Source organism: Actinomadura sp. ATCC 39365, assembly GCF_054392275.1.
The window spans coordinates 3695691-3922088 of the sequence record NZ_CP184335.1 but is presented as its reverse complement, the minus strand read 5'-3'; the positions used below and the strand labels follow the sequence as shown (position 1 = coordinate 3922088).

At 72.1% G+C, this 226398-nt stretch carries 205 protein-coding genes, 1 other RNA gene and 4 pseudogenes (2 of these 210 running past the window's edge); 104 read left to right on the top strand and 106 right to left on the bottom strand.

Annotation, left to right across the window (positions count from 1 at the left end):
• From ACNF49_RS19465 to ACNF49_RS19450, 4 genes and pseudogenes are all read left to right on the top strand, one after another.
• Positions 1–1051, top strand: the 3' portion of a protein-coding gene (locus tag ACNF49_RS19465) for a nitrite/sulfite reductase (protein WP_357964881.1). Its footprint begins 623 nt before the window's first position; 1051 of the gene's 1674 nt are visible here — the last part of the coding sequence; its start codon lies beyond the left edge, outside the window; its stop codon occupies positions 1049–1051.
• Positions 1048–1191 carry an Insertion element protein gene (locus tag ACNF49_RS19460; protein WP_103955276.1) on the top strand — a complete coding sequence of 48 codons (144 nt, stop codon included), beginning with the start codon at positions 1048–1050 and terminating at the stop codon, positions 1189–1191. The genes ACNF49_RS19465 and ACNF49_RS19460 overlap by 4 nt, the downstream gene beginning before the upstream one ends.
• Positions 1188–1916: a phosphoadenylyl-sulfate reductase gene (locus tag ACNF49_RS19455; RefSeq protein WP_482944587.1), complete on the top strand. Its 729-nt coding sequence runs from the start codon at positions 1188–1190 to the stop codon at positions 1914–1916. The genes ACNF49_RS19460 and ACNF49_RS19455 overlap by 4 nt, the downstream gene beginning before the upstream one ends.
• Positions 1898–2679, top strand: a pseudogene (locus tag ACNF49_RS19450) (sirohydrochlorin chelatase). The gene ACNF49_RS19455 and the pseudogene ACNF49_RS19450 overlap by 19 nt, the downstream one beginning before the upstream one ends.
• Before the next feature lie 4 nt (positions 2680–2683).
• On the opposite strand, the gene ACNF49_RS19445 reads toward ACNF49_RS19450, so the two are convergent.
• The 3 genes from ACNF49_RS19445 to ACNF49_RS19435 form a co-directional block, all read right to left on the bottom strand.
• Complete coding sequence (locus tag ACNF49_RS19445) at positions 2684–3373, bottom strand: hypothetical protein (protein ID WP_357964888.1); 690 nt, start codon at positions 3371–3373, stop codon at positions 2684–2686.
• 3 nt (positions 3374–3376) lie between these two features.
• Positions 3377–3877, bottom strand: coding sequence for a SigE family RNA polymerase sigma factor (locus tag ACNF49_RS19440; protein WP_357964890.1), 501 nt, complete (start codon positions 3875–3877; stop codon positions 3377–3379).
• Between the two features lie 70 nt (positions 3878–3947).
• Positions 3948–4700 (bottom strand): DUF1707 SHOCT-like domain-containing protein, encoded by a 753-nt coding sequence (locus ACNF49_RS19435; protein ID WP_357964893.1) that lies wholly within the window; start codon positions 4698–4700, stop codon positions 3948–3950.
• Positions 4701–4883: 183 nt separating this feature from the next.
• Here ACNF49_RS19435 and ACNF49_RS19430 point away from each other — a divergent pair, with 183 nt between their 5' ends.
• Complete coding sequence (locus tag ACNF49_RS19430) at positions 4884–6230, top strand: ankyrin repeat domain-containing protein (protein ID WP_357964896.1); 1347 nt, start codon at positions 4884–4886, stop codon at positions 6228–6230.
• An 87-nt stretch (positions 6231–6317) separates the two neighbouring features.
• Here the strand turns inward: ACNF49_RS19430 and ACNF49_RS19425 are convergent, their stop codons facing one another.
• The 3 genes from ACNF49_RS19425 to ACNF49_RS19415 all read right to left on the bottom strand — a co-directional run bounded on the left by ACNF49_RS19425 (position 6318) and on the right by ACNF49_RS19415 (position 8710).
• Positions 6318–7088: a SigB/SigF/SigG family RNA polymerase sigma factor gene (locus tag ACNF49_RS19425; protein WP_357964898.1), complete on the bottom strand. Its 771-nt coding sequence runs from the start codon at positions 7086–7088 to the stop codon at positions 6318–6320.
• 174 nt (positions 7089–7262) lie between these two features.
• Positions 7263–8153, bottom strand: coding sequence for a maleylpyruvate isomerase family mycothiol-dependent enzyme (locus ACNF49_RS19420; RefSeq protein WP_482944586.1), 891 nt, complete (start codon positions 8151–8153; stop codon positions 7263–7265).
• Entirely contained in the window at positions 8153–8710 is a 558-nt protein-coding gene (locus ACNF49_RS19415; RefSeq protein WP_357964903.1) for a sigma-70 family RNA polymerase sigma factor, read from the bottom strand. Before ACNF49_RS19415 ends, ACNF49_RS19420 begins: the two co-directional genes overlap by 1 nt.
• A 145-nt stretch (positions 8711–8855) precedes the next feature.
• On the opposite strand from ACNF49_RS19415, the gene ACNF49_RS19410 reads away from it, so the two are divergent.
• Together ACNF49_RS19410 and glgX are read left to right on the top strand one after the other, a co-directional pair.
• Positions 8856–9281 (top strand): OsmC family protein, encoded by a 426-nt coding sequence (locus ACNF49_RS19410; protein WP_357964905.1) that lies wholly within the window; start codon positions 8856–8858, stop codon positions 9279–9281.
• 33 nt (positions 9282–9314) lie between these two features.
• On the top strand, positions 9315–11444 hold the full coding sequence (glgX, locus tag ACNF49_RS19405; RefSeq protein WP_482944585.1) for a glycogen debranching protein GlgX: 2130 nt from the start codon (positions 9315–9317) through the stop codon (positions 11442–11444).
• 10 nt (positions 11445–11454) lie between these two features.
• Here glgX and ACNF49_RS19400 read toward each other — a convergent pair whose 3' ends face one another.
• Complete coding sequence (locus ACNF49_RS19400; protein ID WP_357992250.1) at positions 11455–11856, bottom strand: hypothetical protein; 402 nt, start codon at positions 11854–11856, stop codon at positions 11455–11457.
• A 132-nt stretch (positions 11857–11988) separates the two neighbouring features.
• On the opposite strand from ACNF49_RS19400, the gene ACNF49_RS19395 reads away from it, so the two are divergent.
• The 3 genes and pseudogenes from ACNF49_RS19395 (at position 11989) to ACNF49_RS19385 (ending at position 14209) form a co-directional block, all read left to right on the top strand.
• Complete coding sequence (locus ACNF49_RS19395) at positions 11989–12711, top strand: pyrimidine reductase family protein (protein WP_357964911.1); 723 nt, start codon at positions 11989–11991, stop codon at positions 12709–12711.
• Positions 12708–13843: pseudogene (locus ACNF49_RS19390) on the top strand (ATP-dependent DNA ligase). Before ACNF49_RS19395 ends, ACNF49_RS19390 begins: the two are co-directional and overlap by 4 nt.
• A gap of 27 nt (positions 13844–13870) precedes the next feature.
• Positions 13871–14209, top strand: a complete 339-nt coding sequence (locus tag ACNF49_RS19385; RefSeq protein ID WP_357964915.1) for a hypothetical protein — start codon at positions 13871–13873, stop codon at positions 14207–14209.
• Between the two features lie 26 nt (positions 14210–14235).
• Here ACNF49_RS19385 and pgeF read toward each other — a convergent pair whose 3' ends face one another.
• Both pgeF and ACNF49_RS19375 read right to left on the bottom strand, forming a co-directional pair.
• Positions 14236–14943, bottom strand: a complete 708-nt coding sequence (gene pgeF / locus ACNF49_RS19380; RefSeq protein ID WP_357964918.1) for a peptidoglycan editing factor PgeF — start codon at positions 14941–14943, stop codon at positions 14236–14238.
• Between the two features lie 9 nt (positions 14944–14952).
• Entirely contained in the window at positions 14953–15627 is a 675-nt protein-coding gene (locus ACNF49_RS19375) for a GNAT family N-acetyltransferase (RefSeq protein WP_482944584.1), read from the bottom strand.
• 57 nt (positions 15628–15684) lie between these two features.
• On the opposite strand from ACNF49_RS19375, the gene ACNF49_RS19370 reads away from it, so the two are divergent.
• Together ACNF49_RS19370 and ACNF49_RS19365 are read left to right on the top strand one after the other, a co-directional pair.
• Positions 15685–17130 (top strand): aldehyde dehydrogenase family protein, encoded by a 1446-nt coding sequence (locus tag ACNF49_RS19370; RefSeq protein ID WP_482944583.1) that lies wholly within the window; start codon positions 15685–15687, stop codon positions 17128–17130.
• Between the two features lie 17 nt (positions 17131–17147).
• Positions 17148–18035: a tetratricopeptide repeat protein gene (locus ACNF49_RS19365; RefSeq protein ID WP_357964927.1), complete on the top strand. Its 888-nt coding sequence runs from the start codon at positions 17148–17150 to the stop codon at positions 18033–18035.
• A 68-nt stretch (positions 18036–18103) separates the two neighbouring features.
• Here the strand turns inward: ACNF49_RS19365 and ACNF49_RS19360 are convergent, their stop codons facing one another.
• Together ACNF49_RS19360 and ACNF49_RS19355 are read right to left on the bottom strand one after the other, a co-directional pair.
• Positions 18104–18505, bottom strand: a complete 402-nt coding sequence (locus ACNF49_RS19360) for an RNHCP domain-containing protein (protein ID WP_357964930.1) — start codon at positions 18503–18505, stop codon at positions 18104–18106.
• A gap of 1 nt (position 18506) precedes the next feature.
• Positions 18507–18875 carry an RNHCP domain-containing protein gene (locus ACNF49_RS19355; protein WP_352325680.1) on the bottom strand — a complete coding sequence of 123 codons (369 nt, stop codon included), beginning with the start codon at positions 18873–18875 and terminating at the stop codon, positions 18507–18509.
• 321 nt (positions 18876–19196) lie between these two features.
• Here ACNF49_RS19355 and ACNF49_RS19350 point away from each other — a divergent pair, with 321 nt between their 5' ends.
• Positions 19197–21236 carry an acyl-CoA dehydrogenase family protein gene (locus ACNF49_RS19350; RefSeq protein ID WP_482944582.1) on the top strand — a complete coding sequence of 680 codons (2040 nt, stop codon included), beginning with the start codon at positions 19197–19199 and terminating at the stop codon, positions 21234–21236.
• Here the strand turns inward: ACNF49_RS19350 and ACNF49_RS19345 are convergent.
• Entirely contained in the window at positions 21196–21732 is a 537-nt protein-coding gene (locus ACNF49_RS19345; RefSeq protein ID WP_482944581.1) for a YceI family protein, read from the bottom strand. The genes ACNF49_RS19350 and ACNF49_RS19345 overlap by 41 nt on opposite strands.
• Before the next feature lie 148 nt (positions 21733–21880).
• Between ACNF49_RS19345 and ACNF49_RS19340 the strand changes: the two genes are divergently transcribed.
• The 4 genes from ACNF49_RS19340 to ACNF49_RS19325 all read left to right on the top strand — a co-directional run bounded on the left by ACNF49_RS19340 (position 21881) and on the right by ACNF49_RS19325 (position 24795).
• Entirely contained in the window at positions 21881–23056 is a 1176-nt protein-coding gene (locus ACNF49_RS19340) for a sensor histidine kinase (protein ID WP_482944580.1), read from the top strand.
• Entirely contained in the window at positions 23053–23700 is a 648-nt protein-coding gene (locus ACNF49_RS19335; RefSeq protein ID WP_482944579.1) for a response regulator transcription factor, read from the top strand. The genes ACNF49_RS19340 and ACNF49_RS19335 overlap by 4 nt, the downstream gene beginning before the upstream one ends.
• 82 nt (positions 23701–23782) lie before the next feature.
• The gene (locus ACNF49_RS19330) at positions 23783–23977 is read left to right on the top strand and encodes a hypothetical protein (protein WP_357992211.1); all 195 of its coding nucleotides are present in this window, start codon (positions 23783–23785) and stop codon (positions 23975–23977) included.
• A 5-nt stretch (positions 23978–23982) separates the two neighbouring features.
• The gene (locus ACNF49_RS19325; protein WP_482944578.1) at positions 23983–24795 is read left to right on the top strand and encodes an MBL fold metallo-hydrolase; all 813 of its coding nucleotides are present in this window, start codon (positions 23983–23985) and stop codon (positions 24793–24795) included.
• Between the two features lie 255 nt (positions 24796–25050).
• Here the strand turns inward: ACNF49_RS19325 and ACNF49_RS19320 are convergent, their stop codons facing one another.
• Positions 25051–25623, bottom strand: a complete 573-nt coding sequence (locus ACNF49_RS19320) for a hypothetical protein (protein WP_482944577.1) — start codon at positions 25621–25623, stop codon at positions 25051–25053.
• Positions 25624–25921: 298 nt separating this feature from the next.
• Between ACNF49_RS19320 and ACNF49_RS19315 the strand changes: the two genes are divergently transcribed.
• Entirely contained in the window at positions 25922–26221 is a 300-nt protein-coding gene (locus ACNF49_RS19315) for an alpha-amylase inhibitor (protein ID WP_357964952.1), read from the top strand.
• 107 nt (positions 26222–26328) lie between these two features.
• On the opposite strand, the gene ligD is transcribed toward ACNF49_RS19315, so the two are convergent.
• The gene (gene ligD, locus ACNF49_RS19310) at positions 26329–27339 is read right to left on the bottom strand and encodes a non-homologous end-joining DNA ligase (RefSeq protein WP_482944576.1); all 1011 of its coding nucleotides are present in this window, start codon (positions 27337–27339) and stop codon (positions 26329–26331) included.
• A 334-nt stretch (positions 27340–27673) separates the two neighbouring features.
• On the opposite strand from ligD, the gene msrB reads away from it, so the two are divergent.
• Positions 27674–28075, top strand: coding sequence for a peptide-methionine (R)-S-oxide reductase MsrB (gene msrB / locus ACNF49_RS19305; protein ID WP_357964958.1), 402 nt, complete (start codon positions 27674–27676; stop codon positions 28073–28075).
• Positions 28076–28264: 189 nt separating this feature from the next.
• Here msrB and ACNF49_RS19300 read toward each other — a convergent pair whose 3' ends face one another.
• The 3 genes from ACNF49_RS19300 to hemG all read right to left on the bottom strand — a co-directional run bounded on the left by ACNF49_RS19300 (position 28265) and on the right by hemG (position 31526).
• On the bottom strand, positions 28265–29263 hold the full coding sequence (locus tag ACNF49_RS19300; RefSeq protein WP_482944575.1) for a hypothetical protein: 999 nt from the start codon (positions 29261–29263) through the stop codon (positions 28265–28267).
• A gap of 152 nt (positions 29264–29415) precedes the next feature.
• Positions 29416–30117 (bottom strand): hydrogen peroxide-dependent heme synthase, encoded by a 702-nt coding sequence (gene hemQ, locus ACNF49_RS19295; protein WP_357964963.1) that lies wholly within the window; start codon positions 30115–30117, stop codon positions 29416–29418.
• A 5-nt stretch (positions 30118–30122) separates the two neighbouring features.
• Entirely contained in the window at positions 30123–31526 is a 1404-nt protein-coding gene (gene hemG, locus ACNF49_RS19290; RefSeq protein ID WP_482944574.1) for a protoporphyrinogen oxidase, read from the bottom strand.
• Between the two features lie 107 nt (positions 31527–31633).
• Between hemG and ACNF49_RS19285 the strand changes: the two genes are divergently transcribed.
• Entirely contained in the window at positions 31634–32581 is a 948-nt protein-coding gene (locus ACNF49_RS19285; RefSeq protein ID WP_482944573.1) for a DUF4349 domain-containing protein, read from the top strand.
• A 3-nt stretch (positions 32582–32584) separates the two neighbouring features.
• Here the strand turns inward: ACNF49_RS19285 and hemE are convergent, their stop codons facing one another.
• A complete protein-coding gene (gene hemE / locus ACNF49_RS19280; protein ID WP_482945545.1) occupies positions 32585–33535 on the bottom strand; it encodes a uroporphyrinogen decarboxylase in 951 nt (316 codons plus the stop codon).
• Between the two features lie 670 nt (positions 33536–34205).
• On the opposite strand from hemE, the gene ACNF49_RS19275 reads away from it, so the two are divergent.
• From ACNF49_RS19275 to ACNF49_RS19255, 5 genes are all read left to right on the top strand, one after another.
• Positions 34206–34802 (top strand): DUF3000 domain-containing protein, encoded by a 597-nt coding sequence (locus tag ACNF49_RS19275; protein WP_352365603.1) that lies wholly within the window; start codon positions 34206–34208, stop codon positions 34800–34802.
• A 45-nt stretch (positions 34803–34847) separates the two neighbouring features.
• A complete protein-coding gene (locus ACNF49_RS19270) occupies positions 34848–36074 on the top strand; it encodes an HRDC domain-containing protein (protein ID WP_482944572.1) in 1227 nt (408 codons plus the stop codon).
• 131 nt (positions 36075–36205) lie between these two features.
• Entirely contained in the window at positions 36206–37351 is a 1146-nt protein-coding gene (locus tag ACNF49_RS19265; RefSeq protein WP_482944571.1) for a Gfo/Idh/MocA family protein, read from the top strand.
• A complete protein-coding gene (locus ACNF49_RS19260; protein WP_482944570.1) occupies positions 37348–38520 on the top strand; it encodes a dihydrodipicolinate synthase family protein in 1173 nt (390 codons plus the stop codon). The genes ACNF49_RS19265 and ACNF49_RS19260 overlap by 4 nt, the downstream gene beginning before the upstream one ends.
• The gene (locus ACNF49_RS19255) at positions 38517–39377 is read left to right on the top strand and encodes a sugar phosphate isomerase/epimerase family protein (RefSeq protein ID WP_482944569.1); all 861 of its coding nucleotides are present in this window, start codon (positions 38517–38519) and stop codon (positions 39375–39377) included. Before ACNF49_RS19260 ends, ACNF49_RS19255 begins: the two co-directional genes overlap by 4 nt.
• Here the strand turns inward: ACNF49_RS19255 and ACNF49_RS19250 are convergent.
• From ACNF49_RS19250 to ACNF49_RS19215, 8 genes are all read right to left on the bottom strand, one after another.
• Positions 39374–40417, bottom strand: a complete 1044-nt coding sequence (locus ACNF49_RS19250) for a glycoside hydrolase family 88 protein (protein WP_482944568.1) — start codon at positions 40415–40417, stop codon at positions 39374–39376. The two genes, ACNF49_RS19255 and ACNF49_RS19250, sit on opposite strands and share 4 nt — an antisense overlap.
• Positions 40418–40474: 57 nt before the next feature.
• Entirely contained in the window at positions 40475–41077 is a 603-nt protein-coding gene (locus ACNF49_RS19245) for a class I SAM-dependent methyltransferase (RefSeq protein WP_357964984.1), read from the bottom strand.
• 17 nt (positions 41078–41094) lie between these two features.
• Positions 41095–43665, bottom strand: coding sequence for a PEP/pyruvate-binding domain-containing protein (locus ACNF49_RS19240; protein WP_482944567.1), 2571 nt, complete (start codon positions 43663–43665; stop codon positions 41095–41097).
• Between the two features lie 34 nt (positions 43666–43699).
• Entirely contained in the window at positions 43700–44617 is a 918-nt protein-coding gene (locus ACNF49_RS19235) for an alkaline phosphatase family protein (RefSeq protein ID WP_482944566.1), read from the bottom strand.
• 8 nt (positions 44618–44625) lie between these two features.
• Positions 44626–45399: a sugar phosphate isomerase/epimerase family protein gene (locus ACNF49_RS19230; protein WP_482944565.1), complete on the bottom strand. Its 774-nt coding sequence runs from the start codon at positions 45397–45399 to the stop codon at positions 44626–44628.
• Positions 45400–45430: 31 nt separating this feature from the next.
• Entirely contained in the window at positions 45431–46432 is a 1002-nt protein-coding gene (locus ACNF49_RS19225) for a LacI family DNA-binding transcriptional regulator (RefSeq protein ID WP_357964995.1), read from the bottom strand.
• A 124-nt stretch (positions 46433–46556) separates the two neighbouring features.
• A complete protein-coding gene (locus ACNF49_RS19220; RefSeq protein WP_498702692.1) occupies positions 46557–47666 on the bottom strand; it encodes a hypothetical protein in 1110 nt (369 codons plus the stop codon).
• Between the two features lie 91 nt (positions 47667–47757).
• A complete protein-coding gene (locus ACNF49_RS19215; RefSeq protein ID WP_482944563.1) occupies positions 47758–49185 on the bottom strand; it encodes an FAD-dependent monooxygenase in 1428 nt (475 codons plus the stop codon).
• 93 nt (positions 49186–49278) lie between these two features.
• On the opposite strand from ACNF49_RS19215, the gene ACNF49_RS19210 reads away from it, so the two are divergent.
• On the top strand, positions 49279–49572 hold the full coding sequence (locus ACNF49_RS19210) for an ArsR/SmtB family transcription factor (RefSeq protein ID WP_357965003.1): 294 nt from the start codon (positions 49279–49281) through the stop codon (positions 49570–49572).
• Between the two features lie 16 nt (positions 49573–49588).
• Here the strand turns inward: ACNF49_RS19210 and ACNF49_RS19205 are convergent, their stop codons facing one another.
• Complete coding sequence (locus tag ACNF49_RS19205) at positions 49589–50962, bottom strand: LCP family protein (RefSeq protein ID WP_482945544.1); 1374 nt, start codon at positions 50960–50962, stop codon at positions 49589–49591.
• Between the two features lie 367 nt (positions 50963–51329).
• On the opposite strand from ACNF49_RS19205, the gene ACNF49_RS19200 reads away from it, so the two are divergent.
• From ACNF49_RS19200 to ACNF49_RS19190, 3 genes are all read left to right on the top strand, one after another.
• Positions 51330–52058 carry a hypothetical protein gene (locus ACNF49_RS19200; RefSeq protein ID WP_482944562.1) on the top strand — a complete coding sequence of 243 codons (729 nt, stop codon included), beginning with the start codon at positions 51330–51332 and terminating at the stop codon, positions 52056–52058.
• Positions 52059–52119: 61 nt separating this feature from the next.
• Positions 52120–53283 carry a thiolase family protein gene (locus ACNF49_RS19195; protein ID WP_482945543.1) on the top strand — a complete coding sequence of 388 codons (1164 nt, stop codon included), beginning with the start codon at positions 52120–52122 and terminating at the stop codon, positions 53281–53283.
• Positions 53280–55367, top strand: coding sequence for a 3-hydroxyacyl-CoA dehydrogenase NAD-binding domain-containing protein (locus tag ACNF49_RS19190; protein ID WP_357965013.1), 2088 nt, complete (start codon positions 53280–53282; stop codon positions 55365–55367). Before ACNF49_RS19195 ends, ACNF49_RS19190 begins: the two co-directional genes overlap by 4 nt.
• A 34-nt stretch (positions 55368–55401) precedes the next feature.
• Here the strand turns inward: ACNF49_RS19190 and ACNF49_RS19185 are convergent, their stop codons facing one another.
• Positions 55402–57351, bottom strand: a complete 1950-nt coding sequence (locus ACNF49_RS19185) for an amino acid permease (RefSeq protein WP_482944561.1) — start codon at positions 57349–57351, stop codon at positions 55402–55404.
• Positions 57352–57441: 90 nt separating this feature from the next.
• Here ACNF49_RS19185 and ACNF49_RS19180 point away from each other — a divergent pair, with 90 nt between their 5' ends.
• Positions 57442–58080 (top strand): DedA family protein, encoded by a 639-nt coding sequence (locus ACNF49_RS19180; RefSeq protein WP_357965022.1) that lies wholly within the window; start codon positions 57442–57444, stop codon positions 58078–58080.
• On the opposite strand, the gene dxs is transcribed toward ACNF49_RS19180, so the two are convergent.
• Positions 58025–59917 (bottom strand): 1-deoxy-D-xylulose-5-phosphate synthase, encoded by a 1893-nt coding sequence (gene dxs, locus ACNF49_RS19175; protein WP_482944560.1) that lies wholly within the window; start codon positions 59915–59917, stop codon positions 58025–58027. The genes ACNF49_RS19180 and dxs overlap by 56 nt on opposite strands.
• Before the next feature lie 140 nt (positions 59918–60057).
• On the opposite strand from dxs, the gene ACNF49_RS19170 reads away from it, so the two are divergent.
• The 3 genes from ACNF49_RS19170 to ACNF49_RS19160 are packed head-to-tail and all read left to right on the top strand — an operon-like array spanning position 60058 to position 62594.
• Complete coding sequence (locus ACNF49_RS19170; RefSeq protein WP_482944559.1) at positions 60058–60945, top strand: neutral zinc metallopeptidase; 888 nt, start codon at positions 60058–60060, stop codon at positions 60943–60945.
• 53 nt (positions 60946–60998) lie between these two features.
• A complete protein-coding gene (locus tag ACNF49_RS19165) occupies positions 60999–61808 on the top strand; it encodes a neutral zinc metallopeptidase (RefSeq protein WP_482944558.1) in 810 nt (269 codons plus the stop codon).
• A 36-nt stretch (positions 61809–61844) separates the two neighbouring features.
• A complete protein-coding gene (locus ACNF49_RS19160) occupies positions 61845–62594 on the top strand; it encodes a neutral zinc metallopeptidase (protein ID WP_482944557.1) in 750 nt (249 codons plus the stop codon).
• On the opposite strand, the gene ACNF49_RS19155 is transcribed toward ACNF49_RS19160, so the two are convergent.
• From ACNF49_RS19155 to ACNF49_RS19140, 4 genes are read right to left on the bottom strand one after another with little or no spacing between them, the layout of a single operon-like run.
• Positions 62591–63796, bottom strand: coding sequence for an ROK family transcriptional regulator (locus ACNF49_RS19155; RefSeq protein WP_352325906.1), 1206 nt, complete (start codon positions 63794–63796; stop codon positions 62591–62593). The genes ACNF49_RS19160 and ACNF49_RS19155 overlap by 4 nt on opposite strands.
• Positions 63797–63831: 35 nt before the next feature.
• Positions 63832–65094: a sugar ABC transporter permease gene (locus ACNF49_RS19150; RefSeq protein ID WP_482944556.1), complete on the bottom strand. Its 1263-nt coding sequence runs from the start codon at positions 65092–65094 to the stop codon at positions 63832–63834.
• Positions 65091–65855: an ATP-binding cassette domain-containing protein gene (locus ACNF49_RS19145; protein WP_357965035.1), complete on the bottom strand. Its 765-nt coding sequence runs from the start codon at positions 65853–65855 to the stop codon at positions 65091–65093. The genes ACNF49_RS19150 and ACNF49_RS19145 overlap by 4 nt, the downstream gene beginning before the upstream one ends.
• Before the next feature lie 60 nt (positions 65856–65915).
• Complete coding sequence (locus ACNF49_RS19140; RefSeq protein WP_482944555.1) at positions 65916–67034, bottom strand: sugar ABC transporter substrate-binding protein; 1119 nt, start codon at positions 67032–67034, stop codon at positions 65916–65918.
• Positions 67035–67276: 242 nt separating this feature from the next.
• Here ACNF49_RS19140 and ACNF49_RS19135 point away from each other — a divergent pair, with 242 nt between their 5' ends.
• Complete coding sequence (locus tag ACNF49_RS19135) at positions 67277–67591, top strand: hypothetical protein (RefSeq protein ID WP_482944554.1); 315 nt, start codon at positions 67277–67279, stop codon at positions 67589–67591.
• 42 nt (positions 67592–67633) lie between these two features.
• Here the strand turns inward: ACNF49_RS19135 and ACNF49_RS19130 are convergent, their stop codons facing one another.
• Positions 67634–68677 (bottom strand): phosphotransferase family protein, encoded by a 1044-nt coding sequence (locus ACNF49_RS19130; RefSeq protein ID WP_482944553.1) that lies wholly within the window; start codon positions 68675–68677, stop codon positions 67634–67636.
• A gap of 50 nt (positions 68678–68727) precedes the next feature.
• On the opposite strand from ACNF49_RS19130, the gene ACNF49_RS19125 reads away from it, so the two are divergent.
• Positions 68728–69267: a DinB family protein gene (locus ACNF49_RS19125; protein ID WP_357965046.1), complete on the top strand. Its 540-nt coding sequence runs from the start codon at positions 68728–68730 to the stop codon at positions 69265–69267.
• A gap of 9 nt (positions 69268–69276) precedes the next feature.
• Here ACNF49_RS19125 and ACNF49_RS19120 read toward each other — a convergent pair whose 3' ends face one another.
• Positions 69277–69966, bottom strand: a complete 690-nt coding sequence (locus ACNF49_RS19120) for a sulfite exporter TauE/SafE family protein (RefSeq protein ID WP_357965048.1) — start codon at positions 69964–69966, stop codon at positions 69277–69279.
• Positions 69967–70329: 363 nt separating this feature from the next.
• Between ACNF49_RS19120 and ACNF49_RS19115 the strand changes: the two genes are divergently transcribed.
• Positions 70330–71046 carry a neutral zinc metallopeptidase gene (locus tag ACNF49_RS19115; protein ID WP_482944551.1) on the top strand — a complete coding sequence of 239 codons (717 nt, stop codon included), beginning with the start codon at positions 70330–70332 and terminating at the stop codon, positions 71044–71046.
• Here ACNF49_RS19115 and ACNF49_RS19110 read toward each other — a convergent pair.
• Complete coding sequence (locus ACNF49_RS19110) at positions 70983–71663, bottom strand: TetR/AcrR family transcriptional regulator C-terminal domain-containing protein (RefSeq protein WP_357965054.1); 681 nt, start codon at positions 71661–71663, stop codon at positions 70983–70985. The genes ACNF49_RS19115 and ACNF49_RS19110 overlap by 64 nt on opposite strands.
• 70 nt (positions 71664–71733) lie before the next feature.
• Here ACNF49_RS19110 and ACNF49_RS19105 point away from each other — a divergent pair, with 70 nt between their 5' ends.
• Positions 71734–72648: an ATP-binding cassette domain-containing protein gene (locus ACNF49_RS19105; RefSeq protein WP_482944550.1), complete on the top strand. Its 915-nt coding sequence runs from the start codon at positions 71734–71736 to the stop codon at positions 72646–72648.
• Positions 72649–72686: 38 nt separating this feature from the next.
• Positions 72687–73481 carry an ABC transporter permease gene (locus ACNF49_RS19100; protein ID WP_482944549.1) on the top strand — a complete coding sequence of 265 codons (795 nt, stop codon included), beginning with the start codon at positions 72687–72689 and terminating at the stop codon, positions 73479–73481.
• Positions 73482–73634: 153 nt separating this feature from the next.
• Here ACNF49_RS19100 and acnA read toward each other — a convergent pair whose 3' ends face one another.
• Positions 73635–76364 (bottom strand): aconitate hydratase AcnA, encoded by a 2730-nt coding sequence (gene acnA, locus ACNF49_RS19095; RefSeq protein WP_482944548.1) that lies wholly within the window; start codon positions 76362–76364, stop codon positions 73635–73637.
• Between the two features lie 145 nt (positions 76365–76509).
• The gene (locus ACNF49_RS19090; protein ID WP_482944547.1) at positions 76510–77238 is read right to left on the bottom strand and encodes a metal-dependent hydrolase; all 729 of its coding nucleotides are present in this window, start codon (positions 77236–77238) and stop codon (positions 76510–76512) included.
• 311 nt (positions 77239–77549) lie between these two features.
• Between ACNF49_RS19090 and ACNF49_RS19085 the strand changes: the two genes are divergently transcribed.
• The 4 genes from ACNF49_RS19085 (at position 77550) to ACNF49_RS19070 (ending at position 80631) form a co-directional block, all read left to right on the top strand.
• Positions 77550–78284, top strand: a complete 735-nt coding sequence (locus tag ACNF49_RS19085) for a PadR family transcriptional regulator (protein WP_357965068.1) — start codon at positions 77550–77552, stop codon at positions 78282–78284.
• A 55-nt stretch (positions 78285–78339) separates the two neighbouring features.
• Positions 78340–78822 carry a DUF1707 SHOCT-like domain-containing protein gene (locus tag ACNF49_RS19080; protein ID WP_482944546.1) on the top strand — a complete coding sequence of 161 codons (483 nt, stop codon included), beginning with the start codon at positions 78340–78342 and terminating at the stop codon, positions 78820–78822.
• Positions 78823–78915: 93 nt separating this feature from the next.
• Positions 78916–79596 (top strand): DUF6879 family protein, encoded by a 681-nt coding sequence (locus ACNF49_RS19075; protein ID WP_482944545.1) that lies wholly within the window; start codon positions 78916–78918, stop codon positions 79594–79596.
• 165 nt (positions 79597–79761) lie between these two features.
• A complete protein-coding gene (locus tag ACNF49_RS19070; protein ID WP_482944544.1) occupies positions 79762–80631 on the top strand; it encodes a CAP domain-containing protein in 870 nt (289 codons plus the stop codon).
• A 36-nt stretch (positions 80632–80667) separates the two neighbouring features.
• Here ACNF49_RS19070 and ACNF49_RS19065 read toward each other — a convergent pair whose 3' ends face one another.
• The 9 genes from ACNF49_RS19065 to ACNF49_RS19025 all read right to left on the bottom strand — a co-directional run bounded on the left by ACNF49_RS19065 (position 80668) and on the right by ACNF49_RS19025 (position 99932).
• Positions 80668–82914, bottom strand: coding sequence for a hypothetical protein (locus ACNF49_RS19065; RefSeq protein ID WP_482944543.1), 2247 nt, complete (start codon positions 82912–82914; stop codon positions 80668–80670).
• A 15-nt stretch (positions 82915–82929) separates the two neighbouring features.
• On the bottom strand, positions 82930–84198 hold the full coding sequence (locus ACNF49_RS19060; RefSeq protein WP_482944542.1) for a calcium-binding protein: 1269 nt from the start codon (positions 84196–84198) through the stop codon (positions 82930–82932).
• 104 nt (positions 84199–84302) lie between these two features.
• Positions 84303–92657: a calcium-binding protein gene (locus ACNF49_RS19055; RefSeq protein ID WP_482944541.1), complete on the bottom strand. Its 8355-nt coding sequence runs from the start codon at positions 92655–92657 to the stop codon at positions 84303–84305.
• Positions 92658–92782: 125 nt separating this feature from the next.
• On the bottom strand, positions 92783–93313 hold the full coding sequence (mug, locus tag ACNF49_RS19050; RefSeq protein WP_357965085.1) for a G/U mismatch-specific DNA glycosylase: 531 nt from the start codon (positions 93311–93313) through the stop codon (positions 92783–92785).
• Positions 93314–93344: 31 nt separating this feature from the next.
• A complete protein-coding gene (locus tag ACNF49_RS19045; protein WP_357965087.1) occupies positions 93345–94745 on the bottom strand; it encodes a sugar porter family MFS transporter in 1401 nt (466 codons plus the stop codon).
• 85 nt (positions 94746–94830) lie between these two features.
• Positions 94831–94956 (bottom strand): hypothetical protein, encoded by a 126-nt coding sequence (locus ACNF49_RS19040; RefSeq protein WP_352326762.1) that lies wholly within the window; start codon positions 94954–94956, stop codon positions 94831–94833.
• Between the two features lie 43 nt (positions 94957–94999).
• Complete coding sequence (locus ACNF49_RS19035) at positions 95000–97459, bottom strand: polynucleotide kinase-phosphatase (protein ID WP_482944540.1); 2460 nt, start codon at positions 97457–97459, stop codon at positions 95000–95002.
• Complete coding sequence (locus ACNF49_RS19030; RefSeq protein WP_482944539.1) at positions 97443–98975, bottom strand: 3' terminal RNA ribose 2'-O-methyltransferase Hen1; 1533 nt, start codon at positions 98973–98975, stop codon at positions 97443–97445. Before ACNF49_RS19030 ends, ACNF49_RS19035 begins: the two co-directional genes overlap by 17 nt.
• Before the next feature lie 42 nt (positions 98976–99017).
• Entirely contained in the window at positions 99018–99932 is a 915-nt protein-coding gene (locus tag ACNF49_RS19025) for an LLM class F420-dependent oxidoreductase (protein WP_482944538.1), read from the bottom strand.
• A gap of 119 nt (positions 99933–100051) precedes the next feature.
• Here ACNF49_RS19025 and ACNF49_RS19020 point away from each other — a divergent pair, with 119 nt between their 5' ends.
• Genes ACNF49_RS19020 through ACNF49_RS19005 form a run of 4 tightly spaced genes read left to right on the top strand, consistent with a single transcriptional unit; the run spans position 100052 to position 103900 of the window.
• Entirely contained in the window at positions 100052–101050 is a 999-nt protein-coding gene (locus ACNF49_RS19020) for a glycoside hydrolase family 18 protein (RefSeq protein ID WP_482944537.1), read from the top strand.
• A 38-nt stretch (positions 101051–101088) separates the two neighbouring features.
• Positions 101089–102207: a sensor histidine kinase gene (locus ACNF49_RS19015; RefSeq protein WP_482944536.1), complete on the top strand. Its 1119-nt coding sequence runs from the start codon at positions 101089–101091 to the stop codon at positions 102205–102207.
• On the top strand, positions 102204–103304 hold the full coding sequence (locus tag ACNF49_RS19010) for a sensor histidine kinase (protein ID WP_482944535.1): 1101 nt from the start codon (positions 102204–102206) through the stop codon (positions 103302–103304). The genes ACNF49_RS19015 and ACNF49_RS19010 overlap by 4 nt, the downstream gene beginning before the upstream one ends.
• The gene (locus ACNF49_RS19005) at positions 103301–103900 is read left to right on the top strand and encodes a response regulator transcription factor (RefSeq protein WP_125646369.1); all 600 of its coding nucleotides are present in this window, start codon (positions 103301–103303) and stop codon (positions 103898–103900) included. The genes ACNF49_RS19010 and ACNF49_RS19005 overlap by 4 nt, the downstream gene beginning before the upstream one ends.
• Before the next feature lie 17 nt (positions 103901–103917).
• On the opposite strand, the gene ACNF49_RS19000 is transcribed toward ACNF49_RS19005, so the two are convergent.
• The 3 genes from ACNF49_RS19000 to ACNF49_RS18990 all read right to left on the bottom strand — a co-directional run bounded on the left by ACNF49_RS19000 (position 103918) and on the right by ACNF49_RS18990 (position 106876).
• Positions 103918–105060: a DUF418 domain-containing protein gene (locus ACNF49_RS19000; protein WP_482944534.1), complete on the bottom strand. Its 1143-nt coding sequence runs from the start codon at positions 105058–105060 to the stop codon at positions 103918–103920.
• A 69-nt stretch (positions 105061–105129) separates the two neighbouring features.
• Entirely contained in the window at positions 105130–105537 is a 408-nt protein-coding gene (locus tag ACNF49_RS18995; RefSeq protein WP_357965109.1) for an STAS domain-containing protein, read from the bottom strand.
• 82 nt (positions 105538–105619) lie between these two features.
• Complete coding sequence (locus ACNF49_RS18990) at positions 105620–106876, bottom strand: class I SAM-dependent RNA methyltransferase (RefSeq protein WP_482944532.1); 1257 nt, start codon at positions 106874–106876, stop codon at positions 105620–105622.
• Between the two features lie 100 nt (positions 106877–106976).
• Between ACNF49_RS18990 and ACNF49_RS18985 the strand changes: the two genes are divergently transcribed.
• A complete protein-coding gene (locus ACNF49_RS18985; protein WP_498702679.1) occupies positions 106977–108614 on the top strand; it encodes an alpha/beta hydrolase in 1638 nt (545 codons plus the stop codon).
• Here ACNF49_RS18985 and ACNF49_RS18980 read toward each other — a convergent pair.
• The gene (locus ACNF49_RS18980; protein WP_357965118.1) at positions 108601–110646 is read right to left on the bottom strand and encodes an APC family permease; all 2046 of its coding nucleotides are present in this window, start codon (positions 110644–110646) and stop codon (positions 108601–108603) included. The genes ACNF49_RS18985 and ACNF49_RS18980 overlap by 14 nt on opposite strands.
• A gap of 101 nt (positions 110647–110747) precedes the next feature.
• Between ACNF49_RS18980 and ACNF49_RS18975 the strand changes: the two genes are divergently transcribed.
• The 3 genes from ACNF49_RS18975 to ACNF49_RS18965 are packed head-to-tail and all read left to right on the top strand — an operon-like array spanning position 110748 to position 112488.
• Positions 110748–111413 (top strand): potassium channel family protein, encoded by a 666-nt coding sequence (locus ACNF49_RS18975; protein ID WP_357965120.1) that lies wholly within the window; start codon positions 110748–110750, stop codon positions 111411–111413.
• Positions 111413–112072: a potassium channel family protein gene (locus ACNF49_RS18970; protein WP_357965123.1), complete on the top strand. Its 660-nt coding sequence runs from the start codon at positions 111413–111415 to the stop codon at positions 112070–112072. The genes ACNF49_RS18975 and ACNF49_RS18970 overlap by 1 nt, the downstream gene beginning before the upstream one ends.
• Positions 112073–112080: 8 nt before the next feature.
• A complete protein-coding gene (locus tag ACNF49_RS18965; protein ID WP_357965126.1) occupies positions 112081–112488 on the top strand; it encodes a TIGR03668 family PPOX class F420-dependent oxidoreductase in 408 nt (135 codons plus the stop codon).
• Here the strand turns inward: ACNF49_RS18965 and ACNF49_RS18960 are convergent.
• The 10 genes from ACNF49_RS18960 to valS form a co-directional block, all read right to left on the bottom strand.
• Entirely contained in the window at positions 112454–112936 is a 483-nt protein-coding gene (locus ACNF49_RS18960) for an NUDIX domain-containing protein (protein WP_357965129.1), read from the bottom strand. The two genes, ACNF49_RS18965 and ACNF49_RS18960, sit on opposite strands and share 35 nt — an antisense overlap.
• 79 nt (positions 112937–113015) lie before the next feature.
• Entirely contained in the window at positions 113016–113201 is a 186-nt protein-coding gene (locus tag ACNF49_RS18955) for a hypothetical protein (protein WP_482944529.1), read from the bottom strand.
• 14 nt (positions 113202–113215) lie between these two features.
• Positions 113216–113776, bottom strand: a complete 561-nt coding sequence (locus ACNF49_RS18950; protein WP_482944528.1) for a Uma2 family endonuclease — start codon at positions 113774–113776, stop codon at positions 113216–113218.
• A 3-nt stretch (positions 113777–113779) separates the two neighbouring features.
• The gene (locus tag ACNF49_RS18945) at positions 113780–114451 is read right to left on the bottom strand and encodes a DUF3159 domain-containing protein (RefSeq protein ID WP_482944527.1); all 672 of its coding nucleotides are present in this window, start codon (positions 114449–114451) and stop codon (positions 113780–113782) included.
• A gap of 4 nt (positions 114452–114455) precedes the next feature.
• Complete coding sequence (locus tag ACNF49_RS18940; RefSeq protein ID WP_352324045.1) at positions 114456–114842, bottom strand: OB-fold nucleic acid binding domain-containing protein; 387 nt, start codon at positions 114840–114842, stop codon at positions 114456–114458.
• A 103-nt stretch (positions 114843–114945) separates the two neighbouring features.
• A complete protein-coding gene (locus ACNF49_RS18935) occupies positions 114946–115584 on the bottom strand; it encodes a DUF3710 domain-containing protein (protein ID WP_482944526.1) in 639 nt (212 codons plus the stop codon).
• A gap of 59 nt (positions 115585–115643) precedes the next feature.
• The gene (dut, locus tag ACNF49_RS18930; protein WP_352324043.1) at positions 115644–116084 is read right to left on the bottom strand and encodes a dUTP diphosphatase; all 441 of its coding nucleotides are present in this window, start codon (positions 116082–116084) and stop codon (positions 115644–115646) included.
• Positions 116081–116635, bottom strand: a complete 555-nt coding sequence (locus ACNF49_RS18925; RefSeq protein ID WP_482944525.1) for a PaaI family thioesterase — start codon at positions 116633–116635, stop codon at positions 116081–116083. The genes dut and ACNF49_RS18925 overlap by 4 nt, the downstream gene beginning before the upstream one ends.
• A 93-nt stretch (positions 116636–116728) precedes the next feature.
• Positions 116729–117922 (bottom strand): AI-2E family transporter, encoded by a 1194-nt coding sequence (locus ACNF49_RS18920; RefSeq protein ID WP_482944524.1) that lies wholly within the window; start codon positions 117920–117922, stop codon positions 116729–116731.
• 110 nt (positions 117923–118032) lie between these two features.
• On the bottom strand, positions 118033–120510 hold the full coding sequence (gene valS / locus ACNF49_RS18915) for a valine--tRNA ligase (RefSeq protein WP_482944523.1): 2478 nt from the start codon (positions 120508–120510) through the stop codon (positions 118033–118035).
• Between the two features lie 106 nt (positions 120511–120616).
• Here valS and ACNF49_RS18910 point away from each other — a divergent pair, with 106 nt between their 5' ends.
• The gene (locus ACNF49_RS18910) at positions 120617–120901 is read left to right on the top strand and encodes a DUF4235 domain-containing protein (RefSeq protein ID WP_352324039.1); all 285 of its coding nucleotides are present in this window, start codon (positions 120617–120619) and stop codon (positions 120899–120901) included.
• Here the strand turns inward: ACNF49_RS18910 and ACNF49_RS18905 are convergent.
• From ACNF49_RS18905 to ACNF49_RS18895, 3 genes are all read right to left on the bottom strand, one after another.
• Complete coding sequence (locus ACNF49_RS18905) at positions 120834–122162, bottom strand: alpha,alpha-trehalose-phosphate synthase (UDP-forming) (protein ID WP_482944522.1); 1329 nt, start codon at positions 122160–122162, stop codon at positions 120834–120836. The two genes, ACNF49_RS18910 and ACNF49_RS18905, sit on opposite strands and share 68 nt — an antisense overlap.
• Before the next feature lie 148 nt (positions 122163–122310).
• Positions 122311–123825 carry an FAD-dependent monooxygenase gene (locus tag ACNF49_RS18900; RefSeq protein ID WP_482944521.1) on the bottom strand — a complete coding sequence of 505 codons (1515 nt, stop codon included), beginning with the start codon at positions 123823–123825 and terminating at the stop codon, positions 122311–122313.
• On the bottom strand, positions 123822–124769 hold the full coding sequence (locus tag ACNF49_RS18895; RefSeq protein ID WP_357965156.1) for an MBL fold metallo-hydrolase: 948 nt from the start codon (positions 124767–124769) through the stop codon (positions 123822–123824). Before ACNF49_RS18895 ends, ACNF49_RS18900 begins: the two co-directional genes overlap by 4 nt.
• Positions 124770–124943: 174 nt before the next feature.
• Here ACNF49_RS18895 and paaI point away from each other — a divergent pair, with 174 nt between their 5' ends.
• Together paaI and paaK are read left to right on the top strand one after the other, a co-directional pair.
• The gene (gene paaI, locus ACNF49_RS18890) at positions 124944–125312 is read left to right on the top strand and encodes a hydroxyphenylacetyl-CoA thioesterase PaaI (protein WP_357965867.1); all 369 of its coding nucleotides are present in this window, start codon (positions 124944–124946) and stop codon (positions 125310–125312) included.
• The gene (gene paaK, locus ACNF49_RS18885; RefSeq protein ID WP_357965158.1) at positions 125309–126607 is read left to right on the top strand and encodes a phenylacetate--CoA ligase PaaK; all 1299 of its coding nucleotides are present in this window, start codon (positions 125309–125311) and stop codon (positions 126605–126607) included. Before paaI ends, paaK begins: the two co-directional genes overlap by 4 nt.
• 33 nt (positions 126608–126640) lie before the next feature.
• Here the strand turns inward: paaK and ACNF49_RS18880 are convergent, their stop codons facing one another.
• The 4 genes from ACNF49_RS18880 to ACNF49_RS18865 form a co-directional block, all read right to left on the bottom strand.
• On the bottom strand, positions 126641–127450 hold the full coding sequence (locus ACNF49_RS18880; protein ID WP_482944520.1) for a hypothetical protein: 810 nt from the start codon (positions 127448–127450) through the stop codon (positions 126641–126643).
• A 93-nt stretch (positions 127451–127543) separates the two neighbouring features.
• The gene (locus ACNF49_RS18875) at positions 127544–127843 is read right to left on the bottom strand and encodes a DUF4193 domain-containing protein (RefSeq protein WP_352324238.1); all 300 of its coding nucleotides are present in this window, start codon (positions 127841–127843) and stop codon (positions 127544–127546) included.
• Between the two features lie 340 nt (positions 127844–128183).
• Positions 128184–129452: a sensor histidine kinase gene (locus ACNF49_RS18870; RefSeq protein ID WP_482945542.1), complete on the bottom strand. Its 1269-nt coding sequence runs from the start codon at positions 129450–129452 to the stop codon at positions 128184–128186.
• 38 nt (positions 129453–129490) lie between these two features.
• Positions 129491–130144 carry a response regulator transcription factor gene (locus tag ACNF49_RS18865; RefSeq protein ID WP_349451511.1) on the bottom strand — a complete coding sequence of 218 codons (654 nt, stop codon included), beginning with the start codon at positions 130142–130144 and terminating at the stop codon, positions 129491–129493.
• Positions 130145–130368: 224 nt separating this feature from the next.
• On the opposite strand from ACNF49_RS18865, the gene ACNF49_RS18860 reads away from it, so the two are divergent.
• Positions 130369–130533: a hypothetical protein gene (locus ACNF49_RS18860; protein ID WP_352359142.1), complete on the top strand. Its 165-nt coding sequence runs from the start codon at positions 130369–130371 to the stop codon at positions 130531–130533.
• 63 nt (positions 130534–130596) lie between these two features.
• On the opposite strand, the gene ACNF49_RS18855 is transcribed toward ACNF49_RS18860, so the two are convergent.
• Positions 130597–131385, bottom strand: coding sequence for an inositol monophosphatase family protein (locus tag ACNF49_RS18855; protein ID WP_357965168.1), 789 nt, complete (start codon positions 131383–131385; stop codon positions 130597–130599).
• Entirely contained in the window at positions 131385–133331 is a 1947-nt protein-coding gene (locus ACNF49_RS18850; RefSeq protein ID WP_482945541.1) for a S9 family peptidase, read from the bottom strand. Before ACNF49_RS18850 ends, ACNF49_RS18855 begins: the two co-directional genes overlap by 1 nt.
• 137 nt (positions 133332–133468) lie before the next feature.
• Here ACNF49_RS18850 and ACNF49_RS18845 point away from each other — a divergent pair.
• Positions 133469–134427, top strand: a pseudogene (locus tag ACNF49_RS18845) (ferrochelatase).
• Here the strand turns inward: ACNF49_RS18845 and ACNF49_RS18840 are convergent.
• On the bottom strand, positions 134418–135602 hold the full coding sequence (locus tag ACNF49_RS18840; protein ID WP_482944519.1) for a lytic transglycosylase domain-containing protein: 1185 nt from the start codon (positions 135600–135602) through the stop codon (positions 134418–134420). The pseudogene ACNF49_RS18845 and the gene ACNF49_RS18840 overlap by 10 nt on opposite strands.
• Positions 135603–135745: 143 nt before the next feature.
• On the opposite strand from ACNF49_RS18840, the gene ACNF49_RS18835 reads away from it, so the two are divergent.
• The 3 genes from ACNF49_RS18835 to ACNF49_RS18825 are packed head-to-tail and all read left to right on the top strand — an operon-like array spanning position 135746 to position 138997.
• A complete protein-coding gene (locus tag ACNF49_RS18835) occupies positions 135746–136897 on the top strand; it encodes an MFS transporter (protein WP_357965180.1) in 1152 nt (383 codons plus the stop codon).
• A 55-nt stretch (positions 136898–136952) separates the two neighbouring features.
• Entirely contained in the window at positions 136953–137675 is a 723-nt protein-coding gene (locus ACNF49_RS18830) for a polysaccharide deacetylase family protein (protein ID WP_357965182.1), read from the top strand.
• Positions 137676–137719: 44 nt separating this feature from the next.
• The gene (locus ACNF49_RS18825) at positions 137720–138997 is read left to right on the top strand and encodes a D-arabinono-1,4-lactone oxidase (protein WP_482944518.1); all 1278 of its coding nucleotides are present in this window, start codon (positions 137720–137722) and stop codon (positions 138995–138997) included.
• Positions 138998–139018: 21 nt separating this feature from the next.
• Here the strand turns inward: ACNF49_RS18825 and ACNF49_RS18820 are convergent, their stop codons facing one another.
• The gene (locus ACNF49_RS18820) at positions 139019–139912 is read right to left on the bottom strand and encodes an IS982 family transposase (protein WP_482941599.1); all 894 of its coding nucleotides are present in this window, start codon (positions 139910–139912) and stop codon (positions 139019–139021) included.
• Between the two features lie 60 nt (positions 139913–139972).
• Complete coding sequence (locus ACNF49_RS18815; protein WP_482944517.1) at positions 139973–140836, bottom strand: hypothetical protein; 864 nt, start codon at positions 140834–140836, stop codon at positions 139973–139975.
• Positions 140837–140949: 113 nt separating this feature from the next.
• Here ACNF49_RS18815 and ACNF49_RS18810 point away from each other — a divergent pair, with 113 nt between their 5' ends.
• Both ACNF49_RS18810 and sepH read left to right on the top strand, forming a co-directional pair.
• Positions 140950–141909, top strand: coding sequence for a protease inhibitor I9 family protein (locus tag ACNF49_RS18810; RefSeq protein WP_357965190.1), 960 nt, complete (start codon positions 140950–140952; stop codon positions 141907–141909).
• A gap of 161 nt (positions 141910–142070) precedes the next feature.
• Positions 142071–144965 carry a septation protein SepH gene (gene sepH, locus ACNF49_RS18805; protein ID WP_482944516.1) on the top strand — a complete coding sequence of 965 codons (2895 nt, stop codon included), beginning with the start codon at positions 142071–142073 and terminating at the stop codon, positions 144963–144965.
• 112 nt (positions 144966–145077) lie between these two features.
• Here the strand turns inward: sepH and ACNF49_RS18800 are convergent, their stop codons facing one another.
• Both ACNF49_RS18800 and ACNF49_RS18795 read right to left on the bottom strand, forming a co-directional pair.
• On the bottom strand, positions 145078–146529 hold the full coding sequence (locus tag ACNF49_RS18800) for a PH domain-containing protein (protein ID WP_357965192.1): 1452 nt from the start codon (positions 146527–146529) through the stop codon (positions 145078–145080).
• A gap of 100 nt (positions 146530–146629) precedes the next feature.
• Positions 146630–147151 carry a PH domain-containing protein gene (locus ACNF49_RS18795; protein ID WP_357965194.1) on the bottom strand — a complete coding sequence of 174 codons (522 nt, stop codon included), beginning with the start codon at positions 147149–147151 and terminating at the stop codon, positions 146630–146632.
• A 1131-nt stretch (positions 147152–148282) separates the two neighbouring features.
• Between ACNF49_RS18795 and ACNF49_RS18790 the strand changes: the two genes are divergently transcribed.
• The 5 genes and pseudogenes from ACNF49_RS18790 to ACNF49_RS18770 all read left to right on the top strand — a co-directional run.
• The gene (locus ACNF49_RS18790) at positions 148283–148795 is read left to right on the top strand and encodes a YbhB/YbcL family Raf kinase inhibitor-like protein (protein ID WP_482944515.1); all 513 of its coding nucleotides are present in this window, start codon (positions 148283–148285) and stop codon (positions 148793–148795) included.
• A gap of 199 nt (positions 148796–148994) precedes the next feature.
• Positions 148995–150428, top strand: a complete 1434-nt coding sequence (locus ACNF49_RS18785) for a hypothetical protein (protein WP_482944514.1) — start codon at positions 148995–148997, stop codon at positions 150426–150428.
• A gap of 80 nt (positions 150429–150508) precedes the next feature.
• The gene (locus tag ACNF49_RS18780) at positions 150509–152704 is read left to right on the top strand and encodes a SulP family inorganic anion transporter (protein ID WP_482944513.1); all 2196 of its coding nucleotides are present in this window, start codon (positions 150509–150511) and stop codon (positions 152702–152704) included.
• Positions 152705–152737: 33 nt separating this feature from the next.
• Positions 152738–153754, top strand: a complete 1017-nt coding sequence (locus ACNF49_RS18775; protein WP_482944512.1) for an NAD-dependent epimerase/dehydratase family protein — start codon at positions 152738–152740, stop codon at positions 153752–153754.
• Positions 153755–153920: 166 nt separating this feature from the next.
• Positions 153921–154292, top strand: a pseudogene (locus ACNF49_RS18770) (DUF7144 family membrane protein); the annotation flags it as partial.
• 35 nt (positions 154293–154327) lie between these two features.
• Here the strand turns inward: ACNF49_RS18770 and rnpB are convergent.
• The 4 genes from rnpB to ACNF49_RS18750 all read right to left on the bottom strand — a co-directional run bounded on the left by rnpB (position 154328) and on the right by ACNF49_RS18750 (position 157834).
• Positions 154328–154718, bottom strand: an RNA gene (gene rnpB, locus ACNF49_RS18765) — RNase P RNA component class A.
• Between the two features lie 328 nt (positions 154719–155046).
• Positions 155047–156294 (bottom strand): bifunctional RNase H/acid phosphatase, encoded by a 1248-nt coding sequence (locus ACNF49_RS18760; protein WP_357965209.1) that lies wholly within the window; start codon positions 156292–156294, stop codon positions 155047–155049.
• Positions 156291–157031 (bottom strand): zinc ribbon domain-containing protein, encoded by a 741-nt coding sequence (locus ACNF49_RS18755; RefSeq protein WP_357965212.1) that lies wholly within the window; start codon positions 157029–157031, stop codon positions 156291–156293. Before ACNF49_RS18755 ends, ACNF49_RS18760 begins: the two co-directional genes overlap by 4 nt.
• 2 nt (positions 157032–157033) lie before the next feature.
• On the bottom strand, positions 157034–157834 hold the full coding sequence (locus ACNF49_RS18750; RefSeq protein WP_482944511.1) for a Nif3-like dinuclear metal center hexameric protein: 801 nt from the start codon (positions 157832–157834) through the stop codon (positions 157034–157036).
• 117 nt (positions 157835–157951) lie between these two features.
• Between ACNF49_RS18750 and ACNF49_RS18745 the strand changes: the two genes are divergently transcribed.
• From ACNF49_RS18745 to ACNF49_RS18715, 7 genes are all read left to right on the top strand, one after another.
• Positions 157952–159418, top strand: a complete 1467-nt coding sequence (locus ACNF49_RS18745) for a flavin-containing monooxygenase (RefSeq protein WP_482944510.1) — start codon at positions 157952–157954, stop codon at positions 159416–159418.
• 71 nt (positions 159419–159489) lie between these two features.
• Positions 159490–160518, top strand: a complete 1029-nt coding sequence (locus ACNF49_RS18740; protein WP_357965220.1) for a dipeptidase — start codon at positions 159490–159492, stop codon at positions 160516–160518.
• On the top strand, positions 160515–161576 hold the full coding sequence (locus ACNF49_RS18735) for a M20 family metallopeptidase (RefSeq protein WP_482944509.1): 1062 nt from the start codon (positions 160515–160517) through the stop codon (positions 161574–161576). The genes ACNF49_RS18740 and ACNF49_RS18735 overlap by 4 nt, the downstream gene beginning before the upstream one ends.
• A 195-nt stretch (positions 161577–161771) precedes the next feature.
• The gene (locus ACNF49_RS18730; RefSeq protein WP_357965225.1) at positions 161772–162185 is read left to right on the top strand and encodes an SSI family serine proteinase inhibitor; all 414 of its coding nucleotides are present in this window, start codon (positions 161772–161774) and stop codon (positions 162183–162185) included.
• 76 nt (positions 162186–162261) lie between these two features.
• The gene (locus ACNF49_RS18725) at positions 162262–163050 is read left to right on the top strand and encodes a GNAT family N-acetyltransferase (protein ID WP_482944508.1); all 789 of its coding nucleotides are present in this window, start codon (positions 162262–162264) and stop codon (positions 163048–163050) included.
• A gap of 61 nt (positions 163051–163111) precedes the next feature.
• Positions 163112–164548 carry an Nramp family divalent metal transporter gene (locus tag ACNF49_RS18720; RefSeq protein ID WP_482944507.1) on the top strand — a complete coding sequence of 479 codons (1437 nt, stop codon included), beginning with the start codon at positions 163112–163114 and terminating at the stop codon, positions 164546–164548.
• Positions 164549–164615: 67 nt separating this feature from the next.
• Positions 164616–165737, top strand: coding sequence for a C45 family autoproteolytic acyltransferase/hydrolase (locus ACNF49_RS18715; protein WP_482944506.1), 1122 nt, complete (start codon positions 164616–164618; stop codon positions 165735–165737).
• Here ACNF49_RS18715 and ACNF49_RS18710 read toward each other — a convergent pair.
• The 3 genes from ACNF49_RS18710 to ACNF49_RS18700 are packed head-to-tail and all read right to left on the bottom strand — an operon-like array spanning position 165698 to position 169401.
• Positions 165698–167206: an AMP-binding protein gene (locus ACNF49_RS18710; protein ID WP_482944505.1), complete on the bottom strand. Its 1509-nt coding sequence runs from the start codon at positions 167204–167206 to the stop codon at positions 165698–165700. The genes ACNF49_RS18715 and ACNF49_RS18710 overlap by 40 nt on opposite strands.
• Positions 167207–168238: an acyl-CoA dehydrogenase family protein gene (locus ACNF49_RS18705; protein WP_482944504.1), complete on the bottom strand. Its 1032-nt coding sequence runs from the start codon at positions 168236–168238 to the stop codon at positions 167207–167209.
• Positions 168235–169401 carry an acyl-CoA dehydrogenase family protein gene (locus ACNF49_RS18700; protein ID WP_357965237.1) on the bottom strand — a complete coding sequence of 389 codons (1167 nt, stop codon included), beginning with the start codon at positions 169399–169401 and terminating at the stop codon, positions 168235–168237. Before ACNF49_RS18700 ends, ACNF49_RS18705 begins: the two co-directional genes overlap by 4 nt.
• A gap of 164 nt (positions 169402–169565) precedes the next feature.
• On the opposite strand from ACNF49_RS18700, the gene ACNF49_RS18695 reads away from it, so the two are divergent.
• The 4 genes from ACNF49_RS18695 to ACNF49_RS18680 all read left to right on the top strand — a co-directional run bounded on the left by ACNF49_RS18695 (position 169566) and on the right by ACNF49_RS18680 (position 173367).
• Positions 169566–170915, top strand: a complete 1350-nt coding sequence (locus ACNF49_RS18695) for a sensor histidine kinase (RefSeq protein ID WP_482944503.1) — start codon at positions 169566–169568, stop codon at positions 170913–170915.
• Positions 170916–170926: 11 nt separating this feature from the next.
• Positions 170927–171526, top strand: coding sequence for a TetR/AcrR family transcriptional regulator (locus ACNF49_RS18690; RefSeq protein ID WP_498702654.1), 600 nt, complete (start codon positions 170927–170929; stop codon positions 171524–171526).
• Between the two features lie 69 nt (positions 171527–171595).
• A complete protein-coding gene (locus tag ACNF49_RS18685) occupies positions 171596–172573 on the top strand; it encodes an AurF N-oxygenase family protein (protein WP_357965244.1) in 978 nt (325 codons plus the stop codon).
• A complete protein-coding gene (locus tag ACNF49_RS18680; RefSeq protein ID WP_482944501.1) occupies positions 172570–173367 on the top strand; it encodes an SDR family NAD(P)-dependent oxidoreductase in 798 nt (265 codons plus the stop codon). Before ACNF49_RS18685 ends, ACNF49_RS18680 begins: the two co-directional genes overlap by 4 nt.
• Positions 173368–173382: 15 nt before the next feature.
• Here the strand turns inward: ACNF49_RS18680 and ACNF49_RS18675 are convergent, their stop codons facing one another.
• A complete protein-coding gene (locus ACNF49_RS18675; protein ID WP_482944500.1) occupies positions 173383–174144 on the bottom strand; it encodes a class I SAM-dependent methyltransferase in 762 nt (253 codons plus the stop codon).
• Between the two features lie 51 nt (positions 174145–174195).
• Between ACNF49_RS18675 and ACNF49_RS18670 the strand changes: the two genes are divergently transcribed.
• Positions 174196–174771 carry a copper resistance CopC family protein gene (locus tag ACNF49_RS18670; protein ID WP_482944499.1) on the top strand — a complete coding sequence of 192 codons (576 nt, stop codon included), beginning with the start codon at positions 174196–174198 and terminating at the stop codon, positions 174769–174771.
• Positions 174768–175817, top strand: coding sequence for a CopD family protein (locus ACNF49_RS18665; RefSeq protein ID WP_482944498.1), 1050 nt, complete (start codon positions 174768–174770; stop codon positions 175815–175817). The genes ACNF49_RS18670 and ACNF49_RS18665 overlap by 4 nt, the downstream gene beginning before the upstream one ends.
• Here ACNF49_RS18665 and ACNF49_RS18660 read toward each other — a convergent pair.
• Both ACNF49_RS18660 and ACNF49_RS18655 read right to left on the bottom strand, forming a co-directional pair.
• On the bottom strand, positions 175775–176959 hold the full coding sequence (locus tag ACNF49_RS18660; protein WP_482944497.1) for a hypothetical protein: 1185 nt from the start codon (positions 176957–176959) through the stop codon (positions 175775–175777). The two genes, ACNF49_RS18665 and ACNF49_RS18660, sit on opposite strands and share 43 nt — an antisense overlap.
• A 67-nt stretch (positions 176960–177026) precedes the next feature.
• A complete protein-coding gene (locus ACNF49_RS18655; RefSeq protein WP_482944496.1) occupies positions 177027–178337 on the bottom strand; it encodes a cytochrome P450 in 1311 nt (436 codons plus the stop codon).
• A gap of 25 nt (positions 178338–178362) precedes the next feature.
• Between ACNF49_RS18655 and ACNF49_RS18650 the strand changes: the two genes are divergently transcribed.
• The 3 genes from ACNF49_RS18650 to ACNF49_RS18640 are packed head-to-tail and all read left to right on the top strand — an operon-like array spanning position 178363 to position 182303.
• Positions 178363–178770 (top strand): PaaI family thioesterase, encoded by a 408-nt coding sequence (locus tag ACNF49_RS18650; RefSeq protein WP_482944495.1) that lies wholly within the window; start codon positions 178363–178365, stop codon positions 178768–178770.
• Positions 178771–178830: 60 nt separating this feature from the next.
• Positions 178831–181458: an alpha/beta fold hydrolase gene (locus tag ACNF49_RS18645; RefSeq protein ID WP_482944494.1), complete on the top strand. Its 2628-nt coding sequence runs from the start codon at positions 178831–178833 to the stop codon at positions 181456–181458.
• Complete coding sequence (locus tag ACNF49_RS18640; protein WP_352359061.1) at positions 181455–182303, top strand: ABC transporter permease; 849 nt, start codon at positions 181455–181457, stop codon at positions 182301–182303. The genes ACNF49_RS18645 and ACNF49_RS18640 overlap by 4 nt, the downstream gene beginning before the upstream one ends.
• Here the strand turns inward: ACNF49_RS18640 and ACNF49_RS18635 are convergent.
• Positions 182296–182772 (bottom strand): VOC family protein, encoded by a 477-nt coding sequence (locus ACNF49_RS18635; RefSeq protein ID WP_482944493.1) that lies wholly within the window; start codon positions 182770–182772, stop codon positions 182296–182298. The two genes, ACNF49_RS18640 and ACNF49_RS18635, sit on opposite strands and share 8 nt — an antisense overlap.
• A 446-nt stretch (positions 182773–183218) precedes the next feature.
• On the opposite strand from ACNF49_RS18635, the gene ACNF49_RS18630 reads away from it, so the two are divergent.
• The 3 genes from ACNF49_RS18630 (at position 183219) to ACNF49_RS18620 (ending at position 185380) form a co-directional block, all read left to right on the top strand.
• The gene (locus ACNF49_RS18630) at positions 183219–183386 is read left to right on the top strand and encodes a hypothetical protein (RefSeq protein ID WP_357965270.1); all 168 of its coding nucleotides are present in this window, start codon (positions 183219–183221) and stop codon (positions 183384–183386) included.
• Positions 183387–183708: 322 nt separating this feature from the next.
• Positions 183709–184692, top strand: a complete 984-nt coding sequence (locus ACNF49_RS18625) for a hypothetical protein (protein WP_482944492.1) — start codon at positions 183709–183711, stop codon at positions 184690–184692.
• A 259-nt stretch (positions 184693–184951) separates the two neighbouring features.
• Positions 184952–185380 (top strand): RICIN domain-containing protein, encoded by a 429-nt coding sequence (locus ACNF49_RS18620; RefSeq protein ID WP_482944491.1) that lies wholly within the window; start codon positions 184952–184954, stop codon positions 185378–185380.
• 322 nt (positions 185381–185702) lie between these two features.
• Here ACNF49_RS18620 and ACNF49_RS18615 read toward each other — a convergent pair whose 3' ends face one another.
• The 5 genes from ACNF49_RS18615 to ACNF49_RS18595 form a co-directional block, all read right to left on the bottom strand.
• Positions 185703–186071, bottom strand: coding sequence for a hypothetical protein (locus ACNF49_RS18615; RefSeq protein WP_482944490.1), 369 nt, complete (start codon positions 186069–186071; stop codon positions 185703–185705).
• Between the two features lie 219 nt (positions 186072–186290).
• Positions 186291–186452 (bottom strand): hypothetical protein, encoded by a 162-nt coding sequence (locus ACNF49_RS18610; RefSeq protein WP_357965277.1) that lies wholly within the window; start codon positions 186450–186452, stop codon positions 186291–186293.
• A gap of 324 nt (positions 186453–186776) precedes the next feature.
• Complete coding sequence (locus ACNF49_RS18605) at positions 186777–186959, bottom strand: hypothetical protein (protein ID WP_482944489.1); 183 nt, start codon at positions 186957–186959, stop codon at positions 186777–186779.
• 59 nt (positions 186960–187018) lie between these two features.
• On the bottom strand, positions 187019–187426 hold the full coding sequence (locus ACNF49_RS18600) for a hypothetical protein (protein WP_482944488.1): 408 nt from the start codon (positions 187424–187426) through the stop codon (positions 187019–187021).
• 36 nt (positions 187427–187462) lie between these two features.
• A complete protein-coding gene (locus ACNF49_RS18595; RefSeq protein WP_482944487.1) occupies positions 187463–187708 on the bottom strand; it encodes a hypothetical protein in 246 nt (81 codons plus the stop codon).
• A gap of 672 nt (positions 187709–188380) precedes the next feature.
• On the opposite strand from ACNF49_RS18595, the gene ACNF49_RS18590 reads away from it, so the two are divergent.
• Positions 188381–188782: a hypothetical protein gene (locus ACNF49_RS18590; RefSeq protein ID WP_482944486.1), complete on the top strand. Its 402-nt coding sequence runs from the start codon at positions 188381–188383 to the stop codon at positions 188780–188782.
• Positions 188783–189086: 304 nt separating this feature from the next.
• On the opposite strand, the gene ACNF49_RS18585 is transcribed toward ACNF49_RS18590, so the two are convergent.
• The 5 genes from ACNF49_RS18585 to ACNF49_RS18565 all read right to left on the bottom strand — a co-directional run bounded on the left by ACNF49_RS18585 (position 189087) and on the right by ACNF49_RS18565 (position 192376).
• A complete protein-coding gene (locus tag ACNF49_RS18585; RefSeq protein WP_482944485.1) occupies positions 189087–190220 on the bottom strand; it encodes a methyltransferase domain-containing protein in 1134 nt (377 codons plus the stop codon).
• Positions 190213–190353, bottom strand: a complete 141-nt coding sequence (locus ACNF49_RS18580; protein ID WP_357965287.1) for a hypothetical protein — start codon at positions 190351–190353, stop codon at positions 190213–190215. Before ACNF49_RS18580 ends, ACNF49_RS18585 begins: the two co-directional genes overlap by 8 nt.
• Before the next feature lie 130 nt (positions 190354–190483).
• Positions 190484–191311, bottom strand: coding sequence for a recombinase family protein (locus ACNF49_RS18575; RefSeq protein WP_482944484.1), 828 nt, complete (start codon positions 191309–191311; stop codon positions 190484–190486).
• A gap of 40 nt (positions 191312–191351) precedes the next feature.
• Complete coding sequence (locus tag ACNF49_RS18570; protein ID WP_482944483.1) at positions 191352–191510, bottom strand: hypothetical protein; 159 nt, start codon at positions 191508–191510, stop codon at positions 191352–191354.
• Positions 191511–191593: 83 nt separating this feature from the next.
• Positions 191594–192376, bottom strand: coding sequence for a helix-turn-helix domain-containing protein (locus ACNF49_RS18565; RefSeq protein ID WP_482944482.1), 783 nt, complete (start codon positions 192374–192376; stop codon positions 191594–191596).
• Positions 192377–192464: 88 nt separating this feature from the next.
• On the opposite strand from ACNF49_RS18565, the gene ACNF49_RS18560 reads away from it, so the two are divergent.
• A complete protein-coding gene (locus ACNF49_RS18560) occupies positions 192465–192845 on the top strand; it encodes a nuclear transport factor 2 family protein (protein WP_482944481.1) in 381 nt (126 codons plus the stop codon).
• Between the two features lie 329 nt (positions 192846–193174).
• Here ACNF49_RS18560 and ACNF49_RS18555 read toward each other — a convergent pair whose 3' ends face one another.
• Positions 193175–193312: a hypothetical protein gene (locus tag ACNF49_RS18555; protein WP_482944480.1), complete on the bottom strand. Its 138-nt coding sequence runs from the start codon at positions 193310–193312 to the stop codon at positions 193175–193177.
• A gap of 462 nt (positions 193313–193774) precedes the next feature.
• Between ACNF49_RS18555 and ACNF49_RS18550 the strand changes: the two genes are divergently transcribed.
• Positions 193775–195823: an ATP-binding protein gene (locus ACNF49_RS18550; protein WP_357965299.1), complete on the top strand. Its 2049-nt coding sequence runs from the start codon at positions 193775–193777 to the stop codon at positions 195821–195823.
• 10 nt (positions 195824–195833) lie between these two features.
• On the opposite strand, the gene ACNF49_RS18545 is transcribed toward ACNF49_RS18550, so the two are convergent.
• Positions 195834–196754: a terpene synthase family protein gene (locus tag ACNF49_RS18545; RefSeq protein WP_482944479.1), complete on the bottom strand. Its 921-nt coding sequence runs from the start codon at positions 196752–196754 to the stop codon at positions 195834–195836.
• Positions 196755–197372: 618 nt separating this feature from the next.
• On the opposite strand from ACNF49_RS18545, the gene ACNF49_RS18540 reads away from it, so the two are divergent.
• Both ACNF49_RS18540 and ACNF49_RS18535 read left to right on the top strand, forming a co-directional pair.
• Positions 197373–198272, top strand: a complete 900-nt coding sequence (locus ACNF49_RS18540) for a proteasome assembly chaperone family protein (RefSeq protein WP_357965304.1) — start codon at positions 197373–197375, stop codon at positions 198270–198272.
• Positions 198273–198307: 35 nt separating this feature from the next.
• Positions 198308–199345, top strand: a complete 1038-nt coding sequence (locus tag ACNF49_RS18535; RefSeq protein WP_482944478.1) for a Gfo/Idh/MocA family oxidoreductase — start codon at positions 198308–198310, stop codon at positions 199343–199345.
• Between the two features lie 44 nt (positions 199346–199389).
• Here ACNF49_RS18535 and ACNF49_RS18530 read toward each other — a convergent pair whose 3' ends face one another.
• Positions 199390–200172: a tyrosine-protein phosphatase gene (locus tag ACNF49_RS18530; RefSeq protein ID WP_482944477.1), complete on the bottom strand. Its 783-nt coding sequence runs from the start codon at positions 200170–200172 to the stop codon at positions 199390–199392.
• 73 nt (positions 200173–200245) lie between these two features.
• Between ACNF49_RS18530 and ACNF49_RS18525 the strand changes: the two genes are divergently transcribed.
• Positions 200246–201220 carry a hypothetical protein gene (locus ACNF49_RS18525; protein WP_482944476.1) on the top strand — a complete coding sequence of 325 codons (975 nt, stop codon included), beginning with the start codon at positions 200246–200248 and terminating at the stop codon, positions 201218–201220.
• Positions 201221–201230: 10 nt separating this feature from the next.
• On the opposite strand, the gene ACNF49_RS18520 is transcribed toward ACNF49_RS18525, so the two are convergent.
• Together ACNF49_RS18520 and ACNF49_RS18515 are read right to left on the bottom strand one after the other, a co-directional pair.
• Entirely contained in the window at positions 201231–203714 is a 2484-nt protein-coding gene (locus tag ACNF49_RS18520) for a tetratricopeptide repeat protein (protein WP_482944475.1), read from the bottom strand.
• 111 nt (positions 203715–203825) lie between these two features.
• On the bottom strand, positions 203826–205937 hold the full coding sequence (locus ACNF49_RS18515; protein WP_357965315.1) for a M6 family metalloprotease domain-containing protein: 2112 nt from the start codon (positions 205935–205937) through the stop codon (positions 203826–203828).
• Positions 205938–206047: 110 nt separating this feature from the next.
• Between ACNF49_RS18515 and ACNF49_RS18510 the strand changes: the two genes are divergently transcribed.
• Together ACNF49_RS18510 and ACNF49_RS18505 are read left to right on the top strand one after the other, a co-directional pair.
• Positions 206048–207202: a PucR family transcriptional regulator gene (locus ACNF49_RS18510; protein ID WP_482944474.1), complete on the top strand. Its 1155-nt coding sequence runs from the start codon at positions 206048–206050 to the stop codon at positions 207200–207202.
• A 183-nt stretch (positions 207203–207385) separates the two neighbouring features.
• On the top strand, positions 207386–208393 hold the full coding sequence (locus ACNF49_RS18505) for an amidohydrolase family protein (RefSeq protein WP_482944473.1): 1008 nt from the start codon (positions 207386–207388) through the stop codon (positions 208391–208393).
• A 41-nt stretch (positions 208394–208434) separates the two neighbouring features.
• On the opposite strand, the gene ACNF49_RS18500 is transcribed toward ACNF49_RS18505, so the two are convergent.
• Positions 208435–208854: a MarR family winged helix-turn-helix transcriptional regulator gene (locus ACNF49_RS18500; protein WP_357965323.1), complete on the bottom strand. Its 420-nt coding sequence runs from the start codon at positions 208852–208854 to the stop codon at positions 208435–208437.
• 69 nt (positions 208855–208923) lie between these two features.
• Between ACNF49_RS18500 and ACNF49_RS18495 the strand changes: the two genes are divergently transcribed.
• The 4 genes from ACNF49_RS18495 (at position 208924) to ACNF49_RS18480 (ending at position 214002) form a co-directional block, all read left to right on the top strand.
• A complete protein-coding gene (locus ACNF49_RS18495) occupies positions 208924–210657 on the top strand; it encodes an ABC transporter ATP-binding protein (protein ID WP_357965325.1) in 1734 nt (577 codons plus the stop codon).
• A gap of 119 nt (positions 210658–210776) precedes the next feature.
• A complete protein-coding gene (locus tag ACNF49_RS18490) occupies positions 210777–212045 on the top strand; it encodes an MFS transporter (protein ID WP_482944472.1) in 1269 nt (422 codons plus the stop codon).
• 9 nt (positions 212046–212054) lie between these two features.
• Positions 212055–213593 (top strand): gamma-glutamyltransferase family protein, encoded by a 1539-nt coding sequence (locus ACNF49_RS18485; protein WP_482944471.1) that lies wholly within the window; start codon positions 212055–212057, stop codon positions 213591–213593.
• An 82-nt stretch (positions 213594–213675) separates the two neighbouring features.
• Positions 213676–214002, top strand: a complete 327-nt coding sequence (locus tag ACNF49_RS18480) for a DUF5709 domain-containing protein (protein ID WP_357965330.1) — start codon at positions 213676–213678, stop codon at positions 214000–214002.
• Positions 214003–214023: 21 nt separating this feature from the next.
• On the opposite strand, the gene ACNF49_RS18475 is transcribed toward ACNF49_RS18480, so the two are convergent.
• The 3 genes from ACNF49_RS18475 to ppgK form a co-directional block, all read right to left on the bottom strand.
• Entirely contained in the window at positions 214024–214686 is a 663-nt protein-coding gene (locus ACNF49_RS18475; protein WP_498702642.1) for an HAD family hydrolase, read from the bottom strand.
• Between the two features lie 34 nt (positions 214687–214720).
• Positions 214721–218593 carry an ATP-dependent RNA helicase HrpA gene (gene hrpA / locus ACNF49_RS18470; protein ID WP_482944469.1) on the bottom strand — a complete coding sequence of 1291 codons (3873 nt, stop codon included), beginning with the start codon at positions 218591–218593 and terminating at the stop codon, positions 214721–214723.
• 135 nt (positions 218594–218728) lie between these two features.
• Positions 218729–219460, bottom strand: coding sequence for a polyphosphate--glucose phosphotransferase (gene ppgK, locus ACNF49_RS18465; RefSeq protein ID WP_482944468.1), 732 nt, complete (start codon positions 219458–219460; stop codon positions 218729–218731).
• A gap of 119 nt (positions 219461–219579) precedes the next feature.
• Between ppgK and ACNF49_RS18460 the strand changes: the two genes are divergently transcribed.
• The 3 genes from ACNF49_RS18460 to ACNF49_RS18450 all read left to right on the top strand — a co-directional run bounded on the left by ACNF49_RS18460 (position 219580) and on the right by ACNF49_RS18450 (position 222768).
• Positions 219580–220707: a TIGR03118 family protein gene (locus ACNF49_RS18460; protein WP_357965342.1), complete on the top strand. Its 1128-nt coding sequence runs from the start codon at positions 219580–219582 to the stop codon at positions 220705–220707.
• Between the two features lie 239 nt (positions 220708–220946).
• Positions 220947–221306 (top strand): hypothetical protein, encoded by a 360-nt coding sequence (locus ACNF49_RS18455; protein ID WP_357965343.1) that lies wholly within the window; start codon positions 220947–220949, stop codon positions 221304–221306.
• Between the two features lie 241 nt (positions 221307–221547).
• Positions 221548–222768 carry an IS110 family RNA-guided transposase gene (locus ACNF49_RS18450; protein WP_482945514.1) on the top strand — a complete coding sequence of 407 codons (1221 nt, stop codon included), beginning with the start codon at positions 221548–221550 and terminating at the stop codon, positions 222766–222768.
• 79 nt (positions 222769–222847) lie between these two features.
• On the opposite strand, the gene ACNF49_RS18445 is transcribed toward ACNF49_RS18450, so the two are convergent.
• A complete protein-coding gene (locus ACNF49_RS18445) occupies positions 222848–223432 on the bottom strand; it encodes an HAD family hydrolase (RefSeq protein WP_498702637.1) in 585 nt (194 codons plus the stop codon).
• A gap of 126 nt (positions 223433–223558) precedes the next feature.
• Here ACNF49_RS18445 and ACNF49_RS18440 point away from each other — a divergent pair, with 126 nt between their 5' ends.
• The 5 genes in view from ACNF49_RS18440 to ACNF49_RS18420 are tightly spaced (at most 53 nt apart) and all read left to right on the top strand, a layout consistent with a single transcriptional unit that may run on beyond the window.
• Positions 223559–224191, top strand: a complete 633-nt coding sequence (locus tag ACNF49_RS18440) for a hypothetical protein (RefSeq protein ID WP_482944466.1) — start codon at positions 223559–223561, stop codon at positions 224189–224191.
• Positions 224095–224376, top strand: coding sequence for a DUF4253 domain-containing protein (locus ACNF49_RS18435; protein ID WP_482944465.1), 282 nt, complete (start codon positions 224095–224097; stop codon positions 224374–224376). Before ACNF49_RS18440 ends, ACNF49_RS18435 begins: the two co-directional genes overlap by 97 nt.
• A gap of 53 nt (positions 224377–224429) precedes the next feature.
• Positions 224430–225947: a hypothetical protein gene (locus ACNF49_RS18430; RefSeq protein WP_357965350.1), complete on the top strand. Its 1518-nt coding sequence runs from the start codon at positions 224430–224432 to the stop codon at positions 225945–225947.
• Positions 225944–226363 carry a hypothetical protein gene (locus ACNF49_RS18425; RefSeq protein ID WP_482944464.1) on the top strand — a complete coding sequence of 140 codons (420 nt, stop codon included), beginning with the start codon at positions 225944–225946 and terminating at the stop codon, positions 226361–226363. The genes ACNF49_RS18430 and ACNF49_RS18425 overlap by 4 nt, the downstream gene beginning before the upstream one ends.
• Positions 226364–226388: 25 nt before the next feature.
• On the top strand, positions 226389–226398 hold the 5' end (the start) of the coding sequence (locus ACNF49_RS18420; protein ID WP_482944463.1) for an MFS transporter. The gene runs 1616 nt beyond the window's last position; only the first 10 of its 1626 coding nucleotides appear in the window; the start codon lies at positions 226389–226391; its stop codon lies beyond the right edge, outside the window.

The window sequence follows — 226398 nt, the reverse complement described above, 5'->3', positions numbered from 1 at the left end:
GCGCAAGTTCAAGAGCGCGCTGAGCGGCTGCCCGGCCCACTGCACCGTGCACGAGATCAACGACGTCGCCTTCGTCGGCGTCGTCAACGAGCACGGCGAGGCGGGCTACGACCTGTGGGTCGGCGGCGGCCTGTCCACCAACCCGATGCTGGCCAAGCGCCTCGGCGTCTTCGTCAGCCCCGACCGCGTCGACGACGTGTACGCGGGCGTGATCGGCATCTTCCGCGACTACGGCTACCGGCGGCTGCGGCACAGGGCCCGGCTGAAGTTCCTGGTCAACGACTGGGGCGTGGAGAAGTTCCGCGAGGTGCTGGAGACCGAGTACGTCAAGGAGAGCCTGCCCGACGGCCCGGCGCCCACCCTGCCGCGCGGCAGCCGCCGCGACCACGTGGGCGTCTACCCGCAGAAGGACGGCAACTTCTACGTGGGCTTCGCGCCCAAGGTGGGCCGCCTCGACGGCGACAAGCTCAACGCGATCGCCGACATCGCCGAGCGGCACGGCTCCGGCCGGGTGCGCACCACCGTCGAGCAGAAGATGGTCGTCCTCGACGTCGCGCCGGACCGGGTGGAGTCCATCGTGGCCGAGCTGGAGGCCAACGACCTGCAGGTCAACCCCTCCACGTTCCGCCGCCAGACGATGGCCTGCACCGGCATCGAGTACTGCAAGCTCGCCATCGTCGAGACCAAGGCCACCGCCGCGCACCTGATCGACGAGCTGGAGCGGCGGCTGCCCGACTTCGAGCAGCCGCTCACCATCAACGTCAACGGCTGCCCCAACTCCTGCGCCCGCATCCAGGTCGCCGACATCGGCCTGAAGGGCCAGCTCGTCGTGGACGAGAACGGCGACCAGGTCGAGGGCTACCAGATCCACCTGGGCGGCTCGCTCGGCGTCGACTCCGGCTTCGGCCGCAAGGTGCGCGGCCTGAAGACCACCGCCAAGGCCCTGCCCGACTACGTCGAGCGCGTGGTGAGCAACTACGACGCCCAGAAGAAGGAAGGCGAGTCCTTCGCCGACTGGGTGCAGCGCGCGGACGAGGCGGACCTGAAATGACCACGCGAGCGGTCCCCTTCCACTGCCCGTACTGCGGCGACGAGGACCTGGAGCCCTACGAGGGGGACGGCGGCTGGTACTGCCGCGCCTGCGCCCGCGCCTTCAAGCTGAAGTTTCTCGGAATCGGAGTGAAGATATGACGCTCGTCGACATCGAGGTGGGTCTGCGAGATCAGCGTGGCACGCTCGATCTGCAGGACATCGTCGAGTCCGCCGCCACGTTCCTTGAGGGCGCCCCGGCCCGGGAGATCATCCGGTGGGCCGCGGCGACGTTCGGCGACCGGTTGTGCCTGACGTCCTCCATGAGCGACGCCTTGCTCATCGACCTGGTGAGCCGCGTCAAACCGGGCGTGGACGTGCTGTTCATCGACACCGGCTACCATTTCGCCGAGACGATCGGCACCCGTGACGCGGTGCGGCAGGTCTATGACGTCAACGTGATCGACATCAAGCCGTCCAGGACGGTCCAGGAGCAGGATCGCGACCTCGGGCCGCGCCTGTTCGGCCGCAACCCCGACCTGTGCTGCTACCTGCGCAAGGTCGAGCCGCTCAACCGGGCGCTGGAGCCGTACCTGGCGTGGATCTCCGGCATCCGCCGGGACGAGTCCTCCAGCCGTACGAGCACCAGGGTCGTCGAGTGGGACGCCAAGCGCCAGATGGTGAAGGTCAACCCGATCGCCGCCTGGACGCAGGAGGACGTCGACAACTACATCGCCGACAACGGCGTGCTGATCAACCCGTTGCACTACGACAACTACCCCTCGATCGGCTGCGCGCCGTGCACGCGCCAGGTCGCCGAGGGCGAGGACCCGCGCAGCGGCCGCTGGGCGGGGCTGGGGAAGGTCGAATGCGGCATTCACCTGTGATCCCCGGCAGGGGCCGCGTCCCGTTGGCAGGCGGGCCGGCCCCCGGGCGCGTGCCACTGGTGGCGGTGGCGCACGGGTCGCGCGACCCGCGTGCCGCCGCCACCGTGGCCGCGCTGCTGGACCGCGTGCGCCTGGCGCGTCCCGACGTGCCGGTGCGGGTGGCCTACCTCGACCACTGCGCGCCCACGCTGGGGCAGGCGCTCGACGGGCTGGGCGAAGCCGTGGTGCTGCCGCTGCTGCTCACCGAGGCCTACCACAGCCGCGTCGACCTGCCGGCCGCGCTCAACGAGGCCCGCGCGCGCGAACCGCGCCTGCGGGTCCGCTACGGCACGACGCTCGGCCCCCACCCGCTGCTGCTGCCGGCGCTGGAGCGGCGGCTGGCGGAGGCGGGCGTGCCGGCCGGTGATCCGGAGACGGCGGTCGTGCTGGTCTCGGCCGGGTCGAGCGACGCCAGGGCCAACGAGGTGATCGCCGGGATGGCCCGCGCCTGGCGGCGCGCCGGCTGGTGGACGGTGACCGCGGCCTACGCCTCGGCCGCCGGCCCGACGCCCGGGGAGGCCGTCGCGCGGCTCAGGGCGGCGGGCGCCCCCGCGTGGCCGTCGCCCCCTACCTGCTGGCTCCCGGCTTCTTCGCCGACCGCATCCGCCGGGTCACCGCCCCGGCCGTCTGCGCCGACGTGCTCGGCCCGGCGCCCGAGCTGGTGGACGTGCTGCTCGAACGGTACGACGCGGCCCTGCGCGAGCGCCTGCCCGTGGCCGGTTGAGCGCTCAGCACTGGGCTTTGATCTCACCGGTCTTCGGGTCGACCTTGACCACGTCGGTACGGCACGACCGGGTGCGGGCGTCGGCCAGGATCAGCCGCCAGTCGGCGGGATAGGTGGCGGTCCAGGCCAGCAGCTCGTCGGCGCGCTCGCCCGTCATCGTGCCGGTGCCCGCGTCCGAGAGCTTCACCATGGCGGCGCTCAGCTCGTTCAGGCCGGCGCGGGCCATGCCCTCGCCGAACCAGCCGGGCGGCTGCCTCACCGTGGGACCGCACGGGCCGGCGGCGACCAGGTCCCCGTTGAGCCAGATGAGGCCGTACCCGCCGGGCGGGCAGGTGAGGGCGAAGGACACCTTCCCGGCCTTCGACTCGAAGGTGAACGTCTCCCGCCTGCCCCCCTTGGTGTAGCCGTGGAAGAGCGGTGGCGTGGGCTGGGCGCGCGTCGGCGCGGGCTGGGCCAGGGCGCCGGCCCACACGTCCCCGGCGGCGGGGGCGGGCGCGGGAACCGGCCGGGCGTCCACGGTGAGCACCGTGACGGCCGTGACCGTCAGGGCCGCCGCCGCCACCGAGGCCGCCGCCCGGCCCCGGCGCCGCCGGATGCGGCGGACGCGGGCGTCCACGTCGGCCAGCCGCACCCCGCCCGGGGGCGCGCCGGCGGTGTCGTCGTCGAGCAGGTCGCGCAGTCGCTGTTCTGTCATGGTTCAGCTCCCCGTCTCCGCCGCGGCCCTGGCCGCGGGGTCGAGCCGCAGCTTGGCCAGCGCGCGGCTGGCCTGGCTGCGTACGGTGGACACCGAACAGCCCACGATCTCGGCTATGGCCTCGTCGGGCAGGTCCTCGAAGTACCGCAGCACGACCACGGCCCGCTGCTTGGCCGGGAGCGCGGCCAGGGCGGCCCTGAGCGCGTCCCGGGTGCCGAGCCCGGCCGTGTCGTCCCGGTCCTGGGGGCGGTCCGGGAGCTCGCCCGTGGCCACCTCGCCCCGCCAGCGCCGCCGCCACCAGGAGGCGTGCGTGTTGGTGAGGATGCGGTAGACGTACGGGTCGGGGTTCGCGCCCACCCGCCGCCAGGCCAGCCAGGCCCTGGCCAGCGCGGTCTGCGTCAGGTCTTCCGCCGTGGCCCAGTCGCGGCACAGCAGGTACGCCGTCCTGAGCAGGCGGGCCGAGCGCTGCTCGACGTAGCGCTCGAAGTCGGCACGATCCCGCATCGAGGGGTCCTCACTGTCCGGTGATGTTCACCGATCACTACGCCGAAGCCCCCGCCCGCGTTGCACGGCCTCAGTAACCCCGGGAGTCGCGGCGGCGGTCGCGGCGGTCGCGCTCCAGGGCACGGTGCTCGTCGCGGATCTGCCGGCCGACCTCGCGGGCGTCGTCGCGCATCTGGCGGCCGATCTCGCGCCAGTCGTCGCCGTGCAGCGCCCGCCAGTGCTCCCGCCAGGCGGCCAGGCCGCGCTTGAGCGGCTGGGCGCGGGAGTCGCCGAGCACCTTGACGTCGCCCATCACGGCGTAGGCGCGCACCCGGATGACCGGCACGTTCATGCCGGGGGCGGCCTCCAGCACGTCGACCTTCTTGTCGCCCATCACGGCGACGCCGTCGAGGTCGACGTTCACGCCGTCGGGCACGATGATCTTGACGTCGCCCATCACGGACACCGCCGTGACGTCGACCACGTCCGTGCGCACCTCGGCCTCGCGCAGGTCGAGCAGCACGTCGCCCATGACGGCGACGGCGCCGAGCTCCTGGTCGATGCGCCAGGTGCCGCGCCGCTTGGTGTCGCCCATGATGCCGACGAACCAGCGCCGCTTGCCGCCCTCGCGGGCCGGGGCGGGCGTGGGGGCGGGCCCCGCGCCCACGGGCAGGTCCTGGGTGAGCAGGGCGAGCTCGGCGTGCGTGGTCGCGGTGTAGGCGGCCTCGGTACGGTCGGTCAGCTCGGCGAGCGTGAGCCGGCCCTCGACGGAGGCGACACGGAGCTGTTCCACGACGGCCTCGCGCTCGGCGTCCGACGCGCGCACCTCACCCGGATCTGTCATAGACGCAACATATCGCGTCTTGGCCCGGTTGGGGCTCCTCCCCTGGGAGGAACATCCGTACACCCTTGGATGGGTCCCGCCGCCCGCCCTGCCGCCCGCCCCTGCCGCCCACACTGCCGCCCAGCCCGCCGCCCGTCAGCGTGCTCCGGCAACCGCGGGCTGCGAAGACGCTAGGGTCCTGTCATGCATGAGGAACAGCTCTATCGCGCGGCGTTGAACGGCGAGACCGAGACCGTGGGCAAGCTGCTCACCGGCGGCGCCGACCCCAACAAGGCCAGCGAGGGCGAGGAGGCCGGGCTGCCGCTCTGCGCGGCCGCCGCCTGGGACCGCGTCGAGGTCGCCGAGGCGCTGCTGGCGGCCGGGGCCGACGTCAACGGCCGCGAGGCCGGCGGCTGGACGGCGTTGCTGTGGGCCGCCGCCAACGGCCACGCCGCGACCGCGGGCGTGCTGATCGAGGCCGGGGCCGAGGTCGACGCGGCCAACGACGACGGCGACACGCCGCTCACGCTGGCGGCCAGGCGCGGGGCGCTGGGCGTGGTCCAGACGTTGCTGGAGGCGGGCGCCGACCACGAGAAGTTCGACGGCGACGGCGACAGCCCGCTCGACATCGCGGCCGACTGGGTGGGCGTGCACCTGGAGTCCGCGCTGCTCGACCAGATCGCCCAGGAGGGCTGGGAGTACGTCGTCGGCCGCCAGTACGCCAAGGACGGCACCGAGCTGGTCACCGTGGCCGGCCGCTCCCCCGACGGCTCGCAGACCGAGCAGGTGCAGGCCCAGCGGGGCCACGCCGCCGTGGCGACCGTCCTGGAGGACGCGGCGGGCGTCTACACGCCGGTCGACCAGCTCGTCGCCAGGGCCGTCGCCCACCGCGACGTCGACGAGGACGCCGAGACCTGGTGGATCGTGGCCGACTCGCTCGGCCGGCGGGCCGACGACGAGACGTACGAGGCCCTGGCCCGGCTGTGCGTGAGCGAGGACGCACGCGAGCGGGAGTTCGGGGTCGACGCGATCGCCCAGTTCGGGTTCGCCGACGGCGAGAAGCCCTACCTCGACCGCACGCTCGCGCTGCTGCAGAAGATGGTGACCACCGAGGGCAACCCGCAGGTGCTGCGCTCGGTGCTGGCCGCGCTCGGGCACCAGGGCGACCCGCGCGCGCTGCCCGCCGTGCTCGACATCGTCGGCCGGCCGGGCCACAAGCGCACGATGACGGACGCCATCGCGCTGGCCGACGTCCTGCCCGACGACCACGAGGAGGGCCTGTCGCTGCTCATCGAGATGTCCCGGGACGAGGAGGCCGAGATCCGCGACTGGGCCACGGCCGGGCTGGCCGGGCTGTCGGCGGACACGCCCCGCATCCGGGAGGCGCTGGCCGACCGGCTGGGCGACGCCGACCTGCGCACGGTGGCCGAGGCGGCGCGGGGGCTCGCGGCGCGCGGCGACGAGCGGGCCGAGCAGGGCGTCCGGCGGGTGCTGGAGGAGAGCGACGACGACTACGCCAGAGACCTCGTCACGGGGATCGGCGCGGAGTGACCCTGTCGCCCCCGGCGGCCGCCCGCTGGGCGGGGCCGCCGGGGGCGCGGGTCCTGGCCCTGGAACAGGGGCCGCCCGCCCACCCGGTCAGTCCGACAGGGCGGTGCGGAGCTGGTTCAGCACGGCGCGCAGGATGCGGGAGACGTGCATCTGCGAGATGCCGAACTCGGCGGCGATCTCCGACTGGGTCATGTTGCCGTAGAAGCGCATCAGCAGGATGTTGCGCTCCCGCGAGGGCAGGGCGTCGATGAGCGGCTTGACGGAGTACTTGCCGAGCAGCGTGTCCAGCGACTCGTCCTGCGAGGGCAGGAAGTCGCCGAGGTCGGCGCCGTCGTTGTCGCCGCCGACGGGGGCGTCCAGCGACAGGGCGCTGTAGGCGGTCGAGGCGTCCAGGGTGAGCAGGACGTCCTCCTCGGTGATGTTCATGTGCGCGGCGAGCTCGGAGACGGTGGGCGAGTGGCCGAGCGTCTGGGTGAGGTCGGCCGTGGCCTTGTTGAGCTCCAGCCGGCGCTCCTGGTAGACGCGCGGCACCTTGACGGCCCAGGTGCGGTCGCGGAAGTGCCGCTTGACCTCGCCGACCATCGTGATCATGGCGTAGCCGCGGAACTCGTGGCCCAGCTCGGGGTCGAAGCCGTTGATCGCCTTCATCAGGCCGACGTAGGCGGCCTGGCGCAGGTCCTCCATCGGCTCGCGCTGGTGGCGGTAGCGACGGGTGACCTCGGTGACGAGGGAGTCGTACATGGTGACGACGCGCTCACGGATGCGGGCCTTGTTCTCGTCCGAGACTTCCGGCCTGTTCATCTCAGCCAGAAGCTGTTCGGCGGTCATTTCGTCGAGTGCGATATCCAGGACGGCCATCTGAGTAGCTCCATATGCCCGAAGGCGGCCCTGTCCATGGAAAAAGCCCAGGCAGAGGCACGCCACGTTTGAACGTGAGTTGAAGCCCTCTGCTGGACTTCGAATCAAAGGATTCCCTATGGATCCCGATTTATCACCCTATATTAGGTCACGAATCGATCACAGCTTACCCGCTCACGGTCCCGACAGGGCGGGAGCCGTGGTCAGGACGTCGCGGGCCAGCGCGAGGTCGCCCGTCAGCTCGGCGGGAAAGGCGTCCGGCTCGCCCCTGCCGCCCAGCAGGAAGCAGAACGCGACCACGTCCGCCGTCAGGTGGGCGTCCGGCGTGCCCGGGGCGGTGTCGGTGACGCCGAGCGGGATGCGCCAGTCGCCGCCGCCCGCGCCGGTGAGGGTGAGCCGGAGGGTGTGGCCGGAGCCGTCCAGGCCGGACAGGAGCATCGTCCAGGGCAGCAGGCGGGCGCACAGGTCGGCCGTGGGGCGGATGTGCTCGGGCACCGGGTCGGGCAGGCGCACCCCGGCCGTCGTGGCGGCGTCGGCGGCATGCACCCACGTCTCCAGGCTCCTGGCCAGGACGTGGTCGCGCACGACCGTCTCCATGCCGTCCACCGTGGCCGGCGTGGCCGGGTCGAGGCCGCCCAGGTGGCGGCAGAGGGCGTCGGCCTGGGCCCGCCAGTCGCGTCTGGTCTGCTCGGGGCTGCGGGCCCGCTCGTACGCCTGCACGTCCGCCGTGCGGCCGGTCGCGTCCCGGGCGGCCATCGGCGGGCCGAGGACGGGCGCGCCGACGGAGGCGGCCAGCAGGCCGTCCTTGGCGGCCAGGTGGGCCACGAGCTCCTGGAGCGTCCAGCCCTCGACGATGACGCGCGCCCAGTCGTCGTCCACGGCCGAGGCCAGCAGCGCGTCCATGGCGGCGACGCGGCCGGCGTACGGCAGCGCCCAGTCGGCGGTCGGCGCCGCGGGGCGGCGGCGGGCCCTGGCCCCGGCCAGGAGCTGCGGGCGCAGGGAACGGACCGGCACCACCGGGTCCTCCATCAACGCGTCCAGAAACAGGCGCTCGACAGGATCCATCACACTTCTTCCTCCGCCAGCGCGTCGGCCAGGCGCCGCAGCGCCAGCCGGATGCGCGACTTGGCCGTGCCCTCGGGCACGCCCAGTTCCTCGCTCACCTGCCGGTACGTCCGGCCGCCGAAGTAGGCCAGCTCCACCGGCCGGCGCAGCCCCTCGGGCAACGACGTCACCGCCTGCCGCACGCGCTCGGCCTCCTCGGCGGCGAGCACGGCCTCCTCCAGCCGCGCGGGCTCGCGCTCGAACAGCCTCGGCCCGAGCGCGGAGACCCGGCGGCGCTCCTCGGCGCGTACGTGGTCGACCGCGCGGCGGTGGGCGATCGTGGCCAGCCAGGCGCGCAGCGTGCCGCGCCCTGGGTCGTAGGCCAGCGGGCGCTCCCAGAACACCAGGAACACCTCCTGCGTGATGTCCTCGGCGATCACGCGGTCCCTGGTGACCCGTAAGGAGAGCCCGAAGATCAGCGCGGACAGCCGATCGTAGACCTCCCCCAGCGCCGACTCGTCGCCGCCGACCACCCGCTGGTGCAGCAGGCGGTCGTCGTACGGTGCCTCCACTGGCACCACACTCCCGTGGTCCGGACCAAGGCGGGCGGGTGCGCCGCGACCCGAGCATGTCATCATTCGCCGGAAATGTTGAGGCGGCCGCCACCGGCTTCCCGGCCCCGCGATAGTGTCGAACGGACGACGACCGGAGGGATCACCCGTCATGGCCACCACCCGCACCGCCACCACGCACTGGAAGGGCGCCCTGCTCAACGGCTCGGGCACCGTCTCACTGGACAGCTCGGGCGTGGGCGCCTTCGAGGTCTCCTGGCCCTCCAGGGCCGAGACCGCGGACGGCCGCACCTCCCCCGAGGAGCTCATCGCCGCCGCCCACTCCTCCTGCTTCGCCATGGCCCTGTCCCACGGCCTGGCCGGCGCGGGCACGCCGCCGGAGTCGCTGCGCACGAGCGCGGACGTGACGTTCCAGCCGGGCGAGGGCATCACGGGCATCGTGCTCACCGTGCAGGGGCACGTTCCGGGCATCTCGGCCGAGCAGTTCCAGGAGGCCGCCGCCACCGCGAAGGCGAACTGCCCGGTCAGCAAGGCGTTGGCGGGCACCACGATCACCCTGAAAGCCGAACTCCTCTAACAGGAACGCTTTCGCGTGCGACAATTGGGTCACATGCGCGAGGTCTGGCCGGGCGAACCCTATCCACTCGGCGGCACCTGGGACGGCGTCGGCACCAGCTTTGCCGTGTTCTCCGAGGTCGCCGAGCGGGTCGAGCTGTGCCTTTTTCACGATGACGACAGCGAGGAGCGGGTGCCGCTCCCGGAGGTCGACGGCTTCGTCTGGCACGGCTACCTGCCGGGGATCCAGCCGGGCCAGCGGTACGGCTACCGCGTCCACGGGCCGTACGAGCCGTCGCAGGGGCGTCGCTGCGACCCCTCCAAGCTGCTGCTCGACCCCTACGCCAAGGCCATCGACGGCGAGCTGACCTGGAACGAGGCGCTGTTCCCCTACTACTTCACCGATCCGTCGGTGCGCAACAGGGAGGACAGCGCCCCGTACATGCCGAAGAACGTGGTGGTCAACCCGTTCTTCGAGTGGGGCAACGACCGGCCGCCGCGCATCCCGTACCACGAGACGGTGATCTACGAGGCGCACGTGCGGGGGCTGACCATGCGCCACCCGGGCGTGCCGCAGGACCTGCGCGGCACGTACGCCGGGGTCGGGCACCCGGCGATCATCGAGCACCTGCTGTCCATCGGGGTGACGGCGGTCGAGCTCATGCCGGTGCACCACTACGTGCCCGAGCACTTCCTGGTGGCCCGCGGGCTGACCAACTACTGGGGCTACAACACGATGGCCTATCTGGCCCCCCACGGCCGCTACTCCGGCTCGGGCACCCGCGGCCAGCAGGTGCTGGAGTTCAAGGCCATGGTGCGGGCGCTGCACGAGGCGGGCATCGAGGTCATCCTCGACGTGGTCTACAACCACACCGCCGAGGGCGACCACATGGGCCCCACGCTGGGCTTCCGGGGCATCGACAACGTCAACTACTACCGTCTGCACGACGGCGACCGGCGTTACTACCTCGACTACACCGGGTGCGGCAACTCGCTCAACGTGCGCTCGCCGCACGCGCTGCAGCTCATCATGGACTCGCTGCGCTACTGGGTGCTGGAGATGCACGTCGACGGCTTCCGCTTCGACCTGGCCTCGGCCCTGGCCAGGGAGCTGCACGACGTCGACCGGCTGAGCGCGTTCTTCGACCTCATCCAGCAGGACCCGGTGATCTCGCAGGTGAAGCTGATCGCCGAGCCCTGGGACGTGGGCCCGGGCGGCTACCAGGTCGGCAACTTCCCGCCGCTCTGGACGGAGTGGAACGGCAAGTACCGCGACATCGTGCGCGACTTCTGGCGGGGCACCAACTCCGCCCTCCCCGAGTTCGCCTCCCGCCTGACCGGCTCGGCCGACCTGTACGAGTCCTCCGGCCGCCGCCCGGTGGCCTCGATCAACTTCGTCACCTGCCACGACGGCTTCACCCTGACCGACCTGGTCTCCTACGACCACAAGCACAACGAGGCCAACGCCGAGGAGAACCGCGACGGCACCAACGACAACCGCTCCTGGAACTGCGGCGCCGAGGGCCCGGTGGAGGACCCGCACATCGTCGCCCTCCGCCGCCGCCAGCGCCGCAACTTCCTGACCACGCTGTTCCTGTCGCAGGGCGTGCCGATGCTCTCCCACGGCGACGAGATCGGCCGCACCCAGCGGGGCAACAACAACGCCTACTGCCAGGACAACGAGCTGGCCTGGATCGACTGGTCGATGCTGCACGCCGAGTCCGATCTGCTGGAGTTCGTCAAGACGTTGTCGAAGCTGCGCCGCGAGCACCCGGTCTTCCAGCGCCGCCGCTTCTTCCACGGCCGCCACCCCGACAACGGCAAGCGCGACCTGGTCTGGCTGACCCCGGGCGGCAAGGAGATGACGGCCGGCGACTGGCACACCGGCTACGCCAAGTCGCTGATGGTCTACCTCAACGGCGAGGCCATCACCGAGCCCGGCCCGCGTGGCGAGCGGATCGTGGACGACTCCTTCCTCCTGCTCATCAACGCCCACCACGAGAACCTGTCGTTCACGCTGCCGGGGCCGGAGTTCGGGGCCGAGTGGCTGCCGGTGCTCGACACCTGTCACGACGTGGTGGAGGAGGCGTTCGGCGACGAGCGGTGGCGGGCGGGCGACCTGGTGGCGGTGACCGGCCGGTCGTTCCAGGTCCTGCGGCTGCCCAGGGAGCCGCAGACGCCCTAGCCGCCGTCCGTCAGAACACGCGGGCGATGCCGGCCGTGACGAGGAGCAGGGCGAACGTGGTCACCCCGGCCACGCCGTGCAGGACCACCGCGAGCACCGGGAAGCCGGTGGCCCGGCGCTGGTGGCGGCCGCCGCCGAGCCAGCGGGTGAACATCGTGAAGCCCAGCAGCGCGGCCACGGTGAGCCCGCAGAAGGCGATCCAGGCCAGCGGTGCGCTGCCGGTCAGCAGGTAGGCCACCCAGCAGGCCAGCGACGCGGCCGCGAGCGCCGGATGCGACAGCAGCAGCGTCACCGGGAAGCGGGTGACCTTCGCCTCCTGCCCGCGCAGGCCGCCGGCCGAGAGCCAGCGGTAGAGCAGGTAGACCCCGATCAGTGCGGCGATCGTCCATGTGACGGCGGTGAGCAGGCCCATGTCCCCTCCCGGCGAGTCCCTGCCGCCACCGTATGCAGACTCCGGGCCTTTCGTCCTTCAGTTACTCAAAAGTGCTGTCAGCCGCAAAACCCCTGGGGACGGTTTGTCGGTGGGGTGTGCCAAGGTAGAGGAGTGCGGCGCATCTATCCCGACTTTCAAGACAATCCGGACATTCCGCAGGCGTACGCCTACCCCGAGGGGCGGCCCTGGCTGCGGCTCAACATGGTGTCCAGCGCCGACGGCGCGGCGTGGCTGCAGGGGCGCTCGGGCGGGCTGTCGAGCAGGGGCGACAAGCGTATCTTCGCCGTCCTGCGCGGGTTGTCCGACGTGATCGTCGCGGGGGCGGCGACCGTCCGCACCGAGGGCTACGGCCCGGTCAAGCCGCGTGCCTCCTGGTCGGCCATCCGGGCCGGGCGTCCCGACGTGCCGCCGATCGCGGTGATCACCCGCAGCCTCGACCTCGACCTCGACGGCGAGCTGTTCACCGACGCGACCAACCCGACGATCGTGATCACCTGCGAGTCCGCGCCCGCGGAGCGCCGCAAGCTGGCCGGCCGGCGGTCCGACCTGATCATCGCCGGCGACGACGGCGTCGACATGCGGCTGGCCGTGCGCGAGCTGCACGAGCGCGGCCTGACCCGCGTCCTGTGCGAGGGCGGCCCGCGCATCAACGCGCAGCTGTCGGCCGACGACCTCATCGACGAGTTGTGCCTGTCGGTGAGTCCCATGCTGGTCGCGGGCGGCGCGGCCCGCATACTGAACGGCGTGGCCGCGCAGGTCCCGCTTGACCTCCGCCAGGTCCTGGAAGAGGAGGGGGTCCTCTTCTGCAGATACACGAGGGAGCAGAGCCCATGACCGAGCAGCCCGTCGAAGAGCCGGAGCCGGTGCCCAACCTCCCGGTCCGGCCGCCCGTGCCGCCGATGCTGGCCAAGCCGGTCAAGGCCATGCCCAAGCAGGACGGCACCCTGTTCTACGAGCCCAAGTGGGACGGCTTCCGCTGCATCGTGTTCAGGGACGGCGACGAGGTCTACCTCGGCAGCCGCAACGAGCGTCCGTTCACCCGCTACTTCCCCGAGCTGGTCGAGGCGGTCAAGGCCGAGCTGTCCGGCAAGGTGGTGATCGACGGCGAGATCGTGCTGCCCCGGGGGCGCAGCTCGACTTCGACGCCCTCCAGCAGCGCATCCATCCGGCCGCCTCGCGGGTCAAGCTGCTGTCGGAGCAGACGCCGGCCCAGTTCATCGCCTTCGACCTGCTGGCGGTGGGCGACGAGTCGCTGATGGAGGAGCCGTTCTCCGAGCGGCGGCGGCGGCTGGAGGAGCTGTTCCCGCACAAGGGCGGGTCCGTCCGGCTGACGCCGGTCACCACCGCCGACGAGCAGGCCCGCGAGTGGTTCGACACCTTCGAGGGGGCGGGGCTCGACGGCATCATCGTCAAGCCGGGCGACCAGCCGTACGTGCCCGACAAGCGCACGATGTTCAAGGTCAAGCACGAGCGCACGGCCGACGTGGTGATCTGCGGCTACCGCGAGCACAAGACCGGGCCCATCGTCGGCTCGCTGCTGCTCGGCCTCTACGGCGACGACGGCCGGCTGCATCACGTGGGCGTGGCGGCCTCCTTCCCCATGGCGCGCAGGGCCGAGCTGGTGGAGGAGCTCAAGCCGTACCTGGCGGAGCTGAGCGAGCACCCGTGGGGCCACTGGGCCGAGCAGGCCACGGCCAACGCCGGGCAGCCGGCGGCGGGGCCCGCGACCGGCGGGCAGCGGGTGCCGGGCGCGGTGTCGCGGTGGAACGCCAAGAAAGACCTGTCGTTCATCCCGCTCCGGCCCGAGCTGGTGATCGAGGTGGCCTACGACCAGATGGAGGGCGACCGGTTCCGGCACACGGCGCACTTCCGGCGGTGGCGGCCCGACCGCACGCCCGAGTCGTGCACGTACGAGCAGCTGGAACGGCCGGTCAGCTACGATCTCGACGACATCCTCGCCCGTTAGGGGGCAAAGCGGTCTAGTCTCTCCGTTATGACCACCGGTGATGAGCTCAAGGCGGCCGTGTCCGCGCGGCGCGACCTCGGCCCCGACTTCGAGGACGCGCTGGTGGAGTCGTTCCTCGACAAGGTGGGCCAGGAGGTCGACCGGCGGGTCGACGAGCGCCTGGCCGGCACGGCCCCGCGCGCCAAGGCGCCCGCCAGGGGGTCGGACGGGCAGCGGCTGGCGCTGGCGATCGTCTCGCTCTCCCTGGGCACGCTGTCCACGGTCGCGCTCGCCTTCGCGGGAGGCGGGCGGGCGATGGCGCTGATCCCGATCTGGGTCGGGATCATCATCGTGAACGTCGTCTTCAACGGCTCCCGCGAGAAGTAGCTTCTCCGGGAGGGCGGGCTCGCGGGTCAGGTCAGCCAGATGAGGCCGGCGAAGCGGCCGCCGGGCTGTTCGCGGCGGTGGGAGTAGAGCTCGGCGGACTCGATGGTGCAGCGCGCGTCGTGCCGCACGTCGGTGACGCCCGCCGCCCTGAGCTGGGACTCGATCCCGGCCCGCAGGTCGAGCGCCGGGGTTCCCCACGACGTCGTCGACCACGTCGGCGGCACCTTCGAGGCCACCTGTCCGCGCAGCTCCGCGGGCACCTCGTAGCAGCGGCCGCAGGCGCCGGGGCCGATCAGCGCGACCATCCGGCCGGGCCGGGCGCCCTTGGCGGCCATGGCCTCGACCAGGGCTGTGGCCACGCCCGCCTCCGTGCCGGGACGCCCGGAGTGGGCGGCGCCGACCATGCGCGCCTCGGGGTCGGCCACCAGCACGGCCGGGCAGTCGGCGCCCAGCGAGGCCAGCGCCAGGCGCGGCTCGGTGGTGAACACGCCGTCGAGCGGCGGCGGGTCGTCGCCGAACGGCTCGCTCACGTACGCGACGTCGGCGCTGTGGACCTGGCGCATGTAGACGACGGCGCGCACGCCCAGCTCGGCCGCCAGGCCCGCGCGGTTGGCCCGTACGGCCGCCGGGTCGTCGCCGACCATGCCGCCCAGGTTGCGTGAGCCGTACGGCGGGGCGCTCACCCCTCCGTGGCGGTCGGTGACGACGGCGTGCACTCCGGGGGCCAGCAGCATGCCTCGATCCTAGCCGGGTTGCGGCGAGAAGCCGGGGCGAGGCGAGGAGCCGGGCTGGGGAGAGGAACCGGGCTGCGGGGAGGAGCCGGGCTGGGGCGATGAGCCGGGTTGCGGCGAGGAGCCGGGGCCGCCCGGGGACGAGCCGTGCAGGACGACGCCGGGCCGGCGGCCGAGCTCCAGGTACATGTTCACCTCGTCGAAGCGCCATTCGCCCACTTCGACCACGTTCGGCAGCCGCCCCCACTCGCGGAACCCGAGGCTCTGGTACAGCGCGATCGCGCCGTGGTTGTTGCCGCGCGCCCGCAGCGTGAGCGTCTCGATGCCGGCGGCGCGGGCGTCGTCCGCGAGGCCGGACACGACCACCCGGCCGAGCCCGAGCCCGCGCGCCTGCGGGTGGGCCATGACCTTGCCCACCTCGGCGGAGTGCCGGAAGACCGCCTCCTGGCCGCGCCGCCACAGGCCCATGGCCTGGACCGTGCCGTCGACCGTGGCCAGGGCGAGCCGTCCCTCGCCCGTCCTGGCCATCGCGAGCGTGGCCTCCACCCAGGGGTCGGTCTCGTCCCTGGTGGGCGGCGCGAGGTAGCCGACCGCACCGCCCAGCTCGACGACGGCGTGCAGCACGCGGTGGACGGCGGCGAGCAGGGGCTCGTCGGCGGTTTTCGGCCAGGTCAGATCGATTTTCACGGAAGACCATTATGCCCCGATCCATCCGGGACTGGCCTGCTCGCGACAAGCAAGCATATGCTTGGTCGCGTGCCTGACTACCGCAATCTCATCGGCGGCGAGCTGGTCCCCGCGGACCGGACGATGGACACCGTCAACCCCGCCACGGGCGAGGCGTGGGCCCGGATCCCGGCCAGTGGCGCACGCGAGGCCGAGGCCGCCGTGGCGGCGGCGCGGGCGGCCTTCCCCGCCTGGTCGGCCATGCCGGCGCTGGGCCGGGCGCACTTCCTGCGCAAGGTGTCGGAGCTGTTCGCCCGGCACGCCGAGAAACTGGCCCGGCTGGAGACCCGCGACAACGGCCGCATCCTGCGCGACACGCTCAAGAAGGACCTGCCGGGCATGGCGTACCTGTGGCAGCTCGCCGCCGGGCAGTGCCTGGAGGCGGTCACGGGCGACACCGTCCTGCTCGGGCCGGACACGCTCGGGCTGACGCGGCGCGAGCCGTACGGGGTGGCGGTCTGCATCATCCCCTGGAACTCCCCCGTCTCGACGTTCTCCGCCAAGGCCGCCTACGCCCTGGCCGCCGGGAACACGGTGATCGTCAAGCCCGCCGAGCAGGCCAGCGCGTCGGTGCTGCGGCTGGGCGAGCTGCTGGCCGAGGTGTTCCCGCCGGGCGTGCTGAACATCGTCAGCGGGCTCGGCGAGGAGGTCGGCGACGCGCTCGTCCGGCACCGGGACGTCGGCAAGGTCAGCCTCACCGGCTCCACGGCCACCGGCCAGGCCATCACCCGGGCCTCGGCGGACGCGCTGAAGCCGCTGACGTTCGAGCTGGGCGGCAAGTCGCCCAACATCGTCTTCCCCGACGCCGACCTGGACGCCGCCGCGCAGGGCGTCACCGTGAACTCCGTCTACACCGGCAACGCCGGGCAGGTGTGCGTGGCCGGCTCGCGCATCCTCGTCCACCGCTCGATCTGGGACGACCTGCTCGGGCGGATCAGGCACATCTGCGCCGGACTGGTCCTGGACGACCCCCTCGACCTGGCCACGACCATGGGCCCGATCGTGTCGGCCGGGCAGTTCGAGCGGGTGCGCTCGTACCTGGAGACGGCCGAGAAGGAGGGGGCCGAGCTGGTCTTCGGCGGCCGGTCGGGGGCCGAGGTGGTGCCCGGTCTGCCGGGCGGCTACTGGGTGGAGCCCACGCTCTACACGACCGAGGACAACGGCCTGCGCATCTGCCAGGAGGAGATCTTCGGGCCGGTGGCGGTGGCCATCCCGTTCGACAGCGACGAGCAGGCGCTGGAGATCGCCAACGACTCGCCGTACGGGCTGGCGGCCGGGGTGTGGACGCGAGACCTCGGGCGGGCGCACCGGTTCGTGCGGGATCTGCGGAGCGGCACCGTGTGGGTGAACACCTACCGCCAGATGCCTCCTGGCCTGCCGTTCGGCGGCGTGAAGGACAGCGGGTACGGCCACGATTCCGTCATGGAGTACACCCGGGAAAAGGCGGCCATCATCCAGTTTTAGTTCGGTAGATTCCCTCCATGAGCGAGGGGATCAACGACCAGTCCGAGCTGACCGAGCTGACCGAGGCAGCCGCCCAGTCGCGCGCGTCCGTGCTGCGCAGCCGAGCCGAATCGTACATCGCGCTGTCGCGGCACGAGGCCGCCATCGCCGATCTGACCGAGTCGATAACGCTGGTCCCGGACAACGCCCGTGCCTGGCGGCTGCGCGGCGAGAGCCATCGGGTCATCGAGCGGTACGAGGCCGCCCTGGCGGACTTCGACGAGTCGTTGAGACTGGAACCCGACAGCGCGTACGCGCTGGGCTCGCGCGGGCAGGCGTACGCGGCGCTCGGCCGGCTGGAGGAGGCGATGGAGGACTTCGACCACGCGCTCACCCTCGCCCCCGAGTCCCTGTGGATCCTGGAGGCCAAGGCCGACGCCCTGGTGGACATGGACCGGCTGGACGAGGCCCTGGACGAGCACGCCAAGATCATCGCGTTGAACGAGGAGCTGGCGTACTCGTGGGTGGCGCGCGGCGACCTGTACCAGCGCATGCACCTCTACAGCGAGGCCATCGCCGACTACAGCAGGGCCCTGGAGGCCGACCCCGGCCACGTGCGGGCGCTCAGCCGGCGCGGCGAGGCGCTGCGCATGATCGACCGCTACCAGGAGGCGCTGGCCGACCTGAACCGCGCGGTCGAGCTCGACCCCGACAACGACCGCGCGTTCGGCAGCCGGGGCGCGGTGCTGAGCGAGATGGGCGACAACGAGGCCGCGCTGCGCGACCTGGACAGAGCCATCGAGCTGGACCCCGAGTACATCTGGGCCTACCGGGTGCGCGGCGAGATCTTCCAGGAGATGGAGCGGCACGAGGAGGCGGTGAGCGACTTCACGCTGGCCCTGCGCCTGGAGTTCGGCGACGACTAGGCCGTCGCGAGGGGCGGGCCGCCCAGGAGGGCGGCCCGCCGTCGTCAAGGCACTCGGAGCGCCTTCTGTCAGAGCGCCAGCAGGGCGCTCACCGGCAGGCGGCTGTCGGACAGCGGCCGTACGGCGATGCGCAGCAGGGCCAGCGCGTTGTCGTCGCCGGCGATGCGGTTGGCGCTGAGCCCGCCGCACGCCTGGCAGTGGTGGATGATCAGCCACTCCCCGTCCGGCCTGACGGTGACGCTCAGCGCCGCCATCGGGCCCCGGCAGCCCGCCCGCCGGTCCCCCGGGATCCGGTGGTCGACGTGCAGGCTGGTCAGGCAGTGCGGGCAGTGGTTGCGGTGCGCCGTGCCCGGCGCGTCCATCGGTACGTCCAGCCGGCAGCCGACGCAGCGGAACGCGTCGCCGCGCTCGCCACGTTGCACGGCCTTCGGCTGTTGCGGCCTGGCCCGGCCAGGGTTCCTCCTGGGCATGTCACAGGTCGCCGAACGCTTCGAGCGGGAACGGCGGCTGCGCGAGCGGGCGTACGGCCATGCGCATGAGGATGAGCTGGTTGTCGTCCCCGCAGATCGGGTTGGACGTCAGCTCGCCGCAGCGTGAGCAGCGATGGATGATCATCCAGTCGCCGGTGCGGAGGACCGCGATCGAGATCGGGTTCATCCGCGACCGGCACTCCGAAGGGCCGCCCTCCACCCGGTCGAGCACGTGCAACGAGTGCAGGCAGCTCGGGCAGTGGTTACGGCGGACGCCGCCGGGCGCGTACGCGGCGACGGTCAGGCCGCAGCGGACGCAGGCGAAGGTGTCGGTGCTGATGATGGAACGAGGTTTGCCGTTGGCAGACAACCTGGGTTCTCCTTGCCGGATTTGTCATGAAAAAAGGCAGCAAGGGAGCGCCGAGCGGGCCTCACAGGCACGCGGGTGCCACAGGCGGTCCGGCCCACTGAGGCCAGGACTTCAGATACTCGTCCTCAGGCTCTGGAACTCAGGGGAAGCGGGCACGCCCGTGGCACGGAGAGGCGCGCTGGGCGCCGTGCCGGTCATCAACCCACCTCCTGAACTCGCACCGAACGGGACAGTCGCCAGGCTAATCACCCCCGCCGGTCGCGCGCCAACGGTTTTTCCTGGACCCTGGAGATCGACCGAATATCGTTCTAGTGTTCGTCCATGGGGATCGGGCTGACCGAGGAACACCGGGCGCTGGCGGCCTCCGTACAGGGGCTGGCGGGGCGCACCGTCGAGCACCGGGCGCTGGCCGGGCAGGGGCTGCTGGGCCTGCACCTGCCGGAGGAGTTCGGCGGGCAGGGATACGGGCTGGTCGAGCTGTGCGTGGCGCTGGAGGTGCTGGGCGAGCTGCGGGTGGCGGGGCCGTACCTGCCGGTCGTGCTGGCCTCGGCGGCGCTCGCCCGGTCCGGGGGTCCCGCGGCCGGCCTGCTGCGGGGGCTGGCCGACGGGTCGCTGACGGCGGCCGTCGCGCTCGGGCCGCTCGCCCTCGGGGCGGCCGGGGCCGACCTGTTCCTCGTGCCGCACGGTGACGGGTGGGCGCTGCTCGACCGGGCCGGCGTGCGCGCCGAGCCCGCCGAGGGCGTCGACCTGGACCGGGACCTGTGCGCGGTCACGACGGTCACGGGTCTCGACGTCCCGCCGGAGCGCCTGCTGGGGCCGGTGCCGGTGCGGGAGCTGGCCGCGGTGCTGCTCGGCGCCGACGCGTGCGGCACCGCCGCCTGGGCGGTCGGCACGGCCGCCGCCCACGCCAAGGTACGCGAGCAGTTCGGCCGCCCGATCGGCCAGTTCCAGGGCGTCAAGCACCGGGTGGCGGCTGCCCTGGTGGCCTTGGAGCAGGCCCGCGCCGCCGTCTGGGACGCCGCCCGCGCCCTCGACGCCCCGCACACGGGAGAGCCCGGCGGGCTCGGTGACGATGTGCGGCTGGCCGTCGGGGTGGCGGCCGTGCTGGGGCCGGACGCGGCGGTGCGCTGCGCGGCCGACGCCATCCAGGTGCTCGGCGGCATCGGCTACACCTTCGAGCACGACGCCCACCGCCACTACCGCCGCGCCCTGTCCGGCCGCATGCTCGCCGGCGACCCGGGGCCGTGGGCCGAGCAGGTCGCCGACCTGGCCCTGGCGGGGGCCCGCCGCACGATGGAACCCGACCTGCCCGAGGAGTCCGTCCGGCTCAGGGAGACGATCAGGGCGCAGGCCGAGTCGTTGCGGCGCGAGGAGCCGCTCGCCCGGCTGGGCCGGTTCGCACGGGACGGCTGGATCATGCCCTACCTGCCCAGACCGTGGGGCCGCGCGGCCACGCCGCTGGAACAGGTGATCATCCATCAGGAGTTCCGCGACCTCAAGCGCCCCAACCTGGGGATCGCCGCCTGGGCGGTCCCGTCCATCGTCACGTACGGCACCCCCGAGCAGCAGGAACGTTTCCTGCCCAGGACGTTCACCGGCGAGCTCGTGTGGTGCCAGCTGTTCAGCGAGCCGGGCGCCGGGTCCGACCTGGCCGCCCTGTCCACCAGGGCCACCCGGGTGGCGGGCGGCTGGTCGCTGACCGGCCAGAAGATCTGGACGTCCCTCGCCCAGTACGCCCACTGGGGCATCTGCCTGGCCCGCACCTCCCCCGGCAGGCCCAAGCACGAGGGGATCACGTACTTCCTGGTGGACATGTCCGCCCCCGGCGTCACGGTCAGGCCGCTCAAGGAGATCAACGGGGACGAGATCTTCAACGAGGTCTTCCTCGACGACGTCTTCGTCCCGGACGACCTGGTGGTGGGCGAGGTGGACGGCGGCTGGCGGGTGGCCCGCGACACGCTCTCCCACGAGCGGGTCGCGCTCGGCGACTCCTGGGGACCGGGCTCCCGGCACACCGACATGATCCGCCTGGTCGGCGCCCTGCCGCCGCTGCGGCAGTCGCAGCGCGAGCAGGCGGGCCGCCTGTGGGCCGAGGGCCAGGCGATCTCGGCGCTCGGGCTGCGCGTGACGCTGTCCAGGCTGGCCGGGGCCGACCCGGGCCCCGCCGCCAGCGTGCGCAAGCTGCTCGGCATGCGGCACGCGCAGGCGGTCTCGGAGTTCTGCTGGTCGCTGGCGCCGTCCGACCGCCACTGGAACCGCATGATCCTGGCCACCCGGGCCTTCACCATCGGCGGCGGCACCACGGAGGTGCAGCTCAACATCATCGCCGAGCGCGCGCTGGACCTTCCCCGCGATCCGTGACGCCCGCCCGCACGCACCTGACCTCGGCCGACATCGCCAGGTGACGGGCGGCGATCCCGGGCATGGCGGTCACCCCGAAGGCGGTCCGGTCCACGCGGGCGGCGACCACGACGGTGAAGCCGTTCGCGGTCACGTCGCAGCGCTCGACGGTGAGGGTGAGCGGGCGTTCGACGCCGGTGACGGTGAGCGTGCCGGTGAGCGTCCCGTCGCCGGCGGGGGCGCCGGTGAAGGTGATGACGGGGTGGCGGGCGGCGTCGAGGAAGCGGGGCGAGCGCACGGTCTCGTCGCGCCGGTGGTTGCCGGTGTGGAAGCCGGCGGCGTCGATCTCCACGCGCACGCGGGAGTCGGCGAGCGGTTCGGCGACGTCCACGGTGCCGCCCCTGACGTCGAAGGTGCCGCGGGCGCGGGCGAGGCCGTACAGGTGCCGGGTGGTGAAGCGGATCGTGGAGTTCTCGGTGTCGATCTCGTAGCGGCCCAGCGGAGGGAGGTTCGTCATGGGTCCATTGCACGGCGGCGGGGTGGCCGTGCGGCAGGGCGGGCCGTCGGTCACCGGGGCGACGATCGGCGGGAGCACATGCGACTTTCGTATGGTTTCCCACTTACCCGATATTTACGGCATGCGGGGATGTCGTAGCGTTTGCGGCATGGGTGCAGGGGCGTGTCGCCGTTCCCTCGTGCTGGACGTGGTCATCGCGGGCGGTTTCGCGCTGCTGGACACCGGCTCGACGCTGCTGGGTCTGTCGTGGTGGCCCGAGCGTCCCGGTCCGCTGGCCTGGGCGCTGCTGGCGGTCCAGGCGGCCGCCTGCCTGTCGCTGGTGGCCCGCCGCCGGGCGCCGCTGACGGTCCTGGTCGTGCTGGGGACGTACACGCTCGTGGTGACGTTGCTGATCTCGCCGGGCGGGATGCTGGTCCCGGCCGGGCAGGGGAACGTGTGGGCGCCGTTCGCGACCATCGCGGCGGCGTACGGGCCGCTCTACGACCGCAGGGACCGGCGGGTCGCCGTCGCCGTGCTGGCCGCGTACACGATGGTGATCGCACGGGTGTGGGAACCGGCGGCCGGCGTGCTCGTCGACGGGGTGCTGCGCACGGCCGTCGGCCCGCTGCTCGCGCTCTACCTCGACGGACGGCGGCGGGTGCTCAGGATGTTGATCGAACGCGCCGAGCGGGCCGAACGCGAGCGGCACCTGCTGGCCGAGCAGGCCCGCGCCGAGGAGCGCGCCCGGCTGGCCGGCGAGATGCACGACGTCGTCACCCACCGGGTGAGCCTCATGGTGCTGCAGGCCGGCGCGCTGCGGGTCACCGCGGCCGACGAACACACCCGGCAGACCGCCGAGGAGCTGCGGGCCGCGGGCTGCCAGGTGCTCGACGAGCTGCGGGACCTGATCGGCGTCCTGCGCACCGCGCCGGAGCCGGACGTGCCGCCGTCGGCGGCCGACTTCGCCGCGCTGGTCGCCGAGTCCGCCTCCGTGGGCACGCCGGCCGAGCTGGTCGAGGAGGGGGACCGGGCGCTGGCCTCGCCGGTGGTGGGGCGCACGGCGTACCGGATCGTGCGCGAGGCGCTGACCAACGTGCGCAAGCACGCGCCGGGCGCGCGGGTGCAGGTGCGGATCGAGTACGGCCAGGCGCGGGTACGGCTCACGGTGCGCAACACGCCGCCGACCGGCCTGCCCGGCGGCCCCCTGGCCGGCACCGGCTCCGGCCTCGGCATCGCCGACCTGCGGCGGCGGGTCGAGGTCGTGCACGGCACGCTGCGCGCCGGGCCGTCCCCCGACGGCGGGTTCACCGTCGAGGCCACTCTCCCCGCGTACGTGGCGACATGATCAGAGTCGTGGTCGTGGACGACGAGCCGATGGTCTGCCGTTTCCTGCGCACCATCCTCGGCTCGGCGCCCGACATCGAGGTCGTGGACGAGGCCCACGACGGCGCCGCCGGCGTCGAGGCGGTCGTGCGCAGCCGTCCGGACGTCGTGCTCATGGACCTGCGCATGCCCCGCGTGGACGGGCTCACCGCGATCGAACGCCTGGTCGAGCTGCCCCGGCCGCCGGTCGTCGTGGTGCTGACGACGTTCGACGCCGACGAGTACGTGCTGCGCGCCCTGCGCGCGGGGGCCGCCGGCTTCCTGGTCAAGTCCACGCCGCCGGAGGACCTGATCGGGCTCGTCCGGGTGGCCGCCGAGGGGCACACCGTGCTGTCGCCGGTCGCCGCCCGCAGGCTGGTGGCGGCCTCGGCCGCGGCGGACCCGGCCCGCGCCCGCGCCCGCGTGCTGCTGGAGTCGCTGACCGGACGCGAGCGCGAGGTGCTGGCCTGCCTCGGCGAGGGGTTGTCGAACGCGCGCATCGCCGCCCGCCTCCACCTGGCCGAACCCACCGTCAAGGGGTACGTGTCACGCCTGCTGGACAAGCTGGGCTGCCTCAACCGCACCCAGGCGGGCCTCATCGCCCACGACGCGGGCCTGACCCGGTAGGCGCCGCGGGCGGCGGGTTTGGCGGCGGGTTTGGCGGCGGAGCAGGGAGGTAGGTGATAAGCCGCAAAGGGGGACAAAAGCCATGAGCAATCCGCAACAGCCCGAACTTCGCCGGTCGGGTAAGTCCGGCGCGAACTCGAAATCCACCGACGCCGTGCCGGAGTCTAAGAGCGGCGGCAGGCGGGCCGGCCGGCCGCACGGCAGCGACAAGGGGCACAAGGGCGGCGGCAAGGGCGGCGGCGTGCCTCCGGGCCAGCACCCGCCGTATCCGGGGTGAGCCGGATGAAGGGCAGCCTGCAGTTCATCGGCAACGCGACCACGTTGATCCGCTACAACGGCTTCACGCTGCTGACGGATCCCAACTTCCTGCACCGCGGCCAGCGGGCGTACCTGGGCTACGGCCTGAGCTCGCGACGGCTGAAGGACCCGGCCATCGACGTGTCGGACCTGCCGCCCATCGACGCGGTGGTGCTGTCGCACCTGCACGGGGACCACTGGGACCGGGTGACGGAGAAGGGCCTGGACAAGGGCACCCAGATCATCACCACCCGGCAGGCGGCGCGCACGCTGCGCCGCCGCGGCTTCGGCCGCAGCACGGGCCTGGAGGTGTGGGAGCACCACGAGCTGAACGGGCCGCAGGGCAGCGTGACCGTCACCGCCCTGCCCGCCAGGCACGCGCCCGGCCCCGCCGAGACGCTGCTGCCGCCGGTGATCGGGACGATGCTGGAGTTCCGCGGCCCCGAGGGCCTGGTGGAGCTGCGCCTGCACATCAGCGGCGACACCTTGCTCGACCGCCGCCTGGAGGCGATCCCGCGTCGTTTCCCCGAGGTCGACCTCGCGCTCGTGCACCTGGGCGGCACCCGCCTGCTCGGCACCCTGCTCGTCACCATGGACGGCGAGCAGGGCGCGACCTGGGTCGATCTCATCAACCCGCACACCGTGGTGCCGGTGCACTACGACGACTACGGCGTCTTCAGCTCACCGCTGGACGACTTCCGGCACCACATCGAGCAGGTGGGCCTGGCCGACCGCGTGGTCTACCTGGAACGCGGCGAGACCCGCGAACTGGCGCCGCACCACCTCGTGCGCCGCTGAGCTCCCGCTCCGCACCCGTCCGGGCTCGTTCCCGGACGGGTGTTCCGGGCGCTCCGCCCGGGATGAGGTTCTTTCTACTCGGACGAGGAATCCTCTACCGGGAGTGGATAGTTACATATCCGACTTCTTCCCCGGCGGAAGGTACGGGAGTTACCTTCGTTTGCGGCCGCACCTCCTGTGCCGCCGCACGGCCGGGCCGTCGGGTCCCGTCCCAGGCGCCGGGTCCGGCCGTGCGGCCCACAGCCGTCGGCCCGCTCAGGAGAGGGCGGTCAGCTTCTCCGACGTCCGGTGGAACGCCTTGCCGTTCCACTTGTAGGTCTGGCGGACGAGCAGGTCGGGGCAGCATCGCGGAGCCTTGTCGCTGACCACCTTGCCGCTCAGGCGCACCTCGCCGCGCTGGACGGCGACGGTCTGGGTCTTGAAGTACCGGTTCTTGCCCAGCGTGCCGATCAGACGCGGGGCCGAACGCCGGGACGCGCCGTCGTAGACGAAGGCCAGCACCGGGTTGCCCGCCGTGGGGCTCGGGCAGGACGAGGTGACGACGGTGTCGGGGCGGCCGTCGCGCGTGAGGTCGCCGACGGCGGCGACGCGGGCGCGGACGACGTACCAGCTGTCCTTCGGCCCCGGCTTGGGGCAGTGCAGCGCCCGCTCGACGACGGGCGCCCAGTTGACGCCCCGGAACGGGTCGGTCGCCGCCGGGCCGGTCGCGGCGAAGGCGGCGCCCGTGGCGAGGATCGGCGCCAGGGAGGTCGACAGGGCGACGGTCGACGCCCAGACACGGAGTCGGCGGGCCATCGGGCTGCTCTTGTGCGTGGCGCTTGAGTTCATGACCGTTTCGATGCGGAAAACGCCTGACAAGTTCGGCCCGAGCCGCGTGACTTGTCACGTCATGCCATCCGGAGCGTTTCGTCACGCGGAAGGGGCGCAGGGCTTTGTGGGGACTCGACCACATTTTCGGAACCGCCGTCCCAGCGTTACGCGCGACACGCCCAGACCTGCGGCTCTCATCCTGTGCCGGCTCACGATCGCCATCGCCGTTACCGATCTGAGATGTTCACTTCTGTCTCCACCTCGCCCCCTGCCCAGGCAGCCGCCTGGCCGAGGCCGGAACGGAAGGACACCTCACATGCGCCCAGCCACCCGAGCCGCCCTCGCCACCCTCGCCGTCACGTGCTGCACCTTCAGCGCGCTGCCGGCCTGGGCGGCGCCGGCCGGTAACGCGCCGTCGTGCGTGACCGTCTGGCAGAACACCGGGACCCTCACCAAGACCGGCTACGCCCGCAACGACTGCGGCTACCGGCTCCGACTGAAGATCATCTGGGCGCGCGGGACGGATGGCGCGTGCCAGACCGTGGACTCCGGCGAGACCATCTACTCGCGCGTGCCGCGCGGCGTGCGCACCTTCGACGGAGCCGACACCTGCTGACCGGCTCCCGCGAAAAGGCCGGCCCCACAACGGTGGCCGGCCTTTCGGGCATCGGAGGTCGCCTCACTGAGGGCCGGGCCGAGACTCCCGCTTGATTCTGTGCGGGGTTACTTCTCCTCCGGCGCGTTCCTGGCCTTGCTGGGCTGGACGCGCTTGGGCTCGCCCGGCATCTTCGGGTAGTTGGGCGGGTAGGGCATGTCGCCGCGGTCGTCGGCGGCGTACATCTCCAGCAGGGGCTCGATCGAGTACGCCCGGTCGTCGATCGCCGCGTGCACGTCGCCCAGCTTGGCGAAGCGGGCCGGGACGGTGCGGATGTCGAAGTCGCGCGGGTCGGCGTCGGCCAGCTCGTCCCAGGTCAGCGGGGTCGAGACGGGGGCATACGGGCGGGCCCGGACGGAGTAGGCGCTGGCGACGGTGCGGTCTCTGGCGTTCTGGTTGAAGTCGATGAAGACACGGTCGCCGCGCTCCTCCTTCCACCACGCGGTGGTCACCAGCTCGGGGTCGCGGGCCTCGACCGCCCTGGCCAGGGCGATTCCGGCGTGGCGCACCTGGACGAAGTCCCAGCGGGGCTCGATGCGCACCGCGATGTGCACGCCGCGGTTGCCCGAGGTCTTGACGAACCCCGCCATGCCCAGCTCGTCGAGCACCTCGCGGGTGCGCTCGGCGGCCCGGCGCGCGGCGTCGAACTCCAGGCCGGGCTGCGGGTCGAGGTCGATGCGCAGCTCGTCGGGGTGCTCGACGTCGGCGGCCCGCACCTGCCAGGGATGGAAGTCGATCGTGCCCAGGTTGGCGCAGTAGGCGATCGCGGCGACCTCGGTGACCCGGAGCGAGTCGGCGGTGCGGCCGCTGGGGAAGGTGACCGTGACCGACTGCAGCCACTCGGGGTGCTTGGGCGGCATGCGCTTCTGGTAGATGGCCTCGGTCTGGACGCCGTCGGGATGGCGCTTGATGTTGGTCGGCCGGTCTCTGAGCGCGCGCAGGGCCCCCTCGCCGACGCTCACGTAGTATTCGACCAGCTCCCGCTTTGTCGCCCCGATCTCCGGGAAGTAGACCTTGTCGGGATTGGTGACCTTGACGGTCCGCTCCCCCACCTTGAGCTCTATGAACGGCGATGCCATGCCATCGAACCTACTCCCCCGCGCCGACAGAACGGCCGAAGGAAGAGGTGGGCCCGTCCCGGAGCCGCGTCGGTGGCGGGACCGGGGCTCGACGGGACGGACCTAAGATCATCCTTCGCCGTTCCGGGCGCTGGCGCGCCACCCGGCCGGCCATCTCGGGTCGCCAGCGGCGCCAGCACGGGCGTGGGCTGTGCCGCTACGGCGAGCCGCGGACGATCTCACCCCTTGGCAGGAGGCGATGACACCCCCTTACCGACAAAGACGCGAATTCCGCCGAGAAAGGATGCTTCACCCTGCGGAGATCTCTTTTTGCCGGATCTCGTAGTCTGGACGCATGGACAAGGTGGTCAAGAGCGAGGCCGAATGGCGGGCCAGGCTCTCTCCTGAGGAGTTCCACGTGCTCAGGGAGGCCGGGACCGAGCGCCCGTTCACGGGGGAGTACGTCGACACCAAGACCGAGGGCGTGTACTCGTGCCGCGCCTGCGGCGCCGAGTTGTTCCGGTCCGACACGAAGTTCGAGTCGCACTGCGGATGGCCGAGCTTCTTCGAGCCGTCGGAGTCGGAGGCGGTGAGGCTGATCGAGGACGACAGTCACGGCATGGTGCGCACGGAGGTGCGCTGCGCACGCTGTGACTCCCACCTCGGTCACGTCTTCCACGGCGAGGGCTATCCGACGCCGACCGACGATCGTTACTGCATCAACTCGGTCTCGCTGAGGCTCGAACCCAAGGGGTGATCGATTAGCGACAGAGCGTACCGATCGCCCACAAGGGGTAGGGGCCTGCTTGTGGGCCGTGTCCATCTTCGCCACCGCTGGGTGACGATTGAGACGATCGGGCGTGTCGTGACTCAGCGGTGTGAGGTGTGCTCGAAGACGAGGGTCCGGGTGCGCTAGCCCGCCCCGGAGGCTCATTCCCGGCGCGCGTCAGTTCGGCCGGGGGTACGTGACACGGCAGTTGTGATCGGAAGGGCCCAGGATGTTGGCGAGGACGGGGTTCCCGTTCTCGCCGAACTCCGCCTGCACGAAGACGATCGGACGCTTCACGCCGTTCGCCCTGAGGTACTCCAGGCCGCGTTTGCACAGCGTGATGGCCGTGGCGGAGTTGTCGGCACTGTCCGGTAAGTTCGTGTAAATGCGCAGATATCCGCCTACGGTGCGGATGTCCTTGAGGTGTTTCATCGCCTTGTCGCCCCGCCCCCAACGGGCGCGGAAGTACTCGGCGGCCTCCCGGTCGGTGTGCCGCGACGGCCCGTCGGCCTTGTAACCGGCCGAGTCGCCGCCCTTGGCATCGCCCTGGTCGCCGGCCTCGGGCAGGCTGACCTGGGCGTCGCCGGTCTCGGTCGTCCCCGTGACGGTGTCCGGCCTGCCCTGGACGGCGTCCGGCTTCGCGGCGGGGTCGGCGGTGCCGGTCCTGGCGGGCGCGCCTGAGCCGGCGGGGTCGGCGGCGGCCGACGCGCTCGGCCGGGCCTGGCCCTTGGGCAGCTCGCGCGCCTCCGCGGCGCCCTTGCCGTTGGCCGGCGCCCGGCCCGGGTTCGCCGGGACCCCGCCCTCGGCCGCCGGGTCCTGCCGGGCCGTGGCGCCCTCCGCGCCGGCCTGGGCTCCGGAGGCGGTGACCGTCCCGCCGAGTGCGCCGTTCAGGCCGAGCAGCAGCGCCACTCCCCCGGCCAGCGCCACCGCGCCCGCCGCCAGGCCCCGTGTTCCGGTACGCCCGCGCCGCCGCCCATGCCGTCCGCGTCCCGCACGCGCCTCCACCGGACCGCCCGTACGCGCCTCCGCCCGGCCGCCGGTCTCCCGTGCGCCGCCCGTACGGGTCTCGGGCCGGTCGCCGGTCCGCTGGTCGGCCGATGTCGTGTCCCGTAACGCCGCATGGCGGCCTGGCGCGCGCCGGCGCCCCGGGCTCTGCCCTTCCGCGGACTGTTCCACCCGGCCCCTCCTCGCCCCTGCATGGACCGTGCCACCGACGCCATGCCACCAAAAGGGAATTCACCCTCGATTGTGACAAAGGGGGTAGATCACTGCAGGGAGATCGTCAAGTTGGCCTGGATGTTCCGCTCCGCCCCAGGCCACCATGACCGCTAGGGCAGAGCCGCGACGAGCTCCTGCACCGGCTTGCGGGCGCCCGTGTAGAACGGGATCTCCACGCGCGTGTGGCGGCGGGCCTCCGCGCCGCGCAGCGTGCGCATCAGGTCGACGATGCGGTGGAGCTCGTCGGCCTCGAACGCCAGCATCCACTCGTAGTCGTTGAGCGAGAAGCAGGCCACGGTGTTGGCCCGCACGTCGGGGTAGTCGCGGGCCATCCGGCCGTGCTCGGCCAGCATCGCCCGCCGCTCGGAGTCCTCCAGCAGGTACCACTCGTAGGAGCGCACGAACGGGTAGACGCTGACGTACGCCCGCGGCTCCTCCTCGGCCAGGAAGGCCGGGATGTGGGACTTGTTGAACTCGGCCGGCCGGTGGAGCGCCATGGCCGACCAGACCGGCCTGCTGTGCCGGCCGAGGCCGGTGCGGCGGAACCGGGAGTAGACGTCCTGGAGGTCCTCGGGCGTGGGAGCGTGCCACCAGAACATGTAGTCGGCGTCGGCACGGAAGCCGGCGACGTCGTAGACCCCCCTGGTCACGATGTCTTTCCCGGCCGCCTGTGCGAGCAGTTCCTCGACCTCGTCGGCCATGTTCTCCCGGTTGCCCGGGACCTGCTCGGTCACCTGGAAGACCGACCACATGGTGTAACGGATCACCTGGTTGAGATCGCGGGCCTTCAGCCGCGGCGCGCCCTCTGTCATGTCCTTCATTCTCCTTCTCGCGACAGGTGGTCCAGAATCCGGGCCGCGGCCGTACGGGCGGTCGCGATGCAGGCGGGGACGCCGATGCCGTCGTAGGCCGCGCCGCACACGGCGAGCCCGGCGGCGCCCGAGACCGCGGCGCGCACCCTGGCCACCCGGTCGAGGTGGCCCACGTTGTACTGCGGCAGCCCGCCGCCCCAGCGGGTGACCCGGCTGTCGACCGGCAGGCCGCGCACGCCCACCACGTCGGCCAGCTCGGCCGTGGCCAGCGACACCAGCTCGGCGTCGTCGCGCTGGAGCAGGTGCTCCTCGCCGATCCTGCCGACCGAGCAGCGCACGAGCAGCAGGTCTTGAGCCAGGTGGGGCCACTTGACCGAGCTGAACGTCACCGCCTTGACCGGCCGGCCCTCCACCGGCGGCACCAGGTAGCCGCTGCCGGTCGGCGGCTGCGGGAGCGCGTCGACGGGGTAGGCGAGCGTGACGACGGCCATGCTCGCGTACTCGATCCTGGCCAGCTCGGCGGCGGCCTTGGGCACCTCGGCCTTGAGCAGGCGGGCGGCGGCGGGAGCGGGCGTGGCCAGGATCACCGCGTCGGCCTCGATCACCTCGGGGCGCGGCACCGGCCCGGCGACCAGCCGCCAGCCGTGCTCGGTGCGGTGGAGCTCGCGCACGGTCACGCCGGTCCGGACGTCGGCCCCGGACGCCTTGGCCACCGCCTCGGGCAGGCTGCCCACGCCCTGGCGCAGCGTCGTGAAGATCGGCCCGCCGTTCTTGGGCGCCTCCTCGACGATGTGCCGGGCGGCGCTCAGCAACGAGCGCTCGGCCCTGGCGACGGCCGCGACCTGCGGCATCGTCGCCTCCAGCGACAGCATGTCGGAACGGCCGGCGTAGACCCCGCCGAGCAGCGGCTCGACCAGGCGCTCGACGATCTCACCGCCCATCCTGGCCCGGATGTAGGAGGCCACGGACACGTCGGTGCGCACCAGCGTGGGCGGCAGGACCTGGTCGAGCGGCACCCGCAGCAGGCCGCCGGGCGAGATGATGCCGGACCTGGCCAGCTCCGCCAGGTCGGCCGGCACGCCCATGACGTGCCCCTTCGGCATCTGCCGCAGCGCGCCCCTGGAGTAGACGGCCGACCGCACGGTGCCGGGGAAGACCAGCTCGTCCTCCAGCCCGACAGCCTTGGCCAGCTCGACGCCCTCCGGCCGGCGGGCCAGCATGGCCTCGGCCCCGGCGTCGACGCTCACCCCCGCGACCTCGGAGGCGTGCAGCTTGCCGCCGAGGCGGGGGCTGCCCTCCAACACGGTCACCTTGACCTGCTCGCTCGTACCCTGACGGAGGAACCACGCGGCCGCCAGGCCGGAGATCCCACCGCCGATGACGACGACGTGCGCCCGTTTCCCTTCCACGTCTCCTGACGCTACCGCCTCGGCAGACCGCCCAGCTGATCGGGGCACGTGACCCTACCGTGATGTATGTCGCCAAACCGGGGTGATCCAGCTTCCGTCATAAGGGCATGAGGAGAATCCGGTTAGGCATCGCGCTCTCGGCCTGCGCCACTCTGCTGCTCGCGGGCTGCGGCGGCGGCACGGTCGAGACGATGTCGGGCGGCGCGCCCGCGGTGGCCACGCAGGGCATGGCCGCCCCCGAGGCGCGGGACCTGGCCGCGCCGAAGAAGCAGGCCGCGCCGCAGGACGGCGGCAGCGCGGTCTCCGGGGTCAAACTGGCCCAGCGGCAACAGGACCGGCAGGTGATCTACACCGGCAGCATGACCGTACGCGCCAAGCAGGTCATCCCGGCCGCGCAGCAGGCCAAGCAGCTCGTCACGGCGGCGGGCGGCTACCTGTCGAAGGAGGAGGCCGAGTCGGCCGGCGACACCGAGGACTCGGCCCTGCTGGAGTTCAAGATCCCGCCCACCCGGTACGCCGACGTGACCGCCAGGCTGGGCAAGGACCTGGGCAAGCAGCTCTCGATGACCCAGGGCACCCAGGACGTCACCCTCCAGGTCGCCGACGTCGAGAGCCGGTTGACGTCGGCGCAGAAGTCGCTGGAGTCGCTGCGCACGTTGCTGAAGAAGGCCGAGACCATCGGGCAGGTGCTCCAGGTGGAGCGGGAGATCAACTCCCGCGAGGCGGACCTTGAGGCGTTGCAGGCCCAGCAGAAGGAGCTGGCCACCCAGGTCGCGATGGCCACGCTGACGCTCCGGCTGGTCGGGCCGGTGACCGTGGTGGAGGACCCGGCCGAGGAGCCGGCGGGCTTCCTCGGCGGGCTGAAGGCCGGGTGGGAGGCGCTGGTGTCGTTCACCAAGACGGCGCTGACCGTGTTCGGCGCGCTGCTGCCGTGGCTGGTCGTCATGGCGCCGCTGGTGGCCGCGGTGGTGTTCCTGGTGCGGCGCAACCGCGCGCGCCGCCCCGCGCCGCCGGCCGGGCCCGAACCCGCCGAGCCCGGACCGTCGGCGGCGTGACGGTCAGGCGCCCGCTTCGTGCACCAGGTCGGTCAGGCGCTTGAGCTGGTCGGGGTCGGTCGAGGGGAGCACGCCGTGGCCGAGGTTGAACACGTGCCCCTCGGCCGCCGCGCCGCGCCGCAGCACCTCGCGGGCCCTGCGCTCCACGACCTCCCACGGCGCGAGCAGGATCGCCGGGTCGAGGTTGCCCTGCAGCGCCTTGCCCGGCCCCACGCGCCGGGCCGCCTCGTCGAGGGGCACCCGCCAGTCGACGCCCACGACGTCGGCCCCGGCCTCGCCGAGCACGCCGAGCAGCTCGCCGGTGCCCACGCCGAAGTGGATGCGGGGCACGCCCGCGACGCCCTCGAAGATGCGCCGGGTGTGGGGCAGGATGAACTCGCGGTAGTCGTCAGGGGCCACCACGCCCACCCACGAGTCGAAGAGCTGGATCGCCGAGGCGCCGGCCGCGATCTGGATGCGCAGGTGCTCCAGCACGATGTCGGACAGGCGTTCCATGAGGGAGTGCCACAGGGCGGGCTCGCCGTACATCATGGCCTTGGTGCGGTCGTGGTTCTTCGACGGGCCGCCCTCGATGAGGTAGGACCCGAGCGTGAAGGGCGCGCCGGCGAAGCCGATCAGCGGGGTGGCACCCAGCTCGCCCACCAGTGCCGAGATCGCCTCCGTCACGTAGGGCACGTCGCCCGGCTCCAGCGGGCGCAGCGCCGCGACGGCCCGCGCGTCGCGGATCGGGTCGGCGACGACCGGGCCGACGCCCGGCTTGATGTCGAGGTCGACGCCGATGGCCTTGAGCGGGACGACGATGTCGCTGAAGAAGATGGCCGCGTCGACGCCGTAGCGGCGCACGGGCTGCATGGTGATCTCGACGATCAGGTCGGGCGTCGCGCAGGCGGTGAGCATCGGCACACCCTCGCGGACCTTCAGGTATTCGGGCAGCGAGCGCCCGGCCTGCCTCATGTACCAGACCGGGGTGTGCGGGACGGGCTGCCTGCGGCAGGCGCGCAGGAAGGCTGAGTCGGCGAGATTCACCCTCCAAGGGTGCCATGGCACCCGATCGGCCGAGACATCGGCGCAAGGTGTCGGAAAAACATGCATTGGATACCCAAAATCATGATCAGATAGCCAGATGAAGGTTTACCGGTCTGCCCGGCAGCGGCGTCGCACACGGGTCGAACACACCCCATGCCCGCCCAGAGAGCCGGTCTCGACTGGACCAAATGTTCACCAACCCACCGCGCGGCACCGATTCAGCGACCACTTTCGGGACACGCCGAGCGCGTTGCGGGGAATTGTCAGCGGCTCGTGCCAACGTCGGAGCCACGACCCGAAGAAAGGCCCCGGTTCGATGACTGGTGCGATGACCGCGTTGTGGAGTTCCCCGGAGGTTCGCAGCGAGCGCTGTGCTGCCTGCGCCGGCGAGCGGCTGTTCGAGCAGCCGCCCTGCTTCGACGGGCACGGTCCTGGCGAGTGTCCGGAATGGGCCTGCGCCGAATGCGGCCACGCGATCCTGCTCGGCTCGGCCGAGACCACCCGACCGGTCCGCCAGCTGGTTACGGCAGCGGCTTGATCACCAAGGATGAGCACCCCCGTGGTCCCCTTCCGTCCGTCCTCGACCTACGCTTCGGCTATGACCCTCGGTGACCAGCCACCGCCGCCCGCCGCGTTCACCCGCGCGGCGCAGAGCCTGCGGCTGTCCGAGGTCAGGCCGGAGATCGAGCTGGAGGACCTCCCCGCGCCGCAGCGGCTGGCCCCCTACTCGGCCGCCATCGGCGCCTCGGTCTACCGCGACGACGACGAGCTCGCGGTCGGCCGGCTGATCCTGCTCTACGACCCCGACGGCCAGCGCGGCTGGGAGGGCCCGTTCCGGCTGGTGGCCTACGTCCGGGCCGACATGGAGCCGGAGATCACCTCCGACCCGCTGCTCGGCCCGGTCGTGTGGAGCTGGCTGACCGAGGCCCTGGAGGCGCACGAAGCCGACTACTCCGCCGCGGGCGGTACCGTGACTAGAGCTGTGTCCGAGGGCTTCGGCAACAAGGCGGAAGACCCGGTCACGACCGAGCTCGAGCTGCGTGCGTCCTGGTCGCCCGCCGAGGAGGATCTGTCCGGCCACGTCGCCGCCTGGTGCGACCTCATGTGCCTGGCGGCGGGGATCCCGCCGCTCCCGCCCGACGTGGCCGCGCTGCCGCGCCGACGTGATGATCCGGAGAGTGACCGTACGAAGTGAGGGCACCAGTCAAGACAGCACCAGCGTCATGAGGTCGGTGAGCTCATGACAGAAGAACGCATCGTAGAGCCCCTGCTCGAACCCCGCGAGGGCATCCCCCCGGTGATCGCCGACGCGCACGGGCTGGCCCGGGTCGTCGACGCCTTCGCCGCGGGCACCGGCCCCGTGGCGGTCGACGCCGAGCGCGCCTCCGGCTACCGCTACGGCAACCGGGCCTACCTCGTCCAGCTCCGCAGGGCCGGCGCCGGCACCGCGTTGATCGACCCGGTCGGCTGCCCCGACCTGTCGGCGCTCGACGCCGCGCTCACCGGCACCGAGGTCGTGCTGCACGCCGCGTCCCAGGACCTGCCGTGCCTGATGGAGGTCGGCTTCAAGCCGCGCGAGATCTTCGACACCGAGCTGGCCGGCCGGCTGCTCGGTTACGAACGGGTCGGGCTCGGCACGATGGTCGAGACTGTACTCGGGCTGCGGCTGGAGAAGGGCCACTCGGCCGCCGACTGGTCCACCAGGCCGCTGCCGGAGGACTGGCTGCGCTACGCCGCCCTCGACGTCGAGGTGCTGGTCGAGCTGCGCGACATGCTCCACCAGGAGCTGACCGGGTCGGGGAAGCTGGAGTGGGCGCGCGAGGAGTTCGCGGCCGTGCTCAACACCCCGCCGCCGACGCCGCGGTCCGACCCGTGGCGGCGTACGTCGGGCATCCACAAGGTGCGCAACGTGCGCGCGCTGGCCATCGTGCGCGAGCTGTGGACCATGCGCGACACGATCGCCAGGGAGAACGACCTGGCCCCCGGCCGGGTGCTGCCCGACGCCGCGATCGTCACCGCCGCCCTTGAGGGCCCCCGCACGAAGAAGGCCCTGACCGAGATCTCGGCGTTCACCGGCCGCAGCGCCCGCCGGTACATGAACGACTGGCTGGCCGCCGTCAACCGGGCGCGGACGTTGCCCGACGGCGAGCTGCCCCAGCCGAGCACGCCCGGCGACGGGCCGCCCCCGCCCAACCGCTGGGCCGACCGCGACCCGGCGGCGGCCAAGCGCCTCGCGGCGGCGCGGGCCGTGGTGGCCGCGCTGGCCGAGGAGCACCGCATGCCCACGGAGAACCTGCTCCAGCCCGACGCGGTGCGCAGGCTCACCTGGGAACCGCCCGCTGAGATCACCGACGAGAGCGTGACCGAGCGGCTGCGCTCGCTCGGGGCGCGTGAGTGGCAGCTCTCGCTCACGGCCCTTCCCATCGCCAAGGCGCTGGCCCGGCTCGAAGGCCGGGTCGACAGCTAGTTCCCCCGCCGGCGGTCGGGCGGAGGGCCCGCCTCCGCCCGCCGGCGTCACCGTCCCACTTGACGCTCGGAGGGGGACGGCCGTACGTTTCGGGAAAGCGCTTTCCCCATCCGTTGCCTGAAGGGATCCCCATGAGCGTGCGCACCATCGGCGTCGTGATGAACGGCGTCACCGGACGAATGGGCTATCGCCAGCACCTCGTCCGCTCCGTCCTGGCCCTCAACGAGCAGGGCGGCGTCACGCTCTCGGACGGCGACCGGGTCAGGCTGCGCCCGGTCCTGGTCGGCCGGAACGCCGACAAGCTCGCCGACATCGCCGACCGGCACGGGATCCCCGACTTCACCACCGACCTCGACGCCGCCCTCGCCGACGACGACAACCTGATCTACTTCGACGCCCAGGTCACCAGCGCCCGCGTCAAGGCCGTGCTCAAGGCCATCGAGGCGGGCAAGCACGTCTACGCCGAGAAGCCGACGGCCGAGTCGGTGCAGGAGGCCGTCGCGCTGGCCGAGGCCGCCACGGCCAGGGGCGTGAAGAACGGCGTCGTGCAGGACAAGCTGTTCCTGCCGGGCCTGCTCAAGCTGAAGCGGCTGATCGACGGCGGGTTCTTCGGCCGGATCCTGTCGGTGCGCGGCGAGTTCGGCTACTGGGTGTTCGAGGGTGACTGGCAGGAGGCGCAGCGCCCGTCCTGGAACTACCGGGCGCAGGATGGCGGCGGGATCGTGCTCGACATGTTCCCGCACTGGCACTACGTGCTGGAGAACCTGTTCGGCCGGGTCCGGTCGGTCTACGCCAAGGCCGTGACGCACGTCCCGTCCCGGGTGGACGAGCAGGGCCACGCGTACGAGGCCACCGCGGACGACGCCGCGTACGGGATCTTCGAGCTCGAAGGGGACGTGATCGCGCAGATCAACTCCTCCTGGACGGTCCGCGTGAACCGCGACGAGCTGGTCGAGTTCCAGGTGGACGGCACGCACGGCAGCGCCGTCGCGGGCCTGCGCAACTGCCGCTTCCAGCACCGGGCCGCCACCCCCAAGCCGGTCTGGAACCCCGACCTGCCCGCCACGGCCCGCTTCCGCGAGGACTGGCAGGAGGTGCCGGACAACGCCGAGTTCGACAACGGGTTCAAGGTGCAGTGGGGGGCGTTCGTCCGGCACGTGCTGGAGGACGCGCCGTTCCCCAACGACTTCGCCTCGGGAGCGCGCGGCGTGCAGCTCGCCGAGCTGGGCCTGCGCTCGAACGCCGAGGGCCGCAGGATCGAGGTGCCGCAGCTGTGAGGATCGACCTGCCGGGCGGCGCGTACGAGCTGCGCGCGCCGGTGACCTGGCCGATCTCGGCCGCCCCGGCCGCGAGCCGGGTCGTCTACGCGGCCGCGCACGTCGTCGCCGACCCGCTCGGCGACAACACGCCGGGCTCCCCCGCCGCCGTCGACTGGGACGCCACGCTGCGCTTCCGCCGCCACCTGTGGTCGCACGGCCTGCGGGTGGCCGACGCCATGGACACCGCCCAGCGCAACATGGGCCTGGACTGGGCGGCGACCAAGGAGCTGATCCGGCTCAGCGCCGAGGAGGCGCGCCCGTTCGGCGACCCGGCGGCGCTGGTGGCCTGCGGCGCGGGCACCGACCACGCGCCCGGCGCCGCCGACCTGCACACGATCACCGCCGCGTACGCCGAGCAGGTGGAGGCCGTCCAGGCGGCCGGGGCGGGCGTGATCGTCATGGCCTCCCGCCAGCTCGCCGCGGTGGCGGCCGGGCCCGCCGACTACCACCAGGTGTACGGCAAGGTCCTCGGCCTGGCCGACCGCCCGGTGATCCTGCACTGGCTGGGCGAGATGTTCGACCCGCAGCTGGCCGGCTACTGGGGGGCGTCCGACGTGGACGCCGCGACGGAGTCGTTCCTGGAGCTGGTCCACGCCCACGCCGCCGTGGTGGACGGCGTCAAGGTGTCGCTGCTGGACGAGGAGCACGAGGTGCGGCTGCGCGCCGCGCTCCCCGAGGGCGTCCGGCTCTACACCGGCGACGACTTCAACTACCCCTCCCTCATCAGGACGGGCTCGCACGCGCTGCTCGGCATCTTCGACGCGATCGCCCCGGCCGCCGCCGCGGCCCTGCGCGAGCTGGACGCCGCCGAGGCAGCCGGCGGGGCAGCCGGCGGCGAGCAGGCGGCCCACCACCTGGCCCGCTACGACGAGATCCTGACCCCCACGGTCGCCCTGTCGCGGAAGATCTTCGAGGCGCCGACGTACCACTACAAGACCGGCATCGTCTTCCTGGCCTGGCTCAACGGCCACCAGGACGCGTTCGCCATGGTGAACGGCGCCCAGTCGGCGCGCTCGCTGCGCCACCTGGCGGAGGTGTTCAGGCTGGCCGACCGGGCCGGGCTGCTGGCCGACCCGGAGCTGGCCGTGCGCAGGATGACGGCGCTGCTGGCGGTGAACGGCCTGTGAGCCTGTCGCTGAACCAGTGGACGACCAGGCGCTGGTCGGTCGCCGAGGCCGTGGACGGCTGCGCGCGGCACGGCCTGGAGGCGATCGGGCTGTGGCGCGAGAAGGTGGCCGAGGAGGGGCTCGCGCGCAGCGCCAAGCTGGTGCGCGAGGCCGGGCTGCGAGTGTCCTCGCTGTGCCGGGGCGGCTTCCTCACGGCGGGCGGGCTGCCCGGCGAGGAGGGGCGGCGGGCGTTCGAGCAGGCGCTCGACGACAACCGGCGGGCCGTGGACGAGGCGGCCGAGCTGGCGGCCGCGTGCCTGGTGATGGTGGTCGGCGGGCTGCCGGGGGTGCGGCCGGGCGAGCCGCTGCCGCCCGGTTTCTCCAAGGACGTCGCCGGGGCGCGGGAGCGGGTCGCCGAGGCGCTGTCGGTGCTGGCGCCCTACGCCGGCGAGCGCGGCGTCAGGCTGGCGCTGGAGCCGCTGCATCCGATCTACTGCCCCGACCGGGCGGTGCTGTCCACGCTGGGCCAGGCGCTCGACCTCAGCCTGCCCTACCCGGAGGAGCAGGTCGGGGTGGTGGTGGACACCTTCCACGTGTGGTGGGACCCCAGGCTGGCCGAGGACGTCGCGCGGGCCGGGCGGCGCATCGCGTCGTACCAGGTGTGCGACTACCTGCACCCGCTGCCCGCCGACGTGCTGCTCGGGCGGGGGATGATGGGCGACGGGGTGATCGACTTCGCGCCGATCACCCGGGCCGTGCTGGCCGCCGGGTACGCGGGCGACATCGAGGTCGAGATCTTCAACGCCGACGTCTGGGCGGCCGACCCGGACGAGGTGCTGGCCACGATGAAGGCCCGCTACGCCGAGCTGGTGGTCTAGACGCGGCCGGGGTCGACCGTGCCGTCGAGGGTGAGGGCGGCTTCGAGCAGGAAGTAGTCGCCCCAGACCAGCTCGTGGGCGGTGGCCAGGCCCTTGCGCCGGTCGTAGCAGCCGTCCACCAGGCCGCCGTGCTCGTTGAGGTGGTCGCGGGCCAGCGCCTCCAGCGTGCGGGCGGCCTGGTCGCGGTAGCCGTCCTTGGCCAGCGGCGCGAGCTTGGCCAGGGCGGCGACGGCGATCGCGGTGGCCGAGGTGTCGCGGGGCGCGGCGGGGATGTCCGGGTCGTCGAAGTCCCAGTAGCAGACCAGGTCGGACGGGACGTGGGCCAGGTACCAGTCGGCGACCTCGGTGGCCGGGCCGGTGAACTCGGGCGACAGGTGGGCGGCCTGGGCCAGGCCCAGCATCGCCCACGCCTGCGCGCGGGCCCAGGTGCTGCCCGGCGAGGAGCCGTTGACGGCGCCGGCCGAGGTCTGGGCGACCGAGCCGTCCTCCCGCACGCACATGGCGTAGCCGGTACGGGCGTGGGACTCGGCCATCACCAGCAGCTCGCGGGCTCCGGTGCGTTCGCAGGCGAAGGCCAGCAGCGGGACCGTGCCGGGCAGGCCGTCCACGCAGGCGCCGGGGCGCGGCCAGCCGTACTTGGCGACGTCCTCCTCCTGGGGCGGCAGCAGGCCGGCCAGCGGGTCGAAGCCGATGCTCAGCGACCGGGCGGCGGCCACGGCGGCCGTGGCGCCCGGCTCCTCGTCGCCGGCGAGCACGGCCGGGAGCGCGGCGCCGTACCAGAACAACATGCCGCGCAGCAGCGTGGGGGCGTCGGTGCGGGCGGCCAGCCGCTCGGCGACCTGGCCGGCGGCGCGGGCGTAGCGGGGCTCGCCGGTGGCGACCGCGGCCAGGGACAGCAGGCCGCCCCAGAAGCCGCCGCACCAGTCCCCGTCCTCGGACCAGGTCCATTCGCCCGTCGCGGGGTCGGCGTAGAGGGGGAAGCGTCCTTGAGACTGCGCGAGGGTCGTGCCGACCCTGCGCACCAGCTCTGCGACCAGCATGGAACCGCCTCATCCGGAAACGTGATGCCTCCTCCGGTTACCCGGGGCGGCACGGGCTTAACGGGACGCGTCCCAGACGATCAGGTAGCGCCGCAGCAGCAACCGACGGAACCGGCAGCCGGGCAACAGCCGCCTGGCGGCCCGCCCCACCTCGGCCCACGCCATGACAGGGGCCATGACGGGGACGGGCGGCCCGCTCTTGGGGCCGTGGCGGAGCTGGTGGACGCGGGTGACGACCTGTGCCGTGCCGCTGATGGCCCAGTCGAGGAGCGACCGGTTCCTGGCATGCCCGACGACCACCAGCCGGCCGCCGGGCGCGAGCAGCCGCCGCAACGCCCCCACGGCCGTGCCGAACTCGGCGTGGTGCACGACGGCCACGGCGCTGACGAAGTCGTACCCGGACTCGGGCAGCGCGGCCGGGTCGAGGTAGTCGGCCTCGGCGAAGGTGAGGCCGGGCCGGTCGCGGTGGCGGGATCTGGCCAGGGCGACGGCCTGCGCGGACCGGTCGACGCCGGTCACGTCGGGGACGCGGGCGGCGAGCTTGCCCGCCAGGAGGCCGTCGCCGCAGCCGACGTCGAGGGCGCGGGCCGAGCCGGGCGGGATCAGGCTCAGCACCAGCCGCTGGTAGTGCACGTTGTGATTCCAGTACGGATCGGGCACTCGATCACCATAGTGGCCTAAAGGGTCACCGTGCCCGCCGCTCCGTCGACGGTGATCTCCTGCCCCGTGGCGATGCGGCCGATGGCGTCGCGGACGCCGACGACGGCGGGGATGCCGTACTCGCGGGCCACCACGGCGCCGTGCGACATGGCGCCGCCCATCTCCATCACCAGGCCGCCGGCCGTGAGGAACAGCGGGGTCCAGCCGGGGTCGGTCGAGGGGCAGACCAGGATCTCGCCCGGTTCGAGGTGGGCCCCGGTCGGGTCGAGCACCACCCTGGCCGGGCCGGTGACCGTGCCGGCCGAGGCCGCCGTGCCGGTCAGCGCGCCGTCGGGCACGGGTCCGGCCAGCGCCTCGGGCTCGGTGCCGTCGGAGAGCATGATCCGGGGCACGTGCCTGCGGCGCGACTCCCGCTCGTACGCCGCCCGCCGCCCGCGCACCAGGTCGCGCAGGTCGCCGCCGGACAGCGCGGACCTGGCCTCCTCCATGCGCAGCAAGTACACGTCGGCGGCGTCGTCCAGGACGCCGGCGGCGACGAGGTGCTCCCCGACCGCGCGCAGGCTGTGCCGGACGGCGGCGATGGCCCTGACCGCGTGGTACTTGGGCAGTTCGCGCAGCCCCGCGTACGCCCGGGTGCGGCCGAGCGCGAAGCGCACCACGGGCGCCCGCCACCGGCCCCTGCGCGCGGCCAGCGCGGCGACCCGCTCGACCTCCTCCCGCGCCGCTCGCGCGCCCCTGGCGAACAGCGCGTCGGGGGCGAGGCCGGAACCGGCGTCCATGCGCAGGTAGTTGGCCAGTACGCCGAGGATGTGCGTGGGGTCGTCGGACCAGCGGGGCACGCCGACGTCGATCTCGGCCACGCCGCGGTGGCCGTACCTGCCGAGGAAGGCGGCGATCTCCTTCTGGGCCCGCGACGGCAGCTCGCCGGCCCGGTAGCGGCGGGCCAGCTCGGCCGCGGGCACGTCGCCGAACGGCTCGGGCTCGACGCGGGTGGCCAGGCCCCACAGTTCGAGGTCCATCTCGGTGGTCGGGTTGTGCGGGACGCCGCGCAGGACGTCCTGCAGGTCGCCCACCCGCGTGCCGGAGAGCCGGGCGGCCAGGCCGAGCAGGGCGTATCCGGTGAGCACGATCGGCATGATCGAGACGATGGCCGGGAACGTCCCGCCGAGCAGGCGTTCGGCGTGGTCGAGGCGCTGGGCCGGGGTGGCGCCGGGCGGCGGTTCGAGCCGCCGGTCCAGCTCCTCGCCGACGCGGGCGGCGTGGGCGAGCGCCCTGGCCGGGCTCAGCAGCGCGTCGCGGACGCGCGCCGGCGCGTGCACGCGGCGTGCGAAGCGGCGCAGCCCGCGCAGGAACGGGCGGGGCGAGGTCTGCACCACCGACAGCCGCGGGTCGCCCGCCAGCTCCCGCACGACGGCCGCGGCCCGCGCCTCCCCCAGGGGCATCATGCGGGTCAGGACCGCCCGGCCCGTACGGCTGCGCAGCGGCGTGGTCAGGTCGATCCACAACCGCTGCCCCGCCTCGGACAGGAACGCCGGGCCGTCGAGCCGGTCGGCGGGCGCGTGCCCGAACAGGGTCGCCGCCCCCGAGGCGACCAGGTTGAACGCCGACACCCCCATCGGGGTCAACGGCCCCATCACGCCCTGGGCGACGTTGAGCGACAGGTGCACGCGCAGGCCGGGCCCGGCCGGCCGGGGCAGCGGGTAGAGCGTGGTGATCGGCCTGGCCTGGGTGAGCCAGAGCGTGCCGTCCTGGCCGATGGCCCACTCGGTGTCCTGGGGCGTGCCGTAGTGGTCCTCGACACGCGCGCCGAGCTCGGCCAGGGCGAGCACCTGCGCGTCGGTCAGGCACAGGCCGCCGGCGGCGGTCTCGACGCGTTCGACGCCGCCGCCGGGCAGCGGCCGGACGGCCAGCTTCGGCCCGCCCGCCCGCCGTTCCAGCACCTCGCCGCCCGAGACGACGAACCGGTCGGGATCGACGGCTCCGGAGACGACCGCCTCGCCCAGGCCGGGGGCGGCGTCGAGGACGGTCGCGTGCCGCCTGCCGGTCACCGGGTCGGCGGTGAACATCACCCCGGCCACCCGCGCGTCCACCATCACCTGGACGACCACCGCGAGCCGGACGCCGTCGTGGCCGATGCCGTTGGCCTCCCGGTAGGCCACGGCGCGGTCGCTCCACAACGAGGCCCAGCAGCGGCGTACGGCGTTGAGCACCGCCTCGGCGCCCACCACGTTGAGCAAGGTGTCCTGCTGGCCGGCGAAGCTGGCGAACGGCAGGTCCTCCGCCGTGGCCGAGGAGCGCACGGCCACCGGGACGTCCGCGCCGAGCCGCGCGTAGGACGTCACGATCGCCTCGCGCACCGGGGCGGGCATCTCGGCCCGGAGCAGGTGGCGCCTGGCCCGCCCGGCGAGCCCGTCGCCCGGGGTGAGGTCGAGCCCGGCGGCGACCTGCCGGTAGGCGTCGGTGGTGAGCACCCAGCCGGGCGGGACGGGCAGGCCGGCGCGGGTCAGCTCGCCGAGGTTGGCGGCCTTTCCGCCCACTTCGGCGAGCATCGTGGCGTCGATCTCGGAGAAGTCGCGTGTGGTCCTCATGGAAGGCACCCCTTCTCCGGAGTCTGCCACAAATTCACCAGCTGTTGAACAGCGGTGTCCCGTCCAGTTCCCAGGACGGGTCGAGCGGCACGCCGAGCAGGGCCAGGGCGGTCGGGCCGACGTCCACCAGGCGGGGCTCGGCCAGCGGGCGGCCGCCGAGGTCTGCGCCCAGCCGGTTCGCGATCACGAACACCGTGCGCTCCTCGGCCGAGGTGCCGCCGTGGCCGCCCTCGTCCACGTGGCCGTGGTCGGTGGTGACCAGCACGGTCCAGCTCTCCCCCGGACGGGCGCGGACGGCGTCGAGCAGGCGGCCCAGGTAGGCGTCCTGGGCGTGCAGGGCGGCGGCGTACTCGGGGCAGTGGGGGCCGAGGGCGTGGGCCACCTCGTCGGTGTCGCCGAGATAGACGAAGGCGAGGTCGGGGCCGGTCTCGGCGAGGTGGCGCTCGGCGGCGTCGGCGATCTGCCGGTCGGCGGCGGTCCAGGTGAGGGCGTAGCCGTCCAGGACCATGCGGTGGTCGATGGCGGGGCCGAACGCGCCGTGCTCGCCGAGGGCGGCCCAGGAGAGGAAGGCGGCGGTCACGAGGTCGGGGCGGGCATTCTTCGCACGACTCAAAAAGTCCGGAAATTTCGTGAACTTGGGGCTGGCGAAGCTGTTGTCCACGACGCCGTGTTTGTCGGGCCAGGCGCCCGTGGCGATGGACGACCAGCCGGGGCCCGAGTCCGTGCGCGACCTGATCACGCGGCCCGCCGCCGGCGGCTCCGGAGCCTTGGGCACGACCTCGCCGGGCGACTCCGTCCTGGGGGCCGCCGCCTCGCCGTACGGGAGCTTGCTGGTGCCGTACGCACCGGAGGCCATCAACGACGACAGGACCGGCGGGGCCAGGGCGACGAGCCGGTCGAAGCGCAGGCCGTCCATGCCGACCACGAGGACTTTGTTCTTGTTAAGGGGCATTCCCCTATCTAAGCGGTGAACCGCCGCACCCAGGCGACCGCGTCCGGCAGGATCTCCTCCACCGGCGCCACGTCCGGATACCAGGTGCGCTCCCACTCCAGCGAGACCCATCCGGCGTACCCGGCCGCGCGCAGCAGGTCGCCGGCCTCCTCCAGCGGGACCGCGCCCGTCCCCATCGGGACCGGGGTGGTGTCCTCGGCCGAGACGGCGTCCTTGACCTGGACGTAGGCGAGCCAGGGGCCGAGCGCGGCGAGCGTGGCGGCCGGGGACTCGCCGTTCCGCCAGGGGTGCAGCAGGTCCCACAGCGCGCCGGTGGACTCCGGGCAGCCCGCCTCGGCCAGCAGCCCGGCCACGGCCGCGCCGGTGGGCATCAGGTCGTGCGTCTCGACCAGGACGCGTACGCCGAGGTCGGCTGCCGTACCGGCGACGGACCTCAGCCTGCGGGCACCGACCGCCGGATCGTCGCCGCGCGGGAACACCCGCACGCCCGGCGCGCCCAGGTCGGCGGCCAGCCGCAGGTCGGCGAGGAGCGCGTCGGCGACCGGCTCGTCCGGTCCCGGCTCACAGATGCCGACATATCCAGCCAGGGCGGCGATCTCCAGCCCCGCCCGCTCCACCCGTTCCCGCACCCCGCGCCGCTCCTGCGCGGTGAGCCCGGCATGGACGCCGGTGTCCGGATGCAGCCGCAGCTCAAGCCCCTGGCAGCCGTGCGCGGCGGCGATCCCGGCCGCCCGCTCCAGCCCCTCCCCCGGCATCCCCAACGTGCTGACCGCCGGCTTCACGCCATCACCCCGGCTTCCGCGCCCGTCACGCTCATGTCATCCTCCTGACGCTCTCCCGCAGCACGACCTCGCCCGCGACGTGCTCGACCACGGGGGCGGCGGTGGCGTCGTCCCGGCCGAGCGCGAGCTCCAGGGCCCGCGCCCCCATGTCCGTCAGCGGCAGCCGCACGGTCGTCAGCGCGGGCACGTGATCACGCAACGTGACGATGTCGTCGAACCCGGCCACCGAGACGTCCTCGGGCACCCGGATCCCGCGCTCCCGGCAGGCGGCCAGCGCCCCCACGGCCATCACGTCGTTGACCGCGAACACGCAGGTCGCCTTGCCGATCTCGGTCGCGGCCCGGTAGCCGCCGTCGCGGTCGAACGGCCCGTGGACCACGACGGGCTCGGGCAGCCCCAGCTCCCGCAGCGCCTCGGCGAACCCCTCGCACCGGTCGGCGGCGGTCACCAGGTGGGGCGGCCCGGCCAGTACGGCGAAGCGGGTGTGGCCGAGCCCGGCCAGCGCGCGGGCCAGGGCCGCGGCGCCGGCCCGGTTGGCGGGCGCGACGGTGTCCACGCCGAGCAGGTCCTGGCCGACGCACGCGGCCCGGCCGCCGCCCTCCCGGTATCGGGCCAGCTCCTCGCGCAGCCGCCCGGTCACGACGGGGTCGGCGACCCGCGAGCCGACCAGCAGCACGGCGCGCACGCGCTGGGCGTTCATGGTGGCGACGTAGGCGATCTCCTGCTCGGGATCGCGGTGGGTGGTGCCCACCATGACCAGCATGCCCTCGGTGGCGGCGGCCCGCATCGCGCCGTCGGCCAGCGCGGCGAAGTAGGGGTCGGTCAGGTCGTGGACGACGATGCCGATGACGTTGCTCGCGCCCCGGGCCAGCGTCTGGGCGGCGATGTTGGCGCGGTAGCCGAGCTCGTCGGCGGCCCGTTCGACGCGGGCCCGCAGGGTCGCGCCCACCTGGCGGGTGCTGCCGTTGAGCACCCGCGAGGCGGTGGCGAGGGAGACGCCCGCCTGTTTGGCGACGTCCTCAAGCGTGACCACGAGACCTCCCGGAAAGCGGTTTCCAAGTCTGCCAGACGACGACCTGGCTCCGCATCCTCGCACGCCCGCCCCCGGCGGCGGGACAACTCGCGGCCCCGCGCTCACGAGGACGGCGACGGGGTCCTCACGCCCAGGGGAACAGGATGTCGAACAGGCCCTTCTTCTCGCTCGGCGAGGGGGCGGGCTGCTCCTGCTGCACGGGCGGCGCCTGCGTGGGAGGTGCGCTCTCCTGCCGCTCCGGCCGCTTGGTGGCGGGCGCCTCGGCCGAGTCCTCGGGGGTGCCGTCGGAGGTGTCGTTCATCTGGTCCCGCGGGCCGTGGGTGACCTTCTCGTCGGGCGTGGCCGTCGGGCGGCTCTCGCGGGCGGGGGTGGTGGGCCGTACCGACGGCTCGCGGGTGGGACGGGGGCGGCGGGCCACGGGGGTGGGGGTTACGGTCTCGGACACGGTCGGCTCGGCGGTGTCCGTATCCTCGGGCTCGGGCGCGGCCTCGGTCTCCTCCGGGAGCGCCGTCCGCGCCGGGGCGGTGACCTGGCTCGCCCCGGCGCAGGCCCCGGCCCCGCACGGGTCGTCGGAGGAGGTGCCGGTGAGCAGCCAGCCCGCCCCGGCGCCGACCAGCACCACCGCGGCCGCCGCCAGCACCAGCACCCTGGTACGCCGGCGCACCTCACGGTCGCGCCCGGCGCCGCCCCGGCGGTCGTCGGCGTCGTCGGTCCAGCCGGAGCCAAGGAAGCCGCGCCTGGCCTCACCCGCGTCGTCGTCGCGCTCGGGCTTGTAGCCCTGGTCCAGCGGCAGGTAGGGCAGGTCGTCGTCGCCCGCGCGGTCGCCGGACACGTCGGAGACGTCGGGCCCGTCCGCGCCGAGGACGGCGTGCGGCCCGCTCAGGCCCTCGTACGGCCCGGCCAGCGTCTCGTGCGGCCCGCTCAGGGCCTCGTGGGACCCGCCCGGCCCGTCCAGGACGTCGTGCGGGCCGCTCGGGGCGTCGAGCACGTCGTGCGGCGCGTCGACCGGAGTCGCCGAAGCCGCCGGAACCGCGGGGGGCGCCGGGACTTCGACGGGCTGCGCGCCCTGGCCGGCCGGGAGGATGTAGGTCTCGTTGCCGGAGACCTGGATCGCGGGCTGCTCGTCGGTGTCCTCGGTGCTCCACCGGGGGGACAGCACGTCTCCGGTCAGCTCCGGGTTTAACGATTTACCCTGCCCATCCTCGTACGGCCTGTCGTTCTCGTCGCGCGCCACGATGGAACCTCTCTAGCTTTGAATACGGACCGCGACCTTTCTTAACAGACTTGTCCGGAAATTTCACATGTTTCACTAAAGTTACTCTGCGTCACATTGGTCCCAGCCAGCGGGCGAGCGCGGCCTCCAGCGGGTACCCCCGCGCCCCCGACGTCCAGGCCGTATATCCGTCGGGCCGCACGAGCAGCGCCTCGGCGTCGTGCTCCGCGCTGCCGCGCACGATCTCCAGCCGGTCCGCCCACGGAGCGGCCGCCGCCACCAGGTCGTCGCGGCCGCCGAGGTCCAGCAGCAGCGTCCGGCCGCCGCGCAGCAGCTCCGCGGTGCGCACCACGCCGTCGGCCGTCTTGACCGGCAGGTCGGGCGCCATCCGCCCGGCCCCCGGCACGCCCACGTCGTAGACGGTGTCCACCCCGCTGATCATCCCGCTCAGGTACTCGTTGACCTGGTCGAACCGCATCAGCTCGGCGAACAGCTCGCGCAGCGGGTCGACAGCGGGGTCGGGATTGGCCAGCGCGCTCTGGGCCCGCACGTTCCACAACACCCGCGCGCCGACCGGATGGCGCTCCGCGTGGTAGCTGTCCAGCAGCCCGGCGGGGGCGTCTCCGCGCACCTCGGCGGCCAGCTTCCAGCCCAGGTTGAAGGCGTCCCCCAGGCCGGTGTTCAGCCCCTGGCCGCCCCACGGGAAGTGCACGTGCGCCGCGTCCCCGGCCAGCAGGACGCGGCCCGCGCGGTAGGTCTCGGCCTGCAGGGCGGCGTCGCCGTACCGGGACAGGTTGCGCGCGCCGGCCATCGGGACCGGCACGCCGAGGATGTGCTCGGCCGCCTCCTGGAGCTCCTCCACCGCGACGGGGGCCTCGCGGTCGGCGTGCGGGGCACGGAAGTCGTAGGTGGTGACGCGGCTGTGCCCGGCGGGGTCGAGCCAGACGATGACCCAGCCCCGCGGCGTACGCGTGTAGCCCGGCGGCACCGTGTACGGGTCGAGCAGCCGTACGTCGCCCATGAGCGCGGCGACGCGGGCCCCGGTGCCGGTGAACGGGATGCCGGCGGCCTTGCGCACCACGCTGCGCGCGCCGTCGGCGCCGACGACGTACCGGGCGGTCAGCTCGTGGCCGTTCACGGTCAGCGCGACGTGGTCGTCCCGCTGCTCCAGGCCGGTGACCTCCTGGCCGCGCCTGATCTCCGCGCCCAGGGCCGCCGCACGGCGGGCGAACACCTGCTCGGCCCACGCCTGCGGGCTGCCCACGATGCTCGGCCCGCCGTCCGTGACCGCTCCGAGGTCCAGCCCGAACAGGCCGGAGAAGTGGAAGCTCACGCTCCCGTACGTGGACCGCCCCACGGCCTCCAGCAGCCCGCGCCGGTCGAGGCTCCGGGCCGTGCCCGCGTGCAGCGTCCCGGCCTTGGACTGGCCGGTCGGCACGGCGAGCCGTTCGAGCACCAGCGGCCGCACCCCCTGCAGGCCCAGCTCGGCGGCGAGCAACATGCCCACGGGCCCGCCACCCACCACGGCGACATCGAACACAGCACCCTCCTCGAATCCGGATGAGTACGTAATCCTCGTACATACGAACAATGTCCGTCAAATCATCGTTCGTGTTATCCGTACAATGGCGGCATGCTGCACCCGTCGCGTGACCAGATCCAGTTGGTGGACGTGCTCGCCGCGCTCGGCCATCCCGTACGCGCCAAGATCGTGCGCGCGTTGGCCTCGGGGGACGAGCTGTTCTGCGGCGAGGTCGTGGCCGACGTGCCGAAGTCGACGCTGACCGCCCACTGGCGGGTGCTGCGCGAGGCCGGCGTCATCTGCCAGCGCCCGGAGGGCCGCAAGTTGTTCATCCGGCTGCGCCGCGACGACCTCGACGCCCGCTTCCCCGGCCTGGTCGACCTGCTGCTGTCCGAGGACCTCTGATCACCCGTCGCCCGGGTCACATGCAGGGGTTCGTGGTGGAGTCGACCACCTTGTCCTTGAGCGAGCCGGGGATCGCCGACGCCACCCGCACGCCCGGCCAGTCGGCCCCGATGACGAGCTGCACGATCGGCCCGTCGGGCAGCGGGGTGACCTTGGTCGCGTACGGCTTCGGGTTCACCGGCGCCACCTTGCCCGCCACCGGCGTGCGCTTGTCCTTCGACAGCCGGGCGGCCACGGCGTCCCCGTAGGCGGCGCCGTTGTCGGCGTCCTTCTTCGCGTACCGGATGGACGTGGTGGCCACCGGCGCGGCGTTGCCGACCTGGACGACGGCGAACCCCTGGTCGGCCAGCTCGTCGGCCACCTGACCGGCCTTGCCGATCTCGGTGGTGCCGTTGAGCACCTGGACGCGCACCCGCCCGTTCTCGACCTTCGGCTTGGCGGCGGACGAGGGCGGGGTCACCTCGGTGTCGGAGCGCACGGCCTCGAAGAAGTTGCGCGCGTCCGGCTGCTTGAGCTGCACCCGGTTCTTGTCGGCCGGGTACGCCTCCACCGGCACGGTGATGCCCTTGAGCTCCTTGGCGGTCAGCCCCTGGACGCTTCTGGCGATCTCCAGCATCCGGTCCGGCTCCTTGAGCTCGCTGTCCAGGGAGACGGCCTTGGCCCCGGCCCGCAGGAACGCGTTGAGCTTGGCGGGGTCGGTGAGCAGCCCGCCATCGGTGATCTTGTCCAGCACCTTGGTGAGGAAGACCTGCTGGCGCTGGATGCGGCCGAGGTCGCTGCCGTCGCCGAGGGCGTAGCGGGTGCGCACGTAGCCGAGGGCCTGCTCGCCCTTGACGACGTGCTTGCCCGCGCTGAGCACGAGCTTGGCCTTGGGATCGTTGACCGCCTTGGGCAGGCAGATCTCGATGCCGCCGAGGGCGTCGACGATGCCCTTGAAGCCGGTGAAGTCCACCTTCACGATGTGATTGATCTTGATGTTGGTGAGCGACTCCAGCGTGCGGACCGTGCAGTTGATGCCGCCGTCATTGAAGGCGGAGTTGATCTGGCGCAGCCCGCCGGCCAGCATCGCGCCGGTGCGGCTCTGGCACTGCGGCATCATGACCATGGTGTCCCGGGGGAAGCTGATCATGGTGGCCTTGTCCCGGTCCGGGGAGATGTGCAGCACCATGATCGTGTCGGTGCGCTCGCCGAGGCCCTGTGACTTCGCGCCGTACTTCTTGTTGTCGCCCTCGCGCGAGTCCGACCCGACGAGCAGCACGTTGAGCGCGCCGGTCTCGGGCGGCCGCGACCCGGCCTCCACCGGCGGCAGAACCGGGATGTCGGCGAAGATGCTGCGGTAGTACGCGTACCCGCCCAGCGTGACGGCGACCAGCACGAACGTCAGCACCATGCTCACCCACGCCATCGGCGTGATCCGCGGCGCGCGTCCCGGAGGCCGGTCCAGGCGACGGTCGGGGCGCTGATCGGGGTGGCGGTCCGGGCGGCGGTCGGGGCGATGCTGCGGCCGTTCCGCCGCTCTCCGGCCCTCGCTCACGCGCCCCCTCTACGCGCGCCCGCACAGGACGCACCCCCGCGCGCCCCTCGCAGAGCGCGGCCCCCTATGGTGTGACGCGCAGCATACTGACAATCCGCCGTCTATACGGCATGTCGCCGATTTCACCCGATCGCGGCCTTCGGAGGACGCGTCCGGCGAGGGCTCCATGCAAAGCGCGCGAATCGGCGGCGTCACTACGGTCCGTGACGCCATCATGACGTCCATGCTTCTGACCGAGATGGCGCCCCCTCCAGGCGCCGAGGCGCTGGCCGGGCTGCGCACCGCCGCCCGGACCGCCCGCCGGGCCGTCTTCGTCGCACTCGCCGGCTCGATCGCGCTGCTGGCCACGTCCCAGGTGCTGGCCGACCGCGCGCCGACCAGAGAGCAGACGTTACCGCTCGCCGTGCTCTCCCTGGCGGTGTTCGCGATCGCGCTGCCCGTCCTGGCGGTCACCCAGTTGGTGTGGGGCGCGCGGGCGCGCCTGGTGCGCCACCGCGAGCGGGAGCTGTTCGCCGTCCCGCCCTCGGCCCGGCGGCGTCCGCTGAGCCGGCTCGGCGTCGCGTCCGGCTGGGCCGTGCTGCTGCTGCTCGGCGGCACCTCTCCCGGGCAGTTCAGGGCGGCCGCCCGGTACGCCTTCGCCGACGCCCTGAGCTGGGCCGTCGAGGCCGCCATGGTGGTCGGCCTGGCCGCTGGGGTGTCGTTCCTCGTCTGGTGGGCACGGGACGCCCTGGGGATAGTGGCGCGCGCCGGGCGTCCGGGAGGATCACCTGGCGATCCGTGGGATCCCGGCCGGGGCGCGCGTCCACGAGGGGGCGCGGCGCTCTGGACGGGCGCGGCCGTGGCGGTCGCCGCCCTGCTCGGAGCCCGCGCCCATCTCTGGGAACCGCCCATGCCGATCGTTTACGCGCTGCTGACCGCCGCACTCGTCTGCGGGGTGGTTACCGACGAGTAGCATAGGCGCGGAACCCCATCCAAGAACGAGGAGCGAATCCGTGCCTTCCTCTCGTGACGTCGTGTTCGTCGACGGCGTACGCACGCCTTTCGGCAGGTCAGGGCCGAAGGGACTGTACGCGGAGACCCGCGCTGACGACATGGTCGTCCGCGTCATCCGCGAGCTCATCCGGCGCAACCCCGGGCTGCCTCCCGAGCGCGTGGACGAGGTGGCCATCGCCGCGACGACCCAGATCGGCGACCAGGGCCTGACCATCGGCCGCTCGGCGGCGGTGCTGGCCGGCCTGCCCAAGAGCGTGCCCGGCTACGCGATCGACCGCATGTGCGCGGGCGCGATGACGGCGGTCACCACGGTCGCGGGCGGCATCGCCTTCGGCGCGTACGACGTGGCCATCGCCGGCGGCGTCGAGCACATGGGCCGCCACCCCATGGGCGAGGGCGTGGACCCCAACCCGCGGTTCCTGTCGGAGAAGCTGGTCGACCCGAGCGCGCTGGTCATGGGCATGACCGCCGAGAACCTGCACGACCGCTACCCGTCGATCTCCAAGGAGCGCGCCGACGCCTACGCGGTGCTCTCGCAGGAGAAGGCGGCCAAGGCGTACGCCGACGGCAAGATCCAGCCCGACCTCGTGCCCACCGCGATCAGGACGGCCGAGAAGGGCTGGGGCCTGGCCGCCGAGGACGAGGCGCCGCGCCCCGGCACCACGATGGAGGCGCTGGGCGCGCTCAAGACGCCCTTCCGCCCGCACGGCAACGTCACCGCGGGCAACTCCTCCGGCATCAACGACGGCGCCACCGGCTGCATCGTGGCCGCCCGTGAGGTCGCCGGCGAGCTGGGCCTGACGCCGAAGATGCGCCTGGTCTCCTACGCCTTCGCGGGCGTGGACCCCGAGGTGATGGGCGTGGGCCCGATCCCGTCCACCGAGCGGGCGCTGCGCCTGGCCGGGCTGTCCATCGGCGACATCGGCCTGTTCGAGGTCAACGAGGCGTTCGCCGTCCAGGTGCTGGCCTTCCTGGAGCACTTCGGCATCGCCGACGACGACCAGCGCGTCAACCCCTACGGCGGCGCGATCGCCTTCGGCCACCCGCTGGCCTCCTCGGGCGTGCGGCTCATGACGCAGCTCGCCCGCCAGTTCGGCGAGCGGCCCGACGTGCGGTACGGCATCACCACCATGTGCGTCGGCATGGGCATGGGCGGCACTGTGATCTGGGAGAACCTGGCATGAGCGACATCGAGACCTGGCGCACGCTGCTGAGCGGGCGCAATACCGACGAGGTCGTCACCAAGGCCCTCGTGCGCGACGTGCCGCTGCCCGGTGGCGCCGGCACGATGGCCCTGATCACCCTGGACAACGGCTTCGACCACACCAAGCCCAACACCTTCGGCCCGCACGGCCTGTTCGCGCTGGACGAGGCCCTGTCGCAGATCGCCGCGCGCACCGACCTGGCCGCGGTGGGCGTCACGGGCAAGCCGTTCATCTTCGCCGTCGGCGCCGACCTCAAGGGCGCGGCGGCCGTGGCCTCCCGCGAGGAGGCCGAGGCCATCGGCGCGCTGGGCCACCACGTCTTCCGCAGGCTGGGCGAGCTGCCGATCCCGACGTTCGCGTTCGTGAACGGCGCGGCCATGGGCGGTGGCCTGGAGATCGCGCTGCACTGCGCGTACCGGACGATCTCCTCCGGCGTGCCCGCGGTGGCGCTGCCCGAGTGCTTCCTCGGCCTGGTGCCCGGCTGGGGCGGCACGCAGCTACTCCCCCGCCTGATCGGCCCGGCGAACGCGATCAAGCTGATCATCGAGAACCCGCTGTCGCAGAACCGCATGATCAAGGGCGCGGACGCCTACAAGCTGGGCGTCGCGGACGCGATGTTCGAGCCGGCCGACTTCCTGGAGGAGTCGCTGCGCTGGGCCGCCCGCGTGGTCAAGGGCGAGGTCGCCGTCGAGCGGCAGGAGCACGACGGCTGGGACAAGGCCGTCGCCGACGCGCGCTTCCTGGTGGACATGAAGCTGCGCGGCGCCTCCCCCGCCCCCTACCGGGCGCTCGACCTGATCGCGCTGGCCGCGACCGCCTCGCGCGACGAGGGCTTCGCCGCCGAGACGCAGGCGCTGGCCGACCTGCTGATGGGCGACGAGCTGCGGGCCGGGCTCTACTCCTTCGACCTGGTCCAGCGCCGGGCCAAGCGTCCGGCGGGCGCGCCGGACCGGTCGCTGGCCCGCAAGGTCACCAAGGTCGGCGTCGTGGGCGCCGGGCTGATGGCCTCGCAGATGGCGCTGCTGTTCGCCCGCCGCCTGGAGGTCCCGGTCGTGCTGACCGACCTCGACCAGTCCCGCCTGGACAAGGGCGTGGGGTACGTGCACGCCGAGGTCGACAAGCTGCTGGGCAAGGGCCGCGTCTCGGCCGACCAGGCCAACCGGCTCAAGTCCCTGGTCACCGGCTCCCTGACCAAGGACGCCTTCGCCGACGCCGACTTCGTCATCGAGGCCGTCTTCGAGGACATGGCGGTCAAGAAGCAGGTGTTCGCCGAGGTCGAGGCCGTGGTCTCGGACGAGTGCGTGCTCGCCACCAACACCTCCTCGCTCTCGCTCACCGAGATGGGCGCCGGGCTGGCGCACCCCGAGCGGCTGGTCGGGTTCCACTTCTTCAACCCGGTCGCCGTGATGCCGCTGCTGGAGATCATCAGGGGCGCCTCGACCGACGACGCCACGCTGGCCACGGCGTTCGCGGTGGGCAAGTCGCTGCGGAAGTCGTCCGTGCTGGTGAAGGACGCCCCGGCGTTCGTGGTCAACCGGCTGCTGACCTGCTTCATGGGCGAGGTCGTGGCCGCCGTGGACGAGGGCACGCCGCTGGAGGTCGCCGAGCACGCGCTCGACGGGCTCGGGCTGCCGATGACGCCGTTCGCGCTGCTGCAGCTCGTCGGCCCGGCCGTCGGCCTGCACGTCGCCGAGACGCTGCACGCGGCCTTCCCCGAGCGGTTCGGCGTCTCGGAGAACATGGCCAAGCTGGTCGCCTCGGGCAAGCCCGGCGTCTACCGTCCGGACTTCTCGCTCGACCCGGAGGCTGTGGCCCTGTTCGCCGGCGGCACGTCGCCGTCCACGGCCGAGCAGGTCCGTGAGCGCGTGCTCGGGGCGCTGTCCCGGGAGATCCGGATCATGCTGGACGAGGGCGTCGTCGCCGGGCCGCAGGACATCGACCTGTGCATGATCCTGGGCGCCGGCTGGCCGTTCCATCTGGGTGGCATCACGCCTTATCTGGACAGGTCGGGGATCGCCCAGCCCCGGTTCCTTCCGCCCGGTGTGGCCTCGCTGCCCGCGTGATTTTACGGAGGCCCGCCCGGCGGGTCTCCGTACGTCATGGCCGCCTTCGCCGTAGCGTACTGTGCCGTCCTACGAACGGAGAGTAACCATGATGCGAGCAGTCGGCACGATCGCTCTGTCCGGAGCCCTCGTGCTGGGTGCGTCGTCGCCCTCCCTGGCGGCGCCCCCCACCCCCAAGGTCGTCCTCAAGGTCACCATGGCGGTGAAGAACGGCCCCACCAAGGGCGCCTGGCTCAACTGCAGCCCCGACGGCGGCACCCACCCCTCCGCCCACGCCGCCTGCGCTCTCCTGCGCAAGGTGAAGGGCGACCCGGCCAAGATCAACGTCTCGCCGAAGGCGGCCGCGGCCTGCGGCAAGGAGCTGGAGCCGCGCGCCGTCATGATCCTCGGCAAATGGTACGACAAGACCGTCAAGTGGGGCAAGGTCTACACCAACGCCTGCACGATGAAGGCGGGCCTCGGAACGCTCCTGGCGATCTGAGCGGGCGAGGGGGCGGGCCACCGGTCCGCCCCCTCGCGCGTCACCGGCCGGGCACGGCCCCCGCCTGCTGTGACGGTAGCCGTAGGCGAAGTAGACGACCACGCCGATGATCATCCAGACGACGAACCTGAGCCAGGTCTCCAGCGGCAGGTTGAGCATCAGGTAGAGGCAGGCCAGCACCGACAGGATCGGCAGCAGCGGCACCATCGGCACCCGGAAGGCCCGCTCCAGGTCGGGCCGGGTGCGCCGGAGCACGATCACGCCGACGGAGACCACCATGAACGCGAACAGCGTGCCGATGTTCACCAGCTCGGCCAGCTCCCCGAACGACACGAACCCGGCCAGCGCCATGGTCACCAGGCCGATGAGGACGGTGAGCCGGGCGGGCGTGCCGAAGGTGGGGTGGACGACGGCCAGCCGGCGCGGCAGCAGGCCGTCCCGGCACATGGCGAACAACACCCGGGTCTGCCCGAGCAGCAGCACCAGCACCACGGTCGTCAGACCGGCGATGGCGCCCACGCTGATGATGGCGGCCAGCCAGGGGTGGCCGACGGCGGTGAACGCGTCCGACAGCGGCGCGCTCGTGCTCAGCTGCTTGTACGGCTGCATGCCGACCACGACCAGCGAGACGGCGACGTAGAGGATCGTGCAGACGGCCAGCGAGCCGATGATGCCGCGCGGCACGTCGCGCTGCGGGCGCACGGTCTCCTCGGCGGCGGTGGCCACGATGTCGAAGCCGATGAAGGCGAAGAACACGATCGCCGCGGCCGAGAAGATGCCGATCACGCCGAACGCGACGGGCGTGACCCCGAACAGCACCTGGATCAGCGGCGCCTTCAGCCCCTCGACCCGCGGCGAGGCCACCGGGTCGGGGATGAAGGGCGTGTAGTTGGCGGCCTTGACGAAGAACAGCCCGGCCACGATGACCAGCAGCACCACCGTGATCTTGGTGATCACCAGGATCAGGTTGACCCGCGAGGAGATCTTGATGCCGGCCACGAGGATCGCGGTGAGGATCAGCACGATGGCCACCGCGGGCACGTTGACCACGGGATCGTCGCCCGCGATGGACGCCGGCAGGTGGATGCCGACGGAGTCGAGCATCGAGGCGAAGTAGCCCGACCAGCCGACCGACACCACGGCCGCGGCCAGCGCCAGCTCCAGGATCAGGTCCCAGCCGATCACCCAGGCGGGGAACTCGCCGAGGGTGGCGAAGGAGAAGGTGTAGGCGGACCCGGCCACGGGGATCGTCGAGGCGAACTCGGCGTAGCACAGCGCCGCCAGGCCGCACACCACGGCCGCCACGACGAACGAGAGCGCGACCGCCGGCCCCGCCACCTCCTTGGCCACCTGGCCGGTGAGCACGAAGATCCCGGTACCGACGATCACGCCGATGCCGAAGACCATCAGGTCCATGGCGCTCAGCCGCTTGCGCAGCTGGTGCTCGGGAGTTTCGGTGTCGCGGATCGACTGTTCGACGCTCTTCGTGCGAAAGATGTCCACGATCAGCGATCCTTCCCAGCCCCTCAGTGATCATGCGCTCGCGCCGGGCACGCCGGTGAAGCGCCTCGTCGGGGGTAGCGGACCCGCATCATGGTGGACGACCTGCTGGACACGCTGGCCGGTCAGGACGTGGCGGTGGTGCTGTCGCTCGTCCTGGTCTTCCTGACCCTGGACGCCTCGGTCGGGATCGGCCTGATCACGCCGGGCGACGGCCTGCTGCTCGTCGCGGGCGCCACGTCGGGCAGCGTGCCCGAGACGCTGGCCCTGATCGGCACCGGCGTGCTGGCCTGCCTCCTGGGCGCGACGGGCGGCCACCGCCTGGGCCGCCGGTACGGCCCCCGCCTGCGGCGCAGCAGGCTCGGCCGGCGCGTCGGCGAGGAGCGCTGGGCCCGCGCGGAGCAGATCCTGCGGCGCAGCGGCTGGGCGCTGGCCCTGGCCTACTTCCTGCCGGTGGTGCACGCGCTGACGCCGGCCGTGGCGGGCGCGGTGGGCATGCCCTACCGCCGGTTCATGCCGTGGGCCCTGCTGGGCAGCACGGCGTGGGTGAGCACGTACATCGTGCTGGGGGCGGTGGCCGGGCAGATGGCGCGGCGGCAGGCGTACCTGCTGCTGCCGGCGGCGGCCGCGGCGGTGGTCGTCATGCTGGCGATCACCGCCGTGGTCCGCCGGGTGCTCAACGGCGGACCGGCTGCTCCACGCGGGAGGTCCGCTTCGCGACGGCCTCGGTGATCTGGCGCGCGAGGTCCTGCCCGGTCAGGCCGATGCGGCCGAGGATCACGGCCCGCTTGGCGTGGTCGAGGAACTCCTGCGGGATGCCGAAGGTGCGCACCGGGACGTCGACGTCGGCGTCGCGGAGCAGGCGGGCCACGGCGTCGCCCACGCCGCCCACGCGGCCGTTGTCCTCGACCACGGCGACCAGCTTGTGGGCGCCGGCGGCCAGCGTCAGCGCCTCGTCGAGCGGCTTGACCCAGCGCGGGTCGACCACGGTGGCCGAGATGCCCTGCGCGTCGAGCAGGACGGCCGCCTCCATGCACACGTGCGCCATCGGGCCGACGCCCACCAGCAGCACGTCCGGCTCGCCCTCGGCGGCCCGCAGCAGGTCCATCTCGCCCAGGCGGCCCACGGACTCCAGGGGCTCGGCCACCGGGCCCTTGGGGAAGCGCAGCACGGTCGGCCCGTCGGTGACCTCCACGGCCTCGCGCAGCAGCTCGGTGACGCGGTCGCCGTCGCGCGGCACCGCGATCCGCAGGCCGGGCACGACCTGGAGGATCGACAGGTCCCACATGCCGTTGTGGCTGGCGCCGTCGTCGCCGGTGACGCCGGCCCGGTCGAGGACGACGGTGACCGGCAGCCGGTGCAGGGCGACGTCCATCAGGAGCTGGTCGAAGGCCCGGTTGAGGAAGGTGGCGTAGACGGCCACGACCGGGTGCAGGCCGCCGAGCGCGAGGCCGGCCGCGCTGGTCAGCGCGTGCTGCTCGGCGATGCCGACGTCGTAGATGCGGTCGGGGAAGGCGTCGGCGAAGGCGTTGAGGCCGGTGGGGTGGAGCATGGCCGCGGTGATGGCGACCAGGTCCTCGCGCTCCTTGCCGAGCCTGACCAGCTCCTCGCTGAAGACGTTGGTCCAGATGCGGGGCTTGGGCTTCTCGGCGCCGGTGGCGCGGTCGAAGGCGCCGGGCGAGTGGAACTGGTCTTCGTCGTGGTTCTCGGCGGGGGTGTAGCCGCGGCCCTTCTGGGTGAGGGCGTGCACGATGACCGGGCCGCGGAAGGCGCGGGCCTTGCGCAGCGCCGCCTCCATGGCCTGCTCGTCGTGGCCGTCGATGGGGCCGACGTACTTCAGGCCGAGGTCTTCGAACATGACCTGCGGGGCCAGGACGTCCTTGACGCCCTTCTTGAAGCCGTGGAGGGCGTCGTAGAGGACCGGAACGTTCCCGAGCTTGTCCTTGACGTATTCGAGCATGTCCTCGTAGCGGCGGTTGACGCGCAGCGAGGACAGGTGGGAGGCCAGGCCGCCGATGGTCGGGGAGTAGGAGCGGCCGTTGTCGTTGACCACGATCACGACGGGCAGGTCTTTGATCGCGGCGATGTTGTTGAGCGCCTCCCAGGCCATGCCGCCGGTGAGCGCGCCGTCGCCGATCACCGCGACGACCGTGCGCTCGCGCTCGCCGCGCAGCTTGAACGCCTTGGCCAGGCCGTCGGCGTAGGACAGCGCGGTGGAGGCGTGGGAGTTCTCGACGAAGTCGTGCTCGGACTCGGTCTGGCTCGGGTAGCCGGACAGGCCGCCCTCCTGCTTGAGCGCCTCGAAGCCGGCCGCGCGGCCGGTGAGCAGCTTGTGCACGTACGCCTGGTGGCCGGTGTCCCAGATCACCGGGTCGCGCGGGGAGTCGAAGACGCGGTGGACGGCGATGGTGAGCTCGACCACGCCCAGGTTCGGCCCGAGGTGGCCGCCGAACCTGGCGCAGGCGTCGACGAGCAGGTCACGGATCTCCCCCGCGAGCCGCGGCAGCTCCTCAACAGCGAGCCGTTTGACGTCGTGCGGTCCCTCTATCGAGCCCAGCAACCCGCTCACGGATGCGACTCCCCTCTGCCTCGTTCGCCGTCTGCTTCTTTTCGACGACGCAGAAGAGTCTAGTTCGCCGACGTCTCACTGACTCCATCGAGTCAAATCCACCCACATATGTCCGATCTTGACCTAGTCTTTCCGGACATATGAACTCCCTCCCTAAAGGCAGGATCGCGGTTCTGGTCGCCGCGGCTCTCGCCCTCGCCATGGCCGCCGCCTCCCTCGTGCTCGTGCTCTCCGACGTCGCCCCGACCTCGGCCGAGCGTGCGCCGGTCAGCCAAGCCCAGAAACTCGCCTCACCGCCCGCCGCGGCCCGGGCCGGCGCCGCCGCGCCCGGCGGCCAGGCGCAGGCCACGGCCAACGCCCTCTACCGGACCGGCAGGCTCGCCGACGCGAACTGCGCGCCGGGCGCGCTGCCCGCGGGCAGCATGATCGCCTACCGCCGCTTCCTCACGCGGGTGACGAACTGCCTGAACAGGGCGTGGGCCACGCAGTTCCGCAAGGCCCGTCTGCCGTTCAGCAAGCCGCGGCTGCGGATCATCACCAAGAAGGTCAGGACGCCCTGCGGCGCCTGGAACACCGGCGCCGACGGCGTCTACTGCTCCACCGACCGCACGATGTACCTGCTGATCGGCCGCGACCAGCTCCGCAACCCGTTCCCGCTGGGCATCAGCCGCCTGATCGCCCACGAGTACGGCCACCACGTCCAGCAGGCCTCGGGCATCTGGAACTACTTCTGGACGGCCAGGTCCACCGCGGGCAAGGCCGGGCGCCTCCAGCTCTCGCGCCGGTCCGAACTGCAGGCCGAGTGCTTCTCCGCCGTCTTCATGAGCACGATGAAGGGCACCGGGCTGGTGAACCAGTCCGACTGGGACTACACGGTCCAGTGGTTCTACAAGAACGGCGCCAAGGGCTGGCCGCAGAACGACCACGGCAAGGGCCCGACGCAGGCGGCCTGGATGACCAGGGGCTTCAACCGGGGCGCGCCGGGCGCCTGCAACACGTGGGCGGCGGCTGCACGAAACGTCCAGTGACGTCGGGCATTTCCGCTTTACCTGGATCTCCCTCTTTTGTAGGGTGCCTTCCCATGCGTACCCCCCGATTGGCGATCATTGCCGGAGCACTGGCGAGCGTTTTCGTCGCCGGTACGGCCCACGCGGCCGTGGCCGCCCCGGCGAGCAAGCCGGTCCTGACGAAGAACCCGATCTACAAGACCGGCCGGCTCGCGCTCAGAACGTGCGAGGAGCCGCCGGTCCAGTCCGGGACCGAGGACGAGGCGCGGGTCTACTTCGAGGCGGTGCTCGAATGCCTCGACAAGGCCTGGGGCCCCAAGCTCAAGCAGGCGGGCTTCGCCTTCAGCAAGCCGAAGTTCCGGGTGATCACCAAGCTGGGCGCCCCCACGGGCTGCGGCGGCTTCCCGGGGGGCGCGCAGGCGCTGTACTGCCCGGTCAACAGGACGATGACCCTCCTGCTCAGCCCGAACGTCGTGGAGGAGCCTTCGGACCCGGTGCTGATGCTGGTGGTGGCCCACGAATACGGCCACCACGTCCAGAAGCTCACCGGCATGCTCCGGCACAACAAGCGCGGCGAGTACGTGCTGGACAACCCGCGGAACCTGGAGCCGGTGCGACGTACCGAGCTGCAGGCCGAGTGCTACGCCGGGGTGTTCATGGGCAGCGTCTGGGACTCGCTGGGCCGTAGCCAGAAGGAGTTCGACTCCCTGCTCAAGGGCACACACGACGTCGACCTCAGCGCGCTCGGCGTGAAGACGCGCTCGTCGGCCGACCTGTCCCACGGCTCGGACGCCAACGTCGCGTGGTGGCTCAAGCGCGGCTTCACCGGCAAGTCGGCGGGCTCCTGCAACACCTGGGCCGCTCCCAAGGGCAAGGTCGGCTAAGCCAAACTCGTACAAACTCCTCTAAGATCCGCGATCGTGCGCATTCCCCTCATGGCGCTCGCCATGTGCATGATCGCGGTTCTGCTGTCGCCGGCTCCGTCGGCCGCGGCGGGCCGCCCGGCGCGAGGGGGCCTGTCGGCCGCGCCGGTCGTCTCGCGGGAACGCCTGGCGTGCGCCGTCCCCGCCATCAGGACGGGCAGCGCCGCCTCGCTCAAGTCGTTCCACCGGGCCATGGCCAGGTGCGCCGACCGTTTCTGGGCCAGCCGGTTCGCGGCCGCGGGCCTGACCTACACCCCGCCCAAGGTGACCGTCACCACCGGCGGCGACTCGGTCTGCGGCCGGATCACCGCCAACGGCGCGCAGTACTGCCCGGCGCAGCGCACGATCGTCATCCGCATCATGAAGCACGACCTGGACGACCCGTTCAGGATGAACATCGCGCACTCCGTCGCGCACGAGTGGGGACACCACGTCCAGGAGCTCACCGGCGTGCTGGACGCGCAGAACGCCCTGTACCAGCCCGCCTCCACGGGGGCCCGCACCCTGCTCAGCCACCGGCTGGAGATGCAGGCCGAGTGCTTCGCCGGCGTCTTCTACAGCGCGGCGCTCACCTCGATCAAACCCGACGTCACCTGGCGCGACTGGCTGGACGCCGTCCGCCGGGCGGACTACAGCAAGATCCATGGACGCCCGCGCAACCTGGCCTACTGGCAGAACCGCGGCTACCGCGACGGCTCCGCCGCCGCCTGCGACACCTGGACGGCCCCCAAGGCCCGGGTGCGCTAGGAGCTGACCCTGGCCAGCACTTCCAGCGGGTCGGCCAGCACGTGGGCGAAGGCCAGCTCGGCCGCCCCGACGAGGGTCACGTGGTCGCCGAGCGCCGAGGTGCGCAGCCGTACGTGCTCGCGCTGGGGGGCCATGGCGTGCAGCGCCAGCCGGGTGCGGACCTGCGCCGCCGAGCCGAGGTAGACCTCCCGCAACATGCCCCCGAAGATCACCATCTCCGGGTTGAAGATGTTGACCAGGTTCGCCACGCCGAGCCCGAGCCAGTCGCCGACCCGGCTCAGCGCCTCCTGCGCGACGATGTCGCCCCGGTCGGCCGCGTCGACCACGGCCCGCACCGCGTCGCGGCCGTGCTGGCCGGGCCCGAAGCGGCCGGCCAGCTCCAGCAGCGCCCGCTCCCCCACCTCGGCCTCCAGGCAGCCGTGCGAGCCGCAGGAGCACTCGCGCCCGCCGGGGTTGACGACCATGTGGCCGACCTCGCCGCCGTAGCCGTCGAAGCCGCCGAGCAGGTGGCCGCCGGTGATGATGCCGCCGCCGATGCCCACGTCGCCGTGCAGGCAGATGAGGTCGCGCACGCCCACGCCGAGGCCGCGGCTGTGCTCGGCCAGGGCCGCCAGGTTGGCGTCGTTGCCCACGCTGACCGGCAGCCCGAGGCCCAGCCTGCGGCCGAGCTCCTCGCCGAACGGCACGTCGTGGGCCATCAGGTTGGGCCCGAACGTCACCACGCCGTCGCCCTTGCGCACCCCGCCGGACACGGCGGCGGCGGCGCCGACGCACACGGTGTCGTCGCGCGTCTTGCGCCGCATCTGCCTGGCGAACCCCGACAGCACCCCGGCCAGCTCGTCGAGGGCGAATCTGCCCCGGTCGCGGGTGGTCTCCCTGCGGTCGAGGATGACGCCGCCCAGCCCCACCCGCGCCGCCACGAGCCGGTCGGGGCCCACGTCGAACGCGAACACGTAGACGCGCGCCGACTCCGGGCGCACCACCAGCGAGGGCCGGCCGGCCCGGCCGGTCTCCCGCGGCAGCTCCTCCCGCACCAGCCCGGCGGCGGTCAGGTCGGACGTCAGCGCCATGATGGTGCTGCGGTTGAGCCCCATCTTCGAGGTCAGCTCGGCGCGCGAGATCGGCCCGCCCAGATGGACATGGCGAAGCAGCGCGCCGAGATTGTGGCGCCTGATGTCCTCCTGGGACGGTCCGGCACGCATCGTCTGGGGTTCCTTCAGGGGCTGCGGGTCGCTGATCACCTTAGACCAGCAGCAGCCGCCCGCTTGCGCGCCAGGGCGTCGACGCCCGCGGCGAGCAGCAGCACGCACCCGGTGACCAGGTACTTCACGCTCGCACCGTAGCCCATCAGGCCCATGCCGTTCTCGATCACGGCCACCACGGCGCCGCCGAGCACCGCGTCGAGCACCCGCCCCTTGCCGCCGAACAGGCTGGTGCCGCCGATGACGGCCGCGCCGACCGCGTACAGCAGCACCGAGCTGCCGCCCGTGTTCGGGTCGACCGAGCTGGCCCTGGAGGCGGCCACGATCCCGCCGACCGCCGCCATCGAGGAGCAGATCACGAACGCCGCGATCTTGATGCGGTCGACCGGGATGCCCGCCCGGCGCGCGGCCTCGGTGTTGCCGCCGACCGCGTACAGGTGCCGGCCGAACGCGGTGCGCCGCAGCACCAGCGTCCACACCACCAGCAGCACGACGATCACCGGCACCACGATCGGCACGCCGGTGAGCGAGACCAGCGCGGGGTTGCGGCTGCGCTCCAGGTTGAGCACGTAGACCGCGAGCCCGCCGAGCAGCGCCAGGGCGCCCACGCGGGCCGCGATCAGCGACAGCGGGTCGGCGACCAGGCCGCGCGCGGACCGGTTCCTGGCCCGCAGGAGCTGCACGGCCGCGAAGGCGACCACGCACACCGCGTACAGGATCCAGCCGAGCAGCGGCGGCAGGTTCTTGTTGGCGACGGCGACGATCACGCTGTCCCGGACGGAGATGTTCGTGCCCTCGTTGACCAGCACCAGGACCAGGCCCTGGAAGGCCAGGAAGGCGGCCAGCGTGACCACGAACGACGGTATGCCGACCTTGGCCACCAGCGTGCCGAGCACGACGCCGATCAGCACGCCGGTGGCGATGGCGGCGAGCACGCAGACGTACCAGGGCAGGCCGAAGGTGGCCAGCGTGACGGCGAGCACCGCCGCGCAGACGCCGCTGGCGAACCCGGCCGACAGGTCGATCTCGCCCAGCAGCAGGACGAAGACCAGGCCCATGGCGATGAGCGTGACGTTCGCGCCCTGGGTGAACAGGTTGGCGAAGTTGATCGAGGTGACGAAGGCGGGCCGGGCCAGGGCGAAGACCGTGCAGAGCACGATCAGGCCGAGCACGGCGGGCAGCGCGCCCATGTCGCCGCCCCGGACGCGCTCCCAGTACGCCCGCACGCTGTGCGCGATTGACGGGGACTGCGCGGCGACGACGATGGCCTCGCCCGGGAGTTCCTTGACCTTGCTCATGGGGTGACCCCGTTCTTGAGGCCGAGTTCGCCGCTGCGACCCGAGGTGATCAGTTCGACGACCTGGGCGTGCGTCAGGTCGGCGGTCTTGACCTGTGCGGCCATCCTGCCGAGGTAGAGCGCCGCGATCCGGTCGGAGACGGCGAACACGTCGTTCATGTTGTGCGAGATGAGGACGACCGCGAGGCCCGTGTCGGCCAGCCTGCGCACGAGTTCGAGCACCTGCGCCGTCTGGGCCACGCCGAGGGCCGCGGTGGGCTCGTCGAGGATGACGACCTTGCTGTTCCACAACACGGCCTTGGCGATCGCGACGGTCTGCCGCTGGCCGCCGGACAGGCTGGAGACCTGCTGCCTGATGGACTTCACCGTGCGCACGGACAGGCTGCTGAGCGTCTTCTCGGCCAGCTCCTCCATGCTGTCCTCGTCGAGCAGGAAGCCGTTCTTGCGTTCCCTGCCGAGGAACATGTTCTGGACGATGTCGAGGTTGTCGCAGAGCGCCAGGTCCTGGTAGACGATCTCGATGCCGAGCTCGCCCGCGTCCCGGGGGGTGTGGACGGTGACCTGGCGGCCGTCGAAGAGGATCTGGCCCGAATCGATGGGGTAGATGCCGCCGATGCACTTGACCAGCGTCGACTTGCCGGCGCCGTTGTCGCCGACGAGCGCCGTGACCTCGCCGGGGTAGGCGGAGAACTCGACCTCGTGCAGCACCTTCACCGGACCGAAACTCTTGTCGATCCCGCGCACTTCGAGGAGGGGGGTCATGGGGCTCCCTAAAGAGGGGCGCGGCCTCGCGCCGGTGGCACCCGGCCGCGCCCGTCCATGCTATTGAATTCCGGCCTCAGTGCACTTCTTGGCGAAGTCGGCGGTGCAGAGCTCCTCCTTGGTGACGTAACCGTCGGCCACGACGTCCTTGACGTTGTCGAAGGTGATGGCCTGCGGCTCAAGCAGCTCGGAGGGCACGTCATGGCTGGTCTCGGGGTCCTTGACGCTGGCGCTCGCCGCGGGCTTCTCGCCCTTGGCCAGCGCGACGGCGAGCTTGGCCCCGGCGTCGGCCTCCTTCTTGACCGCCTTGTAGACCGTCATGCACTGGTCGCCCGCCAGGATGTTCTGCAGGCCCTGGACGGTGGCGTCCTGGCCGGTGACCGGCACCTTGCCGTTGAGGTTCTGCTTCTTCAGCACGGTGATGGCGGCGTTGCCGAGGCCGTCGTTGGCGGCCAGCACGCCGGCGATCTTGGGCTGCTGGGTGAGCATCTGCTCGAAGATCGTCCCGGCCTGGGTGTTGTCCCAGTCGGGCACGGCCTGGTCGGGGCCCTTGACGTACTCGCCGGCGTCGAACTTGGGCTTGAGCACGCCGTCGTAGCCGTTCTTGAACAGGGTCGCGTTGTTGTCGGTCGGCGAGCCGTTCAGGTAGGCGACGATGGGCTTGTCGGCCTTCTTGTCGGCCAGGCACTTGCTCAGGCCCTCGCCCTGGAGCGTGCCGACCTTGGTGTTGTCGAAGCTGACGTAGTAGGCGGCGCCGCCGCCCAGGGTCAGGCGGTCGTAGTCGATGGTGGCCACGCCCTGCGACTTGGCCTTCTCGATGACGGCCTTGCCGCTGCCGCTGTCCAGGTTGACGATCATCAGGACGGTGGCCCCGTTGGTGATCATCTGGTCGGCGATGGTCTGGAACGCCGTCTTGTCGTTCTGGGCGTTCTGGATGTCGTACTGGACGCCGGCGGCCTTGAACGCCTCTTCCAGGTACTTGCGGTCCGCCGTCTCCCAGCGCGCCGACGACTTGCTGTCCGGCAGGATGACGCCGATCTTGCCGGCCTTCGCGGGCTGCGTCGCCGAGGCGGAGGAGGTGGAGGTGGTGCCGGTCTGACCGCTTTCGCCCCCGCAGGCGGTGAGACCGAGGGCGAGCGTCGCCGCCGCGGCGGTCAGGCTGAGGATCCCCTTGCGCATGATGCAGGGTCCTTTCTTCCGGAGGGGCCCGGATGAATGTTGTTTGCGGCAACGTATTCCGCCACGGCCTGCTTTGGAAGACCCTTCCGTCCGGCAGTTTGTTGTTTCCGGTAACAATCCAGAAACGCAGACCCGTGACCGGGGGCTCGGCTTGGTAACTGACAGTAACTTTTTAGTTACTGTGTGTGACAGGTGAGGCTCGTGAGGATGGAGGGGCCCTCGAAACGAAAGGAACCCCGCCCATGCGCCACCGTGCCCGCCTGGCCCTGCTGACCCTGGCCCTCGCCTCCGCGACCGTTCCGCTGCTCGCGCCCGCGCCCGCGCTGGCGGCGACCGGCCAGGTCGTCGTCTTCCAGACCGAGCCCGTCCCCCTGGAGATCTACGACGACCCCAGCGGCTGCACGCGGTTGCCGCTCGCCGCGCACGTGCTGAACAACCAGACCGACCAGCCCGTGCGCGTGCACGGCGACCCGTTCTGTCTCGGGCCGTCCGTCACGGTCCGGCCCGGCTACGGCAGCCACGTCCCCGCCGGGTCGGGGAGCTTCTCCGTCTCCTAGGCGAGCGCCGCACCGGCCCCCGCGTCCGCGGGGGCCGTCCGCTCAGCGGCGTGAGGTGTACGGGGCCAGCGCCCCGAAGTCGACGTCCGCGTCCGGCCACCGGCGCCGCAGGGCCGCGGCGACCTGGCGGCACCACCCGGCCAGCCGGGGCAGCGCCCCTTCGGCGGTACGGGCGGCCGCCTCCAGGATCGCGACGAGCTGGGCCCGGCTGTCGTCCCCCGCCGGGCGGCCGTCCAGCACCGCCAGCCGGGTGAGCCGGGCCAGCGCGTACGACACGCACGCCGCCGCCAGCCCCCTCCCGTAACGCCCGTCGTCCTCGGCCTGCGGGACCCCGGCCGCCAGCGCCCGCCGGTAGGCCTCGCCCTCGGCCGGGCCGCCCACCGACAGCCAGCCCGGACCCGGCACGTGCAGGGGGACCGCGTCGTGCAGCGCGTGCGTGAACCCGGCGAACTCGAAGTCGATCAGCCGCGCGTCGGCGGGCCCCTCCGCGCGCACCAGGACGTTGTTGGCCTCGGCGTCGCCGTTGCTGAGCACCAGGAACGGCCCGGGCTCGGCCAGTTCCGCCAGCGCCGCGCCGAACTCCCGCTCCACCCCGCCCGAGACCGGCACCCCCAGCACCGACGGCATCCCCGACTCGCGCTGCCGGGCGACCCGTCCGAGCCGGTCGGCGGCCGGATCGACGGGCCCGAGCGCGGCACGCCGCCGGTAGTACGCCGCCGCGTGGCCCGCGGTGATCGCGCCGAGCTCGCCCCGGGTGCGGGCGGCGGCCGTCAGCCGGTCCGCGTGCGTCCCGGCGCCGTGGCGGCGCAGCAGCCCGTCGAGCGCGGCGCGCGGCGCGAGGTCCTCCAGCACCAGCCGTCCCGCCGCCAGGTCGACGGCCAGCACGCGCGGCGCCAGGGCCGCCCCGAGGTCCTCCGACAGGAATCGCAGGGCGGCCGCCTCCGTGCGCACCCGCCACGGCTCGTCGCGCGCGCGGGAGGCGTGCGGCCCGGTCCACTTGATGATCACGGTCTCGTCGCGGTCGGTACGGGCGCGGGCGACCCGCCACGGCTCCAACCTGGTCCACTCCACCACGTTGATCACCATGCGAGCGTACAGAAAGGCCGGGAATCACCCTGTGGCTAGACTGCCCGACCATGACCGAATTCGACGAGCAGGGACGCCCCGAACCGCCCTTCATGGGTGACGAGACCGAGACCCTCCTGGGCTTCCTCGACTTCCTGCGGGCCACCCTGGAGTGGAAGTGCTCCGGCCTCGACGCGGCGGGCCTCGACGCCACCACCGCCGCGTCCTCGCTGACGCTCGGCGGCATGCTCAAGCACCTGGCCTACGTCGAGGACCACTGGTTCTCCCGCATGCTGCACGGGCGCGACCCGCACGCCCCGTGGGACACCGTCGACTGGACGGCCGACCCCGACTGGGACTGGCACTCCGCCGCCCACGACTCCCCCGACGAGCTGCGCGCCCTCTGGCGGGACGCGGTGGCCCGCTCGCGCGCCCTGACCGCCGAGGCGCTGGCCGCCGGCGGGCTCGACCAGCCCGCCCAGCGTTCCTGGCCGGACGGCCGCCGCCCCCACCTGCGCTGGATCCTCGTCCACATGATCGAGGAGTACGCCCGGCACAACGGCCACGCCGACCTCATCCGCGAGTCCGTCGACGGCCAGACCGGCGAGTAGCCGGGCGGGTCAGGCGAGCACGCTCTGCGCGATCAGGGCCAGCGCCGACGCGGTGGCCACGACCAGGACGGCCGCCCGCACCTTGCCGCCGTCCAGGTAGCGCCGCAGCGGCCGCGACGCCAGGAAGCCCAGGATCATCGGCACGATCAGGGTCGCGCCCGTGGCCAGCGCGCGGGCGGGAAGGTGGCCGACGAACGCCAGGATGGCGATCGACTGGGCGGCGCTCAGGAAGAAGAACATCGCCAGGGTGGCCCGGATCTGCGGCCCCTTGGCGCTCTGGTACACCAGCGCCAGGGGCGGGCCGCCGATGCCCGTGGCGGTGCCGGTGATCCCGGACACGAAGCCCGCGCCGGTGATCGTCGCACCGTTGCGGACGACGCTGACCGTCCGCGCGGTGAGCCCGACCGCCAGCAGCACCATCACGCCGACCAGCACGCCGAGCGCCTGGACGGAGACGTACACGACGATGACGGCGCCGACGGCGCTGCCGGGGAGCCGGCCCAGCAGCGCGAACCCCAGCCCCCGCCAGTCCACCCGTCGCCACTCGGCGGCAAGCGTGAACAGCGGCAGGGTCATGTTGACCACCTGGATCGCGCCGGGCATCAGGCTGGGGTCGAGCATCGTCAGCACGGGCGCGGCCACCAGCCCCAGCCCGAACCCCACACTCCCCTGCACGACTGCACCCAGAAAAACCGCCATACTCCCGACAAGCAGCACCAATCCCGCATCACTCACGCCGAAAGTCAACCACCCTCACCCAGAGTCACCCCCGATGGACAGCCCCCCACCGAACGGACGCACCTCACAACGACCGGACCGCGCCGAACGGGGGCCGACCCCGCAGGCAGGTCGGACTGAGCGGAGGCCGGCGAGTGGAGGCCAGGAAGCGCGAGCCGAGCCGAGCATGGGCCAGGCTGAGTACGGGGCACGGGGCACGGGGTGCCACGTGCGGGTGCGGGGTGCGGGTGCGGGGTCGGGGTCGGGGTCGGGGTGCGGGGTGCGGGGTGCGGGGGGCCGCGTGAGAGGCGAGGGCGTTGTTGGCGAAGCCCTATGCTGCTCAGCGTGCACTCCCCCGCTTCGCGCGCCCCCTTCACCCTTGTCGCCCTCGTCGCCCTGTCGGTGCTGGCGGTCGTCCTCCAGGCCGGGCCCGTGGAGGCCGCGGCGCCCAGGCTCGGCCGGTCGGCGTGCCCCGAGACGCCGATCAGCTCAGGCGGGATCCCCAGGAGCCGCGAGTACCTCACAGCGGTCGTGAAATGCCTGGACAAGTCGTGGGCCGCCCATTTCAGCCGCACCGGCCGGACGTTCCGCAAGCCCGTCGTCCGCTACTACGACGAGCCGGTGCGTGAGGTGTGCGGGATCGCCTGGCCCGAGCACGCGGCGGCCTTCTACTGCATCGGCCGCGACACCCTCGTCTTCCCCCTGACCGGCGCCTGGATCGAGGGCCGCACCGACCTCTACCCGTTCAAGGTCGCCGCCCACGAGTACGGACATCACGTGCAGAGCCTCCTCGGCGTGCGCAAGGGCACGCAGAGCCGGCGCTACGAGCTCCAGGCCGACTGCCTGGCCGGCGCGTTCCTGGGCAGCGTGTGGCCGTCGCTGCGGCGTACCCGGCAGGACTGGACGGCGCTGCTCGACGCCACCAGGGCCGCCGGCGACGAGGGCGAGGAGCACAGCCACGGCACGGGCGCCAACCGCGTCCATTGGCTGGAGCGCGGCTACCGGGCGGTCTCGCCGGCGGCCTGCGACACCTGGTCGGCCCCCGCCTCGCGGGTCTCCTGACGGTCGAGGCGGCCCTGCATGCCGTCGAGGATGAGCCGCAGCCCGTCCTCGAACGACCGCTCCCCCTGCGGGTCGCCCACCTCCGCCAGCCCGGCCGTCAGCCGGGGATGGGCCCGCTGGAAGGCGGCCAGGTCGGGCATGGCGCCGTCGGCGTCCGGCCGCGTCCGGTCGGCCTGCTCCTCCAGCACGAACCCGGCGACGTACACGCTCGTCGCGAACAACCCGCGGACGGCGTCGCCCACCGCGAACCCGGCCGACTCCAGGGCCGCCACCGACCGCTCCACCACCTCGAACAGCACCGGTGACGGCCGGGTGCCGGCCACCAGCCGCGCGCCGTCGCGGTAGGAGTTGAGCATCGCCCGGTCGCGGTGGGCGTGGTCGCGCATCCACTCGCGCCAGGCGGCGGGCTCGGTGAGCGCGGGGCGGGTCATGTGGGCGGCGGTCATCGCCTCGGCCATCGCGTCGAGGAGCTCCTGCTTGTTCTTGAAGTGCCAGTAGAGCGCGGGCGCCTGGACGCCCAGCTCGCCCGCGAGCCGCCGCAGCGTGAGCCCGTCGAGCCCGGTCTCCTGGAGCAGCCGCAGCGCCGCGGCCACGATGGTGCCCTTCTCAAGTGCCACGGTTGACAGCTTAACAACGTTCAATGCATCCTTAACGCTGTTAGATTTAACGCCGTTAAGGAGCCTCGCGATGATCCACGCGGAGGGTTTGCGGAAGCGGTACGCGGCCACGGAGGCGCTCAGGGGCATCGACCTCGACGTCCCGGCCGGCACGGTGTGCGGGCTGCTCGGCCCCAACGGAGCAGGCAAGACGACGACCGTGCGCATCCTGGCCACCCTGCTCCGCCCGGACGGCGGCCGGGCCGAGGTCGCCGGGCTCGACGTGGTGCGCGACGCGGCCCGGCTGCGCTTCCGCATCGGCCTGGCCGGCCAGCACGCCGCCGTGGACGAGCTGCTGACCGGCCGGCGCAACCTGGAGCTGTTCGGCCGCCTCTACCACCTGTCCAGGGCGCGGGCCAGGAGCAGGGCCGAGGAGCTGCTGGAGCGGTTCGGGCTGGCCGCGGCCGGGCGGCGGCTGGTCAGGACGTACTCGGGCGGCATGCGGCGGCGGCTCGACCTGGCCGCGAGCCTGATCGTCGCGCCGCCCGTGCTGTTCATGGACGAGCCGACCGCCGGCCTCGACCCGCGCAGCCGCCGCCGGCTCTGGGACGCGCTGCGCGACCTGGTCCGCGAGGGCACCACGCTGCTGCTGACCACCCAGTACCTCGACGAGGCCGACCACCTCGCGGACCAGGTCGTGGTGCTGCGCGAGGGCCGGGTGGCGGCGGCGGGCTCCCCCGGCGCGCTCAAGAAGCAGGTCGGCGGCGACCGCGTCCAGATCGTCTTCCGCGACCCCGGCGACGCGGCGACGGCCCTCGGAACGCTCGGGCCCACGTCTGAGCTCGTCTCCGAGCGCGGCGGGACGCGGGTGACCCTGCCGGCTCCCGACGGGGCTCAGTCGCTGGTCCGCGTCGCGCGTGCCCTCGACGCGGCCGGGATCGCCGTCGAGGACCTCGCGCTCCGCCGTCCGACCCTCGACGAGGTCTTCCTCCACCTGACCGCATGACACCTGACCGCATGACACGCATGACAGGAGCCACGAGCATGAACCTGCGCTGGACCGTCATCGACTCCCTGACCATCGCGGGCCGCACGTACTCGCGGTGGAAGGCCCAACCGGGGGAGATCGCCGGGTTCCTGGTGTTCCCCATCATCATGACCGTGCTGTTCGGGTACGTCTTCGGCAGCGCGATCACCCTCCCCGGCGGCGGCGACTACCGCAGCTTCCTGATGCCGGGCATCTTCATGCAGGTCATGGCCATGACGGCGACCGCGGCCGCCACAGCGGTGGCCGGGGACATGGAACGCGGGATCATCGACAGGTTCCGCGCGCAGCCCATCGCCCGCAGCGCCGTGCTCATCGGGCGCAGCGTGGCCGACCTGTCGATGCACCTGATGTCGCTGGCCGCCATGGTCGCGGCGGCCGTGCTGCTGGCCGGATGGCGTACGCACGGCTCCCCGGGCGAGACGGCGGCGGCGTTCGGCCTGCTGGCGCTGTTCGGCCTGGCGATGATCTGGGTGGGCACCTACATCGGCCTGTACGTGCGCAGCGGCGCCCAGGCCGACGCCGCCACGTTCGGCTGGCTGTTCCCGATGACGTTCCTGGCCAACACGTTCGTGCCCACCGAGGGCCTGCCCGCCTGGCTGCGGCCGGTGGCCGACTGGAACCCGATGAGCGCGACCGTGGCCGCCGCCCGCCGCCTGTTCGGCAACCCCACCTCGGCGGGGTCGGTCTGGCCGCTGCACCATCCGGTCGCGGCGAGCCTGCTGTGGTCGGTGGCGCTCATCGCCGTCTTCGCCCCGCTGGCGACCCACCGTTACCGCACGTCCAGCCGGTGAAACCGCGGCGGACAGCGGAGAGCCGCCCGGCGGAGGGTGTTCCGCCGGACGGCTCTCACGGGTCGGGTGAAACCCCCGATGCGGGCGCGTGAGGATCCGCGCCCCGTCCCCGGCCCGCGTCCGGCTCTTGACCGGGCGCGGGCGCGGGAAGTTCTACTTGGCCAGCAGCGAGCGCAGGACGTACTGCATGATGCCGCCGTGCCGGTAGTAGTCGGCCTCGCCGGGCGTGTCGATGCGGACGACCGCGTCGAACTCCACGTCGCCGGCCTTGACGTGCACGGTGGACGGGATGCCGCCGCCGTTGAGCGCCTCGACGCCGGTGATGTCGAACGTCTCCTCGCCGGTCAGCCCGAGCGAGGCCGCCGTGGCGCCCTCGGGGAACTGCAGCGGGAGCACGCCCATGCCGATCAGGTTGGAGCGGTGGATGCGCTCGTAGGACTCGGCGATCACGGCGCGCACGCCGAGCAGCGCGGTGCCCTTGGCCGCCCAGTCGCGCGAGGAGCCCGAACCGTACTCCTTGCCCGCCAGCACCACCAGCGGCGTGCCGGACTCGGCGTAGTTGACCGAGGCGTCGTAGATGAACGACACCGGGCCGTCGGGCTGGGTGAAGTCGCGGGTGTAGCCGCCCTCGGTGCCCGGCGCGATCTGGTTGCGCAGGCGGATGTTGGCGAACGTGCCGCGGATCATCACCTCGTGGTTGCCGCGCCGCGAGCCGTAGGAGTTGAAGTCGCGCACCTCGACGCCGTTGGCCTGCAGGTACTGGGCCGCGGGGGTGCCGACCTTGATCGAGCCGGCCGGCGAGATGTGGTCGGTGGTGACCGAGTCGCCGACCTTGACCAGCACGCGGGCGCCCGAGATGTCGGTCACCGGCTCCGGCTTCTCCGGCATGCCCTCGAAGTAGGGGGCCTTGCGCACGTACGTGGAGGACGGGTCCCACTCGAACGTGTCACCGGTCGGGATCGGCAGCGAACGCCAGTGGTCGTCGCCCTTGAACACGTCGGCGTAGTCGCGCTCGAACATGTCGCGGCCGATCGAGGAGTTGACCACCGCGGCGATCTCCTCCGGCGCGGGCCAGACGTCCCGCAGGAACACCGGCTGCCCGTCGGAGCCGAGGCCGAGCGGCTCGTTGTCGAGGTCGATGTCCATCGTGCCGGCCAGCGCGTACGCCACCACGAGCGGCGGCGAGGCCAGGTAGTTCATCTTGACGTCGGGGTTGATGCGGCCCTCGAAGTTCCGGTTGCCGGACAGGACCGCGGTGACCGCGAGGTCGTTGGCCTGGATGGCGTCGGAGATCTCGGTGGGCAGCGGGCCCGAGTTGCCGATGCAGGTGGTGCAGCCGTAGCCGACCAGGTTGAAGCCGATCTTGTCGAGGTACGGCTGCAGCCCGGAGCGCTCGAAGTAGCCGGTGACGACCTGCGAACCCGGGGCCAGCGAGGTCTTGACCCACGGCTTGCGGGTCAGGCCCTTCTCGACGGCGTTGCGGGCCAGCAGCGCGGCGCCGATCATGACGTACGGGTTGGAGGTGTTGGTGCACGAGGTGATCGCGGCGATCGACACGATGCCGTGGTCGATCTCGAACGACGTGCCGTCGGCCAGCGTGACCGGGACCGGCTTGTGCGGCCGGCCGCCGTCGGCGCGGGCGTTGGAGGCGGGCGCGTCGGAGGCCGGGAAGGACTCCTCACCCTCCTCGTCGACGCCGTCGGCCACGTAGTTCTGGACGTCGCGACGCCAGGCGTCCTTGGCCGCCGACAGCTCGATGCGGTCCTGCGGGCGCTTGGGGCCGGCGATCGACGGGACGACCGTGCCGAGGTCGAGCTCGATGTACTCGGAGAAGACCGGCTCGGGGCCCTGCGGGTCGAGCCAGAGGCCCTGGGCCTTGGCGTACGCCTCGACCAGCGCGACCTGCTCCTCGGAGCGGCCGGTCAGGCGCAGGTAGTCGACGGTCTGGCCGTCGATGGGGAAGATGGCGCAGGTGGAGCCGAACTCGGGGCTCATGTTGCCGATCGTGGCCCGGTCGGCCAGCGGCACGGAGGAGACGCCCTCGCCGTAGAACTCGACGAACTTGCCGACCACGCCGTGCTTGCGCAGGATCTCGGTGATCGTCAGGACCAGGTCGGTGGCGGTGGCGCCGGCGGGCAGCTTGCCGCTGAGCTTGAAGCCGACCACGCGCGGGATCAGCATGGAGATCGGCTGGCCGAGCATGGCGGCCTCGGCCTCGATGCCGCCGACGCCCCAGCCGAGCACGCCGATGCCGTTCTCCATCGTGGTGTGGGAGTCGGTGCCGACGCAGGTGTCGGGGTAGGCCTTGCCGTCGCGGATCATGACCACGCGGGCCAGGTGCTCGATGTTGACCTGGTGGACGATGCCGGTGCCGGGCGGCACGACCTTGAACTCGTCGAAGGCCGTCTGGCCCCAGCGCAGGAACTGGTAGCGCTCGCGGTTGCGCTCGTACTCGCGCTCGACGTTGCGCTGGAAGGCGTCGGGGTGGCCGAAGTAGTCGACGATGACCGAGTGGTCGATGACCATCTCGGCGGGCGCGAGCGGGTTGATCCTGGCGGCGTCGCCGCCCAGGTCGCGCACGGCCTCGCGCATGGTGGCCAGGTCGACCACGCAGGGGACGCCGGTGAAGTCCTGCATGATGACGCGGGCCGGGGTGAACTGGATCTCCACGCTGGGCGTCGCGGCCGGGTCCCAGCCGCCGAGCGCCCGGATGTGGTCGGCGGTGATGTTGGCGCCGTCCTCGGTGCGGAGGAGGTTCTCCAGCAGGATCTTCAGGCTGTACGGGAGGCGTGCGGCGCCCTCGACGGCGTCAAGCCGGAAAATCTCGTACGACGCGTCGCCGACGCGTAGCGTGTCACGGCTGCCGAAGCTGTTCGCGGACACGGTGATTCGCCTCCTCCATCAGACAATTGCTCACTTGAATCCTGCCGCACCCACGGAACGACACGTACGTTAGGTGAACCTAACCTGCGGGGCTCGCGGCGGATGTCTCGACGTCAAGATATTACTACGGTATCTCGACATCAAGTTAAAGCGGGGCGAGCCGCCAGAAGAGCAGGCCGATGATGGCGACGGAGAGGATCGGCGCGAGGATCTTCTGCTCGAACTTCTTGCCGGTCTTGATGCCGATCTTCCACGGCAGCACGAACTTGGCGCCGAGCGGCCAGAGCACCGGGCATCCCCGTTCGGTCATGCAGTCGCCGACGACGTGGATCAGGCAGCCGACCCCCACCGCCAGCCCGAGCCAGGCGTAGCCGACGTTCAGGGAGAGGAACACGGCGTAGAGCCCGGCCGTCATGCCGATGTTGATCATGATGGACCCGGCCTTGTTGCCCGGGATGCCGATGCCGATCGCCCGCAGGGCCAGCCCGATCATCAGCACGACCGTGATGTCACGGGCGATCGGATAGGTGTTGACCAGCCAGTGGACGCCGAACCCGAACGCCGCCGCGAAGGCCAGCGAGTGGGTCATGCCGCGGTGGCCGCCGCTGATCCAGGACACGAACTTGCTGAGCAGCCAGGTGACCGGCCCGAAGGTCTGGGCGATGGTCGCGCTGGGATGGTCGAGGTCGGGCAGCATGGCCGCCCCCGCGCAGACCAGGGCTCCGGCGATCAGCTCGGCCGGGCCGAGCGCGCCGGCCATGATGCCGGTCTCGATGAACCGGGAGCTCTCGTTCAGCAGCGGCAGTGCGGCGAGCGGCGGCGCCAGCGCCAGCCACGCGATCGCCCCGGTCATCGCGTGCGTGTGCCCCATCATGATCGGGACTGTATTGCAAAGAACCGCTTTACGCGGAGATCCCGGCCGCCAGGTTCTCCTGACGCTGGAACGGTCCCCACGAAAACACCCGCAAACGCAGACGAGGTCGTCTCCGCGGCGACAGCACCCCCCAGCCCTGCCGACGCGGAACGACCTCGTCTGCTCTGTTCAACGGCGGACATCCCAAGACTGTTCCCCAATTCCGCAACTTTTTCGTGATCTGGCTCACTCTCGGCCTCGCCTTGCCAACGAAACAGTAGCGATATATCGTTGACGCATCGAGAATAGATCGCGATATAAGGAGAAAGAGCATGACTTACGCACACGCAGCAGGCGACCAGTGGTTCGGCCCGCGGGAGAACCTGCGCGCGGCCCGCGAGAAGCTGAGGGCTCTGGCCGACGCCTTCGAGCAGATGGGCGGCCATCACCACCATCACCGGGGCGGCGGCGGGCCGGGCGAGCGCAGGCAACGCGGCCGGCGCGGCGGGCCGGGCGGACCGTTCCCGTTCGACTTCGGCCGCGGCGGCCCCTTCGGTCCGGGCGGGCCCTGGGGCGGGCACCACGGCTGGGGCGGCGGCCGGGGCCGTAAGGCCAAGCGGGGCGACGTCCGCGCCGCGATCCTGGCCCTGCTGGCCGAGGAGCCGCGCAACGGCTACCAGATGATCCAGGAGATCGCCGAGCGCAGCGAGGGCGGCTGGAAGCCCAGCCCCGGCGCCGTCTACCCGGCGTTGCAGCAGCTCACCGACGAGGGCCTGGTGATCGCCGAGGAGAACGAGGGCCGCAAGACCTTCCGCCTCACCGACGAGGGCCGCGCCTACATCGACGCGCACGCCGACGAGGTCCGCGCCCCCTGGGACGAGATGCGTCCGGACATCGACGACAACACCGCCGATCTCTGGCACATCGCCCGACAGTCGGCATTCGCCATGATGCAGGTTCTTCAGACCGGAAACGACGCACAAATCCGCGAAGCGCGTAAGACTCTGGTTGAGACCCGGCGCAAGCTCTATCAGATCCTGGCCGACGGCGAACCGGGCGAGGAATAACCAGGTGACCGGCTCCGCAACGACAGGCCGGTTCGGGGAGAGCGAGGAACCAGACATGGACCACAACGATCTCCGCATCGGCGACGCCGAGCGCGAGCAGACGATGGCGGCCCTGCGCGAGCACTTCGCCCAGGGCCGCCTGACCCACGAAGAGCTCGACGAACGACTCGACCGGACGCTGGCCTCCAAGACGGTCCGCGACCTGTCCCAGGTGACAGCCGACCTGCCCGGCTCGTCCCCCGCCTACGCCCAGCCGGAGCAGCTGCCCCAGTTCGACCGGGACGCCTGGCGCCAGGCGATGAAGGCGCACCGCCACCAGATGCAGGCCATGCGCCACGGACAGACCGGCCGCCGGCATGACCATTCCCAGCGTCACTGGCGCGGCCACCACGGCCCCGGCCCGCTGCTGCCCCTCCTGATCGTCTTCGGGGTGCTGGGGCTGGTCTTCGGGTTCGGCATCTTCAAGATCCTGCTGGCGGTCTTCCTGGTGGCCACGGTGTTCAAGCTGGCGCACCGCCGCTTTCACTACCGCGGGTGACCTTCGCGTCCCTTCGTGACGTTGGGCCTTGACCAGAATCAACTGACATTTCATGATCTGGCGGGCGGATCTCACCGAACGAAGGGGCGTCGTATGACCGAGCCGGGTTCCGTGGTGGCCGTCACGAATCCGTTCGCCGCGGTGGGCGGCGCCGACGCACTCGTCCTGGACGCGCCCGGCTACCTGGCTGCCTTCGAGCGCGACCACGCGGGCTGCGTCGTCCCCCTGTGGAAGCTGGAGCGCGCCCAGAGCTTCTACGAGCCGGACGTGGCGAGCTGGCGGGCCATGATGGACGGCGACTGGACCGGCTCCCTCTCCCTGGCCGAGCAGATGGCGCCGCTGGTGGCCGGCTACTTCCGCCACCGGATGCCGGTGCGCCGGGTGCGCGTGGTGGAGTTCCCCGTCAGCGCGTACCTGCAGTGGGAGATGCACCTGCTGGACATGCGGGCCAGGGCGGGCTCCCCCTGCCGGGTGGTGCCCGCGGCGCGCGTGGCCGCCCTCGAACCGGTGCCCGAGCTGGTGATCTTCTCCCCCGTCCTGATGTACGAGGTCCTCTACGACGAGTACGGCGGCGGCCGGGGCGGCCGGCGCATCACCGATCCCGGCGTGATCGGCCCGTGCCTGCGGGCGGTCCAGGAGCTGTTCGCCGAGGGCGAGGACGTGCGCGACTTCCACCGGCGGGAGATCGTGCCGCTGCCGCCGCCCTCGGTCACCGACGAGATGCGCGCCGCGCTGCCCCCGTACGCCCACCGGACGGAGGAGTTCCGGGTCTGAGCGCGGCCGGGGTTCCGGTCCGGGTGGAACGGGCCAGGACGCATCTCATGACACTTTGGTTTACCCGGACCTCAGGGGAAATTTCGCAAATTTCGTGACACGGGGGTTGCGGTCCTACCAGAATGCGGTGCGATCCAGCGTCCATCGCAACTGGAGGAAGCCCCCATGCGCAGACCCCTAGGGGTACTCGCCGGCCTGGTGAGCCTGGCTGCACTCGGTACGCCGATGACCCCGGCGAACGCCGGCACGGCGGCCGCGGCCGGCAGCGAGGCCGCCGGCCGCTGCCGGGTCACCGTGGCCACGCCTCGCGTCAACGACACCGCCCAGATCGTCTCCTCCGCCGCCCGTCAGGGCTGCCGCACGGACGCGCTGCTGCGTGTCCGGCTCAAGCGCGCCGTCCCGGGAACCGACCCCGTCGTCAAGAGCGGCGCCACCCGGTCCGGCAGCGTCGCGCTCACCCTCCCCTGCGCGCCCGGCGTCTACTACGCGGTCGCCACCGACCACCGGGGCCGTGGCGCGACGTCCAGGGCGGTCAGGCTGACCTGCGCCCCGGGCCCGGCCCCGACGCCCACGGCGACCCCCAAGCCCAGCTCGACGGCCACCCCGGCCCCCGGGCCATCCGCGACCGCCCCCGCCGGCACGGTGGGCACCGCCGAGGAGAACGAGGTCCTGCGCCTGGTCAACGCCGAGCGCGCCAAGGGCGGTTGCCGGCCGCTCAAGCACGACGCCCAGCTGCGCGCCGCGGCGTACGGCCACTCCGCCGACATGGCCGCCAAGGGCTACTTCGACCACACCTCGAAGGACGGCCGCAGCTTCATGGACCGCATCAGGGCGGCCGGCTTCACCGGCGGGACCGCTTTCGCCGAGAACATCGCCAAGGGCCAGGCCACCCCGGCCGCCGTGATGAACTCCTGGATGAACAGCTCGGGCCACCGGGCCAACATCATGAACTGCCGGTACACGGTGATCGGCGTGGGCGCGGCCAGGAACGGCCAGGGCCCGATCCACTGGACGCAGGACTTCGCGGCCAGGTAGTCCCCGGTGGGTGCCCCGCGCGGGGCACCCAGTGGGTCAGACGCGGGTCAGCAGGACGTTTCCGTCACCGGCCTTCCTGACCACGATGACCGCGTACAGCCCGGTCACCTTCGGGTCGCTGATGGTGAGGCGTTCCATCTTGTTCGGGCCGCCGCTCGCGGACTTGCGGGCGGCGGAACGCGGCAGGCCCCACGCGGCGGAGTCGGGAGCCATCACGAAGAGGTCGAGGTCCTGCCCGTTGCGCGGCACGACCGTGAGCGTGGCGGGCACGCCCTTCTCGATCCACGTCGTCCGCACCTCGACCAGCCGACCGGCCGCGATCGGGAACTCCTGCGGCGTCCCGGCCTCCAGGTTGCCGGCGGCCGCCTCGGTGACCTCCATCGCGAACTCCTCGTAGTCGGTGTCGGAGGTGACCGAGTTGACGAACCAGTTGCGGGTGGCCGAGCTGGGCTGAACCGCGACGAAGTCGGTGCTGGTGGAGGTCCAGTCGGCGCTCCTGACGGCGTCGCCGCCGGCGTTGGGCGTCGTGGCGAGGTCCACGTCCGCGCCGCCGGGGCCGGTGACGGCGGCGACCACGTGCCACTTGTCCGGGGTGGTCACGAAGGCCGTCTGGAGCGGGACGTTGGCGGGCCACCGCACCGGATGCCGGTCGGCCAGGTTCTCGACGTGGCTCGTGCTGATGGCGTTCTGGAACGTCGCGCCCTGCGTGAGGTCGTAGTGCTGGGCGGCGAACGTGCTCAGGAAGTGGTCGAGGTCCTGGGCGAACCCCTTCTTGAACTCGGCCACGACGCCCTCGGGCCCGATGCCGCCGATGTCCCAGTACTTCTCGTCGCGCGTCCCGGTGTCGGCCAGGTCGAGGAGCACGCCGGCGACGCGGCCCTCGGTCTTGCCCGCCTCCACGCCGGTCGGCCAGCCCTGGCTGAACCAGCGCGGGCTCTCCAGGTCGATCGCGGAACTGGTCCACCGGTAGTGCGTGTCGCCGTAGGTCTGGACGGCGATCCAGTCGGCCCAGCCCTCCTTCCACGCGCAGATCGGGTCGGCCGTCGGGGTCCACACGATGTGCTCCCCGCACGCGACGCCTGCCGACGGCATCCTGCCGTAGGTGTAGTCCATGATGAAGTGCCCCAGCTCGTGGGGGACGGTCATCGGCTGCAGGGGCTCCGACGCGTCCAGGTTCATCTGGAACCGGCCCAGGCATTCCTTGCCGTTGCCGCCCGAGCAGTAGTACGACGTGTTCAGGACCTTGTCCGGCCGCCAGATCAGCGTCACGGACTGGCAGTTCGCCTCGCCCGGCTTCCAGCAGTCGTCGGCCGGCTCGTTCAGCCAGCCGGTGTACGCCTTCCAGGTGTCGTAGGCGGCCGCGTGGAGCCGGAACGCCCCCTCCATCCGGTCGCCGGGCGGGCTCTGGTAGTCGATGACCGTGGCCGACGTCCCGGCGGGGACGTCGGGCGTGGTCGGGCCCGCGCCGGTGTAGATGTCGGCGCTCTGCTCCGAGGAGCCCACGCTCCAGTACGAGCTGACCGGGCTGACCTCGATGTTGACGTCCTGGCCGGTGCCGTCCTCCTCGGTGCCGGGGAAGCACACCTTGTAGGCGCCGTTCGCGTCGGTCTCGGCCCAGCCGAGCGTCAGCCGGCCGCCGGCGTCGGTGTCGAACGCGTCCACCTCCGCCATCGGCACGCCCACGACGGACCCGTCCGTCCTGGCGTACGTGACGCGTCCCTGCACGCACGTGTCGGCGGCCGACGACGTCACGGCCTTCCGCCGCTCCGGACGGTGCCCGCGGCTGTCGTTCGGCATCCCGAACGTCGACGACCGCGCGCCGAGGGTGAGGTAGGCGAGCCCGTCGGAGCTCGGGCCCGGCCGCCCGTCGCGGGCCTCCACGCGGATGGAGGCGGGGCCGGGCCTGACCGCCGTGACCACCGCTTCGTACCTGATGGGCTTGCCCGCGCGGGCGCGGCGGGTCTCGGTGGCCCGATCCACCGGGCTGAGGCCGATCATCGCGGCGGTACGGGCGAGCCCGGCGGGCGGGGTCGCCCACCGGAGCGTGTCGGGCAGGTCGATGGTCGTGGTCGCGTCGGGGATGTCCTGCTTCGGGGTCACCTCGACCGTGAGCTTCGCGCTCTGCCCCACGGCGGGGGCGCGGTCGAGCGAGACGTCGACGGTGAAGCAGTCCCCCGGGACGCAGGAGGGCTGTCCGGGTGCGGCGGCGTGGGCCGGGGCCGTGGTGAGCCCCACGGCCGCCAGCACCCCCGCCAGGATGGTCGCCATCAGTCGGCGTGACATCGGCATGTCTCCTGATCAGCCCGCGCAGGCCACGGGCGAGTCGAAGTGGCCAGGTGAGGTGGGATAGGGCGAACCGCTGTCGCCCGAGACCGGGACGGCCACCTCCCGCGAACCCGACGGGTCGCCCGCGCTCCGTCCGGCGCCCGCGCCCCAGGCCACCTTGGCCAGGAAGTCGAGCATCGCCGGGGAGTGCTGGCGGACGATGTTGTGTCCGCCGTTGGCCGGGCCGCAGTGGGTGTAGAGGTTGAAGTTGCCGTTCCAGTCGATCATCTTGTCGCCGGGGTTGGGCCCGTTGGCCGTGCGGTCGCCCTGCAGGACGTCGCGGTCCGCGCCGCCGTACTGCCAGTCCACGCCCTGGTGGTGCTGGTCGTCGGCGGTGGCGGCGTTGTCCTTGTCGGTCATCCGGAACCACGCGCACGGGTCCACCACCGTGGTCAGCTCGCCTTCCGGCATCTTGCCGGGGGCGCACGAGCCGGGGTAGGAGCCGCGCGGGTTGTAGTCGAGCAGGTCCGCGCCGGCCCCGCCGAAGACGTGGTCGACGAAGCGGTCGCCGGTGCCGCGGGCGGCCGGGTCGAACGTGCCGCCCGACAGGCAGTCCGCGGTGGCCGCGTCCAGGGCCGGGTCGCAGCCCTTGCCGCCCCACAGCAGGTCGTCGCCGTCGCCGCCGAACACCTCGTCGCCGCCGCTGTCGCCGTTGACCAGGTCGTCGCCGGCGCCGCCGTGCATGCTGTCGCGTCCGGGGCCGCCGCGCATGCGGTCGGCGCCGCCCTTGGCGAAACCGTCGTGCGGCAGGGCGCCGGCCGTCCAGGTGTCGCCGTCGGTGTCGTGCAGCAGGTCGGTGCGGCGGTCGTAGGTGCCGGGCTGGAAGCCCTTGTAGGTCTCCTTCGGCGGGGCGTTGAGGCTGACGGTGAAGCCGAGCCGCTGGGCGTCGGAGGCGTCGATGCGCTCGTTCAGCACGCCGCCGCGGTCGCCGAGCATGGCGTCCTCGCCCGCGCCGCCCGACAGGTCGTCGTCGCCCAGCTCGCCGAACAGGTCGTCGTCGCCCTGGCCGCCTTGCAGGGTGTCGTCGCCGTCCTGGCCCCACAGCGCGTCGTCGCCGTCGTCGCCGTACAGGTGGTCGGCGCCGTAGGAGCCGGCCGGCTCGCAGGTGGCCTGGGCCTGGGTGCAGAACCTGGTCGAGTCGCCCGGCAGGGCCGGGTCGTGGCTGCGTACGCGGGTGGCGTCCGCGGGCGCCTGGCCCGCCGGGTAGCGCTCGGTGTAGACCTTCTCGGCGTTGCCCGTCACGGTGCGGACGAGCGAGCCGTTGTCGCCGAGCAGCGCGTCGGCGCCGCCGTTGCCCTCGATCGCGTCGGCCTTGTCGGCGGCGGCCTGCTTGGCCGAGCCGCCGATCAGGTCGTCCTGACCGGGGGGTCGTCGCCCTCCAGGTCGGCCTGGCCACTGGCGTCGCCTCTCCAGCCGGGGTCGGTGAGCGGTTGCGTGGTGGTGCGGGTGGACTCGGCCGTCAGCGGCAGGTCGCCGCGGATCTGGTCCGCGCCGTCACCGCCCTCGGCGTAGTCGCCCTGGCCGCCGCCGGACATCTGGTCATCACCACCCTGCCCCCACAGCACGTCCACCCCGGCACCACCGGACACCCGATCCGCCCCGGCCCCACCGCCGGCCCCGTCCTTCGCCCCCTTGCCCGAGCCGTCGTCCGAACCCTTGCCCGAGCCGTCGTCCGAACCCTTGTCCGAGCCCTTGTCCGAGCCGTCGTTCGAACCCTTGCCTGGGCTGTCGTCCGAGCCGTCGTCCGTGCCCTTGCGTGAGCTGTCGCCTGAGGCGTCGGTCAGGAGGGTGACCGCGCGTGGGGTCATCGGCGTGCCCGCCGAGCCGATGCGGACCGTGGCCCTGGCCGGAGTGCCCGTCAGCGTCACCACGGCGTTGTCGCCGGCCACGACGTCGTCGCCGGGGCCGCCGTAGAGCGCGTCGGCGGCGTCGTCGGTCGCGGTGTGGGTGCCGCCGACCAGGTCGTCGTCGCCCTGGTCGCCTTCGACCCAGTCCACGCCCGCGCCGCCCTCGGCGTAGTCGTCGCCCTCCTGGCCGCGCAGCCGGTCGGGGCCGCCCTGGCCGAAGATCGCGTCGTTGCCCGCGCCGCCGTCGGCCACGTCCGGGCCGAAGCCGCCCGCGAGCAGCTTCACCTGGTGCGAGGCCGCCTGGCCCGGCCGCGCGGCGACCGAGGTCGCCGGGTCGGCCGCGTCCGCACCGGACGCCGACTCACCGGCCTGCGGCGCCGTGCCGGACGGCGTAGCCGAAGGGCTCCCCACCGCAGACGGGCTCGCAGTCGCAGACGGGCTGCCGGTCGGTGACGCGCTGCCGGTCGGTGACGGGCCTCCCGTCGCCGACGGGCTGGCCGACGGACCCCCCGATGGGGTGGCCGACGGAGTGACCGACGGGCTGCCCGATGAGGTGGTCAGGGTGGCGTTGTCGGCGGCGATCACGTCCGGGCCGTCGCCGCCCAGCAGCGTGTCACCGCCGTCCGGGTACGCGCCGGAAGCGCCGCCCACGAGCTCGTCCTCCCCCGCCTCGCCGTACACCTTGTCGCCGCCGACGCCGCCCTCCAGGTGGTCGTCGCCCGCGTCGCCGTGCACCTCGTCGGCGCCGATCCCGCCATGACCCCGGTCGGCGCCCTCGCCGCCGTGGATCACGTCCGGGCCGCCGGCCTCCTCCGGGGTGCCGTCGAGGTCGAACGGGCCGTCGGCGTCGCCGTTGTCGCCGATCAGCTTGTCCGCCCCGGCGTCGCCGTACAGGAAGTCGCCCTTGTCGTCCTTGCCCGCCGTACGGGTGCCGCCGATGACCAGGTCGTCACCGTCGCCGCCGAACGTGCGGTCCTGCCCGGACTCGCCCACGACGGTGTCGTTGTGCGCGCCGCCGTACAGGGTGTCGTCGCCGGAGCCGCCGGTCACCTCGTCGGCGCCGTCGTCGCCGAGCGCCGTGTCGTCACCGGAGCCGCCCGAGACCCGGTCGTCGCCCGAGCCACCGGCCAGACGGTCGTCGCCGCGTTCGCCGCAGACCACGTCCTGGCCGCCGCCGGCCTCGACCCGGTCGGCGCCGCCGCCGGCCGACACGGTCTCCTTGCCCGCGCCGCCGATGATCAGGTCGCGGCCGTCGGCGTCGCCGTCGTGCTCCTCGCACGGCTCGTCCCGCCGGCGGTCGCCGAAGACGGTCGCGCCTCCGTCGCCGCCGACGATGTGGTCGTTCCCGTCGCCGCCGGACAGCTCCTTGGCCGAGGGCTGGACGCCCGCCGGCAGCGGCAGACGGCGTACCTGCCTGGCCGGGCCGAAGTCGTCGCGGCCCTGGGCCTCGCCGACGTCGGACGGTTCGGCGATCACCCAGTCGTCGCCGGGGCCGCCGGAGATGTCGTCCTTGCCGTGGCCGCCCGCGAGCACGTCGTCCCCGCCACCGCCGATGATCTTCACGACCTCGCCGGGGGCCGAGTGACCGGCGACCAGGTCGACGGCCTGACCGCCGTACACCTTGTCGGCGCCCGCGCCGGTGTCGACGTAGTTCGGCCCGGCGTCGGCGGGTCCCGCCTCGTCGCGGCCGATCTCCTCGCGCGGCCCGGTGTAGATCTCGTCGGCCGCCGAGCCACCGGTCAGGGTGTCGGCGCCGGGGCCGCCGACCAGCAGGCTCGGCTGCGCGCGGAACCGCGGCGAGGGGTCGGTGGCGGCCAGCGGGCTGTCGGAGGCGACGGCGATGGTGTCGTTCCCGCCGTTGCCGTACAGCCGGTTGCGGCCGAGACCGGCCGCGATGCGGTCGCCGCCGTCGGCCGGGCCGTCGTCCGGCGTGCCGGGCAGGTCGTCGCCGGTCCAGTCGGCCACCTCGACGTCGCCGACCCTGCGGGTGGCGGGGGTCAGGCGGCCGTCACCGGCCACCCAGCCGCCCGCGCCGCCCATGGTGACGTAGTCGTCGCCGGGGCCGCCGGCCACGATCGCGGCGGGCCCGTCGTACTGGTCGCCGCTGGTGATCTGGTCGTCGCCCTTGCCGCCGTCGATCACGTTGCGACCGGCGCCGGCCAGGATCAGGTCGTCGCCGTCGCCGCCGAACGCCACCACCGTCCGGTCGAACGGGTGAGCTCCGGCGGTGTCGTCGCCGTACCCCTGGAAGACCAGCCGCAGCGCGCCCTTCGCGCCCCGGCCGTCGGCCAGCACCCGGTTCAGGCCGGACGCGCGGTGCTCCTCGCGCACGCCCAGCGCGCTGACCACGAAGCCCTCGTCGCCGGGGAGCTGGCTGACCGTCCACTGCTCGGCGTCGTCGCCCGGCTTGGCGGTGCTGCCGCCCCTGGCCTTGCGCATGCCGCCGACGTGCAGCACCAGGGCGTCGCCCGCCTCGGTCGCGAGTTTCGGCGGGTCCTCGTCGCACTTGGGCCTGACCGAGAAGTCGAGGAGCTTGGCCTCGACGATGGTCCAGTCGAACCGCTTCTTGAAGATCGAGATGCCCACCTCGACCCAGGCCTTCAGGTAGACCTTCAGCTCTCCGTCCAGGGAGAACAGGCACAGCGGGTTGCGCAGCAGGACGTCGGCGAACTCGAAGAACCTGAACTTGCCGTCGTTGGTGGGATCGAGCCAGTTCATGGCGACGGTGAGGAAGATGCCGCCGCTCACGCCCGCCTTGACCAGCACCACGTCGACCGCCGCGCCCGCCTCCAGCCGCCCGGTCAGGGAGATCGCCGGCAGCGGTCTGCCCTGGTCGTCGGTGGTCTTCAGGTAGAGGCTGTCGAGGACCTGGAGGTCGACCTTGCCCTGCTCGATCGCCTTGCGGATGCCGTACGTGTCGAAGCCCGCCCTGATCTGGGCCTCGACCCCGGCGGTGCCGGAGATGACGACCATGATCGGCGGCGGCGACCAGACGGGGCCGAAGGACTGGCTGTAGGAGAAGCCGAGGCGCAGCGGCCCGGAGTCGAACGCGACCAGCTCCACGTCCTTGCCCATCAGCAGGCTGAAGATCGACCGACCGGCGTTCTGCAGCACGGGGAAGCTGAAGCCCGCCTTCGCGGAGTGCTCCATCGGCCCCTGCGCGTCGGCGACGGCGGCCTTGCCCTTCCCGCACGACCTGGCGCCCTGGTCGAGCGCGGCGAACAGGTCGTCCGTGGCGGGCGCCACGTCCTTGATCAGCGAGTCCGCGACGTCGGGCGAGTTCTCGGTGTTCAGCGCGCGGTCACCGGCCACGGTGAAGCTGCCGATCGGGATGTGCAGCTCTCCCTGGCAGTCGGGCAGCGACGTGACCAGCCTGCCGACCTCGATCATCCGCTCGATGAACTTGGTCGTGCCGCCGCCGGCGACCGTGTTGTACTTCTTGGCGATCGTCATCAGGTTCACCTCGCCGCCGCCCGCGGCCTTGCTCAGGTCCGACAGCACGGGGATGGGCGCGTAGAGCTGGTCGATCACCGGTTTGACCGGGTCTGTGACCTTCTTGACCTGGGTCACCACCGGGCCGAGGACGCTCCGGAAGAAGTCGCCGGCCTCCAGGTTCACGTTGTTGAAGGCGATGTTCAGGTTCGCCGGGTCGGGCGAGCCGCCCTTGGTGAGGTCCCAGTCCAGGTCGAAGTCGCCGTACAGGCCGGGGAACATGGCCGAGCCGGCCGTCACCTCGAAGCGCCAGTCCACGGCGACCTTGGCGTTCAGTGACGTCTCCACCAGGCTGCCGGCGTCGGCGAGCTGGTCCAGGCCGATCCGGCCGACCGGCTTGAACCCGATGGTGAAGGCGCCCGCGAACAGGTCGGGGGCGTTCTGCTCGCGGTTCTTGAGCGTGACGTCGAGGATCGCCAGCCTGGCCTTGATCTCGTCGGGCAGCGAGACGTTCACGCCGACGGTCGCCCGCGGCCGGTTCGCCTCACCGGCGTCGACGTAGAAGCCGCTGGTCCGGTCCAGGCCCACCATGACCTCGGCGTGCCAGCCGAGCTCGGCCCGTACGCCCTTGCCCGCGCCCTGCTTCAGCGCGAGGCCCGGGACGCCGACGTCGAGCGGCCGCTCCACGCCCAGGCAGTCCTTGACGCAGCCCTGTTCGGGATCGACGTCGCCCTTGCCGACGCTGACCTTGAACGCGATGCCGGTCAGCTCGGTGCCCTTGGCCGCGTCGCAGGCCTCGGGCTTGGCCGGGTCGGGGACGGGCGCCTGCACGCAGGTGATCACCGGCTGCACGCCGGGGCCGACCTTGGGCGCGAGCTCGTCGTTGTACCACTTGCGCAGGTCGCCGCCGGTGGGCACCTTGCCGCCGTTCGGCAGCTTGGCCAGGGCGGCCTTGATCTCCTGGCGCTTGGCGCCGACGAAGTCGGCCCCCTGCTGGAGGTCGGCGCCGACCATGGGCAGCTTGCCCTTGCCGGAGGCCATGCGCATGCCGGTCTCCAGGGCGGTGAGGTAGCGGTCGATGCCGTCGCCCAGGTTGGTCCAGTCCAGCTCCAGGCCCGGAGGCAGGGTGGAGAAGTCGAAGGAGGGCAGCTCCAGCCGGTTCACGTCGCCGGGCAGCTTCCCGGTCAGGTCGAACATCTCGGCCAGCGGGGCGGACCTGGGCAGCCGCAGCACGAGCGCGTGCTTGCCGTCCGCGGTGAGCGGCGCGCCGTTGAGGTAGGCGGGCAGGACGGCGCACAACGCCAGGTCGGTGTCGTCGCGGTGGGGGTCGCGGTCGCAGGCGACCGGCTCGCTCGTCTCGTTCAGCGCCAGGTCGAGCCCGGAGAAGAACGCGGCGGGGGTCACCGCCTCCTGGGACTCGCCGCCGTAGCGCAGGCTCACGCCGTAACCGAGCCTGGCCTGCAGCGGGTCGTCGCCCTCCTTGCCGATCGCCAGCGGCAGCGGGCCGACGTCGGCCTTGACCGTGCCGTCGAGCTGCGCCTTCGCCTGGAGGTCGAGGCCGGAGTCGGTCTCGATGAGCAGGTCGCGGGCCGGGTCGAAGCCGCGCTTGAGCGCGACGCGCAGGCCGAGGCGCACCTCGCCCTCGACGGCGGCGTCCAGCGTGGCCGAGCCCTTGGCGGCGACCAGGCTGCTGTCGCCGAAGGCGAAGCGCAGCGGCTCCTGCACGGCCGCCTTCTTGTCGTAGGCCAGCGACAGCCGCAGAGCGCCGTCCTCGTAGCCGATGTGCACCTGGCCGCCCAGCGCCTTGTTCAGCTCGGCCACCAGCGCCTGGACGGTGTCCGGCGGCGCGGCGGTCAGGCGGTCGATCGCGTCCCGCAGCGGCGAGCGCAGCGCGTAGGCGGCGCCCGCCTCGGGCACGGCCTGGCCGAACTTCTCGGCGAAGGACAGCGTGTGCTCGCCGCACGCGGTCGCGACGGTCAGCACCCGGGTGCCGACGGCGACGCGGCGGCCGACGTGCGCCTGGGTGAACGTGCGCGAGGGGTCGGTGACGTAGGCGTTCTCGTTGCCGCAGGCGCCGTCGCCGTAGAGGACGCCGGGGCCCGAGCCCATCTCCTCCGAGGCCACCAGGTCGGACAGCGAGCGCCCGAGCAGCGGCAGCTTCGCCGTCATGGCCTCGTTGACCGGCCCGGTGCCCTTGACGCCGTCGAGGTACGTGGCCACCGCGCCCAGGGATTTGATCAGCGTGCCGAAGAGGGCCTGCGGGTTGTCGGGGTCGAAGGCGAAGTCCTTGACCCGGCCGATCTGGTCGAAGCCGCGGAAGGTGACGTTGGCGGGCTCGCCGAGGTCCGGCATCTCCACCTCGCCGGAGACCCTGCCGCCGAAGAAGTCGGCCAGGCCCGGCACGCCGAGCGTGAGCCGCGCCTTGGCCACCGCGTCCACCTGGGAGGTCAGGACGTCGCCCGGCTTGCTCGCCAGCCGCTCGAACAGCCGGGTCAGCGGCACGTCGCCGATGTCCTTGAGCCCGACCTTGACCAGGTCGCCGCCGTTCTTGCTGCCCAAGGTGAGGTCACCGGTGATCTGTACGCCCAGGTAACCCGCGACGGCGTTGACGTTGACCGAGGAGAGCACCGACACGCGGGCGCCGAACAGGTCGCGGCCGGTCCGCAACATGATCCGGTCCGCGGCCCTGGGCAGCTCGTTCACCACGGTGGCGCTGCCGTCGGCGTTGACGTGCTTGTACGGGCACGCCTTCTGCTGCCCGTCCGGCCGCTGCGCGCACCCCTGGCCCGTCACCGGGTCGCTCAGGTCGAGCACGACCGTGGCCGAGGCGTGGTAGCCGCGCATGACGCCCGCCACCGCGGCGGTCGCGTTGGCGCGGTCGAGCCCGGCGGCGGCCTTGAAGGTGTCGCCGAAGGCGATCTGCCCGATCATGGGGTCGTTGGCGGAGATCCGGTACGGCGCGCCCGCGGCGGGCACGCCCCCGCGCCATCCCTCCTCGACGAGGGTGACGGTGTCGGCGGTGTTGTCGGCCACGATGCCGCTCGACGCTCCCGCGGTGACCGTACGCCCGGCGAACTGCCCCGGCGTCCACTTCTGCCCGGCGTGCCGCAGCGTCCTGGCCGCGTACGTGACGCCCGCGCCCGTCCCGCTGACGGTCTGGCCCGCGGGGTTGAGCGGCTCGGGGGCCTGGTTGACGGTCCGGTCCACGACGAGGGTGAAGGCGATCTTCTTGGCGGCGTCGTCGTACCCGGCGTCGGCGACCTTGATGATCGCGCCTCCGGGCAGGCCGCGGGCCTTGCCCAGCGCGGCGAACAGGTCCTGGATCGAGGTGAAGGTGGGCCGGCCGGTGTTGCGGTCCACGCTGGCGGCGGCGAAGGCGTGGATCGCCTCCGACACCTGCACGGCGTCGGCCAGCGAGCCGCGCATGAACGGCAGGTCGAGGTCGCCCTGCCCGTCCCAGCGGGCGCGCTGGGCGGCGGTGACGGCGTTGGCCAGGTGGGTCAGCCCGTCGAGCAGGTCCTTGGGCGTGAGCGTCTGGAAGCGGCCGAGCCGGTCCAGGTCGGCCTGGGTCACGCTGACGGCGGGCCCGCCGGTGGCGAGGTCGGGCCAGCTCGCGTCGATGGTCGCGGCGGCCCCCTCGACCTGGGCGCCGGCGAACGGCTGCGCGGTGACCTGCAGCCTGGCGGCCGCCGAGCCCTTGCGGGTGAAGGTGAACAGGCTCTCCGAGCCCAGTTCCGAGGTGTCCAGCCTGCCGTTGCCGTCCGGGTCGGCGGCGGTGGCGGCGAACTCGGCGTCGACGGAGAGCGTCGAGGCGGCCGACAGGTCGACGCCGAGGATGCCGAAGGCGGCGGTGGGCCTGGCCCCGGTGGCGAGCCTGCCTTCGGCCCGCACGGTCATGGTGGCGTCCTTGGCCAGCCAGGCGGACTTCGTGGCCGGGTCGTAGGCGAAGGGCAGCTTGGCGGTGAGCTTCAGCGTGACGTCCACGCCGCCCGAGGTGGTCAGCGAGACCTTGGGCTGGGTGCTGCTGACGGAGATCGGGCGGCCGGCCGCCGTCCTGGTGACCTCCAGGGTCAGGTCGAGCCGCCTGGTCCCGCCCTGCGTGCTCGCCTTGGCCAGCAGCTTTCCGGCGCGGGGGCCGGACAGCTCGTACTCGTCCTGGAGGTCGTCCAGGGTGGTGAGGTCCTTGAGCTTGTCGTGGACGGCCACCTGGAACAGGTCGGCCAGGCCCAGGGCGTCCTCGCCGCCGGGCACCAGGCCGACGAACGGCAGCTGCTCGCCCATCGGGCCGAGCGTGGCCAGCCCGCCGCCCGCGGTCGTGAACCGTTCCACCGCGGACAGCAGCGCCGCGGTCTCGGCGTCCGGTGTCGCGGACGCGACGGCCGGTGGCGGCACGGCCGCGACCAGACCCACTAACAACGCCAATGCGCAGACAACGCGCGACAATCGCCGGCTTGCCACCAGACCCCCCAGTGCGAAGACACAACGAACCGGGTACGTATCTAGCGATCAAGGCTTGTGCGTGACTTGGATCCGGCTACAAGCGCAGGTCAGAAGACATCCGTTCCTGGCGGTGGCGTCCCTCGGGACAGCGAGGCGCGCAGGCGGCCCATCTCCCCGGCGATCGTGGCGACGGTCCAGTGGGCGTTGAGCCCGCTCGGGTTCGGCAGCACCCACACGCGGGCCTCGCCGACCCGCTCGGGCTGGGGGCCGATGACCGCCTTGGGCCGCGCGAAGGCCGTCCGGTACGCCGAGATGCCGAGCACCGCCAGCACCTCCGGCCCCAGCTCCGACACCTTCTCCGCCAGCTGCCGGCCGCCCGCCACCAGCTCGTCCCTGGTCAGCTCCGCCGCCTTGGCGCTGGCCCGGGGGACGATGTTCGTGATGCCCAGCCCGTACGAGGGGAGCAGGTGCTGCTCCGCCGGGGCCAGCAGGCGCGGCGTGAAGCCGGACAGGTGGAGCGCGGGCCAGAACCGGTTGCCCGGCCGGGCGAAGTGGTGGCCGGTGGCCTCCGACATCAGGCCGGGGTTGATGCCGCAGAAGAGCACGTTCAGGCCGGGACCGAGCACGTCGACAAGCACGTGCCGGAGGTTAGCCCACTCCGCGGCGTGGTCAGCCCATGTCTTCCAGCTTGCGGCCCTTGGTCTCCTTGACCCATTTGGTGACGAAGAGGAAGGACAGCGCGGCGAACAGGGCGTACATGGCGTAGGTGAGCGGCAGGTTCCACTCCGACAGCGCCGGGAACGAGACCGTGATCAGCCAGTTGGCGATCCACTGCGCGGCGGCGGCGACGCCGAGCGCGGCGGCGCGGATGCGGTTGGGGAACATCTCGCCGAGCAGCACCCAGACCACCACGCCCCACGACAGGGCGAAGAACAGCACGAACACGTTGGCCGCGACGAGCGCGATCGGCCCCTGCGGGCTCGGCAGCGAGACCACGCCGCCGACCTCCCGCGACGCGCTGAACGCCCAGGCCGCGGTGCCCAGCGCGATCGCCATGCCGGCCGAGCCGACGAGCAGCAGCGGCTTGCGGCCGATCCGGTCGACCAGCGCGATGGCGATGAACGTGCCGATGATGTTGATGATCGAGCTGGAGAAGCTGATCAGCAGCGAGTTGCTCTGGTTGATGCCCACCGACTGCCACAACACCGACGAGTAGTAGAAGATCACGTTGATGCCGACCAGCTGCTGGAAGGCCGACAGGACGATGCCGACCCAGACGATCGGCAGCAGGCCGAGCGCGCTCCCGCGCAGGTCCTTCAGCCCCGGCACGCGCTCGGTCCGCAGCACGTGCTGGATCTCGGCGATCCGGGCGTCGAGGTCCACGTCGTCGCCCTCGACCTCGGCCAGCACCTCGCGGGCCTTGCGCGACCGTCCCGACATGATCAGGTAGCGCGGCGACTCGGGGATGGTCGAGGCGAACAGCAGGTAGAGCAGGGCCGGGACGGCGCAGGCCCCCAGCATCCACTGCCACGCCTGCAGCCCCCACAGGTGGTTGTTGACGTCGCCGCCGGCGAGCTCGGCGATCAGGTAGTTGACGAGCTGCGAGACGGCGATGCCGAGCACGATGGCGAGCTGCTGGAACGAGCCCAGCCGCCCCCGGTAGGCGGGCGGCGCGACCTCGGCGATGTAGGCCGGCCCGAGCACCGAGGCCATGCCGATCGCGAAGCCCGCGATGACCCGCCACAACCCCAGGTCCCAGATGGCGAACGGCAACATCTGCCCGATCGAGCTGACCGTGAACAGGCCCGCGGCCACCTGCATCGACCGGGTACGCCCCCACCGGTCGGCCAGCCCGCCGCCGATCCAGGCCCCGAGCGCGGACCCGAGCAGCGCGATGGCCACGACGAAGCCGATCTGGACCGCTCCCACGTCGAAGTGCCGCTGGATGCCGGTGACCGCGCCGTTGATGACCGAGCTGTCGTATCCGAACAGGAACCCGCCGATGGCCGCCGCCGCGGTGATGAAGACGACGTGGCCCAGATGCTCGTGATGGGTGTACCGAGTTGCCATACAGGTCCCTTCCCCGTGATCGGGGACCTACCCGGAGATCACCTGTGTAGCGCGGCGCTTACCCAACCTTGCCACAAACCGGACGTCAGGCCCGGGTCAGCCAGAAGACCGCGATCACGACGACCGCCACCACCACCGCCACGGCGTACCTCAGCAGCGCGCGCCCGAGAGCGCGCCGGACGTAGCCGGGACGGTGGCGGTCGGCGGTCATCACATTCTCCTTCGAAAGGACGGGCTCCCTCACGGGGACGGGGTCACAGGCGCGGGTCCACCGGCTCGGACTCCAGGGCGAGCACCGCGAAGACCGGCTCGTGCACCCGCCAGCCCGCCTCCCCGTCCGCCAGTCGCGACAGCGCCTCCAGGCCGAGGGTGTACTCGCGCAGCGCGAGCGAGCGCTTCTTGCCCAGGAAACGGCGGCGCAGCACGTCGAGGGACTCGGTGTAGTCGGGCCCGTAGATGATCCGCAGGTACTCCCGGCCGCGCACCTTCACGCCGGGCTGCACCCGGCCGGGCACGTACGTGGCCGGCTTGACCACCATGCCCTCTCCCCCGGCGGCGGTCAGCGCCTCCCACCACGCGGTGGCCGCGGCCCTGGACTCCGGCGAGTCAAGCGTGACCGACACGTTCCTGGTCGGCGCGATCAGCGGCGAGTCGAGCAGCGCCAGCGTGGACAGGTGCCAGGCGTGCGGCTCCAGCGCCGTGGCCCGCCCCTCGCAGGCCAGGATCTGGAACGGCGCCAGCCTGATCCCGTCGAGCCCGTCCACCGGCCAGCAGTAGCGCGCATAGGCGTCGCGGAACAGGGCAGCGTTCTCGGAGCGGCGTCGGGTGCGGGTCAGCAACCCGCCCACATCCAGCCCGCGTCCGGCCGCCGCTTCCAGAGCCGTGACGGCCTCGGGCAGCGCGGCCCGCGCGGCGGCGCCGACGGAGGCGTACTGCGACCTGATCAGCTCGCCCGCCTTGGCCGACCAGGGCAGCAGCTCGCAGTCGAGCACGACCCAGTCGGAGCGCAGCTCCTCCCACAGCGGCTCGCAGGCCGCGCGCACCGCCTCGACCAGCGGCGTCATGTCCCGGAAGAACGGCCGCCCGGTACGCGTGAAGACCGCGCCCGTGCTGCCGTCGGCCACGCCGAACCGGGCCGCGGCGACCTCGGGCGTCCTGGCCAGCACGGCGACGGCCCGCGAGCCCATGTGCTTCTCCTCGCACACGACCTCGCTCACCCCCGCCGCGGCGAACTCCTCGAACGCCTCGTGCGGGTGCTCCAGGTAGCCGTCGAGCCTGGACGTCTCCGGCGGCGCCATCGTCGGCGGCAGGTAGACCAGCCAGCTCGGGTCGACCGCGAACCGGCTCATGACCTCCAGCGCGGCGGCCGCGTTCTGCTCGAGCACCTTGACCCGGCCGCCGAAGCGGGTCTCGACGTGCCGGGTGCCGATCACGTCGCCGACGTCGAGCATGCCGGGCTCGCGGGCGGGGTCGCCGAGCGGCTTGGCCGGCTCGTACCAGACCTGCTCGGCCGGCACCTGGACGATCTCGCGCTCGGGGTAGCGCAGCGCGGTCAGGTGGCCGCCGAAGACGCAGCCGGTGTCCAGGCAGATCGTGTTGTTGACCCACTCGGGGGTGACCGTGGGCGTGTGGCCGTAGACGACCATGGCCCGGCCGCGGTACTCGTCGGCCCACGGGTAGCGGACCGGCAGGCCGTACTCGTCGGTCTCGCCGGTGGTGTCGCCGTACAGGGCGAAGGCGCGTACGCGCTTGGAGGCGCGGCCGTGGTAGGACTCCTTCAGCCCGGCGTGCGCGACGACGAGCCGGCCGCTGTCCAGGCGGTAGTGGCTGAGCAGGCCGTCCATGAACGTCCGGGCCCGCTCGGCGAACTCGGGCGGCCCGGCGGCGAGCTGGTCCAGCGACTCGCGCAGGCCGTGGGCGACGGTGACCTTGCGGCCGTTCAGCGCGCGCACGAGCTTCTGCTCGTGGTTGCCGGCCACGCAGATCGCGGTGCCCGCCTCGACCATGTCCATGACCAGGCGCAGCACGCCCGGCGTGTCGGGCCCGCGGTCGACCAGGTCGCCGACGAACACGGCGGTGCGGCCCTCGGGGTGGGTCAGGCCCTGCCAGCCGAGCTCGGCCAGCAGCGTCTCCAGCTCCGAGCGGCAGCCGTGCACGTCGCCGATGATGTCGAACGGGCCGGTCAGCTCGGTCCGGTCCGACCACGCCTTCTCGTAGGTGATCTCGGCGTTGTCGATCTCCTCCTGGCCACGCAGCACGTGCACCCGCCGGAAGCCGTCTGCGGAGATCTTGGACAGCGAGCGGCGCAGCTCCTTGCGCTGGCGGATCACCACGCCGGGGCCGAAGTCGCGGTCGGGACGCGCGGCGTTGCGCTCGATCGCCACCTCCTCGGGCGTGTCCAGCACGATGGCGTCGGCCAGCACGTCGTGCTTCCTGGCCAGCTCGATGAGGCTCTTGCGGGCGGGGTACTGGACGTTGGTGGCGTCCACGACGGTGAACAGCCCCCTGGCCAGGCGGACGCCGACGATGTGGTGCAGCAGGTCGAACGCCGCCGGCGTGGCGGCCTGGTCGTTCTCGTCGTCGGACACCAGGCCGCGGCAGAAGTCGGAGGAGATGACCTGCGTGGGCTTGAAGTGGCGGCGCGCGAAGGTGGACTTGCCGCTGCCGGAGACGCCGACGAGCACCACGAGGGACAGCTCAGGAACGCTGATCACGGGTGAAGACTCCCATCTGGGTGGGCGGGCCGACCTCGGGGTCGTCCTCGCCGACGGGTTCGACGGCGACGTGGTAGCCGTACTGGGCGGCCACCCGGGCGGCCCAGGCGGCGAACTCGGCCCGCGTCCACTCGAAGCGGTGGTCGGGGTGGCGCAGGCCGGTCAGGAACTCGTAGCGCACGTTGTGCTCGATGTTGGGGGTGGTGACGAGCACGTGGCTGGGGCGGGCGCGGCCGAAGACGACGCGTTCGAGCGCGGCCAGGCGCGGCGGGTCGACGTGCTCGACGACCTCCATGAGCACGGCGGCGTCGTAGCCCGCCAGGCGCTTGTCGGTGTAGGTGAGCGCGCCCTGGAACAGGGTGAGCCGGGCCCGCTTGCTGTCGGGCATGCGGTCCAGGCGCAGCTTGCGGGCGGCGATGGTGAGCGCCAGGGAGGAGACGTCCATGCCGGCGACGCGCGCGAACCTGGGCCTGGCCAGCAGCGCGGCGACCAGCTCGCCCTGCCCGCAGCCCAGGTCGATCACGCTGACCGCGCCGAGGTCTTCGAGCCTGCGCAGCACGGCCTCGCGCCGCAGCGTGTTGAGCGGCCGCGCCTTCCGCGCCGCGCCCGCCTCCTGGGCCCCGCCTTCCGGTACGTCACCCTGGGCGGCGGCTTCCGCGGCGCCTTCGGCGACGGCTTCGGCGGCGGCCTCGGCTTCGGCGACGGCGGCCTCGTCGGCCGCGGTCTCCCCGGCGGGAGCCTCCTCGGCGAGCGCCGGCTCCAGCTCCTCCTCGGTCTCGTCGCCCAGCTCGGCCAGCCTGGTCAGCGCGGTGCGGGCCAGCGCCCAGCGCCGCCCGAAGTAACGCCGGGCGATCAGGCCGCGCTCCGGATGCCCGCCGAGCCAGCCCGCCCCCGCCCTGACCAGCTTGTCGATCTCGTCGGAGGCCATCCAGTAGTGCTTGCCGTCGTCGAGCACGGGGAGCAGCACGTAGAGGTGGTTGAGCGCGTCGGCCAGCAGCACGGTGCCGCGCAGGGTGAGCCGCACGTACCGGGACTCGCCCCACTCGGGGAAACCCTCGTCGAGCGGCAGCGTCCGCGCCTCCACCGCCCACCCCAGCGGCTCGAACAGCCGCCGGGCCAGTTCAGGGCCGCCCCGGCAGGGCAGCGCGGGCAGCCGGATCTCCAGCGGCAGCGGGGTGCCCGGCAGCTCGGGGCGGGCCTTGCAGCGGCCCGCCCGCGCGGTGCGGAAGACGTCGGCGAGCGCGACGGCCAGCAACGACGAGGCCGCGTACGGGCGGTCGTTGACGTACTGCGACAGGCTGAAGTCGGGCGAGTTCCGGCCGCGCGAGCGGACCAGCGCGATCGGGTCGACCTCCAGCAGGAGGGCCGCCGTGCAGCGCTCCTCGCCCGCCTCCGGGTAGAACACCGTGGCCGTGCCGAACGACTGGCCGAACTCCTGCACGCGCTCGGGATGCTTGTGCAGGAGGAAGCCCAGGTCGGTGGCCGGCGCGGCGGTGGTCGTGATCGTCAGCAGCACGTCCCAAGTGTGCCGTAGCCGGACGAAGCGCCGCCAACGGAATTACACGTGCGGCAACACCTCGGCGGCGATGAGCTCCAGGTGCTCCAGGTCGGCCAGGTCGAGGACCTGGAGGTAGACCCGCTCGGCCCCGAGCTTGGCGAAGGCGCCCAGCTTGGCCAGCACCTCGTCGGGGGTGCCGCACAGGCCGCCCTCGCGCAGCAGGGCGGGGTCCTGGCCGATGGCGGCGGCGCGCCGGTCGATCTCGGCCTGGTCGGCGCCCACGACGACGGTCTGCGCCGCCGACAGGATCAGGCCGCGGCCCGCCTCGTCGGCCGCCTCCCGCACCCGCGTGAACGCCTGCCCGGTGTCGGCCAGGGTGCGGAACGGCACGTTGTACTCGTCGGCGTAGGTGGCCGCCAGCCGGGGCGTGCGCTTGGCGCCGAAGCCGCCGATGATCACCGGCGGCCGGGGCCGCTGGACCGGCTTGGGCAGCGCCGGCGAGTCGACCAGCCGGTAGTAGCGGCCCTCGAAGGAGTAGGAGTCCTTCGCCGTCCACAGGCCGGTGACGATCTCCAGCTGCTCCTCGAAGCGGCCGAACCGCTCGCCGAGCGGCGGGAACGGGATGCCGTACGCGGAATGCTCCCCGTCGAACCAGCCGGTGCCGAAACCCAGCTCGACCCGGCCGCCGCTCATCTGGTCGACCTGGGCCACGCTGATCGCCAGCGGGCCGGGCAGCCGGAACGTGGCCGGCGTCACCAGCGTGCCGAGCCTGATCGTGGAGGTCTCCCTGGCCAGGGCGCCGAGCGTCACCCAGGCGTCGGTGGAGCCGGCGCCGGGGTCGCCGGGGCCGATGCGCTGGTAGTGGTCGGACCGGAAGAAGGCGTCGAACCCCAGGCGTTCCGCGGCCTGGGCGACGGCGAGCAGGTCGTCATAGGTGGCGCCCTGCTGGGGCTCGGTGAAGATCCGCAGCTTCATGAGGCTCATTATCCGCCCACATCGGACGGCGACCGGAAAAGCCCCGCGCCGTCCGGCGAACGCTTGCTACCTTCACCAGCAACCGCTGAAAGTAGCCGATCGATCACGATGGGTGGCATATGTCGCGGAAAGCAAGAGAGTCCGGCACGCTCCCCCGCCCGCTGGCGGTGCTCGCCGCGCTCGTGCTCGCCGGAGCCACGGGCCTGGCGATCCGGATGTTGCCCGCGGGCGCCGAGCCCGCGCCGCCGTCCCGCGCCGCCCCCGCCCGCTTCGCGCCGCCGAAGCGGCCGGTGGCGGTCCAGCGGCCGCCGGGTTCGTTCGTGGGGTTCGTCGACACCGCCCGCGACCCGGGGTTCGACCTGGCGGCCGAGTCGCGCGGCACCGGCGTCGCCCGGTACGCGCTCGGCCATCTCGTCGCGGACGGCGACGGCTGCCTTGTCCGGTGGGCCGGGCCGCCGCGGCCGGAAGGCGACCCGGTGGCCGCCGGGCTCGGGCGGCTGCGGGCGGCGGGCGGCGACGCCTTCCCGGTGTTCGGCGGGCCCGGCGGGGACGACCCGGCCGTCACGTGCACCAGGTCAGGTGGCCTGGCCACCGCCTACCGCAAGGCGGTCGGCGCGTTCGGGGCCGCCGCGGCGGGGTTCGAGATCCGCGACGCCGGCACGGCCGCCGCGCTGCGCAGGGCACGGGCGCTGCGCGCCCTGCAAGGGGAACGGCCGCTGCGGGTCTTCTTCACCCTGCGCCTGACACCGGACGGGCTCGACGCGGCCGACCTGGCGGTGCTGCGCGCGACCCGGCGGGAGGGCGTCCGGGTGGACGCCGTCGAGCTGCTGGCCGAGATGGAGCCGCGTACCGGGCCTCAGGGACGGCTGCGCAGGCTGGGATCGGCCGTGCGGGCGGCGGCCGGGCAGCTCGCGCGGGCCAACGGCCTGCCCGGCGAGGATCAGGTGTGGGAGCGGCTCGCCCTGACCCCGGTGCTCGCCAGGGCCGGCGATCTGGACGGGGCGGAGGCCCGCAAGTTGTCGGAGTACGCCGTCCGGCACGGGCTGGCCTGGTTGTCGCTGCGCGGCGCACCCCCCAAACCGGAAATATCCCGCATTCTCTGGAAGACCCACTCCTGACATAGGATTTTCCACGAATCCAGGGGGTGGGGGAGACGATGGCGAGCCGTGCCGAGAGCGCGCGCAAGATCCTCATCTACTGGATGGACGCCATGATCACCCTCCTGGGCCTGGTGTTCGTGGCCCTCGTCCTCATCTACACCACGCGCGGCCTGATGGGCGTCCCGCAGGCGCTGCTCGCGATCGCCTTCCTGGCGGGCCAGGTCACGCTGTTCCCCTCCATGCTGCGGGCCGCCTTCGACGACCGCCCGCGGCCCACGGCGAAGCTGCTGCTGTCCGGGGTGTGCGCGGCCGGCTCGGTGCTGCTGCTGCCGCACGACGAGATGGCGAGCACGGCCACCTGGCTGGAGACCGGCGTCCTGTGGGTGTCGGTGGTCGCGTTCTACCTGCCGCTGTGGGCCACGGCCTGCCTGGGCGCCGCCGTGACCGTCCTGGTCAGCGCGTACGTCGTGCTGATCACCGACCGGTCCTGGGCCGGCACGCTGATCCCCGAGGCGGCCAGTTGCGCGCTCATGGTCGCGGCCATGCTGCTGTGGCGCTGGCTCTGGTGGACGATCAGGGACGCCAACGACGGCCAGGAGGCCAAGGCGCGCCTGGCCATCGCCGAGGAGCGCCTGCGCTTCGCCCGCGACCTGCACGACCTGCTCGGCCGCAGCCTGTCGGTGATCACGCTGAAGAGCGAGCTGGCGGCCAAGTTGTCGACCAAGGACCAGGCCAGGGCCCTCGCCGAGATGGACGAGGTGCGCAGGCTGGCCCACGGCTCGCTGGCCGAGGTGCAACTGGCCGTCGACGGCTACCACACGCTCGACCTGGACACCGAGCTGGCCGGCGTACGGACGGCGCTGGAGGCGGCCGGCGCCCGCTGCCTGATCGAGACCAGGGCCGGCGACCTGTCCCCCGCCGGGCGCGCGCTGCTGGCGTGGGTCGTGCGCGAGGGCGGCACGAACGTGCTCAAGCACAGCTCGGCCACCACCTGCGCGATCACGATCGAGGGCGGCGTGCTGGAGATGCGCAACGACGGCGTGAAAGACCTCTACGCGGCCCCGGGCAGCGGCCTGCGCGGCCTGTCGGAGCGCCTGACCACGGCGGGCGGCTCGCTCTCGGCCGCCCCGACGCCCACCGGCGAGTTCCTGCTGCGCGCGGCGGTGCCCGCGTGAGGCGGCCGACCCGGCTGGACAAGGTCCGCTGGCTGATCGTCTACTCCACCGACATCATCCTGCTGGTGTCCGCGACCGGCTTCTACAACCTGTACCTCCTCGGGCAGAGCGTCGATCTGCCCTGGCAGGTGTTCGTGACCGCCGGCGTGCTGCTGCTGGTCTTCATGGCGCTGGCCACGCGGCCGTTCCGGATCGCCGTGCGCGGCGGCCCCCGTCCGACGGCGCTGCTGGCCGTCTCCGGGGTGCTCGCCCTGGTCCTCGCGGCCGGCACGATCCTGTACACCGTGCCGGTGTGGCTGGCGATGCTGGCCCCCTTCGTCCGCCGCCGGACGATCGTCACGTTGTCGGTCGGCTGGATCGCCGTCCTCGTCCTCGTGCTCGCGCTGACCATGGGCCTGCCCGTGGAGATGTTGTCGGCGGTCGCGGTCCTGACCGTGTTCAGCGGGCTCGGCGTGGGCGGCGTGCTGGCGAACCTGTGGTTGTGGCGGGTGGCCAAGGAGGCGCACGAAGGGCAGGAGGCCAGGTCGAGGCTGGCCGTCTCGGAGGAACGGCTGCGCTTCGCCCGTGACCTCAACGACCTGCTCGGGCAGAGCCTCGCCGACGTCTCGGCCAGGACCGCCCGCGCCGCCGACTCGCTGCCCGGTGACCCGGCCGCCGCCGAGCGGGCCATGTTCGAGGTACGCGACCTGGCCAGGCGGTCGCTGCGCGAGGTGCGGGCCGTGGTACAGAACTACCGGGCGCTCGACCTGGACGAGGTGCTGTCTAGCGTCCGGGCGGTGCTGGAGGCGGCCGAGGTCCGCTGCACGGTACGGGCCGACACCACGGCGCTGGCCCCGGAGGCGCGCACCCTGCTCGCCACCGTCGTCCGCGAGGGCGCCACCAACGTGCTCAAGCACAGCAAGGCCGAACGCTGCACGATCACGATCGAGAACGGGGTCCTGGAGATGTCCAACGACGGGGTGAGCGGCCCGGTGGGCGAGCACGCGGCCAACGGGCTGGCGGGCCTGGCCGAGCGGGTCGGCGCGGCGGGCGGCGTGCTGCGGGCGGAGCCGACGTCCGACGGCGGCTACCTGCTGCGCGCGGCGGTGCCGGCATGACCACCCGCGTGCTGCTCGCCGACGACGAGCACCTGATCCGCGGCGCGATCGCCGCCCTGCTCGACCTGGAGGACGGCATCGAGGTCGTGGCCCAGGTGGGCCGGGGCGACGAGGTCGTGGACGCGGTCGCCGAACACCGCCCCGACGTGGCCGTGCTGGACATCGAGATGCCCGGCATGGACGGCCTGAGCGCCGCCGAGCGGATCAGCGCGCAGTGCAAGATCGTCATCCTGACCAGCCTGGGCCGCCCCGGCTACCTGCGCAGGGCGATGGCCGCCGGCGTGAGCGGCTTCCTGGGCAAGGACGCCTCCGCCGAGGAGCTGGCGATGGCGATCCGCAAGGTCATGGCCGGCGGCCGTTACCTGGACGCCGAGCTGGCCGCCGCCGCGATGGCCGCCGGCGACAGCCCGCTGACCGAACGGGAGCGCGACGCGCTGCGCCTGGCGGGCGACGGGGCGACGATCTCCAGGATCGCCGGCGAGCTCCACCTCACCGAGGGCACGGTGCGCAACTACCTGTCCAGCGCCATGACCAAGCTCAACGCCCAGAACCGGCTGGAGGCGATCCGCACCGCCCAGCGCATGGGCTGGCTCTGACCTCGGCGCCAGTGACCTCAGCGCCAGTTGGTGACCCGGCGCAGCACGTACTCCACCGGGCCGTGGCGGTGGGTGCGCAGCCAGCGTGCGCTCGCCCACACGAGCACCGTGTAGATCACCAGGGCGACGCCCATCACCGCGATCGGCGACAGCCTGCCCGCGAGCGCGAGGCCGTACCCGGTGAAGACCAGGGCGATGAGCAGCGACTGGCCGACGTAGTTGGAGGCGGCCACCCGTCCCGGCGCGGCCAGGACGCGGCCCACCGCCGGGAAGCGGCCGATCAGCCGGAGCAGGGTGGCCACGTAGGCGGCGGCCAGCAGGATCGAGGTGAGCGTGTTGACCGCGCCGCCGAGCAGCTCGACCGCGCCGGTCCGGCCGGACGTCCAGGCGTACAGCAGGCCGCCGGGCAGGCCGACGCCGAAGCCGGCCCACTGGACGCGGGACAGCAGGCGGGGCCGGCGCCCGACGTCCTCCAGCAGCCTGGACTTGCCGGCCGCGAGCCCGAACAGGAACATGGCCAGCGCGGTCGGCCCCTGGAAGAGCCAGATCATGGCCACGAGCGGCGGATAGAGCTCGGTCTGCATCGTCAGGAAGTCCAGCGGACCGCCGGTGGCCAGGCCCAGCACGCGGGCGGCCGCCGCCGGGTCGGCCGCGACGGGCTGCCCGGCGGCCGGGTCGAGGGTGGACAGCCAGGCGAGGGCCAGCCAGAGCAGGGTCAGCGCGCCGATGATCGAGGAGCCGGCGATGACGGCCGTCCGGGGTCTGAGCCCGCGCAGGGCCAGCAGGACCACGCCGAGCGCGGCGTACAGGGTGAGGATGTCGCCGATCCACAGCAGCAGGCCGTGGGCCAGCCCGATGACGAACAGGGCCAGGCAGCGGCGCAACGTCCTGGCCCGTACGCTCGCCCCCGCCCGCTCGGCCGCCCGCATCTGCAGCGTGAAGGAGTACCCGAACAGGAACGAGAAGATGATGTAGAACTTCGTCAGCACGAAGGCCGTGATCGCCAGAGCCACGGGCCCGTCGGGGATGGGCATGGCGCCCGACAGCGCGTATCCCGGGTTGGCCAGGAAGCCGATGTTCGCGACCAGGATGCCCGCCAGCGCGAACCCGCGGACGGCGTCGACCTCCTGAACGCGCCCGGCGAGGGTGGTTTGCGTCATGCCCCGACGCTAGGGACGCCTGCCCGCGCGGCGCGTCCGTCCTTGGTCTGGGCGGGCGTGACCAAAGGCTCAGCCGGGCGGATCGGCCGCGGCGGCGGCCACGGCGGCGTCGGCCGTGGGGTAGACCGGCAGGTGCGCGTCGACCCCGGTGATCTCCAGCAGCCGGGCGGGGGCGCCCTGCGGGGCCGCGAGGTAGACCCGCGCGTCGTGCGTGCGCGCCTCCTGGTGGCAGGCGAGCAGGGCGTGCAGCCCCGAGCTGTCCATGAACGTCATCGCGCTCAGGTCGAACACCACGTGATCGGCCGGACGCGCCCTGGCCTGCCGGACGTGCTCCCGTAATCGCGCGTGGTTGGTGGCGTCGACCTCACCGCACACCTCGATCACGGTCACGCCGGGCAGATGCCGATGGCTCATCGTCAGCGGCGTCATCGGCGGCCTGTCCGATCCTGGACGGCCCGCGCCTCCGGAGGCGACCATGGATGCACGATAGACAGCTTCACCCGCCCGGGGTTCCGGCAAACCGTCACGATGAGGTCACGCCTTGGCCGGGCGGCATCCGTCAGCGCCGCCCGGCGACCAGCAGCGCCACGCACTCGACGTGGTGGGTCATCGGGAAGGCGTCGAAGGCGCGCAGGTCGGTCAGCTCGTAGCCCAGCTCGCCCAGCCACTTGAGGTCTCTGGCCAGCGTCGCCGGGTCGCAGGAGACGTAGACGATGCGCAGCGCCTCCAGCCCCGCGACGCGCTCCACCACCTCGCGCCCGAGGCCCGACCGCGGCGGGTCGACCACCACGAGGTCGGCGCGCTCGATCTGGAACCGGTCGAGCGCCTCCTCGACCCGGCCGCGCTCGACCCTGGCCTGCGGCAGGTCGCGCAGGTTGGCGCGGGCGTCGCGGACGGCCGCCGCGTCGGACTCCAGCCCGAACACCGCGCCCTCCGGCCCGACCGCCTCGGCCAGCCCGGCCGCGAACAGGCCGACCCCGCAGTAGAGGTCGAGCGCCCACTCCCCCGGCTCGGGCGCGGCGTAGGCCAGCACCGCGTCGAGCAGCGTCTCGGCCGCCCCCGGGTGCACCTGCCAGAAGCCGCTGCCCGCGACCCGGAACTCGCGGTCGCCCACGTGCTCGTGGAGCACGCCGGAGCCGCGGCGCGGCACCGTGCGACCCTTGCCCTGGTCGAGCAGGATCGAGGCGGGCGCGTCGAGCTCGGGCACGCTCACGCTGCGCCGCGGCCGCGGCGAGACCACCACGGCACGGTCGCCGCCGGCGGAGGCGATGACCTCGATGCCGGCCGCGCCGGGCCACTCGTGGTCTTCGGCGGCGACCGCCTCGACCTCGGGGTGGGCGATCAGGCAGGCGTCGACGACCTCGATCTCGTGCGAGCGGTGCCGGCGGAAGCCCAGCTCGCCGGCGGGCGTGGCGGCGAACTGCACGCGGGTGCGCCAGCCGAGCCCGTCCTTCGCGCCGGGCACCTCCTCCACGACGACCTCGCGCTCGATGCCCGCCAGCCGGTGCAACTGCTCGGCCACGACCTGGGCCTTGAGCCGGCGCTGCGCCTCGAGCGTGGCGTGCTGCCAGTCGCAGCCGCCGCAGCGGCCGGGGCCGGCGTACTGGCAGGGCGGGACGACGCGGTCGGGCGAGGGCTCCAGGATCTCCACGGCGTCGGCGCGCAGGAACCGGCTGGTCTCCTCGGTCACGTCGGCGATCACCCGTTCGCCGGGCAGCGCGTGCCGGACGAAGACCACCCGCCCTTCATGGCGTGCCACACACCAGCCGCCATGCGCGACCGGACCGACCGTCAGCTCCAGAGATGCCTGTTCCACACCCCCACCCTATGGTGAGCCGCCACGGGCGACGTCCTCGTGCCCCGCCCGGCGCCCCGGACGCCCACTTTCCGGACTTGAGTCACTACTGTGGGTGATGATGGACAGAAGTCGGGTGGTGCGCCGGCGGCTCGGATTCGGGGGCACGCTGCTGGCCGTGCTGTTCGCCTGCGCCTCGCTGACGCCCTCGCTGCTGCCGCGCACGTGGCTGTTCCAGGGTGTGATGGGCGCGGTCACCGGCATCCTCGGCTACGGCGTGGGAGCCACGGTGGGCGCGCTGGGGCGGGCGGCGATCCCGTACCGGCTGCCGGAGCGGGGGCGGCGGGCCGCCTGGCAGATCATGGTCGGCGGCTGCTCGGGGCTGACCGTCGTGGCCCTCTGGTACAGCATCGACTGGCAGCGCGACGTGCGGGCGCTCATGGGCATGGACACCCGGATCACCTGGTTCCCGCCGGTCATCCTGGCGGTGGCGGTCACGCTCTTCGTGCTGTGCCTGCTGCTGACCCGTCTCGTCCGCCTGGCCGGGCGCAAGCTGATCGACTGGCTCGACCGGTACGTCCCCGCCTACGTGGGGCACATCGCCGGCGTGCTGATCGTCGCCTCGGTGGTCGCGGTGTTCGCCGACGACGTGCTGTTCTCGGGGTTCCTCAACACGATGAGCGACGTCTCCTCGGTCACCAACGAGGGCACCCATCCGGGCGTGCGCAGGCCGGGCTCGGCCAAGGTGTCCGGCGGGCCGGGGTCGCTGGTGCCCTGGGACACCCTGGGCCGCGAGGGCCGCCGCTTCACCGGCACCGCCTCCACGGTCGCCGAGCTGACCGCCTTCTCCGGCCGGCCGGCGACCGAGCCCATCCGCGTGTACGTCGGCCTCGGCGCCACCTCCTCACCCCGCCAGCAGGCCGCGGTGGCCGTACGGGAGCTGGAACGGACGGGCGGCTTCGGCCGCCCGGTGCTCGCGGTGCTCGGCACCACCGGCACCGGCTGGGTCGACCAGCACATCGCCGACTCGCTGGAGTTCATGTACAACGGCGACACCGCCATGGTCGCGGTGCAGTACTCCTACCTGCCGAGCTGGGTGTCGTTCCTGGCCGACCGGCACAAGGCGGCGGCCGCAGGGCGGGCCCTGTTCGAGGCGGTGCGCGCCAGGTGGGACCGGCTCCCGCCCGGCCACCGGCCCCGGCTGCTGGTCGCCGGCGAGAGCCTCGGCTCCTACGAGCTGGAGAACGCCTTCCGCGACCTGACCGACCTGGTCGCCCGGACCGACGGCGCGCTGTTCGTCGGCCCGCCCAACGCCAACCACATCTGGGACCGCCTCACCACCCACCGCGACCCCGGCACCCCCGTCTGGCGGCCGGTCTACCAGGGCGGCAGGACGGCGCGCTTCGCCCAGTACCCGACCGACCTGTGGCGTCCCCGGAGCCCGTGGCTCTCCCCACGCGTGGTCTACCTGCAGAACGCCACCGACCCGGTCGTGTGGTGGTCGCCCACGCTGATCTACCACCGGCCCGCCTGGCTGGAGGGCACGCGGGGGCCCGGGGTGAACCCGCAGATGAACTGGTTCCCGCTGGTGACGTTCTGGCAGGTGCTGGTGGACATGACGGCGGCGATGTCCGTGCCGCCCGGCCACGGCCACCGCTACGGCGCCAACATCGTGGACGGGTGGGCCGCCGTCGCCGCGCCGCGGGGCTGGACGGCGTCCGACACGTGGCGGCTGCGGGCGCTGGTCAGCGCGCCTTGATCTGCCCCTCGTCCTTGACGGTCTGGTGCCAGGGGCGGCGCACCGCGCCCGGCGCGTACGGCTCGGGCCGGCCCTTGAGCCGGTCGGAGGAGTGGAGCTGCCAGGGCACGCTGGTCACCATGACGCCCGGCTTGAACAGCAGCCTGGCCTTCAGCCGCAGCGCGCTCTGGTTGTGCAGCAGGTGCTCCCACCAGTGGCCGACGACGTACTCGGGGATGAAGACGGTGACCACGTCGCGCGGCGAGCGGCGGCGCAGGGTCTTGACGTAGTCGAGGATGGGCTGGGTGATCTCGCGGTAGGGCGAGTCGAGCATCTTGAGCGGCACCGGGATGCCGCGCCGCTCCCACTCCTCCTGCAGCTGGCGCGCCTCCTCGCCCTCGACGCCGACCGTGATCGCCTCCAGCGAGGAGGGCCGGGTGGCGCGGGCGTAGGCGAGCGCCCGCATGGTCGGCTTGTGGATCTTGGAGACCAGCACGATCGCGTGGTTGCGGGCCGGCAGCATGGCGGGCTCGTAGTCGTCGGTGATCTCCAGCTCGGCCGCGACCTTGTCGTAGTGGCGGCGGATGCCCTTCATCATGAGGAACAGCACCGGCATCGCGATCACCACGATCCACGCCCCGACCAGGAACTTGGTCAGCAGCACGACGATCAGCACCAGGCCGGTCATGATGGCGCCGAAGAAGTTGATCACGCGGGAGCGGTGCATCTGGTGGCGGATCTGGCGGTCGGTCTCCGTCCTCAGATGACGGGTCCAGTGGATGACCATGCCGGTCTGGCTGAGCGTGAAGGAGACGAACACGCCGACGATGTAGAGGTTGAGCAGGCGGCTGACGTCGGCCTGGAAGCCCCACAGCAGCAGGCAGGCGCCGAGGGCCAGGATGATGATGCCGTTGGAGAAGGCCAGCCGGTCGCCGCGGGTGTGAAGCTGGCGCGGCAGGTAGCGGTCCTGGGCGAGGATCGAGCCGAGCACGGGGAAGCCGTTGAAGGCGGTGTTCGCGGCAAGGAACAGGATGAGCGCGGTCACTGCGGAGATCACCACGAACGGCAGCGAGCCGCCGCCGAACACCGCGTCGGCCACCTGCGAGATGATCGGCTGCTGGTAGTAGCCCTCGCCGACCGGGGTGCCGTCGGGCCTGAGCAGGTCGTGGGCGACGACGCTCGGCTCGGCCACCCGCACGCCCGAGGCGAGGCCGAGCGCGATGATGCCGCCGAACATGGTGATCGCGACCAGGCCCATCATGAGCAGCGTCGTGGCGGCGTTCTTGCTCTTGGGCTTGCGGAAGGCGGGCACGCCGTTGCTGATGGCCTCGACGCCGGTCAGCGCGGCGCAGCCGGAGGAGAAGGCGCGCAGGATCAGGAAGGCCGCGGCGAAGGAGGCCAGGTTCGTCTGCTCGGGCCGGATGGTGAACCCGGCGCTGGGCGCGTGCAACTCGTCGCCGAACACCAGCAGCCGGATGCCGCCCCAGGCGACCAGGCCGATCACCGCGAACATGAACGCGTACGTGGGGACGGCGAAGGCGGCGCCGGACTCGCGGATGCCGCGCAGGTTGACCACGGTGAGCAGGATCACGATGATGATGGCGATCGCGGGCCGGTGCTCGGCCACGAACGGGATGGTCGCGCCGACGTAGTCGACGCCGTTGGCCACCGACACGGCGACGGTCAGCACGTAGTCGACCATGAGGGCGCTGGCGACGGTGAGCCCCGCGTTCTTGCCGAGGTTGGTGGTGGCCACCTCGTAGTCGCCGCCGCCGCTCGGATAGGCGTGCACGTTCTGCCGGTACGACGCCACGACCGTGAGCATCACCACCACGACGGCGACGGCGATCCACGGGCTGTAGGAATAGAACGAGACGCCCGCCAGCGACAGGATGACCAGAATCTCCTGCGGTGCGTAGGCCACCGAGGACAGCGCGTCACTGGCGAAGACCGGCAGGGCGATGCGTTTGGGCAGGAGTTGCTCATGGAGCTGCCCGCTTCGCAGGGCACGTCCCACGAGCACGCGTTTGACAAGATCCGTTACCTTCGCCACGTAACGAGATGCTAGCCGCATGCCGATGCCCTAAACGCGGCGCTCCCCCATCGGGCCATACTGGTGTCGAGCAACCGGCCGACCGCGAAGTGCGGGGGAGTATGCATATTGTGATCATGGGATGCGGCAGGGTCGGTTCGACCCTCGCCCACATCCTCGAGGACAGCGGCCATTCCGTCGCCATCATCGACCGTGACCCGCAGGCGTTCCGCCGCCTGCGCGCGGGGTTCCGGGGGCGGCGGGTGACCGGCGTCGGCTTCGATCGCGACGTGCTCACCGAGGCCGGCATCGAGTCGGCGGCCGCCTACGTCGCCGTCTCCAGCGGCGACAACTCCAACATCATCTCCGCGCGGGTGGCCCGCGAGACGTTCGGCGTCGACAACGTGGTGGCCCGCATCTACGACCCCCGGCGGGCCGAGGTATACCAGCGGCTGGGCATCCCCACGGTGGCCACCGTCCGCTGGACGGCCGACCAGATCCTGCGCCGCATCCTCCCCGAGGGCGCCGAGCCGCTGTGGCGCGACCCCACGGGCACGGTCGTGCTGGCCGAGGTGTCCGCCAACCCGGCCTGGATCGCCACCCGCGTCGTCGACCTGGAGAGCCGGGCCCACGCCCGGGTGGCCTTCATCAACCGCATGGGCGAGGCCCTGACCATCACGGACGAGACCGTGGTGCAGGAGGGCGACCTGCTCCATGTCATCGCGGCCGAGAACGACATGGACCGGATCAACAAGGTGCTCGCCGCGGCGCCGGAACAGGACGACTGATGCGCATCGCCATCGCCGGCGCGGGCGCCGTGGGCCGTTCCATCGCCGCCGAGCTGCTGGAGAACGGCCACGAGGTCCTGCTCATCGACGTCGACCCGCGCGCGATCAAGATCGACAGCGTGCCGCGCGCCGAGTGGCTGCTCGCCGACGCGTGCGAGATCGCCTCGCTCGACGAGGCCGGGCTCGGCAACTGCCACGTCGTGGTGGCCTCCTCCGGCGACGACAAGGTCAACCTCGTGGTGTCGCTGCTGGCCAAGACCGAGTACGGCGTGCCGCGCGTGGTGGCCCGCATCAACCACCCCAACAACGAGTGGCTGTTCAACGAGTCATGGGGCGTCGACGTCGCCGTCTCGACGCCGCGGCTGCTGAGCGCGCTGGTGGAGGAGGCGGTCAGCGTCGGCGACCTGGTGCGGCTGATGACCTTCCGCCAGGGCCAGGCCAACCTGGTCGAGCTGACGCTGGCCGACGACGCCCCGGTGGTGGGCCAGCGCGCCGGGTCGGTGCCGTGGCCGGTCGACTCCGCGCTGGTGGCGATCCTGCGCGAGGGCCGGGTGCTGGTGCCGACCGCCGACGACCCCCTGGAGGCCGGCGACGAACTGCTGTTCGTGGCCAGCCAGGAGGTCGAGGAGGAGCTCGCCCGCCTCCTCTCGCAGCGCTGAGCCCGGTCATGGACGCCGGCCGCGCCCGGTCGTTGTTCGAGGGCGCCCGCGTCGCCCGCCTGGCGACGGCCGACGCGGCCGGGGTGCCGCGCGTGGTGCCCGTCACCTTCGCCGTCCTCGGCGACGACGTGGTCACCGCCGTCGACCACAAGCCGAAGAGCACCCACGACCTGGCGCGGCTGCGCGACATCCGGGCGAACCCGCGGGTCAGCCTGCTCGCCGACCACTACGAGGACGACTGGGCCAGACTGTGGTGGGCGCGCGCCGACGGCACGGCGACCGTGCGCGAGGGCGGCCACGACGCCGCCCTGCGGGCGCTGGCCGACAAGTACGACCAGTACCGCCGGCGGCCGCCCGAAGGGCCGGTGATCGTGGTCGCGGTCAGTCGGTGGTCGGGGTGGGCGTACTCGGGATGAGCAGGTCGCGGTGGGCGGCCTGCAGGCCCTCGGGGAGGTCGTCGGCGGTCACCCAGCGGGCTTCGAGGATCTCCAGCGGGTCGATCCTGAGCGTGCCGCCGACGAGCAGGGCCTCGTAGGCCACCTCCGCCCGCAGCCCGAACCCGCTGCGCACCCGCAGCAGCCGGCCGGTGCGCACGCGCAGGCCGGTCTCCTCGTACACCTCGCGCTCGACCGTGCCCTCGAACGTCTCGCCCCGCCTGGCGAACCCGGTGGGGAAGCCCCACTGCCGCCCTTCCTGCCACAGACGGTGACGCAGCACGAGCACCCGGCCGTCGGGGTCGCGGACGAGGCCGGTGACGCCGACCATGAAGGTGGCATGGGTCAGCCACAACACCCGCCAGCGAAGCCGCCCGCCCAGCGCCTTCCACACCCGCGCCACCACCCAGCCCACCACATTCCCCCTCACCCCACCCAGGCTCCCACGCCCCCCGACCTCCCGCGCCCCTCCAGTTCCGCCCGCAGCGCCGTCCCAGCGGGTTTCGGGGTCACCTGGCCCAGCGGCGGAAGCCGCCCTCGGAGTCGACGACCTGGCCCGTGATCCGGGCGGCCTGGTCCGTGACGAGCCGGCGCACCAGCCGGGCGGTCTCCTCCGGACGCCCCCACCGGCCCGCCGGCAATGGGTTCCCGACCTGGCGGGCCGGCTCCGGCCCCGGGTTGACGCACTTGATCATGGCGGGTCAAGGGGTCAGAGGCGATGGATCCGGCTCAGGTCGACGTCCAGGTCGAAGGGGACGGTCAGCTTGAGCCTGTCGTGGTGGATGCCGGTGAGCGCGTAGGCACGGGTGGCGGGGTCGCGCTCGTAGACGTATACGACGGGCTCGCCGCCGTCGTCCTCGACCCGCCAGAAGTGCGGGATCCCGGCCGCCGCATAGAGAGCCGCCTTACGGTCCCGGGACTCCGCCGGGACGACCTCGGCGACCAGCAGCAGATCCTGGGCGAGGTAGAAGGTCTCGCCCCCGTCGTCACGCACCGCGCCCGCCCTGACCACGCTGACGTCCGGCTGCGGGCGCTGGCGGGCGCCCAGAATGACGCTCATCCCCCGCCGCACCCGGAACTCCGAGGGGACGGCCCGGCGAAGGCCGGCGACGAGCAGATCGACCGCGGTCGAGCGGAAGGACGACTGGGGGCCCGCGAAGACCAGCCTCCCGTCGATCAGCTCCGTACGCGCGGGCAGCTCAGGCAGACGGTCGAGGTCGTCCGCGACGAGACCCCCAGGCGGCGGGACGCCCCGCCCGTGCTCCGGCACGGGTCAGGCCGGGGCGACCGGGGGCTTGATGGGGGTGCGGCCGCGGCCGAGCAGCCAGAGCATCGCGGCCAGGGCCGCCACCTGCAGGGGCCAGCCCATCACGATCTTGGCGAAGCCGAGCGCGGCCACCGCCTCGTCACCGCCGCCGAACAGGTAGACCGGGCCCTGCACGGCCACCCGCACCACGCACGGCACCATGAGCAGCCAGGTCAGCCGCGTGCAGAGGCGGACGACGCCCGCGTCTTTGTGCCAGCCCACCGGGTCGTTGGTGACCGAGCCGATGAGGAACCCGACGACCGGCCAGCGGGTGACGATGGACACCAACATGCCCAGCGAGTACGCGCCGTTCCACAGGATGCCGGGCAGGAAGTAGTCTTTCGCGTTGCCGGTGCGGCTGGCGAAGAACGCGCCGATCGCGATGCCGATCAGGCTGTTGATCACGAACTGCGGCGTGGACCGCTGGACCACCCTGACCAGCAGGAGCAGCACCGCGAGCGAGATGCTGACGATGAGCGACGTCTTCAGGTCTTCGGTGACGATCCACGAGACCGTGAAGGCGATGGTCGGCACCGCGGCCTCGATGATGCCGCGGACGCCGCCGAAGGCCTTGGCGAGCTGGGCTCGCACCGCCGCCTCGACGGTCTCGTGCGCGGCCTCTTCCGCCTCAGCACTCACCTGATCAACTCCCTGGGCGCAGTTCGTATCGCGGATTGAACATCACCTTGCGCCCGTCCTGCATGCTGACCAGGCCCTCGGCCTTGACCGTGCGGCCCGGCTCGATGCCGACGATCTTGCGGCGGCCGAGCCACACCAGGTCGATCACGTCGGACCCGTCGTACAGCTCGGCCTCCAGGGCGGGGGCGCCGCCCCTCGGACGCAATGTCACCGTACGTAGCGTACCCGCTACACAGAACCTGCGGCGCCCGCCACACGACACGATGGGCGTCGCGCCGACCTCGTCGGCGTCTTCCCGCAGTTCCTGGGCCTCGATCTCCGACTGGGTCGTGGCCAGCCGGCTGAAGAAGCCGCGCAATCCCCCGCGTTTCGGAGGCTCTGCCGTACTCATGATGGTTCAGCCTATGTGATGGTAAGCCGTCAGCGAATAGCCGATGGGGGGTCTTGGGAATGTCGCCGGGCTGGGCCGGGCGCGGGGCCCGGAGAGACAACGCTCAGCGGGTCTCGCTGATTTCCGGGCCGCGCTTGAAGGGGCTGAACGCCGGGCGTTCGTCCTGCTCGACGGCCTGCCGCTCGTGCGGACGGCTCAGCGTGATGGGCTCCTCGCGGGCCATCGGCTCGTTGCCGCGCACGACCACGACGTCCTTGACGAAGTCGATGAACGCCCCGGAGACGCGCTCGTCGAGGGCGCCGGGGCCGGTGATGGCGGCCAGGAGGAACCAGCGCGGGCCGTCGATGCCGATGTAGCGGGCCGCCCGGTTGCCGTCCTCCATGGCGACCTCGCCGGCCAGCTCGACGCCGAACGGGCCCTGCCGCTCCTCCAGGGTCTTGGCCTGGGCGACGATCTTGGCCCTGACCTCGTCCCACAGGCCGGCCGAGCGCGGCGCGGCCAGGGCCTGGAGCTGCAGCGAGCTGTCCTCGTACAGGACGACGACGCCGACGTGCTGGTCGCCGAGCGAGGCCAGGCGCACGTCGAAGTCGGGGTTGTGCGGCAGCCGCAGGCCGCCGAGGTCGATCCTGTCCGTGTCGGGGTGGGGCTCGTCGGCGTCCCACGGGCCGGACTCACGGGTGGGGGCCGCCGACTCCTGCTCGGCCACCGCTTCCGGCTGATCACGACGACGACGTCGGAACACGTTCCTCACTCTCCCTGTTCGCGGGGCCGGAGCCCCAGGCTTGCTTCGGGCCGGCCGCTTCAGCGGCCCGTCGATCCGAATCCGTTGGCGCCGCGCACCGAGCCGGGCAGGCGTTCGACCTCGTAGAAGGCCGCGCGTTCGACCCGCTGGACCACGAGCTGGGCCACCCGGTCTCCTCGCTGGAGGCGGAACGGCTCCTTGGCGTCGGTGTTGATCAGCGTCACCTTGATCTCGCCCCGGTAGCCCGCGTCGACCGTGCCGGGGGCGTTGACGAGCGTGACGCCGTGGCGGGCCGCCAGGCCGGAGCGCGGGTGCACGAACGCGGCGTAGCCGTCGGGCAGCGCGATCGCCACACCGGTGCCGACCACGGCCCGCTCGCCGGGCAGCAGCTCGACGTCCTCGGCCGCGTAGAGGTCGGCGCCGGCGTCGCCCGGGTGGGCGTAGGACGGCACCGGCAGCCCGGTGTCGAGCCGCTGGATGAGGACCTCCACGTCGCTCACGGGTTCACCTCGAAGTCCTGGTGTTCGGCGGCGATGGCCGCGAGGTCGCCGTGCTCAGCGAAGTGTTCCATGCTCACCTCGATGAACAGCGCCGCCGCGCGGACGGCGACCGGTCCGTCGGGGGCGCCGACGCGCCCCTCAGCCTCAAGGTACGCCTTCCTGCCCGTGATCCCGTTGCACCAGGCGCGCAGGTGGAGTGTCGTGCTCACGGGAACGGGGAGAAGGTAGTCGGTCTCCAGCCGGGCCGTCACATAGGGCTTGTGGAACAGGTAGACGGACATTCCGATGACCTCGTCCATCGCGGCGGCCAGCACGCCGCCGTGGGCGAGCATCGGCGCGCCCTGGTGGGCCTCCCCCACGGTGAACTCGGCCTCGACCGTGACGCCGTCGGGCGTGACCGCCTTCAGGTGCAGGCCGGTCGGGTGGTCGTCGCCGCAGCCGAAGCAGCGGCTGTAGTGGGAGCCGAGGGAACTGCCCGGCGCCGGGGCGCCGGGATGGGCCGCGGGCGCCGAGGCGTCCGGCGGCGGGGTGGTGAGGGAGGAACGCGTCACGGGTGACGAGGTTACTCGCTGCGGCCCCCGGGCTCGCCCTCGACACCGGATCGGAACCACCCGGCCAGCCCCACGTCACCCCGCCGCGGGCGGCTACTCCGCCGGACGCACGACCTCGAACGGCGGCCCTTCCCCGGGATCCGCGCCCCCGGACGGGGGCTCGCCGGCGGGAGGGGCGCCTCCGGACGGCGGTTCCCCCGCCGGTGGCCCGTGGTGGGGCGGTGGCGGCAGGGCGGGCGGTTTGTGGCGCAGCTCCGGCAACGCCCGGTAGATCACCGCCGCGACCGGCACGGCCACGGCCGCTCCCGCGATGCCCGCCAGGATGCCGCCGACCGACAGCACCAGGATGATCGCCAGCGGGTGGAAGTTGAGCGCCCTGCCCACGATCAGCGGCTGGAGCACGTGGTTCTCCAGCTGCTGCTCGACAATGAGGATGCCCAGGAAGATCAGCGCGTAGACCAGGCCCTTGGCGCCGAGGGTGACGAGGGTGGCGACGGTGCCGGCGAAGAAGATGCCGACGATGGGGATGAAGCTGGCGAAGAAGATCAGCACCGCCAGCGGCGCCCACAGCGGCACCCCCATGCCGGCCAGCACGATGCCCATGATGAGGCCGTGCACGGCGGCCACGGCCACGGTGCCCTGGACGTAGTGGGACAGCGTGGTCCAGGCCGCCCGGCCCGCCCGGTCGACCCGCGGCGACATCGAGCCGAAGGCGCGCAGGAACCACGACCAGATGCGGTCGCCGTCCTTGAGCAGGAAGAACGTCACGAACAGCAGCAGCACGATGGACGCGAGCACCTCGATCGCGACGGCGCTGGCCGACAGCACCGTGCCGGTGATGGCGGTGCGCTGGGCGTTGACCATCGTGGCGATCTCGTCGACGTAGCCGGTGATCTGGGCCTGCTTCAGGTGCAGCGGGCCGGTGATCAGCCACTCCTGGACCGAGCGCGCGGTGGCCTGCACCTGCGTGACCAGGTTGGGGAACTCTTCGCTGGCCCGCGCCCCGACCAGCCAGCCGGTGCCGGCCAGGACGGCCAGCGCGACCAGCATGGTCAGCCAGGTGGCGTAGATGGGCCGCAGGCCCGCCCGCCGCAGGCTCTTGGTCAGCGGGAACAGCAGCGCGGTCAGCAGCAGCGCGATCGCCACGGGCAGCGCCACGAAGGTGAGCCGGGCGATCGCCTGGACGAAGAAGTAGACGACCACGCCGACGAGGATCAGGCACCCGCACCATGCGGCCATCTTGGCCAGCACGGGCGGTACGAGTGTGGTGGGGCGGTCGATCTGCACGTGTTCAAGACTGGCACGTCCGGGCCGGGGATGCGCACCGATAAAACGCCGGGATGCCGGACGGACGGCGAGGGAGGCGGCCCTCACCGCCCGTCACGGACGGCCACGCCTCAGCCCAGGTGCACCTCGACGGTCAACACGTCGCCGCCGTCGAGGACGAACTCCTCGACGACGCCCGCCGCGCACAGGTCGTCCTGGGCCTGCCGGACGAGATCGGCCTCCGGCCCCGAGACGGTCAGCCTGGACACCTCGGCCCGCATCGACAACTTGGCCTCCGACTTGGCCTTGCGCATCCGCCGCAGCACCTCCGAGGCCACGGTCAGCACCGCCGGGTCGCCCGTGCCGCGCTCGGGAGCCGGCCAGGCGGCGCGGTGGACCGAGCCCTCGCGCCACCAGGACCAGACCTCCTCGGTCACGAACGGCAGCACCGGCGCGAACAGCCGCAGCAGCACGTCGAGCGCCTGACGCAGCGCCGCGTGCGCCGAGGCGGCGGCCGGCCCGGACTCGTACGCCCGCGCCTTGACCAGCTCCAGGTAGTCGTCGCAGAAGGACCAGAAGAACCGCTCGACGGCCTCCAGCGCGCGGGTGTGGTCGTAGGACTCGAACGCCTGCGTGGCCTCGCGGGCCATGTCGGACAGGGCGGCGAGCATCGACAGGTCGACCGGCTCGGTGACCTCGCCCTCGCTGCCGGCCAGCCCGAGCACGAACTTCGAGGCGTTGAGGATCTTGATCGCCAGCCGCCGCCCGATTTTGAGCTGGCCCACGTCGAACGTGGTGTCCACGCCGTAGCGGCCGTTCGCCGCCCAGTAGCGGACGGCGTCGGAGCCGTGCTGCTCCAGCAGGTCGAGCGGGGTGACCACGTTGCCCTTGGACTTGGACATCTTCTTGCGGTCGGGGTCGAGGATCCAGCCGGAGATCGCCACGTCGCTCCACGGCAGGGCGTCGAACTCCAGGTGGGAGCGGACCACCGTCGAGAACAGCCAGGTGCGGATGATCTCGTGCGCCTGCGGCCGCAGGTCGTAGGGGGACACGCGCCGGTAGAGGTCGTCGTCGCTCGCCCAGCGGCCGGCGATCTGCGGCGTCAGGGACGAGGTCGCCCAGGTGTCCATGACGTCGGGGTCGGCCATGAACCCGCCGGGCACGCCCCGCTGCTCCTCGGTGTAGCCGGGGGGCACGTCGGAGGACGGGTCGACGGGCAGCGACTCCTCGGCGGGCAGGATCGGCGCGTCGTGGACCGGGTTGCCGGCCTCGTCCAGCGGATACCACACCGGGAACGGCACGCCGAAGAAGCGCTGGCGGGAGATCAGCCAGTCGCTGGTCAGGCCCTCGACCCAGTTGTCGTAGCGCACCCGCATGTGCGGCGGGTGCCAGACCAGCTCGCTGCCGCGCTCCAGCAGCCGGGCGCGCAGCGCCTGCTCGCGCCCGCCGTTGCGGATGTACCACTGGCGGGTGGTGACGATCTCCAGGGGCTTGTCGCCGCGCTCGTAGAACTTCACCGGGCGCTGCACCGGACGCGGGTCGCCGTCGAGGTCGCCGGACTCGCGCAGCAGCTCCACGATGCGCTCGCGCGCGCTGTGGACGGTCTTGCCGGCCAGCTCCTTGTACGGCTCCGGCTCCACGCCGTCGGGCGGCTCGGGCAGCAGCCGGCCGTCCCAGCCGATGACCGGCCGGGTGGGCAGGTGCAGCTCACGCCACCAGGTGACGTCGGTGACGTCGCCGAACGTGCAGATCATCGCGATGCCGGACCCCTTGTCGGGCTCGGCCAGGTGGTGGGCCAGGATCGGCACCTCGACGCCGAACAGCGGCGTGAGCGCGGACGTGCCGAACAGCGGCTTGTAGCGCTCGTCGTCGGGGTGGGCGACCAGGGCGACGCAGGCCGGGATCAGCTCGGGCCTGGTCGTCTCGATCCAGATCGGCCCGCGTTCGCCGTAGAAGGAGATGCGGTGGAAGGCGCCGGGCCGCTCGCGGTCCTCCAGCTCGGCCTGGGCCACCGCGGTGCGGTAGGTGACGTCCCACAGCGTGGGCGCCTCGGCGAGGTAGGCCTCGCCGCGGCCGAGGTTGCGCAGGAACGCCCGCTGGGAGACCGCCTGCGACTCGTCGCTGATCGTGGTGTAGAGCAGGTTCCAGTCGACCGACAGGCCGACCCGGCGCCAGACCTCCTCGAACGCCTTCTCGTCGATGGCGGTGAGCTGGTGACACAGCTCGACGAAGTTGCGCCGCGAAATGGAGATCTCACGTTTGCCCGGCTTGTCCGGTGGAACGAAGTCGGGATCGTACGGCAGCGACGGATCGCAGCGCACCCCGTAGACGTTCTGCACCCGCCGTTCGGTAGGCAGGCCGTTGTCGTCCCAGCCGATGGGGTAGAACACCGACTTGCCGATCATCCGCTGATAGCGGGCCATGATGTCGGTGTGGGTGAAGGAGAAGACATGACCGACGTGGAGGGAGCCGGACACGGTCGGCGGCGGCGTGTCGATGGAGTAGACCTGCTCGCGCGGCTTGGACCGGTCGAAGCGGTAGGTGCCCTCCTCCTGCCAGCGAGCTACCCATACCTGCTCCAAGCCGTCGAGGGTCGGCTTTTCCGGCATGGATGCATGGCGTAGTCGCTGTTGAGTCATGCCTCCTTATGGTACGGCTTCGGGGGCCGGCCAGCGTTAGAGACTAGTGTTCGTTACATAGGGGAAGGGAGTTGGCATGGCGGAGGACAAACCCGACATCGCCTGGCGCGTCATCGGTGGTCTGGTGGGCATGGCGACCGCGTGGGGGATGAGGAAGCTCCTCGGGTTCGTCTGGGTCAAGGCGACCGGCAAGGAGCCGCCCCTCGACGACGACTCGCCCGAGGTCAGCATGGGTGAGGCGATCGGTTACGCGATCCTCACCGGCGTCGGGATGTCCGTGGCGCAGATCGTGGTCAACCGGACCGCCAAGAAGCGCTACGACGCGTGGAAGTCTGTGAAGCAGGTGACTCAAGGGCACTGAGGAACTCGCTCGCCCAGCGGTCCACGTCGTAGGTGGCCACCCGGCGGCGCATCGTGCGCATCCGCCGGGCCAGCTCGTGCGGCGTGGCCCGCATGGCGGCGAGCATCTGCCGCTTGACGTCCTCGATGTCGTACGGGTTCACCAGGTACGCCTGCCGCAGCTCGTCGGCCGCCCCGGTGAACTCGCTGAGCACCAGCCCGCCCTGCAAATCGTGGTGGCAGGAGATGTACTCCTTGGCCACCAGGTTCATCCCGTCGCGCAGGGGCGTGACGACCATGACGTCGGCCGCCAGGTAGAGCGCGGCCAGCTCGTCGTGGCCGTAGGACTGGTGGAAGTACTGGATCGGCTGCACCCCGATCTGGGCGTGCTCGCCGTTGATCCGGCCCACCTGCAGCTCGATGTCGTCGCGCAGCTTGCGGTACTCGTCCACGCGCTCGCGGCTCGGGGTGGCGATCTGCACGAAGACCGCCTCGTTCGGGCGCAGGCTGCCGTCCTTGAGCAGCTCGCCGAACGCCTCCAGACGCTGGCCGATGCCCTTGGTGTAATCGAGCCGGTCCACGCCGAGCAGCACGTGCTCGGGATCGCCCAGCTCGCCCCTGATCTCCTTGGCCCGCGCCACGACGTGCGGCTCGCGCACCAGCGAGTCGAGCTGCCCGAAGTCCACCGAGATCGGGAACGCCTGCGTGGTCACCACCCGGTCGTCGAGGAAGATCTCGTTCCCCTTGTACGGCAGCCCGAGCAGCCGCCGGCACAACCGGCGGAAGTTCGAGGCGCCCCCGGGCAGCTGGAAGCCGACCAGGTCAGCGCCGAGCAGCCCCTCGACCAGCTCCTTGCGCCAGGGCAGCCGCCAGAACAGCTCGACCGGCGGGAACGGGATGTGCAGGAAGAAGCCGATCCGCAGGTCGGGCCGGAGCCGCCGGAGCATCGCGGGCACGAGCTGGAGCTGGTAGTCCTGCACCCAGACGACGGCCCCCTCCTCGGCGGCCTCGGCGGCGGCCGCGGCGAAGCGCTCGTTGACCGAACGATAGGTCTCCCACATCTCCCGCTCGAACACCGGCGGCGCCACCACGTCGTGGTAGAGCGGCCAGAGCGTGGCGTTGGAGAAACCCTCGTAGTAGAGCTCGACCTCGCGGGCCGACAGCGGGATGGGGATGAGGCTCATGCCGTCCTGCTCGAACGGTTCGAGCTTCTCGTCCGGCGCGCCGTGCCAACCGGCCCAGGCGCCGTGGCGGCGCTTCATCACGGGCGCTATGGCCGTCACGAGCCCCCCGGGCTCCTGCGCCACGAGGCCGTTCCGTCTGGCTCGATCGTGCGATCGACCGGCAAGCGGTTCGCGACGATCAGAAACGAGCTACGGCCGGTCACGCAGTCCTCCTAGGGCTCAGGTCGAGGAGAGCCGCAGGCGCGGCTCACGGCGGCCGCGACCTCGTCCGGCCCCCGCGGGGAATGATCGCGGCGATGTGGGCATCTGGCCTGATCACCCATGCTTCATCCGGCCGCGCACCGAGTCTTTCGGCGAGCGAGCCGGTCGCATCCATCTCCGTGAGCTCGCGGACGGCGAGCGGTGCCGTAATGACCTTGCCCAGGACCTGCACAAACAAACTCGAATCGCACATATCGCCCAACAGAACGAGGAAACCGTCCCGGCAGAACTCGCGCAGTCTGCCCTTCGCCAAGGGCACGTCCGGCAGGATCACTCCGGGGGCCGGCTCGCACAGCGCGCCCTTAGGCGGACGCCCCCCGAACGGCCGGCCCGGCTCGGGCGTGGTGAGCGGCGAGTCCACGTACCAGTAGGGCTCGGCGAAGCGCCCGGAGTCCACCTCGGCGATCAGGCCTCCCTCCAGCACCTCCCGCCGCCTGGCCCGGTCCCGGTCCGTCCTGGGCGCGAGGAAGCGCATGGTGGCGGCGGTCACCTCCAGGTTCTCCCGCGCCGCCGCGTGCCGCTCGGCGTGGTACGACTCCAGCAGCTCGGGCCCGGCCCAGCCGTTGAGCGCGAAGGCGAGCTTCCACGCCGCGTTCTCGGCGTCGGGCACGCCCGAGTTGAGCCCCCTGGCCCCGAAGGGCGCCACCAGATGGGCGCAGTCGCCCGCCAGCAGCACCCGTCCGACCCGCATCCGCGAGGCGATGCGCGAGTGGAACCGGTACGTGCTGTGCCAGATCAGCTCGTACGGCTGATCCCCGATGATTTGCCGGATTTTCTGCGAAATATCGGCTTCTGTTGGGATGAAGTCTGGTGCGATCTGCCAGTCGATCCGGTACGTCCCGTTCGGGCAGGGATGGATGAGGACCTGCCGGCCCGGGTTCCACACGGGGTCGAAGTAGAAGCGCCGTTCGTTCTCCCAGCCCGGCAGATCCGCCCGGATGTCGCAGATCAGGAACTGGTCGTCGAACGCCTCGCCGTCGAAGGAGACGCCGAGCGACCGGCGTACCTGCTGGGCCCGCGCCCCCGCGCAGACCAGCACATAGGGGGCGCGCAGCAGCCGCTGCCCGCACTGCACCTCGACCCCGGCCGGGTCCTGGACCAGCCCGGTGACCTCGTGGCCCCAGCGCACCTCGATGAGCGGCTGGTCGGCGATGACCTCGTCGAGCAGCTGCTCGGTGCGGGCCTGGGAGATGTTCACGCACGGCGGCAGCGGGCCCTGGCCGTCGAAGGACCAGGAGAACAGCTCGCGGTCGCGGTAGTACGTACGGGCCGTGGTCCAGGCCAGCCCCTCCTCCGCCACCCGGCCCGCGCCCGCCGCGGCCCAGATGTCGAGCACGTCGCGCTGCTGGCAGATCGACTTCGAGCCGCCGCCGTCGCGGGCCCGCCGCCGGTCGAGCACCAGCACGCGGATGCCCCAGCGGGCCAGCAGCAACGCGGCGGTCTGGCCGACGGGGCCCGCGCCGACGACGATGACCTGCGGCACGGACTCTGCGGGCCTCATGACTGGAGCTCGTCCCACACTTCGCGGTCGCGCTCGGCGGTCCAGACGCGCGGCCGTTCGACGCCGTGGAGCTCGTCCCAGAGGCGGGAGACGTTGAAGGGCAGGCAGTGCTCGAAGATGGGCCAGCCGCCGTAGCGCGGCCGCAGGGCCCGGTGGGTGCGCTCGAACGCCTCCTTCAGCCCGCCCGCCGCCCCGACCTCGCGCAGCATCACGGTGAGGAAGTCACGGCTCTGGGCGATGGCCGCCTCGACCGCGGCCTTGCCGTGGGCCACCGCTCCCCTGCCGCCGACCAGCGTCTCGGCCCCGAACGAGGCGACGCGGTCGAGCGTGCCGGACGCCCATTCGCGGTGGAAGGCGTCGCCGGTGTAGAGCGCGGCCTGCGACTCCACCAGGTCGCCCGCGAACAGGATGCGCCGTTCGGGCAGCCAGGCCACCAGGTCGCCCTCGGTGTGGCCGCGCCCGCAGTGGGCCAGCACCAGATCGCCTCTGCCGCCGCCGAGATCGATGGTGAAGGTGTCGCTGAACGTGGCGGTGGGCCGGGTCAGGCCGGGGATCGAGCCGGGGTCCTTGAACAGGCGGGGCATCCGGGCGTACTCGCTGGCCCAGTCCTGCTCGCCGCGCTCGGCGATCAGCTCGCGGGTCTTGTCGTGGGCCACGATGACGTCCGCGCCGAACGCCGAGGCGCCCAGCACGCGGACCGCGTGGTAGTGCGAGAGCACGAGGTATCTGACCGGTTTGCCGGTGTGCTCGCGCAGCCTGGCCAGCCAGTCGCCGGCGGCCGTGGGCGTGGCCAGCGCCTCGAAGCAGACCAGGAAGTCCTCGCCCTCGATCGCGCCCACGTTGGGGTCGCCCTCGGCGGTGAGCGCGTAGACGCCTTCCGCCAGCACCTCAAGGGACTGCCGCTTCTCACCGAGATCCGCCGACGAGGCGAACGGCTTGATCATCGTCTCTCCTCACGCGCTGAGGCCGACCCGCTGACGAACCAGGACATACCCCACAAACGGCTCCTACAGCTCCGCTGCGCCGGCCCTCCCTTGACAGTGCTCGGCAGGACGGGGAAGTGTTTACCGAACATTCGGTCAGTAAGCAAGGGAGACCTGTTGGAGAGCGCGCGTCGCATGCTGGACGCCGACACCGCCTCCGCCGCCCTGGGCATCGAGCTGGTGGAGCTGGCCGAGGGGCGCGCGGTGTGCCGGATGGCCGTGACCGGCCAGATGATCAACGGACACGCCATCTGCCACGGCGGCTACGTCTTCCTCCTGGCCGACACCGCCTTCGCCTGCGCGTGCAACACCCGGGGCCCGGTGACCGTGGCGGCCGGGGCCGAGATCACCTTCGTCGCCCCCGCCCACGAGGGCGACGTGCTGGTGGCCGAGGCGGCCGAGCGCACCACCTACGGCCGCAGCGGCATCTACGACATCACCGTGCGCGGGGCCGGCGGCCGGGTGGTCGCGGAGTTCCGCGGGCGCAGCAGGGAGCTGAGATGAGGCCCTTCCCGCCGCCGTCCCCCGAGGAGCTCGACCCGGTCGAGCGCGTCTCCAGGGACGAGCTCATGGCCCTGCAACTGCGGCGCCTGCGCTGGACGCTGTCCCACGCCTACGACAACGTGCCGCTCTACCGGCGCAAGTTCGACGAGCACGGCGTGCATCCCGGCGACTGCCGGAGCCTGGACGACCTCGCGCTCTTCCCGTTCACCACCAAGGAGGACCTGCGCGAGTCGTACCCGTTCGGCATGTTCGCCGTGCCGCGCGAGCGGGTGGCGCGCGTCCACGCCTCCTCGGGCACCACGGGCAAGCCCACGATCGTCGGGTACACCAAGGCCGACCTCGACGTCTGGGCGCAGGTGATGGCCCGGTCGATCCGGGCGTCCGGCGGGCGTCCCGGCGACGTGGTGCACGTGGCGTACGGCTACGGGCTGTTCACCGGCGGCCTCGGCGCCCACTACGGGGCCGAGCGGCTGGGCTGCACGGTGGTGCCGGTCTCCGGCGGCATGACGGCCCGGCAGGTCCAGCTCATCACCGACCTGCGGCCCAGGGTCATCATGGTCACGCCGTCGTACCTGCTGGCGCTGCTCGACGAGTTCGCCGCCCAGGGCCTCGACCCGCGCGAGAGCTCGCTGGAGATCGGCATCTTCGGCGCCGAGCCCTGGACCGAGCGCATGCGCGCCGAGATCGAGGAGCGCTTCGACCTGCACGCCGTCGACATCTACGGTTTGTCGGAGGTCATGGGGCCCGGCGTGGCCAACGAGTGCGTCGAGACCAAGGACGGCCTGCACGTCTGGGAGGACCACTTCTATCCCGAGACCGTCGACCCGTTCACCGGCCGGCCCGCCCCCGACGGCGGCGAGCTGGTGTTCACCAGCCTCACCAAGGAGGCCATGCCGGTCATCCGCTACCGCACCCGCGACCTGACCCGGTTGCTGCCCGGCACGGCCAGGCCCGCCTTCCGCCGCATGGAGAAGGTCACCGGCCGCACCGACGACATGATCATCCTGCGTGGCGTGAACGTGTTCCCGACCCAGATCGAGGAGCTCGTGCTGCGCGTGCCCGGCCTGTCGCCGCACTTCCAGCTGCACCTGACCCGGCCGGACCGGCTCGACGTGCTCACCGTCAGGGTCGAGGCGCGGCCGGGCGCGACCGGCCGCGAGGAGGCCGGGCGGGCGCTGCGGCACGCGGTCAAGGCGGGCGTCGGCGTGAGCGTCGAGGTCGAGGTGGTGGACCCCGAGACGCTGGAGCGGTCGGTGGGCAAGCTCAAGCGCGTGGTGGACAGACGGGACGTCTGACCTCGCCGACCCCGTGGCCCCGCGGCCGCGGGGCTACGGCGTCAGCTCGTCGCGGGGGTCGGGCGGCGGCAACGACGGGCCCTTGAGGCGCAGGTCGGCGCGGATGGCCTTGCCGAGCTTGCCGGTCGCGCCGCGGTTGAGCGCGCCGCCGGCGACGGCTCCGGTGAGGAAGGGGCCGAACGTGGTCAGATGGCGCCCGAGCGTACGCATGAGGCGGTTGCGAAGAGCGGCCTTGGACGCCGCGCCGAGCGCGAGGGAGACGGACGCGGGGGCGAGGGGGTCGATCCCGCGCTGCTTGGCCCAGGCGGAGGTGAAGGCGAAGGCACGCTGCGTGCCGGTGCCCTGGACGCGCACGCCGTAGACCTCGTGCAGCTCGGCCAGGAGCTTGACCTCGATCGCGGCGACGACGATGGTCTCCGCGACGAGCTGCGCGGGTGCGGAGAGCAGGAGGGGTGGTGCGGCGAACTGGGCCGCCGCCAGTGCTCCGCCGATGGCTCCGACCGTCATCGTGGCCTTCTGGGCGGTGCGCACCAGGTCGTCGGCGAGCTCCTCGCCGGTGAGGCCGTGATGATGCTCGGAAAGTGTCGACAGGTCACGGATGGGGATGCGGGGCGCGATGCTGAGGAAGACGTCGGCCAGCCAGCGGCCGCGGCCGGCGCCGCTCTCGCGGGCCTTCTTCGCCCCTGTGGCCAGGGACCTGGCTAGTCGGCCGAGCAGTCTGCGCCGCTCGGCCGGCTCCAGCTCACCGTGCTCGGTGAGCCGCACAACGAGCTCGCCGACCTCCTTGTCGGGGTCGGCGATCCCGTTGTCCGCCTGTTGCTTGTCCTTCTCGGGCTCGGCCACGCGATGCCTCCGTCCTCTTGGTCGCGACCGCTCAGGGTATGCGGGCTCGGTCGTGCCTTGGGTCCCTCACCCTGAGCTCCTTCGCTCCAGCGGTCAGGCGGCGCACTCCCGGCAGATCTGCTGGCCGTTCTTCTCGGAGGCCAGCTGGCTGCGGTGGTGCACCAGGAAGCAGCGCGAGCAGGTGAACTCGTCGGCCTGACGGGGAATGACCCGCAGGGAGAGCTCTTCGTTCGACAGATCCGCGCCGGGCAGCTCCAGCGACTCGGCGAGGTCGGTCTCGTCGATGTCGATGCTGCCGGACGACTTGTCGGTACGCCGTGCCTGAAGTTCTTGGAGGCTGTCCTCCCCCAGGTCGTCGTCTGTCTTTCGCGGGCTGTCGTAGTCGGTAGCCATTGTGCTTACTCCATCCCCCTCATCTATATGTCTTCGCGCTCATCGCGCGTCTTCTAACGTCCGGGAGGCCCATCTTGTGCCCGTTCCGTCGGGGAGATTTTCCATCGGTACCCCGCGCGAACGGACAACGAACCTCCCAGCACGACAGGGCCTGCTGCCGACGGCAATGGTTAGCCAAATATGGCGAAACCCACAGCCTTGGCGTCATGCACCACCGTGTTCGACGGCACATCCAACCACATGTACGGCGAGAACGAGACGCCCCCACTACATCAACACGCGGACGAACACGCCTGAACGTCACCTGTCGGCGCCCCATGGCCCACTCAAGGACGCTCGGTCAACGCGTCGGAAGCCGAATCGTCACCACAAGTCCTCCGCCATCACGCGGCACCGCGGTCACGTTTCCACCGTGTGCCTGCACCACCGCACGGACGATGGACAGCCCCAGACCCGATCCCTTGGCCGATTCCACGCGGTCGGCGTGGAGCCTCCTGAACGGCTCGAACAGGCTGTTCACCTCGTACGCCGGGACGTGCTGCCCCGTGTTGGCCACCTGAACAACCAGCCCCCCGTCCGCCATTCCCGTTCGGATCCAGACTTTTCCGTTTTCGGGAAGGTTGTACTTCACGGCGTTCTCCAGCAGGTTGCTGACCGACCGCTCCAGAAGCACCGGGTCGCCCACGGTAGGCGCGCTGACCAGTTCGGCCACAACGGTCACGCCGTGTTCGGCGGCGAAGGGCGCGAGCTGTTCCACGGCCGTCTGCGCGACTTCCTGAACGTCGAGCGGTTTGCGTACCGCGAGTTCTCGTTCGCTCCTGGCGAGCAACAGCAGTCCCTCGATGAGCTTCTCGTTACGCGCGTTGACTTCCAGCAGCGTGCGCCCGAGCGCTTTGAGGTCCTCGGACGCCTCCGGATCCGACAACGCGATCTCCAGGACGGTCCGGTTAATCGTCAACGGCGTGCGCAATTCGTGGGAGGCGTTGGCCACGAATCTGCGCTGGGTGTCGAAGGCGATGTTGAGCCGGGTGAGCATGGCGTCGAAGGTGTCGGCCAGCTCCTTCAGCTCGTCGTTGGGGCCGCGCAGGGCGATGCGCTGATGGGCGAGCGTGCTCTCCGACAGCTTGCGGGCCGCGCTGGTCATCTGGGCGACCGGCCGCAGCGCCCGGTCGGCCACGAAGTAGCCGATGATGAGCGCGAGGATGCCGACCCCGGCCAGCGCCATGAACGAGCTGCCGAACAGCGCGTCGCGCGCGCTGCTGACGGCCCGCCCCTTGGCCAGGGTCCACCGGTTCTGCATGATGGCGGCGTCGAGCGGGTCGAGGTCGTCGGTGATCAGGTCGGGCCAGGCGTTCTCGATCGACCTGCCGACGATCGAGTAGACGACGAACAGCAGCACGGCCGCGGCGGCGAACACCAGAGCGCTGTAGGTGAGCGTGAGCCGCCACCGGATGCTCACCTTGGCCGGCAGGCCCCTGACCCGTTCCAGAGTGCTGCGGGCGGGCGTCTCGGAGCCGGGCGGGGGCGGGCCGTCCCAGGCCGGCGGCCCGCTCGGGGGTGGCGCCTCCTGCACGCGTGTCGCCTTCCTGGCCGAATGGGGGCTGATCATCGGATGCGTCGGCCCCGCCCCGCGCTCTGGCCGTTCGCTCACAACTTGTACCCAACCCCGGGCACGGTCTCGATCACCTGAGGCTCGCCCAGCTTCTTCCGCAGCGTCATCATGGTCACCCGGACCACGTTCGTGAACGGGTCGATGTTCTCGTCCCACGCCTTGTCCAGCAGGTCCTCCTGGCTGACCACCGCGCCCTCGGCGCGCATCAGCTCCTCCAGGACCGCGAACTCCTTCTTGGTGAGGACGATCTCCTTGCCATCGCGCTCGACCAGCCGCTTGCCCGGGTCGAGGCGGATCCCGGCCCGCTCCAGCACGGGCGGCAGGGCGGGCGCCGAACGCCGGCCGAGCGCGCGCACCCGGGCCACCAGCTCGATGAACACGAACGGCTTGGCCAGGTAGTCGTCGGCCCCGAGGCCGAGCCCCTCCACCTTGTCGTCCACGTCGCCGGAGGCGGTCAGCATGAGGATCCGCGAGGCCGAGCGCTGCTCGACCAGCCGGCGGCACACCTCGTCGCCGTGCACGACCGGCAGGTCGCGGTCGAGCACGATCACGTCGTAGTCGATGTAGGAGGTGCGCTCAAGGGCGCCGCCGCCGTCGTAGGCGACGTCGACGGCCATGGCCTCACGCCGCAGCCCTGTCGCGATCGCGTCGGCGAGCACCCGCTCATCCTCGACAACCAGCACTCGCACGCCTGGTACACCTCTTTCCGGGTCCGGTGTCTCATTCTGCCTACAGGCTCGATAAGCGCACGGTAAGGCATGTCCAGGGGTGTGCCGGGCAGGGGCCGCACAAATTCATGTTTCAGAGGGCGATAACCCGGGGTATGCCGTCGGGACACCCATTGCCCGGACATCCACTGGCAATGGGGTCCCTTCGCCCCGCACGGATCGAAACCCCTGAGAGAGTAGGTGAGATGGGCGAGTTCACCACCACGATCGAACGCCGCCTCGACCAGGCTTACAAGGGCCTCTCCGAGGCCCGCAGCACCGGCGACGACTACCTCGCCGACACCCTCACCGCCGAGATCGAGGACCTGCGCCGCCTGGCCGACGATCACGGCGTCCCGCTGCCGCGCTAGACCTACGCGTGCGACGGCCGGGGCCCGCCGGGCCCCGGCCGTCCTGTCATGCCCGCGGCCTCGTCAGGAGTCGCGTTCGGGGTCCAGCTGCACGAGCAGGTCGTGCAGCTCCTCGAACAGGCCGGGCGCCGCGCACAGCGCGAACTCCGGGCCGACCGGCCGGCCGTGCAGGCCGCCGAGCCGGGCTCCCGCCTCGGTCGCCACCAGCCCGGCCGCGGCGTGGTCCCACGTGTTGGTGCCGCGCTCGTAGTACGCGTCCACCCGGCCCGCCGCCACCGAGCACAGGTCGATGGCGCACGAGCCGCCGCGCCGGATGTCGCGCACCCGCGGCAGCACCGCCGCCACGACCTGTCCCTGCACCTCGCGGCGCGGCGCCGAGTAGCCGAACCCGGTCGCGACCAGCGCCCGAGCCAGCGGCACCCCGCTGTTGCAGCGCAGCCGCACGTCGCCCAGCCAGGCGCCCTCGCCGAGCGCGGCGGTGAACACCTCGCCCCGCGCCGGCACGTTGACGACCCCGGCCACGACCCGCCCGGCGACCTCGACGGCGATGGACACCGCCCAGTCGGGCAGGCCGTACAGGAAGTTGACGGTGCCGTCGACGGGATCGACGATCCACCGCACGTCGGACGCGCCCGGCGCCTCGCCGCCCTCCTCGCCCAGGAACCGGTCGTCCGGACGGACCGCCAGGACGCGCTCGCGGATCAGCTCCTCCGACGCCTTGTCCAGGATGGTGACGACGTCGGTGGGGCTGGACTTGGTCTCGACGTCCTCCGACATCGTGGGCCGCTTGGCCAGGAGCATGTCCCCGGCCTCGCGGGCGACGTCCTCGGCCAGCCGCAGGAAGTCGGTCATCAGGCCACCGAGTCCGGGCGCTTCCACTCCTCGCCGAGCACGTGCTGGGCGAGGAAGGCCAGCACGGTCTCGTACCAGGCGACGATGTTGCCCGGCTTGAGGATCCAGTGGTTCTCGTCGGGGAAGTACAGGAACTTCGACTCGACGTCGGTGCGCTGCAGGTCCCACCACAGGCGCAGGGACTCGCCGATCGGCACCCGGTAGTCCTTGTCGCCGTGGATGACGAGCATCGGGGTGGTGATCTTGCCGAGCGCCAGGTGCGGGGAGAGCTGGTTGTAGCGCTCCGAGCCGGGCTCGCCGAACTCGCGCTGCCAGTACAGGGAGGAGTCGGTGGTGCCGGCGAACTGGTCGAGGTTCCACAGCGCGGCGTGGGTGACGATGGCCTGGTAGCGGTCGGTGTGCCCGGCCAGCCAGTTGGCCATGTAGCCGCCGAACGAGCCGCCCATCGCGGCCACGCGCTCGTTGTCGATGTCGTCCCTGGCCAGGGCGACGTCCACGATGGCGTCGAGGTCGGCCTGGGTGCGGGGGCCCCAGGCGCCCCAGCCGCGGTCGATCATCTCCTGGCCGTAGCCGGTGGACAGGCAGGGGTCGGGCATGAGGACGGCGTACCCGCGCTGCGCCATGATCCACGACTGCCAGCGCCACTGCCAGTCGTTCCAGGACGCGACCGGGCCGCCGTGGATCCACAGCAGGAACGGCGCCGGGTTGTCGGCCGAGGCGCCCTCGGGCAGCACGAGCCAGCCGCGCACGGTCGCGCCGTCGTCGGCGGTGGCCGAGATCTCCGTCAGCGTGCCCGGCACCTCGGGGCGCGGGGCCGGCGAGAGCAGGTCGGCGATCTCGCCGGTGGCCGCGTCGATCCTGGCCGGGGCGGGAGCGAGGGCGATGTTGCTGCGCAGGGCGTAGACGTACGCGCCGTCGGCGCTCGCGTTGATCCCGAGGTAGGCGGCGTCGTCGCCGGTGAGCCTGGTGTGCTCGCCGTCCAGCGGGACGCGGAAGACCGGGCGGCGGCCCTGGTGGTCGGCGACGAGGTAGAGGGCCGAGGAGTCGGGGGCCCAGGCGAGGTCCATCGGGAACAGGTCGGGCGCGTAGGCCCGGCCCTCGCCGCCGGCCAGGTCGGCGATCCACAGCTCAACCCGGACGGAGACGTCCGTGCTCGTGATGCGCTCGCGCGCGCAGGCCACCCGCGTGCCGTCGGGCGAGACGGCGATCGGGCCGCCGAAGTCGTGCGTCTCGTCGGTGAGCAGGGTGCGCCGCCGGCCGGTGGCCACGTCGATGGCGACCAGGTCCGTACGGCTGTCGCCGCCGGACAGGTACCTGCGCCAGGTGACGATCACGGTGGAGCCGTCGGGGGTGAGCTCGAAGGCGGCGTCGCGCAGCGCCTCGCCCGCGTCGGGGGTCAGCTCGCGCACGTCCTCCAGGCGGTCGGCGCCGAGCCGGCCGGTGAACAGGCGGGTGCGGGCCGGGCCGAGGTCGTGGTCCCAGTAGCGGACCGGGTAGCCCTCGTGCAGGATCGCGCTGGTCCCGGCGTCCTTGCGGGCCTTGCGCCGCTCGTCCTCGGTCGACTCGTCGCCGTCGAACACGTCGGAGGCGAACACCACCACGTCGCCCGCCGTGCGCGCGGCGCCGATGCCGCCGGGGCGGGTGGCGATCTGACGGGCCTCGCCGCCGGCGCGCGGCAGCAGCCACAGCGCGGGCACCTCGTCGGTCGCGTCCTTGACGGTGGTGTCGGGGCGTGCGGAGGTGAACAGCACGTCCCCGGCGTCGGTGAAGACGGCGGCCGTCTCGCCCTTGGCGGAACGGGTCAGACGGTACGGCTCACCGTCGAGGGGGATCGCCCAGAGCGCGGTGCCGTACGACTTGCCGTCGGGATTGAGGGCCTGCACGGCCGAGATCAGACGGGAGCCGTCAGGCGAGAGCTTCAGGGAGAGGACCCGGGGAATGGCCACATAGTCACGAATGTCATCGAATGCGCTCACTCGATCGAACCTACCTGGTCACCGGCGCTCCGCGGGCGACGCCGCGCTCCGCTCCCCCTCGTGCTCCCTCCGGCCGGACCGCCCGCTCTCCTGACTAGGCTTGACACGTGGCTGATTACGACGCTCTGCTCGTCCTGTCGTTCGGCGGCCCCGAAGGGCCCGACGACGTGCTGCCGTTCCTGGAGAACGTCGTGCGGGGGCGCGGCGTGCCGCGCGAGCGGCTGCTCGCGGTGGCCGAGCACTACCAGGGCTTCGGCGGCGTCAGCCCGATCAACCAGCAGAACCGCGAGCTGGTCGAGGCGCTGGGCCCGGTCGCGGGCGTGCCGGTTTACTGGGGCAACCGCAACTGGCACCCCTTCGGCGAGGACACCGTGCGGCGGATGGCGTCCGACGGCGTGCGCCGGGCCGCCGTCTTCGCCACCTCGGCGTTCGCCGGATATTCGAGCTGCCGCCAGTACTACGAGGACATCGCCAGGATCTCCGTCGAGGGCGGCCCCGAGCTGATCAAGATGCGGCACTTCGGCGACCATCCGGGGTTCGTCGCGGCGATGGCCGACCACACGCGCCAGGCGCTGGAGCGGCTCGGCCGCGATGACGCCCGGCTGGTGTTCACCGCCCACAGCATCCCGGTCTCGATGGCCGAGACCGCCGGCCCCTCGGGCGGCCTGTACGAGTCCCAGCTCCGCCGCAGCGCCGAGCTGGTCAACCAGGCGCTGGGCCGCGACGAGCCGTGGCACCTGGTGTGGCAGTCGCGCAGCGGCCCCCGCAGGTGCCGTGGCTGGAGCCCGACGTGTGCGACTTCCTGCGCAAGACGGACGCCGGCTCGGTCGTGCTGGTGCCGATCGGGTTCGTCTCCGACCACATGGAGGTCGTCTACGACCTCGACACCGAGGCCCGGCAGGTGGCCGCCGAGCTCGGCCTGCCGATGGAGCGCGCGGCGACGGCCGGCACCCATCCGGCGTTCGTGCGCATGGTCAGGGAGCTGATGGACGAGCCGGAGCCCGTCGCGTGCGCGCTCACCTGCTGCCCGCGTCCGGTCCGGCCCGGCGGCCGGCCTCAGGCGTAGGTGCGGGCGTACGCCTCGGCGATGCTCATGACCTTGTTCACGTAGTCCCACGAGTGGTTGTAGAACCAGATCGACTTGCGCAGCTTGGCGCCGCCCTTGCCCGCGCCGTTGGCGCACAGGTAGTTGGCGGCGCCGGGCACCGCGTCGTAGGGGCTCCAGATGTCGGCCTTGCCGTCGCCGTCGCCGTCCACGCCGTAGTGCTTCCAGGTGGCGGGCATGAACTGCATCGGGCCCAGGGCGCCCGCGCTGGAGGGGCCGTTGTTGCGGCCGTGGCTGCTCTCGACCTGGCCGATGGCCGCCAGCACCGTCCAGGACAGGCCGGGGCAGCGGGTGGCGGCGGCCTTGTAGAGGTCGAGGTAGCTGTTCGGGCGGCCGACGGTGACCGGCTGCTGCTGTTGTTGTTGCGGCTGTTGCTGTTGCTGCTGGGGGCGGCTGGCCGCGTCGAGCACGACGACCTGCGCGCCCTTGCCGAGCAGCCGGCGTACCCCGGCCTCGCCGATCGTACCCGGCTTGCCGTGCAGCAGCACCGCGACGCCCTTCGCGAAGCCGAGCGACCGGCCCACCTCCGCGCTGACCAGGCCGTCCACGCCGGAGAGCCCGAGCGTGGCCGAGGCCGCGACCCGGAGCCTCGGGCCGCCGTCCACCTGGTACATCGCGCCGAGGATCATGCCGTACCTGCGCGTCGTGCCGGCCTCGGCGACCAGCTCGCCCCTGGCCAGCGCGCTCCAGACGGCGGGCTGGTCGGCGACGGGCTGAGGCGTCCAGGAGCGGAAGTCGGCGGGGTCGACGGCCAGCAGGTTCAGCGACGTGCCGGCGATCTTGACCGCGCCCGCGTCCACGACGGCGGCCTTCTGCACGTGCTTGAGCGCGCCCAGAGCGAGCCGGGTCCGCCGGGACACCGTGGCGGGCGCGATCGCCAGCACGCGCGGCGGCGTCACGGTGACGCCCGGCCCGCCCTGGCCGAAATCCTTGACCGGCGCCGTCGTGGGTACGAGCTGGTCGAGGCGGGGAGCGGCCTCCGGAACCGCGCGGGTGATCGGCCTGCGCACCGGCTCCTGGGCCGTTCTGACCAGGTCATCGCCCATGAGCATGACGACTCCTCCGGCCGCGGCGGTGACCACGAGCACGCCGAGGACCATGAGCAGGACCGCGCGGAGAGAGGGAAGACCGGACATCAGGCACACGTTAACCCACTCACCGGAAATATCACTTGCCTTCCGGACAGACGGTGCGCCATCGTGGGGTCGCTAAGTAAGGGGGAAACAGCGTGGTCGGGCCTTACCGGGGGTTGTTCAAAGGGCCCGGCGTCAAAGGATTCGTGCTGGCCGGATTCGTCGGCCGGATGCCGATGTCCATGCTCGGCATCGGCGTCGTACTGCTGATCTCCACCGTCACCGGCTCCTTCGCCACCGCGGGCGCGGTCGGCGCCACCACCAACGTGGCCTTCGCGATCGCCGCGCCGCTGTCGGGGCGGCTGGTGGACAGGTTCGGCCAGAACCGGGTGATCGTGCCTTTCTCCCTGATCAACGCGCTGGCGATGGCCGCGCTGATGCTCAGCGCCGCGTTCGGCCTGCCCGAGTGGACCCTGTACGCCTCCGGCCTGCTGATCGGCGCGTCCTCGCTGTCCATCGGGTCGATGGTGCGGGCCCGCTGGTCCACCATCCACGGCGGCACGGGGACGCTGCACACCGCCTTCGCCTTCGAGTCCGTGGCCGACGAGGTGGTCTTCGTCACCGGGCCGGCGATCGTCACGGTGCTGGCCACGGCGGTCAACCCGTACGCGGGGCTGGTGGTGGCGGTGGTGTGCATGCTCGGCGGCTGCCTGGCCCTGGCCGCCCAACGGCGTACGCAGCCCCCCGTGCAGCCGGTCAGGACGGCCGGCGGCACGCCCATCCTGATCCCCGGCATCGCCCTGCTGTCGTGCGTCTACCTCGGGCTCGGCGCGGTGTTCGGCTCGGTGGACCTGATCACGGTCGCCTTCGCCGAGGAGCACGGCGTGAAGGGCGCCGCCGGGTTCCTGCTGGCCGCGTTCGCGGGCGGGTCGATGGTGTCGGGGCTGTGGTTCGGCTCGCGGGAGTGGCGGATCTCGTTGCGCGCCCGGTTCGTCCGCGCGCTGGGCGTGTTCGTGGTGGGCCTGCTGCCGATCATGTTCGTGGACGACGCGTGGGTCATGGCGGCGGCGGCGTTCGTGGCCGGTTTCGCCATCTCGCCGACGCTCATCACGGGGTTCTCGCTCACCGAGCGGCTGGTGCCGCCGTCCCTGCTCACCGAGGGCATGGCGTGGATCTCCACCTCCATCGGGTTCGGCGTGGCGATCGGCGCGTGGGCGGGCGGGCGGCTCACCGACGCGTTCGGCGCGTCCGACGCGTACGGGTTCGCGGTGGGGTCGGCGCTGCTGGCGGCGGTCGTGGGCATCGGAGGTTCGGGTTTGCTGAGACTTCCGGACGCGTCTTCACCTCTGAAGAGCTGATCCGCTACCGTCGGGAGTTATCCCTCGCAACACCCATCACACCGGAAGCTTTGCTATGTCCCGACAAATCTCTTCACTTCTAGCTATCGCGGCAGTTTGCGTCACCCTGGCTCCCGCCCCCGCGTTCGCCCAGACGCCGAAGAAGGCCGAGGTCGATTGCGAGCAGGTCAAGTGCATCGCGCTGACCTTCGACGACGGGCCCGGCCAGTACGCGGGCACTCTGCTCGACACCCTCAAGAAGTCCGGCGCCAAGGCGACGTTCTTCCTGGAGGGCCAGTACGTGAACAGCCGTCCGGCCTTCGTCAAGCGCATGGTCGCCGAGGGCCACGAGGTGGGCAACCACAGCTACAGGCACCCCGACTTCACCAAGATCGACGCCGGGGTCATCAGGACCGAGATCAAGAAGACCCAGGACGCGGTCAAGAAGGCGGCGGGCGTCGAGCCCAAGCTGCTGCGCCCGCCGTACGGGCTGGCCGACATCCAGGTGTCGGACGTCGCGACCGAGTTCGGCATGCCCATGATCCTGTGGACGGCCGGCTCGCACGACTGGGACACCAAGAACGTCGAGGCCATCAAGAAGAAGACCCTCGAGGTGGCCGAGCGCGACGGCATCATCCTCATGCACGACTGGGTCAAGCAGACCGTGGACGCCATGCCCGCGATCATCAAGTCGCTGCAGGCCAAGGGATACCAGCTGGTAACGGTCTCCGACGTGATCAAGCAGCAGAACCTGCAGCCCGGTCAGATTTTCCCGGTTCCCGAAGGCTGGGAGAAGTGAGTATCGTTCACGTTTAATCGGAACGACGCTCGGAGGGGCGCCTCATGGTCTTCACTAACTGGGCCGGGAACCAGACGGGCGCCCCTGCCGAGGTGCGTACCCCCGCGAGCGTGGCGGACGTCGTCCAGGCCGTGCGGGACGCCTCGGCCGCCGGGCGCCGCCTGCGCATGGTCGGCACGGGCCACTCCTTCACCGGGGTGGCCCTCACCGACGGGATCATGCTCCGCCCCGAGGGGCTGAGCGGCATCAGGTCCGCCGGCGAGGACCGCGTCACGGTGCTGGCCGGCACGCCGCTCAAGGTGCTGAACGAGCTGCTCGACCAGCGCGGGCTGGCCCTGGCCAACATGGGCGACATCACCGAGCAGACCGTCGCCGGCGCGATCCAGACCGGCACCCACGGCACCGGCCGCGACAGCGGCGGCCTGGCCGACCAGGTCGCCGAGCTGGAGCTGGTGCTCGCCGACGGCTCGGTCGTCACGGCCGTGCCCGGCGAGGACCTGTTCGACGCGGCCCGGGTCGGCCTCGGGGCGCTGGGCGTGCTGACGGCCGTGACGTTCCGGGTGGAGCCCGCGTTCCTGCTGCGCAACCGGCGGCGCAGGATGACGCTCACCGACATCCTCGCCTCGCTCGACTCGCTGACCTCGGCCAACGAGCACCTCGACTTCTTCTGGCTGCCGCACACCGACGCCTGCCTGGTCAAGACCAACAACAGGGACGCGGGCCCGGCCAGGCCGCCGAGCCCGTTCAAGCACTGGCTGGACAACGTGTTCCTGGAGAACACGATCTTCGGCGCCGCCTGCGCCGTCGGCGGGCGGCGTCCGGCGCTGATCCCGCGGATCAACGCGATCAGCGCGGCCGCGCTGGGCGACTCGGAGGCGGTGGACACCTCGTACAAGGTGTTCACGGCCCGCCGCGACGTGCGGTTCCTGGAGATGGAGTACGCCGTGCCGCGCGAGCACCTGGCCCAGGCGCTGCGCGAGACCCGCGACCTGATCGACAGGATGGACTGGAAGATCACCTTCCCCGTCGAGGTCCGCGTCACGCCGCCCAGCGACGCCTGGCTGTCCACCGCGTACGGCCGCGACTCGGCCTACGTCGCCTGCCACATCTACCGGCCCACGCCCAACCCCGCCTACTTCGAGGGCGTGGAGGAGATCATGAACCGGCTGGACGGCCGGCCGCACTGGGGCAAGATGCACACCCGGGACGCCGCGTACCTGCGCAAGGTCTACCCCCGCTTCGACGACTTCGTCGCGCTGCGCGACCGGCTGGACCCGCGCCGGGTGTTCACCAACGACTACCTCGACGTGGTGCTCGGCTAGACGAGTAAGTCCTAAGTCGAGTCAGTGGTCGTAGGCGATCAGGGATCGGGTGACGGGCTGGCCGGTGGCGCGGTTGTGCCAGATGGCGGCGGTCAGGGCCAGGATGCGCTGGGCGATGCGGGCGCCGACGCCGATGGCGGTTCTGGCGCCGTGAAGCTCCAGGTCGAGTTGGCCCTTGAGGGTGTCGTTGACGGACTCGATGAGCTGGCGGATGGGCTTGAGGAGTTCCTCGCCGGGGCGGGGTGTGCGGTTGCGGTAGGACGGGCGTAACAGCCGCACCCCCCGTTCGGCCAGGAAGGCGTCCAGCTCGGCGGAGATGTATCCCTTGTCGGCGATGATGAGCAGGCCGGGGCGTTCGGTCACGAGATCCGGGTCGTGTTCGATGACGGCCATGAGCACCTGGCGTTCGTCGATGTTGGGGGTGGCCAGGGCCCAGGTGATGGGCAGTCCGGCCGGGGTGCAGATCAGGTGCAGGCGCAGGCCCCAGAACCAGCGTGAGTGGGAGCGGCAGTAGCCGTAGCCGGCCCACCCCGCCAGTTCGGAACGGCGGGCTGTGGGGCGGGAACGGCCACACTCGACCGGGGTGGAGTCGGTCACCCAGAGCGGGTCGTCCCACAGGTCGGTGTCACGGGCCAGGGCTCGGATCGCTCTTTTGAGCAGGGGGAGGGCCTTGTGCAGGCGCTTGTTGTAGCCGGACTGGCCGGGCAGGTACGGAAAGGCGCCGGGCAGGTGTGCGGGGACGTAGCGCAGCCAGCGGGTCTGGGAGTGCACGCCGAGCAGGACCTGGGCGACTGCCAAGGTCAGCAGTTCGGCGTCGGTCAGTCGGGGTGGTCGTCCTGGCCGGGGTGATTCGCCCAGCCAGTCGTCGATCTTCACGTACAGTGCGGTCAGAAGGGTGTTGAGGTCGTTCGTCACACATCGATCCTCGACACCCTTCGTCGTGCCTGCACTCCGAACGACTTAGGACTTACTCGTCTAGCGCCCCTCCTGCTGCACGGGCGGCTCGTCGGGCTGGGTCGTGGCCGGCGCGCTGGACTGCTGCTCGCCCGGGTCGGGACGCTCCTGCTCCTCCTCGCCGGGCCCGGGCGTCTCGGGAACGGGCTCGACCGTGTCCGTGGGCGTGGGCGTCGGCGTGCTGCTCGGACTCGGCTCGCCGGTCACGGACGGCGGCGGCGTGCGCGGCGTGTCCGTGGGCGTCGGGGTGGGGGTCGGGGTCGGCGACTGCGTCACGCCGGTCGGCCGGTCGTCGCGGTCCTGGCGGTCGCGCCCCTGATCCTGGACGGGAGCGCGCTGCTGCTCCTTCACCGGCGTCTGCCCGCCGGTGACCCGCTCGTGCAGCGTCCGGTGGTCGAGGGCCTGGAAGGCGAGGATGCCGCCCATGCTGACCGCGAACACCAGCGCGGCCGCGACCGCCATCTTCAGCCACGGCAGCCCCCTGCGCCCGGCGGGCACGGCGACCGGCATGACCAGCGTGTCGTGCCCCTGGTCGCCGCCTCCCTGGACGGCGTGCGCGGCCGTCGGCTCGCCGGCCCGGCGCACGGCGGTCTCCTCGCCCGCGGCCGGGGTGGCGTTCGCGGCGGCGGCGAGCAGGCCCTGCCCCTCCTCCTGCTCCTCGCGCCACGCGGACAGCGTGTGCTGCTTGACCCGGTCGCCGGTGCGCTTGAGATAGTGCGTATAGACGGCGCTGGCCACCGTGCTCGCGATGCTGACCACGGCGGCGCCGATCACGGTGCCCGCCACCCCCAGGTAGGAGGCGGCCACCGCGGCGGTGACGGCGGCGAGGGCGCTCCCGAGGATCTGTGGCACGCTCAGCTCGAACTTCCGCTGCTCGCCGGTCATCCCCCGGATCAGTCCCCTCTGGTCATGCGTTCGGTAAAGAGCTTCCTCGTGAATAGACGCGAGCGCGTGTCCCGTTGTTCCTGTGACCTGCGCGACAGGCATCCTCGTAACTCGTGCCCCGACGATTCGGCCTACCCTCCGTCTACCTCGCCGCGGCCGTGGCGACGGCCGCGACGACCGCTGTCCCTCTCGCCATGACGCCCGCCTCCGGACTCGCCCTGCGCCCCTCGGCCTCCGAGCCCACCCGGCCCTACATCGTCACCGCCCGCAGCCGCGCGGACGCCCGGGACCTCGTCGCGGAGGTGAGATGGCGGGTACGGCGTTACTACACCGAGGCCCTGCCGGGTTTCGCCACCTTCCTCACCGTCGGCGAGCTGGCCGAGCTCAGATCCGACCGCCGAGTCCTGGCCGTCGAGCCCGACCGCGAGATCCACGCCATGCCCGCCGACGCGCCCGCCCCCGCCGAGGCCGCCGCCGACACGGACGCCGGCACGGGCGCGGGCACGACCGTGTATGTCGTGGACAGCGGCGTCGACGTCACCCGGGCCGAATTCGGCGACCGGGCCTGGCGCGCCTTCGACGCCACCGGCGGCACCGGGCGCGACTGCGGCGGGCACGGCACGCGCGTGGCCAGGGCCGTCGCCTCGCGGGCGCCGGAGGCCCGGATCGGGTCGGTGCGGGTGCTCGGCTGCGCGGGGTCGGGCTCGCTGGCCGACGTGCTGGCGGGGCTCGACTGGATCCGGCGGCACGCGCGCGGCCCGTCCGTCGTCACGCTCGCCGCCGACGGGGCCGACTCGCCCGCGCTCGGCGCCGCCGTACGGTCGCTGGTGCGCTCGGGGGTGTTCGTCGTGGGCGCGGCCGACGCGAGCTGGTGCCAGGTCGCCTCCGGCGGGCAGGCGTTCTCGGCGGGCGCCCCGTACCTCGCCGCCGATGCGGCACGTCTTCTCGAACGCCGTCCCGACGCCGGTCCCTCCCTTGTCGCGAGTTCGCTGAAGTGCACAACAGCACGCGCCGCGATTCGCCAGAATCCGTCGAGGAGCTCTAACCTCCTCATGCACAGCGGCGGGCACTAGACGAAATGGAATCCACAAATGTGACCGGCGTCACATCGCCCCCGGGGCTTCCCAGGAAGGCGATGTTCGGACATGCCGGGTACGGTGCTGGCAGGCAACCGGCACACGCGAGAGACTCAAGGGTCCGGGGGAAGAATGGCGACGCTGACGAAGGGACTCGCATGCAGGAGCTCCGACTCGTCGCGGTGAGTGAGGACGGCACCTATCTCGTGCTGGCTACTGCCGGGCGGGGTACGCGCTTCACCCTTCCCGTGGACGACCGGCTCCGTGCTGCCGTCCGCGGCAACTTCTCCCGTCTCGGCCAGTACGAGATCGAAGTGGAGAGCCCGTTGCGCCCCAAGGAGATCCAGGCACGCATCCGCGCCGGAGAGACAGCGGAAGAGATCGCCGCCACCGCCGGGATCCCGGTCGAACGAGTCCGCTGGTTCGAGGGCCCGGTGCTGCAGGAGCGGGAGTACGTCGCCCAGCAGGCGCAACGTGTCGCCGTCCGCATGCCCGGGGAGACCGCTCCCGGTCCCACCCTCGGCGAGCTGGTGGCCGAGCGGCTGACCAGGCGCGGCGTGCCCACCGACGAGATCGACTGGGATTCGGCCAAGCGCGACGACGGCCTGTGGCGGGTCAAGCTCGGCTACGTCTGGAACGGTCACACGCGCCACGCCGAATGGCTCTTCGACCCGCGCAAGCGCCACGTCTCCCCGCACGACGACGAGGCCATGCGCCTGTCGTCGGCCGACTTCGATCCGGATCCCGCCGTGGTGGAGGACACCACGGTCACGCCGTTCGCGCCGCGGGTGGCCAAGCTGCAGCCGGTGCCGCCGCTCTCCTCCGACCCGCTGCCCTTCCCCTCGGTCGTGCGCCGCGAGCCGGAGGAGCCGGCCGTCGGCTACACCCCGCCGCCCAGGCCCGCCGACACCGGCGGCTACGGCCGCGGTCCCGACCTGCCCGGGCGTGACCTCGCGGGACGCGACGTGCCCTTCGACCGGCCGTCCCCGGGGCGGGAGAGCGCGTCGGACAACTCGTCGTCCCTGCCCGACACCACCCGCGCCCCCTTCCGGGGCGAGGGCTTCCACCCGGACCCGTCCCGCGCCGAGGCTCCCCGCGGAGAGCGTGGGGAGGGCCAGCGCGGGGAGACCGCGGGCCGCGAGACCGGCTTCGGCCGCTCCACGGACGCCTCCGCCCGCCGCGGCGGCACGTCACCGTGGCTGCCCGACTTCGGCTCGGGCCGCTCGGGCGAGCGCGACGACTCCATCTACGCGCCCGCCACGCCGCCCTCCCGCCCGCTCACCTCCCACCCGTCGCCCGCCGAACCGCCCGCCGAACCGGCGGCGTCCACTCAGCCACCCGCGACCCCGGACTTCCGCACGCAACCCCCCGCGACCCCGGACTTCCGCACGCAACCACCTGCGACCCCGGCACCCGGCACGCAGCCGCCGGTCACCCCGTCGCTGGATGGGCAACCGTCGGTCACCCCGTCGCCGGGTGCGCAGCCGCCCGCCGCTTCGGAGGCCGGCGTCCAGTCGTCCGCCACTCCTGAGGCCGCCACCCCGTCGCCCGCCGCTCCGGAGTCTCTCGGCCGGCAGGCGGCGGTGTCCGCTCCCGAGGTCTCCGCGACGTCGGCGGCTCCTGAGGACCTGCCGACGTCGGCGGCTCCTGAGGACCTGCCGACGTCGGCGGCTCCTGAGGTTTTGCCGACGTCGGCCGCTCCTGAGGGCCCGGCGGCGCGGCCGGCCGAGCAGCCGTCCTCGCCGACGGCCGGTGGCGAGCCCACCGTCCAGCCCGACGCTTCCGTCCCGGCCCCGGCCGCCGCCTCGACCGCTGCGGTCCAGACGCCCGACGCCGCGACGCCCGTCCAGCCGGAGCCTGTCCAGCCGCAGTCCCCGGCCGCCTCCACGGCGGAGACCTCCGCCACGACCGATGTGCGGCGGGAAACCATCGCCACACCCGACGTGCAGTCGGAGACCGCGGCCACCACGGAGGCCCAGCCGACAAGCACGGCCGTGGATGCTCAGCTCTCCACGACGCCGGAGGCCGACACCACGCCCGTCTCCACCGCGACCGAGACCGACGCCACCGGTTCTCCCGCGCCCGAAGACGCCGCCATCACCTCCGACACCGGCAGTGCCCAGGCCACCACGCCCGAGGCAGGCGACTCCACCGCGCCCTCGCCGGACGCGTCGACAGCCGGTGCGACGGACGTCCCGGACGCCGCGGCGGAGGTTTCCTCCACCACCGCACCCGCCGAAACGCCCGCGGTGGTCACCACCGACTCCGCGCCTGCCCTGAGCGAGAAGCCCGCCACCACTGAGGCGCCCGCCTCGGACGCGCCGACCGCCGCGGAGCCCGCGCCCAAGACGTCCGAGTCCCCCGCGCCCGAATCCACCGAGCCGGAGGACGCGGCGACCGCAGCGCAGGCGCAGGCCACCGAACCACAGGCGACCACCGACAGCGCACCGACCGCCGCACCAACGACCACGGCAGCCGCCGAGGCAGACGCCACGGCCCAGTCCGGTACGTCCGGTCCGGAGAAGTCGGCCGCCACAGCAGCCCAGGCCGAGACGGCGACGCCGGACGCACCGGCCACCGAGACGTCTGCCACCCAGGACGCACCGGCCGCCGACACCTCGCAGGACGTGCCGGCCGACGCGACCGCCCAAGAGTCCTCGGCCGCTCCGGAGACGGCTACGGAGGAGTCCCCGGATGCCGAGCCGGAGCGCCCGGCGACGGCACCGGAGCCCGCCGCCCAGGACGACGCGACCGCTCAGGACGCGACCGTGCCGGAGGCGTCCGAGGAGGTGGCCGAGAAGGTCGAGGTGGCCGAGAAGAAGGCGCCCGCGCCCAGGCCCAAGCCGGGCCCCGGCGCACCCAAGGGCACCCCGCCGGTGCCGGCCGCGCGTCCCGGCAAGGACGATGCCAAGGGCCCCGGCAAGGACGACGTCCCGGTGCCCTCTCCGCCGCCCGCTCCGGCCGCTCGTCAGGCGCGCAAGAATGCGCGCGGCCGCCGAGCCTCCGTACCGACGTGGGACGAGATCATGTTCGGCGCCCGCCGCCAGGACTGACCCGCCCCTACCAGGGACACCATCAGCGACCACAGGCCGCGCCCACCTCGACAGGAGGGCGCGGCCTCGGGTCGTTCAGGAACCGCATGGCCGGATGGTCCGGCGGAGGCGTTCAGTTCTGTGGCGGGACGGTGTGGGGCTGCACGAACGGGGCCAGCCACTCCGGCGTCACCTCGGCGGGAAACGCCGCCCCCTGAGCCTCCGAGACGTCCAGCGCGTCGTAGCCGCCCTTGCCCGCCCCGACCCCCGCGATCAGCGTCAGCACCCCGGCCCGTCGCTGGAACCAGGTCTGGCGCAGCCGCCAGCCCACCACGGCCCGGCGTTCGATCACGGCCTCGGCGCGGCGCAACGACCCCGACCGGACCACCAGCCGGGCGCCGTCGTAGCCGTGCCCCAGGGAGGCGTACCGGTCGAGGCCCAGGAACACCCCAGCGCCCGCCAGGAGCAACGCCAGGACCGTCAGGATCCACCAGAGCATCATTCCTGTGGCCCACGCCCCGGCGGCGCTCAGCGTGGCCAGGAGGAGCCACGGGAAGACCGCCCGGAACAGGCGGCGGTTGCGGGCGACGGGCGGATGGGCGCGCAGGGTGGAGCGGAAGGGACCCACGGCGTCGGCGGTGACACCGACGGCGACCTGTCGCGGCACGTCCGGCAGGAGCTGCCCGCGCGTCTCGGAGTCGCCGAGCCCGGTCACGATCGCCCAGACGCGTACGACCCCGGCCAGGCGTTCGGCCAGACCGTCGACGATCTCGTAACCGCGCACCCGTCGGGACTCCAGCGACACGCTGCGCCGGTTGATCAGCCCACGCTCGGCCACGAGGTAGCCGTCGCGGCGGGTGAGCCTGAAGTCCCAGTTGAAGACCGCGTACATCACGCCGCCGACGAACGGCATGGCGAGGACCAGCAGCAGCGCCACGACGAGCAGCAGGTAGGGGTGCTCCCACAGCCACTCCCCCGCGTTCCAGGCGGCGTCCTGGCCGAACCCCAGGTCGTCGCCCCACTGGAAGGCCAGCCCCACCGCGCCGCCGGCCAGCGCGAACGGCGTGAGCAGGTACGCCCCGGACAGCGGCCCGTACAGGAGCCACCGGCGCGGGACGGCGATGATCGGCCGGTCCACGGGGGCGGGGCCGGGCCCGGGGATGTGCTCGGCCGCCCTGACCTGGACGGCGCGGCGCAGCAGCACCGCCTTGAGGCGTTCGGCCTCGGCCAGCGTGACGCCGTCGAGTGCGGCCTCCTCGTCGTCGCCGCTCGCGCCCGTGTCGACCTTGAGCACGGCGAGCCCGAGAATCCGGTGCATGGGCGGGGTGGACACGTCGACGCCGCGCACCCGTTCCAGCGGGATGGTCCGGATCGAGCGGCTGATGAGCGACCGCTTGGTCTCCAGGCGGTCGCCGACGATCTCGTACGTGAAGGTGGCCCAGCGGATGACCGCGAACACGACGGTGCCGACCACGCCGAACGCCGCCCACGCGTAGGACCTGGCCGAGAAGCCGCCCACGAACAGCACGCCGACCAGGGGCAGCAGCAGCGAGGGCAGCATGCGTACCGGGTCGATGAGCAGCACCTTCGGGCTCAGCCGCCGCGGCGCGGGGGCGGGGGCGGCATGGGCGGCATGGGCGGTGGCGGCGGAGGGGGCAGAGAGGGCGGTGGTGGTGGCGGCTGGGTCACGTGGCGTCGTCCCTGAGCTCTTCGGCGCGGTGGGCGAGCCGTTCGGCGAGCCCGGCCGCCACCTCGAAGTCGAGGCCCTTGATCGTGGACGAGCCCGCGTGGGAGGCGGTGCGGATCTCCAGCGTGGCCAGGCCGAGCAGCCGTTCCATCCACCCCTGGCCCTTGTCGACCGTCTGGATGCGGCTCACCGGCACGAACACCCACTCCCTGGTCAGGAACCCCGACCTGGCGTAGACGACGTCGCCCGACAACTCCCAGCGGTGGACGGCGTACCGGATGAACGGCTCCGCCGCCAGGAACGGCGTCAGCACGACCCCGACCACCAGCGGCAACAACCACGAACGCGCGGCGAACCAGGACGGGACCCACGCCCAGCCGCTGCCGCCCACCCACCCGGCCACCACGGCCGAACCGCCCACGAAGAACACGAACCCGATCGCCGCCTGCAGCAACCACAGACGGCGAGCCTTGGGCGAGACGCGGTGCGCGGGGTCACGCAGTGGGCCTTTTGACGTCACAAGACCCAGCTTAGGGCGCACGCCCCGAAAGACGATCTGACCCCGACCTTCAAAGATCACCCCCACCCCCGCACGACCGCCAGGGGCGCCCACGAAAGCAACCACCAACGGCGCCCCACAGTCAGCGCCAGCCGGCCCCCGCGTACCGGCAGCCCGCAGAGGCCCGGAGTCCAAGCGCCGGCGGACGGGCGATGGCCGGGTGCCGAGGCCCTGGGTCGGGGCCAGGGGACGTGAATCTGAGAGCAGCGTGAGGCCGGACTGTGGCTTGGGCTCCCGCTGTTCGGGGGCCTCGGGAGCGCAGGGGGCCCGCACCCGCTGGGAGCACGGGGGCTCAGGCTGTTCGGAGGGTTATAGGACAGAGCCCCAAAGGGGTCCGGCCCGGCCGAAGGGCGCAAACGCCTGTCACGACGGCAGCGCGCAGGACTCCGCATGCCCCGCGCGGCGGCAGGTAAAGATCGGACGGGCGGAGCGGCGTGTCGGACGGCCGGCCGGGCGCGGCGGGTGCATGCTCGGTGGCGGCCGGCCGCAGGCTGTCGAGCTGGGCCACGTCGGCGGCGCCACGTTCGTGCCATCCAGGCCCGGCGGCGCGTTACCGCACCACGCGCGAAACGCCCTCACGAAGCGTGGCAGCCGCCGTCCACCCCCAAGCCACAGAAAACGTGGGCAGCCGCCGTCCGCGCCACAGGGCACAGAAACGTAGGCAGCCACCTTCCGCCCGCAAGCCATACAAACGTGGGCAGCCGTCTTCCGCCCGCAAGCCACACAAACGCTGTCCGCGTGTCAGAGCACATCTGCCTCGTTCGGCGCATCTGAATTTTGCGTGTTGGGCGCCGTCCGAAACCGTGCCCGTTTTGTCCTGTCAGCTCGCACGCCACGACCGCGCCGTGCGCCCCCGGGAACGGGCAGGCCAGGAAGGTCATCGGATCGTCACCCCCGAACCTCCGCCGACGCCGTCCCTGTGGCCAACTTCACCCCACAGATCACCGCATTCTGGCCGGTTTCGGCTCCTTTACCGACGACCGACCATCGGGAAACGGTCTGCGCACCGCCGAGAGCCGCGTAGCATCATCCGGCATGGGGCTGTGTAACACGGCATCACGTGTGAGGCGGGCCGCTGTCAGTGTGACAGTGGTGGCTTTCGCGCTCACCCTGTCAGGTTGCGCCGCCCTGGGCATCGGAAGATCCCAGGCCAAGGAGATCGCGGAGATCAACGTCTCGAGCCCCGAGTTGCGCGACGGCATGCCGCTGCCGAGCGAGTTCTCCTGCCGAGGCCGCCAGGGCAGCCCGCCGCTGCGCTGGTCCAGCGAACCCTTGCCGAAGGCGAAGTCGATCGCGATCGTGGTCGATTCCCATACTCCCTCCGAATCGGCCGTCCACTGGGTGCTCTACAACATCCCGGCGACCACGACCGAGCTGGGGCCGGGTGCCGCCGAGAGTCCGCCAGAGGGCTCCGGCCAGGCCAAGGTGACCAGTGGGAAGGCGGGCTACGAACCGCCCTGCAACACTCCGGGCAGCTACCGGTTCACCGTCTACACGCTGAACGACAAGGTCGAGGCGAAGGAGGGCGGCCTCCCCGAGATCTTGAAGGAGATCGCCGACCACACGATCGCCCGGGGCCGGCTGACGGCGGTGAACATCCAGTGACAGGGCGATCACCGCAGGTAGACCGGATGGACCAATTCTTTGCGTAGGGTGTGACAACTCTCATAGTGGTCCGACAGAATCAGATCCAATTGTTAGGCATTGGTGATCAAAGGGGGCAGATCGCGTCGATGGCCGCGCGATCTCACCGATGCCACAGGGAGGCCATGGCTTTGAGGGTGGTGCAATGATCGCGGTCGTCGTGAGCTTGGTCGCTGTCGTGCTCCTCGTGCTCGTCGTCGTGGCACTGGGCATGCGTTCCATGAACCGCCGGGAGAGCTCTCTCCCTCCGGAACGGCTGAAAGAGATGGCCGAGAAGGAGGAGATGACGCACGCCCGGTCCACCGACGAGTTCGCCGCGCACGAACCGCGCATGAACAACTTCAGCCCGGACTTCTCCCCGATCGACGAGGTGAAGCAGAAGCCCGTGCGCACCGGCCAGCGTGGCAGGCGTGGCGTCGACGAGTGGGGCAACCCGACCACCGACCACGAGGACGAGGAGTTCTGGGCGAACATCCGCAGCGACGCCGAGGAGGGCGGTTTCGGCGCCGGCGGCACCGTGGCGGCCAGGAAGGGCGCGTCCCGTCCCGTCGAGCGCGAGCAGCCCGCCGAGCGCCGTGAGCGTCCCGCGAAGCCCAAGCCCGTGGCCGCCGCCGCCGACCCCAACGCCGCGACCGTCCAGGCCCCGCTGCCCCAGCGCCAGCCCGCCACCGCCGCCGCGGCCAACCTCGCCGACCTGGTGGAGCCCGCCAAGCGGCCCACCCCCTCCGCCTCCGACATGGCCGACCAGCGCACGGTGACGTTCGCGGCGCCCACTCCCGACGTTCTCAGCCTCCTCGGCGGCGGCGCCCAGCCCGTCGTGCCGGCCTCGCGTCCCGAGCCCCTGCCCGCGAGCGGCGCCCACCCGGCCGTCCCGGCAGCGGGCGGCGGCGGCTCGTTCCCCGCCTACCCGGCCGCCGGTGGCGGGTCCTACGCGGGCGTCACCTCCAGCGGGTCCTTCCCGGTCGCGCCGGTCGCGCCGATCCACGGCGCGCCGACCAGCGACCCGTTCCCGGCGTACAACAACGCGGCCAACAACGCCGCCGGCAACGGTGCGCCCAACGCGGCCGACGCTCTCGAGACGACCTGGACGGGCGCGCCCGCCGCAGCCACCTCCGGCTCCTGGCCCGCCGCCTCGCCCGACATCCTCGACGACCCCTCTCCCGCCTCCTACGGCGGCCCGGCGAGCTCCTGGCCCGCCTTCGTGGAGCAGCCCGCCGCCGCCGCCTCGCCGGCCGCCGCGTTCCCGGCCTCGTACGAGGTGCGCTCCGGCTGGGCCGTGGCCGACGACTCCGGCTCGCCGATCACCGGCCCCTCTCCGGCCACCGGCACGCCGACCGTCCCCGCCCGCGCGGTCTCCGCCTACGACGACGTCCTGTCGGCTCCGCCGGTGCCGCCCGCGCCGTCCTCGGTCGCGTACGAGACCGGCGACTTCACCGCCGGGCCCGGCCCCGCCTGGCCCGAGCCGCCGTCCGGCACGGCGAACTGGCCGACGTACGGCGGGCAGTCGCAGGGCGCGGCCGCTCCCGGCCAGGGCGACAACGGCGGCGGCCGTCGCCGGGCCCCCGAGCAGGACTACAACGACTACTACCGGTGATCTCCGGCCCCTTACCGAATGAGTAAAACCCCCGCGACGACCCCCTAAAGCGGGGGTGGCGCACCACTAGGGTTTCCGACATGATCGGCGATACCCTCAGTAGCTGGTTGCGTACGCTACGGCATGATCTACCCGCTTCGCTCGTGGTCTTCCTCGTCGCAGTCCCGTTCTCCCTGGGCATCGCGGCGGCCTCGGGCGCCCCGCCGGCCGCCGGGCTCATCGCCGCCGTCGTGGGCGGGGTCGTGGCCGGCTCGCTGGGCGGATCGGCCGTCCAGGTGAGCGGGCCCGCGGCCGGGTTGTCCGTGGTGGTCGTGGAGCTGGTGCGGATCCACGGCTGGCGGGCCACCTGCATGATCACGCTACTGGCAGGGGTCGTCCAGCTCGTGCTCGGCGTGGTCAAGGCCGCCAGGGTCGTCCCGGCCGTCTCCCCCGCGGTCGTGCGCGGCCTGCTGGCCGCGGTCGGCGTCATCCTCGCGCTCTCCCAGCTCCATGTGGTCCTCGGCGGGCAGCCCCAGCTCTCGGCCCTGGCCAACCTCGCCGAGCTGCCCGGCCAGATCGCCGGCCTCCACGGGCACAAGATGGCGCTGGGCCTGTTCACGATCGTGGTGCTGGCGTCCTGGACACGGCTGCCCGCGCGGGTCAGGGTCGTGCCCGCGCCGCTGGTCGCACTGCCGGCCGCGGCGGGCGTCGCCTGGCTGGCCGACTGGGACGTCACCCGCGTCGACCTGGCGGGCAGCTTCTCCGGGTGGGGCTTCCCCGTGCTGCCGTCCGCCGACTGGCACACGATCGTGGGCGCGGTGCTGCTCGTGGCGCTGCTGGGCAGCGTCGAGTCGCTGCTGTGCGCGTCCGCCGCCGACGGGACGCACCCCGGCCGCCGCGCCGACCTCGACCAGGAGCTGACCGGCCAGGGCGTGGCCAACATGGTGTCGGGGGCGCTGGGCGGCCTGCCGATCGCCGGCGGCGTCGTGCGTACGGAGGCGAACGTGCGGGCGGGCGGGCGCACCCGGTCGGCGTCGATCCTGCACGGGGTGTGGGTGCTGGGGTTCGCGGTGGGTTTCGGCTGGTCGGTCCGGCTGATCCCGCTGGAGGCGCTGGCGGCGCTGCTGGTGTTCACCGGCGTGCGGATGGTGGGCCTGGCGCGCGTCAGGAAGGACCGCGGGCACGGCGAGGTGCCGGTCTATGTCGTGACCGTGGTGACCGTGATCGTGCTGGGCCTGGCCGAGGGGGTGCTGGCCGGGGTGGCGCTGGCCGCGCTGCTGGCGCTGCGCCGGCTGACCTGGGTGAGCGTGCGCAGGCGCGAGGAGCCGGACGGCCGGCTGCACGTGACGATCAGCGGCTCGCTGACGTTCCTCGGCGTGCCCAGGCTCACGCACGAGCTGCGGTCGATCCCCGCGGGCACGCCGGTCGACCTCGACCTCACCATCGAGTTCATGGACAACGCGGCCTTCGAGGCCGTCCACTCCTGGCGGCTGGACCACGAGCAGGCGGGCGGCACGGTCGACCTCGACGAGCCGCACGACGAGTGGTACACGCTGGCCGCCGGTGGGGCCCGCGCGTACCCCGGCAGGTCGCCGGACCGGCGGTGGGTGCCGTGGGCGCAGCGGCGGACGCGCCCGCAGCGCCGCGCCATCCCCGACGACGGCGGCTCGACCCCGGCGACCTGCGCCGAAGGGGCGCGCGACTTCCACCGCACCACGGCGCCGCTGGTCCGGCCGATCTTCACCGAGCTCGCGCGCAAGCAGCAGCCGACCCACCTGTTCATCACGTGCGCCGACTCCAGGATCGTGCCCAGCCTGATCACGGCGAGCGGTCCCGGCGACCTGTTCACCGTGCGCAACATCGGCAACCTGGTGCCGCGCCGGGGCTCCGAGCCGCACGACGACTCGGTGGTGGCCGCGATCGAGTACGCCACGCAGGTGCTCGGCGTGCGCACGATCACCGTGTGCGGGCATTCGGGATGCGGGGCCATGGCGGGGGTGCTCAGCGCCGGGGTGCAGGCCGGCAGCCTGCCGGGGCTGCGGCGGTGGCTGCGGCACGGGAACCACAGCCTGGCCAGGTTCATCGAGACCGAGGGCGACCGGCTGCACAAGGGGGCCCTCGACGTGTTGTGCCGGGTGAACGTCCAGCAGCAGCTGGAGAACCTGCGCACCTACCGGAAGGTGGACGAGCAGGTCAGGGCGGGCAAGCTGGAGCTGGTGGGCCTGTACTTCGACATCGGGTCGGCGCGGGTGCACGTGGTGCCGCCGCTGCGGTCTTCGCTCTCCGTGAAGTTGTGAGCCCGCGCCCCGCCGGGCGCCGAAGATGGGTTCATGAAGATTTTGCTCATCGGCGGCACGGGGTTCCTGGGGCGCGCCATCGCGGAGGAGGCGTTGGCGCGTGGCCATGAGGTCACGACGTTCAACAGAGGGCGGAGCGGCGGCGACGTGCCGGGCGTCGAGACCGTGCGCGGCGACCGGGAGTCCGTCGCCGACCTGGAGCGGCTGGCCGACGGTGGGTCGTGGGACTTCGTTGTGGACACGTCCGGGTATGTGCCGCGGGTGGTGGGCGAATCGGTGCGGGCGCTGTCGGGCCGGGCGGCGACGTACGCGTTCATCTCCAGCGTCTCGGCCCTCGACGGGTTCCCCGCCAAGGCCGCGACCGAGCACACCGGCGGATGGCCGTGCGAGCCCGACGCCGGTCCCGACGACGGCGACTACGGCGTGCTGAAGGCCGGGTGCGAGCGGGCGGTCGAGCAGGGCTTCGACGGCAACGCGCTGATCATCCAGCCGGGGCTGATCCTCGGCCCGTACGAGAACGTGGCCCGGCTGCCCTGGTGGCTGACCCGCATCTCGCGGGGCGGCCGGGTGCTGGCACCCGGCGATCCCGCCGCGCCGATGCAGCTCGTCGACGCGCGCGACGTGGCCATCTTCACCCTCGACCAGGCCGAGCGGGGCGTCGCCGGCCGGTTCGCGGTGACCGGCCCGGCGGGCAACACCACCTACGGCGAGTGGCTGGAGCTGTGCAAGCAGGTCACCGGGTCCGACGCGGAGTTCGTGTGGATGGACGCGGAGTTCCTGGTCGCGCAGGGGGCCGGGGCGTTCGTGGAGCTGCCGCTGTGGGGCGGGCCGCCGTCGGAGGAGACCGACAACTTCTGGAGCGTGCCGACGGGCAAGGCCGAGGCGGCGGGGCTGCGGGCGCGTCCGGTCGCGGAGACCGTCCGTGACACGTGGGCGTGGCTGCGGGAGATCCCGGAGGAGCAGCGTTCCTACGGGCGAAGGATGGTCCACGGGATGGCTCCGGAGAAGGAGGCCGCCATCCTCGCCGCCTGGGACACCCGCTCCTCCTGACCCGCCACGGGCCGTCAGGCGTTCCTGGAGGTGCCTGGGTTTCCGAGCCTCGCCGCCGGGCGCCTGACGGGTCGTCGAAACCTCGTGAGCTGGGAAGACGCATACACCGGAGCTCGACGGGCAGGTGACAGCCGGTGTACGTGAACTCACGGGGGAGGGTTCGACGATGACGTACCAGAGCAGGCCCGTCACGGGCTGGGTTGGCTGGGTATGGTTCGCCGGCATGCTCATGATCATGTCCGGCGTGTTCAACATCATCACCGGTCTCTATGCGGTGATCAACAGCGGGCTGTTCGTCCGCACACCATCCCGCCTGCTGTTCTTCAACATCGGCACCTGGGGCTGGATCCACCTGTTGTTCGGGATCGTCCTGCTCCTGACCGGTATCGCAGTGACCGTGGGGCAGACCTGGGCCCGCGTCGTGGCGGTGGTTCTCGTCATGATCAACGCGATGACGCAGCTCACCTGGATCGCGGTCAACCCGTGGTGGTCGCTCGCGGTCATCGCGGTGGACGTACTGGTGCTGTACGCCCTGATCGTGCACGGCCGCGAGGCCCAGGAACTGGGAGGTGAGAGACGAGCCGGCCTGTAGGCCGGGTTCTGTCCTTCGCGAACGAAGGGGCGACCATCCATCTAGGGCCGCCGTTGCCGGCGGCCTCAAGCGGTCTACCCGCGCGGCTCGGGCGGGCAGCCCTCGAACGTCGCGCGCGGAACGCTCCGGAGAGCGTCCCTTCTTGACCTTGCTCCGGGTGGGGTTTACCTAGCCGCCCACGTCACCGTGGGCGCTGGTGGTCTCTTACACCACCCTTTCACCCTCACCTCCCGCCGAGGCGGGAGGCGGTCTGCTTTCTGTGGCACTGTCCCGCGGGTCACCCCGGGTCGGCGTTACCGACCACCCTGCCCTGTGGAGCCCGGACCTTCCTCGGCGGGCCCGAAGGCCCGACGCGGCCGCCCGGCCGACTCGTCTTCAGGGAGGTTATCAAACCTCAAGCCGTTCCCAAGCGAGTCGCAAGATCGATTGGGTGGGATGGGCATGTCACCGCCTGAGGGGGGCGGAGGCAGCAGCGGCCGCGCCGGGATGTTCTGGCGGCTCCCGGCGTGGCCGCGCTCAACGTAGCTGGACCGGTCGAAGCACGACTGCGCTCAACGCAGGTGGCCCGGTCGGTGTACGACTTCACCACCAATCACCACTTCACCACCACCACGCCCAACGCAGGCCGGCTGGTCGGTGTACGGCTTCGCCACCGCCGCGCTCAAGGCGAGTGGGTCGTGTCGCCGAGCACGTCGCGTGCTCAGCGGAGGTGGGATGTGTCGTTGAACGACTTCACCACGGCGGGGCCGTCGGCGTAGTACTCGATCAGCGACAGGCAGGCCAGGTCGAGGTGCATCCGGTAGAGCGCGCCCAGAGGCGCCGTGAGGGCGTCGCGCAGCAACATCTTGATCGGCGTCACGTGGGAGACGACGAGCACGGTCTTGCCCTCGTAGCGCTCCACCAGCCGCTCCCCCACCGCCTGGACGCGGCGGGCCGCCGTGGCGAAGCTCTCGCCCCCGGGCGGCGCGGCGTCGGGGCCGGCCAGCCAGGCGGCCAGCTCGGTGGGCCACTCACGCTGCACCTCGGTGAACGTGTGCCCCTCCCAGGCACCGAAATCGGCTTCCCTGAGGTCTTCGTCGATCTCGACGTCGAGCCCGGTGCGCTGGGCCACGGCCTCGGCCGTCTGCCTGGCCCGCTTGAGCGGCGAGGAGACGATCACGTCCGGCCGGTACGGCTCCCGCGACAACCGCTCGGCGGCGGCCGCCGCCTGGGCCAGCCCGTTGGCGGTGAGCTCGGCGTCACCGAGGCCGGAGAACCTGCGTTCGATCGACAGCGGCGTCTCGCCGTGCCTGAGCAGCAGCAACGAGGTGGCCACCCGGGTGGGCGGGGCCCAGCCGGTGCCCTTGGAGCGCTGCTGGGCGGCGGCCACGGACGCCGTGGGGGCCGACAGCTCGGCGATGGCGCCCGCGTCGAGGAGGTCGGTCTGCTCGACGACCGGCGCCGGCGTGCGGGCCGCGGGCACGCCCGCAGCCGGGACGGCCGCGGCCCCCGGCGCGCCGGTGTCGTGGGTGCCGCCCGCCTTCCAGGTCAGGCCCTTGGCGGCGGCGTCCATGGCCTCGTTGGCCAGCCGGTCGGCGTGTTTGTTGTGCTCGCGCGGGATCCAGGTCCACTCGACCACCCGCAGCCGCCTGGCCAGCGCGCCGGCCTCAAGGGCGAGCGGACGCAGCCCCTCGTTCTTGATCTTCCAGCGGCCGGCCATCTGCTCGATGACCAGCTTGGAGTCCATCCGCACGGCCACCTCGGCGCCCTCGCCGCCCACCCCCAGCACGGCGGTCAGCCCGGCGATCAGCCCCCGGTACTCGGCCACGTTGTTGGTCGCGACGCCGATGGCCTCGGCGGCCTCGGCCAGCACCTGGCCGTCGGCGGCGTCCCTGACGACCGCGCCGTAGCCGGCCGGGCCCGGGTTGCCGCGCGAGCCGCCGTCGGCCTCGATGACGTAGGACGTCACAGGCCGGACTCCGGGGTGCGGACCAGGATCCGCCGGCACTCCTCGCAGCGCAGCACCTCGTCGTGGGGGGCGGCCTTGATGGAGTTCATCTCGGCGATGGACAGGGCCACCTTGCAGCCCTGGCAACGCCCGCCGTGCAGCATGGCGGCGCCCACGACGTACTGCTCCTTGAGCTTGTCGTAGAGCTTCAGCAGGTCGGCGGGGATCTCGCCGGCGACGGCGGCGCGGCGGCCCCGGACCTCGCCCGCCTCCTTGTCGATCTCGGTCAGCGCGGCGTCACGGCGGTCTTCGGCGGCGGCGCGGGTGGCGGCCACCTCGTCGCGCTGGGCGACCAGGTCGGTGACCTTGCTGTCGGCCGCCTCCCGGCGCTCCATGATCTCCAGCACGACCTCCTCCAGGTCGCCCTGGCGCTTCTGCAGCGAGGCGATCTCGGACTGCAGGCCGGCCAGGTCGCGGGGCGAGGTCACGGCGCCGGAGTCGAGGCGCTTCTGGTCGCGGTCGGCGCGGGTGCGCACGGCGTCGACGTCGTTCTCCGCCTTGGTCTGCTCGCGCGCGAGGTCGCCGGCCTCGGTCTCGGCCTCGATGACCTGGGTGACGAGCCGGGCCAGGCGCTTGGACTGCTCGTCGATCTCGGCCAGCTCGGGCAGGGTGCGCCGACGGTGCGCCAGCCGGTCGATCACGGAGTCGAGCTCTGCCAGGTCGAGCAGTCGCTTCTGGGCCTCAGGGGCTGCTTTCATGATCAATATCCTCTTGTCCAAGCATCGGTGACCGTGGCGGAGACGCGCGTTTCAACGGTAACGCCACTGGAGCGCAGGATGGACGCCGCGCTGTCGAGCCAGGGCCACTCGGTGGCCCAGTGGGCGGCGTCGATCAGGGCGGGGCCACCGGACTCGACGAACTCACCGGCCGGATGGTGCCGCAGGTCGGCCGTGAGGAACACGTCGACGTCCGCTGACCTGGCCGCGCCGAGCAGCGAGTCGCCCGCGCCGCCGCTGACCGCGACGCGCGAGACCGGCCGGGCCAGGTCGCCCGCCACGCGCAGGCCGCCGGCGGTGCGCGGCAGCCCCTTGGCGGCCCGCGCGGCGAACTCCCCCAGCGTCGTGGGCTCGGGCAGCTCGCCGATGCGGCCCAGACCGCGCCAGGGGTCGTCGGGGAAGGGCTGGAGCGGTACGAGGTCGCCGGTCAGACCCACGGCCCTGGCCAGGGCGTCGGAGACGCCGGGATTGGCGGTGTCGGCGTTGGTGTGGGCGGTGTAGAGGGCGACCTCGTGCTTGATCAGGCGGTGGATCAGGCGGCCCTTGGGCGTGGTGGCGGCCACGCTGGTGGTGCCGCGCAGGTAGAGCGGGTGGTGGGTGACGATCAGGTCGGCGCCCCAGTCGAGGGCCTCCTCACCCACGACCGCGACCGGATCGACGGCGAACAGCACCTTGTGCACCCGGCGGGCGGGGTCGCCGCAGACCAGCCCCACCGCGTCCCACGACTCGGCCCGGGCGGGCGGGTAGGCCGCCTCGAGCACCTCGATCACCTCAGTCAGCGTCACAGCAGCCACCTGCGCAGACTACCGGCCCGCGGAAGGGTCGCGCGGGGCGTGGCGGAGGGTGTCGTCAGAACGCGGTTCGGCGTACTGTAAGTGGATCCTGACTTCGCGGAGGACGGCATGGCACCCAGCGTCGCGATCATCGGAGCGGGCTTCGGCGGCCTGTGCATGGCGATCCGGCTGCGGCGTGCCGGGATCGGCTCCTTCACGGTCTTCGAGAAGGCCGCCGACCTCGGCGGCACGTGGCGGGACAACAGCTATCCGGGCGCGGGCTGCGACATCCCCTCGCACCTGTACTCGTACTCGTTCGAGAAGTACGGGAGCTGGACCCGCCGCTACCCGGCCCAACCCGAAATTTTGGGCTATCTAGAGCATTGCGCCGATAAATACGACGTCAGGCGAAAAATTCGCTTCGGTACGGAAGTACGGCGAGCCGTCTTCGACGGCCGCCGCTGGCAGGTCACCAGCGTCCACGACGGCGGCGAGCGCACCGAGGCGTTCGACGTGGTCGTCATGAGCGTGGGCCAGCTCAACCGCCCCCACCTGCCCGAGATCCCCGGCATGTCCGACTTCGAGGGCGTCTCCTTCCACTCGGCCCGCTGGAACCACGACCACGACCTCACCGGCCGCCGCGTCGCCGTGATCGGCAGCGGCTCGTCGGCGGCCCAGCTCATCCCGACCGTCGCCGAGCGGGCCGCGCACCTCGACGTCTTCCAGCGCACGCCCAACTGGGTGATCCCCAAGCCCGACGCCACCTTCGGCCCGCTCGCCCGGCTGGCCTTCCACTACGTCCCGGGCCTCCAGCGGGCCTACCGCGAGTGGATCTACCGGTACGCCGAGGCCACGCTCTACCCGGCCCTGGCCGAGGGCTGGAGCGCCGGACTGCTGAGGAAGCGCGCCCTGGCCCACCTGCGTGCCCAGGTCCCCGATCCCGTCCTGCGGGCGAAGCTGACGCCCGGCTACCCGCCCGGCTGCAAGCGCGTCGTCATCGACAGCGCCTTCTACCCGGCGCTGACCAGGCCGGACGTCGACGTCGTCACCGATCCGATCGTCCGGATCGGGCCGAAGGGCGTGGAGACCGCCGAGGGGCTGCGCGAGGCCGACACGATCGTGTACGCCACCGGTTTCCTGAGCACCGAGTTCCTGGCCCCGATGGAGGTCACCGGGCTCGGCGGGCGGTCGCTGGCCGAGCAGTGGCGCGACGGCGCGCAGGCCTACCTCGGCATTTCGGTGCCCGGCTTCCCCAGCATGTTCCTGCTCTACGGCCCGAACACGAACCTCGGGCACAACTCGATCATCTACATGATCGAGTGCCAGGTGCGGCACGTCATGGCGTGCCTGCCGCGGGTGGCCGAGCAGGGGCCGATCGAGGTGCGTCCCGAGGCGATGGCCGCCTGGACCCGGCAGCTCGACGCGGCGATGGCCCGCATGGTGTGGGGCGAGGGGTGCCGGAGCTGGTACAAGACGGCCGAGGGGCGGGTCACCAACAACTGGCCCGGCCCGACGACGCTCTACCGGCGGCTCACCGCCCGGCCGCCGCGCGGGGCGTACCGGAGGGTCGGGGAGGTCCCGTCTTCGGTGCGGTGAACAAGATGTGGCCGAAAAATCGGACTTGAGGTGCATTGGAGCAGGTGGGGGCGCACGGTAACGTCCTTCGCATGACGCTTCCCCTGCACCGGCGTGCCGTCGTGGCCGACACCCACAATGATCTGCTCATGGCGGTCGCCGCCCGGCCGCCCCAGCAGTGGGCCTCCTTCTTCCGCGGGCGGTGGCTGCCGCAGCTCGTCGAGGGCGGGGTCGACCTGCAGATCCTGCCGGTCTTCATCGACGACCAGTACCGGCCCGAGGGCGCCCTGCGGCAGACGCTGCGCATGATCGAGTGCGCCCACGTGATCGCGGAGGGCAACCCCGACACCGTACGGCTCTGCCTCGACGCCTCGGCGATCGACGCGGCGCTGGCGGAGGGCAAGATCGCCCTGGTGCTCGCGCTGGAGAGCATGCCGGGGCTCGACGAGAGCGTCGAGCTGATCTCGACCGTCCACCGGCTGGGCGTGCGGGTGGCCTCGATCGCCCACTTCGGGCGTACGCCGCTGGCCGACGGCAGCGCCGAGGACGCCACCGGCAGCGGCCTGACCAGCCGCGGCGTGGCCGCCCTGCAGGAGATGGAGCGCCTGGGCATGGTGTTCGACGTCTCACATCTCGGCGCGTCGGGCGTGGCCCACGTGCTGGAGCTGGCGACCAAGCCGGTGATGGCCACCCACTCCGCGGCCCGCGCGCTGCGCGACCACCACCGCAACCTCACCGACGACCAGCTTCGCGCGGTCGCCGCGACGGGCGGCGTGGTCTGTGTGAACTTCTTCGCCCCCTTCCTGGCCGAGCGCACGGAGGACATGACGCTCGACCGCCTGCTCGACCACATCGAGCACGTCGCGCAGGTGGCCGGGATCGACCACGTCGGCCTGGGCCCCGACTTCATCCGCGAGGTCATGGACGACCTGACGCCCCCGTGCTGCGAGGACCTGGAGCCCGACGGCCTCGACCCCAAGGCGTCGATCCCCGGCCTGGAGGGGCCCACCGGGCTACCCATGGTGACCGAGGGGCTGCTCGGCCGTGGCCTGCCGGAGAAGGACGTCGCCAAGATCATCGGCGGGAACGTCCACCGGTTCCTCGGAGAGCGGCTGGCATGATCGAGGATCTGGAGGAGCTGGTCCTGTGCGAGTCGTTCTCGCGTGACCTGGAGGCCGTGGCCCGCAGCGCCGAGGTCGTGGCCGCGATGGGGACCCGCTACCTGGGGGCCAGGCCGGAGTTCCTGGTGATCGACGGCGTCACCCATCTGCGCTGGTCGTTCGGCACGCCCAGGGTGCTGCTGCTCGGCCACCACGACACCGTCTGGCCGATCGGCACGCTGGCGACCCACCCCTGGTCGGTCGTCGACGGCGTGGCGCGCGGGCCGGGCGTGTTCGACATGAAGGCCGGGCTGGTGCAGACCTTCCACGCGCTCGCCGGGCTCGGCTCGCTCGACGGCGTCACGCTGCTGGTCACCGGCGACGAGGAGCTTGGCTCGATCACGTCCGCGCCGCTGATCACGGACACCGCGCGGGGGCTGGCCGCCGCGTTCGTCATGGAGGCCAGCGCGGACGGCGGCGCGCTGAAGACGTCCCGCAAGGGCACGTCGATGTACACGCTGCGGGTGCACGGCAAGGCGGCCCACGCCGGGCTGGAGCCGGAGAAGGGCGCGAACGCGGGCGTCGAGCTGGCGCACCAGATCCTGGCCATCGCCGCCCTCGGAGCCGGTGACACGACGGTCACCCCGACCGTGCTGCGCGGCGGGACGACGCTCAACACCGTCCCGGCCGAGGCGACGGTGGGGGTCGACGTGCGGGCGAGCACGGTGGCCGAGCAGCTGCGGGTGGACGCCGCGATGCGGGCGCTGGCCCCTGCGGTGCCCGGCACGCGGCTGGAGGTCGAAGGAGGCCCCAACCGGCCGCCGCTCGAAGCCGCGATGTCGGCCTCGCTCTACGCCCTGGCCCAGGACCTGGCCGGGCGGCTGGACGTGGGCCCGCTGACCGACGCGGCGGTGGGCGGCGCCTCCGACGGTAACTTCACCGCGGGGGCCGGCTGCCCGACGCTCGACGGGCTGGGCGCGGTGGGCGGCGGCGCGCACGCCGACCACGAGCACGTGGTGGTGGCCGAGATGCCACGCCGCACGGCCCTCCTCCGCGCCCTGATCGAGGCCGTGCGCTGAGACGACCGGGCCCGGCGTCGCGGCCCTGGAGGCGCGGCCTGAGCGGGACGGCCGGGCCCGGCCGGTGGGAGCGGGTGTGATCAGCGGGGACAGCATTCTGTCACTCCTTCACCAGTGGTATCGATATGGTGACTGCCTGTAGTCATTTGACGTGCGCCGCCACTCTCGGGGCGCACGTTGACCAGGGAGGTTCCCATGACATCCGTGCTGACCGCCGCTCGCAGGACGGCCGCCCTAGCCCTGTGCGCGTCCGCCGCGCTCATCGTTCCGTTCGGGGCGAGCCCGGCCGGTGCCGCCGCCGCCGACGAGCCGGGCGTGCTGCTGTTCATCACCGTCACGCCGAGCAACGGCGGCGGCGCGTACTCGATGCGGCTCACCTGCGACCCCGACGGCGGCACCCACCCGCGCCCCCGCACGGCCTGCGCGGAGTTGCACGAGGTCGACGGCGTGATCAAGGACCTCAACGTCGATCCGGGCGCGTGCCCGCGCAACTACGCCCCCGTCTCCGTGCGCGTCAGGGGCCACTGGTACGGCCGCACGACGTCCTACGACCGGAAGTTCGAGAACGACTGCGTCATGGAGCGCACGCTCGGGCCGCTGGTGAAGTGATCTCCGGCAGCCCCTGAGATGCCCGTCCGCGGACCGCGGGCGGGCATCTCGCCGTCCGGCGGGCATAGTGGGGGGCATGACGAGCCGGGAGGAGGCCGCCGAGGCGGCGGCCAAGAGTGGTGTGACGATCCGCGAGTTGCACGAGATGGGCGAGTTCACGCAGGTCTTCCGGCTCTTCGACGAGATCTGGCGGCCCGATCCGGGCAACGCGCCGGTCAGCGTCGAGCTGATGGTCGGGTTCGCGCACACCGGAAACTACGTGGTCGGCGCGTACGAGGGCGACGTGCTGGTGGGCGCGTCGGTGGGCTTCCGGGCGGCGGAGGGCGCGCTGCACTCCCACGTGACGGGCGCCTCGATCGGCCGGGGCATCGGCTACGCGCTCAAGCTGCACCAGCGGGCGTGGTGCCTGGACCGGGGCCTCGATCGCGTCACCTGGACCTTCGATCCGCTCGTCCGCCGCAACGCCCGGTTCAACCTGGTCAAGCTGGGCGCCCGCCCGCAGAAGTACCTGCGCGACTTCTACGGCGTCATGGCCGACGCGATCAACGAGGGCGACTCCTCCGACCGCCTGCTGGCGGTGTGGCCGCTGGACGAGCGCCCGCTCGGGCCACGGGTGGAACCGGCCGAGGGCCGCGCCCAGGTGCTGGCGGAGGACGACTCCGGTCCGGTCGTGCGGCCGGCGGACACGGACGTCGTGCTGGTGGGCACGCCGCACGACGTCGAACGGCTGCGCGTGCACGACCCGGCGGCGGCCAGGGCCTGGCGCGCGGCGATGCGCGAGGTGCTGGGCGGCCTGATGGAGTCCGGCGGGCGGGTGGACGGGCTCACCGACCACGGGGACTACGTGGTGACCCTGACCGGATAGTTCACCGGCGTAAGCGATCTGCGTAAGGTGACGGTACGGGAAGCCGAACGAGGAGATCCGCATGACGGACTTCACCCCCACCGTCCCCGCGCGAGTCCTGCCCTCCGTCGCCGTCCGCGACCTGCCCGACCCTCCCCGCTCGACCTGGCGCGTCATCGGCCCGGGGCTGGTCGGGGCGGGGGTGGGGCTGGCGTCGGGCGAGTTCATCCTCTGGCCCTACATCGCCTCCCAGGTGGGGCTGGTGTTCGTCTGGGGCGCCGCGGTCGGCATCGTCACCCAGTGGTTCCTGAACATGGAGATCGAGCGGTACACGCTGGCCACCGGCGAGACCGCGCTGACCGGGTTCAGCCGGATGTGGCGGCACTGGGGGCTGGTCTTCGTCGTGCTGACGCTGGCCTCGAACCTGTGGCCGGGGTGGGTGACCACGTCCGCGACCATGGTGACGTACCTGACCGGGGCCGGGGCGGGCGGGGTGCGCTGGATCGCGATCGGCATGCTCGTCGTGATCGCGCTGGGCCTGACGCTGGCGCCGGTGATCTACACGCTCCTCGAACGGGTGATCTTCGTGAAGATCGCCCTGGTGGCCACGCTGGCCGTGGTCGCGATCCTGTTCGCGGTCAACGCCGACAGCTGGGTCGAGCTGGGCAGGGGGCTCACCGTCGGCGCCCGCTTCCCGGCCGGGGAGCTCGGGATCGCCGTGCTCATGGGCGCCGTCGCCTACGCCGGCGCGGGCGGCGGCCAGAACCTGTGCCAGAGCAACTGGATCCGCGACAAGGGCTTCGGCATGGGTTCGTACGTCCCGCGCCTGGTCAGCCCGGTCACCGGTGAGGAGGAGGCGGCCGCCTCGACCGGCTTCCAGTTCCCGCCCACGCAGGACAACCTGGCCCGCTGGCGCCGGTGGTGGCGCTTCGCCAACGCCGAGCAGGGCGCCACGTTCGCGCTGGTGTCGTTCCTGACGATCGGGCTGATGTCGATGCTGGCCTACTCGACCGTCTTCGGCCGGCCGGAGGTGGCGGGCAAGGACAACATCGGCTTCCTGAAGGTCGAGGGCGAGGTGCTGCAGGGCGTGGTCGGCACCTGGTTCGGGATCCTGTTCTGGGTGATCGGCGCGCTGGCCCTGTTCGCCTCGGCCATGGGCATCGTCGACTACACCTCGCGGCTGGCCTCGGACACGATCAAGACGGTCTACCTGCGCGACCGGCCCGTCTCGGTGAACCGGGTGTACTTCGTCACCGTCTGGGCGATGACGCTGGTCGGGATCGCGATCCTGCTGCTCGGGCTGGACCAGCCGCTGATCCTGCTGGTGTTCTCGGCGTGCTTCGCGGCGGTGATGATGTTCGTGTACTCGATCCTGCTGATCGTGCTGAACCGGCGGGCGCTGCCGGAGGCGATCAGGGTTCGGTCGTACCGGCTGGCGGCGCTGGTCTGGTCGGTGGCGTTCTTCGGGACGCTGACCGTCCTGGTGGTCGTCCAGCAGGTGCGGAAGCTGACCGGCTGATCGCCGTCCGGCGGGCGGTCAGCCGGCGGTAGGAGCCCGGTCAGCGGGCGGCGGCAACATCGGCGGCATGACCAACATGACCTGCGTGGCGGGCGGCAACGACGACTTCCAGCTCGTCACGCACCTCACCGTCACCGGCAGCCAGTTCGAGATCGGCCGGGTGCTCACCGAGGAGGCGCGCCGGCTCGGCTGGTCGCCCATGACCGCCGACCCGGCGGTGATCAGAGCGAGGATGTCCTGGTTCGAACGGAACTGGCCGCAGCACCACGCCCGCATGGACGGCGCCGCGGCGGCGCTCGGCCTCGACCCCGACCAGGACGAGCTGGCCCTCGACGGCTGGAACTACGTGCCCGCGGACGCCGCCTGCTCGGCTCTGTGGTGCCCGCCGCCCGCCTCCGCCGACGGGCACGGCAGGGTGGGCCGCAACTACGACTTCTTCCTGTACACCACCAGCCAGATCGCGGGCGAGCCGCCCAGCCCCGGCGAGCTGCCCATGGCCGCCCGCCCGTACGTGATCAGCACCGTGCCCGACGACGGGCTCGCCTCGACCGTCATCACCATGAACGGCCTCGACGGCTGCATCGACGGGATCAACGAGGCCGGCCTGGCCGTCATGCTGCTGATCGCCGACGCCGAGACCGCCACCCCGCCGCGGCTGGACGTCCCGCAGGTCGGGCTCGGCACCCTGCAACTGCCCCGGTTCCTCATGGACACCTGCGAGACCGCGGCCCAGGCCAAGCAGGCGCTGCTGGGAGCCAAGCAGTACGACCTCGGCCTGCCCCTGCACTACCTGGTCGCCGACGCCCACGGTCAGGCGTTCGTGTGGGAGCGTGGCCCGGACGGCACCGAGCACGCCGTCGAGTTCGGCGACGGCCCGCTGTGCGTCACCAACCACCTGCTGCACCGCCATCCCGACCCGATGGCCCTGCCCGCCGACACCCCGTCGAGCCTCGGCACCTACGGCCGGCTGCGCACCCTGTACGAGCGCAGCAAGGGCGCCACCATGTCCGCCGACGACCTGCGGGACAGCCTGCACGCGGTCCGGCCGGCGGCGGATCCCGCCGCGCCGTTCCGCACGCTGTGGACCACGGTCTTCGACACCGCCGACCGCACCCTGGCCACCCGCTTCTACCTCGGCGACGGCCGCGACTACAGCGAGGAGGTGGTGTTCCCCGCCTCGGCCAGGTAACCCTCGCGCACCTTCGAGCGCGACAACTTCCCCGTGGGGGTGCGCGGGAGCCGGTCGCGGTACTCCACGACCTTCGGGTGCTTGAACCGGGCGAGCCGGGGCCCGCAGTGTTCGAGCAGCTCGGCGGTGAGCGCGGGGCCCGGCTCGACGCCCTCGGCGGGCTGCACGAGCGCGACCACGTTGTGGCCCCACTCCTCGTCGGGCACGCCGATGACCGCGACGTCGGCCACCGCGGGATGCTCCAGCAGCACGGCCTCGATCTCGGCGGGGTAGATGTTCACCCCGCCGGAGACGATCAGGTCGGTGCGCCGGTCGCACAGGAACAGGAACCCGTCGTCGTCGAGGTAGCCGATGTCGCCGGGGGCGTACCAATCGCCCAGCATGCTGGCGGCGGTCTTGGCCGGGTCCTTGCGGTACTCGAAGGAGCCCATCGACGACTTGACGTAGATCATGCCGGGCTCGCCCGGCGGCAGCTCCTCGCCGTTCTCGTCGAGGATCCTGGCCTCGAACGTCGGCGCCGGACGGCCCACCGTGCCGGGCCGGGCCAGCCAGTCGTGCGGCTTGACGGAGAAGGCGATCGTGGACTCGGTCGAGCCGTAGTACTCGTACAGCACCGGGCCCCACCAGTCCATGATCGCCTGCTTGACGGCGACCGGGCAGGCCGCGGCCGTGTGGATGACCTGGCGCAGGCTCGACACGTCGTACTTGGCCCGGACGTCCTCGGGGAGCTGCAGCATGCGGTGGAACATGGTCGGCACCATCATGGCGTTGGAGACGTGGTGGCGCTGGATCAGCTCCAGGATGTCGACCGGGTCGAACCTGGGCGTGATCACCACCGTGTGCCCGAGGTGCAGCGCGAACTGGGTGTGCGCGCAGGGCGCCGAGTGGTACATCGGCGAGGTCACCAGGTGCACGGCGTCGCCCGGCGTCAGGTCGACGACCTCGCCGAGGAACCACGTGTACAGCGGCACGATGGCCTCCGGCTCGGCGTCGGGCAGCGCGCGCTGCACGCCCTTGGGGAAGCCGGTGGTGCCGGAGGTGTACCACATGACCGCCCCTGCCGTACGTTCGGCGGGGGCGTCCGCGGGCTGCCCCTCGGCCAGCCCGGACGTGCCGATCTCCGCGCCCGGCACGGCGTGCGCGGCGTCGGTGACCACGATCTTGGCGTCGCAGTCGGCCAGGATGTAGGACACCTCGGACTCGGTGAGATGCCAGTTGACCGGCACGTAGTAGAGCCCGATCTGGCCGGTCGCCATGAGCATGACGACGGCGTCGATGCCGTTGGTCAGCACGCCGGCGACCACGTCGCCCTTGCCCAGCCCGCGGGCCCGCAGGCCGTGGGAGACCTGGTTGACCCGGGCGAGCAGCTCGCCGTACGTGGTCCGCGTGCCATCGGTGTCGATCACGGCCAGGCGGCCGGGGTCGGCGGCGGCGATAGCGTAGAAGCCGGGAAGGCCGCTGATGTCCATCTACAGCTCCAGGAGTTCCGCGAGACGGGCCCGGTGGATGCGGGGCGGGCCGAGCAGCACCTCGTCGGTCTTGGCCCGCTTGTAGAACAGGTGCGCGTCGTGCTCCCAGGTGAAACCTATGCCGCCGTGCAGGAGGAGGTGGTCGCGGGCGACCTCGAAGCAGGCGCGGCCCACGTACGCCTGGGCCAGGGCGGCGGCGCCGGGCAGCTCGGCGGGGGACTCGTCGGCGGCCCAGGCGGCGTACCTGACGATCGACTCGGCCTGTTCGAGCTTGCCGTGCATGTCGGCGAGCTTGTGCTTGACGCCCTGGTAGGAGCCGATGTAGCGGCCGAAGGCGACGCGGATCTTGGCGTAGGCGACGATGGCGTCCAGCGAGGCGCGCAGCACGCCCAGTTGCTCGGCGGCGAGCGCGACGCACAGCCGGTCGCCGATGCCGCTGCCGGCGGCCGGGCGGCCGAGCACGCGGGCGGGGGCGCGCTCCAGGGTCACCCGCGCCTGGCCGCGCGTGAGGTCGAGCGTCTCCAGCGGGGTCCGCGTGACACCGGGGCCGGCCAGGTCGACGGCCACCAGCACCACGCCGCCGTCGCCGGGCGCGGGCGCGAGCAGCACGTCGGCCTCCATGCCGGACAGCACCCGGGGCAGGGCGCCGGTGACGGCCGTGCCGTCGAAGGCGAGGTCGTGTTCCGGCTGGACGAGCGTGGCGACGACGCGGCCCTCGGCGATGCCGCCCAGCAGCTCCTTGTCGGGCACCTGGGTGAGCGCGAGCGCGGCGAACTGGGTGGCGAGGAAGGGGCCGGGCAGCAGCGCGGCGCCGGTCTCCTCCAGGGCCACCGCGAGGTCGGCGAGCCCGGCCCCGGCGCCGCCGTGCTCCTCGGGGACGACCAGGCCGGACAGGCCGAGCTCGCCGTTGAGCCGGGCGTACACCTGCGGGTCGTAGCCCTCGCGGGCCTTGCGCAGCGGCGACGCGGCGCGCAGGAAGTCGCGCACGGCCTCGCGGAGCTGCTGCTGTTCCTGGCTGAGTACGAGCTTCACCCCTGCGTCCCCACCTTCAGGTCCTTGAACGGCACGGTCTTGTCCACCCTCGGCTCCGGCGGCAGGCCGAGGACGCGGTCGCCGACGATGTTGCGCATGATCTCGTTGGTGCCGCCGCCCAGCGCCATGCCGGGGGCCAGCGAGATCGACCGGGACAGCGGGTGGTCGCCGACCACCGACTCGGGGCCGGCCAGCTGGGTGGCGAGGTCGGCCTGGAACAGGGTCAGCTCGGCCAGCAGCAGCTTGGCGGCGCTGCCGCGGGCGCCGGGGAAGATGCCCGCCCTGGTCTCCTGGGCGAGCCGCTGGTTGAACAGGGCCAGGGCGCGGCTGCGGATGTGCAGCTCGACGAGCTGGTCGCGGACCAGCGGGTCGCTGGTGTCGAGCGTCTCGCGCAGCGCCTCGAAGGTGGCCGGGTTGTCCTTCTGCCCGCCCATGCCGACGCCCGCGGAGATCGACAGCCGCTCGTGCAGCAGGGTGGTGACGGCCACGCTCCAGCCGTCGTTGACCTCGCCGATCCGGTGCTCGTCGGGGATCGTCACGTTGTCGAAGAAGATCTCGTTGAAGTTGGCCCGGCCGGACATGTCCTTGAGCGGCCTGACCGTCACGCCGGGGTGGTGCATGTCCACCACGAACATGGTCAGGCCGCGGTGCTTGGGCACCTCGACGTCGGTGCGGGCCAGCAGCAGCCCCCAGTCGGCGTGGTGGGCGACCGAGGTCCAGACCTTCTGGCCGTTGACCACCCAGGTGTCGCCGTCGCGTACGGCGCGGGTCTGGAGGCTGGCCACGTCGCTGCCGGCGCCCGGCTCGGAGAACAGCTGGCACCAGACCTCCTCGCCGCGCAGCAGCGGCCGGACGAAACGCTCGCGCTGCGCGTCGGTGCCCCGGTCCACCAGCGTCGGCCCGGTCATGCCGAGCCCGATGGAGAAGACGTACGTGGGGAGGGTGTGGTCGCGGGCCTCGGCGGCGAAGGCGCGCTCCTCGGCCTGTGTCAGCCCCTGGCCGCCCCACTGCCGCGGCCAGGTGATGCCGGAGTAGCCGGCGTCGTAGAGCCTGGCCATGAACTCCTTGGCGCGGGCGAGTGCGTCGGCCCCTGACTGATCGTCGGCCGGGACGTTGTCGCGCAGCCACTCCGCGGCGGCACGCCGATACTCTGCAAGGTCCACATCGACTCCTTGGCATCAGTGTTCACTTACTCTAGTCAGGTCGCGGCGGCACGCATAGAGCAATGCTCTGGAGGGCCTTTCGGCGGCATTTGTCGCCGAAAGGCCGCTAATTAGGACCGTTCCCGCCTCCTGTGATCATCTGGTCATCGGAGGGATGCGTGCTCATGTTCAGACGCTGGTCCGTGCAACGGCGGCTGACGCTGGCCGCCCTGCTGTGCGCGCTGGCGGGTTACGGCGTCACCGCGCTCCTCGTCACGCCGATCGTGCACACGATGGCCACCGGCTTCCTCACCGACCAGACCGCCGGCGCCGCGCGCCGCATCGCCTTCGTCGTCGAGCGGGACGCCCCCGGCCGCCTGCGGCCCGTGGCCGCCACCGAGGGCACCGACCTCATCCAGGTCGTCGACACGGACGGCCGGATCCGGCAGGCCAGCCCCCGCCTGACGGGGCAGCCGCCGCTGAGCACCAGCACCGCCACCGGCACCGACGCCCGCCTCGACACCACGGCCTGCACGAACCGGGTGCGCGGCGTCCACTGCCTGATCACCGTCGGCTTCCGGGCGCACGTCGGCGGCAGACCCTGGATGATCTACGCCTACACCCCCGAGCTCCCCTGGTACATCAGCCCCTGGTACCCGCCGGCCACCGCGCTCGGCGTGCTGCTGCTGGCCGCCGTCACGGCCTGCGTGGCCTGGCTGACCGCGCGCAAGGCGCTGACCCCGGTCTCGGCGATCAAGGACGAGCTGGCCGAGATCACCGCCACCGACCTCGGCCGCCGGGTGCCCAGGGGACGGCACCGGGACGAGCTCGACGACCTCGCCCGTACCGTGAACGAGACCCTCGACCGGCTCGAACGCGCGGTGGAGCAGCAGCGCAGGTTCGCCTCCGACGCCTCCCACGACCTGCGCAGCCCGATCGCGGCCATGCGCACGCAGGTGGAGGAGGCGATGCTCGTCCCCGAGGAGGCCGACTGGCCCCGGACCGGCCGCCGCGTGATCGAGGGCCTCGACCGCCTGCAGAACATCGTCGGCGACCTGCTGACCCTGTCCCGGCTGGAGGCCGGCGCGCCCGGCCGCCGGGAGCCGGTGGACCTGGCCAGGCTGGTGCGGGAGGAGCTGCTCCGCCGGCCGGAGGGCAAGCTGGTGGAGACGCGGCTGCGCTCGGGCGTGGTCGTCGAGGGCGACGCGCTGCGCCTGTCCCGCCTGCTGGCGAACCTGCTCGACAACGCCGAGAGGCACGCCGATACCATGATCACTGTGACTGTGGGTGAACACGAGGGACAGGCGGTGCTGGAGGTGCTCGACGACGGCGCCGGCATCGCCCCCGACCAGCGCGAAGCCGTCTTCCGGCGGTTCATCCGCCTGGCCGACTCCCGCCGCCGCGACGCCGGCGGCACCGGGCTCGGCCTGCCCATCGCCCGCGAGATCGCCGAGGCCCACGAGGGCACGCTCACCATCGAGCCCTCCGAACGCGGCGCCCGGTTTGTCCTACAAATACCGTTGATCAGTAGTTAGAGTTACTCGCTGTGACACCCAGTTTCAGCCGATTAAGGCGCGAAGACCTCCTCAAGACGGCCTGCGAAGTGATCGCCGAGCAGGGGTTCGGTCACACCCGGACCCTGGACATCGCCCGCGCGGCGGGCGTCAGCCAGGCGTTGCTCTTCTACCACTTCGACACCAAGGACGGGCTGTTCGCGCAGGCGTTCGGCTATGCGGCCAGGCTGCATCTCGACGCGCTGTCCGACATCGAGGACTCCCCCGCCGGCCCGCTCGAACGGCTGCGCGCCCTGCTGCGGCGCTGTTCGCCGGCGATCCCCTCGGACGAGTGGCGGTTGTGGATCGACGCCTGGGCCGAGGCGATGCGCAGCGCGGAGCTGGAGGAGATCTCCCGCCGGATCGACGCGCGCAGCCGCTCGCTACTGCGGTCGATCATCGAGGACGGCGTGCGCTCGGGCGCGTTCGCCTGCGGCGATCCCGAGGAGGCGGTCTGGCGGATCTTCGCGCTCATCGACGGCCTGGCGGTCCAGACCCACGTGCATCCCCACGTGCTCTCGCGCCGCCGGGCCGCCGTCCTGCTGCGTACGGCGGTCGCCGGAGAACTGGGGCTGCCCGTCGAGAACCTGTGACCCGGGCCCCTCTTCCACGCCTATTGGATCCTTCGTACAATTGCTGGGGCGAGGAGAGGAGCACCCGCGATGACATCCGCACCGAGCTCTACCACCGCCGGCGAGAACGACGAGAGGGTCGCCGACCGCACCGCCTACGAAGCGGTCATCGAACGCCTGTCGAAGGCGTCGGTCGACAAACACTGGGAGCCCTACCGCGACATCCCGTGGGACGACCCGGAGTTCCGCGTGGACCAGGCCGACCCGCGCTGGGAGCTGCCCGAGGTCGACAAGCTGGGCGGCCACCCCTGGTACCGCAGCCGCTCCCCCGAGGTCCGCGCCAGGATCGGCCTGTGGCGGGTGGCCACCGCCATGAAGATCGGCCTGCAGTTCGAGAACCTGCTCAAGCGCGGCCTGCTCAACTACGCCTACCGCCTGCCGAACGGCTCCCCCGAGTTCCGGTACGTCTACCACGAGACCATCGAAGAGGGACATCACGGGATGATGTTCCAGGAGTTCGTGAACCGTACGAAGCTCCCGATCCGCGGCATGCCGCGGCCGCTGTCCCTGGTCGCCCAGATCGCGCCCTGGATCCCGCTGATCTCCACCGAGCTGTTCTTCGTCTTCGTCCTGGGTGGCGAGGACCCGATCGACCACGTGCAGCGTAAGGTGCTGAAGGACGGCCGGGCCCACCATCCGCTGGAAGAGACGATCATGCGCATCCACATCGCGGAGGAGGCCAGGCACATCTCCTTCGCCCGCCACTACCTCCGCAGCCGGGTGCCGCGCATGCCCCGCCACCGGCGGATGTTGCTGAGCGTGATCTCGCCGGTCGTGCTCGGCGTGATGGCCCGCATCATGCTCGCCCCGCCCGGCCCGATGATCAGGCACTTCCGCGTCCCGGCCGGCGTCGTGGCCGAGATCTACCGCGACAACCCGGCCGCCCGGCGGGAGATCCGCGACTCGGTCGGCAGGACCCGCGAGCTGTGCGCCGAGATCGGGCTCCTCAACGTCGTCAGCAGGAAGGTCTGGCAGGCCATGGGGATATGGGCGGAGCCGCGCCGGTGAAGGTCGCGGTGGTGACCGGGGGCGCCTCCGGGATCGGCCGCGCGGTGGCGCGCGAGCTGCGGAGCAGGGGCGTGGCGGTGGTGATCGCCGACGTCGACGAGCAGGCGGGCAAGCAGGCCGCCGCCGACTTCGGCCTGGAGTTCGCCCGCCTCGACGTCACCGACGCCGAGGCCGTGGCCGCGCTGGTCACGCGGGTGAAGGCCGAACGCGGGCGGCTCGACTTCCTGTTCAACAACGCCGGCATCGCGGTCGGCGGCCGCACCCGTGAGCTGACGCTCGACCACTGGAACCGGACGATCGACGTGAACCTGCGCGGCGTCGTCCACGGCGTGCACGCGGCCTATCCGATCATGGTGGACCAGGGGTTCGGGCACATCGTCAACACCGCCTCGCTGGCCGGGCTGGTGCCCGCGCCGCTGATGCTGCCGTACACGACGAGCAAGCACGCCGTGGTCGGGCTCTCGCTGGCGCTGCGGGCCGAGGCGGCCGCGTACGGGGTGCGGGTGAGCGTGATCTGCCCGGGGTTCATCGACACGCCGCTGCTCGACCACGCCAACCCCGGGCTGCCGCAGAACGAGATCGCCGCCCACGCCAGGCGGGCGGCGGTGCGGGCGCAGGGGCGGCTCTATCCCGTCGACGCGCTGGCCGAAGACATCCTGCGCGGGGTGGCCAGGAACAAGGCGCTGATCGTGGCGCCCGCCTCGGGGCGGATCGCCTGGCGCGCCGCCCGGCTGTGGCCGTCGGCGGCGGTACGGGTGGCGGGCCTCGCGGTCCGGCGGCTCACCCGGCGCTGAGCCCCGGCCGCCGGGCTATTCGGGACGGCGGGCGATGAGGACCTCGGTGGTCGTCGTCAGCTCCCAGCGGCCCGACGGCTCGGCGGCCAGCAGGGCGGCCCTGGCCGCCTCGACGAACGCGGGCAGGCGGTCGCCCAGCCTGGCCGGGGCCGTGTAGGAGTAGGAGAGCTGCAGGCCGAGCACGGCGTCGAGGTCGTAGGCGAGGCGGTGCTCGTACCGGCTCGCCTCCAGGTCGGCGAAGGGCGAGGCGGCCAGCACGTCGTGGTGGTGCTCGCCGGTCTGCTGGAAGGAGCCGGCGGCCGTCCAGGTGTTCACCCCGAACTCCTCGCGCACCCGGCGCATGACCGGCTCCCACGGCTCCTCGACGGGGTCGCGGGTGGGGCCGACGAGGGCGACGACGCCGCCCGGCGGCAGCAGCGCGTCGAGGTCGGCCAGCACCGCGCGGCGGTCCATCCAGTGGAACGACCGGCCCATCACGACGTGACCGAACGGCGGCAGTTCCCGCAACGTCGTCGAGTCGCCGCGCAACCAGCGGACGCCTGGCACGCCCGCCGCCAGCCGCCGCCCCTCGGCCAGCATCTCCTCGTCGGGATCCACGGCCAGCACCTCGCGCACCCGCCCGGCCAGCGGGATCGCGATCGTCCCCGGGCCGCAGCCGAGGTCGAGCACGACGCCGTCCGGGCCGAACGCACGGGCCAGCCGGTCGATGGCCGGATCGCCGTGCCCGGGCCGGTACTTGGCGTAGTAGGGCGCCGCGCCGCCGAAGAGGTCCGTCATGGGTGGGACCATATACGGGTTCGAGACTCGTTCGATGGAAGGTTTTGATCGGTGAGGCGGCTACTCACGGTCCTGTTGCTCGCGTGCGCCGCGGTCGGGTTCGCCCTTCCCGCGCAGGCGCACAACGTGCTGGTCGGCAGCGATCCGAAGGACGGCGCCACGCTGTCCGCCTCGCCCGCGCGGGTGACGCTGGTGTTCGACCAGGCGGTCCGCCAGGGCTACGCGCAGGTGGGCGTGACGGGGGCGGACGGCTCCTCGTGGGCCGACGGTGCGGCGGAGGTGGCCGCCGAGCGGGTCTCCGTCAAGGTCAGGCCGCTGCCCGCGGGCGGCTCGTACGTGGTGGGCTACCGGATCCTGTCCTCCGACGGCCATCCGGTGACCGGGAAGATCAGCTTCACCATGGCCGCCTCCGCCACCGGCGTCTCGGCCGGGCAGTCCGAGCAGGGCGACAGCGCGGAGGCGGCCGAGGCGGCGGCCAACGGCGGGGCCGGCATGGCGGTCGTGTGGATCGTGGCCGCGCTGCTGCTGCTGGCCGCGGGCACCGCCGTCGCCCTCCGCCGCGCCGCCCCGGCCCCCGATCCCGCCTCTCCAGAGTCGGAGTTGGAGTCGGAGGGCACGCGGGCGTGACCGCCACCGTTTCCTCCCGTTCCGGTTCCTCCCGTTCCGGGCAGCATGTCGGAGGCGGCCGGCTCGTCGCCGGGGCCTTCGTCGTGTGCGGGATCGTCGCCGCCGTGGCGGCGTCCACGCTCACCGCGCAGGAGTCCGTGCCGGGCATCCCCATGCCGGGGCCGGTCGTGGCCTACGGCCTGCCCGTCGTCCGGGTGCTGCTCGACCTGGCCGCCGTCGCCGTGGTCGGGCTGAGCCTGGTGCCCAAGCTGCTCGGCTTCGACGACCCCGACGCCACCGAGCCGGTCCTGCGCCGGGTGCGTCCGCTCGCCGTGCTGGCGGCCTGGGCGTGGGCGATCTGCGCGCTGCTCACCATCGTGTTCCAGACGGCCGAGCTCAATCCGGGCCGGGTGCCCACGTTCGGCCTGATCGCCTCCTACGTCGAGGAGGTCGGCACCGGGCAGGGGCTGCTGTTCAGCGCGGCGTGCGCGCTGGCGGCGGCGGGCATCGGGCTGATGGCGGTCAGGTTCGGCGAGAAGGTGCCCGCGGAGCTGCGGATCATCGTGGCGCTGTTCGGGCTGCTGCCCATCCCGGTCACCGGGCACGCGGTCAACTCCGTGTGGCACGACCCCATCATGATCTCGATGGAGATCCACGTGATGGGCGCGGCGGCCTGGGCGGGCGGCCTGGCCGCCACGGCCGTGTTCGTCGCCCCCCACCGGGGGCTGCTGGCCGTGGCGCTGCCGAAGTTCTCCAGGATGGCCACCGTCTGCCTGCTCCTGGTCGCGCTGTCCGGGCTGGTCACGGGGCTCGGCACGATGGCGCTCACGCCCGGCGTCGAGTTGCCCGGCGCGATCGTGACCAGCCACTACGGCGTGCTCGTCGTGATCAAGACGGCGCTGGTGGCGCTGCTGGTGCCGCTGGCCGCCCACATCCGCTTCCGCCTGCTGCCGGTGATCCGCCGCGGCGGGGCCACCGCCCTGGTGAGCTGGACGGCGGCCGAGGTGGGCGTGATGGGGCTGGCCTACGGGGTGGCGGTCGCGATCACCCGGGCCTCGATCGGCTGAGGCCGCCGGTCGCGCCGCCCGGCGAGCCATTCGGCGGCCAGCCAGGCGGCCAGCAGGCCGAGCCCGGCCCACAGGGCCGACGACGTGACCAGGGGCGGGGCTCCGTACAGGCCGGTCTGGCCCTTGATCGCGCCGTAGACCGGGCCCATGGCCGCGTTCTGCACGGCCAGCGCGCCGTAGGCGCCGGCGGTCACCACGACCGCCCCCACGACGGCGCGCACGGCCGGGACGCGCACCAGGAACGCCAGGTCGACCAGCAGCCCGGCCGCCACGAAGAAGAACGGCACCGCCGACGGCGGGAAGCCGCCGAAGGTGAGCAGCGGCCAGATCAGCGTGCGGAACCCGACGTACGCGCCGGCCACCAGCGTCGCCGCGCCGAACCTGCCGATCAGCAGCCTGGCCGCGACCAGCACCGACAGCCCGCCGACGACGGCGAAGACCGGGTAGAGGTAGTCGGGCACGGGCAGGGTGAACCCGCTCATCATGATCCGGTCGATCGGACGGCCCATCTGGTCGGCGGCGAAGCGCAGCAGGATCGGCTCGGCGTAGGTGGCCTGGTTGTCCCAGGCGCCGAGCGACAGGATGCCGTACTCCTGGTGCTGCTCGGGGAAGTGCACGTTCTCCAGGAAGAACGCGAGGAACGCGCCCAGCACGACGGTGCGCTCCCGGCCGGGGGGCGCGCCCATGAACCAGCCCCTGATCACACCCATGATCATGAAGAACGTTCCAACGTAGAGCATGATGTGCGACGGGCTCCACGAGGTGATGTCGAGCCCGTTGACGCGGTGGTTGATCAGGTCGAGCGGCACCGCGACGAGGAAGATCCCGGTTCCCCACTGGATGAGCCGCAGCGCCGCCTTGTCGACGCCGTAGCCGGTGTAGCCGTGGACGACGGTCAGGACGACGACGAGCGCGGTGCCGGCCGAGTTGAGCAGGTGGGGCGGGGCGAGGTCGTCGCGCAGCCATTTGAAGTGCCACGAGACGTCCCAGGCCGAGCCGAGGAGCTTGAGCGTGAGCGCCACCAGCCATCCGAAGTAGAGCACCCGGAACAGGTCTTGCGGCGTCTCGCGCCCCGCCTGGCCTCTGGTCCAGTACGGCAAGGCCCACGCTGCGGCCTTCTTGAACGATGCTGGTGACTTCACGGCGCAAATCTTACGGTCATCCGGCCCATCGGTCTCAGATGTCCTATTTGTCCGACTGAGGCGGCCTTCAGGCCGGGCGGCGGGTCAGGCGTACCGGGAGGTGTTTGAGGCCGTTCTGGAAGTTGGAGGTGAGGCGTACCGGGGGGCCGGCGGGTTCGACGTCCCAGGCGAGCAGCTCGGTGAAGACCGCGCGGAGCTGGACGCGGGCGAGGTGGGCGCCGAGGCAGAAGTGCGGTCCGAACCCGAAGCTGACGTGGTCGTTGGGGGTACGGCCGACGTCGAAGCGGTCTGGGTCGGCGAAGACGGCCGGGTCGCGGTTGGCCGAGGCGTGGTAGACGACCACCTTCTCGCCCGCCTGGATGCGCCGGCCGCCGAGCGTGAGGTCGCGGGTGGCCGTACGGCGGAAGTCCATCACCGGGGGCCAGTGGCGCAGCATCTCCTCCACCGCGGACTCCAGCAGCGACGGGTCGGCGCGCAGGCGGGCCAGCTCGGCGGGGTGGCGGAGCAGGCTGAGCAGGCCGCCGGGAATGCCGTTGCGCAGGGTCTCGTTCCCGGCGACGGCGAACAGGAAGAACATGTTCTCGAACTCGGCCCCGGTCAGGCCGCCCTTCCTCATGGCGGACATGACGGACTCGTGTGGGGTGTCGGCCAGGGCGTGGGCATAGGCGAACATGTCCGTCAGCGCGGCCCTCGACCTGGGGTTCATGCCCGGTTCGAGCTCGGGACGGGCGGCGACCGCCAGGCGGCCCACGGGGCTCAGGGACTCGACCTCGGCCGTGGACAGGCCGGCGTAGTCGTCGTCCTGGTAGCCGATGACGCGGGAGGCCCAGTCGTACAGCAGCCGCCTGTCCTGCTCGGGCACGCCCATCACGTGGGCCAGCGTCCAGACCGGCAGGTCGGCGGCCACCTCGACGAAGTCGCACTCGCCGGGCGCGAGCAGCGCCGCCACCCGGTCCTTGATCGTGCGTTCCAGGGCGCGGACCGCTCGCGGCGTGAAGGCGGCCGCCACGATCCGCCGCAGCCTGGAGTGGTCGGGCGGGTCCATGTTGAGCATCATCGACCGGACGAACTCCAGGTCGGCAGGGGTGTCGGGGTCGCGGATCTGGGTGGCGCCGAGGTGGGAGGAGAAGTCGTCGGGGCTGCGCAGCACCCGTTTGACGTCGGCGTGCCGGAACACGCCCCAGTAGCCGGGCCCCTCGCGCCACGGGCCGACGGCCGGCTCGGGGATCCAGCAGACCGGGCTCTCCCGGCGAAGCCGGGCATACAGGTTGTAGGGGACGTCCGCCGCGTAGGTGGACGGCAGGAACACCTCGGCCAGGTCACGCGCCTCCCCCTCCGTCGAGTTGTCCACAGGACGCTCGCTCCGCTCCTCCGCCATGCCCTACAGCGTGCATGATGAGCGCGTGACTCCAGAAGACGCACAGGCGATTCTCCAGCAATACTTCGCTCCCTGGATCCAGGAGCTCGGGCTGCGGGTGGAGGAGGTGGGCGAGCGGCACGCCGTCGTCCGGCTCCCCTGGTCCGACTCGCTGGCCAGGGACGGCGGCGGGTTGTGCGGCCAGGCGATGATGGCCGCCGCCGACACCGCCACCGTCGTCGCGATCTCCTCCGCCAGGGGCGGGTTCGTGCCGATGACCACCGTGCAGCAGTCGACCACGTTCCAGCGGCCGGTGGTGGGCCGCGACGTGCTGCTCGACGTGCGCGTCACCAAGCTGGGGCGCTCGCTGGCCTTCTCGGAGGTCACGCTGACGCCCGACGGCGACGGCGACCCGGCCGCGCACGCCTCGACCGTCTACGCGATCCTCGGCTGACGGCCGCCCGGCGACGGCCGTCTCAGGGATCTCTCAGGTGCGGAAAGTAGGCTCACCGCCATGAAACGTGTGGCCGCGCTGGTCGCGGTGCTCGCCGTCATCGGGGTGACGACGTGGCTGGTGTGGCCGTCCGCCGCGGAGGCGCGCGGTCAGGACCAGCGGATCACGGTCGTCGACGGGCCCGCCGACGACCAGCGGGTGGAGCTCGACGCCACGTTCTTCCCGCCCGCCGGCGGCGGGAAGGCGCCCGCCGTGCTGGTCGCCCACGGGTTCGGCGGCAGCAAGCAGAGCGTCCGCCGGCAGGCCGCCCGCCTGGCCCAGGACGGCTACGCCGTGCTGACCTGGTCCGCGCGCGGCTTCGGCCGCTCCACGGGCGAGATCGCGCTCAACTCGCCCGACTACGAGGTCAAAGACGTCAAGCAGCTCGTCGACTGGCTGGCCAAGCGGCCCGAGGTGCGGCTCGACGCCGCCGGCGACCCTCGCGTGGGCATCACGGGCGGCTCGTACGGCGGGGCCATCGCCCTGATGGCCGCCGCCTTCGACCAGCGGGTCGACGCCATCGTCCCGCAGATCACCTGGGCCGACCTGGCCGACGCCCTCTTCCCCAACGCCGCCGGCGGATCCGCCCCGGGTCCGGGCGCCCAGTCCGCGATCGGGCAGGGCGTGGCCGACGGCGTCTTCAAGCGCATGTGGGCGGGCATCTTCTTCGGCCAGGGCGTCTCCCTCGACACCTTCGCCGCCCAGTCCCGCCGCGAGTCCGCCGCCGCCCCGCTGACCGTCGAGCAGGCCAGGTGCGGCCGTTTCCTGCCGGCGATCTGTGACATCTACCAGCAGGTCGCCGAAGACGGCCGGGCGACGCCCGAGGCCGTCGCGCTGCTGCGCAGATCCAGCCCGGTCACCGTGGCGGGCCGGATCAAGGCGCCCACCCTGCTCCTGCAGGGCCAGCGCGACTCCCTGTTCCCGCTCGCCCACGCCGACGCCAACGCCCGGGCCATCGCCGCCGCCGGCACGCCGGTGAGCATGGCCTGGTTCGACGGCGGGCACGACGGCGGCAACGGCGAGGCCGACTGGCTCTACGACCAGTCCTCGGCCTGGTTCGCCCGCCACCTCAAGCGCGAGGCCGCGCCCGCGGTGAGCGCGTTCACCGTCACCCGTGACGGCGGCCGCGACCCCGGCACCCGCCAGCGCATCAGGCTCCACCCCGAGGCCGCCGCCTACCCCGGCCTGGCCGGCACCGACACCACCACGGTGCAGCTCGCCGGCCCCGAGCAGAACGTCGTCAACCCGCCCGGCGGCGCCCCTGCCTCGATCTCGACGGTTCCCGGCGTCGGGGGGCTGCTGGGCGGCCAGGGCGGCGGCGCGGGGGTGTCCATCGACATGCCCGGCCAGAGCGCGGCGTTCGAGTCGCCGCCGCTCACCGCCCCGCTCCAGCTCACCGGCAGCCCCACCGTCAAGGTCAAGGTGTCGGGCAAGGGCCAGGCGACACTGTTCGCCAAGCTCTACGATGTCGCCGACGCCGTCCAGCCGCCCGCGCTGCCGGCGGGGCTGGTGGCGCCGTTCCGGGTCACGATCCCCGAGGGGGCCGGCTCGGCCGAGGCCACGGTCACCCTGCCGGCCGTCGACCACCGGTTCGCCGTGGGCCACCGGCTGCGGCTGGTCGTGACCACGACGGACATGGGGTTCGCGACCCCGGCCGAGCCCGCCGCGTTCGGCGTCTCCCTGGCCTCGCCCACGCTGGCCGTCCCCACGGTCCGCACGCTCGCCGCGCCGCCGACCGGGGTGGCCTGGTGGGTGTGGGCGATGCCCCTGGCCGCCGTACTCGCGGCCGCCGTCCTGCTGGCCACCGGCCGCCCCTCGGGCCGCGCCTCGGCTGCCAGGGCCGACGTCGGCGTGAGCCCGGACGGTGACGGGGCATCGCAGGCGCCGGGCGGTGACGGCGGCCGGGAGGTGCCGTTGGAGATCGTCGGGCTGACCAAGGCGTACCGCAACGGCGAGCGGGCCGTCGACGGGCTGTCGTTCCGGGTCGAACAGGGCCAGGTCCTCGGCCTCCTCGGCCCCAACGGCGCCGGCAAGACGACCACGATGCGGATGATGATGGGCCTGATCCGCCCCGACTCCGGCGAGATCCGGATCTTCGGCGACCCCGTCACCCCGGGCGCGCCCGTGTTGTCCAGGCTGGGCTCGTTCGTGGAGGGCCCCGGCTTCCTGCCGCACCTGTCCGGCCGCGACAACATCGAGCTCTACTGGGCCGCCACCGGCCGCCCCGCCGCCGACGCCCACTTCGAGGAGGCGCTGGAGATCGCGGGCCTGGGCAAGGCGCTCGACCGCGCCGTGCGCACCTACTCCCAGGGCATGCGCCAGCGGCTGGCCATCGCCCAGGCCATGCTCGGCCTGCCCGACCTGCTGGTGCTCGACGAGCCCACCAACGGCCTCGACCCGCCCCAGATCAGGGAGATGCGCGAGGTGCTCAAGCGCTACGCGCGCGACGGCCGTACCGTGATCGTCTCCAGCCACATGCTGGCGGAGGTCGAGCAGACCTGCAGCCACGTGGTCGTCATGCATCGCGGCCGGCTGGTCTCCACCGGGCCGGTGTCGCGGCTGCTGAGCTCGGCGGCGGGCAACGGCAACGGGCACGGCGGTCCGCGCCTGGAAGACGTGTTCCTCGACCTCATCGGAGACAGATCATGACCGCCGCGCCGGGCTACGCGCCGCGCCGCACGCTGCCGCTGCGCGTGGAGATCGTCAGGCAGTTCAAGCGGCGGCGGACGCTGGTCATGTTCGGGCTGCTGCTGGCGTTGCCGTGGGTGCTGGTGATCGCGTTCCAGTTCGGGCCGCAGTCCGGCAACCAGGGGCAGTCGTCGGTGCGGATCAGCGACCTGGCCACCGCGAGCGGCCTGAACTTCGCGGCGTTCGCCCTGTCGGTGTCGGCGAGCTTCCTGCTGGTGGTGGCGGTCGCCCTGTTCTGCGGCGACACGGTGGCCGCCGAGGCCAACTGGTCGTCGTTGCGTTACCTGCTGGCCGCGCCGGTCCCCCGCGACCGCCTGCTGCGCCAGAAGCTGATCGTGGCGCTCGGCTTCTCCGCGGCGGCGGTGATCTGCCTGCCGCTGATGGCGTTGCTGGCCGGCACGGTCGCGTTCGGCTGGCACGACATCCAGGTGCCGGGCACCGGCGAGACGATCCCGGCGCTCGACGTGCTGCCCCGGTTCGGCATCGTGATCGGTTACGCCCTGGTCAGCCAGCTCGTGGTGGCGGCCCTGGCGTTCCTCGTCTCCACGGTGACCGACTCGCCGCTCGGCGCGGTGGGCGGGGCGGTGGGCCTGTGGATCGTGTGCACCATCCTGCAGGCGGTCGAGGCGCTTGGGACGCTGCGCGAGTTCCTGCCGACGTTCTGGAACAACGCGTGGCTGGACGCCCTGGCCCCCGAGCTCGACTGGAGCGGGATGGCCAAGGGCGCCTCGGTGTCGATCACCTATGCCGCGATCCTGATCGCCGTCGCCTTCCGCAGGTTCCGGCGCAAGGACGTGGTCAGCTGACGCCCTTGGCGGCGTCCTCCGGGCCCTTGATCTCGATCTTCCGCATGCCCAGCATGGCCTGCATGACCCGCTGGGCGGCGGCCGGGTCCGGCACGCTCATCAGCTCCGGAAGGGCCCTCGGGACGATCTGCCACGACAGGCCGTACCGGTCCTTCAGCCAGCCGCACTGCGACTCCTCGCCGCCGTCGGTGAGCTTGGCCCACAGGTCGTCGACCTCCTCCTGGGAGGCGCAGTCGACGTACAGGGAGATCGCCTCGGTGAAGGTGAACTGCGGGCCGCCGTTCAGGGCCAGGAAACGCTGCCCGGCCAGCTCGAAGGAGACCATCATGGCCTGCCCGGCAGGCCCGGGGCCGCCCTCGGGGTAGCGCTGGACATCCAGGATGCGGGAGTCGGCGAAGATCGAGGTGTAGAACTCGGCCGCCTCTTCGGCCTGGTTGTCGAACCACAGGTAGGTCGTGATCTTCTGCATGTCGCCGGTCGTCCTTTCGAGACGTGTCGCGGGGGCCAGGTCCGTGCCCGTCCCCTTCCTTTCATCGACGCGTCGAACGGGACGGGGGCGGATCGACACACGTCCCGAAGAATCTTTGAAAAAAGTCTGAGACGTCCAGGAAGGGCATCCTCCAGCCGCGAGGCCCTGCGCATCTGGTTCGATGACGAAGGCGACGGCGCGCGTTCCAGACTGGCGCGGTCGGCGAGGTGGTACAGCCGTTGCCCGGCGGTTCGCCGGCCGCCATCCGGACCGTGCCGGTCTGGGCAGGGTCCTCGCTGTCGGCGGAACGTGGACCCAGCCGGGTCGGCTGGGTCTGCGGCGACCGGGACGGTGTTCCACACCTGCTTGCGCAGGCTCGGCGGGCGCTCTCCGCATTCCACCACCTCGACCGGCGTGTACGGCGTGACCCGTCGGGCGCGTAGTCCGTGGTGGAGACGGTCGTGCCGGTGCAGTCGCGGCAGATCGTGGGACTTGGCGTCGAAGGCGGCGACCGCGCCGTCCAGGAGTTCGGCGAGCTCGTCGTCGCCCAGCGCGGTGATGTCCTGGGGAAGCTCGAACTGATCCACGAGCGGCTCTCCCTCGGTGAGAGGTGAGAGTTCGGCCCACAACCAGCGGCGATGCGTTCGAAGCTAGCGCACGCCTCGCTGGCCATGAGGTGTCAACACAGCGCGCTGAGCAGCAGCGGCGCATTCTTGCTGAGAGATGTCACGCGATGAGAACAGATCGCGGCCATGCCGTACCGCGCCATCGCGGGATGGGGATGTTGTTGATGTGCCTCACACTGTCTTTCGTCGTCCAGGGCCTGCCGATGACGGTCTGGACGCGGCGGATCTTCAGCCCAGCGAGTTAGGGAGCAAGGAGGCCCGGCTGTTCACCGGGCCGTGGCGGCTACCGGTGTCCCTTACCCTGCTCGCGTTGATCATGATGCTGCTCGGGACACGGGAGTACGAGAGCGCGATTACCACGTTCCCCAGCGTTCCCGACTCAGGAGGGGTTCACCTCAACCTCGGCACCGTCCCCAAGAACATCTCCATTCAGTTCTACATGACCGAGGAGAACCCCTCCTATTTCCGCATGGAGTTTCAGGCGGAGGTCCCCGCCCAGCCGGGCAGCAGTTCCCCTTGCACGCCGACGACCATCTACCTGAAGGATCTCCGTACCGAGTCTCTTGATTTCTCCGGCGGGACAGTCAAGGCGACGGAGACGGAGGAACCGAGCATCGAAACGCCCGGGGCCACATCCTTCACCACCCACTTGGCCGGCGAGACGTGCGGGACAGACCGCTGGTTCTGGATCACCGGCAAGCTGAGGACTCCCCTGTTCGCCAGGAACGGACCTGCTCTCAGCGCGCATCTGCCCGGTTTCAGCGTCGAAGGGCAGCGTGACGCCGTTGCCGCCATCTCAGCCAGCTGGAACGTTCAACTCACAGACGAGGATGCCACCAACATCAAGCCCGAGGTGATCTCCGCGGACTACAAGGGACCCGGGCTCTATTGGCGGGCGACGGCAAAGCCGATCAACCTGTCGCCGATATCCGCCTACGATTCGACCGGCACCAGCGCCGTTTCTGCACAGTACGGGAACTTCACCTCCATGCCCGCTCAGAAGGCGGCCGAGCGGTCCCTCTATTGGGCCGGTCTCCTCACCGGTGCGGCTCTCTCCCTGCTTACGTGGGCTGGTGAGGCAGCTTGGGAGGTACGCACGAAACACCGCACGGAGCAGACGGTCAGCGCCACCGAGATCGCCGAGCTCGTTTCCGTTCACGTCGAACGGCTCCTGGACATGCGGGCGATCGAACAGGCCGCCAAGGAACGACAGCAGGAACCCACGCGACAACAGATCGGGATCTTGAAACGTATTCGCCTGGCATCCCAGCAATTCAGAAATCCTCGAATTTGAATGTCGGTACATCTGTTATTCAGAGCGCCCGCCTCTCCCCCGCCCACGCCGGGCAGCCCCAAGCTCAGAGCGCTCCCCCGGGGGCCTACGTCAGCCACCACTCAGCACGCGCCAGCCCTGGGTGAGAGTCCGCCGCTTTCCTGCAGCAGCCCCCTGTCCGCAAGCGGTCATGGCCGAAGGGTGATTTCCCGCGCGAGATCGTCTCTTATGGAGACAAGGCGGCGCACCGCCACCTCCGCTCCAGTTCGAGAGGAACCGCATGGACATCCCGGCCCGAGCCACCCTGATCAACAAGAAGTCCGGGCTCGCCCTCGACATCATGGAATACGACATGTCCGACGGTGGCTGGGTGATCCAGTGGACTCCCCACGGAAAGCCCAACCAGATCTTCCGCCTGGAACCCGCCGAGGGCGGCTACAAGTTCATCGCCGAACACTCCGGCAAGGCCCTCGACGTCACCCTGGCGAACCAGAACGCCGACTTCGCGATGCAGTGGGGCATCAACGGCAGCCCCAGCCAGATCTGGTACCTCAAGGAGCACGAGGCGGGCGTCTACCGGCTCATCGCCAAGCACTCAGGCAAGGTGCTGGCAGTCGCAAACGCCTCCACCGACCCGGGCGCGCGCGTGGTGCAGTCCGAACCCGGTCACGAAGAGAACGAAATCTGGCTCCTCAAGGCCGTTCCCTAGCACCAGTACGCGGACGCGGGCGCGTCCTGGAACAGCGCAGCGGGACACCCCTTCCAGGTCGCGCCCCCTAGGCGCTCTGCGTGCGCGCCGCCAGCTCAGTTGGGGGACGCGTCCGGGCTGGTACCGCATCGCGGTGACCGATGGCCGGCGGACCTCCTCCGGGGCTGCCCGCTCGGCCGCAGCAGCGCGTCGACGGCGCGGTCGCGGTCCCCGAAGGCGTCCCAGGCGCGGCGGTGTCGATGCAGTACCGCGCGCACCGTTCGGAGGTCGGCAACTGGCCAGGGTCCACCGTCCGCGCCCTGGGCTTCCTCCGTGTCCGTGATCAGCCAGCCGCGACGCCCAGATCCACCACCAGGCTCGCGATGGCCACTACGCGCACCGGCCGCCTGCGAGCCCACTCCCCCAGGACCAGCGACAGCCGCGGCTCAGTACCTGCCTGACAGCGGGAGGATCTGGCGAAGTCCACGAACTCGCCGTCCACGCGAGCACGCCCCTCCACCAGCAGCAGCTTCCTCACCCCATAGCGGGCCTCCAGCTCCTGAGCCGCCCGCGAGCCCGGCTTCTCCACCAGCTCGATGACACGCCTCAGACCGCCCGGCTCGGCCTCGGTCGCCATCACGCCGCGCAGCTGGGCCAGCTCCCTGCGGTAGGGGCGGCCCAGCACGGCCACGCCCGGCAGCGCCTGGCGCAACTGCCCGAGCGGGTTCGCATCCGGGGTGCAGGTTGTCGCCGTAGGCCACGAACAGCTCCCCGCCCACGCCGCCCAGGTGGTCGGCGCCATTGATCAGCGAGGTCAGAGCCCCGTAGGTGCCCGCCTGGGCCACCCATTCCACTGTCATCCCCGCGACCGGCAGCCCGCCCGCCCCGGGCAGGCCCGCGGCCCGTAGATACCGCTCACCCCCGTCGCCGGTCAGGGCCTGACGCGGGCCTCGCCCAGCACCGCGATCTCGTCCAGCAGCCGAACGATCCCGGGCGTGCCCTCCACCGGCAGGCACTCCTTGGGCAGGTAGCCCCCATGCGCGCACCTGGGTGCCCAGCCCTCCGGCGGCCACCACGACCTTCGCCTGTTCAACCGCCCCGCTGGCGCGGGTCGCAGGGGTACCGTGCGCCGGTGATGAAGGTACGAGTCACCGGCGTTCTCATCGAGGACCGCCGGATCCTCCTCCTTGACCAGGACACCGGCTCTGGGAGGTGTGGACGGTGGCGCGCTTGACGCCGAGGTACTCGGCGACGTCGTCCATCGTCCAGTAGGCGGCTTCCGCGTCTGGCGGTACCGGCGCCGCAGTAAGTGCGTGGGTCGCGGGAGGGCGGCCGGCCATCTGGGCCTCCGCTCAGGCGGTGGGGGGTGCCCTCCGCGAGGCGAGGTTTCATCCCCTTGCCCCGCGGAGGCGGCTCGTCAGGCGTCTTCCCGCCCTGAGGTGGGAGGACGGAAGTGCGGGTCGCCGAAATCGTCGCCCTCCGCGTGGGCCTCGATCCACAGGGCGGCCAGGTCCGGATGCTCCGGGAAGGCCAGCAGGTCGCTGAGCGTCTCGACCTTGAGACAGGTCAGTGCAGTGGCGACGTCTGCACTCCGGGACATGAGCCCTGCCGTGGGTGGAGGCTCATGTCCCGGAGTGCCGAGGACTGGCAGGGCAGATGCTAGGGAGCAGGGTCTCCAGACTTCTCGCCCTTACAGGTCGAGCCGAATATCTTGCCGGTCCGCTGGTTAACGCATCTCTGGCACGGCTTTGCGTCCTCATCAAGGTCGCCCTTGCAGAGGATGCCTTCCTTCTTCTCTTCCTTCTTCGGCGACTCGGGTGCCTTTCCGGGCGCGCTCTTCTGTTCGCAGTACTGCTTCTTGTAGACGCCCTTCTTGTTCTGGCACCACTTGCATCGCTTGTGCTTGCCTTCGCGCCACTCGCATGGCTTGCCGTATACGGAGGTGGACGTGCAGACGGTGGATGTGCTGGACGCTTGAGCTGGACTGGGCTGCTCCTGCGCGAACGCCGGCGAGGCCAAGGTGGTGGCCGCCACCAGCGCCCCAACGGCGAATGCTTTCCTGAGCATGAGACTCCCCCCGTTGTTCGTCTCCTGCCTGTCTCTTCATGGTGCGCCCTTCAGCGGATGGGCAGTCAAGACGCCGGCGAAAATCCCGTGTTTCTCGTCTGAGGGTTTCGCGACGACGGAAACCGCTTTATCGGATTCCTTTTTCTGATGCTGAAGATTCCTTGTCCGCCTAATAGTCGTCGTCGCGCTCTGCCGTTGCGTCGTGCTCCTCTGTGACATGCGTGGGATCGAGGTCGAGACGGGGGCGAAGGTATCGAACGGCGTGTCGATGTCTTCCTGCATCCGTCGCAGTGTCTGCCGGGACCTCCATCATCAGGTTCCGGCTGAACCCGCATGTAGCTGATGGGGTCGCGGTCGCCGTACGGACTCAACACCCAGCCCGGCGCAGCTTGCACTCCTGGCAGGCGCCGCAGTCGGCCACCACGACGCCGGACCGGCCGAGCTGGTCGAACAGTTCGGTGGCGGTGATGTAGGCGCGGTGCATGGGCTGAAGCTCTCGTACCGGCGGCGGGCTGTCACAGGATCTCGCCGGGGGTCCGGCGGGGAGGGGGTGGGGGTGTGGTTCAGCGGGTGGGGAGGTTGATCACTTCGACGAGGTCGGCCGGGGCGACGTGGACTTCGATCTCGTGGATGTGGCGAGTGGTGGCCAGGAGGTAGAGGTAGCGGCGGCCGTTGACGCGTTGCCGGCGGCCGAGCGCGCCGCCCCCGAAGAGGTGCGCTGGCCGTCGGTCAGCGCACCTCTTCGGCTGGAGCGTCTTCGGCGGCCAAGCAAGGCTCTGACGTCCAACCGTGAACGAGGAATGATCACCGAAAGATGGCAGGGCTTTAGGCGCTTCGTAGTGGCGGCCTGTCGGACATAGTCGCAATGTAGCCGATCAACCACTGCTGGCGATTGATCGGTCACGTTGCTATCGCCAACTGGAGCAGACACACCCTTTTCCACAGGAGCATCCCATGCGCAGAACCGCCATCCATCTCACACTGGCCTCAGCCTTCACCGTCAGCGCCTCACTAGCCACATCCGCCGCCTACGCCGACCTCGGCGACGCCCAAGCTACCGGCGCCCGCGCCGTGGCCATCGTCAACGCCGACGCCACCGTGGTGCGCTCCAAGGGCGTCACTGCGGTGAGAAAGCTCGACGTCGGCCAGTACTGCGTCCAACTCGACAGCGACTACGACGCCAGCAGGGGCGTCCCGGTAGCCAACATTCGCTGGATCAGCGTGCCCACGTGGAACTCTGGCGCGTTCGTGGAGGAGTCTGGGACGCGGTGCGGCGCTGGAAACCGCCATGTTCTCGTCAGGACCAGTAATGGCTCCGGGCCCGCCGACGCTTCTTTCTCTGTCATCGTGCCCTGACGCTTCCTGCGCCCGGAGCTGGCACCTGCAGCGGAGCAAGACCGCAGAGCGTCTGTATGGACCGATTAGCAGGCGAACATGAGCCAACGCCGCCGCTGGGCTAGAACCGCCAAGGGAGCATGGGCACTGTCTTGCGGCGGCGAACCGGGATGCCCGAAGGGCCGCACACCCGGTCGGCATATCCGCCGGTCAGCGCCCGTAGCTGTCGGGGCGCATGGCCGATGGTCTCGCACTGTCGCCGGACTGTCACGGGTTCCGGTACGCGCTTCCCCCGGGCCCCCTCGGCCGGCGGGCCCGGCGGCTGTCAGCCCAGCACCCGGGCAGGTGAGTCGATCCAGTACTGCTGTCCCTGGGGGCTGACCGTCATGCCGAACCGGTCGCGTCGGGGCTCCCCGAGCCGGACCCATTGGAAGTAGGCGGCCACGGCCTCGTCCCACACCGGCCGGTCGCCCAGCTCGAACAGCGTGTACTCGTCCTGCCCGTCTTCCCAGATGGCCAATGCCTTCTCCCCTGGGCCGCCCGACACCCAGGCCAGGAAACGCCCCGGCTCCTCCCGGATGTCCAGTCGCAGCCCCGTCAGGGCGGCGACCGCGAGCCGGGCACCGGGTGGCGCGTGAGCGATCATGCGAGGGTCCACGCGCGTGGTGCTCTCCCGCGGCTCGGCCCCGTCCGGGTCCGGATGGTAGACGGGGCGCTGTGACCGCAGGGTCATGTAGTCGGCGTACTCCCGGAAACGGCCGTGCGCGGTGCCGTCCGGCAGCACGACCAGCCGCAGCGCGTGCCCGTCCCCGATCCCGGTGTGCAGGGGGGTGACGATCACCGCTCCGGGGCGGCACTGCTCGATCCAGGCGTAGGGCACCGTCCGGACAGCGCAGGTGGCATGGACGCGGTCGAACGGGGCGCGGCCTGCGGCCCCCGCGGCGCCATCACCGACGACCAGGTGGGGGTGCAGACCCGCCCCGGCGAGGTTGTCCGCGGCCGCCGCCGCGAGCGCCGGGTCGACCTCGACGGAGGTCACATTCTCCTCACCGGCCAGGTGGCACAGCAGCGCGCACGTCCACCCCATGCCCGTGCCGATCTCCAGTACCCGGTCTCCCGGCCGGGGGTCGAGGAGTTCGAGCAGGTCGGCGACCGTCGCGGGCGCGGACGACGACGAGCTGTAGGCGCCTTCCGAAGCACGCAGGTCGGTCGCACCGTCGTCGAGCTGGGTGACGATCGCGCCCTCGGTGTAGACGGCGGTGAGCCATTCCTTGGGGTCGGCGTCCCGGTCGACCAGATACGGCCGGTCGCCGGCCGGGATCAGCGCCACCGGCGGGACGTAGTGGTGGCGCCGCGCCGCCCGCAGGGCTTGCTCGATCCGGTCACCGACCGGCGCGCGCACCGAGACGATGCGCGCCATCATGGCATCGAGCAGCCCCTCGAGGTCGTGGTCAGTCATCGGCGCTGCCGTCGGAGTGCCTCGGCTTCTCGCGTGATCCGCCTCCCTTGCCCTCCCCGTCGTACTGCTCGTCGCCCGGGGGCTCGAAGTCCTCGTAGGTGTTCTTCTTGCCGCCGCCTCCGTGCCTGCCCATGGCGCTCTCCCTTCGTCGTACGTTCGCCTCCGGAGCGTGCTCATCGTGACCGTACGGTCACGCTCTGGTCCTGGCAAGGCGCCCGAGGAGGGGAGGGCGTGCAGCTACGCCTTCGGGTCCCACGTGCCCGTCAGCCGACGGCGGCCGGTCGCTCGCGATCCGGCAAGGTGTCCTCGCCGCGCAGCACCACGACCGCGAGCGTGTACGGCGGGCAGTGCACCGCGTGCTGGCCGCTGACCTGCACCCGCAGGTCGAACGGTCGGCAGGACTCGGTCAGGACGGCGACCGATTCGCCGCAGACCTCGTACGGCTCCACGACCGCGGCGAACATGGTGCCGCCGCGCCACCACGACATGCCGTGGTCGTGCAGGTGGCCGAAGTCGATCGGGCAGGTGCAGTGACCGAACCCCTCCGGCTCGGGCCGGTCGGGGTGGCGCAGGACGCACGGGCAGCGGAAGGGCCGGACGACGATGCCCAGGTCCTGCTCCAGCCGCCGGACCCGTTCGGCCCGTTCGTCGCAGAACCGCTGGGCCTTCGCCCGCTGGGCGCGGGCCTCGGCGAGCAGCTGCCGGCGTTCCCGCCGAGCGGCCTCAGCGGGAGCAGGGTCGTGGGCGGGCATGACGCCGAGGGGGGAATCTTCGAGTGTGACGGGCCGCCCTTCCCGTAGCACATGGATGACGGTCCCGGCCTTGACCGCCTGGTGCACTTGGTCGAGGTCCGGTCCGTAGCGGCCGAGCCGGGCCCGATCGACGACCAGGACCCCGGCGCCGTCGTCGGCGGCCCGGGTCAGTACGGCCTGGAGCTGGCCGCGGCCGCAGAGGTCGAAGCACTCCTCGACGATCTCGCCGCCGCGATCCGCGACCCAGCCGCGCATCTCGGCCAGTTGCCGGTCAGTGGCCCTGACGTCGTCGGCCGCGCTGTAGGCGTACAAGATCCACGATGTGAGGGGTTGTGTCATCCACTCAGCGTAAGAACACGCTCACAGAGCGGTGGCGCATTCACGAAACCGTGGCCGCGGCCTGCCGGCGTCCGTTCGCTGACCGCTCGTAGGTGCCGGGCTGCCAGACGATCTCCAGCACGAGGGCCAGTTCCCCGAACAGCTGGACGTAGCGCGACTCGTCGGCCTCGTCGTAGTCGTCGCCGGTACGGCCGTCCACGATGGCCGCGATGTCGGCGTAGGGGTCAGTCGTGACGGTCGAGGACGACGCTCTTGGTCGGTCACAGTTCCGGACCGGCGGTATCAGGTTGCGGCAGCCGTCCTGAAGAAGTGGGCGGTGTCGTCGTCGGCGGGGAAGTACGCCTCGACGGCGATCTCATCGAGCGTGACGTCGAAGGCCGCGCCGAACGTCGTGATGGTGTTGACGAAACACAACTCCGCTCCGCGATGCCGGATGCGGATGGGGAGCGCGATCTCGGCCGGATCGGGTGGCCGCGGGTCGCCCGCGGGACCGTAGGACTGCACCTCCTCGTACAGTGCGCTCAGTTCGGCGTCGCCGCTCCGCGCGACCTGGCGGGCGAGCCGGGGCAGCAGGAATCCGCGGACCTGCCCGAGGTTGAGCAGCCGCGACGCGAACCCGCCCGGGTGCAGACCGAGCCGCATCATGTTGACCGACGGCCGGAGCAACTCCGCGTCGACGCCTTCCAGGAAGACGTCGATCGCCGAGTTGGCGAACAGCAGGTTCCAGCGCCGGTCGACGGCCAGCGCCGGATACGGTTCGTGCCCGCGCAGGATCTGCTCCAGGACGTTCCGCGCCGAAGCCAGGTGCGGGTCCTTCAGCGGCCGTTCGCGGACGACGGGCGCGTGACCGGCCGCGACCAGCAGGCGGTTGCGTTCCCGCAGCGGGACGCCCAGATTCTCGGCCAGACGCAGCACCATCGCACTGCTGGGAATGGTCCGTCCCGTCTCCACGAAGCTGACGTGCCTGGCGGACACGTCCGCCTGCAGCGCCAGATCGAGCTGGCTGAGCCCGCTGCGGTGCCGCCACTCGCGCAGCAACTCGCCGATCGGCCGGTCCTGGTTCATCCGGCGATTATCCTCACACCACGCCGACCTGCACGATTACATGCCATGTAATCGACACCGCCGGGCGACCGCTGCGACGGTGTTCCCCATGAACGACACCAGCACGACCACCCGCAACAAGCACCTGGTCCTCGACGGCTTCACCCGGTTCGCGGCCGGGGACATCGACGTGCTCCGCACGCTCCTGCACGAGGACTTCGTCGAGCACAGCCCGGACAACCCCTCCGGGCGGGACGCGTTCATCGCCCACATCGCCGAGGCTCCCGTGGCGCGGGCCCGGCTCGACCTCAAGCGGGTGATCGCCGACGACGATCACGTGGTGCTGCACTACCTCATGACCACGGACGACGACCCGCGCGGCGTCGCCGTCGTCGACATCTGGCGGCTGGCCGACGGGCAGATCGTCGAGCACTGGGACGTGGTGCAGCCGGTGCCGGAAGCCGCGCGGGTTCCGCACGGAATGTTGTGAGGCGACGGCGTGCGGCGGACATCGCCCCTTCCTCGATCGGCGTCCCGGCGCCGGAGGTCCCATGGAACTCGCCCCGCCTCGGCAACGACACCCTGCCGCACCTCACCGGCCCAGGTGAGCGAGGCGGGCCGCGCGGGTGGCGTGCAACCTCGGCGGAGCCTTGACCGGTAGCTGAGCGTCCGGGCCGGACAAGGCGTACTGCTCCCGCGCGATCGGGCAGCGCCGGCGCGCACCGTGCCGAACCGGCCGACCGCGTCGCCGCCCGGCAGTGGCGCGGCGGCCGTAGTGGCCGTCCACCGTCCTTCGGCGCGGCCGGCCACCGCGCCCGCTCAGCCGTCGGGTGCGGCATCAACCGGCTCGAACGCCATCGCGGCATCACCATCCGGCACGGCGAACTCGCCGTCCGCTCCGAAACCACCGTCCGCATCGCCCGCCGTCCACAACCGGCTGACGATCCCCAGAGACACGACCTAATGGGACGAGTGGGATTCGGCGGACCAGAAGATGGCGTACCGGGATAGGGCGGCCCTGGGGGCGATGGGCCGGAAAGGGGGATCAGGCGGGCCGTTTCGGGAGCGGCCGGGGCCCGGAGAAGCGGACGCCCGGCCCCAGGACGGCGCGGGCGGCCAGGTCAGCCCCAGTGCGGAGGCTTGTTGTCGAGGTAGAAGGCGTCGGCGTCGGCTTCACGCCAGTCGCCCCAGCCGAGGTCGGTGTCGTCCGAAGTCTGCTCCGGGAGAAATTCGTCCACGGAAAACATGCTACCGAGACGTACAAACCAACACCGGTCGTCTTCCCGGCTCCACGGACAGCCCTCGCGCCCGGCGGTACGATGCCAGGGCAGGTGTCGCCGATCCCCCGTGAGGCTGCGCATGGCCACCCCTACAGGCTGGCGGAGAGAAGGCAATCTACCGGCGGAGCTCACCAGCTTCGTGGGGCGGACCCGGTTACTCGCCAACCTCAAGCGGCATCTTGCCGAGTCCCGGCTGGTGACCGTCACCGGCATCGGCGGGGTGGGCAAGTCGCGCACGGTGCTGCGGCTGGCGCACCAGGTCCGTACGCAGTACCCCGACGGCGTGTGGTTCGCCGACCTGGCCCGGCTGCAGGACGCGGGCATGGTCAAGCACACGATCGCCTCGGCGCTCGGCATCGCCGACCAGTCCTCCCGGGCGGAGTCGGAGTCGCTGTCGGAGTGGGTCGGCGAACGCGACATGCTGCTCATCATCGACACCTGCGAACACCTCGTGCAGGGCTGCGCCGAGCTGGTCCACGAGCTGCTGGAGGCCGCGCCCAACCTGAAGGTGCTGGCCACGAGCAGGCAGTCGCTCCACCTGCCGTACGAGCAGGTGGTGCCGGTGCCGCCGCTGGTCGTGCCCGGCGACGACCCGACGGAGAACCTGTTCACCAACGAGTCGGTGCAGTTGTTCGCGCTGCGGGCGGGAGCGGTCGTGCCCGACTTCCAGCTCGAAGAGGACAACATCGGCGCGGTGGCCGAGCTGTGCCGCAGGCTCGACGGCATCCCGCTGGCGATCGAGCTGGCGGCGGTGCGGCTGCGCGCCCTGTCGGTGGAGCAGATCCTCGGGCTGCTGGCCGACCGGTTCAGCCTGCTGGCCGGCGCGAGCCGTACGGCGCTGCCGCGCCACCAGACGCTGCGGGCGGCGATCGGCTGGAGTCACGAGCTGTGCGAGCCCGCCGAGCGGTTGTTGTGGGCGCGGCTGTCGGTGTTCGCCGGCGACTTCGAGCTCGACGCGGCCAGGTTCGTCTGCTCCGACGGGCGCCTGCCGTCGGAGGACATCACCGATCTGGTCACCGGGCTGGTGGAGAAGTCGATCCTGATGATCAGGAGCCACCACTCCGGCGTCCGCTACAAGCTGATCGACACGCTGGCCGAGTACGGCGAGGAGTGGCTGGACAAGCTCGGCCAGGCCCAGCAGATGCGGCAGCGCCACCTGGAGTACTACCTGAGCCTGGCCCAGCGCAGCGAGGACGCGTGGTCGGGTCCGCGGCAGATCTACTGGTTCGTGCGCATGCGCCAGGAGCACGACAACGTGCGGGTCGCGCTGGAGCACGCGTTGTCCTCGCCCATGCGCAGCGGTTCTGCGCTCACGCTGCTGGCGTCGTTGTGGTTCATGTGGGTGTGCTGCGGATTCGTCCGGGAGGGGCGTCTCTACCTCGAACGCGCGCTGGAGGCCAACCCCTCACCGAGCAAGGAGCGCTGCAAGGCCCTGTGGGTGCTGTCCTACGTGCGCAGCGCGCAGGGTGACAGCGTCGGCGCGCTGACGGCGGCCGAGCAGTGCAGCACGGAGGCCGTCCGGGTGGGCGACTCCAGGGCGGTGATCCTGGCCTCGAAGATGCAGGGCACGGCCGCGCTGCTCCAGGGCGACCTGCAGAAGGCCAGCGCGCTGCTGGGCGTGGCGATCGAGTTCAACACCGACAACAAGGAGCTCAACCCGGGCCTGCTGCCCGCGATCGTCGAGCTGTCGCTGGTGTTGTCGGCGCAGGGCGAGCTGTTCGAGGCCGAGTCGCTGCTCCAGGACTGCCTTCAGGTGTGCCGGGAGCGCGGCGAGCTGTGGGTCAGCTCGTACGCCCAGTGGGCGATGTCGCGCACCAGGCTCGCCACCGACCGGCCGGGAGAGGCGCTGCACAACGCCCGCGAGGGCCTGCGGATCAAGCGGCACTTCCACGACACGCTGGGCACGCTGCTGGTGCTGGAGACGACCGCGCGCATCCTCATCGCGCTCAAGCAGGCGCCGACGGCGGCCAAGCTGCTGGGCGCGTTGCAGCAGAACTGGCGGACGGCCGGCCTGCCGCAGATGGGCGCCCCGTTCCTGACCGACGACCACGACGCGTGCGTCGAGGACTGCAAGTCGATGATGGGCGAGCTGGCTTACAAGAACGCCTTCGAGAACGGCGCCCGCCTCGACCTCGACGAGGCGTCCACGCTCGCGCTCGGCGACCTGGACGCCCCGGCCGAGGACTGATCCCGGGGCCTCACACGGCCTGGGGCCAGCAAGTCCCCTCCGGCCACGCGTGCACGTAACGCGCGCTGCCGAGCGAGAACTCGATGTGCCCGCGTACCCAGTGCTCAAGGCCGCGGACGTACGTGCGGACGGGCGGCGGGGCCCACTCCTCCAGCGCCGCGCGCCGGTCGAGGAAGGCGGCGATCGCCTGGTTGTGCATGTCGGAGACCTCCAGGAGGGCGTCCTGGAGGGTGAGGTTCCGGTGGGTGGCCAGCACGGTGACGAGGTTGTGCCGGGCCTTGTCGTTGTCGCATTCCTTGGCGTAGGAGAGCAGGTCGTTGTCCCAGCCGATGAGGTCGCAGGCCAGGTCCGACAACATGCGGACGTCGGGATGGTGCCACTCCTCGGCCTCGAGGCGGTAGCCGCCGCCGGCGTCGATGAGGGCGAAGCAGGTGTAGGTGGCCCCGGTGATGCGGCGCATCAGGATGTAGTCCTGCGGCGTGGGGATCAGGTCGACCTCGCGGTTGGCCGCCTCCCAGATCTGGGCGAACAGGTACTCCTTGACCGTGATGCGCCACCGGTCCACCTGTGCCGGGGTGGAGGTGGCGACGATGCGGTGCAGGAGCTCGTTGAGGGCGAGGCCGAAGGGGTTCTTGTCGTCGGGCTCCCTGCGGTCGTCCAGGATCTCCAGGAGCGGCGGCAGGGCGCGGGCGAGCGCGGAGGCCCGGTGCCCCATCAGCTCGCCCTCGCAGAAGGCGTCGTCGAACGCGAAGAGCCAGTTGTACCAGTCGTTGATCAGCCGGAGGCTGTCGCGCGGGACCTCGGGGTTGGTACGGGCGGCGAGCAGGCCGATCTTGGAGCGCCGGAAGTGTTCGATGGTGTCGGCGCCCTTGAGCATGTTGGAGGCGGCCAGCCACTTGTGGCTCTCCTCGTCGACCTCCGCGGCATGCACGTTGATCTCGTTGGGGAACGGGCACGGGAGCGGAGGGATGTGGAGCGGTCGCCTACTGAAGGAATGCGCAGAAGTTGCCACGTCTTTCAGCATGACGATCGGCTGTTCAAAAGGCCACACTCGACAACTTGGAGCCCTTTAATGCCTTTTTCGCACTATGGAACCCTCCAAGGCACCCGGTGGATAAACTGGGCATTTGCCGCTATTCAGGCCGGTCCAATGCCTGCGAGGCGCCGTACCGCTGATCGGCTTCCGTCACCGGCAGCGCTCTGACCACGGCCGACTCCTGCGTGAACCCGCCCCCGGGAAGCGCCCCGCGCACGCGGCCGTAGGCGCGGCCGGAGCCGGATCCGGACGCGATGAACATTCACCCGGCTCCGCACGACCATGATCGGCCGACACCATCAGCAAAATGTCACCTTTGCTGATGGCGAGATTGACCGGAACGCCAGCCTCCGGGGTCGGCGGGCGACATCCTGGAGCCGCCGCTCCGGCCAGGGCGGACACCCCCGTCTCCGACCGGGTGCCGGATTGCGGCTCGATAGGGTGCCTTGCGCGGAATCGATCCGACTCGCCATAGGTTCTGGGGAAGAGTACCTAGGGAAAGGCTGTCCAACCGTGTTCGACCCGAAGGATCTCTACAGGCTCGCAGACGACGCGCCCGAGCTGACTGATCCGGTGTTGCTGTACCACTTCGACGGTTTCGTCGACGCGGGCGGCGCCGGACGCCTCGCGCTGGGCCACCTGCTGGCCGAGCTGGAGCACCGGGTCGTGGCGACGTTCGACGTGGACCGGTTGCTCGACTACCGGTCCCGGCGGCCCATCATGACCTTCGACACCGACCGCTGGGTCGAGTGTGAGAGCCCCGAGCTCGCCGTCCATGTCGCCCATGACGCCACGGGCACGCCGTTCCTGTTGATGAGCGGCCCGGAGCCGGACCGGGAATGGGAGTTGTTCACCCGCGCTGTGGGAGAGCTGCTGGAACGGCTGAAGGTGAGCAAGATCGTCACGTTGCACGGCATCCCGATGGCGGTGCCGCACACGCGTCCGCTGGGCATCACCATGCACGCCAGCCGCCCCGAGCTGATCAACTCCCAGACCAGCGCCTTCGGCCGGGTCCAGGTTCCGGGGAGCGCGGCCGCGCTGCTGGAGCTGCGGCTGGGCGCGCAGGGGCACGACGCGGTCGGGTACGCGGTGCACGTGCCGCACTACCTGTCGCAGGCGGAGTACCCGACGGCGGCGGTGACCGGGCTGGAGGCGGTGACGCGGGGCACCGGCCTGGTGTTCCCGATGGAGGCGCTGCGCGACGCGGCCCACCGGACGACGGCGGAGATCGAGGAGCAGATCCAGGCGTCCTCGGAGCTGTCGACCGCCATCAGCGGCCTGGAGCAGCAGTACGACGCGTTCGCGGGCGGCGCGGAGCGGGAGAACCTGATGGCCGAGACGACCCCGATGCCCACGGGCGACGAGCTGGCCGCCCAGTTCGAACGGTTCCTGGCCGAACGCGACGACGAGTGACGGGCGGCCCGGCCCGTACCGGCTAACCTGGGCGGATGAGCGAGATCCGGGTCGGCCTGATCGGATACGGCACCGCGGGCGCGTACTTCCACGCCCCGCTCGTCCATGCCACTCCGGGCCTGCGGCTGTCGGCGGTGGTCACGCGGAATCCGGAGCGGCAGGCCGAGGTGGCCCACCGGTACGGCGCGGCCGGCGTGCCGGACGTGCGTGAGCTGTGGGAGCACAGCGACCTCGTGGTGGTCGCCTCCCCCAATCGCACGCACGTGAGCATGGCCGCCGCCGCGCTCGCCGAGGGCCTGCCCGTCGTGGTGGACAAACCGGTCGCCCGCACCGCCGAGGAGGCCCGCGAGCTGGTCCGGCTGGCCGAGCAGGCCGGCGTCATGCTGACCGTGTTCCAGAACCGGCGCTGGGACGGCGACTTCCTCACCGTGCGGCGGCTGATCGCCGAGGGGCGGCTCGGCGACGTGCTGCGTTACGAGTCGAGGTTCGAGCGCTGGCGGCCGGTGCCCAAGGGCGGCTGGCGGGAGACCGGCGGCGCGGAGGAGATCGGCGGCCTGCTCTACGACCTGGGCAGCCACCTGGTCGACCAGGCGCTGCAACTGTTCGGCCCGGCGCACGAGGTCTACTGCGAGAGCGACGTGCGGCGGCCCGGCGTGGCCTCCGACGACGACACGTTCATCGCGCTCCGGCACGCGGGCGGGGTGCGTTCCCACCTGTGGGCCAGCTCGGTGGCGGCCCGCCTCGGGCCGCGGCTGCGGGTGCTGGGCTCGGCGGGCGCGTACGTCAAGCACGGCATGGACGTGCAGGAGGAGCGCCTGCGGGCGGGCCTGACCCCGGACTCCCCCGGTTTCGGCACGGACGAGGAGAGCCGCTGGGGCCTGCTCGGCACCGACGACGCCCGGCCCGTTCCCACCGAGCCGGGCGCGTACCTGGACTTCTACCGCGGGGTGGAACGCGCCCTGCGCGAGGGCGCGCCGCCGCCGGTGGACCCGCGCGGCTCGATCGACACGCTGGCCGTCATCGAGGCCGCCCACCTGTCGGCCGCCCAGCGCATGGTCGTCCACCTGGGCTGACCCCCGAGCTGACACCCGGGCTGCCCCCTGACTGATCGTGCTGATCAGTCGCGGAGGCGGGCGCGCAGGGCGGTGTTGTCGGCCTCGGTCCAGCCGTGGCCGCGCAGCCAGCCCATCGGGCCGTCGAAGCGGTCGTCCAGCACCTTGAGGAACTGCTCGATGTAGCGGGCCCGGGGCCTGTGGTCGTCGGCCGGGCGGGAGTCGAGGTCGTCCCGGTAGGTGTCGCTGGCGCGCAGGCGCTTGAGTATCAGCTCCAGGCGCTCGCCCGTGGCCACGTAGTCCCCCACGATGGCCTCGCGGGTGGCCCCGGCGACCTCCAGCGCCAGCGCCGACAGCACGCCGGTGCGGTCCTTGCCCGCCGCGCAGTGCACCAGCGCGGCGCCGTCGTCGAGGGCCATGGCGCGCAGGGCCGCCACGACGGCGTCCGGACGGTCGCGCAGGTAGCCGAAGTAGAAGCCGGTCACGCGCAGCTCCTCGTCGACCTCCCGCTCCTGCCAGGGCAGCACGCGGTCGCCGTCGATGGAGTCGGCCTCGACGTCGGTGTGCCTGCCGCCCTCGGCGAACAGCGTCAGGTGGTGGTGGGTCACCTCCGGCGCCCGGGTGAGCGGGCCGGGGCCCTCCAGGTTGACCTCGGCGGTCGAGCGCAGGTCCACGACATGGCGCAGGTTCAGCTCGCTCACCAGGAGCGACACGTCCGCCGGGGTGAGGCCCTGCAGGTTGTCGGCTCGGAAGATCCGGCCGCGGCGGGTGAGCCCGCCGTCACGGGTGGGAAGTTCGCCCAGGTCACGTACGTTGACGGCGCCTTCCAGATCGATCCATCTTGTCATCTCATCCATTACTTCGACCTTATATGTCGGCCAATCATGAGCGGATTCCTAGTTCATAACGCAGCATGAACGTATGGATCCACGCGCACTGCCTCCCCGGCTGGTGATCGATCCATCGCTGCCCCCGGACGTCTCGGTCGAGTTGCGGTCGAGTCCGCACATCCTTCATATGGCCCGTTCCGGCAGGCGGATGGACCCCAGTTTCAGCCCCGCCCTGCTCTTCGCGCTTCCGGCCCTGCTGGTGATGGTCCTGATCGTGACCGACAACGCCGAGGTCGTCTTCGTGGCCGGGCTCGGCATGGGGCTGATCGCCCTGATCCGGTGGATGGCGTTGGACAGCTCCCACCGGATCGTCAAACGACGACTACGCCTCGCCACCACCCACGCCGACCGCTACGTCCTGCCCGAGGACCTCGACCGTCCCTGCCAGGTGCTGCTGCGCCGCGCCCAGGACGCGGCCACGGCCGTGCTGAACTCCAAGGTGCACAAGGCCGGGCTGATCGACTCGGTCGAGAACCAGGTGTCGCTGCCCGAGGAGGTCTGGCAGATCGCCCACCGGCTGCGGCGGCTGTCGTCGATGCACGCCGAGCAGGGCAGGCTCATCCCCCACGAGCTGCCACCGGGCATGGAGGACGCCTTCAAGCCGTACACCAGCGCCCTCGACGCCGCCTGGACCTCGCTCTCGCACCGCGTACGCCACCTGGAGAAGTACGCCAAGCAGGTGCTCAAGGCGGACAAGGTCTACCACGCGCACAGACGTCTGGAGGCGCTGGCCGCCAAGACCCCCGAGTACCAGCAGCTCCTCGCCGACACCGTACGGGACGAGCTGGCGCACGAGCGTATCCGGGAGCTGTCCGACCAGGCGGCCCACGTGCGCAAGCTGTTCGAGGAGAGCGTGCTGGAGGCCAGGCAGGCGGCGGGCGAGCTGCTGAGAAGCCCCTTCAGCGACGCCTACGGCACCGGCGCGCTCGGCCCACGCACCGGCGGGCACGACCGCGCCGCGCACCGCACGACCGGCCCGCAGCGGCACCCCTCGCGCGACTCCTGATCTCCGGCGCTCAGGGCCTGGCCTGCCGCAGGAGCTCCAGGGTGCGGCGCATGCCCGCCTCGTTGCCCAGGCTGCGGTAGATCTCCCTGGCCTGCTCCAGCGGCCCGACCGCCGCGTCCGGGCCGCCCGCGTCGAGGTGCGCCTCGCCGAGGTAGCGCAGGCTCCTGGCCATCCACCAGCGGTCCTCCAGCTCCTGGAAACCGCGTACGGCGCGGCGCAGCTCGTGCCCGGACTCCTCGATCCGGCCCAGCCGGGCCAGGGCGCGCCCGGCCGACACCGCGGTGCGCGCCACCCCCCACGAGTCGCCGAGCGCCACCAGGATCTCCTCGGCCCGCCGGACGTACTCCAGCTCCCGCAGGCCGCCCGCCGGATCGCCCACCTCGCCCGCGGCGCGCAGGCAGCGGGCCTCCTCCCAGAGCTCGCCGCGCTGCCGGAACATCTCGGCCGCCCGGTCGAGACTGAACCCGGCCCTGGCGAACAGGGCGTCGGAGGCGCGGTGGTCGCCGGCCCGGCGCTCGCCGCGCGCCTGGGCGGCCAGCGCCTCGCCGTAGACGCGCAGCGTCTGGGCCTCGGAGTAGCGGTTGCCCGCCCGCTGGAAGATCTCCAGGGCGTCTTCGAGCAGGTCACGGGCCTCCTCGGGGCGGCGCTCCGCCATGCGCATCTCGGCCAGGTTGCGCTGGGTGCGGGCCATCCACCACAGGTCGTCCTCGTGCTTGAACGCGGTGATCGCCCCGATCAGGTAGTCCTGGGCGCGGTCGAGGTGGCCGCCGCTGATCAGGGTCATGCCGACCGTGCGCATCGCCCGGGCCGCCCACCAGGTCTCGCCGAGCTCGCCGAAGATCTCCAGCGCCTGCTCGGCCTCGTTCAGCGCGCGTTCGCGCAGGCCCATGCCGCCGCGCACGATCGCGCTGTTCAGCAGCGCGATGGCCAGCGCGCGCCGGTCACCGGTACGCCGGCCCGCCTCGCAGCCGATGTCGGCGACGTCCGCCCAGTCGGCCCAGTAGGCCCGCAGCGAGTGGCACAACGAGCAGAACGCCCTGGACAGCCCCCAGGTCAGCTCCCAGAGCCGGAACTGAGCGGCCAGGTTGATCATGCTGAGCAGCGACAGCCGCTCGGCGTTCAGCCAGTCGCCCGCCCCGAGCTGGCCCTCGGCGTCGGCGCGCCGGCCGCCCTTGCTCCAGTCCTGCGGCCAGCGGTGCTGGGCGGCCTCCTCGGCCCGGCGCCGGTAGCCGTGCAGGACGCGCTCCACGGCGGCCCTGCGGCGCTCCTCCTCGTCCTGGCCGGCCAGCTCGGCGGCGAACACCCGGACCAGGTCGTGCAGGCGGTAGCGCATCGCGCCGGTCTGGTCGGTGCCGGAGCACTCGGCGAGCTGGGCGTCGATCAGCGCTTCGAGCTGGTCGGCGCCGTCGAGGCCGGAGATGTCGAGCAGCTCGCCGGCCACCCAGCCGGGCACGTCCGGCGCGGGCAGCGCGCTGAGCAGGCGCAGCAGGCGGCGCTGGATGCCGGTGCAGTCGTCGTAGCTGAGCTGCACGGAGGCCCGCACGCTCTTGTCCACGCCCTGGGCCACCTGGAGCTGGTCGAGACGGCGGCGCTCGTCGCTCAGCCGCTCGGCCATCTCGCGCAGGGTCCACTGCTCGCGGGTGGCCAGCCGGCCGCCGCAGATGTTGATCGCCAGCGGCAGGTGGTCGCAGAGCCGGACGATCTCCTTGGCCGACTCCAGGTCGTCCACGACCCGCGCGCCGCCGGCCAGCCGGGCCAGCAGCTCCACGCCGTGCGCCTCGGTGAACACGCCGAGCCGGGTGTCGTGGGTGCCGTCCAGGAACAGCGGGGAGCGCGAGGTGACCAGCACCGCGCAGCCGGGCTCGGCCGGGATCAGCGGTTTGATCTGGGCGGCGTCGTGGGCGTTGTCCAGGCCGATGAGGATCTTGCGGCCCTTGGTCCAGGTCAGCCAGAGGGTGCGCAGCTCGTCGAGGCCGCCGGGGTCGGTGGCCAGCCGCACGCCCAGGCCGCGCAGGAAGCCGATCAGCACCTCCTCGGGGCGTACCGGGGCGTCGACGCCGCCGCGCAGGTCGGCGTGCAGCCGGCCGTCGGGGAACCAGTCGGCGACCTCCTGCCCGAACCTGGTCATCAGCGCCGACTTGCCGACGCCGCCGCGGCCGTACACGGAGACGACCAGGGGCGGGGACAGGTCGGAGGACTTCCGGCGGGCGGCGAAGACCTCGCGCAGGGTGGCGAGGGAGTCGGCGCGCCCGGTGAAGTGCTCGGGCACGGGCGGCCACTGGTCGGGCGGCCGGACGCCGGGCTCGGGCGCGGGCGCGGCGCGCCGCCGGGGCGTGGCCTCGGTGGTGGCCCACGTGGTCACGCCGACCAGCAGCGCCGCCGCGAGCGTCACCCCGATCTTGGCCATCGGCGGGATGTCCCACTCCAGCGAGGCGGCCAGCACACTGGCGGCGCCGGCCGCGAGCCCCGCCGAGACGGGCGCCGCCCATGTCACCCGCTTACGTCGCGGTTTATCCGGTAAGTTGCCCGGCACCCGAACACCCCCTTCCGGGGGTGATTCAAGCCGATGGGGCACGGCGAGCGCCAGCCGTACCCCATCGTTCCGCTACAGGCCGATCACGTGGCAGGTGGCCGTGGCGGTCTTGGTCGGGTCGCTCTCCGAGGTGGCGGTGAGCTTGACGCGGGCCAGACGGTCGCCGCCGGGCGCGCGCACCGCGTTGACCGTCACCGGCGCCTGCTTGCCGAAGGCGACGGAGGCCAGGGCGTTGGGCACCTGGGCGGTCCAGCCCTTGCCCTGCACCTCGGCCTTGACCCGGTAGACGTCGGAGTTGAGGTAGGCGCTGACGTCCTCGGGGTGCTGCCCCTGGGCGGGGGCCGCCTTGCCGGTGTTGAACACCGGGAACGTGCAGGTGGAGATGTTCTTGCCGGTGGGGACGCCGGCCGCGGGCAGCACCCGCACACCGCGCTTCTGCGGGCCCGAGCCGTCCAGCGACCGGATGGCGACGGAGTAGGACAGCTCGCCGTTCCGGTTGCGCTTGAGGTCGGTGACGTAGAAGTGCAGGCGGTTGGCCTGGTCGACGTACTCGTACTCGCTGCCGGAGTCGGTCCCGGCGTGGAAGAGGGCGTCGGAGAGCTGGCGGTAGTCGCCGACGGTGATCGGCACCTTGGTCCCGTCGGGCATCACGTAGTCGGTCATGCCGATGTCCTGCGGGTTGGCGTCGACCACCCACTCGAACGGCGCCCGGTCCTCGTTCTTGGTCTTGGCCAGGAGCACGCCGGAGTCGGGGGTGAAGGAGTCGGAGCCCATCCGGTCCACGACCTCGACCGTGTAGTTCTGGTAACCGCCGCGGTCGCACAGCGGGTCGGTCGCCGAGCAGGTGCTCTTGTCGCCGGGGGCGTCGAAGGAGATGTTGACGCCCGACAGGTCGCCCTGCCCCGGCCGCACGGCGCGGGCCAGGACCTTGGCCGTGACCAGGCCGGACTCGTCGAGCGCCTCACGCGACAGGCGCAGGACGTTCTGCTCGTCCACCATGCCGAGCTTGAGCTTGTTGCGCAGCATGTGCTGGGCGCCCATGGACGCGCCCGCCGTGGGCGGGATCAGCCAGCGGGAGTGCGGTCCGCCGGGGCCGTTGAAGCTGCCGCGGCTGAGCATCTCCCAGACGCCGGTGTACGCCCGGACCGGCGGCACCCCGTACGGGTTGTTGTAGTTGTCCAGCACGCCGAGGATGTGGCTGAACTCGTGGGCGTAGACGGCCATGCCGGAGCTCTCGGCCTGGACGGAGTCGACGCCGATGTTGGCGTTGGGCCAGAAGTTGGAGGCCGCCTGCCAGGAGGACCAGTCGACGTAGCGCGTCTTCAGCCAGTTGGGCAGGGCCGGGTCGGGCGGGCCCCACTCGTCGGGCACGTCCTCCTTGGTCGGGAACTTCATCATCCCGAACTCCTGCCAGGTGGACGACTCGTCCTGGCCGGCGCTGAGGTAGAAGATGAAGTCGTACTGCTTGGCGACCTCCTCGCCGACGGCGTTGATCCACGCGTTGTGGCCGTCGGTGCGCAGGTTCTTGCTGCAGGTGTCGCCCGCCGGGCAGCCCGAGGTGCCGTTGAAGCCGGGCTCCAGCGCGTACTCGTGGTCCTTGCCCGGCATCGTGTACGGGCCGAACCCGGTCAGCTCGACGCCGTACCGGCCGCCGGAGTCCTCCATCCAGTACTCGTGGATGGTGTGACCCTTGTTGAGGTCGTTCGGGGTGTTGAGGAAGTCCTGGTAGAACTTGGCCACCTGGTCGCGCGGGACGTCATGGGCCTCGGCGCTCGGGTTGGCGTAGATCGTCGAGCCCTTGGGCTGGGTGACGACGAACGCCTGGTTGGGGTAGTCGAGCAGCACCAGCGCGCCCTTGAAGGTGCGCTTGGAGCCCTTGACGGCCGGGTCGTTCCAGTTCGTGCCCGGCGGCTTCTTGTAGTCCGCCCACGTCATGTGGTCGGGGTTCTCCCAGTTCTGCGGGTCGAGAGGCGTGAGGCCGCCGGGAGGACGGGCGCGCAACGTCTGGGCGTCGGCCGATTCGTCCTGCTGCCAGGGCTGGGTCTGCGGCCAGTGGTTCTGCCGCCAGGGGTACTCGGGATCGACAGTGGGGGGTGCTGCGGAAGCAGGGGTCGCCATCAGGCTCACCGGGATCAGCACGATGGCCGCCAGCAAACCCTTCAGCAGCTTCTTCGGGGCATTCACGGATTGACGGTATAGACGTTATTGACGGAGATCACCGATCAGCTGTAGGGAAGACGTGTAGCAACCCTTCCGACATTTGTCGAAATGTCCAGCGTGACCTAGGTGGAGCTTTGGCGGATCTCCAGCGGATCGTGGACGACCTCGCCGTCCGTCTCGCGCGCCCCCTGCTGCTGGAGGACCGCGTGCAGCGCGTCATCGCCTACAGCGAGCAGAACGGCGCCATGGACGACATCCGCCGCGACTCCATCCTGCGCCGGCACACCACCCCTGAGGTGCGCGAGTGGCTGCGGGCGGCCGGCGTCCACGAGGCGCAGGCCCCCCTGCGCACGGCCGGCGCGCCGCATCTGGGCCTGCTGCCGCGCGTGTGCGTCCCGTTGCGGCACGCCGACGGCCTGCTCGGCTTCCTGTGGTTCATCGACGCAGAGCCGGCCATGCCCGACGAGAAGGTGGCCGAGGCCGCGGCGGCCGTCCCCGGGCTGGCGCTCGCGCTGTTCCACGAGAGCCTGGCGACCGGGCTGGCCTCCCACCGGGAGCTGGAGGCGGTCACCGGCCTGCTGCGCGGCGAGCGGGACGCGGCCAGGCAGCTCATCGAGGCGGGCGCGTTCCCGCAGGGCCAGCCGGTGACCGTGCTGGTGGCGCGGCCCCGCTCGGCCGAGCCCGACGAGGGGCTGCGGCTGGCGCTCGAACAGGGGCTGCTGGCGCTGCGCCGGCGGCTGAGCGGCCACCATCCGCTGCACCTCGTGCGCTACGACCACGCCGTGCTGCTCACCGCCGGGCCGCCGGTCCCGCCCGACGAACTGCACGCGGCCATGCCGGTGCCCGTGGTGGTGGGGGTCGGGCGTACCCGGCTCGAACTGGCGCAGGCGGCGGGGTCGTACGCGGAGGCCCGGCACGCGGCGGAGGTGACCGCGCGGGTGCCGGGGCTCGGGCGGTCGGCCGAGTGGGCCCGGCTCGGCGTCTACCGGATGCTCACCCAGCTCGCGGACCAGGAGGTGCATCCCGGGCTCGACGGGCTGCTGGCCGACGAGCAGTACCTGCCGCTGCTGGAGACGCTGGAGACGTACCTGGACCTGGCGGGCAGCGCGGTGGCGACGTCCCGGGCGCTGCGGCTGCACCGCACCTCGCTGTACTACCGGCTGCAGCGGGTGGAGGAGCTGGCGCGTACGGACCTCAAGGACGGCGGCGAGCGGCTGGCCCTGCACCTCGGCCTGAAACTGGCCCGGTTGTCCGGCCGCTACCAGCCCCGGGACGCCCGCGGCGACTGATTGCCTTCGCCGCCGTCGCTCGCGTTTAATGCCAAAAGGGCAAATCCGACGGGAGCGCCGATGGCGGGTGCGAAGCGTGCTGCGCGGGTTCCGGGGCGGGTTCCGGGGCGGGCTCCGGCTCGGGCTCCGGCGCGACTTCCGGGGCCGGATTCGGGGCCGGTCTCGGGCGGGCGGGCGCCCGTCGTGGCCCATTCCGCTCCCCTGGTGCTGCCGATCTGCGCCGAGCCCGTGCGCGACGGGACGGTGCTGATCAGGGGCGGGCGGGTGCTCCAGGTGGGCGCGCGGGCCGAGCTGCTGTCCCGCTTCCGCGTCGCGGAGGAGGTCCGCTGGCCGGGCATGATCGTGGCCGGGCTGGTGGACGCCTGCTGCGCGCCGACGCCGCCGGGCCCCGGCGTCACCACGCGGGCCGCCGTGGTGGCCGACCCCGCCGATCTCCCCGGAGTTCCCGGCGTCTCGTACGTCGAGGCGTCCAGCGCCTGCGAGCAGGACTGGGAGGACCACGACCGGGACGCGCTGATCACGGCGCTGCGCGAGGTGGACCGGCCGTGCCCGGTCGGGATCGCGGCCAGGACCCGCGACCCGCAGGTGCTGGAGGACGTCGCCGTGCTGGCCAGGACGTTCGGCCTGCGGCTGCTGGCCGGGCTGGACCGGCACTCGCCCATGGCCCTGGACGAGGCCGGCGCGCTCGGCCCCCACTGCCACGTGGCCTGCGCCCGGCCGCTCGACCCCGGCGAGCGCAAGCTGCTGGCCCTGCGCCGGAGCGTGGTCGCCATCTGCCCGCCGGGACCGGAGCAGGCCGCCGACGTGCTGGCCCTCCTGGAGGAGGGCCACCGCCTCGCCCTGGGCAGCCGCGCCCTGGACGCCCTCGACCCGGCCGGCCCCGCCCTGGCCGGCCCCGACCCGGCCGGCGCCGGCCCCGGCGACCTGCTCGGGCTCGCGGCCGGTGTCCGGCGGCGGGCCCGGGAGCTCGGACTGCGGGTACGGGGACTGGACCGCCGCCTGGTCGAGGCCGCGACGCTGGGCGGGGCGCGGGCACTGGGCCTGGACGCCGGGCCGGGCCGGATCGGCTCACTCGGGCCGGGCAGCCGGGCCGACTTCGCCGTCTTCGACGCCGGGGGACGCTACCCGTACTCGGCGCTGATGGCCCGCCCGCCCTGCCTGGGCACGGTCGTCGGCGGCGCGGTCACCTGAACCCTGAACCTGCGGTCACCTGAACCCTGACCCGAGCGCGGTCACCTGAACTGGCCGTCCACCGCGCCCAGCAGATCTCTGAGCTGGTCACGCTGCTCCTGGGACAGCACCGCGAACAGGCCCTCGCCGGCCTCCCTGCGCGCGTCCCTGGCCCGTTCGGCCATGGCCCGCCCCGCGTCGGTGATCACGACCAGCGTCGAGCGGCGATTGGCCGGATCGACCTCCCTGCGCACCAGCCCGGCCTCCTCCAGCGCGTCCACGACGGGCGTCAGCGAGCGCGGCACGATCCGCAGCTCGTCGGCCAGTTGCACCATCCGCAGCGGCCGGTCGGCCGCGCCGAGCGCGCGCAAGGCCCGCGCCTGCCCCGGATTGAGCCCGAGCGGAACCAGCCGATGCACGTATCCGTGCCGCAGGCGCCTGCTGACCAGGTGCAAGAGCTCCGCGAGCTCCATCTCTCCCATATAGACGATTTTAGCCGGAACAATTATGAGTTAACCTCTGTTTGAGTGGACATCCGAAAGGAGGCCATATTGGCCGACGAACCACGCGCGCCGCTGCGGCGCATCATCGGACTCTTCACCCCCTACCGCGGCCGGCTGGCCCTAGTGGGCGCGTTCATCCTGCTGTCGTCCCTGGTCGGGCTGGCCTCGCCGTTCCTGCTGCGCGAGGTGCTGGACGTGGCGATCCCGTCCCGCGACGCGCTGCTGCTCACGCTGCTGGCGCTCGGCATGATCGCGGTCGCGGTCACCACGAGCGTGTTCGACGTGCTGCAGACGCTCATCTCCACCACCGTGGGCCAGCGGGTGATGCACGACCTGCGCATCTCGGTCTACTCCCACCTCCAGCGCATGTCGCTGGCCTTCTTCACCCGCACCAGGACTGGCGAGGTGCAGTCGCGCATCGCCAACGACATCGGCGGCATGCAGTCGGTGGTCACCTCGACCGCGACCTCGATCATCTCCAACCTCACCACCGTGATCGCCACGATCGTGGCCATGCTCGCCCTCGACTGGCGGCTGACGGTGATCTCGCTCCTGCTGCTGCCGGTGTTCGTGTGGATCAGCAGGAAGGTCGGCGCCGAGCGCAAGCGCATCACCAACGAACGGCAGCGCAAGCTCGCCGTGATCTCCTCGATGGTCCAGGAGTCGCTGTCGATCAGCGGCGTCCTGCTGGGCCGGACGATGGGCCGCTCCGCCGAGCTGACCGACCGGTTCGGCCGCGCCTCCGACGAGCTGGCCGAGCTGGGCGTACGGACGAGCATGGCCGGACGGTGGCGGCAGTCGTCGATCCAGATCATCATGGCCGCGATGCCCGCCCTGATCTACTGGGCCGTCGGCTACACCGGCATCATCTCCGTCGGCACCCTCGTGGCCTTCACCACGCTCCAGTCGAGCCTGTTCCGGCCGACGGTGTCGCTGCTGCGGCTGGGCGTCGAGGTGCAGAGCTCGCTGGCGCTGTTCGGCCGCATCTTCGAGTACCTGGACCTGTCGGTGGACATCCACCCCGGCACCCGCACGCTGGACGGCGTACGCGGCGAGGTGCGCTTCGAGCGGGTCGACTTCGCCTACGAGGACGAGCGCACCCTGCACGCCGTCGACGTCACCGTCCCCGCGGGCACGACGCTGGCCGTCGTGGGCGAGACCGGCTCGGGCAAGACCACCCTCAGCTACCTGCTCCCCCGCCTGTACGACGTGACCGGCGGCCGGGTCACCATCGACGGCGTGGACGTGCGCGACCTGACGTTCGAGACGCTGAGCGAGGTGGTCGGGGTGGTCTCGCAGGAGACGTACCTGTTCCACGCCTCGATCGCGGACAACCTGCGCTTCGCCCGTCCGGCGGCCACCGACGAGGAGCTGGAGGCGGCGGCGCGGGCCGCGCGCATCCACGACCACATCGCCTCGCTGCCCGACGGCTACGACACGATGGTGGGCGAGCGCGGCTACCGGTTCTCCGGCGGCGAGAAGCAACGCCTGGCCATCGCCCGCACGCTGCTGCGCAACCCGCCGGTGCTGATCCTGGACGAGGCCACCAGCGCCCTCGACACCCAGACCGAGCGAGCCGTCCAGGAAGCCCTGGAGACGCTGGCGCGGGGGCGTACGACGATCACGATCGCCCACCGCCTGTCGACCGTCCGCGACGCGGACCAGATCGTCGTGCTCGACCACGGGAAGATCGTCGAGCGCGGCACGCACGACGAGCTGATGGCCCTCGGCGGCCACTACGCGGCCCTGGTGGACCGGGACCGCCCGCTCGAACTGGTCTGAAATTTCGCCCTAAACCAGTTTTAAAAGTGTCTTACCTCACATTTCGGGCAAATCGGTATCGTCGCGATCGAGCCGCGCGTTGACTCCCCCGTTTGCCCCTTCCGAGGCTAGGACCAGTCTTGCCACCGCGCTCCTCCACCTTCCGCGCCCTGCGCCACCACAACTACCGGCTCTGGGCCGGAGCCGACATCGTCTCCGTCACCGGAACCTGGATGCAGGTCCTGGGGGTGAACTGGCTCATCCTCACCATGACGGGGTCGGCCACCAGCGTGGGGCTGAGCCTGGTGATGCAGGCGCTGCCGACGCTGCTGCTGGGCATGTGGGGCGGGGCGCTGGCCGACCGGCTGCCGACCCGGCCCGTCGTCGTCGCCGCGCAGCTGGCGCAGGCCGCGCTGGCCGCCGTCCTGGCGCTGATCGCCTTCTCCGGCGTCGACTCCGTCGCGCCGATCTACGCGGTGGCGCTGGCGGGCGGCGTGGTCTCCGCGCTCGGCGGCCCCGCGCTCGGGCGGTTCGGGGCCGAGGTGGTGCCCCCGGCCGACCTGCCCAACGCCATGGCGCTCGGCTCGATCCTGAGCTCGGCGGGACGCATCCTCGGCATGAGCCTGGCCGGCGTGCTGCTGCCGCTGACCGGCAACGGCGGGCTCTTCCTGCTCAACGCGGCCACCTTCTTCGTCGTGATCGCGGCCGTCGCGCTCATGCGGCGCGCGGAGTTCCACCGGCTCGCCGGCTCCGAGCGGCAGCCCGGCGCGGTCGCCGCCGGCCTGCGGTACGTGCTGCGCACCCCCTGGCTGCTCGTGGTGCTGGCGCTCTCGCTCGTGCTGGGCAGCCTCGGCCGCAACTACCAGGTCACCATGGCCGCCATGAGCGCGGGCCCGCTGGCGGCCGGCGCCGCCGGGTACGGCCTGCTGTCCAGTGTGTTCGCCGCCGGCACGGTCGTGGGCGGCTTCCTGGCCGCCACCCGGCCGCACCTGACGATCCGGCTGCTGCTGATCACCGCGTTCCTGACCGGGGTCGCGCAGACGCTGAGCGGCCTGATGCCCGCCCTGGGGACGTTCGCCACGATGATGCTGCCGATCGCGGCGGGCGCGGTGATCATCGACACCACGGTCTCGGCGCGGGCGCAGCTCGACAGCCCCGACGAGATGCGCGGGCGGGTCATCGCCGCGCTGGGCATGGTGAGCGCGGGCGCGGGCGCGATCGGCGGGCCGCTGCTCGGGTGGCTGAGCGACGCGTTCGGGCCGCGCCTGTCGCTGGGCATCGGCGGCGTGTCGTGCGTGGCCGCGACGCTGCTCGCGGCGCTCGCGCTGGCCCGCCTGTCCGGCCGGACCGTCCGCCAGGCGGCCTTCCGGCCGCGCCTGGAGAACCGGCTGACCCCGGAACGGGCTTAGTCTCTTCACGTGCACAACACCAGATATGCCCCGAACGGCATGGTCTGCAGCGTCGACCACCTGGCCTCGGCCGCCGGGGTGGGCGCGCTGGACCGCGGCGGTTCGGCGGCCGACGCGGCGATCGCGGCCAACGCCGTGCTCGCCGTGGTCGCGCCGCACATGTGCGGGCTCGGCGGAGACCTGTTCGCGCTCGTCCACGACGGCACGGTCACCGCGCTCAACGCCTCCGGCCGCGCCGGGTCCGGCGCCGACCCCGCCCGGCTGCGCGCCGAGGGGCACACCCGCATGCCGCACCTGCACGACATCAGGTCCGTGCCGGTGCCCGGCTGCGTCGACGGGTGGCTCGCCCTGCACGCCAGGCACGGCCGCCTGCCCATGGCCGAGCTGCTGCGGCCCGCGATCGCGCTGGCCCGCGACGGCTTCCCCGCCTCCCCGCTGCTGGTCCCCGGCGCCCGTACGGCGGCCGCACGGCCGGGCGGCGGCGACTTCGCCCCCGTACGCCAGGCCGGCGACCGCGTCACCCGCCCCGGCGTGGCCCGCGCGCTGCAGGCGGTGGCCGACGGCGGCCGCGACGGCTTCTACCTCGGCGAGTTCGGACAGGGCCTGATCGAGCTCGGCGCGGGTGAGTACACCGCCGCGGACCTGGCCGCCCCCGGCGCCGAGTGGGTCGAGCCGCTGCGGGTGCGCGCCTTCGGCCACGACGTGTGGTCCATGCCGCCCAACTCCCAGGGCTACCTGCTGCTGATGTCCCTGGCCGTGCTCGACGGGCTCGACCTGCCCGGCTCGCCCCGCCATCCGGCCTGGGCCCACCTGCTGGCCGAGGCCGCCAGGGCCGCCGGGCACGACCGGCTCGACCTGCTGCACGAAGACGCCAAAGACCTGCTCGACCCCGGCGAGATCGCCCGCCGCCGGGCCCTGGTCGACCCGGTCAGGCGCAGCCGCCTGCGGGCCCCGTCCGCCGACGGCGACACGACGTACCTGTGCGCTGTGGACGGCGACGGCATGGGCGTGTCGCTGATCCAGTCGAACGCGTCCGGGTTCGGCGGCATGCTCTTCGAGCCGCGTACCGGGATCAACCTCCACAACCGCGGCATCGGTTTCTCGCTGCGTCCCGGCCACCCGGCCGAGTACGGCCCCGGCCGCCGTCCGCCGCACACCCTGGCCCCCGCGCTGATCACCCGTCCCGGCGGCGGGCTGCGGACGGTCGTGGGCACGATGGGCGGCGACGCCCAGCCGCAGATCCTGGCCCAGGTCATCACCCGCCTGCTGCGCCACGGCGAGGAGCCCGGCCAGGCGCTCGCCGCGCCGCGCTGGCGGCTGGGCGGCGGCAGCGGCTTCGACACCTGGGAGGCCCCCGACGACGCCGTGGTCGACCTGGAGGAGGGCACGACCTGGGCCGACGGCCTGACCGCGCTCGGCCACCCGGTGCGCACGCTGCCGTACGGAAGCTCCTTCGGCCACGCCCACCTCATCGACGTGCGCCCGGACGGCATGCTGGCGGGCGCCGCCGACCCCCGCTCACTGGTCGGCGCCGCGATCGGCCGCTAGATGGACAAGGATGGGCTACCGGAGGCCCTAAGCCAGGCCAAGTCGTAGGATTCCGGTCCGTACGGTGGGTAGAGGGCGCAGTATGAGCGAACTACCTCCGGACCGATTCGGCATGGCCGACGAGCAGGACATCGAGGTCAGGGAGTGGACCGACGACCTCGGCCTGCACCACGAGGTCAAAGAGGACGACCCCCAGCACGAGGCCACGCTCGACGAACGGCTGCGCCAGGAGTTGCCCGACCGCCCGCGCCGCGCCCCGCGCGCGGAACACCGCCTGACCGAGCCCGACGAGGGCGCCCACCCCGACACCGAGGACGAGGCCATCGGCGTGGACTGGGACGCGGACCGGGAGGACCTGTCGGCCGAGGAGCGCGCGCTGCGCATCGACCCCGACGAGGACCTCACCTGACCCGCGGAGCCCCCGCGGGCCTCAGGTGAGCCGCCGCAGGGCGGGCAGCAGGGCGTGCAGGTCGTCGACGATCATGTCGGCGGCCTTGGCCTGCGGGCGCTCGGCGTGCAGGAAGCCCCACGGGCCGCGGCGCAGCAACGCCGTGCGCATGCCCGCGCGGCCGGCGGGCAGCACGTCGTTGTCGAGCCGGTCGCCGACGTAGAGGATCTCCCCGGGCTCGCGCCCGGCCACCGAGGCCACCTTGGCGAAGAACCCGGGGGCGGGCTTGGACAGCCCCCAGCCCTCGGAGGTGTGCACCGAGTCCACCGGCAGGTCCATCGCCACCAGGGCGTCGAAGGCCCGGCTCGGCTGGTTGCCGGCGATGATCACCTGGAACCCGGCCGCGCGCAGCGCCGCCAGGGCCTCCCGCACGTCGGGGTAGAGGTCGTCGGCGTCGAAGTGGTTGCGCAGCCCGGCCGGGTCGTCGCGCTCCCAGGCGGCGATCTCCGCCTCGACGTCGAGACCGGGCCGGACCAGCTCGAACGCCTCCCGGTGGGAACGGTCGAGCGCGGCCATGCCGCCGAGCGCGCCCATGAGCACGAACCTGCTCACCCCGAGCCGGTCGGCCCAGCGCGACCAGATGCGCGTCTCGTCGATCAGCGTCTCGCCGACGTCGAGCACGACGGCCTTGACGGCCTTGACCATCATTCTCCCTGTACGTCCGTGTGCCGCCCCGAGCTCAGGGCCGCAGCTTCTCCATCGCCTTGACGATGCGCTTCTCCGACACCGGCGTGGGGGTGCCGAGGGTCTGGGCGAAGAAGCTGACCCGCAGTTCCTCGATCATCCAGCGGATCTCCGTCACGTCGGGGTCGCCCCGGCGGGCCGGGGGGAGGCTCGCCAGCAGGTCGTGGTAGTCGTCCTCGATCTTGTGCACGCGGTCCATCCACTCCTCGTCCCGCCAGGGCTCCTCCGGGAGCTTGGTGAGACGGCGCTCGACGGCCCGCAGGTAACGCAGGACGTCGGGCAGGCGGCGGGTGCCGGTGGCGGTGACGAAGCCCTTGAAGACGAGCTTGCCGAGCTGGTCGCGCACGTCGTCGGTCGAGGCGCTCGCGCGCAGGCCGTCGAGGCGGGTGCCCACGGCGTGCCAGACGCTCAGGATCTGCTCGACCTTGGCCAGCACGTCGGCCGCCGTGTCGTGCAGCTCGGCCCGGACGTGCTGGTAGAGGCGGTCGAAGCCGGCCGGGTCCCAGGCCGGGCCGCCGAGGTCGAGCATCAGCTTGTCGACGGCCGCGTTGACGACGTCGTCGAACAGCGCCACGGCGCCGCCGTGGGGGCTGCGCGACAGCGCCAGCTTGGCCTGGTTGGACAGGCCGCCGAGCAGCGACCTGGCCGGGTTGGTGACGTTGAGCAGGAGCAGCCGGCGGGTGCCGGGCCAGTGGGCGCGGCGCTGCTCGGCGGCCGTCTCGAAGATCTTGACCGACACCGACTCGCCCGCGTCGACGAGCGCCGGGTAGCCCTTCATCCGGCCCTGCTCGAACACCTTGGGCAGGGTGCCGAAGCTCCAGGTGCGCAGGCCCGTGCGCTCCAGGTCGTCGCCGGCCTCCGACAGGGTCTTGCGCAGGCGCGGCGCGAGCCGGCGCTTGAGCGCGTCGAGGTCTTTGTCCTCGGCCACCGTGCGCTTGCGCTCGTCGATCACCCGGTAGGTGATGCGCAGGTGGTCGGGCACCTGGTCGAGCTGCCAGGCCTCGCGCGGCACCCGGACGCCGGTGAGCCGCAGCAGCTCGCGCTCCACGGCCTCCAGCAGCGGCTCGCCGCCCTGTCTGACCCCGGTCAGCACCTGCCTGGCGTAGTTGGGGGCGGGCACGAAGTTGCGGCGCAGGTGTTTGGGCAGCGACCGGATCAGCGCGGTGATCAAATCTTCGCGCAGGCCCGGGATCTGCCAGTCGAAGCCGTCGGAGTTGACCTGGTTGAGCACCTGCAACGGCACGTGGACGGTGACGCCGTCGGCGTTGGCGCCCGGCTCGAACTGGTAGGTCAGCTTCATCCGCTGACCGAGCTGCTTCCAGGTGTCGGGATAGTCGCGGGCGCTGATGTCGGCGCCCTCGTTGACCAGCATCTCCGGCGAGAACGTGAGCAGCTCAGGCTGCTCCCGCCCGGCCTTCTTCCACCAGGAGTCGAAGTGCCTGGCCGAGACGACGTCGGCGGGCACGCGCTGGTCGTAGAAGTCGTACAGGGCCTCGTCGTCGACCATGATGTCGCGGCGGCGGGCCCGGTTCTCCAGCTCCTCGACCTCTTCGAGCAGCCGGCGGTTGTCCTTGAGGAAGCGGTGGTGAGTGTCCCAGTCGCCCTCGACCAGGGCGTGCCGGATGAACAGCTCGCGCGACAGGTCGGGGTCGATGCGGCCGTAGTTGACCTTGCGGCCGACCACGAGCGGGACGCCGTAGAGGGTGACCTTCTCCAGGGCGATCACCGCGCCCTGGTTCTTCTCCCAGTGGGGCTCGGAGTAGGTGCGCTTGACCAGGTGCTGGGCGAGCGGCTCGACCCAGTCGGGCTCGATCTTGGCGTTGACCCGGGCCCACAGCCGCGAGGTCTCGACCAGCTCGGCCGACATCACCCACTGCGGCTGCTTCTTGGCCAGGGCCGAGCCGGGGAAGATCGCGAAGCGGGCGTTGCGCGCGCCGATGTACTCCTGCATCGGCCGCCGTCCGTCGGCGGCGCGCTGTTTGTCCATGACGTCTTTGACGCCGATGTGCGACAGCAGCCCGACCAGCAGCGACACGTGCACCTGGTAGGGGTCGGCGGGCACGCTGCCGGGCTGGGCGCCGAGCGCCTGGCGGACCTGGCTGTAGATGTCCTGCCACTCGCGGACCCGCAGGTAGTTGAGGAACTCGGCCTTGCACAGCCGCCTGAAGGCGCTGGAGGACAGCTCCTTCTGCTTGTCGCGCAGGTAGTTCCACAGGTTGAGGTAGGTCAGGAAGTCGGACTCGGGGTCGGCGAAGCGCCGGTGCTTCTCGTCGGCCTGCTGCTGCTTGTCGGACGGCCGCTCGCGCGGGTCCTGGATGGACAGGGCCGAGGCGATCACCATGACCTCGCGCAGGCAGCCGTTCTTCTCGGCCTCCAGCACCATGCGGCCCAGGCGCGGGTCGACCGGCAGGCTCGCCAGCTTGCGGCCGACGCCGGTGAGCTTGCCCTGGGCGTCGAACGCGCCCAGCTCGTGGAGCAGGTTGACGCCGTCCTTGACCTGCCTGCGGTCGGGCGGCTCGACGAACGGGAACGCCTCGATGTCGCCCAGCCCGATCGAGGTCATCTGCAGGATGACCGAGGCCAGGTTGGTGCGCAGGATCTCCGGGTCGGTGAACTCCGGCCGGGCGAGGAAGTCCTCCTCCTCGTAGAGCCGGATGCAGATGCCGTCGGAGGTGCGGCCCGAGCGGCCCTTGCGCTGGTTGGCGCTGGCCTGCGAGATGGGCTCGATGGGCAGGCGCTGCACCTTGGTGCGGTGGCTGTAGCGGGAGATGCGGGCGAAACCCGGATCGACCACGTATTTGATGCCGGGGACGGTCAGCGAGGTCTCGGCCACGTTGGTGGCCAGCACGATCCGGCGGCCGGTGTGGCGCTGGAAGACGCGGTGCTGCTCGGCGGCGCTCAGCCGGGCGTAGAGCGGCAGGATCTCGGTGCCCGTGAAGTCGGCCTTGGACAGCGCGTCGGCGGCGTCGCGGATCTCCCGCTCGCCGGACAGGAAGACCAGGATGTCGCCGGGGCCCTCGGTGACCAGCTCGCGGCAGGCGTCGACGATGCCGCCGGTCTGGTCGTCGTCCTCCGCCAGCGGGCGGTAGCGGACCTCGACCGGGTAGGTGCGGCCGGAGACCTCGATGATCGGCGCGTCGCCGAAGTGGCGGGAGAAGCGCTCGGGGTCGATGGTGGCGCTGGTGATGACGACCTTGAGGTCGGGGCGCTGCGGCAGGAGCTGTTTGAGGTAGCCGAGGATGAAGTCGATGTTGAGGCTGCGCTCGTGGGCCTCGTCGATGATCAGGGTGTCGTACTGGTCGAGCATGCGGTCGTTCTGCAGCTCGGCCAGCAGGATGCCGTCGGTCATCAGCTTGACCAGGGTGCGGTCGCTCGCCTGGTCGGTGAAGCGCACCTTGTAGCCGACGACCTCGCCGAGCTCGGTGCCGAGCTCCTCGGCGACGCGCTCGGCGACGGTACGGGCGGCGATGCGGCGCGGCTGGGTGTGGCCGATCAGCCCGCGCACGCCGCGCCCGAGCTCAAGGCAGATCTTGGGGATCTGGGTGGTCTTGCCGGAGCCCGTCTCGCCCGCGATGATCACGACCTGGTGGTCGCGGATGGCGGCCAGGATGTCGTCCTTGCGCTGGGCGACCGGCAGGTTCTCCGGGTAGCGGACCTGTGGCACGGCCTCGCGGCGGCGCGCCAGCCGCTGCTCGGCGCGCTCGACGTCGGCGAGGATCTCGGTGACGATCTTGTCCCGGGCGTCGCGGGAGCGGACCCGGCGCATGCCGTCGAGCCTGCGCCGCAGCCGCCGCTGGTCGCGCGGCATGAGCTCGGGCAGGCGGGACTGGAGGTCGGCGAGCGGAGAGGACAACGAAGGCGTTCCCATACTGCTTTCAGGATATTTGAGCCCCGTGGCCCCGGAGCCAACGGCCCATGGTGCCCGACGCGGCCCGCCTCCCGCATCCCAATATCGCGCCGGCACCGCGACCGCTCCCCTGCCGTGGCCTCCTACCGCGGCCTCCTACCGCGCCGGCCGGGTGGTGGCGGCGTGGCGGGCGGCGCCGATGATGCCGGCCTCGTTCTGCAGGGCGGCGGGGACCACGGGGGTGTCGATGGTGACGTGCGGCAGGAACTTGTCGGCCTTCTTGCTCACGCCCCCGCCGATCACGATCAGGCCCGGCGAGAACAACATCTCCACGTGCCTGAGGTACTCCTCCACCCGCTCGGCCCACTTCTCCCAGCTCAGGTCGTGCTCCTCGCGGGCCCGCGCCGACGCGCGCTCCTCGGCGTCCTTGCCGCGCAGCTCCAGGTGGCCGAGCTCGGTGTTGCAGACGAGCGTGCCGTCGGCGAACAGGGCGCTGCCGATGCCCGTGCCGAAGGTCAGGATCAGCACCGTCCCCTTCTGGTCGCGGCCCCTGCCGAAGGTCATCTCGGCGATGCCGGCGGCGTCGGCGTCGTTCAGCACCGTCGCGCCGCCGAAGAGCGCGGCGGCGTCGACGCCGATCCACGAGTGGTGGACGTTGGCCGCCGTCTGCACGACCCCGTCGACGACGACGCCGGGGAAGGTGACGCCGACCGGGCCGTCCCAGTCGAAATGCTTGACGATCTCGCCCACCACCTCGGCCACCCCCTCGGGCTTGGCCGGCTGGGGCGTGGCGATGCGCAACCGCTCCTGGACGAGCTCTCCGGCCTCGGTGTCGACCGGGGCGCCCTTGATTCCCGAACCGCCGATGTCGATGCCCAACACGTTCATGACTCTCCTTCTCCCCCGCCCTGGACGGGAAAACTCACCTGCCGATATTTCCGGCCCGGCTGAACCCGCTCCGGGCCCACCGCGTATCTCGCGTCACAAGCGCTCACTAGGAGGCACGGATGCGGCTCCGCATCATCACGCTCTGCGCTGTCGCCGTCGTGGCGGGGACGACCCTCACCGCCCCCGCGCAGGCGACCACCAGGACCCGTTTCGACGTCATCAACCTTGTGTCGGACGTCAAGGGCAAGGCCCCGGTCACCGACCCCAAGGTCGTCAACCCGTGGGGCCTGGCCATGGGCAAGACCTTGTGGGTCTCCAACACCGGCACCGGCACCGCCACCGTCTACTCCGGCACGGGCCGGAAGGAGAAGACGGAGGTGTGGATCCCGGGCGGCTCCCCGACCGGCCAGGTGTTCAACCCGGGTGACGGCTTCACCGTCAAGGGGAGGCCCGCCACGTTCATCTTCTGCAGCCCGAGCGGCGCGATCACCGGCTGGAACGCCGAGGCCGACCCGGCCAACGCCGTGATCGCCGCGTTCACCCGCGGCGCCGACTACAAGGGCCTGGAGCTCGTCCGGACCGACGAGGGCGAGTTCCTGCTGGCCGCCGACTTCGCCCACGGGCGCGTGCACGCCTTCGACGAGAACTTCCGGCGCATCCGCCTGGCCGGCTGGCAGTTCCAGGACTCGCGGGTGCCGCGCGGCTACAACGCCTACAACGTGGCCGTGGTCAACGGCAGCGTCTGGGTGGCGTACGCGCTGCGCGACCGTACCACCGGCAAGCCCGTCTTCGGCGCCGGCAAGGGCTTCGTGAGCCGCTTCAACGCCGACGGCCGCCTGACCGGCCGCATCTCCAGGGTCGGGCTCGACGCCCCCTGGGCCATGACCGCCGCGCCGCGCGGCTGGGGCCAGTACGCGGGCGCCCTGCTGGTCGGCAACTTCGGCGACGGCACCGTGCACGCCTACAAGGGCGACCGCCACCTGGGCGCGATCACCACGTCCGGCGGCCGGCCCGTCAAGCTCCCCGGCCTGTGGGACCTGGAACCCGGCACCGCGGCCACCGGCGGCGTGAACACGCTGTGGTTCTCGGCCGGCATCGAGGGCGCCAAGCACGGCCTGATCGGGGTGATCGCGCCCGCCGGCACGAAGCCGACCTCCACGGCCGCCGCCCCCGCGAGCACGCCCGCGCCCACCCGCTCCGCCGCCCCCAGGTCGAAGTCGCCCTACGGCGGCGGTGGCGGCTACTGACCGCAGCACAACCGGGGCCACTGAGCGTTTCCGGCGCGGCCGGCGCGGGCCGCGCCGGAAACCCGGATTCCCGGAAAACCTGAGAACCACGTATGGACACGGAATGCGACGGAGCAGATACTCAACGTGTCAACACCCTCATCCCTGCTCTCACGTCGCCCCCTTCAGCACCGCATGAGCCGGCGTGCCGTGTGCTGCCCGGAAACCGTGCCTGTCAGGGAACAGGACAAGGAGAGACCATGCCAGCCAAGAAGTCTCTGTTCCTTTCCGTCATCGCCCTCGCCACCGCGGCCTGCGTGACGGCCACCGTCGTGGCCCTCCAGGCGTCCAGTCCCGTCTCGGCGGCCACCCGCGCCGCGCTGCCGCCCGGCTACCAGCTCGTCACCCTGCCCAACTCCAACGTCCCCAACTTCCAGCGCCGCACGGTCTACTGCCCGGGCTCCAAGCACGTGCTCGGCGGCGGCGGCGAGGCCCGGGGCAACGGCGCGATCCTGGTGGGGTCGTTCCCCACCGATGACGCCCGCGGCTGGATCGCCCTCGGCCGCCAGATCGGCTACAACGACGTCGGCATCAGCGTGTTCGCCATCTGCGCCGACTAATGGGACCTGCCGGGTCGGCCTCGCTGGCAGACTCGGTGCCTGGTAGCCGCTGGTGAGTGAGCACTCTCGTCGACCGGACTTCGAGTCCTGGGGTCAGATCGTGCCCTCACCGGTGGTCAGGAGTCTTTGATCGCTGATGGGATGTCGTGCCCGCCGATCGTCTGGCGTGAGCACTGGTCCATTAGTCCGCCGACCGGCTCCTGCGGGCTTCCGTGTCCTGTTGTCGATGGTGGAGGTCGTGGTGTTGTTCGTTGGAGATGACTGGGCCGAGGACCACCACGACGTCGAGGTCCAGGACGAGACCGGCAAGGTGCTGAAGCGGTTGCGGCTGCCCGAGGGCATGGCTGGGATCACCCGGTTCCACGACCTCGTCGGCCGGTTCGTCGCCGAGGACGCCGACCCGTCCCAGGTGCTGGTGTGTATCGAGGTCGACCGGGGCCCGTGGGTGCGAGCGCTGGTCGCAGCCGGATACCGGGTGTTCGGGGTCGATCCCAAGCAGGCTGCTCGGCATCGCGAGATCCTTGGCTCCTCGGGCGCCAAGAGCGACAAGGGTGACGCCCACGCGCTCGCGGACATGATCCGCACCCGACGGCATCAGCTCCGCCAGGTGGCCGGGGACTCCGAGATCGCCGAGGCGGTCAAGGTCGTCACCCGTGCTCATCAGGCGCTGCTGTGGGAACGGACCCGCCACATGCTGCGCCTGCGGGTGGCGCTGCGGGATTACTTCCCTGCCGCGCTGGAGGCCTACAGGCCCCTCGGCCTCACCTCGGACGCGGTCTTGAAACTGCTGGCCAAGGCCCCTTCCCCCGAGGCTGCGGTGAAGCTGACGCTCAGTCAGATCTCGGGAACGCTGAAGGGCCGCCGCGACATCCCCGCCAAGGCACAGGCGATCCAGGACGTCCTACGCAGCGAGCACCTGGGCCAGGCGCCGCTCGTCACGACCGCCTACGCCTCTACCGTGAAGTCGCTGGTCGCGATCATCGCTGTCCTCAACCAGGAGATCAAGACCCTCGAAGGGCAGGTCGAGGCCCATTTTGGCCGGCACCCGGACGCTGAGGTCATCCTCAGCCAGCCCGGCATCGGCGTCGTTCTCGGCGCCCGGGTGCTCGCCGAGTTCGGAGATGCCAAGGACCGCTACGCCTCGGCCAAGGCACGCAAGAACTATGCCGGAACCTCACCCATCACCCGGCAATCGGGCAAGACACGAGTGGTCCAGGCACGGTTCGTCCACAACGACCGGCTCGTGGACGCCCTCCACCTCCAGGCGTCCTGCGCCCTCTTGCACGACTCTGCCGTCCGCGCCTACTACGACCAGATCAAAGCCCGCGAGATCAGCCACAATGCCGCCCTCCGCCAGGTCGCCAACCGCTTGGTGGGCATCCTCCACGGCTGCCTCAAAACCCACAGCCCCTACGACCAGGCAACCGCCTGGTCGCACCGATCAAACGACCTCGCTGCTTGACAACAAACGTCCAGGGATGTCTGACCCGTCCGCCGGCCCCGCCCGCTCTCCCGCGGGCGGGGCCGGCGCATGTCCGGCCTCAGAGCCGGCCGAGGACGGCCGCCAGGTCGGCGACGGTGCGGTAGTGGACGCCCGTCATGCCGAGCGCCCTGGCGGCCTCCACGTTCGGCAGCCGGTCGTCGACGAACAGGCAGCGCGCGGGGTCGGCCCCGGCGCGTTCGGCGGCGATCTCGTAGATGCGCGGATCGGGCTTGATCACGCCGACCCTGGCGCTGCTGACCAGGTCGTCGGCGAAGTAGGTGAGCCCCAGCCGGTCGAGGTGCTCCTCCACGGTGTCCATGGCGTTGGTCACGATGACCACCGGCACGTGCTGCTGCGCCTTGGCCAGCAGCTCCCTGACCTCCTCGTCCACCCGGAACGGCACCGCCCCGAACTCGGCCACCGCCTGGCGGGCCCGCTCGTCGCCGCCGAGGGCGACCGCGACCGCGTCCAGCCATTCGCGCTCGGTCATCCGGCCCAGGATGGCCGGCTCGATCACCTCGGGGGCGAAGGCCGTGGCCGTGAGCGGCAGGGCGTACCGGGCCTCGATCTCGGCCTGGACGGTGTGGTCGAAGAGGCGGAGCACGCCATCAAGATCGGTGAGAACCGCATCAAAGGGGAGCACAGCCATCATTGTGCCGTGAAGTACCGCATCCGCTGGTCCGAGAAGGTTTCGCGTGCCACCAAAGCCCCAGGGCGACCGGCGGCACTACCATCTCCGAGACGGGATTCGGTATCGGAACGGTAGGGCATGGACGATCACCAGCTGCCACCTGAGTTGTGCCAGCTGTTCGCCGACGGCGGCAGGGGGCGCAGACTGCCCCCGGGCCTGCCCGCGGGCGACGTGGTCTGGCCCGACCCCGCCTACACCCGGCAGGTCGTGCCGGCCCGGCCGGCGTTCTGGATGAGCGACGAGCACGCCGCCGGCGAGGACTGGTCGTTCATGCGGGTCTGGCATGCGCACAGCGGCCTGTGGCCGGTGCTGCTCGACGAGTCGGCCCAGCCCTGGGCGATCGGGCAGATCGTGCCCGACGACCCGATGCTGATCGGCCACTTCACCGCCGAGGGGTTCATGACCGAGGTGTGGCAGGAGTGGGTGTCGCAGATGCCGCGCGACGCGCTGGCGGAGTTAGAGCCGTACGGGGCGCTCTGCCCGGGGCTGGCGCCGCCGGGGGTGCCCCGCGCCGACCCCGGCGACGTGGCCGACTGGCTGGCCCGCGAGCTGGCGCCCAGAGGCATGCCGCTCGGGCTGGTGGCGGCCGGCCGGGGGCCGACGCGCTGGCGGTCATGGGCTGGCAGGGGGCGCTGCACCACAACGAGTGGATGGTGCCGATGGCGGCCGTGGTGCGCAGCTGGGAGGACCGGTTCGGGGTCCGCGTGGTGAGCGTCGGGTTCAACACGCTCGACCTGAGCGTGGCCGCGCCGCCTGCCGACCCCGAGCACGCCCTCCACGTCGCCGCCGAGCACTGGGCGTTCTGCCCGGACAACGTGGTGCAGGGGCCGGGCGACCTCCAGGGGTACGCCGACCAGATCATCGGGCGACACGCCTGGTCGTTCTGGTGGGACTGAATCCCCGGCTTTTACGCTACTTTTAACCGCGACAGGGAGGGCTCGGTCACAGCATGTCACGGGGAGACCTGACTCCGGAGCTACTGCATTCCTCGTCCTGGACGGACCGGCTGGTGCAGTCGGCCGGCATCCCCGTCCACGACGTGCCGCTGGTGTCGGTGGGCGGCGGGCTCGGCTCGTTCACGCTGGTCGACGTGCTGCGCATCAGAGGGGTGCCGATCCCGGCCATGCGGGTGCTCTCGACCAGTGACACCCCCTGGCAGACGTGGGAGTACCTGACCCGCGTCTCGCAGCTGCCCGCGCACGAGCGCATCCGGTCCGACGCGGGGGCGCGCCCCGACAACATCTGGGGCTTCCCCTCCTACGCGGTGCAGGAGGCCTGGCAGGACGGCTCGCTCAAGCCGATCCTCCAGGTGCTCGCCGAGCCGCTGTTCACCGACTTCTACAGCCCGCGCGCCGGGCTGGTCACGCAGACCGTGCGGCGCGAGGCCGACCGCATCGGCTACTGGCACATGCTGGCCAAGGGCCAGGTGCGCATGGTCAGGAAGCGGCTGGGCGGCGGGTACTTCACCGTGCTGACGCCGCCGCCGGGCACCTCGCCGACCAAGCGGGTGGTGCTGCGCTCCCAGTACGTGCACCTGGCCGTCGGCTACCCGGGGCTGAAGTTCCTCGACGACCTCCAGGAGTTCCGGCAGGCGCAGGGCGAGCGTTACCGGGTGGTCAACGCCTACGAGCCGCACGAGCACGTCTACGACCAGTTGCGCAAGCGCCCGGGGGTGGTGGTCGTGCGCGGCGCCGGGATCGTGGCCTCGCGGGTGCTCCAGCGCCTGATGGACGACCGCGAGCGGTACGGCCTGCACACCCAGATCGTCCACCTGTTCCGCACGTACGTGGCCGGCCCGCACGGCCCGAGCGTGTTCATGCGGCGCAAGGGCGGCGACGGCTGGGCCTACCAGGCGTTCACGATGCCCAAGTCGGCCTTCGGCGGCCAGCTCAAGGCCCGGTTCAGGAAGGCCACGCCCGAGCAGCGCGCCCTGATCTCCAAGTCGCTGGCCGGCACCACCACCCCGAAGCTGGCCCGCTGGCAGGAGCAGATGCGCAGGGGCCGGCAGGGCAACTGGTACCACCCCACGCAGGCCGTCGTCGACCGCATCGAGCGGGCCCCCGACGGCCGCCTGGTCACCCACACCCGCAGCGTGAACGCCGCCGCCATGCAGTACGTCTCCGACTTCATCATCGACTGCACCGGCCTGGAGGCCGACATGCCGGAGCACCGCGTCCTCGACGACCTGCTGCGGCACGGCGGCGCCCGGCCCAACAAGGCCGGCCGGCTGAGCGTCGGCCCGAACTTCGAGGTGCTCGGCGCCGAGAGTGAGGGCGGCGTCCTGTACGCCTCCGGCGCCGCCACGGCCGGCAACCACTTCCTGGCCGTGGACAGCTTCCTCGGCATGCAGACCGCCGCGCTCGACATCGCCGCCGACCTGACCAGGCGCGGGTTCTGCAAGGGGCTCGGGCCGGTGAGGTCCACGGCCCAGTGGCTGCGGTGGGCGGGAAACAGGAGGCTCGCTTGATCCCGACACTGGCCGGGCGGCTGCAGACCCGGCTGTTCACGCTGGCCACCGTGGGGGCGGCGCTGACCGCGCTGATCACCCTGGTGCTGCCGATGTCCTTCCGTGACGCCTTCCTCGTGCTGCTGGCCGTCGCCGTCGCGGGCGTCGGGTGGGAGCTGCTGTACCACCTGCTCATGCAGTTCCGCTGGGACAAGGACTGGCCGACGTTGTTCGGGCTGGTCACGGCCGTGCCCGAGGGGCTGCTGATGTGGGTGCTGCTGGACGGCGGGCTCGTCCCCGGTGTCGCCGGCCCGGTCAGGGCGTGGGCGTTCGCGGTGATGTTCGCCTTCGTCTGGCTCGGCCAGTGGTTGTTCGTGAACGGGCCGATGCGGGTGTTGTTCGTCGAATGGCGGCTGCGCGGCGGCCGCCTGCTCTGATCACGGATCTGCTCACGGAGGGGCAATGGGGGGCG

What these genes read in the sequence shown, in the direction of transcription:
- ACNF49_RS18685 (WP_357965244.1), top strand. Translation starts at nt 171,596, where the DNA reads ATGACATCCGCACCGAGCTCTACCACCGCCGGCGAGAACGACGAGAGG.
- ACNF49_RS18955 (WP_482944529.1), bottom strand. Translation starts at nt 113,201, where the DNA reads ATGATCAAGTGCGTCAACCCGGGGCCGGAGCCGGCCCGCCAGGTCGGG.
- ACNF49_RS18715 (WP_482944506.1), top strand. Translation starts at nt 164,616, where the DNA reads ATGACCAACATGACCTGCGTGGCGGGCGGCAACGACGACTTCCAGCTC.
- ACNF49_RS18600 (WP_482944488.1), bottom strand. Translation starts at nt 187,426, where the DNA reads ATGCTCAGGAAAGCATTCGCCGTTGGGGCGCTGGTGGCGGCCACCACC.
- ACNF49_RS18475 (WP_498702642.1), bottom strand. Translation starts at nt 214,686, where the DNA reads ATGGTCAAGGCCGTCAAGGCCGTCGTGCTCGACGTCGGCGAGACGCTG.
- ACNF49_RS18830 (WP_357965182.1), top strand. Translation starts at nt 136,953, where the DNA reads ATGTCCCGACAAATCTCTTCACTTCTAGCTATCGCGGCAGTTTGCGTC.
- ACNF49_RS18430 (WP_357965350.1), top strand. Translation starts at nt 224,430, where the DNA reads ATGTCACGGGGAGACCTGACTCCGGAGCTACTGCATTCCTCGTCCTGG.
- msrB (WP_357964958.1), top strand. Translation starts at nt 27,674, where the DNA reads ATGGACAAGGTGGTCAAGAGCGAGGCCGAATGGCGGGCCAGGCTCTCT.
- ACNF49_RS18740 (WP_357965220.1), top strand. Translation starts at nt 159,490, where the DNA reads ATGACGCTTCCCCTGCACCGGCGTGCCGTCGTGGCCGACACCCACAAT.
- ACNF49_RS19155 (WP_352325906.1), bottom strand. Translation starts at nt 63,796, where the DNA reads ATGCGTGCCGGACCGTCCCAGGAGGACATCAGGCGCCACAATCTCGGC.
- ACNF49_RS18635 (WP_482944493.1), bottom strand. Translation starts at nt 182,772, where the DNA reads ATGCAGAAGATCACGACCTACCTGTGGTTCGACAACCAGGCCGAAGAG.
- ACNF49_RS19320 (WP_482944577.1), bottom strand. Translation starts at nt 25,623, where the DNA reads ATGAACTCAAGCGCCACGCACAAGAGCAGCCCGATGGCCCGCCGACTC.
- ACNF49_RS19100 (WP_482944549.1), top strand. Translation starts at nt 72,687, where the DNA reads ATGAACCTGCGCTGGACCGTCATCGACTCCCTGACCATCGCGGGCCGC.
- ACNF49_RS18460 (WP_357965342.1), top strand. Translation starts at nt 219,580, where the DNA reads ATGCGGCTCCGCATCATCACGCTCTGCGCTGTCGCCGTCGTGGCGGGG.
- hrpA (WP_482944469.1), bottom strand. Translation starts at nt 218,593, where the DNA reads ATGGGAACGCCTTCGTTGTCCTCTCCGCTCGCCGACCTCCAGTCCCGC.
- ACNF49_RS18595 (WP_482944487.1), bottom strand. Translation starts at nt 187,708, where the DNA reads ATGCAGGAAGACATCGACACGCCGTTCGATACCTTCGCCCCCGTCTCG.
- ACNF49_RS18585 (WP_482944485.1), bottom strand. Translation starts at nt 190,220, where the DNA reads ATGACTGACCACGACCTCGAGGGGCTGCTCGATGCCATGATGGCGCGC.
- ACNF49_RS19410 (WP_357964905.1), top strand. Translation starts at nt 8,856, where the DNA reads ATGGCCACCACCCGCACCGCCACCACGCACTGGAAGGGCGCCCTGCTC.
- ppgK (WP_482944468.1), bottom strand. Translation starts at nt 219,460, where the DNA reads ATGAACGTGTTGGGCATCGACATCGGCGGTTCGGGAATCAAGGGCGCC.
- ACNF49_RS18590 (WP_482944486.1), top strand. Translation starts at nt 188,381, where the DNA reads ATGCGCAGAACCGCCATCCATCTCACACTGGCCTCAGCCTTCACCGTC.
- ACNF49_RS19005 (WP_125646369.1), top strand. Translation starts at nt 103,301, where the DNA reads ATGACCACCCGCGTGCTGCTCGCCGACGACGAGCACCTGATCCGCGGC.
- ACNF49_RS19045 (WP_357965087.1), bottom strand. Translation starts at nt 94,745, where the DNA reads ATGGCAACTCGGTACACCCATCACGAGCATCTGGGCCACGTCGTCTTC.
- ACNF49_RS19425 (WP_357964898.1), bottom strand. Translation starts at nt 7,088, where the DNA reads ATGGCCGTCCTGGATATCGCACTCGACGAAATGACCGCCGAACAGCTT.
- ACNF49_RS19165 (WP_482944558.1), top strand. Translation starts at nt 60,999, where the DNA reads ATGCGTACCCCCCGATTGGCGATCATTGCCGGAGCACTGGCGAGCGTT.
- ACNF49_RS19440 (WP_357964890.1), bottom strand. Translation starts at nt 3,877, where the DNA reads ATGCGGGATCGTGCCGACTTCGAGCGCTACGTCGAGCAGCGCTCGGCC.
- ACNF49_RS18710 (WP_482944505.1), bottom strand. Translation starts at nt 167,206, where the DNA reads ATGGACATCAGCGGCCTTCCCGGCTTCTACGCTATCGCCGCCGCCGAC.
- ACNF49_RS18530 (WP_482944477.1), bottom strand. Translation starts at nt 200,172, where the DNA reads ATGACAAGATGGATCGATCTGGAAGGCGCCGTCAACGTACGTGACCTG.
- ACNF49_RS19240 (WP_482944567.1), bottom strand. Translation starts at nt 43,665, where the DNA reads ATGAGGACCACACGCGACTTCTCCGAGATCGACGCCACGATGCTCGCC.
- ACNF49_RS19170 (WP_482944559.1), top strand. Translation starts at nt 60,058, where the DNA reads ATGAACTCCCTCCCTAAAGGCAGGATCGCGGTTCTGGTCGCCGCGGCT.
- ACNF49_RS19180 (WP_357965022.1), top strand. Translation starts at nt 57,442, where the DNA reads ATGGTGGACGACCTGCTGGACACGCTGGCCGGTCAGGACGTGGCGGTG.
- ACNF49_RS18525 (WP_482944476.1), top strand. Translation starts at nt 200,246, where the DNA reads ATGGATCCACGCGCACTGCCTCCCCGGCTGGTGATCGATCCATCGCTG.
- ACNF49_RS18755 (WP_357965212.1), bottom strand. Translation starts at nt 157,031, where the DNA reads ATGAAAGCAGCCCCTGAGGCCCAGAAGCGACTGCTCGACCTGGCAGAG.
- paaI (WP_357965867.1), top strand. Translation starts at nt 124,944, where the DNA reads ATGCTGGACGCCGACACCGCCTCCGCCGCCCTGGGCATCGAGCTGGTG.
- ACNF49_RS18975 (WP_357965120.1), top strand. Translation starts at nt 110,748, where the DNA reads ATGCATATTGTGATCATGGGATGCGGCAGGGTCGGTTCGACCCTCGCC.
- ACNF49_RS18535 (WP_482944478.1), top strand. Translation starts at nt 198,308, where the DNA reads ATGAGCGAGATCCGGGTCGGCCTGATCGGATACGGCACCGCGGGCGCG.
- ACNF49_RS19090 (WP_482944547.1), bottom strand. Translation starts at nt 77,238, where the DNA reads ATGATGGGGCACACGCACGCGATGACCGGGGCGATCGCGTGGCTGGCG.
- ACNF49_RS18440 (WP_482944466.1), top strand. Translation starts at nt 223,559, where the DNA reads ATGGACGATCACCAGCTGCCACCTGAGTTGTGCCAGCTGTTCGCCGAC.
- ACNF49_RS18815 (WP_482944517.1), bottom strand. Translation starts at nt 140,836, where the DNA reads ATGACCGGCGAGCAGCGGAAGTTCGAGCTGAGCGTGCCACAGATCCTC.
- ACNF49_RS18870 (WP_482945542.1), bottom strand. Translation starts at nt 129,452, where the DNA reads ATGATCAGCCCCCATTCGGCCAGGAAGGCGACACGCGTGCAGGAGGCG.
- ACNF49_RS18855 (WP_357965168.1), bottom strand. Translation starts at nt 131,385, where the DNA reads ATGACCGACTTCCTGCGGCTGGCCGAGGACGTCGCCCGCGAGGCCGGG.
- ACNF49_RS19075 (WP_482944545.1), top strand. Translation starts at nt 78,916, where the DNA reads ATGACCGAGCCGGGTTCCGTGGTGGCCGTCACGAATCCGTTCGCCGCG.
- ACNF49_RS19120 (WP_357965048.1), bottom strand. Translation starts at nt 69,966, where the DNA reads ATGGCGGTTTTTCTGGGTGCAGTCGTGCAGGGGAGTGTGGGGTTCGGG.
- ACNF49_RS19365 (WP_357964927.1), top strand. Translation starts at nt 17,148, where the DNA reads ATGAGCGAGGGGATCAACGACCAGTCCGAGCTGACCGAGCTGACCGAG.
- ACNF49_RS19460 (WP_103955276.1), top strand. Translation starts at nt 1,048, where the DNA reads ATGACCACGCGAGCGGTCCCCTTCCACTGCCCGTACTGCGGCGACGAG.
- ACNF49_RS19455 (WP_482944587.1), top strand. Translation starts at nt 1,188, where the DNA reads ATGACGCTCGTCGACATCGAGGTGGGTCTGCGAGATCAGCGTGGCACG.
- ACNF49_RS19370 (WP_482944583.1), top strand. Translation starts at nt 15,685, where the DNA reads ATGCTTGGTCGCGTGCCTGACTACCGCAATCTCATCGGCGGCGAGCTG.
- ACNF49_RS19125 (WP_357965046.1), top strand. Translation starts at nt 68,728, where the DNA reads ATGACCGAATTCGACGAGCAGGGACGCCCCGAACCGCCCTTCATGGGT.
- ACNF49_RS18825 (WP_482944518.1), top strand. Translation starts at nt 137,720, where the DNA reads ATGGTCTTCACTAACTGGGCCGGGAACCAGACGGGCGCCCCTGCCGAG.
- ACNF49_RS18775 (WP_482944512.1), top strand. Translation starts at nt 152,738, where the DNA reads ATGAAGATTTTGCTCATCGGCGGCACGGGGTTCCTGGGGCGCGCCATC.
- ACNF49_RS19080 (WP_482944546.1), top strand. Translation starts at nt 78,340, where the DNA reads ATGGACCACAACGATCTCCGCATCGGCGACGCCGAGCGCGAGCAGACG.
- ACNF49_RS18970 (WP_357965123.1), top strand. Translation starts at nt 111,413, where the DNA reads ATGCGCATCGCCATCGCCGGCGCGGGCGCCGTGGGCCGTTCCATCGCC.
- ACNF49_RS18455 (WP_357965343.1), top strand. Translation starts at nt 220,947, where the DNA reads ATGCCAGCCAAGAAGTCTCTGTTCCTTTCCGTCATCGCCCTCGCCACC.
- ACNF49_RS19015 (WP_482944536.1), top strand. Translation starts at nt 101,089, where the DNA reads ATGGCGAGCCGTGCCGAGAGCGCGCGCAAGATCCTCATCTACTGGATG.
- ACNF49_RS19190 (WP_357965013.1), top strand. Translation starts at nt 53,280, where the DNA reads ATGAGCGACATCGAGACCTGGCGCACGCTGCTGAGCGGGCGCAATACC.
- ACNF49_RS19350 (WP_482944582.1), top strand. Translation starts at nt 19,197, where the DNA reads ATGGGGATCGGGCTGACCGAGGAACACCGGGCGCTGGCGGCCTCCGTA.
- ACNF49_RS18560 (WP_482944481.1), top strand. Translation starts at nt 192,465, where the DNA reads ATGAACGACACCAGCACGACCACCCGCAACAAGCACCTGGTCCTCGAC.
- ACNF49_RS18730 (WP_357965225.1), top strand. Translation starts at nt 161,772, where the DNA reads ATGACATCCGTGCTGACCGCCGCTCGCAGGACGGCCGCCCTAGCCCTG.
- ACNF49_RS18605 (WP_482944489.1), bottom strand. Translation starts at nt 186,959, where the DNA reads ATGTCCCGGAGTGCAGACGTCGCCACTGCACTGACCTGTCTCAAGGTC.
- ACNF49_RS18900 (WP_482944521.1), bottom strand. Translation starts at nt 123,825, where the DNA reads ATGAGGCCCGCAGAGTCCGTGCCGCAGGTCATCGTCGTCGGCGCGGGC.
- ACNF49_RS19250 (WP_482944568.1), bottom strand. Translation starts at nt 40,417, where the DNA reads ATGCTGGTCGCAGAGCTGGTGCGCAGGGTCGGCACGACCCTCGCGCAG.
- ACNF49_RS18860 (WP_352359142.1), top strand. Translation starts at nt 130,369, where the DNA reads ATGGGCGAGTTCACCACCACGATCGAACGCCGCCTCGACCAGGCTTAC.
- ACNF49_RS18655 (WP_482944496.1), bottom strand. Translation starts at nt 178,337, where the DNA reads ATGGCGGAGGAGCGGAGCGAGCGTCCTGTGGACAACTCGACGGAGGGG.
- ACNF49_RS19020 (WP_482944537.1), top strand. Translation starts at nt 100,052, where the DNA reads ATGTCGCGGAAAGCAAGAGAGTCCGGCACGCTCCCCCGCCCGCTGGCG.
- ACNF49_RS18985 (WP_498702679.1), top strand. Translation starts at nt 106,977, where the DNA reads ATGGACAGAAGTCGGGTGGTGCGCCGGCGGCTCGGATTCGGGGGCACG.
- ACNF49_RS19345 (WP_482944581.1), bottom strand. Translation starts at nt 21,732, where the DNA reads ATGACGAACCTCCCTCCGCTGGGCCGCTACGAGATCGACACCGAGAAC.
- ACNF49_RS18995 (WP_357965109.1), bottom strand. Translation starts at nt 105,537, where the DNA reads ATGGTCGCCTCCGGAGGCGCGGGCCGTCCAGGATCGGACAGGCCGCCG.
- ACNF49_RS18480 (WP_357965330.1), top strand. Translation starts at nt 213,676, where the DNA reads ATGAGCGAACTACCTCCGGACCGATTCGGCATGGCCGACGAGCAGGAC.
- ACNF49_RS18840 (WP_482944519.1), bottom strand. Translation starts at nt 135,602, where the DNA reads ATGTCCGGTCTTCCCTCTCTCCGCGCGGTCCTGCTCATGGTCCTCGGC.
- ACNF49_RS19430 (WP_357964896.1), top strand. Translation starts at nt 4,884, where the DNA reads ATGCATGAGGAACAGCTCTATCGCGCGGCGTTGAACGGCGAGACCGAG.
- paaK (WP_357965158.1), top strand. Translation starts at nt 125,309, where the DNA reads ATGAGGCCCTTCCCGCCGCCGTCCCCCGAGGAGCTCGACCCGGTCGAG.
- ACNF49_RS18780 (WP_482944513.1), top strand. Translation starts at nt 150,509, where the DNA reads ATGATCGGCGATACCCTCAGTAGCTGGTTGCGTACGCTACGGCATGAT.
- ACNF49_RS19270 (WP_482944572.1), top strand. Translation starts at nt 34,848, where the DNA reads ATGACAGAAGAACGCATCGTAGAGCCCCTGCTCGAACCCCGCGAGGGC.
- hemE (WP_482945545.1), bottom strand. Translation starts at nt 33,535, where the DNA reads ATGAGGCAGGCCGGGCGCTCGCTGCCCGAATACCTGAAGGTCCGCGAG.
- ACNF49_RS18895 (WP_357965156.1), bottom strand. Translation starts at nt 124,769, where the DNA reads ATGATCAAGCCGTTCGCCTCGTCGGCGGATCTCGGTGAGAAGCGGCAG.
- ACNF49_RS18745 (WP_482944510.1), top strand. Translation starts at nt 157,952, where the DNA reads ATGGCACCCAGCGTCGCGATCATCGGAGCGGGCTTCGGCGGCCTGTGC.
- ACNF49_RS18500 (WP_357965323.1), bottom strand. Translation starts at nt 208,854, where the DNA reads ATGGGAGAGATGGAGCTCGCGGAGCTCTTGCACCTGGTCAGCAGGCGC.
- hemQ (WP_357964963.1), bottom strand. Translation starts at nt 30,117, where the DNA reads ATGACAGAGGGCGCGCCGCGGCTGAAGGCCCGCGATCTCAACCAGGTG.
- ACNF49_RS19235 (WP_482944566.1), bottom strand. Translation starts at nt 44,617, where the DNA reads ATGCCCCTTAACAAGAACAAAGTCCTCGTGGTCGGCATGGACGGCCTG.
- ACNF49_RS19325 (WP_482944578.1), top strand. Translation starts at nt 23,983, where the DNA reads ATGAAGGGCAGCCTGCAGTTCATCGGCAACGCGACCACGTTGATCCGC.
- ACNF49_RS18575 (WP_482944484.1), bottom strand. Translation starts at nt 191,311, where the DNA reads ATGACACAACCCCTCACATCGTGGATCTTGTACGCCTACAGCGCGGCC.
- ACNF49_RS19085 (WP_357965068.1), top strand. Translation starts at nt 77,550, where the DNA reads ATGACTTACGCACACGCAGCAGGCGACCAGTGGTTCGGCCCGCGGGAG.
- ACNF49_RS18965 (WP_357965126.1), top strand. Translation starts at nt 112,081, where the DNA reads ATGGACGCCGGCCGCGCCCGGTCGTTGTTCGAGGGCGCCCGCGTCGCC.
- ACNF49_RS18645 (WP_482944494.1), top strand. Translation starts at nt 178,831, where the DNA reads ATGAAACGTGTGGCCGCGCTGGTCGCGGTGCTCGCCGTCATCGGGGTG.
- ACNF49_RS18720 (WP_482944507.1), top strand. Translation starts at nt 163,112, where the DNA reads ATGACGGACTTCACCCCCACCGTCCCCGCGCGAGTCCTGCCCTCCGTC.
- ACNF49_RS19275 (WP_352365603.1), top strand. Translation starts at nt 34,206, where the DNA reads ATGACCCTCGGTGACCAGCCACCGCCGCCCGCCGCGTTCACCCGCGCG.
- ACNF49_RS19315 (WP_357964952.1), top strand. Translation starts at nt 25,922, where the DNA reads ATGCGCCCAGCCACCCGAGCCGCCCTCGCCACCCTCGCCGTCACGTGC.
- ACNF49_RS19065 (WP_482944543.1), bottom strand. Translation starts at nt 82,914, where the DNA reads ATGTCACGCCGACTGATGGCGACCATCCTGGCGGGGGTGCTGGCGGCC.
- ACNF49_RS18735 (WP_482944509.1), top strand. Translation starts at nt 160,515, where the DNA reads ATGATCGAGGATCTGGAGGAGCTGGTCCTGTGCGAGTCGTTCTCGCGT.
- ACNF49_RS19445 (WP_357964888.1), bottom strand. Translation starts at nt 3,373, where the DNA reads ATGACAGAACAGCGACTGCGCGACCTGCTCGACGACGACACCGCCGGC.
- ACNF49_RS19205 (WP_482945544.1), bottom strand. Translation starts at nt 50,962, where the DNA reads ATGGTGCTGACGTTCGTGCTGGTCGCCGTCACGCTGGGCGGGTACGCG.
- pgeF (WP_357964918.1), bottom strand. Translation starts at nt 14,943, where the DNA reads ATGCTGCTGGCCCCCGGAGTGCACGCCGTCGTCACCGACCGCCACGGA.
- ACNF49_RS18620 (WP_482944491.1), top strand. Translation starts at nt 184,952, where the DNA reads ATGGACATCCCGGCCCGAGCCACCCTGATCAACAAGAAGTCCGGGCTC.
- ACNF49_RS18640 (WP_352359061.1), top strand. Translation starts at nt 181,455, where the DNA reads ATGACCGCCGCGCCGGGCTACGCGCCGCGCCGCACGCTGCCGCTGCGC.
- ACNF49_RS19200 (WP_482944562.1), top strand. Translation starts at nt 51,330, where the DNA reads ATGCTTCTGACCGAGATGGCGCCCCCTCCAGGCGCCGAGGCGCTGGCC.
- ACNF49_RS19285 (WP_482944573.1), top strand. Translation starts at nt 31,634, where the DNA reads ATGAGGAGAATCCGGTTAGGCATCGCGCTCTCGGCCTGCGCCACTCTG.
- valS (WP_482944523.1), bottom strand. Translation starts at nt 120,510, where the DNA reads ATGCCGGAAAAGCCGACCCTCGACGGCTTGGAGCAGGTATGGGTAGCT.
- ACNF49_RS18940 (WP_352324045.1), bottom strand. Translation starts at nt 114,842, where the DNA reads ATGAGTACGGCAGAGCCTCCGAAACGCGGGGGATTGCGCGGCTTCTTC.
- ACNF49_RS19210 (WP_357965003.1), top strand. Translation starts at nt 49,279, where the DNA reads ATGCTGCACCCGTCGCGTGACCAGATCCAGTTGGTGGACGTGCTCGCC.
- ACNF49_RS19330 (WP_357992211.1), top strand. Translation starts at nt 23,783, where the DNA reads ATGAGCAATCCGCAACAGCCCGAACTTCGCCGGTCGGGTAAGTCCGGC.
- ACNF49_RS19130 (WP_482944553.1), bottom strand. Translation starts at nt 68,677, where the DNA reads ATGGTGATCAACGTGGTGGAGTGGACCAGGTTGGAGCCGTGGCGGGTC.
- ACNF49_RS19140 (WP_482944555.1), bottom strand. Translation starts at nt 67,034, where the DNA reads ATGCGCAAGGGGATCCTCAGCCTGACCGCCGCGGCGGCGACGCTCGCC.
- ACNF49_RS19435 (WP_357964893.1), bottom strand. Translation starts at nt 4,700, where the DNA reads ATGACAGATCCGGGTGAGGTGCGCGCGTCGGACGCCGAGCGCGAGGCC.
- ACNF49_RS19400 (WP_357992250.1), bottom strand. Translation starts at nt 11,856, where the DNA reads ATGGGCCTGCTCACCGCCGTCACATGGACGATCGCCGCACTGATCGGG.
- ACNF49_RS19360 (WP_357964930.1), bottom strand. Translation starts at nt 18,505, where the DNA reads ATGCCCAGGAGGAACCCTGGCCGGGCCAGGCCGCAACAGCCGAAGGCC.
- ACNF49_RS19070 (WP_482944544.1), top strand. Translation starts at nt 79,762, where the DNA reads ATGCGCAGACCCCTAGGGGTACTCGCCGGCCTGGTGAGCCTGGCTGCA.
- ACNF49_RS18725 (WP_482944508.1), top strand. Translation starts at nt 162,262, where the DNA reads ATGACGAGCCGGGAGGAGGCCGCCGAGGCGGCGGCCAAGAGTGGTGTG.
- ACNF49_RS19105 (WP_482944550.1), top strand. Translation starts at nt 71,734, where the DNA reads ATGATCCACGCGGAGGGTTTGCGGAAGCGGTACGCGGCCACGGAGGCG.
- sepH (WP_482944516.1), top strand. Translation starts at nt 142,071, where the DNA reads ATGCAGGAGCTCCGACTCGTCGCGGTGAGTGAGGACGGCACCTATCTC.
- ACNF49_RS19340 (WP_482944580.1), top strand. Translation starts at nt 21,881, where the DNA reads ATGGGTGCAGGGGCGTGTCGCCGTTCCCTCGTGCTGGACGTGGTCATC.
- glgX (WP_482944585.1), top strand. Translation starts at nt 9,315, where the DNA reads ATGCGCGAGGTCTGGCCGGGCGAACCCTATCCACTCGGCGGCACCTGG.
- ACNF49_RS19335 (WP_482944579.1), top strand. Translation starts at nt 23,053, where the DNA reads ATGATCAGAGTCGTGGTCGTGGACGACGAGCCGATGGTCTGCCGTTTC.
- ACNF49_RS18910 (WP_352324039.1), top strand. Translation starts at nt 120,617, where the DNA reads ATGGCGGAGGACAAACCCGACATCGCCTGGCGCGTCATCGGTGGTCTG.
- ACNF49_RS19000 (WP_482944534.1), bottom strand. Translation starts at nt 105,060, where the DNA reads ATGACGCAAACCACCCTCGCCGGGCGCGTTCAGGAGGTCGACGCCGTC.
- ACNF49_RS18875 (WP_352324238.1), bottom strand. Translation starts at nt 127,843, where the DNA reads ATGGCTACCGACTACGACAGCCCGCGAAAGACAGACGACGACCTGGGG.
- ACNF49_RS18565 (WP_482944482.1), bottom strand. Translation starts at nt 192,376, where the DNA reads ATGAACCAGGACCGGCCGATCGGCGAGTTGCTGCGCGAGTGGCGGCAC.
- ligD (WP_482944576.1), bottom strand. Translation starts at nt 27,339, where the DNA reads ATGGCATCGCCGTTCATAGAGCTCAAGGTGGGGGAGCGGACCGTCAAG.
- ACNF49_RS18580 (WP_357965287.1), bottom strand. Translation starts at nt 190,353, where the DNA reads ATGGGCAGGCACGGAGGCGGCGGCAAGAAGAACACCTACGAGGACTTC.
- ACNF49_RS19385 (WP_357964915.1), top strand. Translation starts at nt 13,871, where the DNA reads ATGACCACCGGTGATGAGCTCAAGGCGGCCGTGTCCGCGCGGCGCGAC.
- ACNF49_RS19040 (WP_352326762.1), bottom strand. Translation starts at nt 94,956, where the DNA reads ATGACCGCCGACCGCCACCGTCCCGGCTACGTCCGGCGCGCTCTCGGG.
- ACNF49_RS19025 (WP_482944538.1), bottom strand. Translation starts at nt 99,932, where the DNA reads ATGAAGCTGCGGATCTTCACCGAGCCCCAGCAGGGCGCCACCTATGAC.
- ACNF49_RS19135 (WP_482944554.1), top strand. Translation starts at nt 67,277, where the DNA reads ATGCGCCACCGTGCCCGCCTGGCCCTGCTGACCCTGGCCCTCGCCTCC.
- ACNF49_RS19265 (WP_482944571.1), top strand. Translation starts at nt 36,206, where the DNA reads ATGAGCGTGCGCACCATCGGCGTCGTGATGAACGGCGTCACCGGACGA.
- ACNF49_RS19150 (WP_482944556.1), bottom strand. Translation starts at nt 65,094, where the DNA reads ATGAGCAAGGTCAAGGAACTCCCGGGCGAGGCCATCGTCGTCGCCGCG.
- ACNF49_RS19145 (WP_357965035.1), bottom strand. Translation starts at nt 65,855, where the DNA reads ATGACCCCCCTCCTCGAAGTGCGCGGGATCGACAAGAGTTTCGGTCCG.
- ACNF49_RS18695 (WP_482944503.1), top strand. Translation starts at nt 169,566, where the DNA reads ATGTTCAGACGCTGGTCCGTGCAACGGCGGCTGACGCTGGCCGCCCTG.
- ACNF49_RS19420 (WP_482944586.1), bottom strand. Translation starts at nt 8,153, where the DNA reads ATGGATCCTGTCGAGCGCCTGTTTCTGGACGCGTTGATGGAGGACCCG.
- ACNF49_RS18675 (WP_482944500.1), bottom strand. Translation starts at nt 174,144, where the DNA reads ATGACGGACCTCTTCGGCGGCGCGGCGCCCTACTACGCCAAGTACCGG.
- ACNF49_RS18435 (WP_482944465.1), top strand. Translation starts at nt 224,095, where the DNA reads ATGGGCTGGCAGGGGGCGCTGCACCACAACGAGTGGATGGTGCCGATG.